The 224630-nt window shown below is 66.7% G+C and carries 225 protein-coding genes, 1 tRNA gene and 1 other RNA gene (1 of these 227 only partly in view); 120 read left to right on the top strand and 107 right to left on the bottom strand.

All coding sequences use genetic code 11. The features are described from left to right. The first annotated feature begins 67 nt into the window (after nt 1-67). Nucleotides 68-835 carry an SDR family oxidoreductase gene (locus AC07NY_RS05790; RefSeq protein WP_494582433.1) on the top strand — a complete coding sequence of 256 codons (768 nt, stop codon included), beginning with the start codon at nt 68-70 and terminating at the stop codon, nt 833-835. Between the two features lie 152 nt (nt 836-987). Here AC07NY_RS05790 and glmM read toward each other — a convergent pair whose 3' ends face one another. The 4 genes from glmM to ybgF form a co-directional block, all read right to left on the bottom strand. Next, nucleotides 988-2331 carry a phosphoglucosamine mutase gene (gene glmM, locus AC07NY_RS05785; protein WP_494582432.1) on the bottom strand — a complete coding sequence of 448 codons (1344 nt, stop codon included), beginning with the start codon at nt 2329-2331 and terminating at the stop codon, nt 988-990. Between the two features lie 163 nt (nt 2332-2494). Beyond that, the gene (gene ftsH / locus AC07NY_RS05780; protein ID WP_492284987.1) at nt 2495-4426 is read right to left on the bottom strand and encodes an ATP-dependent zinc metalloprotease FtsH; all 1932 of its coding nucleotides are present in this window, start codon (nt 4424-4426) and stop codon (nt 2495-2497) included. A 110-nt stretch (nt 4427-4536) separates the two neighbouring features. Next, nucleotides 4537-5592: a tRNA lysidine(34) synthetase TilS gene (tilS, locus tag AC07NY_RS05775; protein WP_494582430.1), complete on the bottom strand. Its 1056-nt coding sequence runs from the start codon at nt 5590-5592 to the stop codon at nt 4537-4539. Beyond that, nucleotides 5589-6533 carry a tol-pal system protein YbgF gene (gene ybgF / locus AC07NY_RS05770; RefSeq protein ID WP_494582428.1) on the bottom strand — a complete coding sequence of 315 codons (945 nt, stop codon included), beginning with the start codon at nt 6531-6533 and terminating at the stop codon, nt 5589-5591. Before ybgF ends, tilS begins: the two co-directional genes overlap by 4 nt. A 173-nt stretch (nt 6534-6706) precedes the next feature. On the opposite strand from ybgF, the gene ssrS reads away from it, so the two are divergent. The 4 genes from ssrS (at nt 6707) to AC07NY_RS05750 (ending at nt 9185) form a co-directional block, all read left to right on the top strand. Next, a non-coding RNA gene (ssrS, locus tag AC07NY_RS05765) (6S RNA) lies at nt 6707-6863 on the top strand. Between the two features lie 6 nt (nt 6864-6869). Next, nucleotides 6870-7457 carry a 5-formyltetrahydrofolate cyclo-ligase gene (locus tag AC07NY_RS05760; protein WP_494582427.1) on the top strand — a complete coding sequence of 196 codons (588 nt, stop codon included), beginning with the start codon at nt 6870-6872 and terminating at the stop codon, nt 7455-7457. Nucleotides 7458-7512: 55 nt separating this feature from the next. Next, entirely contained in the window at nt 7513-8337 is an 825-nt protein-coding gene (locus AC07NY_RS05755; RefSeq protein WP_494582426.1) for a TIGR00282 family metallophosphoesterase, read from the top strand. A 101-nt stretch (nt 8338-8438) separates the two neighbouring features. Then, complete coding sequence (locus tag AC07NY_RS05750; RefSeq protein ID WP_494582424.1) at nt 8439-9185, top strand: YebC/PmpR family DNA-binding transcriptional regulator; 747 nt, start codon at nt 8439-8441, stop codon at nt 9183-9185. 102 nt (nt 9186-9287) lie between these two features. Here the strand turns inward: AC07NY_RS05750 and AC07NY_RS05745 are convergent, their stop codons facing one another. Further along, nucleotides 9288-10067, bottom strand: coding sequence for a TSUP family transporter (locus AC07NY_RS05745; RefSeq protein WP_494582423.1), 780 nt, complete (start codon nt 10065-10067; stop codon nt 9288-9290). 163 nt (nt 10068-10230) lie between these two features. Between AC07NY_RS05745 and ruvC the strand changes: the two genes are divergently transcribed. The 5 genes from ruvC to AC07NY_RS05720 all read left to right on the top strand — a co-directional run bounded on the left by ruvC (nt 10231) and on the right by AC07NY_RS05720 (nt 13535). Then, complete coding sequence (gene ruvC, locus AC07NY_RS05740) at nt 10231-10746, top strand: crossover junction endodeoxyribonuclease RuvC (protein ID WP_494582422.1); 516 nt, start codon at nt 10231-10233, stop codon at nt 10744-10746. A gap of 25 nt (nt 10747-10771) precedes the next feature. Beyond that, entirely contained in the window at nt 10772-11389 is a 618-nt protein-coding gene (gene ruvA / locus AC07NY_RS05735) for a Holliday junction branch migration protein RuvA (RefSeq protein WP_091857051.1), read from the top strand. Next, nucleotides 11386-11877 (top strand): GNAT family N-acetyltransferase, encoded by a 492-nt coding sequence (locus AC07NY_RS05730; protein ID WP_494582419.1) that lies wholly within the window; start codon nt 11386-11388, stop codon nt 11875-11877. The genes ruvA and AC07NY_RS05730 overlap by 4 nt, the downstream gene beginning before the upstream one ends. Before the next feature lie 23 nt (nt 11878-11900). Continuing rightward, nucleotides 11901-12926: a Holliday junction branch migration DNA helicase RuvB gene (ruvB, locus tag AC07NY_RS05725; protein ID WP_492286076.1), complete on the top strand. Its 1026-nt coding sequence runs from the start codon at nt 11901-11903 to the stop codon at nt 12924-12926. 81 nt (nt 12927-13007) lie between these two features. Then, the gene (locus AC07NY_RS05720; RefSeq protein ID WP_494582417.1) at nt 13008-13535 is read left to right on the top strand and encodes a DUF3828 domain-containing protein; all 528 of its coding nucleotides are present in this window, start codon (nt 13008-13010) and stop codon (nt 13533-13535) included. A gap of 168 nt (nt 13536-13703) precedes the next feature. Here AC07NY_RS05720 and AC07NY_RS05715 read toward each other — a convergent pair whose 3' ends face one another. Next, a complete protein-coding gene (locus AC07NY_RS05715) occupies nt 13704-14216 on the bottom strand; it encodes a hypothetical protein (RefSeq protein ID WP_494582416.1) in 513 nt (170 codons plus the stop codon). Between the two features lie 127 nt (nt 14217-14343). Between AC07NY_RS05715 and ybgC the strand changes: the two genes are divergently transcribed. The 12 genes from ybgC to tolB all read left to right on the top strand — a co-directional run bounded on the left by ybgC (nt 14344) and on the right by tolB (nt 22309). Then, the gene (gene ybgC / locus AC07NY_RS05710; RefSeq protein ID WP_494582414.1) at nt 14344-14748 is read left to right on the top strand and encodes a tol-pal system-associated acyl-CoA thioesterase; all 405 of its coding nucleotides are present in this window, start codon (nt 14344-14346) and stop codon (nt 14746-14748) included. Between the two features lie 51 nt (nt 14749-14799). Further along, a complete protein-coding gene (locus tag AC07NY_RS05705) occupies nt 14800-15456 on the top strand; it encodes a TetR/AcrR family transcriptional regulator (RefSeq protein WP_492285000.1) in 657 nt (218 codons plus the stop codon). 93 nt (nt 15457-15549) lie between these two features. Continuing rightward, the gene (locus tag AC07NY_RS05700) at nt 15550-16008 is read left to right on the top strand and encodes a DUF2852 domain-containing protein (RefSeq protein ID WP_494582412.1); all 459 of its coding nucleotides are present in this window, start codon (nt 15550-15552) and stop codon (nt 16006-16008) included. A gap of 284 nt (nt 16009-16292) precedes the next feature. Continuing rightward, nucleotides 16293-16601 carry a hypothetical protein gene (locus AC07NY_RS05695; RefSeq protein ID WP_492285002.1) on the top strand — a complete coding sequence of 103 codons (309 nt, stop codon included), beginning with the start codon at nt 16293-16295 and terminating at the stop codon, nt 16599-16601. 76 nt (nt 16602-16677) lie between these two features. Next, nucleotides 16678-16938, top strand: coding sequence for a hypothetical protein (locus AC07NY_RS05690; RefSeq protein WP_492285003.1), 261 nt, complete (start codon nt 16678-16680; stop codon nt 16936-16938). A gap of 69 nt (nt 16939-17007) precedes the next feature. Beyond that, nucleotides 17008-17271, top strand: a complete 264-nt coding sequence (locus AC07NY_RS05685; RefSeq protein ID WP_494582409.1) for a hypothetical protein — start codon at nt 17008-17010, stop codon at nt 17269-17271. A gap of 85 nt (nt 17272-17356) precedes the next feature. After that, the gene (locus tag AC07NY_RS05680) at nt 17357-17641 is read left to right on the top strand and encodes a hypothetical protein (RefSeq protein ID WP_494582407.1); all 285 of its coding nucleotides are present in this window, start codon (nt 17357-17359) and stop codon (nt 17639-17641) included. Nucleotides 17642-17822: 181 nt separating this feature from the next. Next, entirely contained in the window at nt 17823-18215 is a 393-nt protein-coding gene (locus AC07NY_RS05675) for a VOC family protein (RefSeq protein WP_494582406.1), read from the top strand. Between the two features lie 336 nt (nt 18216-18551). Then, the gene (gene tolQ / locus AC07NY_RS05670; RefSeq protein WP_492285006.1) at nt 18552-19262 is read left to right on the top strand and encodes a protein TolQ; all 711 of its coding nucleotides are present in this window, start codon (nt 18552-18554) and stop codon (nt 19260-19262) included. 17 nt (nt 19263-19279) lie between these two features. Then, entirely contained in the window at nt 19280-19723 is a 444-nt protein-coding gene (tolR, locus tag AC07NY_RS05665; RefSeq protein ID WP_374678693.1) for a protein TolR, read from the top strand. Between the two features lie 34 nt (nt 19724-19757). Then, nucleotides 19758-20966, top strand: a complete 1209-nt coding sequence (gene tolA / locus AC07NY_RS05660; protein WP_494582405.1) for a cell envelope integrity protein TolA — start codon at nt 19758-19760, stop codon at nt 20964-20966. Nucleotides 20967-20971: 5 nt separating this feature from the next. Then, nucleotides 20972-22309, top strand: coding sequence for a Tol-Pal system beta propeller repeat protein TolB (gene tolB / locus AC07NY_RS05655; protein WP_494582403.1), 1338 nt, complete (start codon nt 20972-20974; stop codon nt 22307-22309). An 82-nt stretch (nt 22310-22391) separates the two neighbouring features. On the opposite strand, the gene AC07NY_RS05650 is transcribed toward tolB, so the two are convergent. The 4 genes from AC07NY_RS05650 to AC07NY_RS05635 all read right to left on the bottom strand — a co-directional run bounded on the left by AC07NY_RS05650 (nt 22392) and on the right by AC07NY_RS05635 (nt 24341). Continuing rightward, entirely contained in the window at nt 22392-23192 is an 801-nt protein-coding gene (locus tag AC07NY_RS05650) for an aldolase (RefSeq protein ID WP_494582401.1), read from the bottom strand. 143 nt (nt 23193-23335) lie between these two features. Continuing rightward, nucleotides 23336-23557, bottom strand: a complete 222-nt coding sequence (locus AC07NY_RS05645; protein ID WP_494582399.1) for a hypothetical protein — start codon at nt 23555-23557, stop codon at nt 23336-23338. 44 nt (nt 23558-23601) lie between these two features. Continuing rightward, nucleotides 23602-24021, bottom strand: coding sequence for an SRPBCC family protein (locus AC07NY_RS05640; RefSeq protein ID WP_494582397.1), 420 nt, complete (start codon nt 24019-24021; stop codon nt 23602-23604). Further along, nucleotides 24018-24341 carry an ArsR/SmtB family transcription factor gene (locus AC07NY_RS05635; RefSeq protein WP_492285012.1) on the bottom strand — a complete coding sequence of 108 codons (324 nt, stop codon included), beginning with the start codon at nt 24339-24341 and terminating at the stop codon, nt 24018-24020. Before AC07NY_RS05635 ends, AC07NY_RS05640 begins: the two co-directional genes overlap by 4 nt. A 352-nt stretch (nt 24342-24693) precedes the next feature. On the opposite strand from AC07NY_RS05635, the gene pal reads away from it, so the two are divergent. After that, nucleotides 24694-25209, top strand: coding sequence for a peptidoglycan-associated lipoprotein Pal (gene pal, locus AC07NY_RS05630; protein WP_257731164.1), 516 nt, complete (start codon nt 24694-24696; stop codon nt 25207-25209). A 176-nt stretch (nt 25210-25385) separates the two neighbouring features. Here the strand turns inward: pal and AC07NY_RS05625 are convergent, their stop codons facing one another. Continuing rightward, nucleotides 25386-25754, bottom strand: coding sequence for a cell division protein ZapA (locus AC07NY_RS05625; protein WP_047580412.1), 369 nt, complete (start codon nt 25752-25754; stop codon nt 25386-25388). An 18-nt stretch (nt 25755-25772) separates the two neighbouring features. Beyond that, nucleotides 25773-26084 carry a DUF4164 family protein gene (locus tag AC07NY_RS05620; protein WP_492285014.1) on the bottom strand — a complete coding sequence of 104 codons (312 nt, stop codon included), beginning with the start codon at nt 26082-26084 and terminating at the stop codon, nt 25773-25775. A gap of 346 nt (nt 26085-26430) precedes the next feature. Between AC07NY_RS05620 and tkt the strand changes: the two genes are divergently transcribed. From tkt to AC07NY_RS05575, 9 genes are all read left to right on the top strand, one after another. Further along, a complete protein-coding gene (tkt, locus tag AC07NY_RS05615; protein WP_494582394.1) occupies nt 26431-28428 on the top strand; it encodes a transketolase in 1998 nt (665 codons plus the stop codon). A gap of 126 nt (nt 28429-28554) precedes the next feature. Further along, nucleotides 28555-29565: a type I glyceraldehyde-3-phosphate dehydrogenase gene (gene gap, locus AC07NY_RS05610; protein ID WP_494582392.1), complete on the top strand. Its 1011-nt coding sequence runs from the start codon at nt 28555-28557 to the stop codon at nt 29563-29565. Between the two features lie 101 nt (nt 29566-29666). Continuing rightward, a complete protein-coding gene (locus tag AC07NY_RS05605; RefSeq protein WP_494582390.1) occupies nt 29667-30107 on the top strand; it encodes a hypothetical protein in 441 nt (146 codons plus the stop codon). Next, a complete protein-coding gene (locus AC07NY_RS05600) occupies nt 30104-30676 on the top strand; it encodes a putative glycolipid-binding domain-containing protein (protein WP_494582389.1) in 573 nt (190 codons plus the stop codon). Before AC07NY_RS05605 ends, AC07NY_RS05600 begins: the two co-directional genes overlap by 4 nt. 9 nt (nt 30677-30685) lie before the next feature. After that, a complete protein-coding gene (locus tag AC07NY_RS05595; RefSeq protein ID WP_494582387.1) occupies nt 30686-31879 on the top strand; it encodes a phosphoglycerate kinase in 1194 nt (397 codons plus the stop codon). A 55-nt stretch (nt 31880-31934) separates the two neighbouring features. After that, entirely contained in the window at nt 31935-32192 is a 258-nt protein-coding gene (locus AC07NY_RS05590; RefSeq protein ID WP_293806078.1) for a hypothetical protein, read from the top strand. A gap of 91 nt (nt 32193-32283) precedes the next feature. Beyond that, entirely contained in the window at nt 32284-33366 is a 1083-nt protein-coding gene (fba, locus tag AC07NY_RS05585; protein WP_494582385.1) for a class II fructose-bisphosphate aldolase, read from the top strand. Nucleotides 33367-33567: 201 nt separating this feature from the next. After that, on the top strand, nt 33568-34158 hold the full coding sequence (locus tag AC07NY_RS05580; RefSeq protein WP_494583695.1) for a TetR/AcrR family transcriptional regulator: 591 nt from the start codon (nt 33568-33570) through the stop codon (nt 34156-34158). A gap of 23 nt (nt 34159-34181) precedes the next feature. Further along, nucleotides 34182-34469: a YciI family protein gene (locus AC07NY_RS05575; RefSeq protein WP_494582383.1), complete on the top strand. Its 288-nt coding sequence runs from the start codon at nt 34182-34184 to the stop codon at nt 34467-34469. A 27-nt stretch (nt 34470-34496) separates the two neighbouring features. On the opposite strand, the gene AC07NY_RS05570 is transcribed toward AC07NY_RS05575, so the two are convergent. After that, a complete protein-coding gene (locus AC07NY_RS05570) occupies nt 34497-36497 on the bottom strand; it encodes a PhoX family protein (RefSeq protein ID WP_494582382.1) in 2001 nt (666 codons plus the stop codon). 207 nt (nt 36498-36704) lie between these two features. Between AC07NY_RS05570 and AC07NY_RS05565 the strand changes: the two genes are divergently transcribed. From AC07NY_RS05565 to AC07NY_RS05540, 6 genes are all read left to right on the top strand, one after another. Beyond that, nucleotides 36705-37859 carry a benzoate/H(+) symporter BenE family transporter gene (locus AC07NY_RS05565; protein WP_494582380.1) on the top strand — a complete coding sequence of 385 codons (1155 nt, stop codon included), beginning with the start codon at nt 36705-36707 and terminating at the stop codon, nt 37857-37859. Further along, entirely contained in the window at nt 37856-38509 is a 654-nt protein-coding gene (locus tag AC07NY_RS05560) for a thiamine phosphate synthase (RefSeq protein WP_494582378.1), read from the top strand. Before AC07NY_RS05565 ends, AC07NY_RS05560 begins: the two co-directional genes overlap by 4 nt. Next, nucleotides 38506-39423: a tetratricopeptide repeat protein gene (locus tag AC07NY_RS05555; protein ID WP_494582376.1), complete on the top strand. Its 918-nt coding sequence runs from the start codon at nt 38506-38508 to the stop codon at nt 39421-39423. The genes AC07NY_RS05560 and AC07NY_RS05555 overlap by 4 nt, the downstream gene beginning before the upstream one ends. Before the next feature lie 93 nt (nt 39424-39516). Then, nucleotides 39517-40308: an inositol monophosphatase family protein gene (locus tag AC07NY_RS05550; RefSeq protein WP_494582374.1), complete on the top strand. Its 792-nt coding sequence runs from the start codon at nt 39517-39519 to the stop codon at nt 40306-40308. Between the two features lie 99 nt (nt 40309-40407). After that, nucleotides 40408-41418 (top strand): flagellar motor protein MotA, encoded by a 1011-nt coding sequence (locus tag AC07NY_RS05545; RefSeq protein ID WP_492285025.1) that lies wholly within the window; start codon nt 40408-40410, stop codon nt 41416-41418. A 29-nt stretch (nt 41419-41447) separates the two neighbouring features. Continuing rightward, the gene (locus AC07NY_RS05540; RefSeq protein WP_494582372.1) at nt 41448-42467 is read left to right on the top strand and encodes a peptidoglycan -binding protein; all 1020 of its coding nucleotides are present in this window, start codon (nt 41448-41450) and stop codon (nt 42465-42467) included. Nucleotides 42468-42719: 252 nt separating this feature from the next. Here the strand turns inward: AC07NY_RS05540 and AC07NY_RS05535 are convergent, their stop codons facing one another. Next, nucleotides 42720-44498, bottom strand: a complete 1779-nt coding sequence (locus AC07NY_RS05535; RefSeq protein WP_494582370.1) for an ABC transporter transmembrane domain-containing protein — start codon at nt 44496-44498, stop codon at nt 42720-42722. Between the two features lie 267 nt (nt 44499-44765). Between AC07NY_RS05535 and rpmE the strand changes: the two genes are divergently transcribed. Next, nucleotides 44766-45002, top strand: a complete 237-nt coding sequence (gene rpmE / locus AC07NY_RS05530) for a 50S ribosomal protein L31 (RefSeq protein ID WP_199091846.1) — start codon at nt 44766-44768, stop codon at nt 45000-45002. A gap of 121 nt (nt 45003-45123) precedes the next feature. Here rpmE and rcdA read toward each other — a convergent pair whose 3' ends face one another. Further along, nucleotides 45124-45654: a protease adaptor protein RcdA gene (rcdA, locus tag AC07NY_RS05525; protein ID WP_494582368.1), complete on the bottom strand. Its 531-nt coding sequence runs from the start codon at nt 45652-45654 to the stop codon at nt 45124-45126. A 359-nt stretch (nt 45655-46013) separates the two neighbouring features. After that, the gene (locus AC07NY_RS05520) at nt 46014-46214 is read right to left on the bottom strand and encodes a DUF1192 domain-containing protein (protein ID WP_494582366.1); all 201 of its coding nucleotides are present in this window, start codon (nt 46212-46214) and stop codon (nt 46014-46016) included. Nucleotides 46215-46304: 90 nt separating this feature from the next. Between AC07NY_RS05520 and AC07NY_RS05515 the strand changes: the two genes are divergently transcribed. Next, entirely contained in the window at nt 46305-47303 is a 999-nt protein-coding gene (locus AC07NY_RS05515; RefSeq protein WP_494582364.1) for an NAD(P)H-quinone oxidoreductase, read from the top strand. A 191-nt stretch (nt 47304-47494) separates the two neighbouring features. Beyond that, nucleotides 47495-48226, top strand: a complete 732-nt coding sequence (locus AC07NY_RS05510; protein ID WP_492285032.1) for a DUF1013 domain-containing protein — start codon at nt 47495-47497, stop codon at nt 48224-48226. Between the two features lie 122 nt (nt 48227-48348). Here AC07NY_RS05510 and AC07NY_RS05505 read toward each other — a convergent pair whose 3' ends face one another. Beyond that, nucleotides 48349-50283, bottom strand: a complete 1935-nt coding sequence (locus AC07NY_RS05505; RefSeq protein ID WP_494582363.1) for a propionyl-CoA synthetase — start codon at nt 50281-50283, stop codon at nt 48349-48351. 173 nt (nt 50284-50456) lie between these two features. Here AC07NY_RS05505 and AC07NY_RS05500 point away from each other — a divergent pair, with 173 nt between their 5' ends. After that, complete coding sequence (locus tag AC07NY_RS05500) at nt 50457-51221, top strand: sulfite exporter TauE/SafE family protein (RefSeq protein WP_494582361.1); 765 nt, start codon at nt 50457-50459, stop codon at nt 51219-51221. 169 nt (nt 51222-51390) lie between these two features. Then, complete coding sequence (locus AC07NY_RS05495) at nt 51391-53019, top strand: acyl-CoA synthetase (protein ID WP_494582359.1); 1629 nt, start codon at nt 51391-51393, stop codon at nt 53017-53019. A 127-nt stretch (nt 53020-53146) separates the two neighbouring features. Here AC07NY_RS05495 and AC07NY_RS05490 read toward each other — a convergent pair whose 3' ends face one another. The 3 genes from AC07NY_RS05490 to AC07NY_RS05480 all read right to left on the bottom strand — a co-directional run bounded on the left by AC07NY_RS05490 (nt 53147) and on the right by AC07NY_RS05480 (nt 54317). After that, nucleotides 53147-53653 carry a YidB family protein gene (locus tag AC07NY_RS05490; protein ID WP_494582358.1) on the bottom strand — a complete coding sequence of 169 codons (507 nt, stop codon included), beginning with the start codon at nt 53651-53653 and terminating at the stop codon, nt 53147-53149. A gap of 34 nt (nt 53654-53687) precedes the next feature. After that, on the bottom strand, nt 53688-53948 hold the full coding sequence (locus AC07NY_RS05485; RefSeq protein WP_257731138.1) for a GlsB/YeaQ/YmgE family stress response membrane protein: 261 nt from the start codon (nt 53946-53948) through the stop codon (nt 53688-53690). Nucleotides 53949-54128: 180 nt separating this feature from the next. After that, on the bottom strand, nt 54129-54317 hold the full coding sequence (locus AC07NY_RS05480) for a YdcH family protein (protein ID WP_199091974.1): 189 nt from the start codon (nt 54315-54317) through the stop codon (nt 54129-54131). A 228-nt stretch (nt 54318-54545) separates the two neighbouring features. Between AC07NY_RS05480 and AC07NY_RS05475 the strand changes: the two genes are divergently transcribed. The 5 genes from AC07NY_RS05475 (at nt 54546) to AC07NY_RS05455 (ending at nt 57969) form a co-directional block, all read left to right on the top strand. Then, entirely contained in the window at nt 54546-54764 is a 219-nt protein-coding gene (locus tag AC07NY_RS05475; protein WP_492285037.1) for a YdcH family protein, read from the top strand. A gap of 100 nt (nt 54765-54864) precedes the next feature. Further along, nucleotides 54865-55365, top strand: a complete 501-nt coding sequence (gene purE, locus AC07NY_RS05470; protein ID WP_494582355.1) for a 5-(carboxyamino)imidazole ribonucleotide mutase — start codon at nt 54865-54867, stop codon at nt 55363-55365. Next, complete coding sequence (locus AC07NY_RS05465; protein ID WP_494582353.1) at nt 55362-56468, top strand: 5-(carboxyamino)imidazole ribonucleotide synthase; 1107 nt, start codon at nt 55362-55364, stop codon at nt 56466-56468. The genes purE and AC07NY_RS05465 overlap by 4 nt, the downstream gene beginning before the upstream one ends. Nucleotides 56469-56638: 170 nt before the next feature. After that, nucleotides 56639-56872: a 30S ribosomal protein S21 gene (gene rpsU / locus AC07NY_RS05460; RefSeq protein WP_076438761.1), complete on the top strand. Its 234-nt coding sequence runs from the start codon at nt 56639-56641 to the stop codon at nt 56870-56872. A 239-nt stretch (nt 56873-57111) separates the two neighbouring features. Then, nucleotides 57112-57969 carry a tetratricopeptide repeat protein gene (locus AC07NY_RS05455; RefSeq protein WP_492285039.1) on the top strand — a complete coding sequence of 286 codons (858 nt, stop codon included), beginning with the start codon at nt 57112-57114 and terminating at the stop codon, nt 57967-57969. Between the two features lie 17 nt (nt 57970-57986). Here AC07NY_RS05455 and AC07NY_RS05450 read toward each other — a convergent pair whose 3' ends face one another. From AC07NY_RS05450 to AC07NY_RS05430, 5 genes are all read right to left on the bottom strand, one after another. Further along, on the bottom strand, nt 57987-58859 hold the full coding sequence (locus AC07NY_RS05450; RefSeq protein WP_494582350.1) for an alpha/beta hydrolase: 873 nt from the start codon (nt 58857-58859) through the stop codon (nt 57987-57989). A gap of 82 nt (nt 58860-58941) precedes the next feature. Further along, nucleotides 58942-60348, bottom strand: coding sequence for an NAD(P)(+) transhydrogenase (Re/Si-specific) subunit beta (locus AC07NY_RS05445; protein ID WP_257731133.1), 1407 nt, complete (start codon nt 60346-60348; stop codon nt 58942-58944). A gap of 5 nt (nt 60349-60353) precedes the next feature. Then, on the bottom strand, nt 60354-60788 hold the full coding sequence (locus AC07NY_RS05440) for an NAD(P) transhydrogenase subunit alpha part 2 (protein WP_494582348.1): 435 nt from the start codon (nt 60786-60788) through the stop codon (nt 60354-60356). Nucleotides 60789-60806: 18 nt separating this feature from the next. Further along, complete coding sequence (locus AC07NY_RS05435) at nt 60807-61946, bottom strand: Re/Si-specific NAD(P)(+) transhydrogenase subunit alpha (protein ID WP_494582346.1); 1140 nt, start codon at nt 61944-61946, stop codon at nt 60807-60809. Between the two features lie 37 nt (nt 61947-61983). Continuing rightward, entirely contained in the window at nt 61984-62268 is a 285-nt protein-coding gene (locus AC07NY_RS05430; protein ID WP_494582344.1) for an aa3-type cytochrome c oxidase subunit IV, read from the bottom strand. A 269-nt stretch (nt 62269-62537) separates the two neighbouring features. Here AC07NY_RS05430 and AC07NY_RS05425 point away from each other — a divergent pair, with 269 nt between their 5' ends. Beyond that, nucleotides 62538-62762 (top strand): hypothetical protein, encoded by a 225-nt coding sequence (locus AC07NY_RS05425; protein ID WP_494582343.1) that lies wholly within the window; start codon nt 62538-62540, stop codon nt 62760-62762. An 11-nt stretch (nt 62763-62773) separates the two neighbouring features. Here the strand turns inward: AC07NY_RS05425 and AC07NY_RS05420 are convergent, their stop codons facing one another. The 5 genes from AC07NY_RS05420 to AC07NY_RS05400 all read right to left on the bottom strand — a co-directional run bounded on the left by AC07NY_RS05420 (nt 62774) and on the right by AC07NY_RS05400 (nt 67137). Then, the gene (locus AC07NY_RS05420) at nt 62774-64135 is read right to left on the bottom strand and encodes an ABC1 kinase family protein (protein ID WP_494582341.1); all 1362 of its coding nucleotides are present in this window, start codon (nt 64133-64135) and stop codon (nt 62774-62776) included. Between the two features lie 230 nt (nt 64136-64365). After that, nucleotides 64366-65595, bottom strand: coding sequence for a peptidase T (gene pepT, locus AC07NY_RS05415; protein ID WP_494582340.1), 1230 nt, complete (start codon nt 65593-65595; stop codon nt 64366-64368). Beyond that, entirely contained in the window at nt 65592-66488 is an 897-nt protein-coding gene (locus AC07NY_RS05410) for a beta-keto acid cleavage family enzyme (RefSeq protein WP_494582339.1), read from the bottom strand. Before AC07NY_RS05410 ends, pepT begins: the two co-directional genes overlap by 4 nt. Then, the gene (locus AC07NY_RS05405) at nt 66485-66880 is read right to left on the bottom strand and encodes a type II toxin-antitoxin system death-on-curing family toxin (protein ID WP_492285047.1); all 396 of its coding nucleotides are present in this window, start codon (nt 66878-66880) and stop codon (nt 66485-66487) included. Before AC07NY_RS05405 ends, AC07NY_RS05410 begins: the two co-directional genes overlap by 4 nt. After that, nucleotides 66877-67137, bottom strand: coding sequence for an AbrB/MazE/SpoVT family DNA-binding domain-containing protein (locus AC07NY_RS05400; RefSeq protein WP_492285048.1), 261 nt, complete (start codon nt 67135-67137; stop codon nt 66877-66879). Before AC07NY_RS05400 ends, AC07NY_RS05405 begins: the two co-directional genes overlap by 4 nt. A gap of 172 nt (nt 67138-67309) precedes the next feature. On the opposite strand from AC07NY_RS05400, the gene AC07NY_RS05395 reads away from it, so the two are divergent. After that, nucleotides 67310-68935 (top strand): acyl-CoA synthetase, encoded by a 1626-nt coding sequence (locus tag AC07NY_RS05395; RefSeq protein ID WP_494582338.1) that lies wholly within the window; start codon nt 67310-67312, stop codon nt 68933-68935. 12 nt (nt 68936-68947) lie between these two features. Here the strand turns inward: AC07NY_RS05395 and AC07NY_RS05390 are convergent, their stop codons facing one another. From AC07NY_RS05390 to AC07NY_RS05380, 3 genes are read right to left on the bottom strand one after another with little or no spacing between them, the layout of a single operon-like run. After that, complete coding sequence (locus AC07NY_RS05390) at nt 68948-69799, bottom strand: PCC domain-containing protein (protein ID WP_494582337.1); 852 nt, start codon at nt 69797-69799, stop codon at nt 68948-68950. Then, on the bottom strand, nt 69796-71430 hold the full coding sequence (locus tag AC07NY_RS05385; protein WP_494582335.1) for an acyl-CoA synthetase: 1635 nt from the start codon (nt 71428-71430) through the stop codon (nt 69796-69798). The genes AC07NY_RS05390 and AC07NY_RS05385 overlap by 4 nt, the downstream gene beginning before the upstream one ends. Then, complete coding sequence (locus AC07NY_RS05380) at nt 71427-72314, bottom strand: IclR family transcriptional regulator (RefSeq protein ID WP_494582333.1); 888 nt, start codon at nt 72312-72314, stop codon at nt 71427-71429. Before AC07NY_RS05380 ends, AC07NY_RS05385 begins: the two co-directional genes overlap by 4 nt. A 233-nt stretch (nt 72315-72547) precedes the next feature. On the opposite strand from AC07NY_RS05380, the gene AC07NY_RS05375 reads away from it, so the two are divergent. From AC07NY_RS05375 to iolB, 8 genes are all read left to right on the top strand, one after another. Beyond that, on the top strand, nt 72548-74416 hold the full coding sequence (locus tag AC07NY_RS05375) for a TRAP transporter large permease (RefSeq protein WP_494582332.1): 1869 nt from the start codon (nt 72548-72550) through the stop codon (nt 74414-74416). Nucleotides 74417-74459: 43 nt separating this feature from the next. Next, nucleotides 74460-75479 (top strand): TRAP transporter substrate-binding protein, encoded by a 1020-nt coding sequence (locus tag AC07NY_RS05370; protein ID WP_494582330.1) that lies wholly within the window; start codon nt 74460-74462, stop codon nt 75477-75479. A 114-nt stretch (nt 75480-75593) separates the two neighbouring features. Next, entirely contained in the window at nt 75594-76397 is an 804-nt protein-coding gene (locus AC07NY_RS05365; RefSeq protein WP_494582328.1) for an SDR family NAD(P)-dependent oxidoreductase, read from the top strand. A gap of 96 nt (nt 76398-76493) precedes the next feature. Next, on the top strand, nt 76494-77363 hold the full coding sequence (locus AC07NY_RS05360) for a MurR/RpiR family transcriptional regulator (RefSeq protein WP_494582326.1): 870 nt from the start codon (nt 76494-76496) through the stop codon (nt 77361-77363). Between the two features lie 107 nt (nt 77364-77470). Next, nucleotides 77471-79405 carry a bifunctional 5-dehydro-2-deoxygluconokinase/5-dehydro-2-deoxyphosphogluconate aldolase gene (locus tag AC07NY_RS05355; RefSeq protein WP_494582324.1) on the top strand — a complete coding sequence of 645 codons (1935 nt, stop codon included), beginning with the start codon at nt 77471-77473 and terminating at the stop codon, nt 79403-79405. Between the two features lie 72 nt (nt 79406-79477). Beyond that, nucleotides 79478-81328 carry a 3D-(3,5/4)-trihydroxycyclohexane-1,2-dione acylhydrolase (decyclizing) gene (gene iolD / locus AC07NY_RS05350; protein ID WP_494583693.1) on the top strand — a complete coding sequence of 617 codons (1851 nt, stop codon included), beginning with the start codon at nt 79478-79480 and terminating at the stop codon, nt 81326-81328. A gap of 32 nt (nt 81329-81360) precedes the next feature. Continuing rightward, nucleotides 81361-82245, top strand: coding sequence for a myo-inosose-2 dehydratase (gene iolE / locus AC07NY_RS05345; protein ID WP_494582323.1), 885 nt, complete (start codon nt 81361-81363; stop codon nt 82243-82245). A 108-nt stretch (nt 82246-82353) separates the two neighbouring features. Next, nucleotides 82354-83151: a 5-deoxy-glucuronate isomerase gene (gene iolB / locus AC07NY_RS05340; RefSeq protein WP_494582321.1), complete on the top strand. Its 798-nt coding sequence runs from the start codon at nt 82354-82356 to the stop codon at nt 83149-83151. A 33-nt stretch (nt 83152-83184) separates the two neighbouring features. Here the strand turns inward: iolB and AC07NY_RS05335 are convergent, their stop codons facing one another. Beyond that, nucleotides 83185-83493 carry a hypothetical protein gene (locus AC07NY_RS05335; protein WP_492285060.1) on the bottom strand — a complete coding sequence of 103 codons (309 nt, stop codon included), beginning with the start codon at nt 83491-83493 and terminating at the stop codon, nt 83185-83187. 254 nt (nt 83494-83747) lie between these two features. Here AC07NY_RS05335 and AC07NY_RS05330 point away from each other — a divergent pair, with 254 nt between their 5' ends. Continuing rightward, nucleotides 83748-84047 carry a hypothetical protein gene (locus AC07NY_RS05330; RefSeq protein WP_494582319.1) on the top strand — a complete coding sequence of 100 codons (300 nt, stop codon included), beginning with the start codon at nt 83748-83750 and terminating at the stop codon, nt 84045-84047. A gap of 116 nt (nt 84048-84163) precedes the next feature. Here the strand turns inward: AC07NY_RS05330 and AC07NY_RS05325 are convergent, their stop codons facing one another. Together AC07NY_RS05325 and AC07NY_RS05320 are read right to left on the bottom strand one after the other, a co-directional pair. Then, on the bottom strand, nt 84164-84829 hold the full coding sequence (locus tag AC07NY_RS05325) for a hypothetical protein (RefSeq protein WP_494582318.1): 666 nt from the start codon (nt 84827-84829) through the stop codon (nt 84164-84166). A 117-nt stretch (nt 84830-84946) separates the two neighbouring features. Continuing rightward, nucleotides 84947-85318 (bottom strand): hypothetical protein, encoded by a 372-nt coding sequence (locus tag AC07NY_RS05320; protein WP_492285062.1) that lies wholly within the window; start codon nt 85316-85318, stop codon nt 84947-84949. A gap of 33 nt (nt 85319-85351) precedes the next feature. Between AC07NY_RS05320 and AC07NY_RS05315 the strand changes: the two genes are divergently transcribed. After that, the gene (locus AC07NY_RS05315) at nt 85352-85672 is read left to right on the top strand and encodes a polyhydroxyalkanoic acid system family protein (protein WP_494582316.1); all 321 of its coding nucleotides are present in this window, start codon (nt 85352-85354) and stop codon (nt 85670-85672) included. Nucleotides 85673-85824: 152 nt separating this feature from the next. Beyond that, nucleotides 85825-87693 carry a YbaL family putative K(+) efflux transporter gene (gene ybaL, locus AC07NY_RS05310; protein WP_494582314.1) on the top strand — a complete coding sequence of 623 codons (1869 nt, stop codon included), beginning with the start codon at nt 85825-85827 and terminating at the stop codon, nt 87691-87693. Between the two features lie 57 nt (nt 87694-87750). Here ybaL and AC07NY_RS05305 read toward each other — a convergent pair whose 3' ends face one another. From AC07NY_RS05305 to AC07NY_RS05295, 3 genes are all read right to left on the bottom strand, one after another. Beyond that, nucleotides 87751-88167, bottom strand: a complete 417-nt coding sequence (locus AC07NY_RS05305; RefSeq protein WP_047578809.1) for a DUF3830 family protein — start codon at nt 88165-88167, stop codon at nt 87751-87753. A 283-nt stretch (nt 88168-88450) separates the two neighbouring features. Then, nucleotides 88451-89524, bottom strand: a complete 1074-nt coding sequence (locus AC07NY_RS05300) for a patatin-like phospholipase family protein (RefSeq protein WP_492285066.1) — start codon at nt 89522-89524, stop codon at nt 88451-88453. Beyond that, entirely contained in the window at nt 89521-90306 is a 786-nt protein-coding gene (locus tag AC07NY_RS05295; RefSeq protein WP_494582312.1) for a 3-hydroxybutyrate dehydrogenase, read from the bottom strand. The genes AC07NY_RS05300 and AC07NY_RS05295 overlap by 4 nt, the downstream gene beginning before the upstream one ends. A gap of 112 nt (nt 90307-90418) precedes the next feature. On the opposite strand from AC07NY_RS05295, the gene AC07NY_RS05290 reads away from it, so the two are divergent. The 3 genes from AC07NY_RS05290 to AC07NY_RS05280 all read left to right on the top strand — a co-directional run bounded on the left by AC07NY_RS05290 (nt 90419) and on the right by AC07NY_RS05280 (nt 94291). Continuing rightward, the gene (locus AC07NY_RS05290; RefSeq protein WP_257731105.1) at nt 90419-90961 is read left to right on the top strand and encodes a Fur family transcriptional regulator; all 543 of its coding nucleotides are present in this window, start codon (nt 90419-90421) and stop codon (nt 90959-90961) included. Between the two features lie 12 nt (nt 90962-90973). Continuing rightward, nucleotides 90974-92248 carry a flavodoxin-dependent (E)-4-hydroxy-3-methylbut-2-enyl-diphosphate synthase gene (ispG, locus tag AC07NY_RS05285; protein ID WP_494582310.1) on the top strand — a complete coding sequence of 425 codons (1275 nt, stop codon included), beginning with the start codon at nt 90974-90976 and terminating at the stop codon, nt 92246-92248. A 78-nt stretch (nt 92249-92326) separates the two neighbouring features. After that, nucleotides 92327-94291, top strand: a complete 1965-nt coding sequence (locus AC07NY_RS05280) for a potassium transporter Kup (protein WP_494582308.1) — start codon at nt 92327-92329, stop codon at nt 94289-94291. A gap of 210 nt (nt 94292-94501) precedes the next feature. Here AC07NY_RS05280 and AC07NY_RS05275 read toward each other — a convergent pair whose 3' ends face one another. The 5 genes from AC07NY_RS05275 to AC07NY_RS05255 form a co-directional block, all read right to left on the bottom strand. Next, nucleotides 94502-95380, bottom strand: coding sequence for a DMT family transporter (locus AC07NY_RS05275; protein ID WP_494582306.1), 879 nt, complete (start codon nt 95378-95380; stop codon nt 94502-94504). Nucleotides 95381-95519: 139 nt separating this feature from the next. Then, nucleotides 95520-96002 carry a MarR family winged helix-turn-helix transcriptional regulator gene (locus tag AC07NY_RS05270; protein WP_291654774.1) on the bottom strand — a complete coding sequence of 161 codons (483 nt, stop codon included), beginning with the start codon at nt 96000-96002 and terminating at the stop codon, nt 95520-95522. 104 nt (nt 96003-96106) lie between these two features. After that, nucleotides 96107-96688: an NAD(P)H-dependent oxidoreductase gene (locus AC07NY_RS05265; RefSeq protein ID WP_494582304.1), complete on the bottom strand. Its 582-nt coding sequence runs from the start codon at nt 96686-96688 to the stop codon at nt 96107-96109. 170 nt (nt 96689-96858) lie between these two features. After that, on the bottom strand, nt 96859-98283 hold the full coding sequence (locus AC07NY_RS05260; protein ID WP_494582302.1) for an FAD-binding oxidoreductase: 1425 nt from the start codon (nt 98281-98283) through the stop codon (nt 96859-96861). Continuing rightward, nucleotides 98280-99605, bottom strand: coding sequence for a cytosine deaminase (locus AC07NY_RS05255; RefSeq protein WP_494582301.1), 1326 nt, complete (start codon nt 99603-99605; stop codon nt 98280-98282). The genes AC07NY_RS05260 and AC07NY_RS05255 overlap by 4 nt, the downstream gene beginning before the upstream one ends. A gap of 189 nt (nt 99606-99794) precedes the next feature. Here AC07NY_RS05255 and folD point away from each other — a divergent pair, with 189 nt between their 5' ends. Further along, nucleotides 99795-100655, top strand: a complete 861-nt coding sequence (gene folD / locus AC07NY_RS05250; protein WP_494582299.1) for a bifunctional methylenetetrahydrofolate dehydrogenase/methenyltetrahydrofolate cyclohydrolase FolD — start codon at nt 99795-99797, stop codon at nt 100653-100655. A 138-nt stretch (nt 100656-100793) separates the two neighbouring features. Here the strand turns inward: folD and lpdA are convergent, their stop codons facing one another. The 15 genes from lpdA to argH (AC07NY_RS05175) all read right to left on the bottom strand — a co-directional run bounded on the left by lpdA (nt 100794) and on the right by argH (AC07NY_RS05175) (nt 117664). Further along, nucleotides 100794-102197: a dihydrolipoyl dehydrogenase gene (gene lpdA, locus AC07NY_RS05245; protein WP_494582297.1), complete on the bottom strand. Its 1404-nt coding sequence runs from the start codon at nt 102195-102197 to the stop codon at nt 100794-100796. A gap of 37 nt (nt 102198-102234) precedes the next feature. Next, complete coding sequence (locus AC07NY_RS05240; RefSeq protein ID WP_494582295.1) at nt 102235-102978, bottom strand: SDR family oxidoreductase; 744 nt, start codon at nt 102976-102978, stop codon at nt 102235-102237. A 115-nt stretch (nt 102979-103093) separates the two neighbouring features. Further along, a complete protein-coding gene (locus AC07NY_RS05235; RefSeq protein WP_494582293.1) occupies nt 103094-103477 on the bottom strand; it encodes a hypothetical protein in 384 nt (127 codons plus the stop codon). A 10-nt stretch (nt 103478-103487) separates the two neighbouring features. Then, nucleotides 103488-104714: a 2-oxoglutarate dehydrogenase complex dihydrolipoyllysine-residue succinyltransferase gene (gene odhB / locus AC07NY_RS05230; RefSeq protein ID WP_494582292.1), complete on the bottom strand. Its 1227-nt coding sequence runs from the start codon at nt 104712-104714 to the stop codon at nt 103488-103490. A gap of 106 nt (nt 104715-104820) precedes the next feature. Further along, nucleotides 104821-107778, bottom strand: coding sequence for a 2-oxoglutarate dehydrogenase E1 component (locus tag AC07NY_RS05225; protein WP_494582290.1), 2958 nt, complete (start codon nt 107776-107778; stop codon nt 104821-104823). Between the two features lie 181 nt (nt 107779-107959). Continuing rightward, nucleotides 107960-108844 (bottom strand): succinate--CoA ligase subunit alpha, encoded by an 885-nt coding sequence (gene sucD, locus AC07NY_RS05220; RefSeq protein ID WP_494582288.1) that lies wholly within the window; start codon nt 108842-108844, stop codon nt 107960-107962. A 24-nt stretch (nt 108845-108868) separates the two neighbouring features. Continuing rightward, nucleotides 108869-109159, bottom strand: coding sequence for a hypothetical protein (locus tag AC07NY_RS05215; protein WP_494582287.1), 291 nt, complete (start codon nt 109157-109159; stop codon nt 108869-108871). 5 nt (nt 109160-109164) lie between these two features. Beyond that, nucleotides 109165-110361, bottom strand: coding sequence for an ADP-forming succinate--CoA ligase subunit beta (gene sucC, locus AC07NY_RS05210; protein WP_494582286.1), 1197 nt, complete (start codon nt 110359-110361; stop codon nt 109165-109167). Between the two features lie 78 nt (nt 110362-110439). Beyond that, complete coding sequence (mdh, locus tag AC07NY_RS05205; protein ID WP_492285083.1) at nt 110440-111402, bottom strand: malate dehydrogenase; 963 nt, start codon at nt 111400-111402, stop codon at nt 110440-110442. Between the two features lie 311 nt (nt 111403-111713). Beyond that, entirely contained in the window at nt 111714-112313 is a 600-nt protein-coding gene (locus tag AC07NY_RS05200; protein ID WP_061969969.1) for a TetR/AcrR family transcriptional regulator, read from the bottom strand. A 2-nt stretch (nt 112314-112315) separates the two neighbouring features. Beyond that, complete coding sequence (zapE, locus tag AC07NY_RS05195) at nt 112316-113494, bottom strand: cell division protein ZapE (protein ID WP_494582283.1); 1179 nt, start codon at nt 113492-113494, stop codon at nt 112316-112318. A gap of 206 nt (nt 113495-113700) precedes the next feature. After that, a complete protein-coding gene (locus tag AC07NY_RS05190; RefSeq protein WP_492285085.1) occupies nt 113701-114531 on the bottom strand; it encodes an ABC transporter substrate-binding protein in 831 nt (276 codons plus the stop codon). A gap of 36 nt (nt 114532-114567) precedes the next feature. Beyond that, nucleotides 114568-115362, bottom strand: a complete 795-nt coding sequence (locus tag AC07NY_RS05185; RefSeq protein ID WP_494582281.1) for an amino acid ABC transporter ATP-binding protein — start codon at nt 115360-115362, stop codon at nt 114568-114570. Next, a complete protein-coding gene (locus tag AC07NY_RS05180; RefSeq protein ID WP_492285087.1) occupies nt 115359-116252 on the bottom strand; it encodes an amino acid ABC transporter permease in 894 nt (297 codons plus the stop codon). Before AC07NY_RS05180 ends, AC07NY_RS05185 begins: the two co-directional genes overlap by 4 nt. Then, nucleotides 116249-117664 (bottom strand): argininosuccinate lyase, encoded by a 1416-nt coding sequence (gene argH, locus AC07NY_RS05175; RefSeq protein ID WP_494582279.1) that lies wholly within the window; start codon nt 117662-117664, stop codon nt 116249-116251. The genes AC07NY_RS05180 and argH (AC07NY_RS05175) overlap by 4 nt, the downstream gene beginning before the upstream one ends. 94 nt (nt 117665-117758) lie before the next feature. Here argH (AC07NY_RS05175) and AC07NY_RS05170 point away from each other — a divergent pair, with 94 nt between their 5' ends. Together AC07NY_RS05170 and AC07NY_RS05165 are read left to right on the top strand one after the other, a co-directional pair. Continuing rightward, the gene (locus tag AC07NY_RS05170) at nt 117759-118685 is read left to right on the top strand and encodes a LysR family transcriptional regulator (protein ID WP_494582277.1); all 927 of its coding nucleotides are present in this window, start codon (nt 117759-117761) and stop codon (nt 118683-118685) included. 54 nt (nt 118686-118739) lie between these two features. Further along, nucleotides 118740-119126 (top strand): SpoIIAA family protein, encoded by a 387-nt coding sequence (locus tag AC07NY_RS05165; RefSeq protein WP_494582275.1) that lies wholly within the window; start codon nt 118740-118742, stop codon nt 119124-119126. A gap of 3 nt (nt 119127-119129) precedes the next feature. Here AC07NY_RS05165 and phoB read toward each other — a convergent pair whose 3' ends face one another. The 7 genes from phoB to AC07NY_RS05130 all read right to left on the bottom strand — a co-directional run bounded on the left by phoB (nt 119130) and on the right by AC07NY_RS05130 (nt 125664). Next, complete coding sequence (gene phoB / locus AC07NY_RS05160; protein WP_047576054.1) at nt 119130-119837, bottom strand: phosphate regulon transcriptional regulator PhoB; 708 nt, start codon at nt 119835-119837, stop codon at nt 119130-119132. A gap of 13 nt (nt 119838-119850) precedes the next feature. Continuing rightward, nucleotides 119851-120570 carry a phosphate signaling complex protein PhoU gene (gene phoU / locus AC07NY_RS05155; RefSeq protein WP_492285091.1) on the bottom strand — a complete coding sequence of 240 codons (720 nt, stop codon included), beginning with the start codon at nt 120568-120570 and terminating at the stop codon, nt 119851-119853. A 23-nt stretch (nt 120571-120593) separates the two neighbouring features. Continuing rightward, complete coding sequence (gene pstB, locus AC07NY_RS05150; RefSeq protein ID WP_199091950.1) at nt 120594-121394, bottom strand: phosphate ABC transporter ATP-binding protein PstB; 801 nt, start codon at nt 121392-121394, stop codon at nt 120594-120596. Nucleotides 121395-121439: 45 nt separating this feature from the next. Continuing rightward, a complete protein-coding gene (gene pstA, locus AC07NY_RS05145) occupies nt 121440-122324 on the bottom strand; it encodes a phosphate ABC transporter permease PstA (protein WP_494582273.1) in 885 nt (294 codons plus the stop codon). An 11-nt stretch (nt 122325-122335) separates the two neighbouring features. Beyond that, nucleotides 122336-123310: a phosphate ABC transporter permease subunit PstC gene (pstC, locus tag AC07NY_RS05140; RefSeq protein WP_492285094.1), complete on the bottom strand. Its 975-nt coding sequence runs from the start codon at nt 123308-123310 to the stop codon at nt 122336-122338. Nucleotides 123311-123466: 156 nt separating this feature from the next. Then, nucleotides 123467-124492: a phosphate ABC transporter substrate-binding protein PstS gene (gene pstS / locus AC07NY_RS05135; RefSeq protein WP_494582271.1), complete on the bottom strand. Its 1026-nt coding sequence runs from the start codon at nt 124490-124492 to the stop codon at nt 123467-123469. Between the two features lie 113 nt (nt 124493-124605). Further along, entirely contained in the window at nt 124606-125664 is a 1059-nt protein-coding gene (locus tag AC07NY_RS05130) for an ATP-binding protein (protein WP_492285096.1), read from the bottom strand. Nucleotides 125665-125830: 166 nt separating this feature from the next. On the opposite strand from AC07NY_RS05130, the gene ppk2 reads away from it, so the two are divergent. Next, nucleotides 125831-126739, top strand: a complete 909-nt coding sequence (gene ppk2, locus AC07NY_RS05125) for a polyphosphate kinase 2 (protein WP_494583691.1) — start codon at nt 125831-125833, stop codon at nt 126737-126739. A 42-nt stretch (nt 126740-126781) separates the two neighbouring features. Here the strand turns inward: ppk2 and AC07NY_RS05120 are convergent, their stop codons facing one another. The 8 genes from AC07NY_RS05120 to AC07NY_RS05085 form a co-directional block, all read right to left on the bottom strand. After that, nucleotides 126782-128068 (bottom strand): TRAP transporter large permease, encoded by a 1287-nt coding sequence (locus tag AC07NY_RS05120; RefSeq protein ID WP_492285097.1) that lies wholly within the window; start codon nt 128066-128068, stop codon nt 126782-126784. Next, nucleotides 128065-128562, bottom strand: a complete 498-nt coding sequence (locus tag AC07NY_RS05115) for a TRAP transporter small permease (protein ID WP_492285098.1) — start codon at nt 128560-128562, stop codon at nt 128065-128067. Before AC07NY_RS05115 ends, AC07NY_RS05120 begins: the two co-directional genes overlap by 4 nt. Nucleotides 128563-128667: 105 nt before the next feature. Next, on the bottom strand, nt 128668-129660 hold the full coding sequence (locus tag AC07NY_RS05110) for a sialic acid TRAP transporter substrate-binding protein SiaP (protein ID WP_494582268.1): 993 nt from the start codon (nt 129658-129660) through the stop codon (nt 128668-128670). Between the two features lie 78 nt (nt 129661-129738). After that, entirely contained in the window at nt 129739-130416 is a 678-nt protein-coding gene (locus AC07NY_RS05105; RefSeq protein ID WP_494582266.1) for a GntR family transcriptional regulator, read from the bottom strand. 22 nt (nt 130417-130438) lie between these two features. Continuing rightward, complete coding sequence (locus tag AC07NY_RS05100; protein ID WP_494582264.1) at nt 130439-131335, bottom strand: dihydrodipicolinate synthase family protein; 897 nt, start codon at nt 131333-131335, stop codon at nt 130439-130441. An 82-nt stretch (nt 131336-131417) separates the two neighbouring features. Beyond that, nucleotides 131418-132236 carry a carbohydrate ABC transporter permease gene (locus AC07NY_RS05095; RefSeq protein WP_492285102.1) on the bottom strand — a complete coding sequence of 273 codons (819 nt, stop codon included), beginning with the start codon at nt 132234-132236 and terminating at the stop codon, nt 131418-131420. Beyond that, entirely contained in the window at nt 132236-133165 is a 930-nt protein-coding gene (locus AC07NY_RS05090; RefSeq protein WP_494582262.1) for a carbohydrate ABC transporter permease, read from the bottom strand. The genes AC07NY_RS05095 and AC07NY_RS05090 overlap by 1 nt, the downstream gene beginning before the upstream one ends. Nucleotides 133166-133391: 226 nt before the next feature. Further along, the gene (locus tag AC07NY_RS05085; protein WP_494582261.1) at nt 133392-134729 is read right to left on the bottom strand and encodes an ABC transporter substrate-binding protein; all 1338 of its coding nucleotides are present in this window, start codon (nt 134727-134729) and stop codon (nt 133392-133394) included. A 202-nt stretch (nt 134730-134931) separates the two neighbouring features. Here AC07NY_RS05085 and AC07NY_RS05080 point away from each other — a divergent pair, with 202 nt between their 5' ends. Together AC07NY_RS05080 and AC07NY_RS05075 are read left to right on the top strand one after the other, a co-directional pair. Then, nucleotides 134932-135792, top strand: a complete 861-nt coding sequence (locus AC07NY_RS05080) for an amidohydrolase family protein (RefSeq protein ID WP_494582259.1) — start codon at nt 134932-134934, stop codon at nt 135790-135792. Then, the gene (locus AC07NY_RS05075; RefSeq protein ID WP_494582257.1) at nt 135786-136241 is read left to right on the top strand and encodes an RbsD/FucU family protein; all 456 of its coding nucleotides are present in this window, start codon (nt 135786-135788) and stop codon (nt 136239-136241) included. Before AC07NY_RS05080 ends, AC07NY_RS05075 begins: the two co-directional genes overlap by 7 nt. A gap of 1 nt (nt 136242) precedes the next feature. Here AC07NY_RS05075 and AC07NY_RS05070 read toward each other — a convergent pair whose 3' ends face one another. Further along, nucleotides 136243-136503: a hypothetical protein gene (locus AC07NY_RS05070; RefSeq protein WP_494582256.1), complete on the bottom strand. Its 261-nt coding sequence runs from the start codon at nt 136501-136503 to the stop codon at nt 136243-136245. A 191-nt stretch (nt 136504-136694) separates the two neighbouring features. Here AC07NY_RS05070 and AC07NY_RS05065 point away from each other — a divergent pair, with 191 nt between their 5' ends. Then, nucleotides 136695-136919: a hypothetical protein gene (locus tag AC07NY_RS05065; protein ID WP_494582255.1), complete on the top strand. Its 225-nt coding sequence runs from the start codon at nt 136695-136697 to the stop codon at nt 136917-136919. 728 nt (nt 136920-137647) lie between these two features. Here AC07NY_RS05065 and AC07NY_RS05060 read toward each other — a convergent pair. Then, on the bottom strand, nt 137648-137833 hold the full coding sequence (locus AC07NY_RS05060) for a hypothetical protein (protein WP_494582254.1): 186 nt from the start codon (nt 137831-137833) through the stop codon (nt 137648-137650). 56 nt (nt 137834-137889) lie between these two features. On the opposite strand from AC07NY_RS05060, the gene AC07NY_RS05055 reads away from it, so the two are divergent. The 6 genes from AC07NY_RS05055 (at nt 137890) to AC07NY_RS05030 (ending at nt 144474) form a co-directional block, all read left to right on the top strand. After that, nucleotides 137890-139407 carry an anti-phage dCTP deaminase gene (locus tag AC07NY_RS05055; RefSeq protein ID WP_494582252.1) on the top strand — a complete coding sequence of 506 codons (1518 nt, stop codon included), beginning with the start codon at nt 137890-137892 and terminating at the stop codon, nt 139405-139407. 108 nt (nt 139408-139515) lie between these two features. Then, nucleotides 139516-140694, top strand: a complete 1179-nt coding sequence (locus AC07NY_RS05050; protein WP_494582250.1) for a phosphoserine transaminase — start codon at nt 139516-139518, stop codon at nt 140692-140694. A 219-nt stretch (nt 140695-140913) separates the two neighbouring features. After that, entirely contained in the window at nt 140914-142503 is a 1590-nt protein-coding gene (gene serA, locus AC07NY_RS05045; protein WP_494582249.1) for a phosphoglycerate dehydrogenase, read from the top strand. A gap of 2 nt (nt 142504-142505) precedes the next feature. Next, on the top strand, nt 142506-142760 hold the full coding sequence (locus tag AC07NY_RS05040; RefSeq protein ID WP_492285112.1) for a DUF1902 domain-containing protein: 255 nt from the start codon (nt 142506-142508) through the stop codon (nt 142758-142760). Between the two features lie 63 nt (nt 142761-142823). Then, nucleotides 142824-143825, top strand: coding sequence for a class A beta-lactamase (bla, locus tag AC07NY_RS05035; protein ID WP_494582248.1), 1002 nt, complete (start codon nt 142824-142826; stop codon nt 143823-143825). A 124-nt stretch (nt 143826-143949) separates the two neighbouring features. Further along, nucleotides 143950-144474: a PAS domain-containing protein gene (locus AC07NY_RS05030; protein ID WP_494582246.1), complete on the top strand. Its 525-nt coding sequence runs from the start codon at nt 143950-143952 to the stop codon at nt 144472-144474. On the opposite strand, the gene AC07NY_RS05025 is transcribed toward AC07NY_RS05030, so the two are convergent. Further along, complete coding sequence (locus tag AC07NY_RS05025) at nt 144475-145413, bottom strand: DMT family transporter (RefSeq protein ID WP_494582245.1); 939 nt, start codon at nt 145411-145413, stop codon at nt 144475-144477. 83 nt (nt 145414-145496) lie between these two features. On the opposite strand from AC07NY_RS05025, the gene AC07NY_RS05020 reads away from it, so the two are divergent. The 4 genes from AC07NY_RS05020 (at nt 145497) to AC07NY_RS05005 (ending at nt 149552) form a co-directional block, all read left to right on the top strand. Beyond that, nucleotides 145497-146378, top strand: coding sequence for a type 1 glutamine amidotransferase (locus AC07NY_RS05020; RefSeq protein WP_494582244.1), 882 nt, complete (start codon nt 145497-145499; stop codon nt 146376-146378). Nucleotides 146379-146510: 132 nt separating this feature from the next. Continuing rightward, complete coding sequence (locus AC07NY_RS05015; protein WP_494582243.1) at nt 146511-146828, top strand: DMT family transporter; 318 nt, start codon at nt 146511-146513, stop codon at nt 146826-146828. 144 nt (nt 146829-146972) lie between these two features. Next, entirely contained in the window at nt 146973-147719 is a 747-nt protein-coding gene (locus AC07NY_RS05010) for a F0F1 ATP synthase subunit A (RefSeq protein ID WP_494582241.1), read from the top strand. Nucleotides 147720-147863: 144 nt separating this feature from the next. Next, the gene (locus AC07NY_RS05005) at nt 147864-149552 is read left to right on the top strand and encodes a mucoidy inhibitor MuiA family protein (RefSeq protein WP_494582239.1); all 1689 of its coding nucleotides are present in this window, start codon (nt 147864-147866) and stop codon (nt 149550-149552) included. 111 nt (nt 149553-149663) lie between these two features. Here the strand turns inward: AC07NY_RS05005 and AC07NY_RS05000 are convergent, their stop codons facing one another. After that, on the bottom strand, nt 149664-150248 hold the full coding sequence (locus AC07NY_RS05000) for a tyrosine phosphatase family protein (RefSeq protein ID WP_494582237.1): 585 nt from the start codon (nt 150246-150248) through the stop codon (nt 149664-149666). Between the two features lie 123 nt (nt 150249-150371). Continuing rightward, nucleotides 150372-151568, bottom strand: a complete 1197-nt coding sequence (locus AC07NY_RS04995) for a M20 aminoacylase family protein (RefSeq protein ID WP_492285121.1) — start codon at nt 151566-151568, stop codon at nt 150372-150374. Nucleotides 151569-151873: 305 nt separating this feature from the next. Between AC07NY_RS04995 and AC07NY_RS04990 the strand changes: the two genes are divergently transcribed. Then, on the top strand, nt 151874-153166 hold the full coding sequence (locus AC07NY_RS04990) for an adenylosuccinate synthase (protein ID WP_494582236.1): 1293 nt from the start codon (nt 151874-151876) through the stop codon (nt 153164-153166). A gap of 31 nt (nt 153167-153197) precedes the next feature. Beyond that, on the top strand, nt 153198-154439 hold the full coding sequence (locus tag AC07NY_RS04985) for a histidine kinase (RefSeq protein ID WP_494582234.1): 1242 nt from the start codon (nt 153198-153200) through the stop codon (nt 154437-154439). Between the two features lie 117 nt (nt 154440-154556). Here the strand turns inward: AC07NY_RS04985 and AC07NY_RS04980 are convergent, their stop codons facing one another. Further along, nucleotides 154557-155504 carry a polyprenyl synthetase family protein gene (locus AC07NY_RS04980; RefSeq protein WP_494582232.1) on the bottom strand — a complete coding sequence of 316 codons (948 nt, stop codon included), beginning with the start codon at nt 155502-155504 and terminating at the stop codon, nt 154557-154559. Between the two features lie 129 nt (nt 155505-155633). Here AC07NY_RS04980 and mtgA point away from each other — a divergent pair, with 129 nt between their 5' ends. Next, a complete protein-coding gene (mtgA, locus tag AC07NY_RS04975; RefSeq protein WP_494583689.1) occupies nt 155634-156299 on the top strand; it encodes a monofunctional biosynthetic peptidoglycan transglycosylase in 666 nt (221 codons plus the stop codon). Between the two features lie 169 nt (nt 156300-156468). Then, nucleotides 156469-156654, top strand: coding sequence for a 50S ribosomal protein L32 (rpmF, locus tag AC07NY_RS04970; RefSeq protein WP_047582212.1), 186 nt, complete (start codon nt 156469-156471; stop codon nt 156652-156654). A 72-nt stretch (nt 156655-156726) separates the two neighbouring features. On the opposite strand, the gene AC07NY_RS04965 is transcribed toward rpmF, so the two are convergent. Further along, nucleotides 156727-156939 carry a hypothetical protein gene (locus AC07NY_RS04965; protein WP_494582230.1) on the bottom strand — a complete coding sequence of 71 codons (213 nt, stop codon included), beginning with the start codon at nt 156937-156939 and terminating at the stop codon, nt 156727-156729. A 172-nt stretch (nt 156940-157111) separates the two neighbouring features. Between AC07NY_RS04965 and AC07NY_RS04960 the strand changes: the two genes are divergently transcribed. The 3 genes from AC07NY_RS04960 to AC07NY_RS04950 all read left to right on the top strand — a co-directional run bounded on the left by AC07NY_RS04960 (nt 157112) and on the right by AC07NY_RS04950 (nt 160574). Next, nucleotides 157112-158806, top strand: coding sequence for an EAL domain-containing protein (locus AC07NY_RS04960; protein WP_494582229.1), 1695 nt, complete (start codon nt 157112-157114; stop codon nt 158804-158806). A gap of 152 nt (nt 158807-158958) precedes the next feature. After that, nucleotides 158959-159384 (top strand): hypothetical protein, encoded by a 426-nt coding sequence (locus AC07NY_RS04955; protein ID WP_494582228.1) that lies wholly within the window; start codon nt 158959-158961, stop codon nt 159382-159384. Further along, nucleotides 159381-160574 (top strand): HlyD family secretion protein, encoded by a 1194-nt coding sequence (locus tag AC07NY_RS04950; protein WP_494582227.1) that lies wholly within the window; start codon nt 159381-159383, stop codon nt 160572-160574. The genes AC07NY_RS04955 and AC07NY_RS04950 overlap by 4 nt, the downstream gene beginning before the upstream one ends. 165 nt (nt 160575-160739) lie before the next feature. On the opposite strand, the gene phaR is transcribed toward AC07NY_RS04950, so the two are convergent. Further along, on the bottom strand, nt 160740-161342 hold the full coding sequence (gene phaR, locus AC07NY_RS04945; RefSeq protein WP_257731039.1) for a polyhydroxyalkanoate synthesis repressor PhaR: 603 nt from the start codon (nt 161340-161342) through the stop codon (nt 160740-160742). A 307-nt stretch (nt 161343-161649) separates the two neighbouring features. Between phaR and AC07NY_RS04940 the strand changes: the two genes are divergently transcribed. The 3 genes from AC07NY_RS04940 to phbB all read left to right on the top strand — a co-directional run bounded on the left by AC07NY_RS04940 (nt 161650) and on the right by phbB (nt 163929). Then, nucleotides 161650-162828: an acetyl-CoA C-acetyltransferase gene (locus tag AC07NY_RS04940; protein ID WP_492285129.1), complete on the top strand. Its 1179-nt coding sequence runs from the start codon at nt 161650-161652 to the stop codon at nt 162826-162828. Nucleotides 162829-162844: 16 nt separating this feature from the next. Further along, a complete protein-coding gene (locus AC07NY_RS04935; protein WP_494582225.1) occupies nt 162845-163060 on the top strand; it encodes a DUF1737 domain-containing protein in 216 nt (71 codons plus the stop codon). A 143-nt stretch (nt 163061-163203) separates the two neighbouring features. Then, the gene (gene phbB, locus AC07NY_RS04930; protein WP_492285130.1) at nt 163204-163929 is read left to right on the top strand and encodes an acetoacetyl-CoA reductase; all 726 of its coding nucleotides are present in this window, start codon (nt 163204-163206) and stop codon (nt 163927-163929) included. 70 nt (nt 163930-163999) lie between these two features. Here phbB and AC07NY_RS04925 read toward each other — a convergent pair whose 3' ends face one another. Next, entirely contained in the window at nt 164000-165238 is a 1239-nt protein-coding gene (locus AC07NY_RS04925) for an MFS transporter (RefSeq protein ID WP_494582223.1), read from the bottom strand. 234 nt (nt 165239-165472) lie between these two features. Beyond that, nucleotides 165473-166675 carry an MFS transporter gene (locus AC07NY_RS04920; RefSeq protein WP_494582221.1) on the bottom strand — a complete coding sequence of 401 codons (1203 nt, stop codon included), beginning with the start codon at nt 166673-166675 and terminating at the stop codon, nt 165473-165475. A 169-nt stretch (nt 166676-166844) separates the two neighbouring features. Between AC07NY_RS04920 and yddG the strand changes: the two genes are divergently transcribed. Beyond that, on the top strand, nt 166845-167702 hold the full coding sequence (gene yddG / locus AC07NY_RS04915) for an aromatic amino acid exporter YddG (RefSeq protein WP_494582219.1): 858 nt from the start codon (nt 166845-166847) through the stop codon (nt 167700-167702). 104 nt (nt 167703-167806) lie between these two features. Here the strand turns inward: yddG and AC07NY_RS04910 are convergent, their stop codons facing one another. The 4 genes from AC07NY_RS04910 to argH (AC07NY_RS04895) form a co-directional block, all read right to left on the bottom strand. After that, complete coding sequence (locus AC07NY_RS04910) at nt 167807-170554, bottom strand: TIGR02302 family protein (protein WP_494582217.1); 2748 nt, start codon at nt 170552-170554, stop codon at nt 167807-167809. A 224-nt stretch (nt 170555-170778) separates the two neighbouring features. Further along, nucleotides 170779-172068: a diaminopimelate decarboxylase gene (lysA, locus tag AC07NY_RS04905; RefSeq protein ID WP_494582215.1), complete on the bottom strand. Its 1290-nt coding sequence runs from the start codon at nt 172066-172068 to the stop codon at nt 170779-170781. Between the two features lie 102 nt (nt 172069-172170). Next, nucleotides 172171-172434 carry an LPS translocon maturation chaperone LptM gene (lptM, locus tag AC07NY_RS04900; RefSeq protein ID WP_492285136.1) on the bottom strand — a complete coding sequence of 88 codons (264 nt, stop codon included), beginning with the start codon at nt 172432-172434 and terminating at the stop codon, nt 172171-172173. 152 nt (nt 172435-172586) lie between these two features. Beyond that, entirely contained in the window at nt 172587-173969 is a 1383-nt protein-coding gene (gene argH, locus AC07NY_RS04895) for an argininosuccinate lyase (protein ID WP_494582214.1), read from the bottom strand. Between the two features lie 30 nt (nt 173970-173999). On the opposite strand from argH (AC07NY_RS04895), the gene tlpA reads away from it, so the two are divergent. The 5 genes from tlpA (at nt 174000) to AC07NY_RS04870 (ending at nt 178522) form a co-directional block, all read left to right on the top strand. Then, nucleotides 174000-174626, top strand: coding sequence for a thiol:disulfide interchange protein TlpA (gene tlpA, locus AC07NY_RS04890; RefSeq protein WP_494582213.1), 627 nt, complete (start codon nt 174000-174002; stop codon nt 174624-174626). A 75-nt stretch (nt 174627-174701) separates the two neighbouring features. Further along, nucleotides 174702-175676 carry a hypothetical protein gene (locus tag AC07NY_RS04885; protein WP_494582212.1) on the top strand — a complete coding sequence of 325 codons (975 nt, stop codon included), beginning with the start codon at nt 174702-174704 and terminating at the stop codon, nt 175674-175676. A 66-nt stretch (nt 175677-175742) separates the two neighbouring features. Beyond that, nucleotides 175743-177473 carry a carbamoyltransferase family protein gene (locus tag AC07NY_RS04880; RefSeq protein ID WP_494582210.1) on the top strand — a complete coding sequence of 577 codons (1731 nt, stop codon included), beginning with the start codon at nt 175743-175745 and terminating at the stop codon, nt 177471-177473. Between the two features lie 106 nt (nt 177474-177579). Continuing rightward, nucleotides 177580-177828, top strand: coding sequence for a DUF1272 domain-containing protein (locus tag AC07NY_RS04875; RefSeq protein ID WP_494582209.1), 249 nt, complete (start codon nt 177580-177582; stop codon nt 177826-177828). A 52-nt stretch (nt 177829-177880) separates the two neighbouring features. Next, nucleotides 177881-178522: a glutathione S-transferase family protein gene (locus tag AC07NY_RS04870; protein ID WP_494582207.1), complete on the top strand. Its 642-nt coding sequence runs from the start codon at nt 177881-177883 to the stop codon at nt 178520-178522. A 75-nt stretch (nt 178523-178597) separates the two neighbouring features. Here AC07NY_RS04870 and grxD read toward each other — a convergent pair whose 3' ends face one another. The 6 genes from grxD to AC07NY_RS04840 form a co-directional block, all read right to left on the bottom strand. Further along, on the bottom strand, nt 178598-178933 hold the full coding sequence (gene grxD, locus AC07NY_RS04865; protein ID WP_113585809.1) for a Grx4 family monothiol glutaredoxin: 336 nt from the start codon (nt 178931-178933) through the stop codon (nt 178598-178600). Between the two features lie 47 nt (nt 178934-178980). Then, nucleotides 178981-179217: a BolA family protein gene (locus AC07NY_RS04860; RefSeq protein WP_061970071.1), complete on the bottom strand. Its 237-nt coding sequence runs from the start codon at nt 179215-179217 to the stop codon at nt 178981-178983. Between the two features lie 12 nt (nt 179218-179229). Continuing rightward, nucleotides 179230-181440 (bottom strand): phosphoribosylformylglycinamidine synthase subunit PurL, encoded by a 2211-nt coding sequence (gene purL, locus AC07NY_RS04855; RefSeq protein WP_494582205.1) that lies wholly within the window; start codon nt 181438-181440, stop codon nt 179230-179232. 94 nt (nt 181441-181534) lie between these two features. Beyond that, nucleotides 181535-181972 carry an acyl-CoA thioesterase gene (locus AC07NY_RS04850; RefSeq protein ID WP_494582203.1) on the bottom strand — a complete coding sequence of 146 codons (438 nt, stop codon included), beginning with the start codon at nt 181970-181972 and terminating at the stop codon, nt 181535-181537. Further along, nucleotides 181969-182856 (bottom strand): methyltransferase domain-containing protein, encoded by an 888-nt coding sequence (locus AC07NY_RS04845; RefSeq protein ID WP_494582201.1) that lies wholly within the window; start codon nt 182854-182856, stop codon nt 181969-181971. The genes AC07NY_RS04850 and AC07NY_RS04845 overlap by 4 nt, the downstream gene beginning before the upstream one ends. 170 nt (nt 182857-183026) lie before the next feature. Next, nucleotides 183027-183905, bottom strand: a complete 879-nt coding sequence (locus tag AC07NY_RS04840; RefSeq protein ID WP_494582199.1) for a UTP--glucose-1-phosphate uridylyltransferase — start codon at nt 183903-183905, stop codon at nt 183027-183029. Nucleotides 183906-184073: 168 nt separating this feature from the next. Between AC07NY_RS04840 and galE the strand changes: the two genes are divergently transcribed. Next, a complete protein-coding gene (galE, locus tag AC07NY_RS04835; RefSeq protein ID WP_492285144.1) occupies nt 184074-185066 on the top strand; it encodes a UDP-glucose 4-epimerase GalE in 993 nt (330 codons plus the stop codon). A 15-nt stretch (nt 185067-185081) separates the two neighbouring features. Here the strand turns inward: galE and rnk are convergent, their stop codons facing one another. Next, nucleotides 185082-185492 (bottom strand): nucleoside diphosphate kinase regulator, encoded by a 411-nt coding sequence (gene rnk, locus AC07NY_RS04830; protein WP_494582197.1) that lies wholly within the window; start codon nt 185490-185492, stop codon nt 185082-185084. A gap of 380 nt (nt 185493-185872) precedes the next feature. Between rnk and AC07NY_RS04825 the strand changes: the two genes are divergently transcribed. Continuing rightward, complete coding sequence (locus tag AC07NY_RS04825) at nt 185873-187108, top strand: lytic murein transglycosylase (RefSeq protein WP_494582196.1); 1236 nt, start codon at nt 185873-185875, stop codon at nt 187106-187108. 55 nt (nt 187109-187163) lie between these two features. Then, nucleotides 187164-188366 carry an SGNH/GDSL hydrolase family protein gene (locus tag AC07NY_RS04820; RefSeq protein ID WP_494582194.1) on the top strand — a complete coding sequence of 401 codons (1203 nt, stop codon included), beginning with the start codon at nt 187164-187166 and terminating at the stop codon, nt 188364-188366. Here AC07NY_RS04820 and AC07NY_RS04815 read toward each other — a convergent pair whose 3' ends face one another. From AC07NY_RS04815 to gltB, 4 genes are all read right to left on the bottom strand, one after another. Next, a complete protein-coding gene (locus AC07NY_RS04815) occupies nt 188367-189881 on the bottom strand; it encodes an ABC-F family ATP-binding cassette domain-containing protein (RefSeq protein ID WP_494582192.1) in 1515 nt (504 codons plus the stop codon). A 255-nt stretch (nt 189882-190136) separates the two neighbouring features. Then, nucleotides 190137-191159, bottom strand: a complete 1023-nt coding sequence (locus AC07NY_RS04810) for a helix-turn-helix domain-containing protein (RefSeq protein ID WP_494582191.1) — start codon at nt 191157-191159, stop codon at nt 190137-190139. Between the two features lie 145 nt (nt 191160-191304). Further along, the gene (locus AC07NY_RS04805) at nt 191305-192729 is read right to left on the bottom strand and encodes a glutamate synthase subunit beta (protein ID WP_494582189.1); all 1425 of its coding nucleotides are present in this window, start codon (nt 192727-192729) and stop codon (nt 191305-191307) included. Between the two features lie 99 nt (nt 192730-192828). After that, nucleotides 192829-197517 carry a glutamate synthase large subunit gene (gene gltB, locus AC07NY_RS04800; RefSeq protein WP_494582187.1) on the bottom strand — a complete coding sequence of 1563 codons (4689 nt, stop codon included), beginning with the start codon at nt 197515-197517 and terminating at the stop codon, nt 192829-192831. A gap of 616 nt (nt 197518-198133) precedes the next feature. Between gltB and AC07NY_RS04795 the strand changes: the two genes are divergently transcribed. Together AC07NY_RS04795 and AC07NY_RS04790 are read left to right on the top strand one after the other, a co-directional pair. Then, on the top strand, nt 198134-199189 hold the full coding sequence (locus tag AC07NY_RS04795; protein ID WP_494582186.1) for a threonine aldolase family protein: 1056 nt from the start codon (nt 198134-198136) through the stop codon (nt 199187-199189). A gap of 93 nt (nt 199190-199282) precedes the next feature. Next, nucleotides 199283-200242, top strand: coding sequence for a hypothetical protein (locus tag AC07NY_RS04790; RefSeq protein WP_494582184.1), 960 nt, complete (start codon nt 199283-199285; stop codon nt 200240-200242). A gap of 63 nt (nt 200243-200305) precedes the next feature. Here the strand turns inward: AC07NY_RS04790 and AC07NY_RS04785 are convergent, their stop codons facing one another. Then, a complete protein-coding gene (locus AC07NY_RS04785; protein ID WP_494582183.1) occupies nt 200306-200776 on the bottom strand; it encodes an Hsp20 family protein in 471 nt (156 codons plus the stop codon). 264 nt (nt 200777-201040) lie between these two features. Here AC07NY_RS04785 and AC07NY_RS04780 point away from each other — a divergent pair, with 264 nt between their 5' ends. Further along, complete coding sequence (locus tag AC07NY_RS04780) at nt 201041-202096, top strand: alpha/beta fold hydrolase (RefSeq protein WP_494582182.1); 1056 nt, start codon at nt 201041-201043, stop codon at nt 202094-202096. Here the strand turns inward: AC07NY_RS04780 and hisN are convergent. Beyond that, complete coding sequence (hisN, locus tag AC07NY_RS04775; protein ID WP_492285156.1) at nt 202001-202783, bottom strand: histidinol-phosphatase; 783 nt, start codon at nt 202781-202783, stop codon at nt 202001-202003. The two genes, AC07NY_RS04780 and hisN, sit on opposite strands and share 96 nt — an antisense overlap. Before the next feature lie 309 nt (nt 202784-203092). Beyond that, the gene (locus AC07NY_RS04770; RefSeq protein ID WP_492285157.1) at nt 203093-204013 is read right to left on the bottom strand and encodes an N-formylglutamate amidohydrolase; all 921 of its coding nucleotides are present in this window, start codon (nt 204011-204013) and stop codon (nt 203093-203095) included. A gap of 222 nt (nt 204014-204235) precedes the next feature. Here AC07NY_RS04770 and cpdR point away from each other — a divergent pair, with 222 nt between their 5' ends. Beyond that, nucleotides 204236-204595, top strand: coding sequence for a cell cycle two-component system response regulator CpdR (cpdR, locus tag AC07NY_RS04765; protein ID WP_038363805.1), 360 nt, complete (start codon nt 204236-204238; stop codon nt 204593-204595). Between the two features lie 168 nt (nt 204596-204763). Then, a tRNA-Val gene (locus tag AC07NY_RS04760) sits at nt 204764-204838 on the top strand. A gap of 67 nt (nt 204839-204905) precedes the next feature. Here the strand turns inward: AC07NY_RS04760 and AC07NY_RS04755 are convergent. Further along, nucleotides 204906-205814: a LysR family transcriptional regulator gene (locus AC07NY_RS04755; protein ID WP_494582179.1), complete on the bottom strand. Its 909-nt coding sequence runs from the start codon at nt 205812-205814 to the stop codon at nt 204906-204908. A gap of 219 nt (nt 205815-206033) precedes the next feature. Between AC07NY_RS04755 and AC07NY_RS04750 the strand changes: the two genes are divergently transcribed. The 13 genes from AC07NY_RS04750 to AC07NY_RS04690 all read left to right on the top strand — a co-directional run bounded on the left by AC07NY_RS04750 (nt 206034) and on the right by AC07NY_RS04690 (nt 220956). Beyond that, the gene (locus AC07NY_RS04750) at nt 206034-207008 is read left to right on the top strand and encodes a dihydrodipicolinate synthase family protein (RefSeq protein ID WP_494582178.1); all 975 of its coding nucleotides are present in this window, start codon (nt 206034-206036) and stop codon (nt 207006-207008) included. A 93-nt stretch (nt 207009-207101) separates the two neighbouring features. Beyond that, nucleotides 207102-207653, top strand: coding sequence for a 3-hydroxyanthranilate 3,4-dioxygenase (locus AC07NY_RS04745; RefSeq protein WP_492285171.1), 552 nt, complete (start codon nt 207102-207104; stop codon nt 207651-207653). Nucleotides 207654-207835: 182 nt separating this feature from the next. After that, the gene (locus tag AC07NY_RS04740) at nt 207836-209002 is read left to right on the top strand and encodes an ABC transporter substrate-binding protein (RefSeq protein WP_494583687.1); all 1167 of its coding nucleotides are present in this window, start codon (nt 207836-207838) and stop codon (nt 209000-209002) included. Between the two features lie 215 nt (nt 209003-209217). Continuing rightward, complete coding sequence (locus AC07NY_RS04735; protein WP_494582176.1) at nt 209218-210132, top strand: branched-chain amino acid ABC transporter permease; 915 nt, start codon at nt 209218-209220, stop codon at nt 210130-210132. After that, nucleotides 210125-211147, top strand: coding sequence for a branched-chain amino acid ABC transporter permease (locus tag AC07NY_RS04730; protein ID WP_494582174.1), 1023 nt, complete (start codon nt 210125-210127; stop codon nt 211145-211147). Before AC07NY_RS04735 ends, AC07NY_RS04730 begins: the two co-directional genes overlap by 8 nt. Next, nucleotides 211144-211896, top strand: a complete 753-nt coding sequence (locus AC07NY_RS04725) for an ABC transporter ATP-binding protein (protein WP_494582172.1) — start codon at nt 211144-211146, stop codon at nt 211894-211896. The genes AC07NY_RS04730 and AC07NY_RS04725 overlap by 4 nt, the downstream gene beginning before the upstream one ends. Further along, nucleotides 211896-212597, top strand: a complete 702-nt coding sequence (locus AC07NY_RS04720) for an ABC transporter ATP-binding protein (RefSeq protein WP_492285175.1) — start codon at nt 211896-211898, stop codon at nt 212595-212597. Before AC07NY_RS04725 ends, AC07NY_RS04720 begins: the two co-directional genes overlap by 1 nt. After that, a complete protein-coding gene (locus tag AC07NY_RS04715) occupies nt 212584-213711 on the top strand; it encodes an alpha/beta hydrolase (protein WP_494582171.1) in 1128 nt (375 codons plus the stop codon). Before AC07NY_RS04720 ends, AC07NY_RS04715 begins: the two co-directional genes overlap by 14 nt. Next, on the top strand, nt 213708-214526 hold the full coding sequence (locus AC07NY_RS04710) for an aspartate dehydrogenase (RefSeq protein ID WP_494582169.1): 819 nt from the start codon (nt 213708-213710) through the stop codon (nt 214524-214526). The genes AC07NY_RS04715 and AC07NY_RS04710 overlap by 4 nt, the downstream gene beginning before the upstream one ends. A 260-nt stretch (nt 214527-214786) precedes the next feature. Then, complete coding sequence (locus AC07NY_RS04705; protein WP_494582167.1) at nt 214787-216220, top strand: NAD-dependent succinate-semialdehyde dehydrogenase; 1434 nt, start codon at nt 214787-214789, stop codon at nt 216218-216220. Between the two features lie 122 nt (nt 216221-216342). Beyond that, complete coding sequence (locus AC07NY_RS04700) at nt 216343-217791, top strand: efflux transporter outer membrane subunit (protein ID WP_494582165.1); 1449 nt, start codon at nt 216343-216345, stop codon at nt 217789-217791. After that, a complete protein-coding gene (locus AC07NY_RS04695; protein WP_494582163.1) occupies nt 217788-218993 on the top strand; it encodes an efflux RND transporter periplasmic adaptor subunit in 1206 nt (401 codons plus the stop codon). The genes AC07NY_RS04700 and AC07NY_RS04695 overlap by 4 nt, the downstream gene beginning before the upstream one ends. Nucleotides 218994-219003: 10 nt before the next feature. Continuing rightward, nucleotides 219004-220956, top strand: a complete 1953-nt coding sequence (locus AC07NY_RS04690) for a MacB family efflux pump subunit (protein ID WP_494582161.1) — start codon at nt 219004-219006, stop codon at nt 220954-220956. On the opposite strand, the gene AC07NY_RS04685 is transcribed toward AC07NY_RS04690, so the two are convergent. Further along, nucleotides 220953-221855, bottom strand: a complete 903-nt coding sequence (locus AC07NY_RS04685; RefSeq protein ID WP_494582159.1) for a LysR family transcriptional regulator — start codon at nt 221853-221855, stop codon at nt 220953-220955. The genes AC07NY_RS04690 and AC07NY_RS04685 overlap by 4 nt on opposite strands. A gap of 91 nt (nt 221856-221946) precedes the next feature. Here AC07NY_RS04685 and AC07NY_RS04680 point away from each other — a divergent pair, with 91 nt between their 5' ends. Continuing rightward, complete coding sequence (locus AC07NY_RS04680) at nt 221947-222963, top strand: bile acid:sodium symporter family protein (RefSeq protein ID WP_494582157.1); 1017 nt, start codon at nt 221947-221949, stop codon at nt 222961-222963. Nucleotides 222964-223109: 146 nt separating this feature from the next. Further along, entirely contained in the window at nt 223110-223322 is a 213-nt protein-coding gene (locus AC07NY_RS04675) for a DUF2934 domain-containing protein (RefSeq protein ID WP_494582155.1), read from the top strand. Between the two features lie 27 nt (nt 223323-223349). Here AC07NY_RS04675 and AC07NY_RS04670 read toward each other — a convergent pair whose 3' ends face one another. The 3 genes in view from AC07NY_RS04670 to AC07NY_RS04660 are tightly spaced (at most 48 nt apart) and all read right to left on the bottom strand, a layout consistent with a single transcriptional unit that may run on beyond the window. Continuing rightward, nucleotides 223350-223631, bottom strand: a complete 282-nt coding sequence (locus AC07NY_RS04670; RefSeq protein ID WP_492285185.1) for a hypothetical protein — start codon at nt 223629-223631, stop codon at nt 223350-223352. Nucleotides 223632-223679: 48 nt separating this feature from the next. Beyond that, nucleotides 223680-224147: a YHS domain-containing (seleno)protein gene (locus AC07NY_RS04665; RefSeq protein ID WP_494582153.1), complete on the bottom strand. Its 468-nt coding sequence runs from the start codon at nt 224145-224147 to the stop codon at nt 223680-223682. Nucleotides 224148-224159: 12 nt separating this feature from the next. After that, on the bottom strand, nt 224160-224630 hold the 3' portion of the coding sequence (locus tag AC07NY_RS04660) for a hypothetical protein (RefSeq protein ID WP_494582151.1). It continues 15 nt past the right edge of the window; 471 of the gene's 486 nt are visible here — the last part of the coding sequence; the start codon falls outside the window, past its right edge — the gene reads right to left on this strand; its stop codon occupies nt 224160-224162.

Here is a 224630-nt window from a genome sequence, read left to right as displayed (position 1 = left end):
CTTACCCAAAGCAGCGCCCCCGGCGCAAACCGAAATCGCCGGATCCGGCATTTTGCGAGGATAAGCCATGTCGCTGTCGCTGTTCAGTCTCGCCGGCAAGATCGCGCTCGTCACCGGCTCGGGCCAGGGCATTGGCCTCGCGCTCGCCGAAGGGCTCTCGGATGCCGGCGCCCATGTCGTGCTGAACGGCCGCGACCGGGCAAAGCTGGAGCGGGCGCAGCAGGCCCTCACGGCCGCCGGCCGCAAGGCTTCCATCGCTCCCTTCGACGTCACCGACCACGCAGCGGTCGAGGCCGGCGTCGCCATGATCGAGGCCGAGATCGGCCCGATCGACATCCTGATCAACAATGCCGGCATGCAGAAGCGCGCGCCGATCACCGAATTCCCGGTCGAGGGCTGGCACGAGGTGATCAACACCAACCTGCATTCGGTGTTCTACGTCACCCAGGCCGTGGCCAAGCGCATGGTGCCGCGCAAGCGCGGCAAGATCATCAGCATCGGCTCGGTGATGAGCGAGCTCGGTCGCGCCACCATCATCCCCTACACGGCGTCCAAGGGCGCGGTGAAGATGATGACGCGGGGCCTCGCCGCGGAGCTTGGCAAGCACAATATCCAGGCCAATGCCATCGGCCCCGGCTATTTCGCCACCGAGATCAATGCCGCGCTGATCGCGGATGAGGCCTTCTCGAACTGGGTCTGCACTCGCACGCCGGCCGGGCGCTGGGGCGAGACGAAAGAGCTGGCCGGCGCCGCGATCTTCCTGTCCTCGGCAGCGAGCGATTACGTCAACGGCCACCTGCTGATGGTCGATGGCGGCCTGACCTCGGTGGTGTGAATCCGTTCGGCCCCAATTGTCATCCCGGGCGCAGCGAAGCGAAGATCCGGGATCCATTCCGGAACGGTTCAGGCATGGATCCCGGATCGGCGCGGCTTCGCCGCTTGTCCGGGATGACCCGCGTGTACGCTAGACCAGCAGGCCGTGCCTGATCAGGCCGCGGCCTTCGTTACCGCCTCGACGACATCGTCGACCGCGCGCTCGACCAGGTCGCGGTCGTCGCCCTCGGCCATGACGCGGATCACCGGCTCGGTGCCGGAGGGGCGGATCACCAGGCGGCCGCTCTCGCCGAGAAGCTGCCTGGCGGCCTCGATCGCGCTCACGACCGGCTTCTCCTCCAGCGGGCGTCCCTTCTTGTAGCGGACGTTCTTGAGAATCTGCGGCAGCGGCTCGAAGCAGTGGCAGACCTCGGAGACCGGCTTGTCCATCCGCTTGACCACGGCGAGCAATTGCAGCGCCGCGACAAGCCCGTCGCCGGTCGTGCCGAAATCCGAGAGGATGATATGGCCGGATTGCTCGCCGCCCAGATTGAAGCCGTGGTTGCGCATGTGCTCCAGCACATAGCGGTCTCCGACAGCCGTGCGCGCCAGCGTGAGGCCGAGGCCCGCGAGATAACGCTCCAGGCCGAGATTGGACATGATCGTCGCGACGATGCCCGGCGCCGAGAGCCGGCCATCCTCCAGCCAAGAGCGCGCGATCACCGCCATCAGCTGGTCGCCGTCGACGACCTGGCCCTGCTCGTCGACCACCAGCACGCGATCGGCGTCGCCATCGAGCGCGATGCCGACATCGGCGCGCAATTCCCGGACCTTCGCCACCAGCGTCGCCGGATGGGTCGAGCCGACATCGCGGTTGATGTTGAAGCCGTCGGGCTCGTCGCCGATGACGATGACCTCGGCGCCAAGCTCCCAGAGCGCCTGCGGCGCGACCTTGTAGCCGGCACCGTTGGCGCAATCCAGCACGATGCGCAGGCCTTCGAGGCTCATGTTGCGCGGCATGGTGCGCTTGGCGAACTCGACATAGCGCGCATCGGCGCTGTCGATTCGCTTGGCCCGGCCGAGCTTGGGCGACCCCGACAGGCGGGAGGTCAGGTCGCCGTCGATCAGCCCCTCGATCTCGCGCTCGACCTCGTCGTTGAGCTTGTAGCCGTCGGGGCCGAACAGCTTGATGCCGTTATCCTCGTAGGCGTTGTGCGAGGCGGAGATCATCACGCCGAGATCGGCGCGCATCGAACGCGTCAGCATCGCGACCGCCGGGGTCGGCATCGGGCCGAGCAGCATCACGTCCATGCCGACCGAGGTGAAGCCCGCGACCATCGCGTATTCGATCATGTAGCCGGAGAGGCGGGTATCCTTGCCGATCACCACCCGGTGGCGATGCTCGCCGCGGCGGAAGGCGATACCCGTGGCCTGGCCGACCTTCAGGGCGAGGTCCGGCGTGATGACGCCGTTCGCTCGCCCGCGAATGCCGTCCGTTCCAAAATATTTGCGCGTCATCGTGATTCGGTTCCCAGCGGCGGCTCGCGCCCGGTTTTGGCCGTTCTATAGCCAAAAAACCTTTCCGCCTCGTCACAAATTGTGACGGAGCGTGACATCGCATTCGAGCGAACGAAAAAGGGCGGCCTCACGGCCGCCCTTTCGCATTCCATCTCGGCCAACCTCAACCCTGCGGCTGCGGCTGCGGCTCCAGGCCGGCATCCGGCTCGCCGCGCTTGCGGCCCTTGCCGGCGCTCGGCACGGCCGAGCCGCGGGGCGCATGCGGCGTATCGTCGGCATCGCGCACCGGGCGCTTGCCGGCGATCAGGTCGCGGATTTCCTCACCCGTCAGCGTCTCGAACTCGAGCAGCGCCTCGGCCACCGCGACGAACTCGTCATGGTGATCGGTGAGGATCTTCTTGGCGTCGGCATAGCCCTCGTCGACGAGGCGCTTCACCTCGGCATCGATCTTCTGCGCGGTCGACTCGGAGAGCGACTGGCTGCGGCCCATCGACATGCCCAGGAAGACCTCTTCCTGGTTGTCGCCATAGGCGACCATGCCGAGCTCGTCCGAATAGCCCATCTGCGTGACCATGGCCTTGGCCATCTTGGTCGCCTGCTGGATGTCGCCGGTCGCGCCCGAGGTGACGTTCTCGCGGCCGAAGGTGATCTCCTCCGCGACGCGCCCGCCCATGGCGACCGCGAGCTGCGAGGTGAACTCCTTGAACTTCATCGAGTAGCGGTCGCCCTCCGGCAGGAACTTGACCATGCCGAGCGCACGGCCGCGCGGGATGATCGTCGCCTTGTGCACGGGGATGCCGGCCGGGACATAGAGGCCGACGATGGCGTGACCGGCCTCGTGATAGGCGGTCAGCTTCTTCTCCTCCTCCGACATGGCCATGGACTTGCGCTCGGCGCCCATCATGACCTTGTCCTTGGCGTCCTCGAACTCGCCATGGGTGACCATGCGCTTGCCGCGGCGGGCTGCCAGCAGCGCCGCCTCGTTGACGAGGTTCATCAGGTCCGCGCCCGAGAAACCGGGCGTGCCGCGGGCGAGGATCTTGAGATCGACATCCGGCGCCATCGGCACCTTGCGGACATGGACGCGCAGGATCTTCTCGCGGCCGGCGACGTCCGGGTTCGGGACGACGATCTGGCGGTCGAAGCGGCCCGGACGCAGCAGCGCGGGATCGAGAACGTCGGGACGGTTGGTCGCGGCGATGATGATGACGCCCTCGTTCGGCTCGAAGCCGTCCATCTCCACGAGGAGCTGGTTCAGCGTCTGCTCGCGCTCGTCATTGCCGCCGCCGAGGCCGGCGCCGCGATGGCGGCCGACCGCGTCGATCTCGTCGATGAAGATGATGCAGGGCGCGTTCTTCTTGGCCTGTTCGAACATGTCGCGGACGCGGCTGGCGCCGACGCCGACGAACATCTCGACGAAGTCAGAGCCCGAGATCGTGAAGAACGGCACATTGGCCTCGCCTGCGACGGCGCGCGCGGTGAGCGTCTTACCGGTACCGGGAGGGCCGACGAGCAGGACGCCGCGCGGAATGCGCCCGCCCAGCCGCTGGAACTTCTGCGGGTCGCGCAGGAACTCGACGATCTCCTGCAGGTCCTCCTTGGCCTCGTCGATGCCCGCGACATCCTCGAAGGTGACGCGGCCATGCGCTTCGGTCAGGAGCTTGGCCTTGGACTTGCCGAAGCCCATCGCCCGGCCGGCGCCATTCTGCATCTGGCGGGACATGAAGATCCACAGGCCGATGAAGATGACGAAGGGCAGCGAGTTGACCAGCAGCGCCATGAACCAGGGCGTGCCTTCCGACGGAGCCTTGGCCGAGACCTGCACGCCCTTCTGGGCCATGGTCTTCAGCAGGTTCGGATCGCCATAGGGCGCATAGGTCACGAAGCTGCGACCATCCGAGAAGGAGCCGGAAATCTCCTGGCCGGCGACGACGACGTTCGAAACGCGTCCGGCCTCGGCCTCGTTGATCAGCTGGCTATAGGGGATTTCATTGGTGCTGGCACGCTGGCTCGGGCTCTGGAACAGAGTGACCAGCGCCAAGACCAGCAGGAAGATCACCACCCAGAGGGCGAAATTGCGAAAATTCGGATTCATTCCCAGTCCGATCGGGCCTCCCGGATCGCCGGATGAGGCCTAGAGTTTCCCGATGATCAATTTAGGTGTCGCATACGTCCTTGCCAAGGGAAAGCAATGGCGTGGCGGCACTATGACGCCGAAGGGTGAACACCGCGTCTGCGAGGGGGCTCGATTTGCAGCGCCAGGACTCTGTCGCGGCCGAGCGAGAGAATGCAGCCCGACAAGGTCCGCCGCAAGGTCGAACCGGCGCGGGCCGCCTCCACCAAAGCTGCCCCACAGGCCTCCAGCCGCTCCAGCCGGCCGTAGCCTTCACTTCCCGGCCTGACCGCATCGAGCGCCAGCCCAAGAACCCGCAGGACGATCTCTTCCGGCTCCGTGACGAGTGCGGAGAAACGCAGGCGCAGACCACCTTCGGTCGCTCCAGCCGGCAACATCACCTCCGCCAGCACCCTGCTGGCACGATGCGCGGCGGCCTCGTCCAGTCGCGCCATTCTCTCCGCCAGCCGCCCCAGCCGCTCTGCCGTCAGCCCCTGCTCCGCCAGTACCGGCATCACCTCCCGCCAGCGCACCCGCTCGAACCGCTGGTCGCGATTGCTGGGGTCGCGGACGAAAGACAACCCGCGTGCTTCTGCCGTCGCGACGAGGCGCGCCTTGGGGATACCGAGCAAGGGCCTTGCCAACGGAACCCCATCGACCTCGCTACGCCCGCGCATCCCGACGAGCCCGGAAGGGCCGGAGCCATGGGAGAGCCGCATCAGCATCGTCTCGGCCTGATCGTCGAGCGTATGGGCCGTAACCAGCGTCGCGCCGTCGAGTCGCCTCGCCTCGTTCGCCAGAAGGGCATAGCGGGCCCGGCGCGCTTCAGCCTGTACGCCGCTCGCCGGTTTTCTGCCTTCCCAGCGCAGGGTCGCATGGCCAACGCCGAGCTTGGCGCAGAGGCCCGCGACAGCGGCAGCCTCCTCGGCGGATTCCGGGCGCAACCCGTGATCGACCGTCGCAGCATGGAGAGCCGGGCGACCGGGCAGCTGAGCCCAAGCGGCCAGAAGCGCCAGAAGCGCCACCGAATCCGGCCCGCCGGATACGGCGACAAGCAGTGCTGCCTCATCCGACAGCCCTTTAAAAGCAGCGCCGGCCTCGACGAGCGAGACCGGCGCGATGTTGTCTGCGATCGGGGCCGCGCTCAAGCGCAGCCGGAGCGGCGGCGTTCGCGAACGATACCCTGGCGCACCGTGTTGGAGGCGCTGGGATAGTCGACGCCGACCTTGGCATAGGTGGCGCAGGCCTGTTCCTTGGCGCCGAGCCCATTCAGGGACATGCCGAGCTTGAGCAGGCTGTCCGGCGCCTTGGCCGCCTTCGGCGATTCCCGCGAGATCTTCAGGAACTGCTCGGCCGCCTCGCGATAGCGCTGGCGCTGGAGATAGCTCTCGCCGAGCCAATAGGTCGCATCGACCGCCTGCCGGTCGCGCGGATAGCTCTGCAGGAACTGGCGGAAACCCATCTCGGCCTGCTCGTATTCCTTGCGCTGGAGCGAGGCGAAGGCGAGGTCATAGGCATCCTTGGCGCTTTGCGGGCCGCTCGCGGCGGCGACGCTCGCGCCGCGCGGTCTGTCCTGCGGCAACCCGCCCTGCGGCACCGGCCGCCCGACACCTTGCAGGTCCAGCGGCTGGCCCGTGGCCGGGCCGCCGGCATAATCATCCTCGATGATGCCGGCGATCGCGCCGCCGCCGCCGAGCTGCTGGGGCGCCCCGGCGGCACCCTGCTGCATCGTCGGATCAAAGGCGTCGCCGCGGCGTTGGCGCTGCGGCGCTCCGCCGGCAGGCGGCGCGCCCGCCGGGCCGGGAGCCGCCGTGCTCGGACGCCCGCCACCGCCCTTCTCGTTCAGGCGGAAATCGACGTCTTCCTGGAACTTGCGGAGCTGCTCGGAGAGCCGCCGATTCTCGAACTGGAGCTGCTCGATCTGGCCGGACATCTGGCGCAGCTGGTTTTCCAGCCGCGTCGTGCGGACCAGCAGATCGGCCGCGTCCTGCGCCGTGGCCGGCACAACGCCGCCGGCCAACGCAGCGGAGAGCGCCAAAGCGGCCAGTCCCGGACGGGAGAGATGGCGGGCTAGGAGAGAACGAAGCATCGTTGAGACCGGTTTCCGTACATGTCGCGCGCGTCTCTATACCATCAGCTCACCACGGCCAAAATATGAACATTTTCATGGCGGGCCTGATCAGAGGCGCGCCATGTGCAAACCTAGGGCAAACGCATAAAGAACCACTGGCGCTTTGCCGGCGACGACCCTACATTGGCGGAGCGGGGCTGCCTGGTGCGTGCGAGACAGCATTCCCCGGGCCCATACGACTCCCTAGGGAGCTGTCCCTGACCGGGTCCCTGGATCCGGACACACGGCGCCCACCTACTTCTGTAGGTGTCCCGGGATTCAAAACTCCACGGCCGAGGTGGCTCCGCAACCTTCATGACGATGACGTCCGACACGCACGCTCCGCCCTCCCCGCGCAAAGCGGCCCTCCGCGCGGAAGCGCTGGCCCGCCGCGACGGGCTCGATCTCGACAATCGGCTGGAATGGGATGCGGAGATCGCCGCCCACGCCCTTGCCCTCCCAGTCTGGAAGGGCAGCACCGGGCCCGTCTCGGCCTATTGGCCGATGCGCTCGGAGGCCGATCCCCGCCCGATCCTCGAAACCCTGCATGAGCGCGGCCTGCCGCTCTGCCTGCCGGCTATCGTCGACAAGCGCATGATCTTCCGGCGCTGGGCGCCCTATGAACCGATCGTGCCCGGCGGCTTCGGCACGCTCGTTCCCGCGCCCGACCAGGCGGAGCTGAACCCCACGATCCTGCTCGTGCCGCTCGCCGCCTTCGACCGGCGCGGCTACCGCATCGGCTACGGCAAAGGCTATTACGACCGCGCCCTCTCCGAACTTGGCCCGACCGTCAGCATCGGCATCGGCTACGCCGCGCAGGAGATCGACGCGGTGCCGGAAGAGCCGCATGACCGGCGCCTCGACTGGATCGTGACCGAGCGCGAAGCCCTTCGTTGCGGTTGATTCCCGCGCGCCTTCGCGCGAGGGAGAAAGCCTTCGCGGTTTTCGAGTCTGTTTCATGCGCCTTCTCTTCCTCGGTGACATCGTCGGCCGCCCCGGCCGGATTGCGGTTCAGGAGCGTTTGCCCGCCCTGCGCGAGGCCTGGAAGCTCGACTGCGTCATCATCAACGGCGAGAACTCGGCCGGTGGCTTCGGCATCACCGAAGCGATCTGCGACGAGATCCTCGCCGCTGGCGCCGATGTCGTGACGCTCGGCAACCATTCCTGGGACCAGCGCGAGGCCCTCGTCTTCATTAACAGGCAGGATCGCTTGATCCGCCCGGCCAATTATCCGCCGGGAACGCCCGGCCGCGGCGCGACCGTGATCGAGGCCCGCAACGGCGCCCGCGTCCTCGTCGTCAACGTCATGGGCCGGCTGTTCATGGACGCGCTCGACGATCCCTTCGCCGCAGTCGAGCGCGAACTCTCCGCCTGCCCCCTCGGCGAAGTGGCGGACGCCGTCATCGTCGACGTCCATGCCGAGGCGACCAGCGAGAAGCAGGCCATGGGCTATTTCCTCGACGGCCGCGCCAGCCTCGTCGTCGGCACACATACCCATGCACCGACCTCCGACACCCGCATCCTGCCCGGCGGCACCGCCTACCAGTCCGATGCCGGCATGTGCGGCGACTATGATTCCGTGCTCGGCATGCAGAAGGACGAGCCGGTCCGCCGCTTCCTGCAGAAGGTGCCGGGCGCCCGCCTCGAGCCGGCGACCGGCGAAGGCACGCTCTCCGGCGTCGCGGTCGATATCGACGATGCGACCGGCCTGGCCAAAGCGGTCTGGGCCGTGCGCGTCGGCCCACATCTCAGCCAGGCCGTGCCGGAAGCCTGGATTTCCTGACGCTTTACGGCCCGCGCAGCGCTTGCGCGCGGGCGGAGCCGGCGCCTATAAGGCCGGCTTCCAGCGCTTTCCGCCGCAACCCTCGAAGGTAACGAGCTCCCATGGCCGGCCATTCACAGTTCAAGAACATCATGCACCGCAAGGGCAAGCAGGATGCCGTGCGCTCCAAGCTGTTCTCGAAACTGGCCCGCGAAATCACCGTCGCCGCCAAGATGGGCATGCCCGACATCAACATGAACCCGCGCCTGCGCATGGCGGTACTCGCCGCGCGCGCCGAGAACATGCCGAAGGACAACATCCAGCGCGCCATCAACAAGGCGGCCGGCGGCGAAGGCGACAACTATGATGAGGTCCGCTACGAGGGCTACGGCCCGGGCGGCGCCGCCGTCATCGTCGAGGCGCTGACCGACAACCGCAACCGCACCGCCTCCGCCGTGCGCTCCTACTTCACCAAGTCGGGCGGCGCGCTGGGCGAAAGCAACTCCGTTTCCTTCATGTTCAACCGCGTCGGCGAGATCAGCTATCCGCCGGAGGCCGGCGACGCCGACAAGCTGATGGAAGCCGCGATCGAAGCCGGCGCCGACGACGTGATCTCGGACGAGAACGGCCACACCATCCTCTGCGCCTTCGACGCGCTGAACGAGGTCTCCAAGGCGCTCGAAGCTTCGCTGGGTGCTCCCGCCTCGGCCAAACCCGTCTGGCGCCCGACGACTTCCGCTCCGCTCGACGAGGACAAGGCGGCCTCGATGATGAAATTGATGGAAGCGCTCGACAACGACGACGACGTCCAGAACGTCTTCGCCAATTTCGAGATCGCCGACGACATCATGGCCAAGCTCAGCGCCTGAGCCGAAGCCAGCACCTTCCGCATCATGGCCGGGCCCGTCTCGGCCATTTGCGTTTTTGCGGCCTCGATATGGCGTCGAGAACGCGGATGCCCGCGACGTCTCCTACCGCCCGATCACGACATCCCAGAGCGGCAGGCTGATCAGCGCGCTGAGAAAAATCACCAGATAGGCCCCGCGCCGGAAAGTCTCCTCCGAGGCCAGCCGGAAGCCATGCGTTCCGGCCCAGAGCCCGATGCCGTAGACGGCGAAGAGCGGCACCGCCATCAGCAAGGCGCCGCCGGTCAGAATTCCCTTCCACCACAAGACCGTGCCGCTGATCAGCGTCGAAACGCCGAAAAAGGCCTGCAGGTTGGCCCGCGTTTTGTGCCGGTCGTTGCGCTGCGCGCCGAGCCAGAACACCGCGAGCGGCATGCCGCCGATCGAGGCCATGCCGTTGAACAGACCGGACAGCGCCCCGACCCCGAGCGAAAGCGGAATCGTCGGCCGCCCGTGATAGCGCCAGCCCGACGCCATCAGCGCGACCGCGATCAGCACGAGCAAGGCCAGCACCCAACGCATCGTCTCGCGGTCGAGCCAGATCAGCAGCCAGATGCCGGCCGGCAGCGCCAGCGTCGCGGTCAGCAGCAGCGGCAGGATCTCGCGCCATTCCGCCTGCCGGGCGCTGCGCGCCGCGATCGGCAGCGCATAAGGCAGGTCGATGAACCAGATCAGGCCGAGCGCCGCTACCGGCCCCAACACGACCGAGGCCAGCGGCATGAACACCATGGCGAAACCGAAGCCGGTGAAGCCGCGCACGAGCCCGCCGAGCAGCGTCGCGGCCAGCAGGACGGCGATGCCGGAGGCCGAGACGCCGGGCATGAAGGAAGACAGGATCGAGGACATGGAGCCGGCTGGAGAAGAAAGATGCGGCGAACCATGCCCGCAGGCCGGCAGCAAGAACAACTTTCCTTTTTGATGTCATCGATCAGGGGAATTCATCCCGCCCCGTCCCGTCGCCCGTCTCGGCGCGGGACAAATCCGAAACATCCGCTAGGTTGAGCCCGTCATGGCACCTCCGATTCGCATCCTCGGCATCGATCCCGGCCTCCGGAAAACCGGCTGGGGCATCGTGATCTCGGAAGGCAGCAAGCTCTCCTTCGTCGCCTGCGGCTGCATCGAGAGCGACGGCACCCTGTCGCTCGGCCAGCGCCTGCGGCAATTGCACGAAGGCCTGAACAAGGTCCTCGCCGCGCATCGCCCGCACGAGGCCGCCGTCGAGGAGACCTTCATCAACCGCGACCCGCAATCGGCGCTGAAGCTCGGCCAGGCCCGCGGCATCGCGCTGGTCGTACCGGCGCTCGCCGGGCTCGATGTCGCGGAATATGCCGCCAACCTCGTCAAGAAGACCGTGGTCGGCGTCGGCCATGCCGACAAGAAGCAGGTCCAGGCGATGATCCGCGTGCTCCTGCCCAAGGCCGAGACCTCCTCGGCCGATGCCGCGGACGCACTTGCCGTCGCGATCTGCCATGCCCAGCATCGCGGCATGAAGGCGCTGGTCGCGCAGATGCGAGCGGCGGGTTGAACGAGACGGCCGGGGGAACGAGACGATGATCGGCAAGCTCAAGGGCCTGATCGATTCCTATGGCGAGGACCACGTCATCATCGACGTGCAGGGGGTCGGCTATGTCGTGCAGTGCTCGGCGCGCACGCTCCAGCGCCTGCCCCAGCCGGGCGAGGCGGCCGCGCTCTCGATCGAGACCCATGTCCGCGAGGATGCGATCCGCCTCTACGGCTTCATGTCTGACAATGAGCGCGACTGGTTCCGCCTGATGCAGGTCGTGCAGGGCGTCGGCGCCAAGGTCGCGCTTGCGATCCTCTCGACGCTCGATCCGGGCGGGCTCGCCACCGCTATCGCCACCAACGACAAGGCCGCGATCGCCCGCGCGCCCGGCGTCGGCCCCAAGCTGGCACAGCGCCTCTGCGCCGAGCTCAAGGACAAGGCCCCGGCCTTCGGCCATATCGATCCGGGCGTCGCCCAGCTCGCCGGCGCGCTCGAAGACCGCAAGCTGCCTCAACCGATCGCAGACGCCGTGTCGGCGCTCGCCAATCTCGGCTATCCTCAGGCGCAGGCGGTGGCAGCGGTTGCGGCTGCGGCCAAGGCCGCCGGCGATGGGGCCGGCACGGCCCAGCTCATCAAGCTGGGCCTGAAGGAACTGGCGAAGTGAGCGAAGCGCCCGACGAGCTTCAACTGCGCGTCGTCACCGACAAGACCGAGCTGTGCCGCATCATGCTGGCGAGCTGGGGCTCGCACAGCATGATGATCGACCTGCACGTCTACGATGTCGCCGAGATCGACGCGCTCGGCCTGTTCGACGGCTCGGGCAAGACGGCGGCACTGGCAAGCTGGACCGTGCGGGGCGACAGCGCCTATCTCTGCGCGCTCCATTCGCTGAAACCCGGCGAAGGCGTTGCGATCCAGATGCTCGACGCCGTGATCTTCGCCGCGCGCAAGGCCGGCGCGAAAAGGCTCAAGGCCATGCTGACCAATGACAACATGCCCGGCATGACCTTCTACCAGCGCCGCGGCTTTCGCCTCTCGGGGCTTTATATCGAGGCGATCGACCACTACCGCTCGGTCGTGCCTGATATCATCAAGACGGGGTACAAGGACATTCCGATCCACGACGCCATCGAGCTGGAGATCGCGCTGTGAGCGAACCCAAACGCTCCGGCCTGATGACGGCCGAACGCCGCGATGACGACAGCGAAACCTCGCTGCGTCCTCTGTCTCTGTCCGATTTCACCGGCCAGGCGGCGGCGCGCGCCAATCTCCAGGTCTTCATCAACGCCGCCAAGAGCCGTGGCGACGCGCTCGACCATGTCCTCTTCGTCGGCCCACCCGGTCTCGGCAAGACCACGCTGGCGCAGATCGTTTCGCGCGAGCTCGGCGTCAATTTCCGCTCGACCTCGGGCCCGGTCATCGCCAAGGCCGGCGACCTGGCCGCCCAGCTCACCAATCTCGAAGAGCGCGACGTGCTCTTCATCGACGAGATCCACCGCCTCAACCCAGCGGTCGAGGAAATCCTCTATCCGGCGATGGAGGATTATCAGCTCGACCTGATCATCGGCGAAGGCCCCGCCGCCCGCTCGGTCAAGATCGACCTGCCCAAATTCACGCTCGTCGGCGCCACCACCCGCGCCGGCCTTTTGACCACGCCGCTGCGTGACCGCTTCGGCATCCCGATCCGGCTGCAGTTCTACACGGTCGAGGAATTGCAGGGCATCGTCGCGCGCGGCGCCCGTGTGCTCGGCGTGCCGATGTCCGACGACGGCGCCAACGAGATCGCCAAGCGCTCCCGCGGCACGCCCCGCATCGCCGGGCGCCTGCTCCGGCGCGTGCGCGACTTCGCCATCGTCGACGGCGACCCGATCGTCACCCGCAAGGTCGCCGACAAGGCGCTCTCCCTGCTCGATGTCGACGCCATCGGCCTCGACCAGATGGACCGGCGCTATCTCACTACCGTCGCGATCAATTTCGGCGGCGGCCCGGTCGGGATCGAGACCATCGCCGCCTCGCTCTCCGAGCCGCGCGACGCGATCGAGGAGATCATCGAGCCCTTCCTGCTCCAGCAGGGCTTCATCCAGCGCACCCCGCGCGGGCGCCTGCTGACGCCCCATGCCTTCCGCCATCTCGGCATGCCCGAGCCCTCGCGCGAGACGGCGCAGTTCGGGCTGTTCGGCAGCGATGAGGACGGCGAATAAGGCGGCGCATCGTCCGGCATATGCAGGATGCGCGACCGCCCGCCGCGCTTCACCGATCAGGTATCGCCTCGGAGGTCGCCCATGTCAGCCACCCATCTCGTCGCGCCGACCGCAACCGTCTTCGGATTGCTGGCGGCCGGCCTTGCCCTCGCCGATGACGGCGTACCTTCGGGCCCGGTGAAGGAGGCCTATGCGATCACGGTCAAGACGCTCGCCGGGCGCGGTGCGCCGCCCTGGCGCCCGCCGCATCGCGACAAGCTGATGACGAAGGACTTCGCCGCCCTCTTCGCCCGCGACGACCTCTTTCAGGACGAGGCCGGCGAAATGGGCCATATCGGTGCCGACCCCTTCATCAACGGTCAGGACGGCGAGGTGAAGAAGCTGAGCCTGGACACGATCCCCGTCGCGGCCGGCAAGGCGACGGTGCTCGCGAATTTCCGCAGCTTCGGCAAGCCGGTCGTCGTCGAGTTCAGGATGCTCCGCGAAAATGGCGGCTGGCGCATCGACGACATCGTCAACAGCTTCGAAGGCAAGGCCTATTCGGTCCGCGAACAGTTCTCGCAGCCCTATGATTGCGGCTCCTTCATGGGCAAGCCCTGCAAACGCTGAACGCCTGTAGGGGAAAGCCTGCCGATTTTCTGGAGACCCACGCCGTCATCCCGGACAAGCCGCGTTAGCGGCGCCGCTCCGGGATCCATCGTAGAGCTCCGCGACCCTTCGATGGATCCCGGGGCAGGCCCGGGATGACGCCGTGGTTCCGAGATCACTCGGCAGCGTCTACGACTGCCGCGCGATCTTCGAGCGCATCATCGCCGGCCGCGCGCCGGCATCGTTCAGCGCACCTGATTTCACCGCCTTCGGATTCTCGACCGGCCGCATGCCCTTGCCGGCCGTGCGGCTGGCAGGCCTCTCGGCCGCGAGCTGGCGCTGTTTGAGGGCGAGCGCCTTCCGCGCGAGGCTGCGCTGGCTCGGCAACTTGGCCTTCTCCTCGCGACGCGTGCGCTCGGCGCCGACGCGCTTCAGCGCCGCCGTCAGCGCATCGGCCTTCGCCTTCGTGCCGGTATTGTCGGTCGCGGCCCTGGCACCCTTCGGCTCGGCCTTGCCGCGCATCTCGCGCTTCTGGCGGCGAGCGCCGTCGCGGGCCTTGTCGCGGCGCTCACGCAACTTGGCGGAGAGGTCGCGCAGCTCATCGTCCGGAAGAGCCCCGATCGCGCTGCGATGGGTCCGGGCGACGAGATCGGCCTCGGCCTTGTCGAGCAGCCTCGCGGTCGCCTTGCTGGATTGCGCCATGACGGATCCTCCCTTGCTGTGATCACGCAACGGGCAACGCCTCTTCGGCAAAGCAGTTCCAGCCTTTCCGAAGCCATACCTCCTGGTCTATGGCAGCTTCAGCCGTTCGAAACCGCTCCGGAGTACCATGAGCAGGGTCCATCGCATCGAGGTTCGCGTCTATTACGAGGACACCGACTTTTCCGGCGTCGTCTACCACGCCTCCTATCTGCGTTTCATGGAGCGCGGCCGCACGGAACTGATCCGCGCGCTCGGCGTCGAACAGCGCGAACTCTTCGACGGCGAGACGGCGCTCGGCTTCGCCGTGCGCAAGATGACCATCGACTTCCTGCGACCGGCCGTGATGGATGACTTGCTGACCGTCGAGACCCGCTCGGTCGAGGCGCGGGGCGCCACCATGGACCTCGAACAGCGCGTGCTACGCGGTGAGGAGGTGCTGATCACCGCCGCGGTCAAGGTCGCCTGCGTCGGCGGCGGACGTGCCCGCCGCATCCCCGACGGCTTGCGCAAGCGCCTGATGCTCGACGACTGAGAACCTCCGCGACAGTCGACGCAGCCCCACCCGCATGTTAGCGCTCCTTACATGAGCTGGAAGCGCGACCGCCCCGAGACACCCCGCGGCTATCACCATGGCAACCTCAAGGAGGAGCTGGTGAAGGCCGCCCTCGGGCTGATCGGCGAGAAGGGTCCCAACGGTTTCACCTTCGCCGAGGCCGCGCGCATGGCAGGCGTCAGCCCGGCCGCGCCCTATCGCCATTTCCGCGACCGCGACGAACTCCTGGCCGATGTCGCGGCCCGTGGCTTCCAGGCTTTCGAGGCGGCTTTGTCGCACGCCTGGGACCAGGGCCGGCCCGATCCCGAGACCGCCTTCCACCGGCTGGGGCGCGCCTATCTCGCCTTCGCCCATGACGAGCCCGCCTATTACTCGGCGATGTTCGAGGCCGGCGTGCCGCTCGACGCCAGTCAGGAACTGCGCGCCGCCGCCGACCGCGCCTTCGCCGGCTTGCGCCAGGCCTCCGAAGCGCTGATCGCGCAATTGCCGCAGGGCAAGCGGCCCCCGGCCCTGATGATGGCCCTGCATGTCTGGGCGATGTCGCATGGCGTCGCCGCCCTGTTCGGCCGCGCCGATGGCGGGCGCCGCCCCCTGCCGATGTCGGCCGCGGAGCTGCTGGAGGCCGGCATGCTGATCTACCTCCAGGGCCTGGGCATCGGCCGCAACGGCCCCTCCACGTCCGGCTGATTCTTTTTGCCGAGCCCACTTCTTGACAAGCGGCAGGGTCAGGCGCATCTATGTAAATGTGATTTACATTCACGCTGGTTCAGTGAGGGAGCAATGCCGATCGTCGAGAAGCTGGACGAATATGGAAAGGGTGCCTGGATCGCCTTCGCGGTTCTCGGCTTCATCCTGTTCTGGCCGTTGGGTCTGGCGACCCTGGCCTTTCTTTTCTGGAGTGGACGCATGGGTTGTGGATATGCCGGGGACCGGTACGAACACCGGATGAGCCGCCTGCAGGGCAAGATGGACCGCCTGCGCGAGCGCATGGCCGGCCGCGAAGGCGGCTTCGGCAGCGGCTTCGGCGGCTGGGGCCGCGGCGGCCCCTCCAGCGGCAACCGCGCCTTCGACGAGTACCGCGCGGAGACGCTGCGTCGCCTCGAGGACGAGCAGCGCGAATTCCACGACTTCCTGGGCCGCCTGCGCATGGCCCGCGACAAGGCCGAATTCGATCAGTTCATGACCGAGCGCCGCAACAACCCGCCGGCCAACACCCCGGCCCAGCCCGACGCGGCCTGAGAACGGCCCTGCCCATCATCGGGACATCATCCAGCCCGCCTCGATCCTTCGAGGCGGGCTTTTCTTTCGGGATCACTGGGACCAAGTGCTCTCGCTTCGAAGGTCAGCCATGGATCGGGAGCGAACGCTGACCGGCATTATGCCACCTTGGAGCGTACCGCCTCCAATAATCACAATTACTTCTTGCTATTCGTGCAATTGAAGCGCCTTGTATGAGCAGTGCTGCCTTTGCGCACCGCCCTCCCGCCCGAGCATTTCGGCCGGCAATCATAATCGAGAGAATTATGCAACCCGGCCACGGCAGGTTGATCCTGCGCGACGGTACGGATCTTCTTGTCGGTTATTGCCTTTTGCGTTCCCACGCAGCTAGCGGCTGCCGCGGCATTCTTATTGGCAACATCCGGTCAATCGATCAGAGCACTTTCCTCAAGCCCATTAAAATCGCCTTGGGCGAGGGCAATGCGTTCGTTGCGCATGTCGTCAGCCACTCCGAGCGTCATATCCGGTTTGCAACGGACCTCGGCCAACTCATCTCTCGAGCCAAGGGGCGCTTTGGCCGCCGTTCAGGCCGGCCGCTCGCGGTCAAGTCTTAAGGCTAGGCTCACAGCAGCCTCAGGCGTAAACCCTGCTGGGCGGAGCCGTGGGCGCCTCCAGCCGGAGAAACTCACCATGCTCAACGGAATTGGTTCAGTCACCTTGCGAAGCGGTCGGACGCTGCCTGTCACGTACCAGTTTGGCTCTCATCAGGAGCATCATTGGGTCGGGTATCTGATTGTCGAAACGGAGCACACCGATCCCAGCGAGTTTTCCTACAAGGTCCTCCTTCATTGCGAGGGCGGCACAGCAGTGGAACTCGCAGTAACCAACTGGACTGACCGGTACATGACGGTGGTCGGGCGCCCGTTGCCGCAGCTGGACAGGGTGGCTTGAAAGCGTCCTGTGCCCAAGCGAGCCCTTGCTGCACTCGCCTTCACAAGGGGAGCGCAGCTGTGAATTCAGATGGACGATAACGGAACGAAGCGGTCTCCGCTTTGCAGGAGTTTCTACCAGGCCGGCGTCACGGTGCAGGTGGAGATTTATCAGCTGGCCTGGTCTGACGGATGGACGCTCGAGCTTGTCCACACCGACGGCGGCTGGACCATCTGGCTATCTGAATTTGCGACGGACGAAGCGGCAATGGCCGAGTTCACCGCTCAAATCGCGAAGACTGGCTTACCAAGCCTGGTAGCAGGAACGCAGCTCCACTTTCCGACGATCCATTGACGGGTCGAGTTCCCCGCCTCGGCCTTTCCAAAGGACGTTCAGCTCGCTCTCGGCTCCAGGGGGCTTTCAAATTGAGGAGCGAGACATGTCGCATCTTTTCAAGGTCGGAGACCGAGTCAGCCTAGCATTTGGCTTTCATGACCAGAATGCCACCGGCACCTACGCTGTCACCCGACTTCTGCCGACGCGCATGAATGGCGAGCCCCAGTATCGCGTGAAGGGTAGCGACGATCGCGAACGCGTCATTGGCGAAGGACAGGTCGCCGTGCCAGGGAAAACCAGTTCATTTGGGCGGCGAAACAACGGCCATAATCCAATCACCGGTGCCTTGAACGATATCGCGAGCAAAATGCGAAACATCACTGACTGACACATTGGGTTTCCTGGCGGCTGAGAAAAGCTGCCGGGCTCCGAACACCGCCATCTTGCCCCGTCAGGCCCATTCGGTGAGGTTTTTTCGTTCTGAACAACGTCAGCTAAGGGGCGTCAGCAGACATCGCGCGTCCGCCGATCTACGATGCTGCCCCCAACAGCACGACGAAACCGCCCCCATGAGCCTGCGCGACACCCGCAATCTCGACTACACCGTCATACTCTGCGATCGCATGGCTGAGACGCGCTCCTTCTATCGCGATGTGATGCGCTTCCCCATCGAGACCGACCGCGAGACCTGGGTCGATTTCCGCGTCGGCTCGAGCCTGGTCGCCCTGCGCCCGCGCGGGGTCTGGCCGGTCTGCGACGATGGGCCGATCCCGCCCGCATCGGCGCCGGTCCAGCTCGCCTTCCGCGTGCCGCTCGCCGCGTTCGAGCGCTGCCATGAGGAGCTGATCGCTGCCGGCGTGCCGATCCTGCGGCCGCCGACCGACATTCCCGCCTGGCGACACCGCACCCTGTTCTTCCGCGATCCCGAAGCGACGATCATCGAGATCTACGCGGAATACTGACCACCTGCCGAAGCGGCGCCTCCCGCCTGGATCCGCTCGTGAAAGACGCCCGCGGCTTTTTCCGCCGTCGCGTCCGCGCCGCATCTCCGGCGTATACCCCACATTAACCTTGCCGGATGCTTAACTCGGTCTGGAGCATGCGTTCCGTGGGAAACCCCGTTTCGGCCCATCTTTCGCCGGATTCACGCGCGATTGGAGGGATACGGCATTTCCCCGGATCGCGGATCGGGCGGCGGCGTGGGTCTCCCGCGACGCAAGCGGCGGGGTTTGGGCCGGGGCTGGAGCCTTGAAGCCTTCAGCATCGGCCGTACCGCCTGGGTTGAGAAGGATGACAGGATGAACCCCGCCGACGTCGCGCAGGCCGCGCCGCAGATCGACATGTCGTTCTGGACGCTGTTCTGGCACGCACACATCGTCGTCAAGCTGGTCATGATCGGCCTGCTCGGCGCTTCGGTCTGGTGCTGGTCGATCATCGTCGACAAGACCCTGCTCTATCGGCGCACGCGCAAGGACATGGACGCCTTCGAGGAGGTGTTCTGGTCCGGCCGCTCGCTCGAGGAGCTTTATCGCGACCTCGCCAGCAAGCCGGTCAACGACATGGCCGCAGTCTTCGTCGCGGCGATGCGCGAGTGGAAGCGCTCCTTCGAGAATGGTGGGCGCTCGGTCGCCAGCCTCCCCCAGCGCATCGACAAGGTGCTCGACGTCACCATCCAGCGTGAGACGGAACGGCTGGAATCGGGGCTGCTCGTGCTCTCGACCATCGCCTCGGCCGCGCCCTTCATCGGCCTGTTCGGCACCGTCTGGGGCATCATGACCTCGTTCACCGCGATCGCGGTCTCCAAGAATTCCTCGCTCGCGGTCGTCGCGCCCGGCATCGCCGAAGCGCTCTTCGCCACCGCGATCGGCCTTTTCGCCGCCATCCCCGCGCTGATGGCCTACAACAAGCTCCAGGCCGAGGTCTCCAAGGCCCAGGGTCGTCTCGAAGCCTTCGCCGACGAGTTCTCCGCGATCCTGTCGCGGCAGATCGACGAGCGCATGGCAGCGTGAGGACCTGACCGATGGGTATGTCAGCCGCTTCAGGCGCAAAGGGCGGTTCCGGCCGCCGGGGCCGGCGCGGACGCCGCCATGGCGCCATCGCCGAGATCAACATGACGCCGTTCATCGACGTCATGCTTGTGTTGCTCATCATCTTCATGGTCGCCGCGCCGCTGATCGCGACCGGCGTGCCGCTCGACCTGCCGCAGACCGGCGCCAAGCCGATCAATGTCGACCAGAAGCCTCTGACCATCGCCATCGACAGCAAGGGCCAGATCTTCCTTCAGGACGAGCCGACGCTCGAGCCCGACCTCGTCGCCAAGCTCCAGGGCCTGGCCAAGCAGGGCTTCGACGAGCGCGTCTATGTTCGCGGCGACAAGCAGGTCGATTACGGCCGTGTCGCCTCGGTGATGTCGACCATCACTGCCGCCGGCTTCAAGCGGGTCGCGCTCGTCACCGAGCCGAGCCGCTGAGAGCTGAGAGTTAGAGAGTAAGGACGTTAAGGGCGTGAAGCTTTCGACCTCCGAACCTGGCATGCTGGTGTCGGCGCTCGGCCACGCGACGTTCCTCGTCGCGGGGCTGCTGGCGTTCTCGTCGCCTGCGCCGCTGCCGGATAATGAGGAGGCGATCGCCGTCGAGGTGATCGACCCCAGCGCGCTGAACCAGGTGACGCGCGGCGAGCGCAGCGCCGAGAAGGTCCAGGCCCAGCCGACCCCGCGCGCCGAGCGCCAGTCCGAAACCGTCGAGCGCAAGGAAGCAGGCGAGGCCAAGGCCGACACGCCGGCCCCGCCCTCGCGCCCGCCCGAATTGAAGACCGCCGAGAACAACGCGGTCGCGCCCCCGCCCCCGGCCCGCCCTGTCGAGCAGCCGAAACCCGAGGCCAAGCCGCCCGAGCCCGCCAAGCAGCCACCGCAGAAGAGCGAGGCCGCCGCGGCGCGCGAGGCCGAGCAGAAGCGCGAGGAACTGGCCAAGCTCGCCGAGGAGGCCGAGCTCGCCTCCAAGGCGAAGAAGGCCGAGGAGGAGGCGAAGGCCGCCGCCAGGGCCAAGGCGGAAGCCGATGCCCAGGCCGCCAAGCGCGCCGCCGATGCGAAGGCCAAGGCCGAGGCTGTCGCCAAGGCCGAAGCCGAGAAGGCCGCGAAGGAAAAGGCGGAGGCTGCCGCCAAGGCGAAGGCCGAAGCCGAGCAGAAGGCGAAGATCGCGGCCGAAGCGAAGGCCAAGCAGGAAGCCGAGGCCAAGGCGAAGAAGGAGGCGGAGATCGCCAAGAACTTCAACGCCAGCGATATCGCCAAGCTGCTTCAGTCGAAGGAGAAGGCGCAGTCCTCCGGCTCCTCCGCGCCGCAGGTCAACCGCACGGCCTCGCTCGGCACCGAGCGCGGGTCGTCGCAGAAGCTCAGCCCCTCGCTCCGGGCCCAGCTCATCGGCATCATCCAGGACCAGCTCCTGAAGTGCTGGAACGTGCCGATCGCGCTCGCCAACGCCCATGGCAGCGGCAATGTCGTGCCGTCCGTGCGGATGAAGCTGAACACCGACGGCTCGCTCATCGGCCAGCCCGGCGTGATCAACTCGTCCGCGGATCCGCTCTTCCGGGTCGCCGCCGATTCGGCGCTGACCGCCACCCGCCGCTGCGCGCCGTTGCGCATCCCGGCTCAGTTCGCCTCCTATTACGACGACTGGCGCGATGTCGTCGTCAATTTCGACGCCAGGGACGTCATGTGACCCCGATGATCGACCGTACCCCCCTCCCCTTCCTCGCGGCTGCGCCGACGCGCCGCCGCCTCCTCGCCACCGCCGGCGCGGCACTGCTCGTGCCCGCCGCGGCCAAGGCAGAGCTCGTCATCGACCTGCGCGGCGGCGCCTTCCAGCCGATGCCGATCGCCATCGCCGATTTCGGCGGCGAGGGCGGCGTGCTCGTCTCCGGCGTCATCACCAACAACCTGAAGCGCTGCGGCTATTTCACGCCCGTCGACAAGGGCCGCTTCCCGGAAGCGAACCCGCCCTTCGACGCCGCGCCGCGCTTCGACGCCTGGAAGGCGGCGGGCGTGCAGGCCCTCGTCACCGGCCGCGTCGCGCGCGATGCCGGCCGCATCCGCGCCGAGTTCCGGCTCTGGGACGTCGCGACCGGCACCCAGACCGACGGCCAGCAATATTTCACCGACCCGAGCAATGCCCGCCGCGTCGGCCACATCATCTCGGACGCGATCTTCTCGAAGGTCACCGGCCTAGGCGGCTTCTTCGACACCCGCGTCGTCTTCGTCGACGAATCCGGCCCGAAGGAGACGCGCCGCAAGCGCCTCGCCATCATGGACCAGGACGGCGCCAATGTGCGCTACCTGACCAATGGCGACACCTCGGTGGTGACGCCGCGCTACTCGCCGGTCTCGCAGGACGTCACCTTCATGACCCAGCGCCTGGGCGAGCAGCCGCGCGTGCAGGTCCTGAACATCGAGACCGGCCAGCGCCAGGTCGTCGGCAACTTCCCTGACATGAGCTCGAGCCCGCGCTTCGCGCCCAACGGCCAGCGCGTCGTGCTCTCGCTGCAGCAGGGCGGCAACGCCAATCTCTACGCCATCGATATCGGCTCGCGCTCGACCACGCGCCTGACCTCGACGGCGGCGATCGACACCTCGCCTTCCTATGCGCCGGACGGCTCGCGTATCGTCTTCGAGAGCGATCGCGGCGGCCAGCAGCAGCTTTATGTGATGCCTGCCGGCGGCGGCGAGGGCCAGCGCATCTCCTTCGGCCAGGGCCGCTATTCGCAGCCCTCGTGGTCGCCGCGCGGCGACCTCATCGCCTTCACCCGTCAGGGCGGCGGCGGCTTCGCTATCGGCGTGATGCGGCCGGACGGCTCGGGCGAGCGCATCCTGACCGAGGGCTTCCATAACGAAGCCCCGAACTGGGCGCCGAACGGCCAGTACCTGATGTTCTTCCGCGATCCCGGCGGCCAGTCCGGCGGCAAGCTCTATATGGTCGACATCACCGGCCGCGTCGAAGTGCCCGTGCCGACCCCGGCCTTCGCATCCGACCCGACCTGGTCGCCCCTGCTCAGCGGCCAGCGCTGAGACGCAAGGCGCTCGTCAGTCACATTCTCTTCGAAGCCGCCCGACAATTCCGGGCGGCTTTTTCTTTGGCGATCCTGCCGGCTCAGTCGCGATAGACCGGCTCCTCGGTGTCGAGCTGCCGGCGGATCGAGGCGAGATGCAGGCGCGCCGATTCCGGATCGCCCTCACGCATCTGACGATAGGCCGCTTCCGCGATTTCGGGCTTCACCGGCTTGACCTGCCGACCCGTCGAGAGCGCCAGCGTCTGCACCTCGCAGGCCCGCTCCAGATAGTAGAGATCATCCCAGGCCTCGGCGATGTTCGGCCCGAGCACCATGACGCCGTGATGCTTCATGAAGACGATATCGGCATCGCCGACCGCAGCCGCGATGCGGTCGCCCTCGCGCTCATCCAGTGCCAGCCCGTTATAGTCGCGGTCGACCACGGTGCGGCCGTAGAACTTCAGCGCCGTCTGGCCGGCGAAGATCAGCGGATCGCCCTCGGTCATAGAGAGCGCCGTCGCATAGGGCATATGCGTATGGAACGCGACCTTGGCACGCGGGATGTTCTTGTGGATGCGGGCATGGATGTAGAAAGCCGTCGCCTCCGGCTGCCCCTCGCCTGAAACGACATTGCCGTGGAAGTCGCAGATCAGGAGCTTCGAGGCCGTCAGCTCCCGGAAGGCCCAGCCATAGGGATTGACGATGAAGAGGTCGTCATGGCCCGGCACCAGCGCCGAGAAATGATTGCAGATGCCCTCCTCGAAGCCATAGCGCGCCGCCATCCGGAAAGTCGCGGCGAGGTCCCGGCGCGCTTCCCAGACGATATCGGAATCGAGATCGGGCTGGTTCGGACCACGCAGGGGCGTCACGCTCGCGGCGCCGGACTTGAGGGAATGGGCCATCGCGATCTCCGGTCGGAACAGGAAGGCGGACCGAGGCAGTCATCGGGCCGTGTGCACCACGATAGACCGGGGAACGCGAAAGATGCGCTGCAATTGCGCGCCGCGTTTGCGCGATTTTTTCGCGCTCGGCCGAAGAGTTGGGCTTACCCCTCGACCTTGCGGGTGCCGCGCCCTCTGCCGGTATAGGGCAGGATGAACAGGTAGAGCCCGCTGAACAGCAGCAGGAAAAGCGGCAGCAAGGGCGAATAGACGATCCAGGCCGGCGGCTCGCCGCGCGCCATCGCGATGAAATTCGCGAGAACGGTGGCCGTGAAGATCATCGACAGCCAGCGATGGCCCTGCCGTATTGCGATATTCCAGGTCAAGAAGACCTCCTTTTTGTGGGAGAGGAGAGGAAGGCGGCGCTGCCCTAGTCGGCGCGTGCCGTGACCTCTTCGAGCTTGGCGAAGAACTGCTGCCAGCCTGCCTTGGCGCCGCCGAAGGCCTGCTTCTGCTCCGGCCGGAACCCGACCTGCTCCATGCGCAGATGCGTGCCCCGGGGCGACGGCGTCAGCGTGAAGGTCACCACGCTCTTGAGGGCAAAGGCCGGGTCGTCATGCGCGAAGTCCCAGCTATAGGACAGCGAACGATTGGGCTCGACGGTCAGCACCTCGCAATCCAGCACACCGCCCCAGTCGCCGCGCAGGTTGAAGCGGTGGCCGACGCTCGGCACGAAATCGTTCTTCATCAGCCATTCCGCGATCAGATGCGGCTGCGTCAGCGCCCGCCAGAGCTTTTCCGGTGGATGGGGCATCTCGCGCTCGACGATGACGGAGCGGGTTTCGGTCATTGGTCCATCCTCTTGAGCAGGTCTTCGAGATCGTCGAACCGGCTTTCCCAGTATCCGGCCATGCGGTTCGTCCAGTCGGCCAGAGGCGCGAGCGCCGCGAGCTGCGCGCTGTAATGCGTCTGGCGGCCCTGATGCCGGTCCCGCACCAGCCCGGCCTGTTTCAGGACGGCCAGATGCTTCGAGACCGCCGGCTGCGACACGCCGGCCTGCGCCGTCAGCGCCACGACCGTCTGCTCGCCCTGACTGCACAGGCGTTCGAAAATTCCGCGCCGGGTCGGATCGGCCAGGGTCTTGAAGAGCAGGTCATGTGTGTCGGGCATCGAAAAACCATAACCAAGTGGCTATGAATTATTCCATAACCATCCAGCTATGAATTCGTCAACCCGAAAACCGCGGCTCCTTTTGGCCTTAGGCGCAGGCACCCCGCTCGAAGCGGGACGAGACGACAGCCGCGACGCATTTCCGCCCGAAGCGCAGGCTATCCCTGTGTTCGCGACGCAACAGCCAGTGCCGCAAACATCTTTCGCCATAATTGGTTAACCATAAGCCGCAATGCCGCCACTTCGCCCTGATTTGGCAAGGTCTCGTTTAGGTTGACACTTCATTGATGAGGCATCGCGAAGCCTTCCCCGAAGTGCCCCGCCACATCATTCGATTGCCCGGAGTCCAGCCATGTTGACCACTTTTGTTTCCGGCGGCCGTGCCGTCCGTTTCGCCGCCGCCATCGCCGCCACGCTCGCGCTCGGCGCCTGCGCCAAGGACCAGAACGCCGACGGCTCGGGCTTCGGTGCCGGCGGCGCCGCGACCCCGGGCAGCGCGCAGGACTTCGTCGTCAATGTCGGCGACCGCGTCTTCTTCGAGACCGACTCGACCGACCTGACCTCGACCGCGACCGCCACCCTCGACAAGCAGGCCGGCTGGCTGCAGCGCTACCCGCGCTACAGCTTCACCGTCGAAGGCCATGCCGACGAGCGCGGCACCCGCGAGTACAACTATTCGCTCGGCGCCCGCCGCGCCCAGACCGTTCGTGACTACCTCGCCTCGCGCGGCATCCAGGCCAACCGCATGCGCACCATATCCTACGGCAAGGAGCGCCCGGTCGCGGTCTGCAACGACATCTCCTGCTGGTCGCAGAACCGCCGCTCGGTCACGGTGCTGGACGGCGCCGGTGGCGCCCCCGGCGTCTGATCCGCGCATCACGACAAAAGAAAGGCCCCGGATGGAAGCATCCGGGGCCTTTTTCATTTTTCCGAAGCCGTCATTCTCGGGCGAAGCGAAGCGGAGACCCGAGAATCTCCGGCAGGATGAGGCGCCTTTTCTTCACGAGATGCTCGGGTCAAGCCCGAGCATGACGCTCGTCTCTATCACCCCACCGCGGTCGGGATCAGGCTCCGCGCCACGCCCTCGATGCGCTCGGCCGCAGCGACCAGCGCTTCCGCCGCCCGGTCTTCGACCTCGCTGAGGCGCTCGTCGGCAGCGCCGGCATTGCCCTGCGTCGCCGCGAGATCGGCTTCCAGCTTGGCCAGTCGCTGCTTCAGTTCATGGACCTCGTCGGCCACCATCAGCGCCGCCATGACATGCAGCCGCATGTCGCCGATCTCGCCGAAGGCCTGCCGCATCTCGCCGATCTTCTCGTCATAGAACCGGGCGAGCCCTTCGAGATGGGCCTCCTCGCCCTCCCCGCAGGCCATGCGGTAGGCCTTCCCGGAAATCATGACGTTGACTTGCGGCATTCGGTCTCCAGTTCCGCTTTAGCTTTGAGTGGCCTCGGGCTCCGGCGGCTGCTGCGCCTCGACCCGCGCGATCACCGCGCCGACGACGTTCATCGCCCGCTCCAGCCGCTGGTCGACATCGGCCGCGGCCGTCTCGACCTGCCCGAGGCGCGACATCGCGCCGTCGAGCTCGGCCGCCAGCCGCGCCCGGTCGTCCTGCATCAGGGCGAGTTCGGTTTCGAGATTGCCACGTCCACGCTCAGCCTCGACCCGCCGCCGCGCCGCCGCCTCCAGCTGCCCGAGCGCCGTATCGAGACGGGCCAAGGCATTGTCCAGCATCAGGCTCGCCACCGTCGCTCTCCTTTCAGATCGAAGCCGGCTCACACGATTCGTGCCACAATTTACAGCAAAGCGCCGGAAAACAGGAATCGATCTCACAGCTTGTAAACACGTCCTCGCAACGGCTTGCCCGAAGCAGCTGAGGCGCCGCCTGCGGAAAACCGACCAAAAGCGTTGCCTGCGACCCCGAAAGCAGGTTTTGGCGAATTGACTCGCAGGGAGGGCCGGGCCTAATCCACCCCGTCCTTTCCAAGCCTGCCGCAAGCGGCGGCAAGACTGCCTTCCCCCCTCGCCGGCCCGCTGTCGCGCAGGCCGGCCCGGTCCTCCCGCCCGCCCGACGGAGCCCTGTGAGATCATCATGACCACCATCGATCGCGCCCAGCACGACAAGCTCGCCAATGCCATCCGCGGCCTGGCGATGGATGGCGTCGAGAAGGCCAAGTCCGGCCATCCCGGCCTGCCGATGGGCGCCGCCGACATCGCTGCCGTGCTGTTCACCCGTGTGATGAAGTATGACGCCGCCGACCCGCGCTGGCCGGACCGCGACCGCTTCGTGCTCTCCGCCGGCCACGGCTCGATGCTGCTCTACGCCCTGCTCTATCTCACCGGCGCGCCCGGCATGCAGCTCGACGACCTCAAGGCCTTCCGCCAGCTCGAGTCGAAGACTCCCGGCCACCCCGAGAACTTCATGACCTCGGGCGTTGAGACCACCACCGGCCCGCTCGGCCAGGGGCTGGCCACCGCCGTCGGCATGGCGATGGCCGAGCGCATGCTCGCCGCCGAGTTCGGCAAGAAGGTCGTCGACCACCACACCTATGTGCTGGCATCCGACGGCGACCTGATGGAGGGCATCAGCCAGGAGGCGATCGCGCTTGCCGGCCACCAGAAGCTCAACAAGCTGATCGTGCTCTGGGACGATAACGGCATCTCGATCGACGGCCCGCTCTCGATCACCGACAATGTCGACCAGGTCGCGCGCTTCAAGGCCTGCGGCTGGCGCTCCGAGCGCGTCGACGGCCATGATCCCGAGGCGATCGAGGCCGCGATCAACCGCGCCCGGAAGTCGAACAAGCCGACCATGATCGCCTGCAAGACCGTGATCGGCTTCGGCGCGCCGAAGAAGGCCGGCACCTCCAAGGCGCATGGCGAGCCGCTCGGCGCCGAGGAGCTCGCCGCCGCCAAGCAGAAGCTCGGCATCACCGGCGGCGCCTTCGAGGTCGCGGCCGATGTGCTCAAGGCGTGGCGCGGCTTCGGTGCGGCCGGCGCCGCCGCCCACAAGGATTGGAGCGAGCGCTTCGCCACCCTCTCCGAGCGCAAGCGCGGCGAGTTCGACCGCCGCTTGGCCCTTGCCGTCCCGGCCAAGCTCGACAAGGCGATCCTCGCCCATAAGAAGGCGCTGATCGCCGCGCCGCAGGCTGTCGCCACCCGCAAGGCCTCGGAGCTGGCTCTCGAAGCCATCACCCCGATCATGCCCGAGCTGGTGATGGGCTCGGCCGACCTTACCCCGTCGAACAACACCCGCACCAAGGCTGCCGAGGACTTCACCCCGAAGACCCCGAAGGGCCGCTATGTCCGCTACGGCATCCGCGAGCACGGCATGGCTGCCGCGATGAACGGCATCACGCTGCATGGCGGCTTCCGCACCGGCGGCGGCACCTTCCTGGTCTTCGCCGACTATGCCCGCCCCTCAATGCGCTTGGCCGCGCTGATGAGCCTGCCGGTCGTCTATGTCATGACCCATGACTCGATCGGCCTCGGCGAGGACGGCCCGACCCATCAGCCGGTCGAGCAGGTCGCAAGCTTGCGCGCCATGCCGAACATGCGCGTCTTCCGCCCGGCCGACACGATCGAGACCGCCGAGGCCTGGCAGGCCGCGCTGGAGCGCACCGACGGCCCGACGGTCCTCGCGCTCTCGCGCCAGAACCTGCCGCAGCTGCGCACCGACGCCACCGCCAAGAACCGCTCGGCCACCGGCGCCTACGAACTGCTGGCGGCCGAGGGCGGCAAGGCCCAGGTCTCGCTCTTCGCCTCGGGCTCCGAGGTCGAGCTCGCCGTCGCCGCGCGCAAGCTCTTGGCCGAGAAGGGCGTCCGCGCCCGCGTCGTCTCGGTGCCCTCGCTCGAGCTTTTCCTTGAGCAGGACGAGGCCACTCAGGCCTCGGTCATTGGTTCGGCTCCGGTCAAGATCGCCGTCGAGGCCGGCGTGCGCTTCGGCTGGGATGCCGTCATCGGCCATGACGGAACCTTCATCGGCATGAACTCCTTCGGGGCCAGCGGCCCCTACAAGGAGGTCTACAAGCATTTCGGCATCACGGCGGAGGCGATCGCCGACGCCGCGATGAAGAAGCACAACGCCTGACGGCCTATTTGCCGCAGGCAGGGCTGATTTTCCCGAAAGACATCTTGCGTTCGGCCATTCTTTGGCCGAATTGCCCGCGTGGATAGCGACGGCTTACGCCGGACGCTCGGCGAAGGAGAGGAAGACATGACGGTCAAGGTGGCGATCAACGGCTTCGGCCGCATCGGGCGCAACGTTCTGCGCGCGATCATCGAGTCGAAGCGCAAGGACATCGAGGTCGTGGCGATCAACGATCTCGGCCCGGTCGAGACCAACGCCCATCTCTTCCGCTTCGACTCCGTCCATGGCCGCTTCCCCGGCACCGTGACCGTCTCCGGCGACACGATTGATGTCGGCCGCGGCCCGATCAAGGTCACCGCGATCCGCGATCCCAAGGACCTGCCGCACAAGGCGCTCGGCGTCGACATCGCCTTCGAGTGCACCGGCATCTTCACCACCCGTGACAAGGCCGCCGCCCATCTCGCGGCCGGCGCCAAGCGCGTGCTGGTCTCGGCCCCCTGCGACGGCGCCGACCTCACCGTCGTCTTCGGCGTCAACCATCACGAACTGACCAAGGACCACGTCGTCGTCTCGAACGCCTCCTGCACCACGAACTGCCTCGCGCCGGTCGTGCGCGTGCTGCATGACAGCGTGGGCATCGACAAGGGCTTCATGACCACGATCCATGCCTATACCGGCGACCAGCCGACGCTGGATACGATGCACAAGGATCTCTATCGCGGCCGCGCCGCCGCGCTCTCGATGATCCCGACCTCGACCGGCGCCGCCAAGGCGATCGGCCTCGTGATCCCGGACCTGAAGGGCCGTCTCGACGGCACCTCGATCCGCGTTCCCACCCCGAACGTCTCGGTCGTCGACTTCAAGTTCATCGCCAAGCGCAAGACCACGGTCGAGAAGGTCAATGAGGCCATCATCAAGGCGTCGAAGCGCGGCCCGCTCAAGGGCATCCTCGCCGTCACCGACCAGCCGAACGTCTCGATCGACTTCAACCACGATCCGGCGTCCTCGACCTTCGCCCTCGACCAGACCAAGGTCATGGACGACAAGTTCGTGCGCGTCCTGTCCTGGTACGACAACGAATGGGGCTTCTCGAACCGCATGAGCGACACCGCCGTCGCCATGGGTGCCCTGCTCTGATCCATCACGTTTGTGCCCTTCTCTGAGGGCATGATCCATGAATGCGAGGCCGCGCTGCCAAGGTGCGGCCTCGCCCAATACGTCCCAGCTACGGAGCGCCTATGGCCAAGATCGAGCCGACCGTCGTGACCCCGGCGAACACCGAGCAGCCCGTTTCCTCCGGCCCAACGCTCGTGGCGACGACGCCCGCTTCCGAGAGCGCAGTGCCCGTCACCGAGCCGCGCAAGCTCGACCAACTCTCCCGCATCGAGGAGAAGGCGGCGCGCATCGAGGAGAAGTTCGCCCGCTACGAGGCCGTGCTGACCCGTGCGGAAGCCTCGCTGGAGCGTAGCGCCCACAAGGTCGACGCCGCCGCCGGCACCATGGATTTCGCTGCGATCCGCGGCGAGATCACTGCCCTGCGCAACCGCATCGACGCGACGCCGCGCGCCGGCACGCTGTTCATGACGGCGATCATCACGGCAGTGCTGACCGTGATCCTCACCATCCTCGTGCTGAAATTCGGCGTGCCCGGCCTGTTCGGAGGCCTGCTCGCCCGATGAGCTTTCGGGACGTCGCACTCTTGGCCGTGCCGCGCAGCCTGCGCTGGCGACCGGTCGAGGGCGTCGGACTGGAGCATCTCACCCTCGCCACCACGCAAACCGGCATTCGTGCCGAAGCCGTGGTCATCGGCGAGCGCGGCGAACCGCCCTATGGCGTCTCCTATCGCATCGACTGCACGGCCGATTTCGCGGTGACCAGCTTCGCCATCGCGACGACCGATGGCCGCCGCCTCGCGATGGAGCGTCGCGCCGGCCGCTGGCATGACGCCGCCGGCACGCGGCTTCCCGCCTTCGACGACTGCATCGACATCGACCTGCAGGGCTCGCCCTTCACCAACACCCTGCCGATCCGGCGGGAGCGCTGGGAGATCGGCCAGAGCCGCAGCTTCGCGATGCTCTACATCCCCTTCGACGATTTCGTGCCGACCATCGACCGGCAGACCTATACCTGCCTCGCTCCGCGCCTGTTCCGCTACCAGGCGGCCGATGGCAGCTTCGAGGCCGAATTGCCTGTCGACGAGGACGGCCTCGTCGTCGATTATCCCAGCCTGTTCGAACGCATCCGATAAGAGAGCCCGATGACTGCCTTCCGCACCCTCGATGACGCCGATCTCTCGGCTAAGCGCGTGCTTGTCCGCGTCGATCTCAACGTTCCCATGGAGGATGGCAAGGTCAGCGACACCACCCGCATCGACCGCATCCTGCCGACGATTCGCGAGATGGCCGACAAGGGCGGCAAGGTCGTGCTGCTCGCGCATTTCGGCCGCCCCAAGGGCCGCGACGACAAGAACAGCCTGCGTCAGGTCGTGCCGGCTCTGACAGAGGCGCTCGGCCGCCCCGTCACCTTCGTGGACGACTGCATCGGCGATGACGTCGCCAAGGCGCTGACCGCTGCGAAGAACGGCGATGTCCTGCTGCTGGAGAACACCCGCTTCCACGCCGGCGACGAGAAGAACGATCCGGAGTTCGTCAAGGCGCTCGCCGCCAATGGCGATCTCTATGTCAACGACGCCTTCTCGGCCGCGCACCGCGCGCACGCCTCGACCGAGGGCCTCGCCCATGTCCTGCCGGCCTATGCCGGGCGCACCATGCAGGCGGAGCTCGAAGCCCTTTCCGCCGGTCTCGACAACCCCGCCCGCCCGGTCATGGCGATCGTCGGCGGCGCCAAGGTCTCGACCAAGCTCGAATTGCTCGGCAATCTCGTCAGGAAGGTCGACGTGCTCGTCATCGGTGGCGGCATGGCCAATACCTTCCTCGCCGCGCGCGGCGTCGATGTCGGCAAGTCACTCTGCGAGCATGACCTCGTCGGCACCGCCCGCGAGATCGAGGAGAAGGCCAAGGCCGCCGGCTGCGAGATCGTCCTGCCGGTCGATGCGCTGGTCGCCCGCGAGTTCAAGGCCCATCCCGGCCATCGCGTCGTAACGGTCGGCGAGGTCGCAGCCGACGAGATGATCCTCGATGCCGGCCCGCTCAGCGCCGCCGATGTCGTGCTGCGCCTGGACAAGATCAAGACGCTGGTCTGGAACGGCCCCTTCGGCGCCTTCGAACTGCCGCCCTTCGACACCGCGACGGTCGCCGTCGCGAAGGCCGCGGCCAAGCGCGTCAAGGCTGGTGGGCTCGTCGCCGTCGCCGGCGGCGGCGACACCGTCGCGGCCATGAACCATGCCGGCGTCGCCGACGACCTCTCCTATGTCTCGACCGCGGGCGGCGCCTTCCTCGAATGGATGGAAGGCAAGGCCCTGCCGGGCGTCGAGGCGCTCAGGAAGCGCTGATCCAGCCGACATGGGCTGCCCTTGCGGCAGTTCATGTTTATGCTATGTTCTCTTCATGAGCGAGAATGTGCAGAGCGCGATGTTCGAGATCCTGAAGAAGATTCAGGCGGACCTGTCTTCGTTCAGGGCCGAGGTGAATACGCGCTTCGAGCATCTGGAGCAGCGCTTCGACACCATGGGTGACCTCGTCCGCAAGCAGCGCCGTGACACCGCCGGCCTGCTCGTCATGGCGAAATCGGTCACCGGCAATTTCGCCGAGGAACTCGCCGCGATCGAGGAGCGCGTCGCCGCTCTCGAGGCCCGCGGGCGCTGATCTTAAGCGCGAATTCCGCTTTCGCTTTACCTTCGTCGCTTTTCGCCGCTAAACCCGGCTTCTGTCTGTTTGTCCAAAGGGGAGTGCCATCGTGGCCCGTATCACGCTTCGCCAGTTGCTCGATCATGCCGCCGAGAACGACTACGGCGTGCCCGCCTTCAACATCAACAACATGGAGCAGGCGCTGGCGATCATGGCGGCGGCCGATGCGACCGACGCGCCCGTCATCATCCAGGCCTCGCGCGGCGCCCGGTCCTACGCCAACGACATCATGCTGAAGCACATGATGGACGCCGTTACCGAGATCTACCCGCATATCCCGGTCTGCGTGCATCTCGACCATGGCAATGAGCCAGCGACCTGCATGACCGCGATCCAGGCCGGCTTCACCTCGGTGATGATGGACGGCTCGCTCAAGGCCGACGGCAAGACCCCCGGCGACTGGGACTACAATGTCGGCGTGACCAAGACCGTCACCGACATGGCCCATCTCGGCGGCATCTCGGTCGAGGGCGAACTCGGCGTGCTCGGTTCGCTCGAATCCGGCGAGGGCGAGAAGGAGGACGGGCACGGCTTCGAGGGCAAGCTCAGCCATGACCAGCTCCTGACCAACCCGGACGAGGCGGTGAAGTTCGTCGCCGAGACCAAGGTCGACGCGCTCGCCATCGCCATGGGCACCTCGCACGGCGCCTACAAGTTCACCCGCAAGCCGGACGGCGCGATCCTCGCGATGCACGTCATCGAGGCGATCCACAAGCTGCTGCCGAACACGCATCTCGTCATGCACGGCTCGTCCAGCGTTCCGCAGGACCTTCAGGACGTCATCAACCAGTATGGCGGCAAGATGCCCCAGACCTGGGGCGTGCCGGTCGAGGAAATCCAGCGCGGCATCAAGCACGGCGTGCGCAAGATCAACATCGACACCGACAACCGCATGGCGATGACCGGCCAGATCCGCAAGATCCTGTCGGACAACCCCGGCGAGTTCGATCCGCGCAAGTACCTGAAGCCCGCCATGGAAGCGATGACCAAGCTCTGCAAGCAGCGCCTTGAGGAGTTCAACACCGCCGGCCAGGCCTCGAAGATCAAGCGCGTCATCACACTGGCCGACATGGCCAAGCGCTACGCCAAGGGCGAGCTCGACCCGACCTTCGGCGCCAAGAAGGCGGCCTGAGCTAACTCGACTGGCCGCCACGACAGCCGCTCTGCAGCCAGCATTTTGTCGGATCGTCCACAACGCCGCCGGGCAACCCGGCGGCGTTTTTATTGTCCGCAAAGGGATTGATAATTTAGGTCAATTGCCCTAATTCAGGTTTAGGACATTCGACCTACAACGTACGAAATGACGCAGCCGGAGAGAGCGACGGGGGAGCGCATGGGAGCAGCGGCAACGAAGCAGCATATCGTCGAGGCAGCCGACAACCTGTTCTACGAGCACGGCTTCGAAGCGACTGCCTTTGCCGATATCGCCGCTGCAATCGGCATCTCGCGTGGCAATTTCTACTACCACTTCAGGACTAAGGACGAGATTCTCGACGCCGTCATCACGCAGCGGCTGGAACGAACCCGCCAGCTTCTCGATGGCTGGGAACGTGACGCGATCTCCCCGCGCAATCGCATCCTGAGCTTTGCCGGAATACTGATCGCCAACCGCACGAAGATCATGCTCTACGGCTGCCCCGTCGGCTCCTTGTGCCTGGAACTCGCGAAGCTGGACCACTTCGCGCTCGGCCGCGCGACCGAGCTGTTCACGCTATTCAAGGGGTGGCTTTCCACTCAGTTCAGCATGCTCGGCCGTGGCCCCGATGCAGACGCTCTCGCGATGCATCTACTGATGCGCAGCCAGGGCGTCGCAACGCTCGCCGCAGCCTTGCGGGATGGCAGCTTCATCGAGAGGGAGGTCGAAGCGATGAAGGTCTGGCTCGATGCGCAGTGTCCCACCGCTCCGATTGCTCCTGCCTGCTGATCCATCGATACAGGGAGACCGCCATGTTCGTCGTCACGCTTCGCTTTTCCGCCAACAAGGCTCAGGCATCGAGCCTGATGCAGGCGCATAATGACTGGATTCGCGGCGGTTTCGATGACGGCGTTTTTCTGATGACCGGCAGCCTGAAGCCAGGCCTGGGCGGTGTGGTCATCGCCCATCAAACCACGCGCGCCGAACTGGAAGCGCGCGTGGAGAGGGACCCTTTCGTTGCCGAGGATGTCGTCAGCGCCGATATCCTCGAAATCGCGCCAGGGCGCGCTGACGACCGGCTGGCCTTCCTGCTGGCCTAAGCCCGCTGCCTTTGACGGCAGGCCGCCTCAAACGCCGATCTTGCCGCCACCCTTCTTGGTGATCGCCACCACGGAGGGCCGCACCGGCATGTCCGGCTTGAAGTCCGGCCAGCGGGTCGAGAGATCCTCATAGTAGGACCGGCGGCCGAATTCGGGCCAGTCCGGACCGTCATCGCCGGGATGCTGCACGGCGACGAAGGCGGTGGTGTCGTCCGGCGTGAAGCAGGGCCCGCACAGCTCCGCGCCATGCGGCACGCGGTAGAACAGCTTCGAGGTCCGGCGCGCGCCGCCCTCGGTATCCACCGCCCAGAGCCCGTCGGTGCGCCCGGTCACGTCGATGCCGTTGCCGTCGGTCGAGACCCAGAGCCGCCCGGCGGAATCGACCACGGCATTGTCGGGCATGCCGAACCAGCCGTTCTTCGTCGTCTCGGTCGAGAAGCTGGCGCCGACCGCCGCGACCGACGGGTCACCGCATTTCAGCAGGATTTCCCAGCGCCCCTTCGTCGCCGTGTGGTCGCCATCGGCCTCGGCGATCTCGATGATATGGCCGAAGGCGTTCTTGGCGCGCGGATTGGCGGCGTCGACCTCGCCATCCTTGCGGCTCGTATTGTTGGTCAGCATCACATAGACGCGCCCCGTCACGGGGTTGGGCGTGATGTCCTCCGGCCGGTCCATCTTGGTCGCGCCGAGCAGGTCACCGGCGCGGCGCGCCTCGATCAGCACGTCGGCCTGATTCTGGAAGCCGTTGGCGGCCGTCAATGGTCCCTGCCCGAAGACCAGTGGCAGCCATTCATGCGTGCCGTCCGCCGCGAACTTGGCGACATAGAGCGTGCCGGCATCGAGCAAGTCGAGATTGCTGGCGCGGTTGTTCGGGTCGAAGCGGCCGGCCGTGACGAATTTGTAGACATAGTCGAAGCGCTCGTCGTCGCCGAGATAGGCGACCACGCGCCCGTCTTTGGCGACGATCATGTCGGCGCCCTCATGCTTGAAGCGGCCGAGCGCGGTGCGCTTCTTCGGCACCGAATTCGGATCGAACGGGTCGACCTCGATCACCCAACCGAAGCGGTTGGCCTCGTTCGGCTCCTTGGCAAGGTCGAAGCGCTCCTCGAAACGGCCCCAGGCGTAAGGCGAGGACGGCACGGCGAGGCGCTTGTAGTTCGCCTCCTCGCGATGGCCCTCCGGCAGCTTGCCGGAGAAATAGCCGTGGAAATTCTCCTCGCCCGAGACGAAGGTCCCCCAGGGCGTCAGCGCGCCCGAGCAGTTGTTGAGCGTGCCCAGCACCTTGCGGCCGCTGGCATCGGCCCTGGTCTGGACGCGCTCGGTGCCGGCGACCGGCCCCGAGAGCTGCATCTCGGTCGCCGCGGTGATGCGGCGGTTGTACTTGGAATCCTTGACCAGCGCCCACTCGCTGCCGGTCTTGCGGATTTCCGCGACCGTCGCGCCATGCGCCATCGCCTCGATCGCAAAGCGCTCCGGCGTCGCGTTCTTCATGACGGGCTTGCCGTCCTTCATCTCGACCACGCCCGGGAACATCAGGTGCGGATTGGTGTATTCGTGATTGACGAAGAGCAGCCCATGCGCGGACGGGTCGGCCGCGCCGGTCATCGGCACATAGCCGACGAAGTCGTTGTTGTAGCCGAACTGCTTGCTCTGGGCCTCGGCGCTCTGCTTCGCCGGATCGAAGGCCGGCGCATCGGCCGTCAGCGGGTCGCCCCAGCGCAATAGCACCTGCGCCTCGTAGCCATCAGCGACATGGTGATCGGCATCGACGCCGACCTCGACCTCCTTGAAGGCGAAGGCGGATTTCGCGCCTTGCGCCTGCGCTTCCGCGGCGCTCTCCAGCGCCAGCGTGCCGACCGTCGCCGAGATCGCCGAAACCGCCAGCGCGCCCTTCAGCAACCCACGTCTGGAGAAGCGCTGCGAGATCAGCTCGCCCATGGTCGGGTTCTGGGTCGGGTTCCGCGGCTCGGCGTCCTCATGCTCCAGCATGCTGGCGCCGAAGGTGGATTCGTGATCGTCGTCGCGCATGATCGGCCTCGGTCGCTTCGGATTGGAATAATGCGCAGCTAGACCCGGCCATTGACAGCCGCATGACATCACCGTCCACCGGCGGGCCATTTTCGTGCAAGCTCCGCGCCCCAGGCTGCCCCCGGCCCCGCGCCTGCCGCCCTTTCCGTGTCCCACGTTTTCTGGTTCAACGCTGGCTTGCTTCCGTTCCAGCCGGCTTCCCGCACCATGTCGATCGTCTTCTCTGCCCTGGTCGCGGTCTTCGTCGGCTTCGCCGCCTCCGTCGCCGTCATCCTGCAGGCCGCGCAGGCGCTGGGCGCCACGCATGGCCAGACCATCTCCTGGATCGCCGCGCTCTGCCTCGCCACCGGCGCTTCCAGCCTCTTCCTGTCCTGGCGCTATCGCATGCCGATGATCTGCGCCTGGTCGACGCCGGGCGCCGCCCTGATCGCGGCCGTGACCGGCTTCGACATGGCCTCTGCCGTCGGCGCCTTCCTGGTCGCCGCGGTGCTGATGATGCTGACGGCCGCCTTCCGCCCGCTCGGCAAGCTGATCGAGCGCATCCCGATGCCGGTCGCAGCCGCCATGCTCGCCGGCGTCATCTTCCGCTTCGTCGTCGCGGTCTTCGACGAGATGCGGCTCTCGCCCGGCCTCGTGCTGCCGTTGCTCGCCGTCTTCCTCGTGGCGCGGTTGCTCAACCCCTTCCTCGGCGTCATCGCCGCGCTCGTCGCCGGCATCGCGATCAGCTTTGCCGGAGGGTTGGCGCATTGGCCTGCCGGAGCAATGACGCTGAGCGGCCTCGAATTCGTCACGCCACGCTTCGATATTGCCGCCATGCTCGGCATCGGCGTCCCGCTCTATCTCGTCACCATGGCCGCCCAGAACCTGCCGGGCTTCGCCGTGCTGCGCGCGGCCGGCTATAATCCGCCGACCGCGCCTTCCCTGTTCGTGACGGGCCTGACCTCGCTCCTGACCGCCCCTTTCGGCGCGCATATGACCAACATGGCCGCGATATCGGCCTCAATCTGCACCGGCGGCGATACCCATCCCGACCCGGCCCAGCGCTGGAAGGCGGGCGTGCTCTATGGCCTCGCCTATTTCGTCGTCGCCGCCTGTACGGGCCTGCTGATCGCCCTGCTGCTGGCCTTGCCCAAGGCGCTGATCGTCGCCGTGGCGGGCCTGGGGCTCGTCGGCTCGCTGACAGGCGCGCTTGGGCAGGCCATGGCCTCCGACAAGGAGCGCTTCGCCGCCGTCGTCACCTTCGCCGTCGCCGCCTCCAGTCTTTCGCTTTTCGGCATCGGCTCGGCCTTCTGGAGCCTCGTTGCCGGTCTTGCGGTCTTGACATTGGACTTCGCTGCGGGCCGTTTGCGCAGCCGATCATGACCACACAATCATTCTCCACTCGCCTGATGCTCGTCACTCCTCCCGTCGCGGACGCGGAGGCCATGGCCTTTCGCCTGATGCAGGCTATGGCCGGCGGCGATATCGCCGCCGTGCTGTTGCGCCTCACCCCCGGCGATGACCGCAGCCGGATCGAGCGCGTCAAGCGCCTCGCCGGCCCGGTCCAGGCCAATAGTGTTGCGCTCGTCGTCGAGGACAATGCGCTCGTCGCCGCGCGCGGCGGCGCCGACGGCGTCCATCTCACCGGCGGCCCGGCCGCGGTTGCCGAGGCCCGCTCCAGCCTGAAGAGCGAGCGCATCATCGGCATCGGCGGCTTGCGTGCCCGCCATGACGCCATGGATGCAGGCGAGGCCGGCGTCGACTACGTGATGTTCGGCGAGCCCCGCCCGGATGGATCGCTGCCGCCGCTGGCAGCCGTGGTCGAACGCGCCGGCTGGTGGGCCGAGATCTTCGAGACACCCTGCGTCGCCTATGCGCCCGATGCCGAATCCATCCCCGCACTGGTCGAGACCGGCGCGGAATTCGTTGCGCTCGGCACCTGGGCCTTCGACGAAGGGCAGGATATCCGTGCCCTGGTCGAGCAGGCCAACCAGGCGATCGCCGCCTGTGCGGCTCGGAAGGCGGCGCGATGAAACGGCTGGCCGGGCTCGTCCTGCTCGCCGGCGCCCTGCTCGCGGCTCCGGTTGAGGCGGCGCCTGTGCCGGACATGGCCTATGGCGCCTATCAGACCGGCCATTACCGCCGCGCCCTGTCCGAGGCGCTGAAGCGCATCGAGGCCGACAACAACGATGCCGCGGCGATGACGCTTCTCGGCGAGCTCTATCGCCAGGGCCTCGGCGTCCCGCCCGACCAGAAGGTCGCGACGGAATGGTATGAGCGGGCCGAGGCGCGCGGCGACATCAACGCCGCCTTCGCACTCGCGACCCAGCTTCTCGACGAGAAGAGCGGCAAGCGCGATACGGCACGCGCCGGGGCCTTGCTGGAGAAGGCCGCCGCCGCTGGCCACCCCGCCGCCAACTACAATCTCTCCCTCGCCCTGCTCGCGGCCAACAAGGAGGCCGAGGACAAGCGCGCCGTCGCCAGCCTCGAGATCGCGGCGAAGGCACAGGTCGGTGATGCCATGTATGCGCTCGGCGTCCTCGCCAAGCAGGGGCGCGGCATGCCGGCCAGCGAAGAGGCCGCAGCCCGCTGGATGAAGCAGGCAGCCGCTGCGGGCAATGTCCCCGGCGAGGTCGAATACGCCATCATGCTGTTCAACGGCACCGGCGTGGAGAAGAACGAGGCCGCCGCGGCCAGCCTGTTCCGGCGCGCCGCCTGGCAGGGCAACCCGATCGCCCAGAACCGCCTCGCCAAGCTCTACCAGTTCGGGCTCGGCATCGCCCCGGACACGATCGAGGCCGCCGCCTGGCATCTCGCCGCCCGCTCGCAGGGCCTCAAGGACGCCGCGCTCGACGACCTGTTCGAGCGCCTGAAGCCCGAGCAACAGGCCCGCGCCGCCCGCATGGCCGCCAGCCGGATCAGCAGCGCCGTCTTGACGGCGCCCTAAGACCCGCGCAAGTGACGGCTCGCTAAATTTTTGCCGGGCGCGAGGCTTGCGCCGCTGGCTCATCGCGTCGCGTCGGCGCGCAAGAGGTTTCCGATGATCCGTTCCCCCCTGATGACCGTTATGACCGACGCCGTGATGAAGGCGTCCCGCTCGCTGAAGCGCGACTTCGGCGAGGTCGAGAACCTGCAGGTGCTCGCCAAGGGCCCCGGCGACTTCGTCTCCAAGGCCGATCACAAGGCCGAGGAAATCCTGCGCGAGTCACTGGAGAAGGCACGTCCCGGCTACGGCTTCGTCCTGGAGGAGAGCGGCGTCGTCCACGGCACCGACGAGAGCAACCGCTGGCATATCGACCCGCTCGACGGCACCCACAACTTCCTGCGCGGCATTCCGCACTGGAACATCTCGGTCGCGCTGGAGCGCGACAACCAGTTCATCGCCGGCGTGATCTACGACGCTGCCAAGGACGAGATGTTCATGGCCGAGAAGGGCAAGGGCGCCTTCGTCAACAACCGCCGCCTGCGCGTCTCCGGCCGCAACGAGCCGGCCGACATGCTGATCGGCACCGGCATCCCGCATATCGGCAAGGGCGGCCACGGCCAGTTCCTGCGCGAGCTCGCGGCCGTGATGCCGCGCTTCGCCAATGTCCGCCGCATGGGCTCGGCCGCGCTCGACATCGCCTATGTCGCCGCCGGCCGCATGGACGCCTATTGGGAGCGCGGCCTCAACACCTGGGATTTCGCGGCCGGCGCCGTGCTGATCCGTGAGGCGGGCGGCACCTTCGGCACGCTCGACGGCAAGCCGATAACGAGCGCCAAGGACATCATCTGCGGCAACGAGGCCGGCGAGCGCGCGCTGAGCGCCGCGCTGAAAACCGCAGCAGCCTGAAACCTAAGCGCCACGAAACTGTTGCTCTTTCGTGCTTGATCCCGGCGGCGTGGGAGGCGACAGTCCTTCCCGCACTCCGAGGCGAACGGAAGACGACGCATGGCGACTGAGGATTTTGCGGCCGAGCCGGCAACGGCCGCACCGACGCGGGCGCAGGTCCGCTTCTCCAGACCGCTTCGCTACGTCGTCCGCGCGGTCCTCTTCCTCGCCCTGATCGGCTTCCTCGGCTACATCCTGCAGCGCGGGCTGGTCGACGCCTTCATGACCAACCCGGGGCTGAACGGCCTCATCCTGGGCGCCCTGCTCGTCGGCTGCCTGATCGCGCTGCGCGAACTCTGGCGCCTCCATAGCGAGGCGCGCGCCGCGACCAATCTCGCCGCCTCTCCTGCATCGGCCGAAGTCCGCCGCGGCCAGGTCATCGCTCCGCTGGGCACCGTGCTGCCGGCGCTGGAACGCGGCACGCTCGCCCCGGCTCAGGCGGCATCGACGCTCGAATCGATCGCGGTCAGGCTCGACGACGGCCGCGAAGTCCTGCGCTATCTCGGCGGCCTGCTCGTCTTCCTCGGCCTGCTCGGTACGTTCTGGGGCCTGCTCGACACGGTCGGCTCGGTCGGCGGCGTCATCAAGTCGCTGCGCACCGGCGCCGAAGCCGGCGTGCTCTTCGACGAATTGAAGGCCGGCCTCTCCGCCCCGCTCGCCGGCATGGGCCTGTCCTTCTCGTCCTCGCTCTTCGGCATCGCCGGCTCGCTGATTCTGGGCTTCCTCGACTTGCAGGTCGGGCAGGCGCAGCGCCGCTTCCGCAACGAGGTCGAGAGCTGGTTGGGCAGCCGCACCGGCACACCCGAGGCGCCGGCTGCTCTGCTGGGTGCCGGCAACCCGCTGGCCGACCGCTTCGAGCAGCTCAGCGCCGCCATGGCCGACGGCGCCTCCAACAACCGCGCCGCGACCCAGGCCCTCTCCAATCTCGCCGAGGGCATCCAGGGCCTTGTCCAGCACATGCGCTCCGAGCAGCAGATGATCCGCGACTGGGTCGAGGCGCAGGCCGCGCGCGAGAAGGACCTGAAGCGCCTGATCGACCGCCTCACTGCCGACCAGGTCACCGAGCCATGATGGCGCCGGACAGAGCAGGAACCTGATCGATGGCCCTCTCCCGCGCCCATCGCCGCGAGGAAACGAATTTCTGGCCCGGCTTCGTCGATGCGCTCTCGACGATGCTGATCGGCATCGTCTTCCTGCTCACCGTCTTCGTGCTCGGCCAGTTCTTCCTGTCGCAGGAGCTGACCGGCAAGGACACGGCACTGGAGCGGCTCAACAAGCAGATCTCTGAACTGACCGACCTGCTCGCCCTGGAGCGTTCCTCGAATCGGCAGGCGCAGGAAAGCCTCCAGCTCATGCAGTCGACGCTCGCGCAGACGCAGGGCGACCGCACCCGTCTGCAGGGCCTGATCGACACGCAAGCCGGCAGCAATGCCGGCGCCCAGCTCGCCGAATCACAGAAGGCGCTCGACGCCGAGAAGCAGCTTTCCGCCCGCGCCCAGGCCAGCGTCGATCTGGTCAACCAGCAGATCCAGGCCATGCGCCGCCAGCTCGCCGCGCTGGAAGAGGCGCTCGCGGCCTCCGAGGCCAAGGACAAGGATTCGCAGGCCCGCATTTCCGAGCTCGGCTCGCGCCTCAACGTCGCGCTGGCCCAGCGCGTGCAGGAACTCGCGCGTTATCGCTCGGACTTCTTCGGCCGCTTGCGGCAGGTGCTAGGCACGCGGCCCGACATCCGCGTCGTCGGCGACCGCTTCGTCTTCCAGTCCGAGGTCTTCTTCGATGCCGGCCAGGCCGTGCTGAAGCCCGAGGGCAAGGGCGAGCTCGACAAGCTCGCGACCATCCTGCTCGATCTCGGCAACGAGATGCCGCCCGACCTGCCCTGGATCCTGCGCGTCGACGGCCATACCGACAACCGCCCGATCAAGTCGGCCCAGTTTCCCTCGAACTGGTATCTCTCCTCGGCCCGCGCCATCGCCGTCGTCGAGTACCTGATCTCGCGCGGCCTGCCGACGGACCGCGTCGCCGCGACCGGCTTCGGCGAGTATCAGCCGCTCGACGTCGCCAACACGGACGAGGCGCACCGGCGCAACCGCCGCATCGAGTTCAAGATCACCGAGCGGTGAATCGCCGGTATCCGACCGTCATTCCGGGGCAAGCGCGCAGCGCTTGAGCCCGGAACCCATGACCACGACGCGGCTTCAATTCGTCATGCTCGCCCTTGTGGCGAGCGTCCACGTCTTGAACACAGCGCTGCATCGATGAAGACGTGGATGGTCGGGACAAGCCCGACCATGACGGCAAACCGCGTGTTCATGGATTCCGGGCTCGCTCCTGCAGAGCGCCCCGGAATGACGGAGAGGTTCCCGAGCAACCGCTTACGCCGTCTCCAGCCCGAACTGCAGCGCCGCCAGCCGCGCATAGAGCCCGCCGCGCGCCTTGAGTTCGGCATGGCTGCCCTCCTCGACGATGCGCCCGTCCTCCATGACGAGGATGCGGTCGGCCGAGAGGATGGTCGCCAGCCGATGCGCCACCACCAGCGTGGTCCGGCCTTGCATCAGCCGGTCGAGCGCATCCTGCACCGCCCGCTCGCTTTCGGAATCGAGCGCCGAGGTCGCTTCGTCGAGCAGCAGGATCGGCGCATCCTTGAGGATCGCCCGCGCGATGGCGAGGCGCTGGCGCTGGCCGCCCGACAGCGTCACGCCGCGCTCCCCGACCACCGTCTCGTAGCCATCAGGCAGGGCGCGGATGAACTCGTCCGCCGCCGCAAGCTTCGCCGCGGCCTCGACCTCCTCCTGCGAGGCGTCGGGGCGGCCATAGGCAATGTTGTCGCGCACCGAGACGCCGAACACCGTCGGCTCCTGCGGCACCAGCGCGAAACGCTCGCGCCAGGCCTCCGGATCGGCCTCCGGCCCCGCAACGCCATCGACGACGACGCGCCCGTCCTGCGGGTCGTAGAAGCGCAGCGCCAGTTGCAGCACCGTGCTCTTGCCGGCGCCTGAAGGCCCGACCAGCGCGATCCGCTCGCCCGGCCGGACCGAGAAATTCAGGTTCGACAATGCAGGCCCCACGCGGCCGGGATAACTGAAGGAGACGTTCTCGAAGGCAAGCTCGCCGAGCGAGGGAGCCGGCATCGGCTTGGGATGCGGCGGCGCGGCGATGGCAGGCTTCAGCGCCAGAATCTCGCCAAGCCGGCTGGAGGCGCCGGCGGCCGCGCTGATATCGCCATAGACCTCGGAGAGCTGGCCAAGCGAGCTGGCCGCCAGCACGGCATAGAGGATGAACTGCGACAGCCGCCCGCCACTCATGCGCCCGTCGAAGACTTCGGTCGCTCCGGTCCAGAGCACGCAGACGACGCTGGCGCTGACCAGGAAGATCGCGACGCCCGAGAGCAGTGCGCGCGAGGCCGTCGCCTCCCGCGAGGCCGCATAGGCATCGTCGGAGGCCGCCTCGAACCGCGCGGAGCTCTGGCGCGCCGCGCCGAAGGACTGCATCGTGCGGATCGCGCCGACCGCCTCGGCCGCGAAGGCAGAGGCATCGGCGAGCCGGTCCTGCGCCGCCCGCGAGCGCCGCCTGACCGAGCGGCCGGACAGGACCAGCGGAATGACGATCAGCGGGATGACGCCGATGACGATCGCGGAGAGCCGCGGGCTCGTCGCCACCATCATCGCGAGAGCCCCCAGCGCCATGATGGCGTTGCGCAGCGCGATCGAGGCGGTCGAGGCGAAGGTCGACTTGATCTGCGTGGTGTCGGCGGTGAGCCGCGAGACGAGGTCGCCCGCCCGGCTCGAATCGAAGAAGGCCGGCTCCAGCCGGGTGAGATGGCGGAAGACGTCGGCGCGCAACGACGCGACGATGCGCTCGCCCACCGTCATCACCAGATAGAAGCGTGCCGAGCTCGCCAGCGCCAGCACGCCGACGACGCCGATCAGCAGGATGAAATAGCTGTTGGCGAGCTGCTGTTCGCCCCCGGTGAAACCGACATCGATGACGCGGCGCACCGCCAGCGGCAGCGCCAGCGTCGCCAGCGAGGCGATGACCAGGGCGACGAGCGCCAGCGCGATCCGGCGCTTCTGCGCCCGCGCATAGGGCCAGAAGGTCGCGAGCGAGCGGAAATCGGGCTTGGCCTTCTTGTCGTTCTTGTCAGCTTCGGCCACGCACTGGGACTCCTGCTTCGCGCGCACGCGTCGCGCACGCTCTTTCAACCAATCTCAATCTTGCCTCCGTGAAGCCGATCATGGCCGGATTGGCAAACGACGCAACGCCGCAGGGGAGCCCCCGGGGACGTGTTGTGCTTGCGCTGAGGCGCTGGCTGCGATATGTGCACGCGACTTCACGACAGGCTCATCCGAATTCTTTCGACGGGCCGGGCAGGCTCGCCTGCTTGTCGATGCGCCCGTTTTTGTAGCTCCGAGGATTTCGTCATGGCCAAGGCCGGCATCCACCCCGATTATCACACCATCAAGGTCGTCATGACCGATGGCACCGAATATGCCACCCGCTCGACCTACGGCAAGGAAGGCGACACGCTGAACCTTGACATCGACCCCAAGACCCACCCGGCCTGGACCGGCGGCACCCAGCACATGCTGGATCGCGGCGGTCGCGTCTCGCGCTTCAACTCGCGCTTCAGCGGCATCGGCGCCATCGGCAAGAAGTGATGCTGCGGCGCTCCGGCGCCGCCGTCATTGATCTCGAACAAAAAACCCGGCCTCGCGGCCGGGTTTTTTGTTTTGACATGGTCGTGTCGGGGCACCCGGAGGCGCCGCACACCTGAGAGGCTCAGCGCCCGAAGCCGAGCCGGGCCTCGAGGCTGGCAAGCTGGTTCAGCACGGGGTTCACGCTGGCGCGGACCGGCGCCGTGCCAGACATCTGGCCTTCGAGATGGCGGATGCGCTCCTGCAGGCGGAAGGAATGCGCCATCAGGTCGCGCAGCCGCTCCGGCAGCTGTGCAACGACATGCTCGGCCGGCGGCGCCATCGGGTCGCCGATCTTGACCTTGTTATGCTCGGTGCGGGCCTGCTCGGCGGTGAGTTCGCCTTCAGCCACAGCCCGCTGCACCAGAAGCCAGGAGGCGATCTGCATCAGGCGCGTCGTCAGGCGCATGCTTTCGGTGGCATAGGTCAGCGAGGTCTCGCGCGGCAGCGCGGCGGCGTCCTTGCGCCCGTCCCCATCGAGATAGCTCGCCGTCTGCTCGACCAGCCCCATCCCCTCCCGAAACAGCAGCATGAAGGCATCGGAGCGCACGAAGCCCCGTGCGAAGGAAATCGCGCCCTCTTCCGTCTGCGGATCGAGCAACTGGGCGTCGTTCATTGGTGTCTCCCATCGGCACAAACCCGTGCGCCTCTGGAACGCGTCACGGATATGGTCGCCGATGTCGCAAGGATAGCGCCGATCGGGGTTTCCGGCGTCGGTAAGGTGCCGTTAACCTTAACGAGGCTAAACCGCTGTGGCGACAACAAGGCAGGCGGCTCCACAAGATCGAGCCGACCGGCCGACGCAAGGGAACGCGCAAGACAAAAAAAGAGCCGCCAAAGGCGGCTCGAAGGTCAACAGGGAGGCGTCAAACAGAGTGGGCAGGAGCCACTCGACATCCAGACAAACTGGATGATGCGATTCATACTTTGGAATCATTAACGCCCGGTAAACGGGCGTTTCTTTTTGACGCTTTTTCAGGCGGGCTTGCGGAAGAACGCGTCCGCCGCGGAGCGCGAGGCGTCCTTGCGCGATCGCGTCTCGATGAGCCGCTCGATCTCGGCCTTGAGCGCCGCGATGCGCTCGTCGATCTCGGCCAGCGACAGCATCGACAGGTCCTGCCCGATCTCATGCACGCTCTTCGGCTTGGGACGGTCGTCCTCCGGGAATATCGACATGGCGGCCTCGCATCTGCTCAAACTGCGCGCGGCACGCTAGCTAAGTTTCGACCGCAGTCACGCTGCGACGCACCAATCGAGGACGAAACCATGACGACCATTCCCGAGACGATGACGGCGATCGGCATGGCGGCACCCGGCGGCCCCGAGGTCCTGCGGCCGGAAACGCGCCCGGTGCCGAAGCCGGGGCCCGGCCAGATACTCGTCGCCATCGCCGCGGCCGGCGTCAACCGCCCCGACGTCCTGCAACGCCAGGGCGGCTACAACCCGCCGCCCGGGGCCTCCGACATCCCTGGCCTCGAATTTGCCGGCACGGTAGTTGCGCAGGGCGAAGGTGCCAGCCGCTTTCCAGTAGGATCAACCGTCTGCGCCCTCGTCGCCGGCGGCGGCTATGCCGAATATGCGGTGGTCGACGAGAGCAACGCCCTGCCCGCCCCCAAGGGACTGACGCTGACCGAAGTCGGCGCGATCCCCGAGACCTTCTTCACCGTCTGGACCAATGTCTTCCAGCGCGGCCGGCTGCAGGCCGGCGAAAGCTTCCTCGTCCATGGCGGCTCGTCCGGCATCGGCACCACCGCGATCCAGCTTGCCAAGGCTTTTGGCGCAACCGTCATCGCGACGGCCGGCTCCGACGACAAATGCGCCGCCTGCCTTGAACTCGGCGCCGACCATGCCATCAACTACCGCACAGAGGATTTCGTCGCGGCGGGCAAGGCCATGACCGGCGGTCGCGGCACCGACCTGATCCTCGACATGGTCGGCGGCGACTATATCGACCGCAATTACGAGCTGGCCGCCGATCAGGGCCGCATCGTCCAGATCGCCTTCCTCAACGGCCCAAAGGCCACGGTGAATTTCAGCCGCCTGATGCTGAAGCGTTTGACCCATACCGGTTCGACGCTCCGCCCGCGCACGGTAGCCGAGAAAGCCGCCATCGCCGCCGAATTGCACGCCAAGGTCTGGCCGCTGCTGGAGGCCCGGCGCTGCAAGCCGCTGATCCACGCGACCTTCCCGCTGGCGCAGGCGGCCGAGGCCCATCGCCTGATGGAGTCGAGCACCCATATCGGCAAGATCGTTCTGACGGTGTGACCGTCTGCAATCACACGCTTTTCATGGACACCTGCCCCGCCCTCGCCTATAAGGCGCGCCATCCTGCTCATCGTCGATGATTTGGATGGCCGGCCGGGGAGGCCGGTCGGCGCATGAGAGCTATTGTCCGCGACCCTGCCTTTATGAGCCCCTGCGAGCGGCGGCGCGAAGGCGAAGAGGAGACCGTCCCCGTGTCACAAACCCCGCTGATGCCCAAGGCCACCGCGGTCTGGCTGGTCGAGAACACCTCGCTGACCTTCGAGCAGATCGCCGAGTTCTGCAAGCTGCACCCGCTCGAGGTGCGCGGCATCGCGGACGGCGAAGTCGCCGCCGGCATCAAGGGTCTCGACCCCATCACCTCCGGCCAGCTCACCCGCGAGGAGCTGGAACGCGCCGCCAAGAACCCGAACCATCACCTCAAGCTCGCCGAGCGCAAGGTGAAGGTGCCGGAGATCAAGCGCACCAAGGGCCCGCGCTACACCCCGGTCTCGAAGCGCCAGGATCGTCCGAACGCCATCCTCTGGCTGCTGCGCAACCATCCCGAGCTCAAGGATGCGCAGGTCATCCGCCTGATCGGCACGACCAAGTCGACCATCGCGCAGATCCGCGACCGCACCCACTGGAACGCCCAGCAGCTCACCCCGATCGACCCGGTCAGCCTCGGCCTGTGCTCGCAGATCGATCTCGATTTCGAAGTCGGCCGTGCCTCCAAGGACCGCCCGGCCGCGCTGGCCGAGGCCGGCTCGACCCTGCTCACGGTGGAAGAAGCGATCGCTCCGGAGCCCGTGCGCAACGAGAGCCAGCCCTTCGCCGACATGAGCCGGCCGAAGCGCGAGGAAGAAGCGGCGATCGACGTCGATTCCGTCTTCGCCAAGCTGAAGCAGCTCAAGCGCCCGGCCGAGGACGAGGACGACGAGGGCTGAGGCTCTCCATAGCCGTCATGCTCGGGCTTGACCCGAGCATCTCGGAAACCAGCGCTCTCCTGTCCTGAGATTCTCGGGTCGAAGCTTCGCTTCGCCCGAGAATGATGGCCTGATCGGGGGCCCTACCCGATCCCCCTGCCCTTCAGCGCCGTGCCGATCTCGCCGAGCACCGCGATATCCTCGATCGTCGCCGGCACCGCGTAGTCCTCGCCATCGGCGATCTTCTTCATCGTCGCCCTGAGTATCTTGCCGGAGCGCGTCTTCGGCAATCGCGCGACCGTCAGCGCCAGCTTGAAGGCAGCGACCGGCCCGATGCGTTCGCGCACCAGCGCGACCAGCTCCTTCTCGACCTGCTCGGGCGTCACCGTCGCGCCGGCCTTCAGCACCACGAAGCCGCAGGGTTGCTCGCCCTTCAGCGCGTCGCGGATGCCGACCACCGCGCATTCCGCCACGGCCGGATGCGCCGCCAGCACCTCCTCCATGCCGCCGGTCGAGAGCCGGTGACCGGCGACATTGATGATGTCGTCGGTGCGGCCCATGATGAAGACATAGCCGTCCGCGTCGATGAAGCCGGCATCCGAGGTGTTGTAATAGCCCGGATAGGTCGCGAGATACGCCTCCCTGAAGCGCGCATCGTCGTTCCACAGCGTCGGCAGCGCGCCCGGCGGCAAGGGCAGCTTCAGCACGATCGCGCCCATCTTGCCCGCCTCGACCGGCCGCCCGCCCTCATCGAGGCACTGCACGTCCCAACCCGGCAGCGGCACCGTCGGCGAGCCATGCTTCACCGGCAGCAGCCCGAGCCCCAGCGGATCGCCGACGATCGGCGAGCCGCTCTCGGTCTGCCACCAATGGTCGATCACCGGCACCTTGAGCATGGCCTCGGCCCATTTCAGCGTCTCGGGATCGGCCCGCTCGCCGGCGAGGAACAGCGCCCTGAAGCGCGAGAGGTCGTGCCCGGCGAGATGCTTGCCCTCGGGATCCTCCTTGCGGATCGCGCGGAAGGCGGTCGGCGCCGTGAACAGCACCTTGACCCCATGCTCGGCGATCACCCGCCAGAAGGCGCCGGGATCGGGCGTGCCGACCGGCTTGCCCTCGTAGAGCACGCTGGTCGCGCCCTGGATCAATGGCGCGTAGACGATATAGCCGTGGCCGACGACCCAGCCGACATCGGAGGCGCAGAACATCACCTCGCCCGGCCCGACATCGAAGAGCTGGTCCATCGTCGCCTTGAGCACGACCATGTGCCCGCCATTGTCGCGCACCACGCCCTTGGGCCGCCCCGTCGTGCCGGAGGTGTAGAGGATATAGAGCGGATCGGTCGCCGCGACCTCGACGCAATCCGCCTTGCGCCCCGCGGCCTTCGCAGCAGCCACCAGCGTGCGCCAGTTCCTGTCGCGGGTGACATGCATCGAGGCGTCGGCCTGGGGCCGCTGCAGCACGACGCAAGTCTGCGGCTTGTGCCTGGCCATCTCGATCGCACCGTCGAGCAGCGGCTTGTACTCGACCACGCGCGTCGGCTCGATGCCGCAGGTCGCGGTCAGGATGACCTTGGGCTCGGCATCGTCGATGCGCGTCGCCAGCTCCTTGGCCGCGAAGCCGCCGAACACCACCGAGTGCACGGCGCCGATCCGGGCGCAGGCGAGCATGGCAAAGGCCGCTTCCGGCACCATCGGCATATAGATCAGGACGCGGTCGCCCTTGCCGACGCCGAGCTCCTGCAGGACGGCGCCGAGCGTCGCCACCTCTTCCAGCATCTGCGCATAGGTGTAGCTCGTCTTGGTCCCGGTGACCGGGCTGTCATGGATCAGCGCGACCTGCTCGCCGCGGCCATCGCGCACATGTCGGTCGAGCGCGTTGAAGCAGGTGTTGCAGGTCGCATCCGGGAACCAGCGCCCATAGATGCCGGCCGCCGGATCGAAGGCCTTCTCGGGCGGCTTGATCCAGTCGATGCCCTTGGCCATGTCGAGCCAATAGGCATCGGGATCGGCCTGCCAGCGGGCATAGGTTTCGGCATAGCCTTGCGCGGGGCGGGCGGGCGCCGCATGGGAGCCATTCATCGGAAGCGTTCCTCTGCGCCGGGTTTCAGCCTAAAGCCCCGTGAGCGAGCCGGCGATGGCGGGGCTGATTTTGCGCGAACCCTGCGCTCTTCCCCGCGCCCAGCGCAAGCGCGCCGCCTTAAGACTTTCGCCGATCCCGACCTGCCTCTCCCAGCCCTGCGGCGCAGTATCACATGCCCTTCGACCTGCTCTTCTTCGCTGCCATGGTCCCGGCCGTCGTCCTGACCGGACTGGCCAAGGGCGGCTTTTCCGGGATCGGCCTGCTCTCCCTGCCCTTGATGGCGCTGGTCGTCTCGCCAGTGACGGCGGCCGCGATCATGCTGCCGCTCCTGATCGCGCAGGATGTCGTCTCGGTCTGGTCCTACCGGCGCGATTTCGACCGCCGCAATCTCGCGACGCTGGCGCCCGGCGCCCTGCTCGGCATTCTCGTCGGCTATCTGTTGGCGGCGAAGGTTTCGGATGCCGCCGTCGTGCTCGCCGTCGGGCTGATCTCGGTCGGCTTCGCTTTGCGCCGCATGCTCAGCGACGGCAAGAAGCCGACTGTCGCCACACAGGCGAACTGGAGCGCCGGCAGCCTCTGGGGCTTCTTCTGCGGCTTCACCAGCATGGTCGCCCATGCCGGCGGCCCGCCCTTCCAGATTTATGTCATGCCGCAGAAGCTGAAGCCCGCCGTCTTCGTCGGCACCGGCGCGATCTTCTTCGCCGCGATGAATCTGGTCAAGCTCGTGCCCTATCTCGCGCTCGGCCAGCTCAACGGCCAGAACCTCCTGGCCTCGGCCGCACTGCTGCCCTTCGCGGTCGCCGCGACCTTCGCCGGCGTGTGGCTGGTCCGGCGCGTGCCGCCCGAGCGTTTCTACGGCATCATCTACTGGCTCCTGCTGCTGGTCGGCGCCAAGCTCGTCTATGACGGTCTGCGCGGCCTGCATCTTCTCGGCTGAAGAATCACACCGTCATTCCGGGGCGTCGCGCAGCGATGAGCCCGGAATGACGAGGCGGTTTCGGGGAAACCCGGTGGCTCGCGCGATTGCGCCGTATCGGAAAAAGGGATGGATTACCTGGGAGCGCGCCAGCCGCTAAGGCTTGCGGCGCTTGCGAGGAAGGCTCCCGATGACCCGTTCGGCCTATGACACCGATCTCGACCGCAATCCGGCGAACTACCAGCCGCTGACGCCGCTCGCCTTCCTGGAGCGCGCGGCCTCGGTCTTCCCCGAGCGCACCGCGATCATTCACGGCTCGCTGCGTCGCTCCTATGCCGAGTTCTATGCCCGCTCGCGCCGCCTCGCCTCGGCGCTCGCGAAGCACGGCGTCAGTAAGAACGACACAGTCGCGGCGATGCTACCGAACACGCCGGCCATGCTCGAATGCCATTACGGGGTGCCGATGGCCGGCGCCGTCCTCAACACGCTGAACACAAGGCTCGACGCCGCGATCATCGCCTTCTCGCTCGACCATGGCGGCGCCAAGGTGCTGATCATCGACCGGGAATTCTCGAAGACGATCAGGGAGGCGCTGGCGCTCTGCAAGGTGAAGCCGATCGTCATCGACTATGACGATCCCGTCTATGACGGCCCGGGCGAACGACTGGGCCAGATCGAGTACGAGGAACTCGTCGCCTCCGGCGATCCGGATTTCGACTGGCTGATGCCGGGAGACGAATGGGACGCCATCGCGCTGAACTACACCTCCGGCACCACCGGCGATCCCAAGGGCGTTGTCTACCATCATCGCGGCGCCAACCTGCTCGCGACCTCGAACGTCATCACCGGCAATATGGGCCGGCACCCCGTCTATCTCTGGACGCTGCCGATGTTCCACTGCAACGGCTGGTGCTTCCCCTGGACGATCTCGATCGTCGCCGGCACCCATGTCTGCCTGCGGCAGGTCCGCGCCAAGGCGATGTACGATGCGCTGGCAGACCATGGCGTGACCCATCTCTGCGGCGCGCCGATCGTGATGTCGACGCTGCTCAACGCCACGCCCGAGGAGCGCCGCGACTTCCCGCAGACGGTCTCCTTCTTCACCGCGGCCGCCCCGCCGCCCGAAGCCGTGCTCGCTGGCATGAAGCAGGCCGGTTTCGAGGTCACCCATCTCTACGGGCTGACCGAGTGCTACGGCCCCTCCGTCGTCAACGACTGGAATGACGACTGGAACGCGCTCTCAGCGGCCGAGCAGGCCGCCAAGAAAGCCCGCCAGGGCGTGCGCTATCCGGCACTCGAAGGGCTCGACGTGCTCGACCCCGAGACGATGCAGCCCGTCCCGCGCGACGGCCAGACGCTCGGCGAGGTGATGATGCGCGGCAATGTCGTGATGAAGGGCTATCTCGGCAACCGGAAATCGACCGAGGCCGCCTTCGCCGGGGGCTGGTTCCATACCGGCGATCTCGGCGTGCGCTATCCGGACGGCTACATCCAGCTCAAGGACCGCTCGAAGGACATCATCATCTCCGGAGGCGAGAACATCTCCTCGATCGAGGTCGAGGATGCGCTCTACAAGCACCCGGCCGTGCAGGCTGCCGCCGTGGTCGCCCGCCCCGACGAGAAATGGGGCGAGACGCCCTGCGCCTTTATCGAATTGAAGCCGGGCAAGACCGCGACGGAGGCGGAGATCATCGCCTGGTGCCGCGAGCATCTCGCATCGTTCAAATGCCCGCGCACGATCGTCTTCGCCGAGGTCCCGAAGACTTCGACCGGCAAGATCCAGAAGTTCAGGCTGCGCGAGATGGCGCGGGCGCTCTGAACCCGCACGTCACGCTCGGGTTTGCCCCGAGCATCTCGGAAACCGGTGCTTTCTCGTCCTCAGATTCTCGGGTCGAAGCGACGCTTCGCCCGAGAATGACGGAGACACCCAGCCGAAGACCGGATCCTCACGCCCCGGCGCGATCGAGCCGCCCATTCGGCGTGACGCGATCAACGGTTTCCGGCAGGACCTGAGACAACCGATCCAGCAACTCGTCACGCGACAGGCCCGTCCGCTGCGCGATCGCGTCGATCACCTGCGGGCCGAGCGCCTGTTCGAGATCGTTGGGTGCGACCTCCTGGTTGGGGCCGTTCTGCACCCAGGAATCGACCTTCTCGCCCTGCCCGGCCTGCCTGAACCGGTCGGCAAGCTCGCCGAGCCCGCCATTCAGCACGCTGCCGATGCCGCCGGCACCCAGCAATCCGCCAAGGCCACCGAGAAGTCCGCCGCCATCGCCCTGCGGCGCTGCCCCGGCCTGGCCGGGTTGCGGGGCCGGAACCTGCCCCGGCTCCGGCTGGCCGCGGCCGCCCAGCCACTCCGCGATCTTGTCGCGATTCTGATAACCGGCGACCGCGACGAGCCCGAGAAGGGCGGTCAGGGACGGGAAACCGCTGCTGCTGTTGTCGTCACTCACGGCGCTCACTCCGTTTGGGAAAGGAAGGTCGAACTTAGACCGCGCGGTTGCGGCCGCTGATCGCACCCCAGACGACCAGCACGATGATGGCCCCGACGACCGCGCCGATCAGCCCGGCGCCCTGCCCTGGCGCGTACCAGCCGAGGGATTGGCCGAGATAGGTTGCGACGAAGGCGCCGATGATGCCGAGGATCGTCGTCAGCACGAAGCCCGCGGGCTCGTTCGAGCCGGGCATGATGAACTTGGCGATAACCCCGGCGACGAAACCGATGATGATGGTCCAGACTATGCCCATGGCAGCCTCCCCTCGCGATGCGCGCCCGGCTTCAACGGGTCATCGCAACAGAAGTTCCCGCCGATTTGTGTCATTCCGTTGACGGCGCCCGCCCCGGCCTTCCGCCAACGAAAAACCGGCCCTTTCGGGCCGGTTCATCCGCATCTTCATCGCATTCAACGGGCCACTCGGCCCGCCGGCTCAATGCAAGGTTCGCTCCGGAATGGTCATCCGTACGCGTTCGATCTCATCCTTCAGTTGCAACTTCTTCCGCTTCAGCTCTGCGAGGCTGAGGTCACTGGAAGACGGGCTCGCCACAGCCTGGGCGATAGCGTCCTCGAGTTGACGGTGCTTGCGCTCGAGTTCCGCAAGACGGGTCTGCAACGACATCTGGATCCTCCTGATGAGCAGTTGACGTACCAATCTGGCATAGAGCCGGCTTCACGTCTTCCCCATGCCGTCACACGGCATTCATGAGATTCTGTGATCGTGACCGGTCCGTTTCCGGAAAGCCGTGAATAGATGACTTCCCTATGCTTGCGCCGCCTCGCCCGCACTTGCGGGACGCCGGGCGACACGCGCATAGTCGCCCCCGATCAAGGCGATGATGAGATGCCCATGGGATTCGAGCTCAGCCCGGAAGAGGTCGAGACCTTCACCTCCGAACTCGCGCGGCTGCGCGAGGAGCATCGCGATCTCGACAGCGCCATCGACGCGCTGGAGCGCGTGGGCTCGATCAATCAGGTCCAGGTCCAGCGCCTGAAGAAGCGCAAGCTCTACCTGAAGGACCGCATCACGCAGATCGAGGACGCGCTCACACCCGACATCATCGCCTGACGCCAGCGTTTTCCGGCGCCCTGGCGCCGATTCGCCCTTGCTTACCCGGCGTCTACCGGTCTAGATCGCGCGCTTCCGGAGCCGAGCCCGAGCGCATTCCATGGAAGCCAGCAGCCCCCCCGTCGCCATCATCATGGGCAGCCAGTCCGACTGGGCGACGATGCGTCATGCGGCCGAGGCGCTCGAAGCGCTCGCCATCCCCTATGATGCCCGCATCGTCTCCGCCCACCGCACGCCGGACCGGCTCTTCGACTTCGCCAAGGGCGCCAAGGCCGAGGGCTTCAAGGTCGTCATCGCGGGGGCCGGCGGCGCGGCGCATCTGCCGGGCATGACGGCCTCGCTAACGCCGCTGCCGGTCTTCGGCGTCCCCGTCGAATCCAAGGCCCTGTCGGGGCAGGACAGCCTGCTCTCGATCGTGCAGATGCCGGCCGGCATCCCCGTCGGCACGCTGGCCATCGGTCGCGCCGGCGCCGTCAACGCAGCGCTCCTCGCCGCCGCAGTGCTCGCTCTCTCAGACAGCGCCCTCGCCGAGCGGCTCGACGCCTATCGCGCCCGCCAGAGCGCCGGCACCGCCGAGCGCCCCAACCGGGACGAGGCATGAGCGCGCCCGTTCCCACCGGCCTTGCGCCCGGCGCCATGCTCGGCATCCTCGGTGGCGGCCAGCTTGCCCGGATGATGGCGCTTGCCGCCGCCGATCTCGGCATCCGCTGCCATGTCTTCGCGCCCGAGACCGACAGCCCTGCCTTCGACGTTTCTGCCCGCCACACCGTCGCGGAATACGAGGATGAGGAGGCGCTCGCCCGCTTCGCAGACGCCGTCGATGTCGTGACCTACGAATTCGAGAACGTCCCGGCCGCGACCGCTGCCTTCCTCGCCGCGCGCGTGCCGCTCCATCCCGGTGCCCGCGCCCTGGCGGTGACGCAGGACCGGCTCAGCGAGAAGCGCTTCGTCTCCGGGCTCGGCCTCGCCGTCGCGCCGTTCCGCGCCGTCGACACGCTCGCCGATCTCGAAGCCGCCGCCGCCGAACTCGGCCGCCCTTCCGTGCTGAAGACCCGCCGCTTCGGCTATGACGGCAAGGGGCAGGTCAAGATCGCGCCGGGCAGCGATCTCGCCGAGGCGCATGAGGCGATCGGACGTTTCCCCGCGATCCTCGAAGGCTTCGTCTCCTTCGTGCGCGAGGTCTCGGTCGTCGCCGCGCGCGGGCTCGACGGCTCCTTCGCCGCCTTCGACGTCTGCGAGAACGAGCACCGCGACCATATCCTCGCCTATACCCGCATCCCCGCGAATCTCTCGGAAGGCGCGTCGCTGCAGGCGATCGATGCCGCCCGCCGCATCGGCGAGGCTCTCGGCTATGTCGGTGTCTTCACGGTGGAGCTGTTCGTGCTGGAGGCCGAGGGCGACCTCGCCGAGCGTGTCATCGTCAACGAGATCGCCCCGCGCGTCCATAACTCCGGGCACTGGACCAGCGAAGGCGCCGAGACCTCGCAGTTCCACCAGCATGTCCGCGCCGTCTGCGGCTTCCCGCTCGGCTCGACCGCCCGGCGCGGCCGCGTCGAGATGGAGAACCTGATCGGCGCGAGCGCGCTGCGCTGGCGCGAGCTTCTGGCGGAGCCCGGCGCGCATCTGCATCTCTACGGCAAGCGCGATGCCCGCCCGGGCCGCAAGATGGGCCATGTCACCCGTGTCACGGCCGAGCACGCTTGAACGATCGGATGGCGCCTATTCCTGAACTGCATGCGGCCCCGCATTTTCAAGGGTTCGCGGCGTGGACAGGCGAAATGAATTCTGCTATCGGCACCCATCTTCGCGCGGTGGGCTCTGCCTTACCGCCGGCCCCAATTTCTGGATCAACCCGCTAAGGACGGACGTTTCACGTGCAGGTTCTCGTTCGCGACAACAATGTCGATCAGGCGCTCCGCGCCCTCAAGAAGAAGATGCAGCGTGAGGGCATCTTCCGTGAGATGAAGCTTCGTGGCCATTACGAGAAGCCTTCCGAGAAGAAGGCGCGTGAGTCGGCCGAGGCCGTGCGCCGCGCCCGCAAGCTCCAGCGCAAGAAGCTCCAGCGCGAAGGCCTCCTGCCCGCGCCGGTGAAGCCCAAGCGCCCCTGAAACCCTTCGGGCGGCCCCAACGGGCCGCCAGGATAGGGCCGATAGCGTTTCGCGCCTGGAGCCCGCTCCGGGCGCGTTGTCTTTTCTACGGCGTTAACCAAGTTTTGGCGGGTTTCGGGCGTTTTCTCCGGCAAGGCGCTGTCGGTTGGGAGCGCGATCACGCCGCGACGGCCGCAAGGCCGGCATCCCCTAATTCGGGGCCTCGCGGCAGGCGAAGCACGAAACCGATGAGGCAGAGCATGATCCGAGGCAGTAACTGGTTGGCCGCAGCCGGCATGGCGCTGGCGCTCGCGGGGTGCGACACGGTCTCCAACCTCGGCTCACAGCCCGCCGTCGCCGAGCTCGACACGCGCGACAGCGCCGATGCCAGCGTCAATATCGGCTCGCTCAGCGAGGTCATCTCGCGCAATCCGAATGATCCCAACGCCTATAACACGCGTGGCGCGGCCTATGCCCGCGTCGGCCGCTTCTCGGATGCGATCTCGGATTTCACCAAGGCGATCCAGATCGACCCGAACCTCGCCTCCGCCTACACGAATCGCGGCCTGGCACTGCGCCAGAGTGGCAGGGCCGATTCGGCGCTCGCCGATTTCAACCGTGCCACCACCGCCAACCCGAACTATGCGCCGGCCTATATCGCGCGCGCCAACCTGCTGCGCCAGCAGGGCAACAGCCAGCAGGCGCTGGGCGATCTCAACACCGCGATCCGGCTCAACCCCGAATCGGCGGAAGCCTTCCATGCCCGCGGCCTCGTCTATCAGAAGGAAGGCCAGCACCAGCACGCCGTCACCGATTTCGACTCGGTGATCGACCGCAATCCCTACACCGCCCCGCCCTATATCGCGCGCGGCCAGAGCCTGAACGTCCTCGGCAAATACGATGCCGCGCAGGAAGACTTCACCGCCGCGCTCAACGTCGATAACCGCAATGCCGATGCCTGGGCCGGCCGCGGCTTTGCCTTCGAGAAGCTCGGCAAGAAGGCGGAAGCCTCGGAAGCCTATCAACGCGCGCTGGCGATCGACGGCAACAATGCCCAGGCCCGCGCCGGCTCCTCGCGCCTCGGCGGCGGTGGCGTCGGCGGCTTCTTCCGCAGCTGACGGGATCGGGCGCGGCGTCAGGGACGAGCGCCCGCTCCCTCCCCGATCGCACGGCTCTCCGCTCCCGCGATGCTCCCCGACGCGACCTCGGCCAGGAAACGCCGGATCTCCCCGATCGAGCCGTATCGCGGCAGGTCGGAATGCCGTCCGGCCGGAAAGCGCAGGAAGCGCTTGGGCGCGTTCGCGAGCTCATAGAGCTGCTGCCCCTGGGCGAAGGGAATGACCTGGTCGCGCTCGCCATGCAGCACCAGCAGCGGCGCCTTGACCCGGCCGATGACCGCATCCGAGCGGAACTGGTCCTTCATCAGCAGGCTGAGCGGCAGGTACGGATAGGTCCCTTGCGCCACCGACAGCGTCGAGCGGTAAGGCGCCTCCAGCACCACCGCCTGCAACGGCACTTCGGCGGCGAGCTTCAGGACGACGCCGGTGCCCAGCGACTCGCCGTAGCCGATCAGGTTGCCGGCCCCGAAGCGCGCGGCCGCAACCCCATAGGCCGCCCGCGCATCCTGCAGCAGCCCCTCCTCGCTCGGCATACCCGAGGAGCCGCCATAGCCGCGATAGCTGACGGCGAAGAGCCCCGCGCCGTCCTCGGTGAGCCCGCGGAAGCGCTCGATCCGCCCTGGCCGCCCGAGATTGCCGGAATTGCCGTGGAAATAGAGCACGACCGGCTTGCCCGCGCGCGGCGGCACCACCCAGGCGACGAGCCGCTCGCCATCGGCCGTGGCGACGCTGACCTCCTCGGCGGCGGCCAATCCGGCCGAGGCGATGTCGGCTTTCGCCGGATCGCGCGGAAACACGAGCTCGCGCTGGCGCATGTAGAGCGTGCCGAGCACCGCCAGATAGGCCGCAAGGCCCAGCAGCAGCACCGGTTTCAGCAGACGCAGGATCATCGCGCGGCACATGTTCCGAAAACGAAAGGGCCGGCGATCAAGCCGGCCCTTTACAGCAATCCGATGGCGGGGCGGTGCCCGCTCAGTGAGCCATCGCCTTGACGATCTCGTCGGTGACCTTCTTGGCGTCGCCGAAGAGCATCATGGTGTTGGGGCGGAAGAACAGCTCGTTCTCGACGCCGGCATAGCCAGCCGCCATGCCGCGCTTGATGAAGAGCACGGTCTTGGCCTTCTCGACGTCGAGGATCGGCATGCCGTAGATCGGCGAGGACTTGTCGGTCTTGGCGGCCGGGTTGGTGACGTCGTTGGCGCCGATGACGAAGGCGACGTCGGCCTGGCCGAATTCCGAGTTGATGTCCTCGAGCTCGAAGACCTCGTCATAGGGCACGTTCGCCTCGGCCAGCAGCACGTTCATGTGGCCAGGCATGCGGCCCGCGACCGGATGGATGGCGTATTTGACCTCGACGCCTTCCTTCTTGAGCAGGTCGGCCATCTCGCGCAGCGTGTGCTGCGCCTGCGCCACCGCCATGCCGTAGCCCGGCACAATGATGACCTTGCCGGCGTTCTTCATGATGTAGGCTGCGTCGTCCGACGAGCCCTGCTTGACCGGACGGGCCTCGACCGCGCCGCCCGCGCCGGCCGCGGCATCGTCGCCGCCGAAGCCGCCGAGGATGACGGAGATGAAGCTCCGGTTCATCGCCTTGCACATGATGTAGGACAGGATCGCGCCCGACGAGCCGACCAGCGCGCCGGTGATGATCAGCGCCATGTTGCCGAGCGTGAAGCCGATGCCGGCGGCAGCCCAACCGGAATAGGAGTTCAGCATCGAGACGACGACCGGCATGTCGGCGCCGCCGATCGGGATGATCAGCAGCACGCCGAGCACCAGCGAGACCGCGACGATCAGCCAGAAGACGGTGTGGCTCTCGCTCTTGATGAAGATCGCGAGCAGCACCACGAGCGCGATGCCGAGGCCGATATTGATGCCGTGGCGCTGCGGCAGCATGATCGGCTTGCCGCTCATCCGCCCGTCGAGCTTGAGGAAGGCGATGATCGAGCCGGTGAAGGTGATCGCGCCGATCGCGACGCCGAGCGCCATCTCGAACAGGCTGGCGCCCTTGATCGAGCCGACACGGCCGATGTTGAAAGCCTCGGGCGCATAGAGCGCGGCAGCCGCCACCAGCACGGCGGCGAGGCCGACCAGCGAGTGGAAGAAGGCGACGAGCTGCGGCATCTGCGTCATCTGCACGCGCTTGGCCATCACGGCGCCGATGCCGCCGCCGATCGCGATGCCGAGAAGCACGAGCAGCCAGCCGGAGAAGCCGGACGGCGGGAAGAACACCACGGTCGTGACGATGGCGATCGCCATGCCGATCATGCCGTAGCGGTTGCCCTGTCGCGAGGTCGTCGGGTGCGACAGGCCGCGCAGGGCCATGATGAAGAGGACGCCGGAGACGACGTAGAGCAGGGCTGAGAGGTTCGCGGCCATGGCGATCAGCCCTTCTTCTTGTACATCGCGAGCATGCGCTCGGTGACGAGGAAGCCGCCGAAGATATTCACCGAGGCGAGTATCAGCGCGAGGAAGCCGAAGACCTTGGCCCAGATCGGCCCGTCACCGAGCGCGGGCAGGGCTTCGACGCCGACGGCCAGCAAGGCGCCGACGACGATGACCGAGGAGATCGCGTTGGTGACCGACATCAGCGGCGTGTGCAGGGCCGGCGTCACCGACCAGACGACGTAGTAGCCGACGAAGACGGCGAGCACGAAGATCGCGAGGCGGTAGACCGTCGGGTCGACGCCGCCGGTCGCGATGCTGGCCGCGGCCGCGGCCTGGTCGGCATAGCGCTCGGCGAGCTCGGCTGCCTGTTTGGCGAGGGCCGCCGCGTTGCGCGCCTGTTCGAGAGCCTGTTCGGTGGAGGGAGTTGCCATGGTCGGAATTCCTTACGCTCAGGCCTTCGGCGCGAAATTCGGATGGATGACGGCGCCGTCCTTCGTCAGGGCGGTCGCCTTGACCAGCTCGTCGTCCCAGTTCACCGCGAGCTTCTTCTCGGCCTTGTCGATCAGCGTCTCGACGAAGGCGAAGAGGTTCTTGGCGTAGAGCGCCGACGAGGTCGCAGGCAGGCGGCCCGGCACGTTGAGATGGCCGACGATCTTGACGCCGTTATCCGTCGTCACGACCTCGCCCGCCTTGGCCAGTTCGCAGTTGCCGCCGCGCTCGACCGCGAGGTCGACGATCACGGAGCCGGGCTTCATGCTCTCGACCATCGCCGCCGTGATCAGCTTCGGCGCCGGACGGCCCGGGATCAGCGCGGTGGTGATGACGATGTCCTGCTTGGCGATGTGGCTGGCGGTGAGTTCCGCCTGCTTCGCCTGGTATTCCTTGGACATCTCCTTGGCGTAGCCGCCGGCGGTCTGCGCCTGCTTGAACTCCTCGTCCTCGACGGCGAGGAATTTTGCGCCGAGCGATTCGACCTGTTCCTTGGTGGCGGGACGCACGTCGGTCGCGGTCACGATGGCGCCCATGCGGCGCGCGGTGGCGATCGCCTGCAGGCCGGCGACGCCGACGCCCATGATGAATATCTTCGCGGCCGGCACCGTGCCCGCCGCCGTCATCATCATCGGCAGCGCCCGGCCGTACTCGGCGGCGCCGTCGATCACGGCGCGGTAGCCGGCGAGATTGGCCTGCGAGGACAGAACGTCCATCACCTGCGCACGGGTGATGCGCGGCATGAACTCCATCGCGAAGGCGGCGACATTGGCCTTGGCCAGGGCCTGGACCTGCGCCTCGTTGCCGTAAGGGTCCATCGTCGCGATGACGAGCGCACCGGCCGGCAGGCCAGCGATCTCACCCTCGGACGGACGGCGCACCTTCAGCACGATCGCCGCGCCGGCGAGCGCTTCCGCCGCCGTTTTGGCGAGCGTTGCCCCTGCCGCCTCATACTCCGCATCGAGGATGCCGGAGGCTTTGCCTGCCCCGGCCTCGACCACGACCTCGGCACCGAGGCCCTTGAACTTGCGGACGGTCTCCGGCGTCGCTGCGACGCGGGTTTCCGCCCCTTGCGTTTCGGCTGGGACAGCAATGCGCATGGCGGGGGCAGGCCTTTCCGGCGTTATGGGGAGACGGTCAGAGCAGGAGCAGCGCGAGCAGCATCAGGACGAGCGCGACGAGCGGCGCACGCCAACCGATCGACGGGGCGGCGATACCAACACCGGTCCCGAGGACGGCAAGCAGCGTACCGATCAGCGCCGTGCCCCAGGCATGCTTCGTGCCACCGACGGCGAGCGCCGCGACGATGGCAAGGCAGGCGACCGTTCCGACCTCGGCGAAATGAATGAACCCGGTATAGGTCCGCTCGTGCTCGGGATAGTCCATCGCGGGAGCGTCGGCGTGATGGGCGTGGTCGGCCATGGTCTCGATCCTGAAAAAGACACAGTCTCTCTAAGCCTGTAGCGCACCCGCGACGCACGGGCAACGCGGCAGCGTGCTGCAACCGTGGAGCGTGGCGCGACCACACCGCACTTATCCTCTTTAGCGGCGATATCGAGGCGATTCAATCGATTTAGATAGAAGGATATTCTTTCGTTGCCGCTGTTTTTGAAGCGATTAACGCCAGTCCGCATCGACGGCAGCGTCATCTCGCAAATCCGCCTATGCTGGATCGTCGAACGGAGACACCGGTGGGCGATCCGACCAAGCAAGCTGCGAAAGATCACCTGACGGACCTCGGCCCTGCCCTGCGCGAGAAGGCGAAGCGCTGGTTCGCCGAGGCGCATGAGCAGACGAAGCGCGATGACGAGGATATCGCGCGATGGCGCCACACCTCCGGTGGCGGTGACGGCGGAAGCGCGGGCTTCTGCGACGACTGCGGCGGAGGCGGTGACGGCGGGAGTGGGGGCGACTGAGCGACGCGAGGCTAGGACTTCAAGCCCGCCGCGACCAAAGCCGCGCCCTGTCGCTCGGCAACGCGCTCAACCGAAAACCCCTCGATTTCCGCCTCGAACAACCGGTGGAAGTTCAATTCGGCGTCGAGATGCAGGAAGACGCCGCCGAGCCCGATCGCGGCGCGGTCCATGAACACGAATTCGCGCGGCACCGTCACCGGCCCGCGCGCCTTCAGGGCCTGATGCACCTGGAAGGCCTGCTTGCGGCCATACTCGGCCGGGCTGACATCCTCGGCGATGCGCCTGACCCGATCCTCCAGCAGCGGCCCGTAGATGAAGCGCGCCCAGATGTTCAGGGTATCGACGAGGTCCTTGGTCAGGCCCTTGAAGCCCCAGGTCTCGTAGGCATGGACGACGCGGGCCTCCTCGCCGTCGCGCAGGCCCTTGTAGAGATCGACCACGCCGCCGACGAAGCTCTCCGGGAAGATGCGGATGCAGCCATAGTCGAGCAGGTTGATTCCCTGCGGCTCGCCGTCCTCCGAGAACACCGTGTAGTTCCCGAGATGCGGGTCGCCATGGATGACGCCGTGATGGCTGAACGGGCGCCACCACGCCTTGAACATCGCGGTCGAGATCCTGTCGCGCACCGCCTGCCCGTCCTGCTTGTGTGAGAGGATCGGGCTGCCTTCCAACCAGTGCATGGTCAGAAGCCGCCGGGTCGACAAATCCGGCTCCAGCGCCGGCACGCGCACCTCCGGCGTATCCGACAGGATCGCCTGATAGAGCGCGACATGCTTGGCCTCGCGCTTATAGTCGAGCTCCTCGCGGACGCGGGCACCGATCTCCTTGGCGATCTCGGTCGTATCGATCACCGCGCCCATGCGCCGGTGCAGCGAGAACAGCACCTCGAGCTGGGCGATATCGGCTTCGACAGCCGATTCCATGTCGGGATATTGCAGCTTGCAGGCGAGCGCCGCGCCATCCAGCGTCGTCGCGCGATGCACTTGCCCCAGCGAGGCCGCCGCCGCCGGCTTCAAATCGAACTCGCCGAAGCGCTCGCGCCAGCTGGCGCCGAGCTCGGCCATCATCCGGCGCTTGACGAAGGCCGCGCCCATCGGCGGCGCCTGCGATTGCAGCTTCTGCAACTCGGCGGCGTATTCCGGCGGCACGACATCGGGGATGGTGGCGACGAGCTGCGCCACCTTCATGATCGGACCCTTCAGCCCGCCCAGCGCCTTGGCCAGTGCCTCGGCATTGGTGGCATCGCGCCCCTCGACGCCGAACAGCCGGGCGCCTGCGATCCGGGCCGCCACCCCGCCGACATTGGCGCCGACGCGGGCATAGCGCGCCGCACGGGCAGAGAATCGGTTGGCTTCGGCGTCGCGTTCGGACATGCGGATAGTGCTTTCGCTGTTCCTGCCCACCTCATGTAGGCGCCGGCAGGCCGTGCGCCAATGCGACAAGCCGCGCGCAGTGCCTCCTTGTCATTCCGGAGCTTCGCGCAGCGAAGAACCCGGAAACCACGACTGGGTGAAACAGTCGATGCCTCGTTGCAAGCCGCTCACCCAGTCGTGGGTTCCAGATTCGTGCCTGCGGCACGCCCCGGAATGACAACCGTGTGGCGCTAGACTTCTTGCCCCGCCAGCAGGCAGATGCGCCGCGCCACCTCGTAGGAGGTCTCGAAAGCCGGCAGCGGCAGGAACTCGAAGCGCGAGTGGAAATTATGCGCGCCGGTGAAGAAATTCGGCGTCGGCAGGCCGCGCGCCGAGAGCGCCGCCCCGTCCGTGCCGCCGCGCATCGGGATCAGCTTCGGCGCGATCTGCAATTCGGCCAGCGCCGCCATCAGCAAGTCGAGCGAGCGCCGGTCCTCGCCCAGGCTGTCGGCGATGTTGCCATAGACGTCACTGACCTCCGAGGTGACGCGCCCGGTCGGATAGCGCCGGGCGATCTCCGCCGCGACCTCACCGATCCGGCGCTTGCGTGCCGCGAAGGACGTCTTGTCGAAATCCCGGATATTGGCCCTGAGCACCGCCTCGGCCGGCGTGGCCACGAGTTCGAGAAACCAGGTGTAGCCCTCGCGCCCCTCGGTATGCTCCGGCGTCTGCGCCCGGTCGAAGGACGCCATAAAGTCCTGCGCCATCATCAGCGGGTTCACCAGCACGCCCTTGGCCGACATCGGATGGGCGGTGACGCCGGTGAAGACGATCTCGGCCATGGCGGCGTTGAAATTCTCCCAGACGACCTCGCCGACTTCGCAGCTATCGATCGTATAGGCGAAATCGCAGTCGAACCGGGCGAGATCAAGCGCCTTGGCGCCGCGCAGGCCGATCTCCTCATCCGGCACGAAGGCGACGAGGATGTCGCCATGCTCGTCCTCGGGACGCAGCTCCGCCAGCAGCGTCATCACGATCGCGACTGCTGCCTTATTGTCGGCGCCGAGCACGCTGGTGCCGTCGCTGAAGACGATCTCGCTGCCCTTGTAGGGAGCGATCTCGGGATGCTCGGCGACGCGCAGCCAGATGTCCTTCTCCGCATTGAGGCAAAGATCCTCGCCCTCAAATCGCAGCACCTGCGCCTTGACCACCGGCGACAGTCCGACATCGACCGTATCGACATGGGCGATGAAGCCGATGCGCGGCGCGCCCGGCCTCGTGCCGCGCTTGAGCGCCGTCACCGTGGCGTGGTCGTCGATGACAACATTCTCCAGCCCGAGCGCGCGCAATTCCTCCGCGAGCAGCTCCGCCAGAACCTGCTGGCCCGGCGTGCTCGGCAGGCTCGTCGCCTTCATGTCGCTCTGGCTCTCGATCGCGACATAGCGCAGGAACCGTTCGAGCAGTTTGTCGCGCAGGCTCATAGCGCCTCTCCCTTCGCTTGTCGCGAAAGCCAGCCCCGCACCTCGGCCGCACTGGCAGGCTTCCCGCCGGCGGCCTCGACCAAGCGGACCGTATCCGCGATCAATTCACGATTCGTCTTGTCGCAGCCGAAAGGCGCATCCTCCAGCCCGCCGCGGACATGGACGCCCCGCGCCACGGCCGGGCCGATAAGATCGCGGAGCTCGACGCCGAGCCCGGCGATCATCACTGGCGCCTCTGGCGCATCCTCGGCCAGCAGCCTGAGATGGGCTTCGAGCGCCCATTCGCGCGGCGGAAAGCCCCAGGCGAAGGCATCCGAGAACATCAACCGGTAGATCGGCATCGGCATGCCCGGATAGGCCTTGGCCAAAGCCGCGCCGAGGCGCGTGAAGCCGGGCTCGTAGATCGCGTAGCTCGGGTGGACCTTGTGGCGCTCGGCCACCTCCATCCCCTCGCGGATATGCTCGCCGGGGTTCTGGTAGATGAAGCCTGCCTCGCCTTGCGGGATGCCGGCGAAGGTCGTCCAGTTGCAGGAGCCGGGATCGAGCACGCCCCATTCGGCCAAGCCACGCTTCGCCAGCTCTTCGAGATGGGTGTAGCGGCCGGAGCCGATCATGTCGCCGGCATAGCCTGAGCCCAGGATCGGTATCGTCGGATAGACGATGGCATCGACCTTCGCCCGGATACCCTCGATCGCCTGCGCATAGAGTTCCCAGTCGTCGCGCTGGCGCCCGGTCGCCATATCGTAGACATGCAGATGCACGATCGCCGCACCCGCCTCCACGGCCGCGATGCCATCCGCAACGATATCGGGAATGCTGATGGGAATGCCGGGCTGGCGCTCCTGGCCCCAGGGACCGTTGATCGCGGCCTCGACCCAGATCGGCTTGGTCATGCCGGCATGTCCTTCGGCCAGTTGTCGCGGATCCAGCGCGTCAGCCCGTCCTCGTCGACCTCGCCTGCCGCAAGTGCGAGGATCGCGGCGGCAGCATCCGCCTGCGACGGCGCGAAGGCGACGCCATTGAGGCGCAGAAACGTCATCATCGCGAGGAAGGCGACGCGCTTGTTGCCGTCGATGAAAGGATGATTGCGCGCGATCGCGAAGGCATAGGAGGCCGCTAGCGCTGCAAGATCGGTCTCGCCATAGGCGAAGCGATTGATCGGGCGCGCGAGCGCCGATTCGAGCAGGCCCGCGTCACGAATGCCGTCAGGCCCGCCGAACAGGACGAGCTGCTCGGAATGGATGTCGCAGACCGACTCGAACGGAAGCCAGAGCGGCTCCGTCACTTGGCAAGCTCTCGCAACGTCCCGGCATAGTCCTTCATGGCCTTCCGTGCGATCGCCATCGCACGCGCATGAATATTGTCATGCCGCTGCAACTTGAGAGCTCCTTCAGGCTGCCGGACTAACTCGAGCTTGTCGCCCTCGCTGAACCCGAGTTGCGCCAGCAACTCCTTCGGCAGAATCAGTCCCAGAGAATTGCCGATCTTGCGAATCTGCAGGACAGTCGCCTCGGTCTCCTCGACCTTCTTCAGCTCGCTCATCGCCTCAACCCTCCATGTTCTACAAAATGTATAACATGGGACGGGCACCGCGGCGACTCCTCCCCTTCCGCCAGGATGCCCTTCTTCCCACACCGGATGCGTCTGCCCGCCGCTTGCCAGTTCCGGTCATCGCACGCCTAATCGGGCCTCTGCGAACAGGCCGAGGCCAGACATGCTCGAACGCGGCACCACCTATGACGACACGCTGCGCCGCTTCGCCTGGCGCATTCCCGAGCGCTTCAACATCGGCACCGCTTGCTCGGACGCGCATGCGGATGGCTCAGGCAAGCCGGCGCTGATCTTCGAAGAGGACGGGGGCAAGGTCGCTACGCTCTCTTTCAACGAACTGTCCCGCGCCTCGAACCGCTTCGCCAATCTGCTCGGCGCTCACGGCATCGGGCCGGGCGAGCGCGTCGGCATCCTCCTGCCGCAATCGCCGCAGACCGCGATCGCTCATCTCGGTGCCTATAAGCTGGGCGCGATCGCCCTGCCGCTCTTTATCCTGTTCGGTCCCGAGGCGCTGGAGCATCGCCTCGGCCATAGCGGCGCCAGCGTGCTCGTCACCGACGCGGAGAATATCGGCAAGGTCGAGGCAATCCGCGATGCCTTGCCGAACCTGCGCAAAATCTTCGTCGTCGGCGCCTCCGGCCATCTCGATTTCGAGACGGAGATGGCGAAGGCCTCCGACCGCTTCACCGCCGCCGATACGCGCGCCGACGATCCGGCCGTAATCATCTACACCTCCGGCACGACGGGGAAGCCGAAAGGCGCACTGCATGCCCATCGCGTCCTGCTCGGCCATCTGCCGGGCGTGCAATTGCCGCAGGAATTCTTCCCGCAGCCCGGCGACCTGTTCTGGACGCCGGCCGACTGGGCCTGGATCGGCGGCCTGCTCGATGTGCTGCTGCCCAGCCTGTATTGCGGCGTGCCGGTTCTCGCCTCCCGCGCCCGCAAGTTCGATCCCGAAGCCGCCTTCGCCCTGATGAACAGGCACAAGGTGCGCAACGCCTTCCTGCCGCCGACCGCGCTCAAGCTGATGCGGCAGGTCGTCAATCCCAAGCGCTTCGGTTACGAGATGCGCTCGATCGGCACCGGCGGCGAGACGCTCGGCGCCGACATGCTCGACTGGAGCCGCGAGACCTTCGGCTTCCCGGTCAACGAGTTCTACGGCCAGACCGAGGCGAACCTGCTCGTTTCCAATTGCGCCAGCCTCTATCCGGTGAAGCCCGGCTCGATGGGCCGCGCCGTGCCCGGCCACCGCGTCACGGTGATCTCGCCCGAAGGCCGCGAACTGCCTGATGGCGAGCAGGGGTTGATCGCCGTCGCGAGACCCGATCCCGTGATGATGCTGGAATACTGGAACCAGCCGGAAGCTACGGCGGCGAAGTTCATCGGCGACTGGCTCGTCACCGGCGATAGCGGCGCCCGCGACGAGGAGGGTTATTTCTGGTTCCAGGGCCGCGACGACGACATCATCTCCTCGGGCTCCTACCGCATCGGGCCGGGCGATATCGAGGACTGCATCATCCGCCACCCGGCCGTGCTGATGGTCGCGGTGGTCGGCGTGCCCGATCCCGTCCGCACCGAGATCGTCAAGGCTTTCGTCCTGCCGAAGCCGGATGTGACGCCGACGGCGGAGCTCGCGACTGAAATCCAGGCCTTCGTACGCGACCGGCTGGCGGCCTACCAGTATCCGCGCGAGGTCGAATTTGTGACGGCGCTACCGCTGACCGCGACAGGCAAGATCATGCGCAAGGATTTGCGCAACCGGGAGATCGCGAAGCAGCAGGGCGGCTGACGCTTCGCGGCGTCAGCGCGCCTGCAACACCAGCTCGAAGGTCATCAGCACTGGGTTGTCGCCGCGCTTCAACCGCCCGCTCGCCAGCGCGCCGCTATAGTCGACCAGCGCGACATCGATTGCCGCCTCGAATCCGCCCGCACCACGCACGACCCGCCCATCGGTGATCGCAACCTCCGTCGCGAAATTCTCGACCACGCCGCCAGCGACGAAGCGCGCCCCGATGGTCGAGCCGACGCCGCCATGGATCACCGCCTCGCGGATGCCGCACTCAGCGCAGAAAGCTTCCAGCGCTCCGCAGAAATCGACATTCGGCTTCACGCGCAGCGCGAAGAACCGCCCTGCCCCGGCACCACCTGATCCGGCGGACACCGGCCCGAACAGCTTGAAATGCGTCTCGCTATCCGGCTCGGCTGTGAACACCGCGCCGTCGAGCCCGACGACCTGCAACGTGATCGTCTCCGCGACGGTCGTCTCGTCCGGGAGGATATGCCCGCCACTGCGCTTGCCGTCGCCCTCAACCCACAGCGCATGAGCATGGAAGAAAGGCGCGCCGTCGCGCTGGCCGAAGGTCATCGCGCCGACCTCGATCCGCGCGCCGCCTTCCGGCCGGAAGGTCTCGCTGTAGAAGGCAGCATGCTCCGGTGTCTTCGACAGCGCGGGCATGACATAGGCGAAGGGCGCGAGCTTCAACCGGTCGAGCTTCACCACGCCCGAAACGAAACCTTCGGCCGCAAACCCGCTCCTCACCGCCTCCAGCAATGGCACGCCAGCCGGCAGTGTCAGCGAGAAGGCGCGCCCGCCGCATTCCACCCACTGGATACGCTCGGGCGTGCCGGTGCCGGGCTGCTGGATGCGTCTCACGACGTCTTCCCCTTCAGGAAATCGAGCTCGCCGCGCTTTTCCAGCTCGTCCTTGACGAGGCGCTTCGGCACCTTGCCATAGCCCGATTTCGGCAGGGCCTCCCAGAACAGGAAGCGCTTCGGCATCTTGTAGCGGGCGATCTTGGGACCGAGGAAATCCGCGATCTCGGCTTCGGTCGCGTTCTGGCCCGGCCGATTGACGCAGACGGCGATGCCGATCTCGCCCCAGACCGGATCGGGCACGCCGAGCACGGCGACCTCGGCGATCGCGGGATGGGTCAGGATCTTCTCCTCGATCTCGCGCGGGTAGATGTTCGAGCCGCCGGAGATATACATGTCCGAGGCGCGGCCGGTGATGTAGACGAAGCCCTGTTCGTCCATATGGCCGAGATCGCCGGTGCGGAACCAGCCATTGCGGAAGGATTTCGCATTGGCTTCCGGGTTGTCGTAATAGCCGGCGAAGACGGCAGGCCCGATCACGCAGATCTCGCCCTGAACGCCAGGCTCGACCTCTTTCCCCTCATCGTCCTGGATCTGCACCTGCATGCCCGTGCGCTCGAATCCGCAGGTTCCGATGCGGGCATTCGGCCCGTCCTCGGCCTCATGCAGGGCGGGCGGCAGCACGGTGATGTTGCCGGTGACCTCGCCCAATCCGAAATACTGGACGATCACCTTGCCGAGCTTTTTCAGCGCCGCCTTCTGGTCCTCGCGATACATCGGCGCGCCCGCATAGATGATGTAGCGCAGGCTGGAATGATCGTGCTGGTCGGCGGCGGGGTGCTCGACCAGCATCTTCAGGATCGTCGGCACGGTGAAGATGTTGCTGACCCGGTGCCTGGCGATCAGCCGGTAGGCCTCGTCGATGTCGAAGCGCTCGGTCGGCAGCAGGATCGAGGTCGCCCCGCGCGCCGAGATCATCAATTGATGCACGCCCGCACCATGCGAGAGCGGCGCCACGACCAGCGAAGCGTCCTTTTCGGTCGAGCCCGGCACGAGGTCGCAGAGATGGTTGGTGATGACGAAGCCCATCTGGCCATGGGTCAGCACCGCGGCCTTGGAGCGCCCGGTCGTGCCGGAGGTGAAGAAGAACCAGCAGGGATCGTCATGCTCCACCGCGGCGTTCTCGACGCGCTCGCCGCGATGGCGCGCGATCACCGCGCCGACCTCGTCCTCGCCGAAAGCGGCATCCCCGATCCGCCAGATGAACTCAGGCGCCGGGCTCGCGGCAGCAACCACCGCCGCATGCTCCGGGAAATCGCCATGGCAGAGGAAGCCCTTCGCGCCGGAAGCCGTGGCGAGATAGGCGACCTCGTCGGGCAGCAGGCGGAAATTCGTCGGCACCCAGACGGCGCCAAGCCGGAAGGTCGCGAACATCGAGACGAACATCGCGTCGCAATTCTTGGAATGGACCAGCAGGCGGTCGCCCTTGCCGATGCCGCGCGCCTTCAAACCCGCGGCCAGCGCCGAGGCCTGCGCATCGATCTCCGCCCAGTCGAGGATTTTCTCGCCCCAGATGAAGGCGGGATGCGCGGGCAGGCGCCGCGCATTCTGCGTCGCGATATGGGCGAGGTTCATCACGCGCCGCGTCATCGGCACGACGCCCCCGGTCGGGGTTGTGGTTGCAGAGCTCATTTTGCGGCTCTCCCTGTCTCGATGGATCGCGGGGCGGCAGGCGCGGTCGGCCGCGCAGCCCCTTTGGATACGAACATCTGCTTGAGCAGCGCTTCCAGCCGCTCGGCCTCGCGGGCCAACGGCACAGCAACCTCCGCTTGCCGGCCAGGCGTCATCCGGCTGTCGATTGCGGCGATCGAAAGAGCGCCCGCGACACGCCCGTCCGGATAGCGGAAAGCCCGGCCGATGCCCCATGAACTGGCGACGAGCCGGCCAGGATTGAGCGAGAAGCCACGCTCGCGCGTCGCCGCGATATCGACCCGCAAGGCCTCCGGCGCGAAGCCTGGATAGCGCGCCAGCAGCGCCGCTTCATTGGCCGCAATGACCCGGTCCACATCATCGTCGGGCAGCGCCGCCAGCAGCGCGAGCGAGCCCGCGCCGACGCCGAGCGGATGCTGGTCACCGGCCTGCAAGGCATGGGTGCGCACCGGATAGGTCCCCTCCTCCCGGTGCAGGCAAATCGCGTAATTCTCGCGCCGAACCGTGAGGAAGCTCGTATCCTGCGTCTCGGCCGAAAGCCGCCTCAGGCCGTCCATCGCGATCTCAAGCAGGCCGTGGCGACGCGCCGCCAGCACGCCGAGCACGAACGCCTCTTCTCCCAGGCAATAGCGCCGCGTCAGCGGCTCCTGCTCGACGAGCCCCGCCCGCATCAAGGCCATGAGCAGGCGCCGCGTCGTCGGCTTGTTGAGGCCGCTGCCGGAGACGATCTCGCCAAGCGGCAAGCCTTCGGCCGGCTCCCGCCCGATCAGCGAGAGCAGCCCCAGAGCGCGGTCGACGCTCTGCGAGCCGGATAACCCGACTTCCGGCACGGAATTCTGCGGCAAGCGCTCCTCCAGATGGTCCATGATATGGACCTTATTCTTATCTCGCAACCGTAGATGGGCGCTTTGCGGATTGCAATGCCGCCCCCCTCGTGTAATCTGCGGCCCGTCCCGCTGCCCGGCTATTCACAGTGTGGACCGCAATCGACGCCGACGACACACAAGATCGGCGCGAAGGGAGGAACGGAACGATGGCCCTGAGGGCTCCACACAGCACGGGTGCAGTGCGCCTGACGACCGGCATCTGAGGCCATCGCATGGTCGATGTCGTCGATACGCTGCATATCCCAGAGAACCTGAGCGAGAACGAGGGCGCGCGCCCCGGCTCCGCCATCATGCGCCCGGTCGAGATCGTCGCAGCCGCCCTCGTCGCCTTCATCATCGGCGTGCTGCTGCTCGGCGTGATCTCGCGCTACGTCTTCTCGCTGCCCTTCGTCTGGGTCGACGAGGTCGCCTCGATTTGCTTCATCTGGCTCGCCATGCTCGGCGCCGCCATCGCCGTCGATCGCAACGAGCATCTGCGCCTGACGCTCTTCGTCGGCATGATGCCGCCGCGCCTGCGCGAATTCGTCGAGACGCTGGCACTCATCGCCGTTGCCGCCTTCCTGGCGGCGATGGTCTACCCGGCCATCGATTACGCGGTGGAAGAGAGCTACGTCACCTCGGCCGCGCTCAACATTCCCGTCAGCTGGCGGGTCTCGGCCATCGCCGTCGGCATCGCGCTGATGCTGCTCCTGACGATCCGCTATGCCTTCAAGACCGGGCGTCTGGCGGATATCGCGGCATCGGTGCTGATCATCGGCGGGTTCGGCCTCGCCTTCTGGCTGCTGGGGCCGACGCTGAAGACCCTCGGCTACTACAATATCCTGATCTTCCTGGTCTGCGTCGTCGCCGCCTGCCTCGTCGCGGGCGTTCCGATCGCCTTCTGCTTCGGGCTGGGTACGCTCGCCTTCCTCGCCTTCTCGACCAATGTCCCGATGATCGTGATGATCGGGCGCATGGACGAGGGCATGTCGAGCCTCATCCTGCTCTCGGTGCCGATCTTCGTTCTGCTCGGCTGTATCCTCGACGCCACCGGCATGGGCAAGGCGATTGTCGACTTCCTGGCCTCCCTGCTCGGCCATGTCCGCGCCGGCATGTCCTATGTCCTGCTCGGCTCGCTCTATCTCGTCTCGGGCATCTCGGGCTCCAAGGTCTCGGATATGGCGACGGTCGCGCCCGCGCTCTTCCCGGAGATGAAGCGGCGCGGCTACAAGCCCAAGGACCTGATCGCGCTGCTCTCGACCGGCGCCGCGATGGCCGACACCGTGCCGCCCTCGATCGTGCTGATCGTGCTCGGCTCCGTCGCCGGCGTCTCGATCGCCGGCCTGTTCAATGCCGGCTTCGTCATCGCCGGCGTGCTGCTCGTCGCGCTCGCCGGCCTCGCTCGCTGGAAGGCGGCGGCGGAGGACATGAAGGGCGTGCGCCGCGCGCCACTCGCGGTGATCGGCAAGGTCGCGCTCGTCGCGGCCCCGGCGCTGGTCCTGCCCTTCATCATCCGTGCCGCGGTCGGCGGCGGCGTCGCGACCGCGACCGAGGTCTCGACCATCGCGGTGCTCTATGCGCTGGTCATCGGCATCGTGCTCTATGGCGGCATCAGCCCGCGCAAGTTCTACCAGATGCTGGTCGAGACCGCGGCGCTTTCCGGGGCGATCCTGGTCATTCTCGGCACGGCGCTCGCCATGGCCTGGGCGCTGACCCAGACCGGCTTCGCCCGCGACCTCGCCGTCTTCATGGCGAACCTGCCCGGCGGCTGGCTCTCCTTCATGGCGGTGACCATCGTCGTCTTCATGATCCTCGGCTGCGTGCTGGAAGGCCTGCCGGCGATCGTGCTGATGGCGCCATTGATGTTCCCGATCGCCAAGAATCTCGGCATCAACGACGTGCACTATTCGATGGTCGTGGTCACCGCGATGAATATCGGCCTGATGGCGCCGCCGATCGGCATCGGCTTCTACATCGCCTGCAAGATCGGCAACGTCTCGCCCGACGAGGCGATGGGCGCGATCTGGCCCTATCTCATCGCCCTGATCGTCGGCCTCATCGTCATCGCCCTCGTGCCCGGCCTCTCGACCTGGGTGCTGTGAAGCTCACAACAAGAAACCAGACAATCCCCGAGGAGAAACGCTCATGACCATTTCGCGCCGTACACTGCTCCAGGCCTCGGCCGCCGCCTCCGCGCTCAGTACCTTCCATATCGGCCGCGCCAATGCCCAGGCCGCCGAATTCACCTACAAATACGCCAACAACCTGCCCGTCGCGCACCCGCTGAACGCCCGCGCCAACGAGGCGGTGGCGAAGATCAAGCAGGAGACCAACGGCCGGGTCGACATCCAGATCTTCCCAAACAACCAGCTCGGCTCCGACACCGACATGCTGAGCCAGGTCCGCTCGGGCGGCGTCGAGTTCTTCACGCTCTCGCCGCTGATCCTCTCGACGCTCGTCGCCAACGCCTCGCTCTCCGGCATCGGCTTCGCGTTCCCGAACTACGACGCGGTCTGGAAGGCGATGGACGGCGAGCTCGGGACTTACGTCCGCGGCCAGATCGGCAAGGCCAATCTCGTCGTCATGGACAAGATCTGGGACAACGGCTTCCGCCAGATCACCTCGTCCAAGGGCCCGATCAACACGCCCGAGGACCTCAAGGGTTTCAAGATCCGCGTGCCGGTCTCGCCGCTCTGGACCTCGATGTTCACCGCCTTCCAGTCGGCCCCGGCCTCGATCAACTTCGCCGAGGTCTACACCGCGCTGCAGACCAAGGTCGTCGACGGCCAGGAGAACCCGCTGGCGATCATCGCGACGGCCAAGCTCTTCGAGGTGCAGAAGTACCTCTCGCTGACCAACCACATGTGGGACGGCTTCTGGTTCCTGGCCAACCGCCGCGCCTGGGAGCGCCTGCCGGAAGACCTGCGCGCCATCGTCGCCAAGAACATCAATGCCGCCGCGCTCCTGGAGCGCGAGGACGTCGCCAAGCTCAATGCCGGCCTGCAGGGCGAGCTCGCCTCGAAGGGCATGACCATCAACGAGACCAAGGCCGACGCCTTCCGCGACGCCCTGCGCAAGGCCGGCTTCTACGCCGAGTGGAAGAAGAAGTACGGCGACGAGGCCTGGGCGATCCTGGAGAAGGCCGTCGGCAGCTCGCTGAGCTGATCGACAGCCACCCTCATCATCGGGCGCCGGACACGACCATGAGGCGCGGGGAACCCTCTCCTGTAAGGAGAGGGAATCCCGCGCCCTTCTCGTCCCTCATCGAAAGAACACCACATGGCCGACCGGCTGAAGGGCAAGATCGCCATCGTCTTCGGCGCCGGCTCCTCCGGCCCCGGCTGGGGCAACGGCAAGGCCGCGGCCGTCGCTTATGCCCGCGAGGGCGCCGGCGTCGCCTGCATCGACCTCAACCGCGATGCCGCCGAGGAGACCGCCGCGATCATCGCCGGCGAGGGCGGCAAGGCCTTGGCCCTCGCCGCCAATGTCACCGACCTCGCCTCGGTCGAGGCCTGCGTCGCCGAAACCGTGGGGCATTTCGGGCGCATCGACATCCTCCACAACAATGTCGGCGTCACCCACATGGGCGGCCCGGTCGAACTGTCGGAGGAGCAGTTCAACGCCTCGCTCCAGCTCAATCTCGGCTCTGTCTATCGCTGCGCCAAGGCCGTCATTCCGGAGATGCTGAAGGCCGGCGGCGGCGCGATCGTCAACATCTCATCGCTCGCCGCCATCCGCTGGACCGGCTACCCGTACTTCGCCTATTACGCGACGAAGGCGGCTGTGAACCAGGCGACGGTCGCGCTCGCGATGCAATACGCAAGGCAGGGCATCCGCGCGAACTGCATCATGCCCGGCCTGATCGACACGCCGCTGATCTACAAGCAGATCTCCTCGCAATACGGCTCCGTCGAGGAGATGGTCGCCGCCCGCGACGCGCAGGTGCCGATGGGCAAGATGGGCACCGCCTGGGACATCGCCAACGCCGCGATCTTCCTCGCCTCCGACGAGGCGAAGTTCATCACCGGCGTCTGCCTGCCGGTCGATGGCGGCCAGAGCTGCACTGCCGGCCTGCCAGGCTGACGCGGCATCGAGCGTTCATTCCTCCTTTGGAACGCTTGCTCCATTTCCGCTTCGCTGCCAGAACTGTCGCAACAGGGACGGCAACGGGAACCCAGGATGAGCGAAACCGCCGTTGCGGAGCTGCCGCGCGACTTCGACGAATTGCGCGCATCGATTCTCGCCCAGCGCGAGAGCCTGCCCAAGCGCATCGCCCAGATCGCGGCCTATGCCCTCGATAATCCCGACGAGATCGCCTTCGGCACCGCTGCCAGCATCGCGATCTCGGCCGGCGTCCAGCCCTCCACCCTGATCCGCTTCGCCCAGCATCTCGGCTTCGACGGCTTCACCAGCCTGCAAAGCGTCTTTCGCGAACGACTGCGCGAGCGCAATTCGAGCTATGAGGAACGCCTCAACACGCTGCGGGTCGGCGACGGCACGGCGGCCGGCAACCATCGCATTCTCGACGGCTTCCTCACCGCCTCGCGCAAATCGCTCGACGTGATGAGCCGCACCCTCGACGAAGCGACGCTCGACCGCGCGATCGATGTGCTCGCCCGGGCCGAGACGATCTATATCCTCGCCCGGCGCCGCTCCTATCCGGTGGCGAGCTATCTGGCCTATGCGCTCGGCAAGCTCGAAGTCCGCAACCAGCTCGTCGAGTCGGCCGCCGGCCTCGATCCGGAGATCATCGCCTTCGCCACGCCGAAGGATGCTGTCCTCGTCATCAGCTTCTCGCCCTATGCGCCTGCGACGATCGAGGACGCGCGCGGCCTCGCCGAGCGCGGCGTGCCGCTCGTCGCCATCACCGACAGCGCCTTCTCCCCGCTCGCCAGCATCGCCAAGCTCTGGTTCGAAGTCGCCGAGGCGGATTTCGGCGGATTCCGCACCCTGGCCTCGACCATGGCGCTCTCGATGGCGCTGGCGGTCGGCGTCGGCGAGGCGCGCCGGGCCGGGCGCGGCAAGGGTCGGCGCGGCGGAGCCTCCTAAAGCTTTAGGGAATGTACATTCCGCATTGACGAGAAGCTGGAATTATTATTTCATTCCGGCAACAGGGGCCGCTCGGCTCCAATGACCAGCGCAGCCGGGAGAGAGACATGACGGGACCGCTCGGCGGATCGACGCAGGCGCTCGACGTCATCACCATCGGCCGCGCCTCGGTCGATCTCTACGGCCAGCAGATCGGTTCGCGGCTGGAGGATGTCACCTCCTTCGCCAAATCGGTCGGCGGCTGCCCCGCCAATATCGCCATCGGCACAGCCCGGCTCGGCTTGCGCTCGGCCCTGCTCACCCGCGTCGGCAATGAGCAGTTCGGCCGCTTTCTGCGCGAGCAGCTTGCGCGCGAGGGCGTCAATCTCGACGGCCTCAAGACCGACCCGGAACGCCTGACCGCGCTCGCTATCCTCTCGGTCGAGAGCGACAAATCCTTCCCCCTGCTGTTCTACCGCGAGAACTGCGCCGACATGGCGCTGGAGGAAGGCGATATCGACCCCGCCTTCATCGCGAAGGCCCGCGCCGTCGTCGTCACCGGCACGCATTTCGCCCGCCCCGGCCCGGAGGCTGCCCAGCGCAAGGCAATGAAGCTGATGCACGGCAACGGCGGCAAGGTCGTGCTGGACATCGACTATCGCCCCAATCTCTGGGGCCTTGCCGGCCATGATGCCGGCGACAATCGCTACATCGCCTCGCAGGCCGTCTCCGAGCGGATGAAGACGGTCCTGCCCGGCTGCGACCTGATCATCGGCACCGAGGAAGAGGTTCTGATCGCCTCGGGCGAGAGCGAACTCCTGCCCGCACTGAAGACGATCCGTTCGCTGACGCCGGCCACCATCGTGCTCAAGCGCGGCCCGATGGGCTGCATCGTCTATGAAGGCGCGATCCCCGACGACCTCGAAGAGGGCATCATCGGCAAGGGCTTCCCGATCGAGGTCTACAACGTGCTTGGCGCCGGCGACGCCTTCATGTCCGGCTTCCTGCGCGGCTGGCTCGGCGGCGAAAGCCTCGCCACGGCCGCGACCTGGGCTAATGCCTGCGGCGCATTCGCCGTCTCGCGCCTGCTCTGCTCGCCGGAAAGCCCGACCTTCGAGGAGCTGCAATATTTCCTGAAAGAGGGCAGCCCGCACCGGGCGCTCCGCAAGGACGCCGATATCAACCACATTCACTGGGCGACGACGCGCCGCCGGGATGTGCCTTCACTGATGGCGCTGGCCTGCGATCATCGCTCGCAACTCGAAGAACTCGCAGCGAAGCTCGGTGCCGAACCCGCCCGCATCCGCGACTTCAAAGTTCTGGCGGTCAAGGCCGCCGCCCGCGTCGCCGATGGCCGCCCCGGCTACGGCATGTTGCTCGACGAGAAGCATGGCCGCGAGGCGATGTTCGAATTCGCCCGCCATCCCTTCGCCTGGCTCGGCCGCCCTGTGGAACTCCCCGGCTCGCGCCCGCTGCGCTTCGAGACGAGTCAGGATATCGGCTCGTTGCTGCCGGAATGGCCGGTCGATCACTGCATCAAGGCGCTCTGCTTCTATCACCCGGACGATTCCGAAGAGCTGAAGCGCGAGCAGCAGGAAAAGCTGCGCGGCCTGTTCGAAGCGGCGCGCAAGGTCGGCCGCGAACTGCTGATCGAGATCATCGCCAGCAAAAACGGCCCGCTCGGCGCTGACACGATCTCCCGCGCGCTGGAGGAAATCTACGCGCTCGGCATCAAGCCCGACTGGTGGAAGCTGGAGCCGCAATCCTCCCCCGCCGCCTGGGCCGCGATCGAGAAGTCCATCGCGAAGCATGATCCCTGGTGCCGCGGCGTCCTGCTGCTCGGGCTCGATGCGCCCGCCGAGGAGCTGGAGGCCGGCTTCGCCGCCACGGCTTCCGCCCCGATCGTCAAGGGTTTCGCCGTCGGCCGCACCATCTTCATGAACGCGGCCGAGGGTTGGCTCTCGGGCAAGCTCGACGACGAGGCGGCGATCGCCGACATGGCCAAGCGCTTTGAGGCGCTGACCGGCCTCTGGCTTGCCACACGCGGCCGGAAAGCGGCCTAGCGCATCGGCCCGAAAAGTGGGAACCGGTTTTCGGACCAAGCCGATGCTAAGAAGACTCCCGACCGGAGACAGATCATGAGCACCGTCCGCCTCACCATGGCGCAGGCGCTGACGCGCTTCCTCGCCGCGCAGATGACCGAGATCGACGGGCAGCGCCTGCCGATCTTCGGCGGCGTCTGGGCGATCTTCGGCCATGGCAATGTCGCAGGCCTTGGCGAGGCGCTCTGGCACGAGCGCGAGCGCCTGCCGACCTTCCGCGCCCATAACGAGCAGGCCATGGCCCATGCGGCGATCGCCTATGCCAAGGCCAATATGCGCCGCCGCTTCATGGCCGCGACGACCTCGATCGGCCCCGGCGCAACCAACCTCGTCACGGCTGCGGCGCTCGCCCATGTCAACCGCCTGCCGGTGCTGCTGCTGCCGGGCGATGTCTTCGCCAACCGCATCCCCGATCCGGTGCTCCAGCAGGTCGAGGATTTCGGCGACGGCACCGTCTCGGCCAATGACTGCTTCCGGCCGGTCTCGCGCTATTTCGACCGCATCACCCGGCCAGAACAGATCATCCCGGCGCTGACCCGCGCCATGCAGGTGCTGACCGATCCGGCCGAATGCGGCCCGGTCACGCTCGCGCTCTGCCAGGACGTCCAGGCCGAAGCCTATGACTACCCCGAGAGCTTCTTCACGGAGCGTCTCTGGACGCCGCGCCGTCCCCGCTCCGACCGCGACGAACTCAAGGCTGCTGCCGAGGCGCTGAAGGCGGCGAAGAAGCCGCTCATCGTTGCCGGTGGCGGCGTGCTCTATTCCGGTGCCAGCGACGAGCTCGCCCGCTTCTCGGCCGCGACCGGCATTCCCGTCTGCGAGACGCAAGGCGGCAAATCCGCCCTGCCGGACGACAACGCGCTCAATATGGCCGCTGTCGGCGTCACCGGCACGGAGGCCGCCAACCGGCTCGCCGCCGAGGCCGACCTCGTTCTGGCCGTCGGCACCCGCCTGCAGGATTTCACCACCGGCTCCTGGGCGCTGTTCGGCACGGCCCAGAAGACGATCATCGGCCTCAACATCCAGTCATTCGACGCCGGCAAGCATCGCGCTTTGCCGGTTGTCGCCGATGCCCGCGAGGGCCTCGCCGAACTGGCGCAGGCCATCGGCAGCTGGAAGGCCCCCGAGAGCTGGACGGCCAAGGCCAAAGCCGGCAAGGCCGACTGGCTGAAGGAAGCCGGCAAGGCGACCGCCGCCAGCAATGCCGCCCTGCCCTCGGACGCGCAGGTCATCGGCGCGGTCCAGCGCACACTGGGCTCCGACGTCATCCTGCTCCATGCGGCGGGCGGCCTGCCCGGCGAATTGCACAAGCTCTGGCAGGCCGGCGCGCCCGGCTCCTACCATGCCGAATACGGCTTCTCCTGCATGGGCTACGAGATCGCCGGCGGGCTCGGCGCCAAGATGGCCCGGCCCGGCAAGGAGGTCGTCGTCATGGTCGGCGACGGCTCCTATCTGATGCTCAATTCCGAGATCGCGACCTCGGTGATGCTGGGGCTCAAGCTCACCATCGTCCTGCTCGACAATCGCGGCTATGGCTGCATCAACCGCCTGCAGATGGCCACCGGCAGCCAGAGCTTCAACAACCTGCTCAAGGACACCCGGCACGAGACCCTGCCGGAGATCGACTTCGTCCAGCACGCCGCCAGCATGGGCGCAATCGCCGTAAAGGCAGCCTCGATTGCGGAACTGGAGACAGCGCTGGCGCAGGCCAAGGCCAACACCCGCACGACCGTCGTCGTCATCGACACCGACCCGCTGATCTCGACGGGAGCCGGCGGCGCCTGGTGGGATGTCGCGGTGCCCGAGGTGAGCCAGCGTGAGCAGGTTCGCACGGCGCGGGCGAATTACGACGAACGACGCAAGCGTCAGACCATCGGCAACTGAAGCCGTTCTCATAGGCAAGAAAGACCCGACACATGATCCGCATCGGCGCGAACCCCATCGGCTGGTCGAATGACGACATGCTGGAAATCGGCGGCGACATCCCGCTCGAAACCTGCCTGAACGAGGCCCGCGAGGCCGGCTTCACCGGTATGGAGCTCGGCAACAAGTTCCCGCGCGAGGCCGGCAAGCTGAAGCCGATCCTCGACGCCCATGGCCACGCGCTGGTCTCCGGCTGGTACTCAACCGAACTGCTCGTCCGCGACGTCGCCGCCGAGATGGTGGCCGTGAAGGCCCATGCGACGCTGCTGCGCGACATGGGCTGCTCGGTGCTGATCGCCGCCGAGACCTCGAACGCGATCCACTCCGACATCGCCAAGCCGCTTTCGGCCCGGCCCGTGCTGCCGAAGAACCGCTGGGACGATTTCGGCACGCGCTACTCTAATTTCGCCGAGGCGGTGAAGGCCGAATACGGCCTCCAGCTCGTCTATCACCATCACATGGGCACGGTCGTGCAGACCGAAGCCGAGATCGACCGGTTCATGGGCGTCACCAGCCTGGCCGTCGGCCTGCTGCTCGATACCGGCCACGCCACCTGGGGCGGCGGCGATCCGGCCCGCATCATCAGACACTGGAAGGCCCGCATCCACCATGTCCACTGCAAGGACATCCGCGAGGCCGTGATGTGGCGCTCGAACCGCGAGGACTGGTCCTTCCTCGAATCGGTGCTCGCCGGCGTCTACACCGTGCCGGGCGACGGCCTGATCGACTATGTCCGCGTGCTCAGGGAACTGCAGGGCTATTCCGGCTGGATCGTCGTCGAGGCCGAGCAGGATCCGAAGAAGGCGGAGCCCGCGACCTATGCCAAGCTCGGCCACGCCAATCTCAGCCGCTTCATCAAGGAAGCCGGGCTGGCCTGACAACAACCGTCATTCTCGGGCGCAGCGCAGCGTAGACCCGAGAATCTCCCGACAGAGATGCTCGGGTCGAGCCCGAGCATGACGAGCCCATCAGATAGGAAGCAGCCGATGTCCCATCTCAAGGTCAAGCCGCAGGGCACGAGCGGCCGCGTCACCCATGTCACGCCGGAAAGCGCCGGCTGGACCTATGTCGGCTTCGACCTGCACCGCCTGAAGCCGGGCGAGACCGTCTCGGCCAAGACCGGCACCCGCGAGACCTGCCTCGTCTTCGTCACCGGCAAGGGGAACGCGGCAGCTGACGGCAAGCCCCTGGGCGAGCTCGGCCAGCGGATGAGCCCCTTCGAGGGCAAGCCCTGGTCGGTCTACCTTCCCGAAGGTTCCGACTGGTCCGTCACCGCCACCTCCGATCTGGAGCTCGCGGTCTGCACGGCGCCCGGCCTCAAGGGCGGCCTGCCCGTCCGCGTCATCAGCCCGGACGATCTCGGCCAGGAGATTCGCGGCAAGGGCTCCAACACCCGCCACGTCACCAACATCCTGCCGGAGAACGAACCGGCGGATTCGCTGCTGGTGGTCGAGGTCATCACGCCGGCCGGCAATACCTCGAGCTATCCGCCGCACAAGCACGACCAGGACGACCTGCCGCGCGAATCCCATCTGGAAGAGACCTACTATCACCGCCTCAACCCGCCGCAGGGCTTCGGCTTCCAGCGCGTCTATACCGACGACCGCAGCCTGGACGAGGCCATGGCGATCGAGGACGGCGACGTCGTGCTGGTGCCCAAGGGCTATCATCCCTGCGCCACCTGCCACGGCTACGATCTCTATTATCTCAACGTCATGGCCGGCCCGAAGCGGACCTGGAAATTCCACAACGCCGCCGAGCATGAGTGGCTGCTGAAGGGCTGAGCCCCCGCTGTCGAGGCGCGGTTCGGCCGCGCCTCAGGGCTTGCACTTGTAGACGGTGCCGTTCGTCTCCGGCCCCTTCCACTTGATGTCGGCGACCTTGGTCACGACATGGGTCCCGCCCTGCTCCGCCGCGGCGATCTTCAGGCGCGTGATCACCGAATCGCGCGTCTTGTCGAGCGGCATGATCGACTGGGAGCTGTCCTGTCCGTCGATCTCGCCGAGCTTCGTGCAATTCTCCACAACGCTTTGCGCATCGGTGACGACGACGATGCTGCTGCGCGAAGTATGATAGGCGCAGGCGCCAAGCAGCAGGGCCGGCAAGAGCATGAAAAGGCGGGGCATCGTCAGGTCCGGACTGTGCTGATCGGGTCTGCACCCATGTTCAGCCGCTTCGATTCAAAAGCAAGCCCAGCCATCGAGAAACCGTTCCGAAGCCACGGCCGCCTCCGCAAGCTTCACCGGATTGTCGCGATTGCAGCGGAATTGTCGCGATTTGACGCTGCGAACTTTAACGCAAAGACCGCGTCATTCTTGACCTGCCGTCGCAGCTGCTCTTAAGTCGGATCAGGCCAATGGGAGGCTGAAAAGGATAAAATATGCGTAGCATTCTGATTGTTGGCGCGATGGCCGCGCTCCTCGCCGGTTGCCAGACCGCGCAGGAGTCGATGGCCGACGCCGAAGTGACCTGTGAGTCCCAGGGCTTCCGCCCCGGCAGCCGCGCCTATCAGCAGTGCCGTTCGGCGAACTATGTCGAGAACCGTCGCGCCTCGAACGAGGCCGGTTCGGCCGTCGCGGCCGGCGTGGCCGCTGGCGTCATCGGCGGCGCCCTGATCGCTGCCGACAACCGCTCCTACTACCGTGGCGGCTACTACGGCCGTCGTGGCTACTGGTGGTGAGATAACGGGGCGCCTTCCTGAGGAAGATGCCCTTGGAATAGAGAAGCCCTCCGGCGCTTGGCGCCGGAGGGCTTTTTCATGGAATGGGCGGCCCGGTGCCGGAGCCGTGAACCTCGTCAGCGTCGGGCAGCGCGCTTGCGGGCCGGCGCAGCGGGGCGCTCGCTGGCCGAAGCCGAGGTCAGCAGCGAGCCGATGACATAGGCCGCGAGCCCCAGCCCGACCACGACCGCCATCGGTTCGCGCTCCGCCCGCTTCGCCAGCATGCGCCCGCCCCGATCGGCATAGGCGCGCGCCACCGCCGCATAATCGCCGGCACGGTCGGTATAGTCATCCGCGACGTCACGCTGCGAGCGCAGCCAGCTTCCGCCGGATTTCAGGGCGCGGTTACCGGCATCGGCCGCCTCGGAGCCGTAATCCTGGAGCCAGCCGCGCCAGCGCCCGTAATCCGGCTGATAGCGCTCCCAGCCTGATGAAGGCTGGCTGCGCAGCGCCGCCCAGGCCACGAGTCCGATACCAGCGAGTCCAAGCCCGAGCGCGGCGAGTGGATGCCGCTCGACGCCCCGCACCACCGCCTGCCCGCTATCGCGGACGGCCTCGAGCGGCTCGGCCTCGTCCCAGGCTTCCTTGGCGCGCTCATAGCCGTCCTTGACCGTTTCGCTGGCCTTGTCGGCGAATTCCGCCGCCTTGCCGCGCAGGCTGCTGACGCTGGCGCCCACGGCCGCGCGCGCCTCGTCATCGGCCTTCGGAACGTCGGGCGGGAAGCTGTTGCTGCTGATCGCCATGGCGGTCTCTCCGTTTCTGAAAGGGGTCATGGCAGAGAACGAAGCGGAGGCGGCCGGGTTCCAGCCCGCGGCAAAACAACTGGGTCACGATTCTTCACCTGTTCGGCCATGACCGCGTCATGATTGGATGCGATTGACCGCGGAACAGGGGCATTCAACGAGAAGGAGAAGCGCATGCATGTTCAGCACCTCCAGATCGCTCACCCGTTCGTTCTCTCCGATCCTGAATGGATCGCGCTTGAGAGCATCGAGGAGGAAACCCGCCACTTCATCTTCGACGAGACGATGCTGCATTCCCTGCAGGATCGCGGCCTCGTCGAGTCGGACGGGACCATCTGGCGGGTCACCCAATGTGGCCAGAAGCGCCTGAGCAACCGCGACTGAGACAGATGAAAGCCCGGTGTGCCGGCAAAAGCGATCGACAATCAGGCCCGCCCTTTCGGCGGGCTTTTTCGTGCGGCGCTGGCAAAGCGCCCGCCACAGGGCCATATACCGGCTTCCTTCCCTTTCCGATGAGCTGACATGGGCAAGCCAGTTTCCATCACCATCTCACATGATCTCGGCCGGGACGCGGCGCTCGCACGCCTGCGCGGCGGCGTCGAGAAGATCCGTGACCGGCTTGGCATGGTCCGGATGCAGCTTGTCGAGGAACGTTGGGAGGGTGACGCCCTGCATTTCGGCGTCGGTGCGCTCGGCCATACCGTCCATGGCCGCGTCGAGGTCGAGGATCAGTTGATCCGCGTCGAGGTGAGCCTGCCCTGGATGCTCGCGGTCTTCGCCGAGAAGCTCAAGATCGGCGTCGAGAAGCAGGGCCAGATCCTGCTGGAGAAGCCGAAGGCCTGAATCGCATCGCCTGCCACTCCCGGCGGGCGGAATTTTCGGCAGCGAAAGCCTGAAAAGTCGTACGCCCTTCGGTTGAAATCGCAGCCTCGAAACCCCATGCTCGGATAGTTCAAACAATCTTGATTTCTTGACCTTTCGGATCTGGGAGACCCATGCATCACGGCCCGCTGATCGCCATCATCGTCGCGGGCCTCGGCCTTGCCTTCGTCTTCGGGGCGCTTGCCCAAAAGCTGCGGATTTCTCCCCTCGTCGGCTACCTGATAGCCGGTGTCGCCGTCGGCCCGTTCACGCCGGGTTTCGTCGCCGACCAGAACCTCGCCAATGAATTGGCCGAGATCGGCGTCATCCTGCTGATGTTCGGCGTCGGCCTGCATTTCTCCCTGAAGGACCTGCTCTCGGTGAAGGCCATTGCCGTGCCGGGCGCCGTCGTCCAGATCGGCATCGCAACGCTGCTCGGCCTCGGGCTCGGCACCCTGCTCGGCTGGAATTGGTTCTCGGGCGCCGTCTTCGGTCTCGCCCTCTCGACCGCCTCGACCGTCGTCCTGCTGCGCTCCCTGCAGGAGCGCCGCCTCGTCCAGACCGAGCGTGGGCGCATCGCGGTCGGCTGGCTCATCATCGAGGATATCGCGATGGTGCTGGCACTGGTGCTGCTGCCGGTGCTGGCCGAGATCATCAACGGCACGTCCTCCGGCGGCAGCGCCCCGCTGGCGACCCGCTTCGATCTCGGCGTCTGGGGCGTGCTCGGCCTGACCTTCGCCAAGCTGATCGGCTTCCTCGCCTTCATGCTGCTGATCGGTCGGCGCGTCATTCCCTGGGTGCTGCACTGGGTCGCCCATACCGGCTCGCGCGAGCTGTTCCGGCTGGCGGTGCTCGCGGTCGCGCTCGGCGTCGCCTATTCGGCCGCGACGCTGTTCGGTGTCTCCTTCGCGCTCGGCGCCTTCTTCGCCGGCATGATCCTCTCGGAATCGCCACTCTCGCAGCGTGCCGCCGAGGAAACCCTGCCGCTGCGCGACGCCTTCGCGGTGCTGTTCTTCGTCTCGGTCGGCATGCTCTTCGACCCCGGCATCATCCTGCGCGCGCCCGGCCCCCTGCTCGCGACGCTCGCGATCATCCTGATCGGAAAGTCCGTCGCGGCCTGGATGATCGTGCGCGCCTTCGGCCGCTCGCAGTCGGTCGCGCTGACCATCTCGGCGTCGCTCGCGCAGATCGGCGAGTTCTCCTTCATCCTTGCCGGGCTCGGCACAGCGCTCGGCATCCTGCCGGCGCAGGGCCGCGACCTGATCCTTGCCGGCGCGATCCTGTCGATCCTGCTCAACCCGGTCGTCTTCGCCCTCGCCGAGCGCCTGGCACCGGAAGCCCCGGCCGCGAAGCCGAAGCCGGCCGCGACTCCGGAAGCCAACAAGCCCGAGGCCAAGACCCCGGAGCCTGAGGCCGAAGCTCCGCCGGAACGCGACATCACCGCGACCAGCCTCGCCGACCATATCGTCATCGTCGGCTATGGTCGCGTCGGCAGCCTGCTCGGCGCCGGCCTGCTCTCGCAGGGCGCCAAGCTCCTCGTCATCGAAGACAATCCCGACGCGGTCGAAACGGCCAAGCGCGACGGCGCCGAACTTCTCGTCGGCAATGCCGCCGACCCCGAAGTCCTCTCCGCCGCCGGTGTCGGCCGGGCCGTGCGCCTCTTCGTCGCCATCCCCGGCAGTTTCGAGGCCGGACAGGTCTGCGAGCAGGCCCGCGCCGAGAACCCGGCCCTGCCGATCGTCGCGCGCGCCCATTCCGATGCCGAGGTCGCGCATCTCACCAAATGCGGGGCGACGCTGACGATCATGGGCGAGGCCGAGATCGCCCGCGCCATGCTCTCGCTCTGCCAGAACCTCAAGGATACCGCCAAACCAGTGCCGGCCGAGCCGGAGGCGGCGCCTGACGCGGCGAAGCCCGAAACGGTAGCCGAATTGCCGGCTCCCAAGCCGCCTACGGCCAAGCCGGCGGAAGACCCGCCGGCCGATCCCCCGGCTGCGGCATAAGAAAAGGGCGGGGCACCAGGCGCCCCGCCCTTCCTCATATTCAGTCGCTGATCGCGCTCAGTCGACGAGGTCGAAGCGCACGTCCTGCACGCCTTCGTAGAGCGTCTTGCGGCCGAGCGTGTAGAGGTTCTCCAGCCCCGAGGTCAGGGTGATGAAGTGGTTGCCGGAGAGCACGCCGGCCTTGCTGGCGAACTGCACGCCGCCATAGGCGAGCAGGATCTCGGTCTCGCTGACGCCGCCCGGATACAGGATGATGTGGCCGGGAGCCGGATAGGCCGTGTTGTTCTCGTAGCCGACGCCGAAATCGAGATCGCCGAGCGGCATCCAGACGCCCTCGCCGCTCCAGCGCACATGCACCATCTTGCTGATGAACGGCATCTGCTTCTTGAAGGCGGCGCAGGTCTTCGGCGCGGCTTCCAGCTCGAACTTGGCGTCGAACTTGAACGGCCCGGCGGTGACGATCAGCTTGCTCATGAAATCCCCGTCTTCTTGGAAGCGTTTCGAGCCTGCTGAATGACATCACGCCCGAGGCCCGCGCAAGAGCGCTCCCGGAACAAGTGAGACGCCGGAACGTGAAGGATGCGAGCGCGGCGCTGTCAGCTCGCACCTCACTTTCCTGAAGAGCATGCCGTCATCCCGGACGCAGCGAAGCGGAGATCCGGGATCCATCGTAGAACGCGGCGCCCTTCGATGGATCCCGGGGCAAGCCCGGGACGACGGAGAGGTTCGGTGCAAGACTAGCGGGCCGGGCAGCCGCTCAGCCGATCGCTTCCCGCAAGTCGAGCGTGCCGGTCTTGCCGATCGCCTCGTAATTGCGCTTGAGCCAGCGCCTGCCGGCCGTGCGGCCCATGTCGCGCAGCTTGAGCAGGAAGGACCATTCCGCGTTCATGCGCGAGGATGAGGTCAGCTCCGCCAGCGGCGGCCCGCCGTCGATCCGGTGCATCAGCACGCGCTTGTACTCCTCGCGCGGCAGCTTGCCGTCGTCGATCAGCCGGTTGACGAAATCGATCGCGCGGAGCTCGCGCAGCATCGAGGCGTTGAAGGTGATCTCGTTCAATCGGTCCTGGATCTCGCGCGCCTTGGTCGGCAGTTCCCGCCGCTGGATCGGATTGATCTGGACGAGCAGGATGTCGTCGCAATGCGCCTGATAGAACAGCGGGAACAGGGCGGGATTGCCCATGTAGCCGCCGTCCCAATAAGCCTCGCCGTCGATCTCCACCGCCTGGAACACCATCGGCAGGCAGGCCGAGGCCATCACATGGTCCGGCGTCAGGTCCTTGCCGTCGAACACCGCGATCTTGCCGGTGCGGACATTGGTCGCGGCGATGAACAGCTTCACCGCGTCGCAGGCCCTGACCTTCGCGAAATCGATGAGATCGGCGACCACGCCGCGCAACGGGTTGATGTTGAGCGGATTGACGTCATAGGGGCTCGCCACTTTCGCGAACATCTCGAAGAACAGCATGCCCGGCGGCGTGCCGTTATTGTTGCCCCAGGCGCCGAGCATGGTGTCGAGCAGCGAGCGCTCCGAGCCGCCATATTTGCCGTCGACGCTGATCGCCCGCCAGAACGCCTCGAGCTTGGCGCGCGCGCCATCGATGCCGCCGTCGATCCAGCCCTCGGCCAGCACGACGGCGTTCATCGCACCCGCGCTGGTGCCGGTCAGCGCCTCGATGCCGAGGCGCCCGTCTTCCAGGATGGCATCGAGCACGCCCCAGGTGAAGGCGCCATGCGCGCCTCCGCCCTGCAGCGCGAGCGAAACCGTCTTCTCCGCCTTCGGTCCGACCAGTCCCTTGACCGGTTCGGCCTTGCGGGAAGGGCGCCCGCTCACGCCGCGGTCCAGCCGCCATCCATCGGCAGCGTCGTTCCGGTGATCGACTTGGCACCGTCCGTGCACAGGAAGACGGCGAGCGCCGCGACCTGCTCGACGGTGACGAATTCCTTGGTCGGCTGCGCCGCGAGCAGCACGTCGTTCATGACCTGCTCCTTGGTCATGTTGCGCGCCTTCATCGTGTCCGGGATCTGCTTTTCGACCAGCGGCGTCCAGACATAGCCCGGCGCGATGGCGTTGACGGTGATGCCCTGGGTGGCGACCTCAAGCGCCACTGTCTTGGTCAGGCCGGCGATGCCGTGCTTGGCCGCGACATAGGCCGACTTGAAGGGCGAGGCGACGAAGGCATGCGCCGAGGCCGTGTTGATGATGCGGCCCCAGCCCTTCTCCTTCATTTTCGGCAGCGCGGCGCGGATCGTATGGAAGGCCGAGGACAGGTTGATCGCGATGATCTGGTCCCATTTCTCGATCGGGAACTCCTCGATCGGCGAGACGAACTGGATGCCGGCATTGTTGATCAGGATATCGATCGCGCCGAAGACCTTCTCGCCCTCGGCGATGAAGCCGGCGATCTCGGCCGGCTTGGTCATGTCCGCGCCCGAGAACACCACCTTGATGCCGAATTCCTTTTGCAGATCGGCGCGCAGCTTTTCGGCATCGGCCGGCGGCATGATGCCGTTGATGACGAGGTTGGCCCCCTCGGCAGCGAGCGCGCGGGCATAGGCGAGGCCGATGCCGGAAGTCGAGCCAGTGATCGCGGCGGTACGGTCTTTGAGGAACATGAGCGTCAAGGCTCCTGACAATCGGGGAGAAAATGCTTAGGTTCGGGCCGGACAGGGCAATGGAACGGCAGGATATCGCCGCACGTTGCCTGATGACCCTTCGCAACGCAACATGACGAAAATGCAGTCAGACGCGCATATGCATGACGACCATGTGCACCACACACATGACGGGCACGATTGCCGCCACGCCGAGGATCACCGCCGCCATGCGGCGGAGGCTCTCGCCCGGGCCGAACGGATCTGCCGCGAGCGGGGCCTGCGCCTGACGCCGATCCGGCGGCAGGCGCTGGAGGCGCTCCATGCCGACCATCGCCCCGTGGGTGCCTACGACCTGGCGGACCGGATCTCACCGGCCGGCGGGCGCCGGCTTGCGCCGATCTCGATCTATCGCGCGCTCGATTTCCTGGTCGAGCAGGGCTTCGTCCACCGGCTCTCCTCGAAGAACGCCTATATCGCCTGCCTGCACGGTCATGGCGCGAACGAGGTCGTCGCCTTCCTGATCTGCGAATCCTGCGGCGGCGTCGACGAGGATTCCTCGCCCGCGATGAAGAAAGCGGTGGCGGCGATCGCGGAAAACCGGCAATTCTCTCCGTCGCACCAGATGGTCGAGATCGTCGGGCGCTGCGAGCATTGCCGCAATGCCGGATCGTGATAGAGCAGCCGCATGAATGAGCGCGCCTTTTCCTATCTGACGCCGGAACGTGCGGGCCCGCTGGGCCGTCAGCTCACCGTCCCCGTCAAGGTCGGCCATGTCACCGTCGGCGGCGGCGCGCCCATCGTCGTGCAGTCGATGACCAATACCGACACCGCCGATATCGCGGCAACCGTCGCGCAGGTCGCCGCGCTCGCCCGCCAGGGCTCGGAGCTCGTCCGCATCACCGTCGATCGCGACGAGGCGGCGGCGGCAGTCCCGAAGATCCGCGAGCGGCTCGACCGTATCGGCGTCGACGTCCCGCTGGTCGGCGATTTCCACTATATCGGGCACAAGCTGCTGACCGACCATCCGGCCTGTGCCGAAGCGCTGGCGAAGTACCGGATCAACCCCGGCAATGTCGGCTTCAAGGACAAGAAGGACAAGCAGTTCAGCCAGATCATCGAGCTCGCGATCAAGCACAGCAAGCCGGTGCGCATCGGCGCCAACTGGGGCTCGCTCGATCAGGAGCTGCTGACGGCGCTGATGGACGAGAATGCGCGCGCCGTGCGCCCGCTCGATGCCCGCGCCATCATGCGCGAGGCGATGGTCCAGTCGGCCCTGCTCTCGGCCGAGCGCGCCGAGGAGCTCGGCCTCGCCCGCGAATTCATCATCCTCTCCGCCAAGGTCTCCGGCGTGCAGGACCTGATCACGGTCTACCGCATGCTGGCGAGCCGGGCGAACTACGCCATCCATCTCGGCCTGACCGAGGCCGGCATGGGCTCGAAGGGCATCGTCGCCTCCTCGGCGGCGCTCGGCATCCTCCTGCAGGAAGGCATCGGCGACACCATCCGCTATTCGCTGACGCCCGAGCCCGGCGGCGATCGCACGCTCGAGGTCAGGACGGCGCAGGAGCTGCTCCAGACCATGGGCTTCCGCGCCTTCGTGCCGCTGGTGGCGGCCTGCCCCGGCTGTGGCCGCACCACCTCGACCGTGTTCCAGGAACTCGCCCAGGATATCCAGAGCTGGATTTCCACCTCCATGCCCGAATGGAAGACCCAGTATCCTGGCGTCGAGAACCTCAACGTCGCGGTGATGGGCTGCATCGTCAACGGCCCCGGCGAGTCCAAGCATGCCGATATCGGCATCTCGCTGCCCGGCACCGGCGAGGCGCCGACCGCGCCTGTCTTCGTCGACGGCAAGAAGGTCGCGACGCTCCGCGGCGCCGGTATCGCCGCCGAATTCAAGGCCATGGTCGCGACCTATGTCGAGCGGCGCTACGGCGTCGGTCTCGGCGCGACCGGCTGACCCCGCCTTTGCGCGCCGCCCGCAACGTGCTAGAGGCCCCGGCCTTTCGCTGCACCGCAGCATGCGCGGAGATCCCTGATGGGGCATGAGAACCCGAATCCTGCGACCGTTCGGCCGGAGGATTCACGCTTCGGCCTCGACGCCGGGCACGGCCAGAACGGTGGCCACGGGCACGGCAAGATGGGCTACGGGGCGCTGGCGCTCGGTGCGCTCGGCGTCGTGTATGGCGACATCGGCACCAGCCCGCTCTACGCGCTGCGCGAGACGCTGCTGGCCGCGACCGGCGGCGAGCAGGGCGCGGTCATTCCCGCCAGCGTCGTCATCGGCGTGCTTTCGCTGATCCTCTGGTCGCTCGTCATCGTCGTCACGCTGAAATATGTCGTGCTGCTGATGCGCGCCGACAATAATGGCGAAGGCGGCATCCTCACCCTCGTCGCGCTGGCCCAGCGCAGCCTCGGCCGCGCCCGCAGCCATGTCGCCCTGCTGCTCGGCATGATCGGCGCCGGCCTGTTCTACGGCGACACCGTCATCACCCCGGCGATCTCCGTGCTCTCGGCGATCGAGGGCATCAAGCTCGTCACTCCGGTGCTGAACGACTACATCCTCTGGATCGCCTCGGTGATCCTGATCGGCCTGTTCGTGATGCAGAGCCACGGCACGCATCGCGTCGCGACCTTCTTCGGCCCGATCATGCTGGTCTGGTTCCTGACACTGGCCGGGCTCGGCATCTACCATATCGCCGACGATCTCAGCGTCTTCCGCTCGATCAACCCGTATTACGCCCTGCTGTTCTTCCGCGACCATGCCGGCGTGGCGCTGGCCGTTCTCGGCTCCGTCTGTCTCGCCGTCACCGGCGCCGAGGCGCTCTATGCCGATATGGGCCATTTCGGCCGTGGCCCGATCCGCGGCGCCTGGCTCTACATCGTCTTCCCGGCCCTCTGGCTCAACTATCTCGGCCAGGGCGCGCTGATCCTCGCCGACCCCAGCGCCATCGACAACCCGTTCTACCGGCTGGCACCGGAAGGGCTGCTCCTGCCCTTCGTGGTCATGGCGACGGTGGCGACCATCATCGCCAGCCAGTCCGTGATCACCGGCGCCTTCTCGCTGACCCGGCAGGCGATCCAGCTCGGCCTGCTGCCGCGCATGGAAATCCGCCACACCTCCGAGCAGACCTCCGGCCAGATCTACGTGCCGCGCGTCAACCTGCTGCTGCTCGTCGTCGTGCTGATCCTGGTCTGGTCGTTCCGGACCTCGTCGAGCCTGTCGCATGCCTATGGCATCTCGGTCTTCGGCACTATGGTGGTCTCGTCGATGCTGGCCGCCATCGTCATCCGCCGCCACTGGGGCTGGAGCCCGCTGGCGACCGGCGCGCTGATCCTGCCCTTCTTCCTGGTCGACCTGTCGTTCTTCTCGGCGAACATGCTGAAGCTGTTCCACGGCGGCTATGTGCCGGTGCTGCTTGCCATGGGCCTGACCCTGGTGATGTGGACCTGGATGCGCGGCACCAAGATTCTGTTCGACAAGACCCGCAAGACCGACGTGCCGCTGCTCGAGCTCGTCACCATGCTCTCGAAGAGCCCGCCCGCCCGCGTGAAGGGCATGGCCGTCTTCCTGACCAGCGACCCGGAGACCGCGCCGGCCTCGCTGCTGCACAACCTCAAGCACAACAAGGTGCTGCACGAGCGCAACGTCGTCCTGACCGTGCGCTCGGCCGATACGCCGCGCGTCGTCGAGGAGGAGCGCGTGCGCCTTGCCCGCATCACCGACGATTTCTGGCGGGTCGACATGGTCTACGGCTACATGGAGAGCCCGAACGTGCCGAAGGGCCTGGCCATGCTGCGCAAGCAGGGCTTCAAGTTCGACATCATGTCGACCTCGTTCTTCCTGTCGCGCCGCTCGATCAAGGCCTCGCCGCAATCGGGCATGCCGATGTGGCAGGACAATCTCTTCATCGGCCTGACCAAGAGCGCCACAGACGCGACGGACTTCTTCCAGATCCCGACCGGCCGCGTCGTCGAGGTCGGCACGCAGGTCACGGTCTGACGCGGATCGTGTCGTCATTCTGAGGCGATGCCAAGCAATCACCTCGGAGGAAACGAATAGCGCGCCGCAGAGACTGCTTGGCAAGTCGCTGCGGAGAGTCGAATGGCGGTGCTTTCGAGAACCGGAGCGGAGCGTACTACGGTACGTGAGCACCGGAAGCGCAGAAAGCGCCGTCAGTCGACCGCCGCAGTAGAATTGCCGAGTAGTCTCTCAATCGAGCCGTGCCGAAGCCGCTTCCTTCGGCACATGCTGCACCCGCTCGCGATAGAGCAGGTAGAGCCCGGACGAGATCACGATGCCGGCGCCGACGAAGGTCCAGCGGTCCGGCAGCTGGTCGAAGACGAGCCAGCCGAGCAGCAGCATCCAGATGATCTGCGAATAGATGAAGGGCGCCAGCACCGTCGCCGGCGCCAGCCGATGCGCCAGGATCAGCAGCCAGTGGCCGAAGCCGCCAAGCGCGCCGACCGCGATCATCAGGAGCCAGGGCAGCAGCGTCTGCGGCGTCTCCCAGATCCAGGGCAAGAGCGGGATCGTCGCCAGCGTCCCGGCAGCGCCGGAATAGATCATCGTCGTTTCCGATGAATCATGGCCGGAGAGCATCCGGGTCGAGAGCGAGTAGAAGGCATAGCACAGGCAGCCGAGCACGATCAGCAGCGCCGCCGGATGCATGCCGCCGATCCCCGGCCGCGTCACCACCAGCACGCCGATGAAGCCGACACCGATCGCCGCGAGCCGGCGCGGCCCCGGCCATTCGCCGAGCAGCGGCCCCGAGGCCAGCGCCACCAGCAGCGGCGTCGCGAACATGATCGAGATCGTCTCGGCGAGCTGGAGATAGCGCAGCGCCACGAAGTTGAGCGCGGTCGAGCCGAGCAGCAGCAGCGAACGGCTCCATTGCAGCCACGGGCGCTTGGTCCGCAGCACGCCGGGCCGCGTCCACGGATTGATGACGGCCAGCACCAGGATCATGCTGCCGGCATAGCGCGCGAACACCACCTGCAGCGGGTTCATCGACTGGCCGAGCCATTTCGCGCTGGTATCGAGCAGCGAGAACAACAGGACGGCCGCGCACATCAGGCCGATCGCGGCCATGCGCGCGCGGCCCGTCTCGGAAGGCGCCACTAAAGGGGAGGACACAGAGTCTCGCCATGCTCTGGAGGAATGACGAGAGCAGATTGAACCGATTTAGGCAGCGTGGCCACTACGCTGGAGCATGCACTCCATGCAGAAATCAGGCGTCGCTATCGGCCTCATCGAGATCGGTATCGGGGTCGTCATGCTCGGCACCGGCCTTGGAAAGGCCCTTGGCCGCCTTGCGCAGGAGCTTGCGCAACTGCTTGCGCTCCTTGCCGTCGAGCTTGTCGAGAAGCTCTTCCTCGACCTCGTTCCAGACCGCATCGAGCTCGGCCGCGGTGCTCTGGCCCGCTTCGGTCAGCGCGACCTGCACGAGGCGCCCGTCGCGATTGCCGCCCTCACGGGTCACGAGGCCTTGCAGCGAGAGCCGCCCGATCGTCTTCGACACGGTCGGCGGCTTGACGCGCAGCAGCGCGGCGAGCTCGCCCATCGTCATCGGGGCCGGCTGCAGCGCCTTCAGCGCCTGCTCCTGCCCCGGAAACAAACCCAGCCCGTTCAGCCTCTCGCCCATCCGCGAGCGATGCAGCCGCGCGGTGACGAGCAGGGCACGGCCGACACTCTTCTCGATTGCCTTGGTCATGGGGTCGATCCTTCGGGCCGATCCTTGGACGGATAAGCAAGACGCTTCGCCGGCTGCGTATTCGCGCGCGAACATGACAGACGGATGACATTGATATGTCAGAGCTACGAGAGCGTGAGTTTCGCCGCGACTTTTTTCAGGAAAGCGGCCCGGCTGGTCGGAGTCGAGAGATTCATCTCGTGATGGGCGAGATAGGTCGTGCGCGTCAACGGATGGCAGACCGCCCGCAACGCCCGGCAGACCGCCTTGCGCGGCGGGTCGCCCATCAGGAAGGCGCGCCAGCGCGAACCGCCATAGCTGGTCACCGCGACCAGCCGGCGAATATTGTGCAGAGCCGGCTGCGCCTTGCCATCGACCATCTTGAACGAGACGCCGGGCAGGAAGACGCGATCGAGGAAACCCTTGAGGATCGCGGGATAGCCGAAATTCCAGACCGGGAAGCACAGCACCAGCGCCTCGGCCCGTTTCACCCGCTCGACATAAGCGGCAACCGGCAATGTGTTGCTGTCGGTGTCGTGATAGCCGCGCCGCTCCTCCCGGCTCAGCACCGGGTCGAAGCCCTCGGCATAGAGATCGCAATCATCGACCTCGTGCCCCGCCGCCTTCAGGCTGGCGACGACCGTCTCATGGATGGCGGCGCCGAAGCTTTCCGGCACCGGATGGGCATAGAGGACGAGAACGCGCATGGCGGGTGTTTCCGAGAGCGGATTGCTTTCCGAAGGAACCACGACGTCATCCCGGACAAGCCGCAAAGCGGCGCCGATCCGGGATCCATCGTAGAGCTCCGGCGGCCTTCGATGGATCCCGGGTCAAGCCCGGGATGACGGAGAGGTTCCCTGCAAACTCGACACGATCCTTAGCCGACCCCGGCCTCGCTGAGGCTGCGGAACAGGAAGGTCTTGCCCGAGCGGTAGTCGTAGCTCGGGTCTTCCCAGGCGATCATCTTGCCGGGATTGAGCAGGCCCTGCGGATCGGCCTCGCGCTTGAAGGCGAGCTGCGTCTCGTCGGTCTGCTTCATGCCGCCCTCCTCCAGCGTATAGCGATGCGGGTTGAAGATCGGCGCGCCCATCTCCTCGTGGATCGCCATGATCTCCTCCAGTCGCTCCTCCGTGGTGAAACGCACCAGCGGCAGGCCGAAGCAGGTGATCTTGCCGTCGAAACGCACGAATTCGAGATGGCAGGTCACCTCGTCGCCGAAGCGGGCATGGATCTTGTCCACCAGATCGACCTGGTTGGGATAGGGATAGAGAACCTGCAGATAGGTGATCGCCGGATCGACGCGCAGGGCCCTGAGCGTCGTGTGGTTCCAGCCGAGTTCGTAAGCAGGCGGCAGGCCCTTGGCATCCTCGGGCGCGAGCTTGTCGGTGCGCAGCAAGAGCTCGGCGCCCTTGAAGCGCCGGGCATAGGCGCAAAGCGCGTCGACCGCGAAATCGGCCGCCATGACGATGACGAGATGACTGTCGCGCGGCAGGAATTTGCGGTGGCGCAGGAAATAGTCATGCGGGGCCGGAGCAGCGACGACGCAGAGGTTCTTCAGCGCGAGCCCGTCCTGCTCGCCGACCGCATTGGCGAATTCGGTCGCAGCCCGCAGGTCCTCGAAGCCGACGATGACATCGACCCAATTGTAGGCCGGGCCGAGCGGCATCTCGACCTCGGTGATGATGCCGTTGGTGCCATAGGCATGGGCGACCTTGTGCAGGTCCTCGCCGGAGAATTCGAGGATGCGCGGGCTTGCCTCCATCGTCGCGACCTTGAGCCGGATGATGTTGCCCCAGTCGCGCAAGCCGCCCCATTTGATCGAGCCGACGCCGCCCGAACCGCCAGCGATGAAGCCGCCGATCGAGGCCGTCTGGTAGGTCGAGGGATGCAGGCGCAGTTCCTGCCGCGAATGCGCCCGCGTCTCGTCGTCGATCCGGGCCATGATCGCGCCGGGCTCGGCGACATAGCGGCCGGCGGCGATCTCCTTGACCTTGTTGAAGCCGGAGAGATCGAGCAGCACGCCGCCGGAGAGCGGCATCGCCTGCCCGTAATTGCCGGTGCCGGTGCCGCGCGGCGTCACGGGGATGCCGAGTTCATGGCAGACGGCGAGCACCTGCACGACCTCCGCCTCGCTCGTCGGCGAGACCACGATATCGGCCACGACATGGTCGAGCTGGCGCTTCAGGATCGGCGAATACCAGAAGAAATCGCGGCTCTTCTGCTTCACCAGCGCCGCGTTCTCCTCGGTGCGGATGCCACTGATGCGGCTTTTCAGCGTGGCGATGTCGTAGCGTGCGGTCATGATGCTCTGCCCATCAGATGGTCGAGTTCGCGGTAGTCCGGCAAGGTCCGGTCGATCGCTTGGCCGGAAACCAGCACGGTGCGGTCGGCCTGCGGCCGGGAGAAGAGTTCGGTCCAGTCGCGCGCCCGCGTCAGGATGAGATCGGCCGGTGCGCCGACCGCGATGACGCCGGCTTCGATGCCCATCGTCTCGGCCGGCGTACGTGCCACCGCATTGGCCCAGTCCAGCCCGGAATGATCGAGCTGGAGGATGCGCGTGCCCTCGCGTAGCACCTCGACGAGATCGAGATCGCCATAGGCGTAGAACGGGTCGCGCGTGTTGTCGGAGGCGATCATCACCGGCACGCCGGCCGCCTTCAATTCATGCAGCGCCGTGACCCCGCGCCAACGCGGCGTGCGGCCGGGCTGGCGATCCTGCAGGTACATGTTGCACAGCGGCAGCGAGACCACGGCGATGCCGGCCTCGCGGACCTTGGCAATGATGCGCGCCTCGTCCTCCGGCGTCTGCAGCGCCAGGGAACAGCAATGCCCGCACAGGATGCGGCCGGTGAAGCGATGACGCAGGGCCGCGTCCGCGATGTGCTCCAGCGAGCGCGCCGCCGGGTCGTTGGTCTCGTCGACATGGAAATCGAGATCGAAGCCGTTCTCGATCGCCGCCCGGAACAGGATGTCGAGCGCCCGGTCGAGCTCCGGGATCATGTAGGTCACGCAGCCGAGCAGCCTGTCGCCATGCGCCTTCACGGCGCTGACAATCGCCGCCATATGCGCCGGTTCGAGCGCGGCATCGGCGCCGAAGAGCGGCGAGGCCTGAAGAGCGATGCGCCCGGCCCATTCCGCCCGCAGTTCCGCATAGACCGGCCAGGAGATGCCGATCTGCTTGCCCAGCGAATCGAGATGCGTCCGCATCGCCGCCGTGCCATGCGCGAAGGCGCCGCGCAGCGAGAAATCCATGCGTGCCCGCACATCCTGAGCCGACCAGTTCGCCTCGCGATCGGCGCCGACGGTATTCAATGCTCCCGGAAAGGTGCCGTCCGGATTGGGACTGCGCGGCCAGATATGGCCCTTGTCGAGATGTACATGGCAATCGACGAGCCGCGGCAGCACGATGCCACCATCGAGGCTCAAAACAGCTCCGGCCCCAGCGACTGACGTTACGGCAGGCTCGATCGCGGCCACGCGGCCATCGGCGATCGCAAGATCGACACGCGCCAGCCCATTGCGGTCAGCCGGGATATCGATGCCCTCGATCAGGCATAAGGGCACGCGCAGGTCTGTCAGGCGAAAGGCAGGCGCATCGGGCAGGCGGGCGAAACCGGTCGTCACGTTGTTTCGCCTCTGCTGCCTCTCAAGCTCCGGTTCGGAGATACCGGGCCGATGGAACAGCCGCAAGCCGCGCTGGCCCATCCTCCCCTGCTGATGGCGTCGCAGCCGGGAAAGCCGTGCATTCGGACTTGTTCAGGCGGGCGGGATCGCGCATGAGGGCGGCGTCATCAGCCAACATGAGGTCGGACCATGACCGGCGACGCCCGCATCATCGACGGCAAGGCCACCGCCGCCGCGCTCAGGGCCGAGATCGGCCGCGAAGTCGCGGCGATCAAGGCGGCGCGGGGCATCGTGCCCGGCCTCCATGTCGTCCTCGTCGGCGAGGATCCAGCCAGCAAGGTCTACGTCGCCTCGAAGGAGAAGCTCGCGGTCGAGATCGGCATGAACTCGGTCGCCCACCGGCTGCCGGCCGATACGACCGAGGCCGAGCTCCTCGCCAAGCTCGCCGAGCTCAACGCCGATGACAGCGTCGACGGCATCCTCGTGCAGCTTCCGCTGCCGAAACATATCGATACCGGCCGCATCATCGACGCCATCGACCCCGCCAAGGATGTCGACGGCCTGCACCCGATCAATGCCGGCCTGCTCGCCGGCGGCAAGAACGGGCTCGTGCCCTGCACGCCGCTTGGCTGCATGCTCTTGCTGAAGCAGGCCCTGCCCTCGCTGTCCGGCCTCGACGCCGTGGTGATCGGCCGCTCCGAGCTGGTCGGCCGTCCGGTCGCGCAGCTCCTGCTCCAGGCCGATTGCACCGTCACCATCGCCCATTCGCGCACGCGCGACCTGCCGGCGGTGGTGAAGCGTGCCGATATCGTCATTGCTGCGGTGGGCCGCCCGCGCATGGTCAAGGGCGACTGGATCAAGCCCGGCGCGACCGTGATCGATGTCGGCATCAACCGCCTGCCCGACGGCAAGCTGACCGGCGACGTCGATTTCGCGGAGGCCGTGAAGGTCGCGGGCGCGATCACCCCGGTCCCCGGCGGCGTCGGCCCAATGACCATCGCCTGCCTGCTCAAGAACACGCTGACGGCGTTCCACGCCCGGCGCGGCTGAACCTAGTAGCCAGCGAGGCCGCTACAAGCGGTCCGATTTTTCCCTCAGTTGGTCCTCGAACGAAAAAAGGAGCTGCAATCCTGCAGCTCCTTTTTTCTTGTAGCCGGGCCGCGCCAGAGGCACGGCCCGCCAGCCCGATCACATATGGATCTGGCGCTTCTCTACGGCCATCGCGGCTTCCTTCACGGCCTCGGCCAGCGTCGGATGCGCGTGGCAGGTGCGGGCGAGGTCTTCAGACGAACCGCCGAACTCCATCAGCACGGTCACTTCGGCGATCAGGTCGCCGGCATGCGGGCCGATGATGTGGCAACCGAGCACGCGGTCGGTCGCGGCATCGGCCAGCACCTTCACGAAGCCGTCGGTATGGCGCATGGCGCGGGCGCGGCCATTCGCCGTGAACGGGAACTTGCCGACCTTGTAGGCGACACCGGCAGCCTTGAGCTCTTCCTCGGTCTTGCCGATCGCGGCGACTTCCGGCGCCGTATAGACGATGCCGGGAATCGCGTCGTAGTTCACATGGCCGTGCTTGCCGGCGATGATCTCGGCGACCGCGACGCCCTCATCCTCGGCCTTGTGCGCCAGCATCGGCCCGCGCACGACGTCGCCGATAGCGTAGATGCCGGCGACATTGGTCTTGAAATGGTCGTCGATGACGACGCGCCCGCGCTCGGTCGCAACGCCCGCCTTGTCGAGGCCGAGGCCATCGGTGTTCGGACGACGGCCGATGGCGACCAGCACGATATCGGCATTGAGCGTCTTGGCCTCGCCGCCGGCCGCCGGCTCGACGGTGACGGTCGCGCCCTTCTTGCCGGTCTCGACCTTGGTAACCTTGGAGCCGAGCTGGAAGGTGAAGCCTTGCTTCTCCAGGATGCGCTGGAACTGCTTGGCGACCTCGCCATCCATGCCGGGCAGGATGCGGTCGAGGAACTCGACGACGGTGACCTTGGCGCCGAGGCGGCTCCAGACCGAGCCGATCTCGAGGCCGATCACGCCGGCGCCGACCACGACCAGTTCCTTCGGCACGGCGCCGATCTCAAGCGCGCCGGTCGAGGTCACCACAGTCTTCTCGTCGATGGTGACGCCCGGCAGCGGCGCCGATTCCGAGCCCGTCGCGATGACGATGTTCTTAGTCTCGATCTCCTGCGTCTTGCCGTCATCAGCCGTGACGACGACCTTGCCGGCGGCGGGGATCGAGGCGGTGCCGTGGAAGGCATCGATCTTGTTCTTCTTCAGCAGGAAGCCGACGCCGGTGACGTTCGCGTCGATCGTCTCCTGCTTATGGGCCATCATCGCCTTGAGATCGAGCTTCGGCTTGCCGACGACGATGCCGAGCTTCTCGAAGGTGTGGCCGGCTTCCTCGAACATCTCGGAAGCGTGCAGCAGCGCCTTGGACGGGATGCAGCCGACATTGAGGCAGGTGCCGCCATGAGTCTTGCGCTTCTCGACCACCGCGACCTTGAGGCCGAGCTGGGCGGCGCGGATGGCGCAAACATAGCCGCCGGGGCCGGTTCCGATGACGACGAGATCGTAGGCCGCAGCCATGGTGATTTCCTTTCCTGTGTTCGAATGCGGCGGCGCTTCAGCGCCCGCCGGTCACGTTCAAGACGGTTCCGTTGGTGTAGGAGGCCTCATCCGAGAGCAGCCAGGCGATCGCCTGCGCCACCTCGCGCGCGGTGCCCTCGCGCTTCATCGGAAGCTGGTCGCGCAAGGCAGCGACGCGATCGGGCATGCCGCCGCTAGCATGGATCTCCGTATCGATGATGCCGGGCCGGACGGCATTGACCCGAATGCCCTCGGCGGCAACCTCGCGGGCCAAGCCAAGGGTGAAGATGTCGATGCCGGCTTTTGCTGCGGCGTAGTCGAGATATTGCCCGGCGCCGGCCAGCACCGCCGCGGCGGAGGACAGGTTGACGATGCCGCCGCCCTGCCCGCCATGGCGGGTCGACATGCGCTTCACCGCCTCGCGGGCGCAGAGGAAGCTGCCGGTCAGGTTGATCCGGAACATCCGGTCCAGCCGGGCGAGTTCCATCTCGTCGAGGCGCTGCGGGGCATCGATGACGCCGGCATTATTGACCAGTGCCGTCAGCTGCCCGAACTTGTCCGCTGCCGCGAAGATCGCGGCGACATCGGCCTCATTGCCGACATCGCCCTTGACCGCCACGGCCTGCCTGCCCTGCCGGAGCACGGCCGCGACCGTCTCAGCCGCAGCTTCGGCATTCGCCTGATAGTTGACGACGAGATCGTAGCCGCGCTCCGCGAGCAGGATCGCGGTCGCCCGTCCTATCCCGCGGCTTCCACCCGTGACGATCGCAACGCCCGACACGTGCCCTCCCGCGCAGTCAGAAATCGATCACGGCGGCACGGATGGCGCCGGCATAGACGCCGAGACCGGTTCCGATGTTGCCGAGATCGTGGGACATGGTTTGACTATCCCGGTTTCAGGCGCAGCGGCGCAAACGCGCCAGTGCCGTGGGCACGAGGGCCAGAAGCCCGATGATGTCGGCGATCATGATCTTGCTGATCGCCGGGCCGTAATTGCCGACGATAAGCGCGACAATGATGAAGCTGGCCATGCTTGCGGCTGCGACGAGCGCAGCCACATCGCGCAACTCCGAGAGGAGCGCGGCCGCAAGCAACAGCACACCGACGATGCCGAACAGGACCGCGCGATGCCGCAGCAGGATTTCGAGATCGGGATTGGCGATCTCGAAACCATAGAGCGCTTGCAACCGGCCGACCCCGGCGACACCGATAGTCGGCAACAGGTTTATGATGCCGGCGACGACAAGACCGATGACGACGAGTTTTGCCGGAACCGCCATTGCGGCATTCTCAGAGATCGAGGACGAGGCGCGCCGGGTCCTCCAGGCCTTCCTTGATGCGAACGAGGAAGGTCACGGCTTCCTTGCCGTCGATGATGCGGTGGTCGTAGCTGACCGCGAGATACATCATCGGGCGGATCTCGATCTTGCCGTTCACGACGACCGGACGCTCCTGGATCTTGTGCATGCCCAGGATCGCGGACTGCGGCGCGTTCAGGATCGGGGTCGACATCAGCGAGCCATAGACGCCGCCATTCGAGATGGTGAAGGTGCCGCCCTGCATCTCCTCGATCGAGAGCTTGCCGTCGCGAGCCTTCTTGCCGAACTCGCCGATCTTCTTCTCGACGCCGGCGATGGAGAGCTCATCGGCATCGCGCACGACCGGAACCACCAGGCCCTTCTCGGTGCCGACGGCGACGCCGATATGGTAGTAGTTCTTGTAGATGATGTCGGTGCCGTCGATCTCGGCATTGACCGCCGGGATCTCCTTCAGCGCCTGCACGCAGGCCTTCACGAAGAAGCCCATGAAGCCAAGCTTCACGCCGTGCTTCTTCTCGAACACGTCCTTGTACTGGTTGCGCAGCGCCATCACGCCGGACATGTCGACCTCGTTGAAGGTCGTCAGCATCGCGGCGTTGGACTGGGCTTCCTTCAGGCGGCGCGCGATGGTCTGGCGCAGCTTGGTCATCTTGACGCGCTCTTCGCGGGCGCCGTCATCCGGCGCCGACGGGGCGCGGATGGCGACCGGCGCAGGCGCGGCGGCCGGGGCGGCAGCGCCGCCGGTCGCGATCGCGGCGAGCATGTCGCCCTTGGTCACGCGGCCATCCTTGCCCGAGGCAGCGACCTTGGACGGGTCGACGCCGCTCTCGGCGGCGAGACGCGAGACGGCCGGGCCGGAATCGGCGGCCTTGGTCGCGGCAGCCTTCGGGGCTTCGGCAGCAGGAGCCGGAGCAGCGGCGGGCTTGGCCTCGGCCTTCGGAGCAGGCGCAGCAGCAGCGCCGCCTTCGGCGATCATGCCGAGCAGAGCGCTGACGCCGACCGTGTCGCCTTCCTTGGCGACGATCTCGCCGAGCACGCCGGCGGCCGGCGCGTTCACTTCCAGCGTCACCTTGTCGGTCTCGAGCTCGACCAGGGGCTCGTCGGCCTTCACCGCATCGCCCGGCTTCTTGAACCACTTGCCGATGGTGGCCTCGGAAACGGATTCGCCGAGGGTGGGTACGCGGATTTCGGTCGCCATGTCAGGCCTCTGTTGTCTCGTTCTCTGGCGGCAGGTTCGGCACCGGCTAGGGCGCCGATGCGGCAATGAAATCCGGCAGCGCGTGGAGGCGCCGCCGGGAAGGATGTCAGGCCGCGAGGGCCTCGTCGAGGAAGGCGTTGAGCTGGGCGAGATGCTTGGACATCAGGCCGGTCGCGGTCGCGGCCGAGGCCGGGCGGCCGACATAGCGCGGACGCTTCGACTTCGAGCCGGCATGGCCGAGCACCCATTCCAGATAGGGCTCGACGAAGGTCCAGGAGCCCATGTTCTTCGGCTCCTCCTGGCACCACACCACGTCGGCGCCCTTGAAGCGCGCCAGCTCCTGCGCCAGCGTCTTCAGCGGGAACGGATAGAGCTGCTCGACGCGCATCAGGTAGACATCGTCGACGCCGCGCTTCTCGCGCTCCTCCAGCAGGTCGAAATAGACCTTGCCCGAGCAGAGCACGACGCGGCGGATCTTCGAGTCCTTGACCAGCTTGGTGGTCGACTTAGCCCGCTCGGCATCGTCGGCCAGCACGCGGTGGAAAGTCGAGCCCTCGGCGAGGTCGGCGAGGTCGGAGATGCAGCGCTTGTGGCGCAGCAACGACTTCGGCGTCATCAGGATCAGCGGCTTGCGGAAGTCGCGCTTCAGCTGGCGGCGCAGGATGTGGAAATAGCTCGCAGGCGTCGAGCAGTTCGCCACCTGCATGTTGTCCTCGGCGCACATCTGCAGGAAGCGCTCCAGGCGGGCGGAGGAGTGCTCCGGCCCCTGCCCCTCATAGCCATGCGGCAGCAGGCAGACGAGGCCGGACATGCGCAGCCACTTGCGCTCGCCCGACGAGATGAACTGGTCGAACACGACTTGCGCACCGTTGGCGAAGTCGCCGAACTGCGCCTCCCACATCGTCAGCGCATTCGGCTCCGACAGGGTGTAGCCGTATTCGAAGCCGAGCACGGCCTCCTCCGAGAGCATCGAGTTGATGACCTCGTAGCGCGACTGGTCCTCGCGGATATGGTTCAGCGAGGTGTGGCGGGCTTCCGTCTCCTGGTCGATCAGCACCGAATGGCGCTGCGAGAAGGTGCCGCGCTCGCAATCCTGGCCGGAGAGACGGACCGGATTGCCGTCGAGCAGGAGCGAGCCGAAGGCCAGCGATTCAGCCGTCGCCCAGTCGATGCCCTCGCCGGCCTCGACCGCCTTCTTGCGATTGTCGAGGAAGCGCTGGATCGTCTTGTGGACGTTGAAGCCGGCCGGAACGGCGGTGATCTTCTCGGTGATCTCCTTCAGCGTCTCCGCCGGCACGCCGGTGGCGCCGCGGCGCGGATCGTCCTCGTCGGCGCGGATCGCCTTCATGCCGGCCCAGCGACCGTCGAGCCAGTCCGCCTTGTTCGGCTTGAAGGCCTGGCCCGCGTCGAACTCGACCTCGAGCCTGGCCTTCCAGGCGGCGCGCATCTCGTCGAGCTCGCCGGCGGCGATGACGCCCTCGGCCTCCAGCTTCGCGCCATAGAGTTCCAGCGTCGACTTGTGGCCGCGGATCTTGCGGTACATCAGCGGCTGGGTGAAGCCCGGCTCGTCGCCTTCGTTATGGCCGAAGCGGCGATAGCAGAACATGTCGATCACGACCGGCTTGTGGAACTTCTGCCGAAACTCGATCGCGACCTTGGCGGCGAAGACCACCGCCTCCGGATCGTCGCCGTTCACATGGAACACCGGCGCCTCGACCATCTTCGCCACGTCGGACGGATAGGGCGAGGAGCGCGAATAGCGCGGATAGGTGGTGAAGCCGATCTGGTTGTTGATGATGAAATGCAGCGAGCCGCCGGTGCGGTGGCCCTTCAGCCCGGAGAGACCCAGGCATTCCGCCACGACGCCCTGGCCGGCGAAAGCCGCGTCGCCATGGATCAGCAGCGGCAGCACCTTCGAGCGCTCGACGATATCGCCGAACTGGTCCTGCTTGGCGCGCACCTTGCCGAGCACGACGGGATCGACGATCTCCAGATGCGACGGGTTGGCGGTCAGCGAGACGTGGACATTGTTGCCGTCGAACTCGCGATCCGCCGAAGCACCGAGATGGTACTTCACGTCGCCTGAGCCCTCGACATCGTCAGGCGCGAAGGAGCCGCCCTTGAACTCGTGGAAGAGCGCGCGATGCGGCTTGCCCAGCACCTGGGTCAGCACGTTGAGGCGGCCGCGATGGGCCATGCCGAAGACGATGTCGCGCACGCCGAGCGCGCCGCCACGCTTGATGATCTGCTCCAGCGCCGGAACCAGCGCCTCGCCACCGTCCAGGCCGAAACGCTTGGTGCCGGTGAACTTGAGGTCGAGGAACTTCTCGAAGCCTTCGGCCTCGACGAGCTTGTTCACGATCGCGCGCTTGCCCTCGCGGGTGAAGGCGATTTCCTTGTCCGGCCCCTCGATGCGCTCCTGCAGCCAGGCCTTCTGCTCGGCGTCGGAGATGTGCATGAATTCGATGCCGACCGTGCCGCAATAGGTCCGCTGCAGCACCGCGACCATCTCGCGGATGGTGGCGAACTCCATGCCGAGCACGTTGTCGATGAAGATCTTGCGGTCGAGATCGGCGTCGGTGAAGCCGAAGGCGCCCGGCGACAGTTCCTCATGGTCGGTGCGGCTCTCGATGCCGAGCGGGTCGAGCTTGGCATGGAGATGGCCGCGCATCCGGTAGGCGCGGATCAGCATGATCGCGCGCACGGAATCGCGGGTCGCCTGCTGCACGTCGGCGGCGGAGAGCGCCGTGCCGGCGGCCTTGGCCTTGGCGCCGAGCTTGTCGGAGATCACCTTCTCGACGACGGCCCAGTTGCCGTCCAGCGCCGAGACCAGCTCGCCATTGGCGACGACCGGCCAGTTCGGCTTCTTCCAGGACGCGCCCTTGGCGTTCTGCAGGACGGCTTCCTTGTCGTCCTTCAGCGCGCCGAAGAAGCTCTGCCACTGCTCGTCGACCGACTTGGGATCGGCCTCGTAGCGGGCATAGAGATCCTCGATATAGGCGGCGTTGCCGCCATAGAGGAAGCCGGTCTGCGCGAGAGCCTCGTTGATGTCCTGGCGAGCCATGATGCTCCTGCCTTCCTTCGCCGCTTAAGCCATGTCCGAACCCTTGCCCGGACATCCTTTTAACTTGCCGTCATGCCCGGGCTTTACCCGGGCATCTCTTGCCGTTTTGCCGTAGCCTCCTCCGGGGCGAGATGGCCGGGTCAAGCCCGACCATGACGCGCCCTGAAGAGGCGTCTGGGCCTCAGCCCTTCAACACTTCGACCAAGGTCTTTCCAAGGCGCGCCGGCGAGGGCGAGACCCGGATTCCGGCCGCTTCCATCGCAGCGATCTTGTCCTCGGCGCCGCCCTTGCCGCCCGAGATGATCGCGCCGGCATGGCCCATGCGGCGGCCGGGAGGAGCCGTGCGGCCGGCGATGAAGCCGACCATCGGCTTCTTGCGGCCGCGCTTCGCCTCGTCCTTGATGAACTGCGCCGCGTCCTCTTCGGCCGAGCCGCCGATCTCGCCGATCATGACGATCGACTCGGTCTTGTCGTCGGCCAGGAACATCTCGAGCATGTCGATGAACTCGGTGCCCTTGACCGGGTCGCCGCCGATGCCGACGGCCGTGGTCTGGCCGAGGCCCTCGTTCGTGGTCTGGAACACCGCCTCATAGGTCAGCGTGCCCGAGCGCGAGACGATGCCGACATTGCCCGGCTTGAAGATGTTCGCCGGCATGATGCCGATCTTCGACTGGCCGGCGGTGACGACGCCGGGGCAGTTCGGCCCGATCAGGCGGGTCTTGGAGCCGACCAGCGAACGCTTGACGCGAACCATGTCGAGCACCGGGATGCCCTCGGTGATGCAGATGACGAGCGCAATCTCCGCGTCGATCGCCTCGCAGATGGCATCGGCCGCGCCCGGAGGCGGCACGTAGACGACGGACGCCGTGGCGCCGGTCTTGGCCTTGGCCTCATGCACGCTGTCGAAGACGGGCAGGCCGAGATGGAGCGAGCCGCCCTTGCCCGGCGAGGTGCCGCCGACCATCTGCGTGCCATAGGCGATCGCCTGCTCGGAATGGAAGGTCCCGTTCTTGCCGGTGAAGCCCTGGCAGATGACCTTGGTGTTCTTGTCGATCAGGATGGACATGAATGATCCTAACTAATTGAAGTCTCAAGAGACCTGCGGCGGCCGTTCAACAAATGAGGCGCAGACAATCCCCAACGTCCACGGAAACATCAAAGCCAGAATGGACCCGCCCACGAAGAAGAATGCCAGACCGGCTCCTTGCGGCTCGGCAAGCCCCGAAAGCCAAACAAGGAAGCCCACTGCAATCGCAACGGCCAGGAAAACACCCAGGAACCAGAACGCCAGAAGGCTATGCCCTCTCAACCTCAATCGCCGAGCGATCAAGTATGAGATCAGCCCCAGCGCAACGCCGCCTGCGGTGAGTTCCGGCGACATGCTCCTCAGGCCTTCTTGATCGCGGCGACGATCTTCTGCGCGGCGTCGTCGAGGTCGTCGGCGGGAATGACGTTGAGGCCGGACTCGCGGATGATCTGCTTGCCTTCCTCGACATTCGTGCCTTCGAGGCGCACCACCAGCGGAACCTGAAGGCCGACCGCCTTCACCGCGGCGATGACGCCACGCGCGATGACGTCGCACTTCATGATGCCGCCGAAGATGTTGACGAGGATGCCCTTCACCTTCGGGTCGGCGGTGATGATCTTGAACGCCGCCGTCACCTTCTCTTCGCTGGCGCCGCCGCCGACGTCGAGGAAGTTCGCCGGGCTTTCACCGTAGAGCTGGATGATGTCGAGCGTCGCCATCGCGAGGCCGGCACCGTTGACCATGCAGCCGATCGTGCCGTCGAGCGCGATATAGGCGAGGTCGTACTTGGAGGCCTCGATCTCCTTCTCGTCCTCTTCCGTGGTGTCGCGCAGCGCAACGACCTCGGGGTGACGGTAGAGCGAGTTCGAGTCGAACGAGACCTTGGCATCCAGGCACTTGAGCTGGCCCTGGGTGGTCACGATCAGCGGGTTGATCTCCAGCATGTCCATGTCCTTGGCCACGAACGCGCTGTAGATCTGGCCGAGCACGGTGCCGGCCTGCTTGGCGAGGTCGCCCTGCAAGCCGAGGATGCGCGCCATGGCGCGGCCGTGATGCGGCATGATGCCGGTCGCCGGGTCGACCGAGAAGGTCTCGATCTTCTCGGGCGTGTCATGGGCGACGGCCTCGATGTCCATGCCGCCTTCGGTCGAGATGACGAAGGCGATGCGCGAGGTCTCGCGGTCGACCAGCGCCGAGAGGTAGAACTCCTTCTCGATGTCCGAGCCGTCCTCGATATAGAGGCGGTTGACCTGCTTGCCGGTCTCGCCGGTCTGGATCGTGACCAGCGTGTTGCCGAGCATCTCCTTGGCGTGGGCCTCGACCTCGGCCACCGACTTGGCGAGGCGAACGCCGCCCTTGGCGTCGGCCGGCAGTTCCTTGAACTTGCCCTTGCCGCGCCCGCCAGCGTGGATCTGCGACTTCACGACGTAAAGCGGCCCCGGCAGCTTCTTGGCGGCCTCGACCGCCTCCGCCACCGTCAGTGCCGGGAAACCGGCCGAAACGGGCGCGCCGAATTCCTTGAGGATGGCTTTGCCCTGGTATTCGTGGATGTTCATGTGCTCGGTTTCCCTGACAGCGACAACAATTGACGAAAGGGCGGCCGCGCGTCTCCGCGCCGCCGCCCTCGCTCTAGATCACGCGAGTGACGAGTCGATGTTCTTGCAGGCGTCGATCAGGCCCTGCACCGAAGCCACCGACTTCGCCAGCATCTCCTTCTCGGCGCCGTTGAGGCGGATCTTGACGACGCGCTCGACGCCCTTGGCGCCGATCACGACCGGCACGCCGACGAACATGTCCTTGACGCCGTACTGGCCCTTGAGCGCCGCAGCGGCCGGCAGCACGCGCTTCTGGTCCTTGAGATAGCTCTCGGCCATCGCGATCGCGGAAGCCGCCGGGGCATAGAAGGCCGAGCCGGTCTTGAGCAGGTTGACGATCTCGCCGCCGCCCTTGCGGGTGCGCTCGACGATGGCGTCCAGCTTCTCCTGCGTGGTCCACTTCATCTTGACGAGGTCCGGCAGCGGGATGCCGGCGACGCCCGAATAGCGGACCAGCGGCACCATGTCGTCGCCATGGCCGCCGAGCACGAAGGCCGAGACGTCCTTGACCGAGACCTGGAACTCCTCGGCGAGGAAGTGGCGGAAGCGGGCGCTATCGAGCACGCCGGCCATGCCGCAGATCATGTTCGGCTTCAGGCCCGAGAACTTCTGGAGCGCCCAGACCATCGCGTCGAGCGGGTTGGTGATGCAGATCACGAAGGCCTTCGGGGCATACTGCTTGATGCCCTCGCCGACCGACTTCATCACCTTGAGGTTGATGCCGATCAGGTCGTCGCGGCTCATGCCGGGCTTACGCGGCACGCCGGCGGTGACGATGATCACGTCGGCGCCCTTGATGTCCTCGTAGGAGTTCGTGCCCTTGTAGCCGGCGTCGAAGCCGTCCACCGGAGCGGACTCGGCGATGTCCAGGCCCTTGCCCTGCGGAATGCCCTCGGCGATGTCGAACAGGACGATATCGCCCAGTTCCTTGAGGCCGGCGAGGTGAGCGAGCGTGCCGCCGATCTGGCCGGAGCCGATGAGGGCGATCTTCTTACGGGCCATTGCCTAGTCCTTTGTTTCTGGCGCTACCATCGATCCGGCCACTGCCGGCTTCGACATTCAAAATGCCTTGGCGCTGCGACAGGCCGGGGACCCGGCCAAACCGTGCGTTCCTTTGGCCCAAACCGGCCTTTTGCCGCAACCCTCGCCGCAAAAGCGGCTTTTCTCGGGCATCGGGCGCCTCGCGCGACACCGCGCGAGAGCGGCTTATATTTTTCAATAGCTTAGAAGGGAGCCACAACCGCACTCGGTTCCAAGAGGAACGAAATCAGGCAATTACAATTTACAGAAATTGTAATTGGTCACCAGATTATTCACACGATCCCGCTGCCGAGCACCCGCAGGATCACCCGGATCAGGGTCGAGAGCCGCGTATCGACCGAAGCCTGCGGCACATCCGCCTCCAGCGCCAGCGAGGCCGGATGGATGAAGCGGTTGGTGGCATCGATCACGAAGGCGATCGCCCGGTCGCGGTCGCGTGGCTCGAACACGCCGGTCGCCATGCCCTCGTCGACCACGCGCTCGAACAGGGCACGCACGCGGGTCCGGTTGCGCCGGCTGATCGCGTGCCGCTTGGCCACCGCCAGCGACAAGGCCGCGAAGAGATGCGGCTCCTCGGTCAAGAGGTCGCGATTGGCCTTGGCCAGCGCCAGGATCAGGCGCTCCAGCTTGTCGTCCGCAGGATCGGGCCCGTCCGCGACATCGGCGAGCCGGCGCTCCGTCGCCTTCAGCCAGACATCGACGACGGCGTCGATCAGCGCGCCCTTGGAGGGGAAGTAGCGATAGACGTTGGCATGGGTCATGCCCGCCTCTTCCGCCACGGCGACGACGGTGAAGCGCTTCAGCCCGAACTTGCGCAGATGCTCGCCGGCGACCGTGAGGATGCGGGTCTCGCTCGGCTCGCGCTGCGGCATCGTCAGGTCTCGACCAGGCCAGTGGTGTCGCCGCTCGCCGCGGAATCCGGCCGACCATGCGGCATCGCGAGATACTCCTCGGAGCGCATCTCGATCAGGCGCGAGACGGTGCGGTCGAACTCGAAGGCCTCGCGCTCCTTGCTCGCGCGATAGAGCTCATGCGGCTCGGCCGCCGCCGAGGCGACGAGCTTCACATGATGCTCATAGAGCGTATCGATCAGGATGATGAAGCGCTTGGCCTCGTTGCGCCGGTCGAAATCGAGGATCGGGATGTCGTCGAGCACCAGCGTGTGGAAGCGCTGCGCCAGCGCGATGTAGTCGGAGGCGCCATAGGCCTGCGCGCAGAGATCGGCGAAGCCTGCCCGCGCGACGCTGCCGGCCGCCTCCGGCAGGACGAGGTCATGCCCCTGCACGGTGAGCACCATGCGCTGCCCCTGCGCCTTGCCCGACAGGGCTTTGAAGGCTGTATCGAGCGCGGCCCTCGCCTTCTCGTCGGCCGGGACATGATAGACCGGCGCGCCGCCGAGCTTCTCCAGCCGGAAATCGGTGCGCGCATCGAGCTTGAGGACCTCGACCTTGGTCTGCAGCAACTCGATGAAGGGCAGGAACAAAGCCCGGTTGAGCCCGCCCTCATAGAGCCGCGACGGCTCGACATTCGAGGTCGCGACCACGACGACGCCGGCCGCGAACAGCGCCGTGAACAGCCGGCCCAGGATCATCGCATCGGCGATATCGGTGACGGTGAATTCGTCGAAGCAGAGCAGATAGGCCTCGTCCGCGAGGTCCGCCGCGACCGGCGCGATCGGGTCGGAATCCTTGACCTCGCCGCTTTTGATCTTCTGGCGATAGGCGTTGATGCGGCCATGGACGTCGGCCAGGAACTCGTGGAAATGCACGCGGCGCTTGCGCTTCACCGGCGCCGCCTCGAAGAACATGTCCATCAGCATGGTCTTGCCGCGGCCGACCGAGCCCCAGACATAAAGACCCTTCGGCGCCGCCGCCGTGTCGGGCTTGCGGCCGAAGAGCCAGCCGAGCGCGCTGCCCTTGCGGGCGAGCCGGCGGGCGGCGAGCGTCTCGGTCAGGGCCTGGAGCTTCCTGACCACCGCGACCTGCGCGGGATCGCGCTCGATGGCGCCCGCCTCGACCAGGGCGGCGTAACGGTCGGTGATCGAGGCTGACATGACGGCGGGCGCTGGCGATCCGGATGAGACCTGACCGGGTTACGGCAGCGCAGCCGCCCCGGCAAGCCCGCCGGGATGTTTCCGGGGAGGAACGTCATTCTCGGGCGACGCATCGCGTCGACCCGAGAATCTCATGACCAAAGAGCGCTGGTTTCCGAGATGCTCGGGTCGAGCCCGAGCATGACGTGCAGATGCTCAGGCCGGGCTCACTTGCCCTGGTTGATGGTGACCGGCTTCACCGCGTTGTTGGCGAGGCCGTACTTCTCGATCAGCTTGTCATAGGTGCCGTTGGCCTGGAGCCGGTCGAGCGCGCCCTTGACCGCGTCGCGCAGCTGCGTGCCTTCCGCCGTCTTGGCGAAGGGGATGCCGGCCAGCGAATGGGTGAAGGGCTTGCCGAGCGGGATATAGGTGTTCGGCTCCAGCTTCTGGAAATGGCTCATCGTCTCGCTACCCTGGACGCCGCCCTGCAGGCGCTGCGTCTTAAGCTGCGTGCGGGCGTCGACCGAACCCTCGGTGCCGACCACGTTGATCGCCGGCTTGCCCTTGGCGACGCAGTTCGCCTCGCTCCACTCGCCGATCTGACGCGGCCAGTTGGTCGAGCGGCTGGCGCCGACGCTCTTGCCGCAGAGGTCCTCGGGGGTCTTGATCGTGTCCTTGAAGGCGGTGACCGTGTAGAACTGCGCGCCGGAATCCATGTAGTCGATGAAATCGGCGGTCTCGCGCCGGGCCGGCAGGTCGCTCATGCCCGCCATGACGGCATCGACGCGGCCGGTCTGCAGCGAGGGCAGCATCTGGGCGAAGGCGGTCTCCTGCCACTCGACCTTGACGCCGAGCTCCTTGGCGATGGCCTCGCCCAGCTCGATGTCGAAGCCGGCGAGCTGGTTGGTGGCGACATCCTTGAAGGCGATCGGCGGATAGTTCGGCTGGGTCGCGATCACGATCTTGCCGGCGGTCTTGACGCGCTCAGGCAGGGCCTGGGCCTGCGCGGCGAGCGCGGTGCCGGCGAGCAGCGCGGCGGCGATGGTCAAACGAAGCATGTGGTCTCTCCCTCTCTTGAATGAATGCAGTTGCCGTCACTTCAGGACGGCTGCGATGAAGTCGCGCGTGCGCGCCTGGCTGGGCGAGACGAGCACGGTCTGCGGCGGGCCCTGCTCGACGATCTCGCCCTTGTCCATGAAGACGACATCGCCCGCGACCTCACGCGCGAAACCGAGCTCGTGAGTAACCACGATCATCGTCATCCCGGACGCCGCGAGATCGCGCATCACGTTGAGCACCTCGCCGACGAGCTCCGGATCGAGTGCCGAGGTCGGCTCGTCGAACAGCATCAGCTTCGGCTTCATCGCCAGCGCCCGGGCGATGGCGACACGCTGCTGCTGCCCGCCCGACAATTCGCTCGGATAGGAATCGCGCTTCTCGGCGAGGCCGACGCGCTCCAGCAGCGCCATCGCCTCGGCGATGATCTGCTTGCGCGGCTGCTTCAGCACGGTCAGCGGCCCCTCGATGATGTTCTGCAGCGCCGTCATGTGGTTGAACAGGTTGAAGCGCTGGAACACCATGCCGGTGGCGAGGCGCTGGCGTGCGATCTCGACATCGGTCAATTCGTGCAATTCGTCGCCGACGCGGCGATAGCCAATCAGCTCGCCATCGACGCGGATCGCGCCCTGGTCGATCTTCTCGAGCTGGTTGATGCAGCGCAGCAGCGTCGACTTGCCCGAGCCCGACGGCCCGATGATACATTGCACCGTGCCGGGCTCGATCGAGAGCGAGACGTTGTTCAGCGCCTTCAGGTCGCCGAAGAGCTTGCTGACATTGGCGATCGTGACGATCGCGCTGTCGGCCTTGGCCTGGGTCTCGACCGCGCTCATGCCGCGTCCTCCTGCACCGCCGCGCGTTTGACGCGCCGCCCTCCCCGCCCCTTCGAGAAATGGCGTTCGAGGAAATACTGTCCGACCTGCAAGATCGTGACCACGAGCAGGTACCAGCCGGCCGCGACGATCAGCAACTCGATGACGCGCGCATTGGCGTAGTAGATGGTCTGCGCGTTGCGCAGGATCTCGGCATACTGGATCACGCTGGCGACCGAGGTCAGCTTGACCATGCTGATCACCTCGTTGCCGACCGGCGGGATGATGACGCGCATCGCCTGCGGCAGCACGATTCGGCGCAGCGTCGTCAGCCGCGTCATGCCGATCGACTTGGCGGCCTCGGTCTGCCCGGTATCGACGGAGAGGATGCCGCCGCGCACCACCTCGGCGGTATAGGCGCCCTGGTTCATGCCGAGCCCGAGCAGCGTCGCCATGAACGGCCCGATGATGTCGATCGTGCGCCAGGAGAACAGGCCGGGAATGCCGATGGTCGGAAAGACCAGCGCCAGGTTGAACCAGATCAGGAGCTGGAGCAGCAGCGGCGTGCCGCGGAAGAACCAGATGTAGAACAGCGCGACGCTGCGCAGCACCGGGTTGGGCGACATGTACATGATCGCGAAGACGACCCCGAGCACGATGCCGAGTGTCATCGCGCAAGCCGTCATGATCAGCGTGTTGCCGAGGCCCGCAATGATCGCCGGCGCCGTGAAGAACTGCCGCACCACCGGCCAGGCGATGTCGCCCTCGACGAAGGCCATCACGATCCAGGCGAGGATCGCGAGGATGACGGCGGAAGCGAACCAGCGCCCGTAGAAGCGCCGCGGCACGATCCTGAGCTGCGAGACCGCCGCGAGATCGCGGCTGCTGATCGAAGATGTCGCGTCGCTCATCGCCCGCCCTCCCGGCTCCAGGTTTCGAGATCGGCGAGCTTGCCGCGGAAGCGCGCGATCTGCTCGCGCACCCGCTCCGGCGCCGTGCCGCCACGGCCGCTGCGCGCGGCGACCGCGGCATCGAGCGTCAATTGGTCGAGCACGCCGGCGTCGAGCCGGGGATCGACGGCGCGCAGATCGACGGCATCGAGCGATTCAAGCTCGCGGCCCATCTCCTCGCAATAGCGCACCAGCGCACCGGTGATCTCATGCGCCTCGGCGAAGGGCACGCCCTGGCGCGCCAGATGATCCGCCACCTCGGTCGCCAGCGCGAAGCCGGAGCCGGCCTGCGCCCGCATGATCGCGGGGTCGGCGCTCATGCTGGCGATCAGGCCGGCGAAGGCGGGCAGCACCTCCTCCAGCACGTCGACGGCGTCGAAACCCGTGCGCTTGTCCTCGGCGAGGTCGCGATTATAGGACAGCGGCAGCCCCTTCAGCGCACCAAGCATGGTCACGAGGTCACCGGCCAGCCGCGCCGCCCGGCCGCGCGAGATTTCGGCGATATCCGGGTTCTTCTTCTGCGGCATGATCGAGGAGCCCGTCGCGAAGGCGTCGTCCAGCGTCACCCAGGCGAATTGCCGGGAGGTCCACAGCGTCACCTCCTCGGCGAGCCGCGACAGGTTCGTCGCCAGCATCGCCGCGACGAACAGGAATTCCGCGACATGGTCGCGCGCGCCGACCGCATCGACCGAATTCTCGAACGGCCCGTCATAGCCGAGCGCCTGGGCGCTGAGTTCCGGGTTCAACGTGATCGCCGAGCCTGCGAGCGCCGCCGCCCCCAGCGGGGACTGGCCCGAGCGCTTTTCCCAATCGGTCAGGCGCGAGGCGTCGCGCATCAGCACCTGGCCATGCGCCATCAGCCAATGGCCGAAGGTGACGGGCTGGGCGCTCTGGAGATGGGTGAAGCCGGGGCAGACCGAGGCCGCATGCTCTTCGGCCTGGTCGGCGATCGCGGTGAGCAGCTCCGCCAGCATCCCGGCGAGCGTGCGCGACTTCCCCCGCAGGTAGAGCTTGAGATTGTTCGCGGCCTGGTCGTTGCGGGAGCGCCCGGCGCGGAGCTTCGCCCCGGTCGGGCCGATGCGCTCGGTCAGGATGCGCTCGATGAAGGTATGAACGTCCTCGTCGTCCGGCCCCGGCGCGATCCGCCCCTCGACCGTGTCGCGGGCGATCCCGTCGAGCGCAGCCAGGATGGTCTCGAATTCCTGGGCCGTCAGCAGGCCGGCGCGCCCGAGCTCGGCCGCATGGGCCTTGCCGCCCGCAACATCCTGCGGCACCAGCCGGGCATGCTCGCCGGCCGCACTCGACAGCTTCATCAGGCGCGGGTCCGGCTGCTTGCGGAAGCGGCCGCCCCAGAGACGGGTCGTCTGGTTCATGATGTCGTTCTCCCCTGCGGGAAGAATGGCCTCTTGACCGAGACACCGGCAAACGAAACGATCTCCGCCACGATAGTCCAAAAAGGAATACCCCATGGCGGCCGGCCGGCCCCCTCCGTCATCGACCGCGCTCAGGGCCTTCGCCACCGTCGCGAGGCTGGGCTCGACCGCGCGTGCCGCCCAGTCGGTCAACCTGACCCAGAGCGCGGTCTCCAAGCAGATCCTTTCGCTGGAGCACCATCTCGGCGCCGTGCTGTTCGACCGCAGCCCGCTCGGACTCAAGCTCACCGAGGCCGGCGCGATCTACCTGCCCTATGCCGAGGCTGCGCTGGAGCAGATGGAGCGCGGCGCGCGGCGTCTGGTGGAGCGCAACGCCATCGCCCGGCCGATCCGCCTGCATATGGTCGCGATCGCCGGTGAGCGCTGGCTGATGGCGCGCTTCCCTGCGTTTGCCGAGGCCCATCCCGGCGTCGACGTGCAGTTCACCAACTATGTCAGCGAGAGCGAGACCGAGGAGCCGGATATCGAGATCGCCCATGGGGTCGAGCCCTGGCCCGGCAAGGAGGCGCATTATCTCTTCGGCCGCGATGTCGCGCTGGTCGCCGCGCCCAGCCTGATCGAGCGCATGGGCGGCTTCCGCCGCGCCGCCGACATCCAGAAGGCGACCCTGCTCCAGCATTACCAGATGCCGACCTTCTGGGCCGAGTTCACCGAGGCGCATGACCTGCGCGGCGCGGTGCCCGAGCACACCGTGCGCTACGGCTATTATTCGGTGATCACCAGCGCCGCCGTCGCCGGCTTGGGCTTCGCGCTGGCGCCACGCTGCTATGTCGCCGACGAGCTGGCTTCGGGTGCGCTGGTCAATCCGCTGGGCCTCGGCTTCACCAGCGCGATCGGCTGCTGGCTGACGCGCCCGCTCGACCAGCCGCCGCGCCCCGGGCTCGACGCCTTCATCGCCTGGCTGAAATCAGAAGCCGCCCAGTTCGACGCCGCCACGCGAGCACCTGTCCAACCCGCCTGACCGGCTGGCGAAACCTCCTCTTCCTCCGTGCGTTGTCGTTGGCAAGGAGGAGCCATGCTGACCATTCTGCCCGCGCCGGATCATGTCGCAGCCTATCGTCTGATGCAGACGCTGACCGGGGAGGATGTCGACGCGATCATGGCCGATATCGACACGAAGCTCGCTCGCCACGAGAAGATCGGCGTGCTTGTCGATCTCTCCGACTTTACCGACCTGACGCTCACCGCCGCCTGGAAGGACGCGCGCTACAGCATCGGCAAGCTCTGGGAACTCAGGCGCTTTCCGAAAGAGGCGGTGATCACGAACAAGGGCTGGCTCGCCGGCTTCATCGATCTGCTCGATCCGGCGATCCCCTTCGTCAAGGTCCGCGCCTTCAAGCCCGAGGACTATGACAAGGCGCTGGCATGGGCCGGCGATATCGAGGGCGGCCCCGACGCCTGAGGCTTACGCGGCACCGCCGCGCGCGAAGGTCTCGTCGAAGGCATAGCCGGCACCGCGCACCGTGCGCAGCGGATCCTTCGCATCGCCCGGCGTGATCGCCTTGCGCAGCCGCCCGACATGAACATCGACCGTGCGCTCGTCGATATAGACGTCGCGGCCCCAGACGGCATCGAGCAGCTGGGCACGGGAATAGACCCGGCCCGGCGCCTGCATCAGGAATTCCAGCAGGCGGAACTCGGTCGGGCCGAGATGGAGTTCGCTGCCCGCGCGGCGGACGCGCCGCGTCGTGCGGTCGAGTTCGAGATCGCCGGCCGCCAGCAGCCCCGCGACATGGCCGGGCTTCGCCCTGCGCAACAGCGCCTGGATGCGCGCGATCAGCTCCGGCAGCGAGAACGGCTTCACGACGTAATCGTCGGCGCCGGTCGCAAGGCCACGCACGCGCTCGGTCTCCTCGCCGCGCGCCGTCAGCATGATGATCGGCACGCGCTCGGTGTCGCGGCGCGAGCGCAGGCGCCGGCAAAGCTCGATGCCGGACAGGCCCGGCAGCATCCAGTCGAGCAGGACGAGATCGGGCGTGTGATCGCGAAGATGCAATTCCGCATCGTCCCCGCGCGCGACGCTATCGACCTCGAAGCCCTCGGCTTCGAGGTTGTAGCGCAGCAGCAGGGTGAGCGGCTCCTCGTCCTCGACGATCAGGATGCGTGCGGCCATGTCGGCTTTGACCTCAGTTTCCCGTCACCGCTTCGACCTCGATATTGGTCGTGTCGAGCTTGGGGCGGTTCGCATCGAGGGAATCGCCGGTGACGAGGTAATGGATGGTCTCGGCGATATTGGTGGTGTGGTCGCCGATGCGCTCGATGTTCTTGGCGCAGAACAGGAGATGCGTGCAGAAGGTGATGTTGCGCGGATCCTCCATCATATAGGTCAGGAGTTCGCGGAACAGCGAGGTGTAGAGCGCGTCGATCTCGTCATCGCGCTTCCAGACCTCGAGCGCCTTCTGCTCGTTGGTCGCGGCATAGGCGTCGAGCACGTCCTTGAGCTGGGCCTGCACGAGGCGGCTGATATGCTCGAGGCCGACCACCGCGCGATGCGGCGGCTGGAACTGCCCGGCGATCGCGACGGCGCGCTTGGCGATGTTCTTGGCGAGATCGCCGACCCGCTCGATGTCGGAGGCGAGGCGGATCGCCGAGATCAGCTCGCGCAGGTCCTGCGCCAGCGGCTGGCGCCGGGCGATGGTGAGCACGGCCTTCTCCTCGACCTCGCGCTGGAGATTGTCGAGGCGCTGGTCGGCCGAGATGATCTTCTGGGCGAGCGCGGTATCGCGGCGAACGAGCGCCACCGTGGAATCGCCCAGCATGCGCTCGGCCATGCCGCCCATTTCGGCGAGGCTGCGGCGGATGCCTTCAAGGTCGGTGTCGTAGGAGCGGACGATGTGGTCGGTCATAGGGGTGTCCTCCTCGTCGCCGCTTAGCCGAAACGGCCGGTGACGTAGTCCTGGGTCTGCTTCTTGGCGGGATTCATGAAGATCGTGTTGGTCGGCGCGAACTCGATGACCTCGCCTAGATACATGAAGGCCGTGTACTGCGAGATGCGCGCCGCCTGCTGCATGTTGTGCGTGACGATGGCGATGGTGAAATCGCTCTTCAGCTGCTCCAGCAGGTCCTCGATCTTGCCGGTCGAGATCGGGTCGAGCGCCGAGGTCGGCTCGTCGAACAGGATCACTTCCGGCTTCTGCGCGATGGTGCGCGCGATGCACAGGCGCTGCTGCTGGCCGCCGGAGAGGCCCATGCCGGAGCTCTTCAGCTTGTCCTTGACCTCGTCCCAAAGCGCGGCGCGGCGCAGGGCGCCCTCGACGCGGTCGTCGAGCTCCGACTTCGGCGGCTTCTCGTAGAGGCGGATGCCGAAGGCGACGTTGTCGTAGATCGACATCGGGAACGGCGTCGGCTTCTGGAACACCATGCCGACGCGCGAGCGCAACTCGTTCACGTCGACGTCGTTCGAGATGATGTTGCGGCCGTCGAGCATGATCTGCCCTTCCGCGCGCTGCTCCGGATAGAGCGAGTAGATTCGGTTGAAGATCCGCAGCAGGGTCGACTTGCCGCAGCCCGACGGGCCGATCAGCGCCGTGACGTGGCGATCGCGGAAGTCGAGATTGATGTTCTTCAGCGCCTTGTGCTCGCCGTAGTAGAAATCGAGGTTCTTCACCGCGATCCGGACGGGCGCCTCGGCATCGAGCGACTGGGGGGAGAGTTCAAGGGTCGAAAGCATCGACTTAGGTCCTCAAGGTCGGTCGCGACCGGGTTGGTTTCAGGCTCACTTGCTGCCGGCGACGATACGCCGGGCAACGATCGAGAGCACGAGGATCGAGACGGTAATGATGAGCGAACCGGCCCAGGCGAGCTGCTGCCAGTTCTCGTAAGGGGCGGAGGCGAACTGGTAGATCGTCACCGGCAGGTTGGAGACGCCGCCGACCAGCGTCGGCGAGAACCAGAAATTGTTGTTGAGCGCGGTGAAGAGCAGCGGCGCGGTCTCGCCGGCGATGCGGGCGAGCGCCAGCAGGATACCGGTGACCATGCCGGCCTTGGCCGCGCGCCAGGTCACCGAGGTGATGACGACGGAAGGCGGCGCGCCGAGCGCCGCACCCGCCTCACGCAGCGGGCCGGGAACGAGGTTCAGCATGTCCTCGGTGGTGCGCACGATCACCGGGATCGCGATAATGCCGAGCGCGACGCCGCCGGCCCAGCCGGAATAGCCGCGGAACGGCTCGACCAGGATGACGTAGACGAACAGGCCGATCAGGATCGACGGCGCCGAGAGCAGGATGTCGTTGATGAAGCGGATGAGGTTGGCGAGCTTCGAGCTGCGACCGTATTCGGCGAGCCAGGTCCCGGCGAGCACGCCGATCGGCGTGGCGATGGCGATGCCGAGGAAGGTCAGCACGAAGGAGCCGACGATGGCGTTGGCGATGCCGCCGCCTTCCGTGCCGGGGCCGGGCGTGACCGCCGTGAAGGTCGCGACCGAGAGGCCGCCGATGCCCTTCACCACGAGCATGCCGAGGATCCAGAACAGAACGAAGATGGCGGTGAAGGTGAAGCCGGTGGCGATCACCTTCATCAACCGGTCGGCGGTACGGCGCGACTGACGCACGCGCCCCCAGGGCTGGTGAGGCAGTTCGCGAGGTGTGGTCGTCATGGTCATGGGGTTGAGCCTCAGTAGCGCTTGACGCGGGCGACCAGCAGCCGCGCGATGACGAGGACGACGAAGGTGACGAAGAACAGGATGCAGCCGAGCGCGATCAGCGCGTTGAGCTGCAGGCCCATCGCCTCGTTGAACTCGTTGGCGATGCGCGAGGCGATGGTCGAGCCGGGATCGAGGATCGAGGCCGAGAGCCGGTTGGCGTTGCCGACGACGAAGGTAACGGCCATGGTCTCGCCGAGCGCGCGGCCGAGCCCCAGCATGATCGCGCCGATGATCGAGACGCCAGCCTGCGGCACCAGCACATGGCGCACGACCTCCCAGGTCGTCGCGCCGATGCCATAGGCGCTCTCGCGCAGCACCGAGGGGATCTGCTCCAGCATGTCGCGGGTGATCGAGGCGATGAACGGCACGATCATGAAGGCGAGGATGATGCCGGCGGTGAAGATGCCGAGGCCCGAGGGCGAGCGCGAGTAAAGCACCGTGCCGACGATCGGCATGCCCTCGACGATATTCGAGAGCGGGATCTGCACATAGGCCGCGAAGAGCGGCACGAAGACGAACAGGCCCCACATGCCGTAGATGATCGAGGGCACGGCGGCGAGCAGCTCGATCGCGGTCGAGACAGGCCTTTTGAACCAGGCCGGCGCGAGCTGCGTCAGGTAGACCGCGATGCCAAGCGAGAGCGGCACCCCGATCACCAGCGCGATCAGCGCCGTCGAGAGCGTGCCCACGATCGCCGGCCAGGCGCCGTACTGCTCGTTCTGCGTGTCCCAGACGCTGGAGGTGAGGAAGCCGAGGCCGAATTCGCGGAAGGCCGGCCAGCCGCCGATGATCATCGAGATCATGATGCCGGCGAGCAGCACCAGCACCAGCAGGGCCGCGCCGAAGCTGGCATTGCGGAAGAACAGGTCGAACCCGGCCTTCGGCGTTTTCCGCACGATCGGCGTCGCGCCGGGAATGCTCGTCATGTCGGTTGCTGCGGTCATCCGCGGAGGCTCCGGTGGCGTTGCCGGGATCGTCGGAAGACCCGCCCGATCCCAGCCCTCATCCTGAAGAGCATCCCGAGGGGGCTCCTCAGGATGAGGGCTTGAAGAGTGCGGCGAGGCGGGTCGAAACCCGCCTCGCCTGTTCGATCGCAGCGATCAGAAGATCGGCTTGCCGGCCGGATCGGTCACGCCCTTCCAGGCATTGCGGACCTGATCCTTCACATTCGCCGGCAGGGCGACGTAGTCGAGCTCGCTGGCGAGCTTGTCGCCGGACTTGTAGGCCCAGTCGAAGAACTTCAGCGCGGCCTGCGTCTCTTCCGGCTTCTCCGGCTTGGCATAGACCAGGATGAAGGTCGCCGAGGTGATCGGCCAGGCATCCGCGCCCTTCTGGTTGTTCAGCGAGATGCCGAAGCCCGGCTGCTCGTTCCAGTTGGCGTTGGCGGCCGCGGCCTGGAAGGCCTTCTCTTCCGGCGCCGGGAAGTTGCCGTCGGCATTCTTCACCAGGGCGTGGGAGAGCTTGTTCTGCTTGGCATAGGCATACTCGACATAGCCGATCGAGTTGGCGACCTGCTTGACCGAGGCCGAAACGCCCTCGTTGCCCTTGCCGCCGATGCCGACCGGCCACTGGACCGACTGGTTGGCGCCGATCTTCGACTTCCAGTCAGCCGAGACCTTGGCGAGATAGTCGGTGAACACGAAGGTCGTGCCCGAGCCGTCCGAACGGTAGACCGGGTTGATGTTCGCGTCCGGCAGGGTGACGCCCGGGTTCAGCGCAACGATCTTGGCATCGTTCCACTTCTTGATGTCGCCCAGATAGATCTGGGCGATGAGTTCGCCCGAGAGCTTGAGCTTGCCCGGCTCGACGCCGGCGATGTTCACGGCCGGCACGACGCCGCCCATCACGGTCGGGAACTGGATCAGGCCATCCTTGGTCAGGTCCTCGCCCTTGAGCGGGGCGTCGGTGGCGCCGAAGGCGACGGTCTTGGCCTTGATCTGGCGGATGCCGCCACCCGAGCCGATCGACTGGTAGTTCAGGCCGGTGCCGGTCTCCTTCTTGTAGGCCTCGGCCCACTTCGAATAGATCGGGAAGGGGAAGGTCGCGCCGGCGCCGGTGATGTCGGCAGCCTGGGCGGAACCGGCGATCCCGGCGGCAACGGCCGCGAGAACGAGAATCTTGCGCATGTGAGATGTCCTCATCTGGTCGCTATATGCAGCGGCCCTGTCAGAACACCCTCTGTATGACAGCCAAATGACAATCCGTCATGAAAGCTGTCATAGATGCCCGCATGCACCGTCTAGCCGTGGGCTCGCCCGGCCTCGAAGCGTGGCAGGATCGCCTTGAAGGTCGCGCCCTCGCCCGGCTTGCTCTCGATCGTCAGGCGCCCGCGATGGCGCAGCACGATATGCTTCACGATGGCGAGACCCAGGCCCGTGCCGCCGGCTTCGCGGCTCGCGGCGGTGTCGACCCGGTAGAAACGCTCCGTCAGGCGCGGCAGATGCTCCGGCGCGATGCCCGGCCCGTCGTCGCGCACGCTGAAGCTGGCCTCGCCCTCGCCGGTCTCGACGGTGATCGCGACCTCGCCGCCGGGCTTGCCGTATTTGATCGCGTTCTCGACGAGGTTCTCCATCAGGCGCAGCAATTCGTCGCGGTCGCCCGGCACCTGCAAGGCCTCGCGCGGCGTCTTCAGCGCCAATGTGACATCGCGCTCCCTGGCCATCAGCGTCAGCGAGTCCACGATCTCGCGGGCGATGCCGGCAAGGTCGACCGGAGTATCCGGCGCGACATGGGCGCGTTGCTCGATCCGCGACAGCGAGAGCAGGTCGTCGACGAGCCGCGCCATGCGCAGGCCCTGCTCGCGCATGATGCCGAGGAAGCGCTCGCGCGCCCGCTCGTCGTTGCGCGCCGGCCCTTGCAGGGTTTCGACGAAGCCGAGCAGCGAGGCCAGTGGCGTGCGCAGTTCATGGCTGGCATTGGCGACGAAATCGACGCGCATGCGCTCGATCACGCGCTGCTCGCTCAGGTCCTGGAAGGTCAGCAGCGTCGCATGGCGCAGGCCGCTGTCTTTCAGCGCGGCGATATGGATGCGGAAGGTGCGCTCGACCGGCACACGCTCGACGAGCTCGACGGTCTTGCGCCCGCCTTCGACCGCGACCTGCTCGATCGCATCGTTGAGATCGGGGTCGCGCAGCACCAGCGCGAGAAGCTTCCCGACGGCAACGCCCGGGATCAGCGCCTGCATGGCCGGGCTCAGCGCCTGCGCCACGCCCTGGCCGTCGAGCAGAACGGCCGGCGCGCCGGACGCCTCGATCACGTCCCGCACCAGCGCGGCATTGGAAGCGGATAGGTCGACCATGGAAAGCCCGGAGACAGACGGCGGATGCCGACGGGGCCTCTTCCTGAGCGGAAGCGCGGCGGGCGTCAATTCCCTTCCGCGGCCTAGCCGGCTAGGCTGCTGCCGAAGCGGAGATATCATGATGGCCAAGAAGTTCTCAGGCTCGGACGTCAAGGAACCCATCGTCGTGCCGTCGGATGATCACGCCCGGCCGGCCAAGGCCCGCACCAAATCCCGCAAGGTGAAAGGCTTCGACATCGAGGCCGACAGCCTGCCGGAAGCCATCGTCGACGCCGCCTACCACAGTGGTAACTACCCCTACGGCAAGCGGATGAAGCGCAAGCGCTACGACCGCGAGATGGAGCCGCTGCAGATCGAACTGCAGAAGCTGATGCGCTGGGCCGCCAAGCATGGCGAGCGCATCGTCATCGTCTTCGAGGGGCGCGATGGCGCCGGCAAGGGCGGCACCATTGCCCGCTTCACCCAGCATCTCAATCCGCGCCAGGCCCGCATCGTCGCCCTGTCGAAACCCTCCGATACCGAGAGGGGTCAATGGTATTTCCAGCGCTATGCCGCGCAGATGCCGACAGCCGGCGAAATCGTGTTCTTCGACCGCTCCTGGTACAATCGTGCCGGCGTCGAGCGCGTCATGGGCTTCTGCAAGCCGGAGGAAACCGAGCATTTCCTTGACGAGGCGCCCGCCTTCGAGGGCATGCTCGCCCGCGACGGCGTCCGCCTGATCAAGCTCTTCCTGACGATCGGGCGCGAGATGCAGATGACGCGCCTGCACGCCCGCTGGTACGACCCGCTCAAGCGCTGGAAGCTCTCGCCGATCGATTTCGAGTCGATCCCGCGCTTCGACGACTATTCCCGCGCCTTCGACGAGATGCTCTCGCGCACCTCGACCGAAGCCGCGCCCTGGTATGTCGTGCGCAGCAACGACAAGCTTCGCGCCCGGCTGAACGCCATCCGCCACGTCCTGCGACTGGTACCCTACAAGGACAAGGACGAGGCGGCGATCGGCACGCTGGACGAGGAGATCGTCATTCCCGTGAGCCGCTACCTCGACAATGGCGGCGAGCCGGAGGGGCGGTAAACGAGGAACGCCCCCGCGCCAACAGTACCCGAGCGAACACTCTCAGCGCCCCATGATCAATTGCGGCAGCCAGGTCGTCAGCGGCGGCCAGAGCGTGATCGCGATCAGCACGGCGACAAGCGGCGCAAGCCAGGGCAGAATCGCTCGCGACATCGCCTCGAAGGAGATGTTCGCGACCTTCGACGTCACGAACAGCACCACCCCAACCGGCGGTGTGATCGTGCCGATCATCAGGTTGAGCACGAAGATCAGCCCGAACTGGATCGGATCGATGCCGAACTGCGCCGCCGCCGGCGTCAGGATCGGGATCAGGATCAGCATCGCCGCCAGCGCCTCCATGAAGCAGCCGACAAAGAGCAGCAGGAGGTTGACGATGAGCAGGTAGACGATCGGGCTGCCGGCGAATTCGACGAGAGCCGGCCCGACCACTTGCGGAATGCGCGAGATCGACAGGCACCAGCCGAGCGCCGCCGCCGCCATCACCAGCGCCAGCACGACGCCGGTGGTCTCGACCGTCTGGACCACGAGCTCCGGCAGGCTCTTCAGCGTGAAGCTGCGATAGACGAAGAGGCCTAGCACCAGCGCATAGGCGGTCGCGACCGCCGCCGCCTCGGTCGGCGTGAAGATGCCGCCCATCATGCCGCCGAACAGGATGACCGGCGTCATCAGCGCCCAATGTGCCTCCTTGTAGGCGACCCAGAGCTGGCGCGCGCCCGGAAACGGATGGCGCGGCAGGTCGCGCTTCCGGGCAATGTAGACGACCATCGCCATCAGCGCGCCGGCCATCAGGAGGCCCGGAATGATGCCGGCGATGAACAGCCCGCCGATCGAGACGTCGGCGGTGACGCCATAGATCACCATCGGCAGCGAAGGCGGGATGATCGGCCCGATCGTCGCGGAGGCAGCCGTGATCGCGGCGGCCGTCTCGGCATCGTAGCCCTCGTCCTGCATCGCCTTGATCTCGAGCGTGCCGACGCCGCCGGCATCGGCGACAGCCGAGCCTGACATGCCCGCGAAGATCACGCTGGCGAGGATATTGGCGTGGCAGAGCCCGCCGCGCATGAAGCCGACGCAGGCCGTGGCGAAACCGAAGATTCGGTCGGTGATCCCCGCCGAGTTCATGATGTTGCCCATCAGGATGAACAGCGGTGCCGCCAGCAGCGGGAAGGAATTGGCGGATTGCGCGATCTTCTGCGGCACGATGCCGAGCGGGAAGCCACCGAGGAAGGCGAAGGCGATGGCCGCCAGCCCCATCGAGACGAAGAGCGGCACGCCGATCATCAGCGCCAGGAACCAGACCGGCAGGATCTGCAGCATCAGCGTGGTCATAGCGCCTGCGCTCCCGGCTCCGCGACCGCGACCTTGCGCCCGGCGAGCACGTCGCCGACCTCCGCCAGCGCCTGCAGGATCAGCGCCAGCGCCGCGAAGGGCATGACGATGTAGAGCGCGGCGGATGAGATCGGCAGCGCGATCGATTCCACGTCCCAGGTCCGCTCGATCAGCGCCCAGGAATAGCGCAGCAGGACCCCGGCGAAGATGATCACCGCAACTTGCGTCGCGATCTCCAAGGCCGCTTGCGCCGGACGGGGCAGCTTCTCGGCGAAGACCATGATGCGGATATGCGAACGCCGCCGCCCCGCGATGATCCAGCCGACGAAGCCGGTCCAGACCAGCAGGTACTGCGCCAGTTCGTCCGACCAGGCGAGCGGCTGGTTGATCTGGCGGAAGAATACGCCAAGCACCACCACAGTAAGCAGCGAGAGCAGCAGCACGACAGCGGCCCAGTACACCAGCCGGTCCGCCAATGCGGCGAGGGATTTCACGGAGACCATCGGCTTCCTTGATTCACATGGCCAGGCCGCCGTCATTCCGGCCGCGGCGAAGCTGAGAGCCGGAATGACGCGTTGAGAGCCTAAGCGAGCAACGCCCTAAAGCGCGGCGAGCGCATCCCAGGTGCCCTTGCCCCATTTGCTCTCGAACTGCTTCGGCAGGCTCGCCAGCACGGGCTTGGAGAAGCTCTCCAGATCAGGCTCGGTCACGGTCATGCCGGCCGCCTTCAGCGTCGCGACGAGGCTGCCCTCCTGGCTCGCCAGCTCCGCATCCTGCCATGCGACGCCATCCGCGATCGCGGCTTCCACCACGCTGCGGTCGGCGTCTTTCAGCCCCTTCCAGAAATCGCTGTTCACGATGACGAGCCGCGGCGTGATGATGTGTCCGGTCAGGATCAGGTGCTTCTGCACCTCCTGCAGCTTGGCGCTGTGGATCGTTGGTAGCGGGTTCTCCTGCCCATCGACCGCCCCCTGGCTCAGCGCGAGGTAGAGTTCGTTGAAATTGACCGGCGTCGCCTTGGCGCCCCAGGCCTCGACCATGGCGCGGAAGGTATCGACCGGCGGCACGCGCAGCTTGAGCCCCGCGACATCCGCCGCGCTCTTCACCGCCTTGGAGCCGGTCGTGAGATGGCGCTTGCCGTAATAAGTCACGGCGGCCATGCGCATGCCGCGCTTCTTCTCGAGCTCGGCATTCATCTGCGTGAAGACCGGCGCCTTGGCGACCTTCGCCATATGGGCAGCGTCGCGCCAGAGATAGGGCGCTTCCACCACCGAAAGCTGCGGCAGGAAGGAGCCGAGCGCCGCGGCGCCGTCCGTCGTCATGGTCAGCGCGCCGGAAGCGACCGATTCCATCATGTCCTTGCCGGAGCCGAGCTGGCCGGCGGGGAAGGACTGGATGTCGACGCGGCCGGAGGTCTTCTCCTTCACCTGCTTGGCGATGCGCTCGACCATCTGCACCTGCGGATGCGTCGCCGGCAGCATCTCGCCCCAGCGCAGCACGATCGCCTGCGCCCTTGCGATCGTCGGCATGAACACGGCCGCACCGGCCGCGGTGGAACCTTGGAGAAAGCTGCGTTTCGTCAGTTTCGTCATCGTCGTTTCCCTCCCGTGCGGCCGGTTTTCCGGCTCGTCGTCATGATGCGTTGCGTCTTGCGTCGTCGTCCTCGGTCGTCAGTACTGCATCGCCCGCGCGCGGGCGTTGCCGATATGGATGCTCATTTCGTCCGCGGCGCGTTCCGGGTCGCGGCTCTCGATCGCGGCGATGATCTTGAGATGGTCCTGCATCACCGGCACCAGGATGTGGTTCTGGATGCGCGTCTCGTATTGGCGGATCAGCCGGATCTTCAGCCAGGTCACACGGAAGGCCTGGCTGACGATATCGTTGTCGAGATGGTCGATGATCGCCTCGTGCATCAGCCGGTCGACATCCTCGGCGTCCTCGATCAGGCGCTCATCGCCGCCCGCCTCGGCCCGCGTGATGATTGCCTCGTGACGGGCGCGCTGCTCGGCAATCTCATCATCCGTCGCGTTCTGCGTGTAGAGCGCCGTCGCCTCCTTCTCGAGGAAGAGCCGGAACTGGAAGGCATTGCGGATCAGGTTGAGGTCGACATGGGCGACCTGCATGCCGCGCTGCGGCACCGTCTTGATCAGCCCCTCCGCCTCCAGTCGCGGCACCAGCTCGCGGATGGCGCCAAGCGGAAACCCGGTCATCGCGACGAGCTCGCGCTGGGTCACGAACTGGCCGGGCTTGATCTCGCGCGCCAGCAATCGCTCGGTGAAGGAGGCATAGGCGCGCTCCCTCAGCTTCAGCGGTTCGCCCTCGCGCGGTTCCTGCTCCGACTCGTTCACGATCCCTCCTTTAGGCTCCTTCTCAGGCGGCCTTGGCCTGCCTGATCGAATCGAAGGCGGCGAAGAGCCGCTTGCGCGCGCCTTCGTCCAGCGCCTCCAGCGGCGGGCGCATCGCGCCATAGCCGTCATCGCCATGGATATGGCCGACCAGCGCCTTCACCGCCGCCAGCACCGGATGCGAGCAGATCTCATCGACCAGCGCGCTCACCACTGGGCTGTCCTTGCCCTCGTAGACCATCGGGCGCAGCAGCCCCGGCACCAGATTGGCGAGGCCGCAGATCGTGCCCTCGGCACCGTTGCGCACCGCCTTGGCAAGCTGGCGCTCGTCGCCGACGAGGATGGCCAGCTCGCCATGCGCCTTCAGCAGCGCCTCGGTATTGGCGTAGCTGCCCGAGGAATCCTTCACGCCGATGACGAGGCCCGGGAACGCGGTCTTGAGCCGCTGCACGAGGCCGACGCTGATATCGACCGCCGTCACCGACGGGATGTGATAGAGCACGACATTGCGGGCGGAGGCGCCGAGTTTCTCGAAGAACTGCGAGAACCAGACATAGAGCCCCTCGTCGCTGACGCCCTTGAAGTAGAAGGGCGGCGCGACCAGCAATCCCTTCGCCCCGGCATCGAGCGCGAGCTGTGCCTGCTCCACCGATTCATGCATCGAGGCCGCGGCGATGCCGGCATAGATCTGCCTGGCCGGGTCGATCCCCGCTCCGATCAGTGCCCCCATCATCGCGGTCCTCGCCGGGAGACCCAGCGCCGCGCCCTCGCCCGTCGTGCCGAACAGCGTGACGGAATCGCAGCCCTCGGCCAGCACATGGCGCGCGTGATGGACGAGGCGCGGCAGGTCGATGCTCCCGCCATCCCGCATCGGGGTGGTGATCGCGCAGGAGAGGCCGAAGCGGGTCTTGTCGGAGGCCATGGGGTGAGCTTTCAGGGCTGAACGTTGACTGACATGTTAGTATGAAGGCAGAGCCGTCCGCAAGCGGTTCCGGAAGCATGTGCTAGCCGTCCTTGAGGCCTCCCGCGGAGAGGCCGGCGACGATCTGGCGCTGGGCGATGACGGTGACGAGGAGCACGGGCAGCGTCACCAGCAGCGCCGCGGCAGCGAGCGGCCCCCAGGAGATCTGCTCGAAGGTCAGCGAGTTGTAGACGGCCGAGGGCAGCGTCCGGCTCGCCTTGCCGCCAAGCACCACCGAGAAGATGAAGTTGTTCCAGGAGAAGATGAAGGCGAGGATGCCGCCGACGACGATGCCGGGCTTGGCCAGCGGCAGCGCGACATGGCGGAACGCCTGCCAGGTCGTGGCGCCGTCGATGCGCGAGGCATCCTCCAGCTCCATCGGCACGTTCTCGAAATACCCGATCATGATCCAGACGATGATCGGGATGGTGATGACGAGATGGGTGATGACCAGCGCCGTAATGGAACCCACCAATCCTGTGATTTGAAACAACAGGAAGAGCGGGATCAGGTAGGAGAGCGCCGGCGTCATCCGCGCCACCAGGATCAGCACCGCGAATTTATGCGCCTTGCCGCGCGCGATGCCGTAGCCGGCGGGCACGCCGACCAGCAGGCCGAGCAGCACCGCCCCGCCCGTGACCAGGATCGAGTTCCAGAGATAGAGCCCGAAATTGTTCTGCGCGAAGACATCGACATAGTTCTTCAGCGTCGGCGGGTTCGGGATGAAAACCGGCGGGAAAGCGGTGTTGTCGAGTTCGTTCTTGAGCGACAGCGAGATCATCCAGAGGAAGACCAGCACGGCCGGCGAGACCAGCACGAAAACCGAAGCCCAGAAGCCGAACTTTTTGAGCGTGCGGTTCATCACGCGTTCCACTTCGACTTCTGCCGGGCATAGAGCAGCAGCAGCGAGAGCATGATGATGATGACGAAGAAAATCACCACGACGGCCGAGGCATAGCCGATCTTGTAGAACTGGAAGGCCTGCAGATAGAGGAAGATGTTCAGCGTCTCGGACGCCGTGCCCGGCCCGCCCTGCGTGATCACGAAGATCGTGTCGAAGGCCTTCAGCGCATCGATGGTGCGGATCACGATCGCGACCATGATGAACGGCCAGACCAGCGGCAGCGTGATGTGCCGGAACATGTGCCAGTCATTGGCGCCGTCGATCAGCGCGGACTCGTAAGGTTCTCGCGGCAGCCCGGCCAATCCGCCGAGCACGATCAGCATGACCAGCGGCGTCCAGTGCCAGACCTCGACCAGAACCAGCGTCGGGATCACCGTCGAGGGCTCGTAGACCCAGCCGGACGGCCCGATGCCAACGAGCGAGAGCAGATAGTTCAGCACGCCGAGCTGCGGGTGGAACATCATCGTCCAGACCAGCGCGACCGCGACCGGCGTCGCCATCATCGGCATGACGAAGATCGTGCGCAGCAGGCCTCGGAACGGGAACTCGCGATGGAAGACCAGCGCCGCCGCCGTGCCGAACACGATCGGCAGCACCACCGCCAGCACCGTGAAATAGGCCGTATGCCCCATCGATTCGATGAAGCGCTGATCCTTCATCAGCTCGGCGAAATTGCCGAGGCCGACGAATTCCACCCCGCCGCCGATCTTCCAGTCCTGCCCGGACATGTAGAGCGTGAACAGCCAGGGGAAGACGATCACCGCCCCGATGACCAGCACCGCCGGCAGCGAGAACAGCCAGTAGCGCGGCGTGAAATCCGCCGAAGCAGCCGCCGCGTTCGCTTGTGTCGTACTCGGCATGCTGGCTGGCAGGGACGTGCTGGTCATGCGTTCTGCTTCACTGGAAATCACTCGTCATGCCGTGTCTCGCAAGCACGACGTCTCATCATTGAACGATGCGACACCACCGCTCCCTTCTCCCCTTGCGGGAGAAGGTGCCGGCAGGCGGATGAGGGTCGCGCAGGTCCTGAAAGTCCGGTGCTCAGCTCACGATCCGCGTCGAGAGACCCCTCACCCTAGCCCTCTCCCGCAAGGGGAGAGGGGATCGCGCCGCTCAGCCCTGCTCGCTCTTGGCGAGCACCGGCGCGAAGGTCTCCGTCGCCTTCTTCAGCTCGGCCGCGACATCCGCCCCGCCGATCGCATTGGTCAGCGCCACCCCGAATACGTCGCGGAACTCGGTCACCGGCACGATCTGCGGCAGGCCGGCCCGCGCGACCTTGGCCGAGGCCAGCAGGCAGTCGAAATACTGCTTGCCGAACTTCGACTGCGCGATCGTCTCGGTGTCGAGATAGGCCGAGGACCGGCCCGGCGCGCCCGCGCCAGCCTTGAGCATGGCGATCTGGTTCTTCTTGTTGGTCATGAACTGCAGGTAGAGCCAGGCCGCCTCCTTCTTGGAGGAGCCGCGCGAGATGCCCATGCCGTCGGCGAACATGCCGGCATGGTGCGCCTTCGGCCCCGGCGGCGTCACGCCATAGCCGACCTTGCCGACGATGCGCGACTTGGTCGGGTCCTCCAGCGGCGTGGCGAAGCCGATGCCGTCGAGCCACATCGCGGCGCGCCCCTGCATGAAGGTGGTCTGGCACTCGTTCCAGTTGAAGCCGACCTGACCGACCGGCCCGGTCTCCTTGTTGAGCTTGCGGTAGAGATCCGCCGCCCAGATCGCCTCCGGCGTATCGGTCTGCAGCTTGCCATCCGTGGAGGTCGTCTCCATGCCCTGCCCGAGCATCAGCGAGGTCCAGACCGGAACGTTCGCGTTCTTCAGGCCGCGCGAGACGAAGCCGGCGACGCCCTTCGCCGGGTCATGCAGCTTCTGCGCGACGGTGAACATCTCGTCCATCGTCTTGGGATAGGCCACACCCTTCGCGTCGAAGATCTCCTTGTTGTAGTAGACCATCCAGTAATCGACGAAGAACGGGATCGTATCGAGCGACCCATCGGCCTGCCGCGCATAGGCCACCGGGCCGGCGCCGAAATCGGCGAAATCGAAATCAGGCGCGGTCAGCGACGGGTTCTTGATGAAGGGCTCGAGATTCTCGAACCACTTGCCCTTGGCCGCCATGCGCTTCTGCACATGCAGCGAGATACCGCTGACGTCGAAGCTCGGCTTGCCCGAGGCGAACTCGATCACCGCCTTCTGGCGCTGCTGCTGCTCCGGCACCTGCTCGGCCGAGACCTTGATGCCGGTGAGTTCGGTGAACTCCTTCTCCGCCGCCTGCATCAGGTCGGAGCGCGGGTTCTTCACCAGCAGCACGTCGATCGACTGGCCGGAGAATTTCTTCCAGTCGAACGCCCCTTGCGCCTGCGCCTTGCGCAGCACGAAGGGCGAGGCGATCGCGGCGGCGCCACCGGCCAGCAGGACACGGCGGGTCGGCTTGAGAATGCTATCGGTCATCGGCGTCCTCCCCAGGACTTGAACACGGCCCGTTTCGGGCCTTTGATGGCGCGCGGAACATAAGGCGACGACCGCCTCCCGCATCCGTGATCGGGCTGGACGCTAATCTCCTTTCGGGCCGGTTGCAAGCTAACATGTTGGCGTGCACATAGTATCGCCACATCCTTCCTCCCCGCCGCCGAATCCCCTGCGAGAGCCGCCCGTGACGAGCCCGCCCCGCATCGATTCCCACCAGCATTTCTGGCGGCTCGCCCGTGGCGACTATGGCTGGCTGACGCCGGCACTGAAGCCGATCCACCGCGATTTCGAGCCCGCCGATCTCGCCCCGCATCTGGCGCAGCACGACATCGCCTCGACCATCCTCGTCCAGGCCGCCGCGACCGAGGCCGAGACGCATCATCTCCTCGCGCTCGCCGCCGCCACCCCCTTCATCGCGGGCGTCGTCGGCTGGACCGATTTCGAAGCGCCCGACGCCCCCGCCCGCATCGCCGCGCTCGCCGCCGATCCGCTGCTCGTCGGCTTGCGTCCGATGGTGCAGGACATCCCCGATCCCGACTGGCTCGCGAAACCCGCCCTCGCCCCCGCCTTCGCGGCACTCAAGCAACACGGCCTCGTCTTCGACGCGCTGGTGAAGCCGCCGCAGATCCCCTCTCTCCTCAAGCTGCTGGAGCGCGAGACGGAACTGCCCGTCGTCATCGACCACGGCGCCAAGCCCGACCTGACCGGCGCCGACCTCTCCGCCTGGCGCGGTGGCATCGCGGCACTGGCCGCGCGGCCGAACACGACCTGCAAGCTCTCCGGCCTCGTCACCGAAGCCGGCCCCGGCTGGCGCGAGGCGACGCTGGCGCCGGCCGTCGCCCAGCTCGTCGCCTGTTTCGGGCCGGAGCGCCTGCTCTGGGGCAGCGACTGGCCGGTCGCGACGCTCGCCGCTGCTTACGACCAGTGGATCGTCGCCGCCGAGCGCCTCACCGCGACGCTGACACCGGCCGAGCGCGCCGCGATCTTCGGCGGCAACGCCGCCCGCATCTATCTGACGAAGAGGGGCCGCCGCCCGTCATGCTGAAAAATCTCGACCCCGTCCTCTCCGCCGACCTGCTCTGGGTGCTCGCCGCGATGGGCCATGGCGACGACCTCGCGCTGGTCGATGCCAACCACCCGGCTGAGACCATCGCCAGCTCGACCACCAGCAGTCGCCTGATCCGCCTGCCCGGCCTGACGATGCAGCGCGCCGCCCGCGCCATCCTCTCGGTGCTGCCGATCGACGATTTCGAGCCTGAGCCGCTCAGGCGCATGGAAGTGGTCGGCGATGCCGCCGCGATCCCCGACGTGCAACGCGCGGTGCAGTCCGAGATCGACAAGGCGCTGGGCCGCGCCGCACCGCTCGCCGGCATCGAGCGCTTCGCCTTCTACGATCAGGCGCGACGGGCTTTCGCGGTCGTTCAGGTCGGCGATCCCCGTCCCTATGGCTGCTTCCTGCTGCGCAAGGGCGTCATCGCCGGCGAGCCGGGCTAGTTCACGACCCCTTGGCGATGGCCTGCTTCAGGCGCGCGACGGCCTCCGTCGCGCCGGACCTGACTTTGACCTCCAGCGTCGGCGCCTCGCGCTCGATCATCTCGATCAGCGCCTCCGGCGTGATCTCGGCCCGCTGCTGGGTCAGCTTCAGCACGGCGTTGGCGATGATGTTCGGCCAGAACGCCGCCCCACCCTTGGCCAGCCCCTTGGCCTTGCGGCCCTCGAATTCCTGGGCGAGCTGTTCGGGGGTCTTGCGGGCCATGGTCTCATCACCTGTTTCGGATCGAGCCGCTGCCTATCACGAAATCCCGCGCCTGCCTGCCCTCTTCGGTCGCACTGCCCTGCCCGCACATCGGGTCCCCGACAATCGCATTTGCATCCCGCCACGACGCAAGGCAGGAGCGGCGCCCGAGGGCCAAGACTGTGATGCGGCCGCCCGTTCAGGACCAGACCATGCCCCGCCTCGCCTTGCTCGCCGCGCTTGCCGGCCTCGTCCTCGCCGCACCGGCCGCCGCCCGGATCACCGACCGGGAGCTGAGCTGCGCCGACTGGCTGAAATCCGGCGGCCACCGCAAGAGCGAATACTCGGCCGCCGTCACGGCAAAGATCAGGGCCTTCTGCGCCAACAATCCGAAGATGAAGGCGATCGACGCCGAAATGACGATGACGGGGGATTGAGGACGCTTCCCCGCATTGCCGCGCATGCCGAAGCCCCGCTCGCGCGGATCGCGCGGCGGGTTCGAAATGAGGGGCAGCGGAGCGCCGCGAGGCGCGGGGTATTTTGCCGCTTCCATTGAGCCAGGATGCGGCGCGGATGGATTAAGCCACCATCCGCACGCCCCGTGGCGCTCCGCTTGCCGGCGTTCTTCAGTCTCCGGGCCGCGCTTATACGGCAGGGCGTTTCGCTGACCTGCGGACCCGGGCGCCAGTTCGGCAGAGACGCTTGCGCGATCTCCTTTGTCTCGTGCAGCGGATGATCCCGAAAAGGGCTAAGCCGCTTTTCGGTCCGATGCCGGCCTTGTCGCGTCCTGGCCCCGCAGATGCGGTGCCGCCATGCCTTCCAGCGAGCTCCTCGCACAGGGGCCGTAGTACCCCCAGGGCGGTGCCCCGAAGCCTCCCGGGAGTGAGTCGTAACCCCACCCGCAGGCGCCGCCCCCGCCCCGCCAACGGCATACCTCCGGATGGCTGCCCCTCGGGGACGAGGTGGAGTGAGGATAAGCTCGGGGTGTGAAGGCGGGGATAAATTTTGGTCAGAAACGGAAAAACTTCTCCGCCCCGTGCTACAGCACGGAACTGGCGGGCGCTTTAGCCGAGACACCGCCCCCGCTGGCTTTTCCACCTTCGGATTCACGAACGAAGCTGCTCACCACTTTTTATATTATCGATTAGATAACCGATATGTAGTGTTATTGAGCCTTTTTTCCAGTTTGCTTCAGAACTTCTTCGCGCCACTTGGACGAGAGTTTCACAACCTCATCTTCAGCGCTCGAATTCAGCCATGCAGAATAATAGCTTCCGCTGCGTTCAATTAACGCGGAAACTCGCTTAGAGGCTTGATTAGCCTCTGATACAATTGCACGTTTCTGTTGCATGAGCGGTTCCCCTCGCGCTACGAATCATCCTACCAGACGATTAAGGGCTCGTTAACGTGCAAAACGCACTTCAAAGACTTGAGTTCCCAGAAATCTTTTTAGGCTTGGTATCTCCAGTAGGAGCCGAATTAAAATCAACAATCGACGCGACTGAGCGCTTTTTCCGACAGAATGGCTATGATGTATTCAAAATTAAGGTGACTGACTATTTTCAGAGATTAAAAAAAGATCTCAACATTGAGCTCAAGCTTGATGAGTCCTCTTTCGATAAGAGGATCGACTCATTTATTGAGTTTGGAAATTATGTTAGAGAAATATTCAACGATAATTCTATATTGGCATCATACTCGATATATCGGATAATGAAGGCTAGAGAGCGCGACTTTCTGAAGCATAAGGAGATTTCATATCAGAAAAGAGTTTATATAATTCATCAATTCAAAACAAAAGAAGAGATTGATTTGCTGAGATTGGTTTATGGTCGCTTGTTTTTTCAGGTATCAGTCTACTCTAATAAAGATTCCAGAGTTAATTACCTTGCTCACAAGATCGCCCACGATAAAAATACAGCAGACCAATCGGATGCGCGCCCGATAGCCCACAAATTGATTGCTCGAGATGAAAACGAAAAGACGAATAAATTTGGTCAAAAACTCACAAAAATATTCCATGATGCCGATGTAATTATAAATTGCGACATTCCGTCTCGAAATGCGGTCGAAGAACAGGTATCTCGGTTTTTCGAATTAGTTTTTTCCTCCAATGAGATTTCCCCAACAAAAAAAGAATACGGGATGTTTGCGGCAAAGGCGGCCGCACTTCGTACCCTTGACCTATCGCGGCAGGTAGGCGCAGCGATATTTCGGGACACTGGTGAAATAATAACAATGGGGTCAAATGAGGTACCGAAGGCGAAGGGCGGAACGTATTGGTGCGACGAGTTACCGCATGACGCACGAGAATACACTAAAAATGAAGACTCAAACGACTCAAGAAAGATAGAAATCTTAAACGAAATATTTCAAGAAGCCGAATCGAAAATATCGTTCGGAGAATTTCTTAATAAGAAATCCGTAAAAGATTCACAATTCATGGACGCTCTCGAATACGGGCGAATTGTTCACGCTGAAATGTCAGCTTTGAGCGACGCCGCTCGCTTGGGGCAATCGGTAAAGGACGCAGTCCTATACTGCACAACATTCCCTTGCCATATGTGTGCGAAGCACATCGTTGCTAGCGGCATCAAGGAAGTTATTTTTCTAGAACCCTACCCAAAGAGCCTAGCATCGGACCTTCACTCTGACGCCATCCAAATCGAAGGAGCGTCACGCGGCCGATATGAGAGCTATAACTCCGTACAATTCGAGCATTTCTATGGAGTAACACCTCGCCGATATAGAGAACTTTTCGAAAGAAATTCCCGAAAGGAAGATGGCATATATCAACGCTACATAAAAGGCAGAAAAAGGCCGAACATAGATTTGATTGCCCCAACCTATATTCAATTTGAAGAGACAATAGTGACCGCTGGACTTAGGGCATACGAAAGATTGCGCGAGCTGCGAAGTAGCTGACATTCAGATATGCCTCGCGCTTGACTCCCCCCGCCCTCCCATCCTACCCCCATCGACGGGACACGCCCCCCCAACGGGGCGCGCCCATCTGTAAGGATGGAGACATCGATGGCGAATACCGTTCCGACCACGCGTCCGCGCGTGCCTAATTTCTCGTCCGGCCCCTGCGCCAAGCGCCCCGGCTGGGCCCTCAAGAACCTCTCAGACGCCCCGCTCGGCCGCTCGCACCGCGCCAAGATCGGCAAGGACAAGCTGAAAGCTGCGATCGACCTGACGCGCGAGGTGCTGCAGGTCCCCGCCGATTACCGCATCGGCATCGTGCCGGCCTCCGATACCGGCGCCGTCGAGATGGCGCTCTGGTCCCTGCTCGGCGCCCGCGGCGTCGACATGGTCAGCTGGGAAAGCTTTGGCGCCGGCTGGGTCACCGACGTCGTCAAGCAGCTCAAGCTTGCGGATGTCCGCACCTTCGACGCGCCCTATGGCGAATTGCCGAACCTCAAGAAGGTCGACACCAAGAACCGCGACGTCGTCTTCACCTGGAACGGCACCACGTCCGGCGTGCGCGTCGTCGACGCGAGCTGGATCGCTGACGATCGCGAGGGGCTGACCATCTGCGACGCCACCTCCGCCGCCTTCGCCCAGCGCCTCGACTGGCCGAAGCTCGATGTCGTCACCTTCTCCTGGCAGAAGGTGCTCGGCGGCGAGGCCGCGCATGGCATGATCGTGCTCTCGCCCCGCGCCGTCGCCCGACTCGAAAGCTACAAGCCGGCCTGGCCGCTGCCGAAGATCTTCCGCATGACCTCGGGCGGCAAGCTGATCGAGGGCATCTTCACCGGCGAGACCATCAATACCCCCTCCATGCTCGCGGTCGAGGACTATATCGACGCGCTGGAATGGGCCCGGAAGGTCGGCGGGCTCGACGGCCTGGTGAAGCGCGCCGACGGCAATGCCCGCGTCATCGCCAAGTTCGTGCGCGAGAACGACTGGATCGACTTCCTGGCCGTGAAGCCGAAGACGCGCTCCAACACGAGCGTGTGCCTGAAGTTCACCGACCCGGCCGTGACGGCGCTGCCGGCGGACGCGCAGGCGGCCTTCGCCAAGCAGGTCGTCTCGATCATCGAGAAGGCCGGCGCCGGCTACGATCTCGGCCATTACCGCGACGCCCCTCCCGGCCTGCGCATCTGGTGCGGCGCGACCGTCCAGTCGCGCGACGTCAAGGCGCTCATGCCCTGGATCGCCTATGCCTTCGCCGAGACCAAGGCCGGGCTCGGCAAGAAGGCGGCCTGAGGCGCTAAGCCCTGTCATTCCGGGGCGCGGGCCTTGCCCGCGAACCCGGAACCCACGACCGGGCGAGCCCTTTCCACCGCCTCTTCCAGAACCATAGCGTTGCACCCCGTCATGGGTTCCGGGTTCGGCTTCGCCGCCCCGGAATGACAGGCGGGGCGCCATCCCCCTTCTCAGCGTCAGACCGCTCCTTGTGCAGCGCGGCGCCAGCCGGAGCCTTCCATGTCCGCCCCAAAGGTCCTGATTTCCGACGCCCTCTCCCCCGCCGCCGTCCAGATCTTCAAGGATCGCGGCATCGACGTGACCTTCGATCCGAACCTCGGCAAGGACAAGGACAAGCTGGCCGCGATCATCGGCGAGTATGACGGCCTCGCCATCCGCTCGGCCACCAAGGCAACCGCCAAGCTGCTGGAGCAGGCGACGAACCTGAAGGTCATCGGCCGCGCCGGCATCGGCGTCGACAATGTCGAGATCCCCGCCGCGACCGCGCGCGGCGTGATCGTGATGAACACGCCTTTCGGCAACTCGATCACCACCGCCGAGCACGCCATCGCCATGATGTTCGCGCTCGCCCGCCAGATCCCCTCGGCCGATACGTCCACGCAAGCCGGCAAGTGGGAGAAGAACCGCTTCATGGGCGTCGAGATCACGGCCAAGACGCTCGGCCTGATCGGCGCCGGCAATATCGGCTCGATCGTCGCCGAACGCGCCATCGGCCTGAAGATGCGCGTCATCGCCTATGACCCCTATCTCTCGGCCGAGCGCGCCGTCGCGCTGGGCGTCGAGAAGGTCGAGCTGGACGACCTGCTGAAGCGCGCCGACTTCATCACGCTCCACGTCCCGATGACCGAGAAGACGAAGAACATCCTCTCGGCCGAGAATCTGGCGAAGACGAAGAAGGGCGTGCGCATCATCAACTGCGCCCGCGGCGGCCTCGTCGACGAGCAGGCGCTGGCCGATCTCATCAAATCCGGCCATGTCGCGGGCGCGGCCTTCGACGTGTTCTCGGTCGAGCCGGCCGAGACGAACCCGCTCTTCGGACTCGATAACGTCGTCTGCACGCCGCATCTCGGCGCCTCCACCAACGAGGCGCAGGAGAATGTCGCCCTACAGGTCGCCGAGCAGATGAGCGACTACCTGCTCAAGGGCGCGATCACCAACGCGGTCAACTTCCCCTCGATCACGGCGGAAGAAGCCCCGCGCGTAAAGCCCTTCGTCGATCTCGCCGAGAAGCTCGGCTCCTTCCTCGGCCAGCTCACCGAAGCGCCGGTCAAGGGCATCCGCATCGAGTACGAAGGTGCGGTCGCGAGCCTCAACCTCAAGGCGATCTCGGCTGCCGCGATCACCGGCGTGCTGCGCCCCTTCCTGCCCGAGATCAACATGGTCAACTCGGCCATGGTGGCGAAGGAGAAGGGCATCGTCGTCGAGGAACTGACCCGCGAGGTCGCCGGCAATCTCGAAAGCGTCATCCGCATCGTCGTCGAGGCCGAGGACATGCCGCGCCACGCCTCCGGCACGGTGTTCCAGGATGGCAAGCCGCGCATCGTCGAGATCCGCGACATCGCTGTCGATGCCGAGTTCGCGCCGCATATGCTCTACGTGCGCAATGCCGACAAGCCGGGCTTCATCGGCCAGTTCGGCTCGCTCCTGGGCCAAGCCGGCGTCAATGTCGCGACCTTCGCGCTCGGCCGCGACAAGCCCGGCGGCGACGCGATCTGCTATGTCTCGGTCGACGAGCCGATCTCGGACGAATTGCTGGCCAAGATCCACGAGATCCCGATGGTCAAGCGCGCCCGGCGCCTGAAGTTCTGATCGTGCTCAACCCGCTGAAGGCTCTCGTCGCCGCCCCTGCCGCGGCGGCGGAGCCTATCCATTTCGAGGTCCGCCGCGACGAGGCGGCGGGCCTCTGGTACGCGATCGATACCGGCGAGCTCGGCATCGTCACCGAGGCCGAGACGCTGGACGGCCTCCGCGAGCGGCTGACGCAGCTCCTGCCGGAATGCTTCGGCATCGAGAATTGCCCGGTCGAACTGTCGCTCTGCGATGCGGAGAATGGCGAGCCGGCCTGAGTGCCGCCGCAACCTTGCCGCAATATCACGGCCCTGTGATCGCTCCATCGCAGAGGATCGCCCATGCCTGCCCTTGCCCGCCTCGCCGCCGTTGCCCTTGCTTGCCTGACGGCCGCCCCGGCCCTCGCCGACTGGGACCGCGACAAGCTCGACAAGGCGATCGAGGGCATCGAGCAGGCCTCGAAGGGCCGCCTCGGCGTCGCTCTGATGGACCTGCGCGACCGCAAGCTCTGGTCGCATCGCGGATCCGAGACCTTCCCGATGCAGAGCGTCTTCAAGCTGCCATTGGCAGTCGCGGTGCTGCAGCAGGTCGAGGCCGGCAAGTTCAAGCTCGACCAGCCGATCACGGTGACCCGCAAGGATTTCTCGCTGTTCCACAGCCCGCTGGTGAAAAGCTTCAAGGGCGAGCGCAACGACTATCCTCTGCGCGAACTGATCCGGCTCGCGGCGGGTGAGAGCGACAACACTGCCGCTGACCTGCTGATGCGCGAGATCGGCGGCCCGCAGGTCGTGACGAAGATGCTGCGCGATGGCGGCGTCCAGGGCATGTCGATCGACCGCTACGAGCGCCTGTTCCAGCCGGAGATCTACGGGCTCAAGGGCTTCAGCTGGGATGACACGGTGGACGAGAAGGCCTTCCGCGCCGAGCTCAAGGCGATGCGGCCGCGCCTGCGCATCGCCGCCCTGTCGAACGCGCTCAAGGACAAGCGCGACGCCTCGACCCCGGAGGCGAGCGCGCAATTCCTCGAGGCTTTCGCCAAGGGCAACTGGCTGCGCGATCCCGCCCACACCGCCTTCATCGAGAAGATCGTGGCGGAATCGAAGGTCGGCACCGACCGGCTCAAGGCCGGCCTGCCGGCGGGCACGCGCTTCGCCCATCGCACCGGGCTCGGCCTCACCACGGACGGCATCAATCACGCCACCAACGATATCGGCGTCGCGACGCTGCCGGATGGTCGCCGCTTCGTCATCGTGACCTATCTCGCCGGCTCCCGCGCCGATGCCGACGAGCGCTCGGCGGCTTTGGCGGATGTGGCCCGGCTCGCGGTCTCGGCGCTGCGCTGAAAAGCGTTGCTGGCTTATACTTTATCTCGTCTTGCGCCTCAGGTTGCCCTCTTCCAGTCTGACGTTTGGGGGACAGCACATGGGCAGCTCGGTTTTCAGGGTGGGAGCCTCACAGCCGCCCCCCTTGTTCACGGACGATGGCCTCAACGACAATGCCATCGTCGGCATGTGGTATTGGGACGTGCTTAACGACCGCCTCTACGCCGACGCGCGCATGGCCGCGCTTTTCAACGTCGATCCGCTGGAGGCGATGCGCGGCACGCGATGTGATGCCTATCTCGACGGCATCCACCCGGACGACCGCGATGGCGTAGCGCAGGAGATCGAGCGCTGCGTCAGGGCGGCGATCGATTTCCACTACGAGTATCGGATTGTACCCGCCGCAGGCGAGCGACTGATCTCAGCCTTCGCCCGATGTCATCGGACAGAGGAAGGCTGCACCGGCCATTATGTCGGGATGGCCTTCGACGTCACGCAGCAGCGCAGTGCCGAATCCACCACGGCGACCTCCCGCGTCGCCGGTCACGTCCTGCAGGCCTATAGCATCGCCAAGCAGATCACCGACGAGGAACTCAAGCGGAAACTCAAGGATGTGCTGATGCGGCTCGGCATGAATCTCGCGGCCGAGGTCAAAGACCGGCCGGTCTGATTACCGCCCCAGCCGCTCGGCGATGAAAATGCCGCCGAGCACGAGGGCCAGCGCCAGCGCGTGATAGAGCCCGAAGGGTTCGCCGATGATCAGCACGGCGAGGATCGGCGCGAAGACCGGCACGAGATTGACGAAGACGCCGGCCCGGCCGGGCCCGATCAATTCGATCGCCCTCATGAAGGAGAGCTGCGAGACGATCGACGGGAAGATCACCGTGAAGGCGAGGATCAGCCAGCCCTGCGGCGTCGGCATGTAAGAGCGCCCGAGCGCGATCTCGGTCGCCAGCAGCGGCAGCGAGGCGAGGCAGGCGAAGCAGGCCATCGCCGTGAAGAAGACGAGGCCCGGCACGGCCGGCCGCTTGCGCACGCCGACGGTGAAGCCGGCATAGAGCACGCAGGCGATGATCATCAGCACATCGCCCGGCACGAAGCGGAAGGCCATGAGGATATGGATGTCGCCCCGGCTCGCCGTGACGGCGACGCCAAGCAACGTCACCGCGACGCCGATCGCCTGCATCGGGGTGATCCTGGTGCGGAACACCAGGAAGGCGCCCATCAGCACGAAGACCGGGATCGCCCCCTGCAAGATGCCGATATTGATCGCGCTGGTCGAATAGGCCGCGAGATACATCAGCGTGTTGAAGGTGGTGAAGCCGAGCGTGCCGAGCACGGCGATCAGCCGCCAATGCGCCCGCAGCACAGGCCAATGCTCGCGCAGCTGGTCGCGCAGCAACAGGGGCATGATCGCGCAGACCGCCACCCAGCGCAGCGAGGTCAGCATCATCGGCGAGATATTGCCGACGGCGAGCCGGCTCGCCACGGCGTTGCAGCCCCACATCAAGGTGGTCAACACCATCAGCAGGTAGGCATTGCCCCAGGCGCGTTGCAGCCAGGTCTGGGTAGGGTGCACGTTTCCGCCCTGTTGCGAGAAAGGGCTCATGCAATACCCTTGCGTGTACCCGGCTCATATGAGATCGGGCGCACACCTGCCCGTCGCCCTGCGCATCCCTGCGGAACGTCCCGATGATCGAAACCAGCGCCCGCCCGCTCCGCCTGCTCTTTGTCGACGGCAATATGCGCGACACCCGCGAAGGGCTGCGCCAGTCCTATGGCATGGCTTATGGCGAGGCCTATGCCGCCGAGATCGCTGCGATCGAGCCGGGCATCGTCTCCGATATCTGCCTGCCGGCCGACGAGGGCGCGAACCTCCCCGACGGCGAAGGGCTTGAATCCTATGACGGCATCTTCCTGACCGGCTCGGCCCTGCACATCTACGATACCGCCCCGCCGGTGACGCGCCAGATCGACCTGATGCGCGCGATCTATGCCAGCGGCACGCCCTGCTTCGGCTCCTGCTGGGGCATCCAGGTCGGTTCGGTCGCGGCCGGCGGCACCGTCACCGCCAATCCGAAGGGCCGCGAGACCGGTTTCGCCCGTCGGATCACGCCGACCGAGGCCGGCCGCAACCACGCATTGCTCGCCAGCCGCCCGGCCGCCTTCGATGCGCCCGCGATCCATCTCGACACCATCGCGCTGCCGGCGCACGGCACGACGATCCTCGCCTCCAACGCCTACAGCCAGGTCCAGGCCGCCGAGATCAAGCATAATGGCGGCACCTTCTGGGGTGTGCAGTACCATCCCGAATTCTCGCTGAAGCAGATCGTCGCGATCCTCGATCGCCGGGTGCCGCTGATGATCAAGGAGGGCTTCCGCAAGGACGAGGCTTCCGCGAAAGCCTGGCTCGACGACATGCTGACGCTCGATGCCGAGCCCGACCGGCAGGACCTCGCCTGGGCGCATGGCCTCGACCGCGAGGTGCTCGACACCGAGCGCCGCGTCACCGAGTTGCGCAACTTCATGGAGCATCGCGTCAAGCCGCATGCCAGCACGCGCGGCCGCGCCTGATCCCCGCACAAGTTTCGCCTGCAAACCTTGCCATGACGCCGGGCGATCGCTAGATCAGCGGCCGCGAGGCCACGACCTCCCCCAACCTGGGACATGTGCCGGGACGACCCGGCAAACCATGGGGGACCCGCTATGGCGTGGCTCTATCTGTTTTCCGCTGGCCTTCTCGAGATCGTCTGGGCTTTCACCATGAAGCAGTCGGACGGCTTCACACGTCCGATGCCCACCGCGATCACCATCGTCACGATGATCGGCAGCTTCGCCCTGCTCTCTCTGGCGATGCGCTCGCTGCCGCTCGGCACGGCCTATACGATCTGGACCGGCATCGGCGCGGTCGGCGCCTTCCTCGTCGGCGTCACCGTGCTCGGCGAAGCGCTGACGCCGATGCGCATCGCCGCCGCGACACTGATCGTCTCCGGCCTCGTCATGATGAAGCTCTCGGCGAGCTGATAGCCGCTCTTGCCAAAGCGGCCGGCGCCTTCTAGGCAGGCCGAGCCTCGGGACGACCCGCGGCCTTCGCACCTCACAGGGGACGGCCCCACGACGCGGAATGCTCCGCGCCGTCGCGCAACCCCGTGAGCGGAGGCCTTCGTCTTGGCCAATCCCAGCGACCAGTTCATCGTCAAGACTCTCATTCCGTTCGGTGTCGGCGGGGTCGATCTCGGCTTCACCAACGCGGCCCTGATGATGGTACTCGCCACCGCCGCGATCGCCGGCGGGCTCGCTCTCGCGACGCGCTCGCGCGCCATCGTCCCCGGCCGCACGCAGGCGCTCGCCGAGATGCTCTACGAGTTCGTGGCGAAGACATTGACCGACGCGACCGGGCGCGAGGGCTTGCGTTTCCTGCCGCTGATCTTCTCGCTCTTCATGTTTGTCCTGGTGCTCAACCTGTTCGGCATGATCCCCGGCGCCTTCACGGTCACGAGCCATATCGTCGTGACCTTCGCGCTCGCCATGCTGGTGATGGCGACGGTCATCGGCTACGGCGTGCTGCGCCATGGCTTCGGCTTCCTGCGGCTTTTCGTGCCCTCGGATGTGCCGAAATGGCTCCTGCCGTTCATCACGCTGATCGAGATCGTCTCCTTCCTGTCGCGGCCGATCTCGCTGAGCCTGCGCCTCTTCGCCAACCTGCTCGGCGGCCATATCGCGCTCAAGGTATTCGGCAGCTTCGTCGCGGCGCTGCTCGCGGCAGGTATGAGCTATTCCCTGCTCGCACCGCTACCGCTGCTGATGACGGTCGCGCTCACCGCCTTCGAGTTCATGGTCGCGGTGTTGCAGGCCTATGTCTTCACCGTGCTCGCCTGCATCTACCTGAACGACGCACTGCATCCCGGCCATTGATCAGCCGGGCCGCTCCTGCAAACGCAGGACGCATCGGGTGCCCGTCGCGCCTATCCGCATTCCGGCCCAATTCCGCCTTGGACGCGCCGAATTCGGCAGCGTCTATCACGGCGACGTGATTGCGATCTGGAGGGGATGATTTCGATGCGAAGCCATATTGCCGCCGCCCTGATTCTCGCGCCCGGCCTCGCCGCTGCGGCAGAGACCGAACTGTCGAGCCGGATCGACCGCGTCACGGTCTTTCCGGACGGAGCGGTGGTGACGCGGCTCGGCAAGGCCGACCTGATGCAGGGCGTCTCGCAGATCGTGCTGCGCGGCCTGCCGGCGACGATCGATCCCGCCTCGATCCGCGTCGAGGGCAAGGGCGACGGTTCATTCTCGGTCGGCGCGGTCGATGTCCGCGTCACGCCGGGCGATGCCAGGCCCGTGCTCGACACGGTGCTTGAAGAGAAGCTCAAGACGCTGCGCGACGAGAAGGAAAAGCTTTCCGGCCAGATCGGCGCGATCGAAGCGAAGCGCGCCACGATCGAGCGCTTCGCGCAGGTCGGCCCCGACAAGCTCGGCCCCGACGGGAAGGCCCTGCCCGTCGCTGACTGGCCGGCCGTGTTCGAGGCGATCGGCACCGCGCTGGTCAAGGTTCAGGACGAGTTGCGCGGCACCCGCAACCGCCTCTCCGATGTCGAGGCCGAGATCGCAGCGCTGGAGCGCGCCCGCCCGCAGGCCGGCCGCCCCGGTGCGCCGAAGCGTGACGTCGCCATCTCCGTCGAGGCGCTGCAGCCGGTCGCGGCGGAGTTCACCGTGACCTATCGCGTCACCGGCGCGAACTGGACGCCGACCTACGAGGCGCGCCTGACCACGACCGGCGAGAAGCCGGAGATCGCCCTGACGCGCCGCGCCGAGATCCGCCAGCGCACAGGCGAGGCCTGGGACGATGTCGCGCTCGCGCTCTCGACCACGCGCTCAGCCGGGGGCACCCGCGCGCCCGATCTCACCCCGATGCAGGTCGCCTTCTTCGAGCCGCCGGTGGTCTATGAGAGCCGCCCGCGCCTCGGTGCCGCGCCCGCTCCCATGGCGGCCCGCGCCAAAGCCGAAGCCGAAGTGGCGGCGGACACGTTGGCCAAGCAGTCGCAGCGCTCCGCCGCGCCGAAGCCCGCCGAAGTTCAGGTCGCGACGATTGAGGCCGGCGCCTATCAGGCGAATTTCCAGGTGCCCGGCCGCGCCACGATCCCGCAGGACGGCAGCTCCAAGACGGTGACGCTGACCCAGCGCAAGGCGGAAGCGACGCTCGCTGCCCGCACCGTGCCGGAGCTGGAACAGAAGGCCTATCTGGAGGCCGGCTTCGTCCATGAGGAGGAGGCGCCACTGCTGGCCGGGCGCGTCGCGCTGCATCGCGACGGCACCTATGTCGGCATGGGCCAGTTCAACCTCGTCGCACCGGGTGACAAGGTCGAGCTCGGCTTCGGCGCCGACGACCGCATCAAGGTCTCGTTCGCGCCGGTGAAGCGCCGCGAGAACGAGCCGGGCTGGCTCGGCCAGACCCGCACCGATCTGCGCGAGTTCCGCACGGTGGTGAAGAGCCTGCACGCCAAGCCGGTCAGGATCACCGTGCTGGAACGCATCCCCTTCTCGGAGAGCAGCGCGATCACGGTCGAGACCATCGCCGCCCAGACCACGCCACCGACCGAGAAGCAGGTCGGTGACCGCCGCGGTGTCGCCTCCTGGACCTTCGATCTGGCACCCGGTGCCGAGAAGGAGATCAAGCTCGCCTACCGCATCAAATGGCCGGGCGACCGCGAGCTCTCCTACGAGGAACAGCCGCTGCCGGGGCGATAGGCCACCTTTCCGTCATTCTCGGGCGAAGCAAAGCACAGACCCGAGAATCTCTTTCAGGATAGGTCGCCTTCTTCGGCATGAGATGCTCGGGTCAAGCCCGAGCATGACGACTCAGAACCCCAAACCCATCTCGATCTCGCGCTTGCGCCCGAGATCGTTCATCCAGGTCCGGAATTGGGGCTGCGCCTCGATCTGATGGGCATAGTGCCGCCGCAGCGCCTGCGTGAGCCTGCCGCCGCGGCCGAGCTGCTCGTCGGCGAAGCCGATCATCACCGAATTCGGCCAGGCTTGTGGCCTGATCTCGCGCAGACGGGCGAACAGCGCATCCTCGTCCTCGGCCGCATCAGCCTGTGCCATCAGCGTCATCATCGCCGCCGTCGAGCGCGAGATACCCATGTGGCAATGCACGAGGAGGTGGCCCTTGACGCGGCCCGTCGCGGTCTCGCGCAAGCCCTCGCCGAAGTTGATGATCTCGCCGACATGCTCCGGCGTCGGCATGGTCTGGCCGGGCTTCGGATCGATGATGTCATGGAAGCGCAGCGTGACGCGGTGGTGCTCGCCATAGGTCCCGAAAGCGTCGATCTCGGCCCGGTCGGGATCGATCACCGAGAGCACATGCGTCACCTCGCGGGCGCTGTTGCCGGGCAATTCCTCGATGCCGCAGATCGTCAGGGTCGAGATGGACAGGGTCTTCATGGCGCGCCTCCGCTACGGAGCCCGCCGCCTAGCGCTCTTGCGCCGGCTATACAACCACCGGAAATGACGGGCTGCCCTGCATGATTGCGGCCGGCCCCGAAGGGCCGGCCGCGATATTCCTGATCAGGCGGCCTTGGCCTGCCCGAGTTCCTGATCGACGACGCCGACCCAGTAGCGCACGCCGTCCGGGATGATCTCGTCGTTGAAGTCGTAGAGCGGCGTATGCAGGCCGACGAAGGAGCCGTCCGGGTTGACGCCGTTGCCGATGCGCATGAAGGCGCCCGGACGCACCAGCATCATCTCGGCGAAATCCTCGCCGCCCGTGCCGGGCCGGAGCTGGCCGTTGACCTTCTCGGCGCCCACCGCCGCCGTGGCTGCAGCAACGCCGACCCGCACCTGCTCGGCCTCGTTCACCAGCGGGCTGGTGCCGCGATGGTAATAGGCCTCCGCCTTGCAGCCCCAGGCCTGCGCGGTGGCTGCCGCAAGTTCGGCGATGCGCCGCTCGACGATGTCGCGCACTTCCATGGAGTAGGTCCGCGCCGTGCCGCCGATGACGAGTTCGGAGGGGATCACGTTCGAAGCGTTGACGTCGCCGCCATGGATGAAGCCGACACTGATCACCGCCGTGTCGAGCGGGGCGACGTTGCGGCCGATGATGCCCTGCAGGCCGAGCACGAAATGCGCCTGCGCGTAGGTGATGTCGGTCGAGCGATGCGGCTGCGAGCCGCCATGGCCGCCGACGCCGTGGAAGGTGACCTTCCAGAAATCCGCCGCCGCCAGGAACGGGCCGACCGTGGTGCCGAAGGTGCCGGGCGCCATGCCGGGCGTGTTGTGCAGGCCGTAGATCGCGTCGCAGGGGAAGCGCTCGAACAGCTTGTCGGCGAGCATCGCGTTGGCGCCGCCGCGGCCTTCCTCGGCCGGCTGGAAGATCAGGTTGACGGTGCCCTCGAAATCCCGGTTCTCGGCAAGGTAGCGCCCGGCCGCGAGCAGCATCGTGGTGTGCCCGTCATGGCCGCAGGCATGCATCCGGCCCGGATTCTTCGAGGAATAGGGCAGGTTCGTCGTCTCATCGAGCGCGAGGCAGTCCATGTCGGCACGCAGGCCCACGGCACGGCCGGGCTTGTTGCCGCGGATCACGCCGACGACGCCGGTCTTGCCGACATTCTCGGTGACCTCGACACCCCACTCACGAAGCTTGTCGGCGACGAGCTTGGCCGTACGGACTTCTTCGAGGCCGAGTTCGGGATGCTCATGGATGTCGCGGCGGATCGCGGTGAAGGCGGCGTGATGCTGGTCGAGCCAGGCGTCGAGCTTCGTCATGGTCGGTGAAATCCCCTCTCCTGTGGGCGGCACGCGGCATGGCCCCTCCAGTGCCGCCTGCTGACCCATAGCCCTTACGCCCGATTGTGGCAGCATCACTGCGCAGATGCTGCAGGGCGGCCATGCTCCGGCAGTTTATCCAGCCAAATCGAGGCCCTGGCTGCCGAAAAACTTGACCTGCGGGCCGTGTTGGCTCATGAGGGCTTGCAAGGACCTGCCCCGAAACCCCGGCCTTGCGCCGGGGTTTTGCATTTGCGCGGGCCGCTTGCACAAGGCAACGCGGTAACAGCAGGGACACCTCGCTCATGGCGAATGTTGTGGTGGTCGGCGCCCAGTGGGGCGACGAGGGCAAGGGCAAGATCGTCGACTGGCTCTCCAGCCAGGCCGATGTGGTCGTCAGGTTCCAGGGCGGCCATAACGCCGGCCATACGCTGGTCATCGACGGCGTCGTCTACAAGCTCTCGCTGCTGCCCTCTGGCATCGTCCGCCCCGGCAAGCTTTCGGTCATCGGCAACGGCGTCGTCGTCGATCCCTGGCACCTCGTCGAGGAGATCGGCAAGCTGCGCGCGCAAGGGGTGGCGATCACCCCGGACAACCTGCGCATCGCCGACAACGCGACGCTGATCCTGCCGCTGCACCGCGAGCTCGACCATTTCCGCGAGACCTCGAATGCCGGCATGAAGATCGGCACGACCAAGCGCGGCATCGGCCCGGCCTATGAGGACAAGGTCGGCCGCCGCGCCATCCGCGTCATCGACCTCAAGGACGAGGCGCTGCTCGAAGCCAAGATCGAGCGCCTGCTCGCCCATCACAATGCGCTGCGCCGCGGCCTCGGCATCGGCGAGGTCGATGCCGGCGAGCTGCTCGGCCAGCTCAAGGCGATCGCGGGCGAGGTGCTGCCTTATGCCACATCGGTCTGGGCGCTGCTCGATGCCGAGCGCCGCGCCGGCAAGCGCATCCTGTTCGAGGGCGCTCAAGGAGCGCTGCTCGATGTCGATCACGGCACCTATCCCTTCGTCACCTCCTCCAACATCGTCGCCGGCCAGGCCGCGACCGGCTCGGGCATGGGCCCCTCCTCGGTCGGCTATGTGCTGGGCATCGCCAAGGCCTACACCACCCGCGTCGGCGAAGGCCCCTTCCCGACCGAGCTCTTCGACGAGATCGGCGAATTGATCGGCACCAAGGGCAAGGAATTCGGCGTCGTCACCGGGCGCAAGCGCCGCTGCGGCTGGTTCGATGCCTGCCTCGTGCGCCAGACGGTCAAGACCTCCGGCATCGACGGCATCGCGCTGACCAAGCTCGACATCCTCGACGGCTTCAAGGAGATCAAGGTCTGCGTCGGCTACAAGCTCGACGGCCAGATCCTTGAGCATCTGCCGGCCGGCCAGAACGACCAGGCCCGCGTCGAGCCGATCTACGAGACCATCGAAGGCTGGGAAGGCTCCACCGCCAATGCCCGCTCCTGGGCGGACCTCCCGGCGCAGGCGATCAAGTATGTCCGCCGCATCGAGGAGCTGATCGGCGCCACCGTCGCCGTGCTCTCGACCAGCCCGGAGCGCGACGATACGATCCTCGTCCACAACCCTTTCGAGGGTTGACGGCGGGCTTCATCAGCGACAAGTGAGGCCAATGGCCGACTTCTATCCGATCCTGGCGCGTGCGGTCGCCGGGCTGCCCGAAACCTCCCCGGAGGCCCGGCGCGCCATCTACGACCGGGCGCGGGCTGCGCTCGTCGCGCAGTTGCGCGGGCTCGACCCGCCGCTGAGCGAGGCCGAGATCATGCGCGAGCGCCTGGCGCTCGACGAGGCGGTCGCCCGGATCGAGGCGGATTACGACGAGGCTCCTGCGCCGCCGCCGGCATCGGACGGCCCGGTGATCCGCACCATCGAGAACCCGACGCTGCCGATCCGCCCGCCGACGCCGAAGAAGGCGCCGGAATTCGCGCCGCTCCCCGCCCCAGCAGGACAGGATGACGGCGAGCCCTTGCCCGAGCCGGCCGAGCCGCAAGTGGCGCGCCCCCGGGTGCAGCCGCCGCGCGAGCGGCGCGTGAAGCCCGGCCATATCCGCTCCGCGGTCGTCGGCGGTGTCGTTGCGGTCGCGGTCGCGGCCATCGCCGCCACCGCCATCTATGTCCACAAGCTGCGGCCCCAGGATACTCCGCGCCCGAACAGCGAGACCGCGCAGCGAACGCAACCGGCCCAGCCCGACAATGCCGGCAAGATCGCCGAGCGCGCCGGTGAGCCCGGCACGCCGCAGCAGAACCGGCCCACCGGCAACCAGCCGAACAACGCGCCCGGCACGCCCGTGCCGCAGCCCGGCGGCGAGATCGCGGTCGCCCAGCGCGCCGTCCTCTTCATCGAGGTGCCCGAGACTCCGCAGCAGCCGCAGACCTCGACCGGCCGCGTGTTCTGGCGCCTCGACAGCGAGAGCGCCGGCCAGGGCCGTCCGATCGAGACCATCGTGCGCGCGACCGTCGAGATTCCCGACGTCGGCCTGAGCCTCGACTTCACCATCCGCCGCAACACCGATTCGGCGTTCCCGGCCTCGCATATCATCGGGCTGCGCTTCACCAGCACCGGCGACCCGGCCTCCCAGACCGTCAAGGAAGTCGGCGTTCCCCAGTTCAAGAGCGTGGAAGGCGAGCGTGGCGCGCCGCTTTCGGCGATCAACTCGGCACTGGGCGACAATCTGTTCGTGGCCGCGCTCTCGAATGTCCCGGTCGAGGTCGAGCGCAATATCGACCTCATCCTCAGCCGCAGCTGGATCGATGTGCCCGTGCGCTTCGCCTCCGGCCGGCGCGGCATCATCACCTTCGAGAAGGGCGTCTCCGGCAGCCAGACGCTGGCCGACGCCTTCGGCCGCTGGCGGTAAGGGCACCTAGCCGTCATTCTCGGGCGAAGCGAAGCGTAGACCCGAGAATCTCGTGACGAGAAGGCACTGGTTTGCGAGATGCTCGGGTCAAGCCCGAGCATGACGGTGCTTGATCTTCTAGCTCTTCCGCTCCGCCGCGAAGCGCGCCGCAGCCCGCAGCACATCCGCTTCGGCCCCGAAGCCTGACAACGCCGCCACCGCCTCGGCGCTCAGCCGGTCGCGCTCGCGCTTGGCGCCGTCCAGCCCAAGCGCGCCGACCAGCGTTCCCTTGCCCTTGTCGGCATCCTTGGCCGTGGCCTTGCCCATCTGCTCGGCATCCGATTCTACGTCGAGGATGTCGTCGGCGACCTGGAAGGTCGCGCCCAGGGCCCGGCCATAGCGGCCGAGCGCCGCCAACGCCGCCGCATCGGCACCGCCGAGCCTTGCACCGATCTCGACGCTCGCCGCCAGCAACGCCCCGGTCTTCATCGCCTGGAGCCGGCGGATCTCGGCTTCCGGAAGCGCGCCACGCACCGCCTCGAAGCGCCCTTCGGCGGCAAGGTCGAACATCTGGCCGCCGACCATGCCCCCACATCCGGAGGCTCGCGCGAGGCAGCTCACCAGGGCCGCGCGCACCGCACCGTCGGAATGCGTCGCCTCGTCGGCCAGCACCTCGAAGGCGAGCGTCAGCAGGGCATCGCCCGCCAGGATCGCCGTCGCCTCGTCGAAGGCCTTGTGCACCGTCGGCCGGCCGCGCCGCAGGTCGTCATCGTCCATTGCCGGCAGGTCGTCATGCACCAGCGAATAGCAGTGCAGCAGCTCGACCGCGGCGCCGGCGCGCTGTGCCTGCTCGGCGGGAACCCCGAGGAACCGCGCCGTCTCGACCGTCAGGAAAGGCCGCAGCCGCTTGCCGCCTGCCAGCGCACCATGCCGCATCGCGGCGACGAGGCGGGGCGGACGCGCGATCTCGCCGGGAGCCGGGGCATCGGACAGCAGCGCCTCCAGCAGCGTCTCGATGGCGGCTGCATTCTGCGCCAGCCGCGCGTCGAGATCGCCAGGGCTTGCCGGAGGGGGGACGGAACTCATGCGCAGGTCTCGCGTTCGCTGCCGGAAGGGGGGCCTTGCCGGACGTTTGCCACACCGTCAAGCTGCGCCGCCTTGGGCTCGGGCCGCCATGGCCGGGCCGTCGAACGGTAGCGGGGGTGAAGCAAGGTGCTGGGTAGGGTTCTCGGCCTGTGCTTCCGGATCGCCCTCTGGCTGCTCCTCGCCCTCGCGGCGGCGATCCTGCTCTACCGATTCGTGCCCGTACCCTCGATGCTGATGCTCGGCCGCTGGCTGGTGCTCAAGCCCGTCGAGCGCGACTGGGTGCCGCTCGACCAGATTTCCCCACATCTCATCAGGGCCGTCATCGCCTCGGAGGACCAGCGCTTCTGCAGCCATCGCGGCGTCGACTGGGTCGAGCTGAACAAGGTGCTGGAGAACGAGGACGGGCCGAGCCGCGGCGCCTCGACGCTGACCATGCAGACCGCCAAGAACGTCTTCCTCTGGCCGGGCCGCTCCTACATCCGCAAGGGGCTGGAGATTCCGCTCGCCATGGCGATCGACCTCGCCTGGGGCAAGCCGCGCGTGATGGAGGTCTATCTCAATGTCGCCGAATGGGGCGAGGGCCTGTTCGGGGCGGAGGCCGCAGCGCAGCGCTATTTCAGCAAGCCGGCAGCCCGATTGACGCCGGCTGAAGCCACGCGCCTTGCCGGCGCCCTGCCCAATCCGCTGCTGCGCAATCCGGCCAAGCCGAATCGCGCCCTGCAATCCGCCGCCGGCCGCAGCCTGCGCCAGCTCGGCCAGCTCGGATCGCTCGGGGATTGCGCCCTGCCCGGCTGATCGACAGGATATCAGCTGCCTGAGCCATGCCGGCGAAGAAATCCGGATTCGGCACTAGCAATCCTCGCCCTGACCGTGTAAGGCCAACGCCTCACGAGATTGATCCGTCGCCGTGGCGGATGCGTGGCCTTGGGCCAGCGTCCGGGCGGTGGCATGATGGAGAAGTACAATGGCCGTTCCGAAGAGAAAGACGTCGCCGTCGAAGCGTGGCATGCGCCGCTCGGCCGACGCCCTGAAGCAGCCCACCTATATCGAGGACAAGAACTCGGGTGAGCTGCGCCGTCCGCACCATGTCGATCTGAAGAGCGGCATGTATCGCGGCCGTCAGGTCTTGAAGGTCAAGACCGACGCCTGAGGCATTCCGCCTTCGGCGCAGGCCTGCCTGCGAAAGTTTGAAACCGGCCGCGAGGCCGGTTTTTCTTTGCCTTCAGCCTTGCGCGAACTGCGGGCGGGTCTTGCCGGCGAGGATGACGAGCCGCGCCGTCGCCCGATAGCAGCCGGCAGCCGCTTGCGGGCTCGCTCGCCCACGCCGGGCGAACGGCCCGATCTCGGCCCGGGCCGCAGCCGCCTGCAGGAGCACCAGCGCGGATGCGTTGGCATCGGCGGCGTTCCGTTCGCTCCAGCTTGCGGCCTCGGCCATGTCTCACTCCGGCACAGGTCAATCGCGACGAAGGTCTTGTTGCAAGGCGGCGGCCAGCCTTAACGCCGCGTTAATCTGAAATACCGCATCGTTTCGAAGCACTTCCCATCTCATGGACAGGGCGACGAAGCACCAGAACGGGGCTCCGCGGCCGTCCTCTAGAGGCCGACCGATGCCCTCCCCGTCGATCTTCAGCTTCCAGAACGGCAGCCCGGTTGATCCCCGCAGCATCCTCTCCTCGATCGGCGAAGTGGTTTATGGCTGGGATATCCAGAGCGACACGCTGAGCTGGGGCCCGAATGCGGCCGAAGTGCTCGGCGCGATTCCCGAGCAGGCCATGCAGCGCGGCCTCGCCTTCGCCGGCCTGGTCGAGCCCGGCAGCGGCCCGAGCCGCTACGACGCGATCTTCTGCTCCAGCGAGCATGACCGGGGCGAAGGCGTCATCTACCGCACCCGCTACGCCATCGATCTCGCCGGCCGCAAGATGTGGGCCGAGGATACTGGCCGCTGGTTCGCCGGCAGCGACGGCTATCCCGCGAGCGCGCGCGGCGTGCTCAGGCTCGAACGCGCCGCCCGGCCCGACGAGCTCGAGCAGTTCGGCAACGAGCTCTGCGACCGCCCGGCGCTGGTCGAGCGAATCGGCCTGGCCCTGCAGGAACACCTCCCGGCGGAACGGCCGGTCGTCGTCCTCGTCGCCGCCATCGACGAACTTGCGCGCCTCAACGACGATTTCGGCCATGAGGCCACCGACGAGATCATCAGCACCGTCCATGAGCGCCTGCGCTCGGTGACGCGCCGGCGCGACCATCTCGTCCGCTATGCCGGCAACAGCTTCGCCATCCTCCTCGTCGGCTGCCCGCCGGAGCAGGTCGAGCAGGCGGCCCGCCGCTTCATCAAGGTGGTCGCGCAATCCGCGATCGAGACCAGCCACGGCATCGCACTGGTGCGGCTGCGCGTCGGCGCGGCGAGCGCCCCCGAACTCGGCAGCCATGGCGGCACGCTGCTGGCCGCCGCCGAAGGTGCGCTGGCGAGCGCCCGCGCCGGGTCGATCGATACCGCCGTCACCGCCAAGCCCCAGCCGCGCCGCAGCCCCGGCACCGAGCAGGCCGGCTTCGACGTGCAGGCCATTGCGGCGCTGAACGACCGCCGCGTGCGGCTGGCCTTGCAGCCGATCGTCCGCACGGGCTCGCGCGAGGTCGCTTTCCACGAGGCGCTGCTGCGCGTCGGCCAGGGCGATACCGGGCTCTATTTCGCCTCGGCCGAGCTGATCCCAATGCTGGAGCGGCGCGGCCTCGTCCGGCTGTTCGACCAGCGCGTACTCGAACTCGCCATCGAGATGCTCGGCGCCGATCCCACGCTCAACCTGTCGGTCAATGTCTCGCCGCGCTCGCTGAACGACCCCGAATGGTTCGACGCCTTCATCGCCTGCACGTCTGCCGCGCGCGGCAAGGCCTCGCGCCTCATCGTCGAGATCACGGAAACCGCGACGATCGAAAGCCCCGCCCGCATCGCCAAATTGCTCGGGCGCATCAAGGACCAGGGTGCGCGCGTCGCGATCGACGATTTCGGCGCCGGCCACACCTCGCTCCGGCACCTGCGCGCCTTCCCGATCGACATCCTCAAGATCGACGGCGCCTTCACCCAGAACCTGCGCCGCTCGACCGACGACCGCTTCTATGTCCGCACGCTGGTCGAGCTCGCCGGCCATCTCGGCGTCGAGACGGTGGCCGAATGGGTCGATGACGAGATGCAGGCGAGCATGCTGCGCGACTGGGGCGTCACCTATCTGCAGGGCCATCTCGTGGGGCGGGCCGAGCTGCATGCTCCGGTGCAGCAGGCGAGCTACCGGAAGCTCGCGGCCGGCTGAAGAGGACGTTGTTTCGGGCGCGCGTTTGACGCCGAGCCTAGAAGCGCTCCCGACCCATGGCGGACTTTCCCCTCCATAGGCGCTTACCATTTGGGGTTTATATACGAACCGATTTGTAGGGTGCCGCGCATTGCTTATGAAGGAATTGCGCGGTGGCTACAGAAGCTGGTTTGGGGCACGCAAGCCCATCATGGTTCACCTCTCCCGGTGAAACAGACACATTAGCTTGGGTAGCGTTGGCGCTTATCTGCCTCGCGCTCTACGGCATCGTAACGCTGTATGCGGCTTTTGACCGTTGGGCCGAACACCGATCGCATGGCACACCACTCGCCAAAACGATCCCGACATTGCTGGCGATCGCGCTGCTCTACGAAATCTTTCCCCTCGAGCATTTCCACTTCCTGCTTCCGCTGAGCGCAGTCCTTCTCGCCCTGATGGCAGACTGGTCACGCTTCCATGTCGCGCGATTTGGCGAGGTTGAACCGCACACCGTTTCGCCAGAGGCGGCGGTTAGCACGGGATCGCCCGACGTTGCAGTCGCTGCCCATCCTGCTCAGACAGAAGGGGCCGCCAAGTGATCGAGATCCTCCTAACGTCCTTTCCGGCTGTATTCCGCTACTACCAGCTGAAGCGTCGTGGCGAAGCCATGACGGTCTGGAACATGCGCACGGCGGTGTTCCTGTGGGCCTTGCTCGCCTTCTTCCTGTTCGTCGCGATTTTCTACTTCCATCCGAAATCCTATTCCGGGCTCCTGCCTTACCGCACGGTGTCGGTCGTGGCGCAGACGAGCGGCCCTGTCACCGAGGTCGCCGTAAAGAACATGCAGAAGGTCGCCGTCGGCGATCTGCTGTTCAGAATCGAGAATACCGCCCAGAAGGCCGCGTTGAAGCAGGCCGAGGCCGAGTTCGACAAGATCAAGGCCGCAGAGGGCAAGGCGTCTGACGCCTTGAAGGTCGCTCAGGCGGCCGTAATCGTATCGACTGCATCGCTTGATAAGCTGCGGGGCGACCTCGAAAACGCGCAAGCCCTGGTCGCCAAGAACTCTGGAACCAGAGAAGCCGTGCGGTTGGCTGAATCGTCCGTCGCTATCGGCGAGGCAAACCTGGCTTCGGCGCAGGCTCAACAGAGCTTGGCGCAGGTAGAGATTTCGCAAACCCTCCCCGCGCAGCACAAGGCCGCCGAGGCAGCTCTGGAAAGCGCCAAGGCTGCGTTGGCAATGACCGAGGTGCGCTCCTTCACCGACGGTGTTGTAACTCAGCTGGCCATGAGCGCGGGCAGCCCGGCGTCCACGTTGATCTTGAGCCCCGCCATGGTGATCATCCCTGACCGCCCGGATGATCTTCCGCTTAGGATCACGGCCGGTTTCTCTCAGGTCACGCGCACGACCATCTACGAAGGCATGCCTGCGGAGATTTCCTGCGACTCCAATATCGGGCTGAGCTTCAGCAATACGGTGCTGCCGGCGCGGGTCCGTCACGTCCAGCCGGCGATATCGTCGGGCCAGATCGTGCCGGGTGGACGGCTGATCAATTTGAGCGAGCGGACGCCGCGCGGCTCGCTGCTGGTCTACTTGGAGCTGGAGCACAAGGAGCAGGAGAAGATCATGCTCGATGGCACCGGCTGCATTGTTCAGACCTATACAACCAACCTACCTGGGTTCGCGGGACACCTGATCGCCGCGACGGGTGTGGTCAAGGCCGTTGGCTTGCGCCTGAAGGTGTGGGGCTCGCTGATCGCCGGGATCGGTCTTGCCGGAGGTGGTCATTAGTCAACTGGCTTCTCGCTTGGAAGCGATTGCTCGTTGAGGGCGACAGCATGCGGACCACAGAGTCCGCTTGCGGCCCAGTTAAGACATTCACGACATCGGCCATCCGCCCAACAAAAAGCCGCGCCCCGTTTCCCGATGGCGCGGCTCAAAATCGTCAGGCTAGCCTCAGCGCGAGCGCGACAGCTTGTCCAGCCGCTCGCGCATCTCGTTGAGCTCGCGCTTGAGATCGCCGATGTCGCCGCTGGCGGCTTCCGCCGCGGGCTTCGCACCGGCCGCCGCTTCCTGCTTGGCCTGCGCCGCCGCGGTGAACGGGTTGAACAGCCGGAACGCGTCCTGGAAGATCTGCATGTTCGCCCGCGTCTGCGCCTGGATGGCGTCGAGCGCGTTGCCGCCGAAGGCCGAGCCCCCGAAGGCCTTGGTCATCTGCTCGCGGAACTTGCTCTGCTCCTGCGTGAGGTTCTCCATCGAGAACTCCAGGTAGCGCGGCACCAGTGCCTGCATGCTGTCGCCGTAGAAGCGGATGAGCTGGCGCAGGAACGCGATCGGCAGCAGGTTCTGCCCGTCCTTGGCCTCCTCGTCGAAGATGATCTGCGCCAGCACCGAGCGGGTGATGTCTTCCCCCGATTTCGCGTCATAGACGACGAAATCCTCGCCCGAGCGCACGAGCCCGGCAAGATCCTCCAGGGTGACATAGGAGCTGGTGCCCGTATGATAGAGACGCCGGTTGGCGTATTTCTTGATGACGGTCGGTTCTTTATCGCTGGCCATCGGTCCTGCTTGACGTTGATCCGCGGCCGCCGGTGGTTCCGGCGTGCTCTGCGAAACGGTCTCCCATGGTCAGACGATAGCCTGTCGGTGCTGCACCGCAAGCTCTTTGAGCGGGCGCTGCAAAAATCCGCCGAAGCCCCTGCAACCGCAGGGATACGCCCTCCCTTACGTCACCCGATTGACGACGCCCCGGTCGATTTCGCGTCTCGCCCGTCTTGACGGCGCCGCAGCAGGCTTCGAAGGTGGCGGGGAACGGTTGAGCCGGCGGGAGCGGCGCAACCGCAACAACAAAGCGAGGAACCCTCTCATGGCAGATTCGGATATCGTGATCGTCGGTGCGGCCCGCACGGCGGTCGGCGCCTTCAGCGGCGCTTTTGCCAATACTCCCGCCCATGATCTCGGCGCCGTCGCGATCAAGGAAGCGCTGAAGCGGGCCAAGGTCGAGGCGGCCGAGGTCGACGAGGTCGTGCTGGGCCAGGTGCTCGCCGCCGGCCAGGGCCAGAACCCGGCCCGTCAGGCGGCCATGGCCGCCGGCATCCCGCAGGAGAAGACCGCCTGGGGCCTCAACCAGCTCTGCGGCTCGGGCCTGCGCACCGTCGCCATCGGCCTGCAGCAGATCGCCAATGGCGATGCCAGCATCATCGTCGCCGGCGGCATGGAATCGATGTCGCTCGCCCCGCACGCCTCCTACATGCGTGCTGGCACCAAGATGGGCGACGTCAAGTTCGTCGACACCATGATCAAGGACGGCCTCTGGGACGCCTTCCACGGCTACCACATGGGCACGACCGCCGAGAACGTCGCGACCAAGTACCAGATCAGCCGCGAGGAGCAGGACCGCTTCGCCGTCGCCTCGCAGAACAAGGCCGAGGCTGCGCAGAAGGCCGGCCGGTTCAAGGACGAGATCGCGCCGGTGACCATCTCGACCCGCAAGGGCGACATCGTCGTCGACAGCGACGAGTATCCGCGCCATGGCGCCACGATCGAGGCCATGGCCAAGCTGCGCCCCGCCTTCTCGAAGGACGGCACGGTGACCGCCGGCAACGCGTCCGGCCTCAATGACGGCGCCGCCGCGCTCGTCATCATGACCGCCAAGGAAGCGGCCCGCCGCGGCCTGACCCCGCTCGCCCGCATCGCCTCCTGGGCGACGGCCGGCGTCGATCCGCAGATCATGGGCACCGGCCCGATCCCCTCGACCCGCAAGGCGCTCGAGAAGGCCGGCTGGAAGGTCGGCGATCTCGATCTCGTCGAGGCGAACGAGGCCTTCGCGGCGCAGGCTCTGGCGGTCAACAAGGACCTCGGCTGGAACCCCGACATCGTCAACGTCAATGGCGGCGCGATCGCGATCGGCCATCCGATCGGTGCGTCGGGCGCCCGCGTGCTGGTGACGCTGTTGCACGAGATGGCCAAGCGCGACGCCAAGAAGGGCCTCGCCACGCTCTGCATCGGCGGCGGCATGGGCGTCGCCATGGCCGTGGAGCGCTGAGACAAGCGCCCCGCCCATGGCGAAGCGCACGACGCTCTACCGCTATCTCACCGGCCCCGATGACGCCTCCTTCTGTCATCGGGTTTCGGAAGCGCTGAGCCTCGGCTGGTCGCTCTACGGCCAGCCCACCCTGACCTTCGACACGGTCCAGGGCCGTGTCATCTGTGGCCAGGCCATCATCAAGGATGTGGACGCGGATTACGCGCCCACCCTGCAACTGTCTGAACAATAACGGCGGCAAGCCGAAGCACCGGACCGGAAAGTGGAGTGCGCTTTTCGGGTCAATCCGATGCTGAAACAAAGAACTGGATCGCCAATTCGCGTCTGTAAGAACGCACAACGATCTGGACCGATCACGAAAAGGGAGACTGGCCTATGGCGAAGGTGGCATTGGTTACGGGGGGCTCGCGCGGTATCGGCGAGGCGATCTCGAAGGGTCTGAAGGCGGCCGGCTACAGCGTCGCCGCGAGCTATGCCGGCAATGACGAGGCGGCGGCCAGGTTCACGGCCGAGACCGGCATCAAGACCTATAAATGGGACGTCTCGGATTATGATTCCTGCGTCGCCGGCATCGCCAAGGTCGAGGCCGATCTCGGCCCGGTCGACATCCTGGTCAACAATGCCGGCATCACCCGCGACGGCATGTTCCACAAGATGACCAAGGAGCAGTGGGACGCGGTGATCAACACCAACCTCAACTCCCTGTTCAACATGACCCGCCCGGTCTGGGAGGGCATGCGCGCCCGCAAGTTCGGCCGCGTCATCTGCATCTCCTCGATCAACGGCCAGAAGGGCCAGATGGGCCAGGTGAACTACTCCGCCGCCAAGGCCGGCGATATCGGCTTCGTCAAGGCGCTGGCCCAGGAAGGCGCGCGCGCCGGCATCACGGTCAACGCGATCTGCCCCGGCTATATCGCGACCGAAATGGTCAAGGCGATCGACCCGGCCGTGATCGAGAAGTCGATCCTGCCGCATATCCCGGTCGGCCGCCTCGGCGAGCCCGAGGAGATCGCGCGCGCCGTGGTGTTCCTGGCCAGCGACGATGCCGGCTTCATCACCGGCTCGACCCTCTCCGCCAATGGCGGTCAGAACATGGCCTGATCGGGTCAGCCATACCCCATCGAGCATTTGGAACCGCCGTCCGGCAACGGGCGGCGGTTCTGCTTTCCGGTCAGGCCATGGCGGGGCGCGGCGTGCCGTCGGTCTCCGTCGCCTCGGGCGTCTGCGTGATCCCCGGATTGAGCGGGTCGATCACCTCGAAGGGCCGCTCGACCTTGTCCGGCGCCTCGCGCATCCGCATGCGCAGGCCGGCGAAGGCTGCGAGCGCCAACGCGATCGCCGCCATGAAATAGAGCAGCCCGTCGATGTCGAAGCGCGCCATGATGCCGGCTCCGACCAGAGGCCCGAGCGCCGAGCCGAAGCCGCTGACCAGGATCAAGCGCCCGCTGACCGCAACCACGCGGTCGGCCGGCATCCGGTCGAGCGCATGGGCGACGCAAACCGGATAGAGCGTCGACATGAAGCCACCGAGCAGCGCCGCCACCGGCAACACCGCGAGGAGCGAGCGCGGCATCGCCACCAGCAGGATCACCGCCGCCGCATAGCCGACCCCCAGCCCCGCCAGCACGAGGCGGCGGTCGTTGCGATCAGACAGGCGCCCGACCGGCACCTGGAAGGCGAGCCCGCCAAGCACCGCGACCAGCATGAACAGAGCGATCGTCTGCTGCGGCGCGCCGTTGCTGAGCATCCAGGCCGGCACCAGCGCGTAAAAGGCGCTGGTCACGATGCCGCTGACCACGCAGCCGACGACCGAGATCGGCGCCTGCCGGGAGAGCTCGCCGTAGCGCAACCCCGCCTCGGGCTTGAGGCCGGGCGCTTCCGCCCGCGTCGTGCTGACCATGACCAGCGCCAGCGCGAAGAGCGCGATGACGACCTGGAACGCCCCGGCCGCCTGGATCGTGAGCCCGGCGACGGCAAGCTGGCCGATCGCCAGCGCCAGGAAGGTCCCGACCATGTAGGTCGAGAAGATGCGGCCGCGCTGGTCCGGCATCGCCTTGGCATTGAGCCAGCTCTCCGTCGTCACGAAGAGCCCGACGCAGCCGATGCCGATCACCACCCGGCAGGCCGCCCAGACCAGCGCCGAGGTCCAGAGCGGCATCAGCGCGGTCGCGACCACGACCAGCCCGGCGAAGGCCGTATAGGCGCGGATATGGCCGACACGCTGGATCACGCCGCCGCTCGACACGGCGCCGATGGTGAAGCCAACGAAATAGGCGCTGAGCACGATGCCGGTCGCAGCCGGGCCGAAATCCTCGAGCGTCAGCCGCAAGGACAGGAAGGTATTGAAGAAGCCGTTCGCGAGCTGCACCAGGCTCGTCGCGGCGATCAGCGTTCCGATCTGAAGCAGCATCGGCCAATCCCTGTAGCGTCGGACCGAAAAGTGGATTCCACTTCTCGAATAAATCCGATGCAATACCAACGAGATAGACCATCGTTACCGCGTCCGGTCGGACGCGCGATGATCCAGGCGGCGGCCGACCGTGGTCGACCCGATCGGCACAGGGCTAGCCGGCGAATGTGGGCTCAATGCGTCGAGCCTTGTCCGGAGCAGCGGCCCGCAGGCCGCCGCCGGAAGGCGTCCGGCTCAGCTCTGCTGCCCGCTCTTCGGCAGCAGGAAGGTCAAGAGGCCGAAGGCCGGCAGCCAGGCGCAGATCTTGAACACCTCGATGATGCCGATCTTGTCGGCGAGCAGGCCGATGCCGGCCGCCGCGACGCCGCCGAGCCCGAAGGACAGCCCATAGAACAGACCGCCGACGAGGCCGACCCGGTGCGGCACGAGATCGATCGCGTAGATCAGGATCGCCGAGAAGGCGCTCGACATGATGAAGGAGACGACGATGCTGAGCACGCCGGTCCAGAACAGGTCGGCATGGGGCAGCATCAGCGCGAAGGGCAGCGAGCCCAGGATCGACAGCCAGATCACCCGGTCGCGGCCGATCCGGTCGCCGATCATGCCGCCGACGATCACGCCGATGGCGCCGACGACGAGATAGAGGAACAGCATGATCTGCGAGAGCTGGATCTCGATGCCGAAACGCTCGATCAGGTAGAAGGTATAATAGGAGGTGAAGGCGGCCGTGTAGCCGTTCTTCGAGATCAGCAGCATCACCAGCACGGCCATCGCCAGCAGCACGCGGCCGCGCGGCAGGCCATGGCTCGCCGTCTCGTCCACATGCGTCGATGAGGATTTCTGCTCGCGCCGCATCGCCGAATAGCGCGCGCCGAGCCAGCCCATCACCAGCATCGCGACCAGCACGACGCCGGAGAACCAGGACAGGCTCTCCTGCCCGCGCGGCATCACCACCAGCGCCGCCAGCAGCGGGCCGACGGAATAACCGATATGGCCGCCGACCTGGAACACGCCCTGCGCCAAGCCCTGACGGCCGGCGGCGGCATGGCGTGCCATCCGCGTCGCCTCCGGATGGAACACCGCCGAGCCCAGCCCGATCAGCCCCGCCCCGAACAGGACCATGGGGTAGCTATGGGCGAAGGAGAGCATCAACAGGCCCGCCAGCGTCGCGCACATGCCGGCGACCATCGCATAGGGCCAGGGCTTGCGATCGGTGACGAAGCCGAGCAGCGGCTGCAGCAGCGAGGAGGTTACCTGGAAGGCGAGCGTGATCAGGCCGATCTGCACGAAGTCGAGCTTGTAGTTCTCCTTGAACAGCGGATAGAGCGCCGGGATCATCGACTGGACGAGATCGTTCAGCAGATGCGCGACGCTGAGCGCTGCCAGAACCGGCATCAACGGGCGGCGAGCGGCGGATTGCAGCGGGATCGTGGTCATAATGCAGGCAATGAGCCGCCTTTTGCGTGCGGTCAACGGGGCCGGGAGCATGACGCCCATGGCTGCAAGGCTGAGTTGCGGTGCAGCATCACGCTCATCCGCGCCGGCACCCATCGGCAAGCCCCGCGAAACCTGCTATCGCCGCGCGGACTTCATCCCCGGCATCCTCATGACCGCCCGCACCGCGACCCTCATCGGCTTCTGCGCCATCCTGCTCTGGTCGACGCTCGCGCTGTTCACGGCGATGTCGGGCCGCGTCCCGCCCTTCCAACTCGTCGCCATGACCTTCGTCATCGGCGGCCTGCTGATCCTCGCGATCACGGCTTTGCGCGGGCAGCTCTCCCGCATCCGTCCGACACCGGCCTCCTTCGCTCTCGGGCTCTACGGCCCGTTCGGCGACACCGCGCTCTATTACGCCGCCGTGAAGACCGCGCCGGCTGCCGAGGCGAACCTGATCCATTATCTCTGGCCGCTGCTGATCGTGCTCTTCGCCGCGCTGCTACCGGGTGGCGGCCTCAAGCCCCGCCATCTTGTTGGCGCGCTGATCGGGCTGGTGGCCACAGGCCTTCTCGTCTCGGGAGGCCTTGGAAGCGGCAGCGGGCTTGCGCTCGGCCATGTGCTGGCGGCGCTCGGCGCCTTCGTCTGGGCGAGCTATTCGGTGGCCTCGCGCCGCTTCGCCAATGTGCCCTCGGAAAGCCTCTGCGTGACCATGCTGGGCTGCGCCATCCCCGCGCTCGCCTGCCATTTCGCCTTCGAGACCACGCTCTGGTCGCTGACACCCGTGGAATGGGGCGGCGTGCTTGGCCTCGGCCTCGGCTCGATTGGGCTCGCCTTCGTCGTCTGGGATATCGGCATGAAGCAGGGCGACGTCGCCCTGCTCGGCGTCGCTTCCTATGCCGCACCGGTGCTCTCGACGCTGATCCTCGTGCTGTTTGGCTATGCTCCGGCCAGCTGGCTGCTGGCGGCGTCCTGCGCGCTGATCGTGGTCGGGGCGCTGGTGGCGAGCGGCGGCGGGCGCAAAGCCTAGAGACGGAGCGTCATTCTCGGGCTTGACCCGAGAATCTCATGACGAGAGGGCTTTCGTTTCCGAGATGCTCGGGTCAGGCCCGAGCGTGACGGCCTCGATCCCACTCAATTCCGCCTGAGCAGCCGTTCCAGATAATCCAGCTCTTCCGCCGGCCTCAAGGGATCGCCAAGCCGCTTGCGCAGCTCCTCCAGGATGCGCCGTGCCCGCTGGGTCGCGCTCTCGTCGGCGCCCGGCACCTTGACCCGGCCATCGGCCCAATCGCGCTGGCGCTGCGGCCGGCCGAGCGGGTCCTCGCTGCCGCGCTGCTGCGCCGAGGGACGGCCCGCAGGACGGCCATCCGGCTCGCCATAAGCCTGCCCCTCGCCTTCGCCCTCGCCGGGCTGGCCCTGCATCTGCTGGGCGAGGTTCTGGCCGCCCTTGCGCAGGGCTTCCAGCGCACGGCCCTGCGCATCGAGCGCGCCTTCGCCCTGGCCCTGGCCGAGCTGGCCTTCCGCCTCGCGCATCGCGTCCTCGGCCTCGTCGAGTTCGCCGTTCTGCGGCGCACCCATGCCGCGCATCCGGCGCTGCAGATCCTGCAACCGCTCGCGCAAAGCCTGCTGGCGCTGCGATAGGCCCTGCCCCTGGCCCTGACCGTTCTGGCCCTGCATGCCCTCGCCGCCTTCGCCGTCCTCGCCCTGCTCGCCGGGCTGCTGCCCCGGCTGCTGGCCGCGCTGGCCCTGTTGACCGCGTTGCCCCTGCTGGCCTTGCTGACCCTGCTGGCGCTGACCCGGCCGTGCCTGCTGCTGGCCGGGGCGCTGGCCGCGCTGGGTCTGGCCCTGCCCTTGCTGGCGGCGCTGCTCGTTCTGATAGGTCTCGTCGCGCAGGTTCTGCTGGTCCCGCGTCATCCGGTCGAGATCGCCGAGCGCCTGGTTCATCTCGCGCTGGCGCGGATCCTGCTGGCCCGGACGCGCCATCTGGAGATTGTTGAGCATCCGGTTGAGCTCTTCCATCAGGCGCTGCGCCTCGGCCATGTCGCCGCGCTTCGACAGCTCCTCGATGCGGTCGAGCATGTTCTGCAGGTCGCGCGGCGTCACCGTGCGGAAATTCTCGGGCAAGCGGGCCTGGTCGCGATCGCCGTTCTGCTGTTGCTGGCGCATCATCTGCTCGGCGAGCTGGCGCATGAAATTGTCCATGGCCCGGCGCATCTCGTCGGTGAGCTTCTTGATTTCCTCCTCGGAAGCGCCGCGCTCCAAGGCCTGCTGCAGGTTTTCCTGCGCCTGCCGGAGCGCGCGCTCGGCATCGGACATGTCGCCGTCCTCGAGCTGGAGCGCCATCGCCCACATCAGCTCGGAGACCTCGCGCAGGGCATCGTCGCCGGCGGCCCGGCGCAGGCGCTCGCTCAGCATGCGCATGCCCAGATAAACGCCCGGCTCCTTCATGAAGAGCGACGGCTCGATCATCAGCGCATCCATGGCGAGCTGCACCTTGGAGCGGTCCTCGACATCCATGACGAGCTTGCGGCGCTGCTCGACCAAGGCCTTCGCCAGAGGCTTGGTGAAGGTGCGCTGCGGCAGCACGACTTCGAGCGGTTCGCTGCGGCCCTCCTGACCGGCCTCGTCCTTGGCGATCAGCACCATCCTGACCTTGGCGCCGGCCCAGGGATGCGCGGAGAAATCGACCGTGCTCTTGTTCTCATCCTCGCCCGAAGCGGAAGACGGCACGGCGAGATTCTGCTTCGGCGGCTCGACCAGCGAGCGCCCGCCCTTGGCCACGTCGGGACGTGAGACATTCACCTCGATCGAGGCGATGCCGTAATCGTCCTTGGCCTTATAGGTGATGCCGAGGCCACCGGACTGCGCCCCGGTGACCGGCTTCGGCGGATCGGTGAAGGCGATGGTCGGCGGCTGGTCGGCGACGGAGGTGATGGTGAGCGTGGTGCCGGGCGCGCCGCTGCCGGTGAGCTTCAGCGTGCCGTTGCCGGCGAGCGTAAAGCGCTTCTCCAGCACGGCCTGCTGCGGGCCGGACGGCTGGGCCGGCTTCGCGGGCGCAGCCTTGGCCTGGGCATCCTTGCCTTCGCCCTCCTTGTCGTCGGGCTTGATCAGGTCGAGCCGCCCGGTCGTGGCGACGTCCATATTCGTCTTGCCGGCGATGCGCACGACGATGACGGATTTCTCGGGTGCGCTCAGATTCGGGCTCGCCAGCTTGGCGAAATCGATCAGGATCGGCGGCAGGCGCGTATAGGCCGGCGGGTCGATCCAGGCATCGATCCGGGTCGAGGCTGCGATGGCGGACGGCCCCTTCCAGTCGAAGGCGGCGGAGAGCCGCTGCGTGACCTCGGGACCGGCAACGAAGAAGCCGGTAATGGCGGCGAGCAGCGGCACGGCGCGCAACGCCCGCCTGTCGTGGCCGGCCATGCGCGGCTGCGGCGGCTGAACCCGCAGGGAGGCGACCTGCCGGCTCTGACGCTCGACATGCAGCTTCCACAAGGCCTGCGAGACCGGATCGGCCGAGCCGATCGCGAGGCTGTCCTCCAGCGACGAGGCCGGGCGATGGCCCTCAGTGAAGGAGCGGTCGAGCCGCGTCAGCGCATCGCGATGCGTCGGCAGGACGAGGCGGGCGACATGCCAGAGGCTGGCGGCGAAAGCTCCCGCGAAGGCGAGCACGCCGACGATCCGCCCGTACCAGGGCAGATGCGTCCACAATCCGAACCAGGACACGGCGAGGAAGGCGAGGACGACCGCGAGCGGCAGCCAGAGCCGCGGCCACAGCCGCTCCCAGCCGAGCGACATGCGCGAGGCCAGCGCGAGACGGCCGAGCCGCTGGCGGATGCCGTCGATCGTGTCGGGCGCCTTGCGGCGCTCTGCCTCGCTCATGCCATCGCTCCGGGCAGCCCCCATTTCCGTCTGAACTTGCCTGACTCAAGCAGGCTAGCACGGGAATGTGGCATTGCCAGCGCGAAGAGGCGCCAACGCACAGCGCTCCGCCTTTCGTGAACGGACGCACAGGCCGTCATGCTCGGGCTTGACCCGAGCATCTCGGAAACCAGTCCCCGCTGGTCATGAGATTCTCGGGTCAAGCCCGAGAATGACGCGCGAATTTACGCGAACCAGCCGGGCAGCTTGTCCGTGCCGATGAGCTCCTCATAGCTCTGGCGCGGCCGCGTCACGGCGTACTGGTCGCCCTTGACCATGACCTCGGCGACCAGCAGGCGCTGGTTATAGGTCGAGGACATCGAGGCGCCGTAGGCGCCGGCCGTCATGAAGGCGATGAGGTCGTTCTGGCGCAATTGCGGCAGCTTGCGCCCGGTGGTGAAGGTGTCACCCGATTCGCAGATCGGCCCGACCACGTCATAGGCCAGCTCCGGCCCGCCGATCACGGGCTCCGTCACCGGCCAGATCTCGTGATAGGCCTCGTACATCGCCGGGCGGACGAGGTCGTTCATCGCCGCGTCGACCACGAGGAACTGCTTGGTCGGACGCGGATTGAGATGCAGCACCCGTGTCAGCAGGATGCCGGCATTGCCGACGATCAGGCGGCCGGGCTCGAAGCCGAGTTCGACATCGAGCCCCTTGGTCACCTTGGCGACCATCTCGGCATAGGCCTCGATCAGCCCCGGCCCGTAATCGAAGGTCCGGGGGATGTCGTAGGGGATGCCGAGCCCGCCGCCGAGATCGAGCCGGTCGACGCGGTGCCCCTCGCCCTTCAGGTCCCCGACCAGCGCGACCATCTTGGTGTAGGCTGCCTCGAAGGCATCGATCTCGCCGATCTGGCTGCCGATATGGACGGCAAGGCCCATAATCCGCACGCCCGGCATGTTGGCCGCACGCGAGTAGAGCCGGCCGACCTCCTCGAAGGAGACGCCGAACTTGTTCTCGGACGACCCGGTCGTGATCTTGGCATGGCCACCGGCGCCGATGTCCGGATTGACCCGGAAGACCGCTTCCTGCCGCTTGCCGAGCTGGCTTGCGACCTTCGAGAGCAGGTCGAGCTCGCTCTCGCTCTCGATATTGACCTGGTAGATGCCGGCCTCGACCGCGAAGCGCAATTCCTGCTCGCTCTTGCCGACGCCGGAGAACACGATCTTCTCAGGGGGAATGCCGGCGGCCAGCGCCTTGCGCACCTCGCCTTCGGAGACCGTGTCGATGCCGGCGCCGAGCGCGCCCAGCGTCTTGAGCACGCCGAGATTGCCGTTCGCCTTCATGGCGTAGAAGACATGGGTCTTACCGGCCGGCGCGGTCGTCTTCATCGCCGCCTCGAACAGCTTGTAGTGCCGCTCGATCGTCGCGCTCGAATAGACATAGACCGGCGTGCCAATCTCGGCCGCGATCCGCTGGAGATCGACGCCCTCGGCATGAAGCGAGCCGTCGCGATAGGCGAAATGATGCATGGGATAAGCTCGCAGTCAGGCTAGGCAGGCGTCATCCTCGGGCGGAGCGAAGCAGCGACCCGAGCCTGACGCGGAATAGGGACGTAGCGACGGCGCAGGCCGTCACATCAGCGGGTCAAGGACGAAGGACCGGTTCGGCACGGTGATCGCCCGGTTGGCCTTGGCCGGCTTGGCCAGCACGGAGGCCGAGCCCAGGGAGGCCGGATCGTTCTCCTTGGCGCCGATCTGGTCGTCCGGCAGGTCGATGGCGCCCGTCGCATTGGGCGGCGCCTCCAGCGGCCCCTTGCGCCCGCAGGCGCCGAGCGCAACGGCCAGCAGACCGACGACCAGCAAGGTGCGGCCAAGTTTCAGGCGGGAATCAAGCACGAAAACGAACCCTCGGGGCGAAACGTGGCGGGACCTTAGCGGAGGATGCGGCGGAGCGCGAGAGTCTCCGCATGCGTCATTCTCGGGCAAGCGCAGCGCCGACCCGAGAATCCCTTGCAGGAGATGCTCGGGTCAAGCCCGAGCATGACGCCCTATTTGGAGAGCTGCTTCAGCCAGCGCCTGGCCTGCTTGCGGACATTGGCCGGAGCCGTGCCGCCATAGCTGACGCGGCTCTTCACCGACTGGTCGACGCCGAGCACGGCGAAGACGGCTTCCGTGATCTTTGGCTCCACGCCTTGCATCTCGGCAAGCGAGAGCTTCTCCAGCCCGACCTTCTTCTCCGAGGCGATGCCGACGAGGCGGCCGGTGACGTGATGTGCATCGCGGAACGGCATCTTCAGCACCCGCACCAGCCAGTCGGCGAGATCGGTCGCCGTGGCATAGCCGAGGCCGGCGGCCTTCTTCATCACCTTGAGATCGGGCTGCATGTCGCGGACCATGCCGGCAGTCGCGGCAAGGCACAGCGACAGCGTCTGGAGCGCGTCGAACGTGCCTTCCTTGTCTTCCTGCATGTCCTTCGAATAGGTCAGCGGCAGGCCCTTCATCATGGTCAGCAGGCCCTGCAGCGCACCGAAGACGCGCCCCGCCTTGCCGCGCACCAGCTCGGCCGCATCGGGATTGCGCTTCTGCGGCATGATCGAGGAGCCGGTCGAGAACGCGTCGGATAGCCGCACGAAGCCGAATTGCGGCGTCGACCACAGCACGATCTCCTCGGCGAAGCGCGAGAGATGCATCGCGCAGATCGAGGCCGCCGAGAGCGTCTCCAGCACGAAATCGCGGTCCGAGACCGAATCGAGCGAGTTCGCCGTCGGCCGGTCGAAGCCGAGCGCCTTCGCCGTCATGTGCCGGTCGATCGGGAAAGAGGTACCGGCGAGCGCGGCCGCACCGAGCGGACACTCGTTGAGGCGGGCGCGGGCATCGCGGATGCGGCTGCGGTCTCGGCCGAGCATCTCGACATAGGCGAGCAGGTGATGGCCGAAGGTGACCGGCTGCGCCGATTGCAGATGGGTGAAGCCCGGCATCACCGCGCCGGCGTAAGCTTCGGCCTTTTCGGCCATGGCGAGCTGGAGATCGGCCATCTGGCCGTCGATCTCGTCGAGCGTGTCGCGCACCCACAGCCGCATGTCGGTCGCGACCTGGTCGTTGCGCGAGCGGGCGGTGTGCAGGCGGCCGGCGGCGAGGCCGATCTTGTCCTTGAGGTTAGACTCGACGTTCATGTGGACGTCTTCGAGCGCCCGCGAGAACGTGAAGGCGCCGCTCTCGATCTCGCCCTCGACCTTTTTCAGGCCGGCGATGATCGTCGCGACATCTTCTTTCGTCAGGATGCCGGTCTCGGCCAGCATGGCCGCATGCGCCAGCGAGCCGCGGATATCCTGGCGCCAGAGCTTCTGGTCGAAATCGATGGAGGCGTTGATCTCCTCCATGATGGCGTCGGGACCTGTGGCGAAACGCCCACCCCACATGCGATTGCTCACGACGGTCTTTCCTGCTTTTGAGGACGCATAATGACGTCTGGAAAAAAGATCGGACTGGCCCTCGGGGTCGTGGCGGCGCTCGGCCTCGCTGGCATAGCTGCCTTCTACTCCGTCACGGGCGATGCCGGCAACGGATCATGCAGCGCGGCGCGCACGGCGGTCGCGCGCATGAAGCCGCTGGTCAAGGGCGAGGTCGCGGCGGTCGAACTGCGCGCCAATCCGCAGCCGGCGCCTGCGCTCGCCTTCACCGGGCCGGACGGCCAGCCGACGACGCTGGCCGCGCTGAAGGGCAAGACACTGCTGGTCAATCTCTGGGCGACCTGGTGCGCGCCCTGCCTGAAGGAAATGCCCTCGCTCGACGCGCTCCATAAGGAGATGGGCGGGCCGGATTTCGCGGTCGTCGCGATCAATATCGACACGCGCAACCTCGACAAGCCGAAGGCCTGGCTCGCCGATAACCGGATCACGGCCCTGCCCTTCTACGGCGATCCGCAGGCCGCGACCTTCCGGGTCCTGCGCGCCGCCCACAAGGTCGAGGGCATGCCGGTCAGCCTGATCGTCGACAAGGCCGGCTGCGAGCTCGGCATCATCCAGGGACCCGCCGACTGGGCGAGCGCCGATTCGAAGGCGCTGATGAAGGCCGCCATCGGCCGCTGATTGACGGCTTTGAACCTCGCGGGCTTATTGCGCGACGGTGGGAGGTAGCATCCGTCTTAAGCGAGGTCTTCAATCGTGAACATATCCACCTTCCGCGCGGCGCTTCTGCGCTGCCTCCTCGCCGTGTCTCTGCTGGGCGCCGGCCTCGGGCTTGCCCAGGCCCAGGACCGCAAGGCCATCACCGGCACCACCGTTTCGCTTGTCCCGCTCGCTGGCTTCACCCTCTCGACGACCTTCGCTGGGCTCGAAAGCGTGAGCACCAAGGCCTCGCTCCTCGTCGTCGAACTGCCGCCGCAGGCGCATGACCAGCTCGCCCCGCTCTTCAAGGACGTCGACAAGGCCAAGGCGAATTTCGCCCGCCAGAACATCACCGTCGACGACATCGAATCGATCGAGACCGGCGCCGGCCCCGCCCCGCTGATCACCGGCAGCCAGGAGGCGAACGGCACGAGCTACGACAAGTGGATCGTGCTGCTGAAGGGCGAGAAGACGGTGATGATCACCGTCCAGTCGCCGGATGGCGCCGATCTCGACCCCGACGACATCGTCGCGATGCTGAAGACGGTCTCGCTCGGCGCCCCGCCCAGCATCGCCGACAAGCTCAAGGCCCCGCCCTTCACGGTCGCAGCCGCCGAGCCGTTCCGGATCCTCGATACGCTCGGCGGCTCCGGCGTATTGATGACAGCCGGCCCGCTCGATACCGACCCCTCCGGCACGCAGCCGATCATCGTCGTCGCCTACCAGCTCTCCGCGCCGATCCCGGCCGACAAGCTGGAAGCGAGCGCCGAAGCCCTGCTCAAGCAGACCAAGAATCTCGAAGCTGCCACGATCGCGAAGCGCGAGCGCGTCACCTTCGCCGGATCGCCCGGCGTGCTGCTGACCGGCACGGCCACGGATCGCGGCACCGAGAAGCGCTTCGCGCAGTACATGGCGGTCGGAGCAGACGGACGCTTCGTCCGCCTCATCGCGATCGCCCCGGCCAGCGCCTATGACGCCGTGAAGGCGGGCATCGAGAAGGTCGCGGCCAGCATCGCCTTCGCCGCGAAGTAAGCGCGCCTGTCACGCGCCCAGCCCAATTGGATTGGCTGATGGCGCCGACAAGGGTAAGGCAGGCGCATGACCTATACGATCGGCCTTGCCACCACCTTCCACGACCCCGCCATCGCGATCATCGGTCCCGATGGCGAGGTTCTCTTCGCGGAAGCGACCGAGCGCTATCTGCAATACAAGCGCGCGCCGAACTGCGAGCCGGATTCGGCGCCGCGCATGGAAGGGCTGCTGAAGCGCTACATCCCGGAGGGCGCCGAAGTCCGCATCGCCACCAGCTGGGGCGAGGATTTCACCGGCTTCCTCGACCAGATGGCCCGCGCCGGCTCCTTCACGCTGGACGCGCTGCTCAAGCTCTCGCCCGAGCTCAACCGCTCGCTGGTGCCGGAACGGACCGAGCGGGCCTTGATCGCCTCGCTCCATCTTAGCCAGCAGCGCGCCGGCATGGGCGTTCTGCTCGGGCTCGACCGCGCCTATGGCAAGGCCAATGTCACCGGCCTGAAGCGCTATGGCCACCATCTCAGCCACGCCGCCTATGCCTGCTGGTCCTCGCCCTTCGACAACGCCGCCTGCCTCGTCGTCGACGGCATGGGCGAGACCGGCGCCTCCGCGATCTTCGCGCTGGAGAACGGCAAGCTGCGCGAAGTGAAGCGCCATCGTGGCCGGGAATCGATCGGCTTCTATTTCGGGCTCGTCACCGACCTTGCCGGCTTCGACCAGGCCAAGGGCGAGGAATGGAAGATCATGGGGCTCGCGCCCTACGGCAAGACCGACCCCGAACTGATGGCGCTGCTGCGCAAGCTCTATCAGATAGAGGGCCACAAGCTCTCCTTCGCCAAGGCCGATGTGGTGCAGGGCGTCGCCGCTGAGATTCTGGCCAAGCGCCCGGCGGATGCTCTCGACCAGGGCTGGGCCGATCTCGCCCGCTGCGGGCAGGACGTCTTCGCCGAGATGATGGAAGCGCTGCTGGCTGAGGCAGCTGCGCTCGTGCCAGCTGAAAACCTCGTCATGGCCGGCGGCTGCGCGCTGAACTCCTCCTTCAACGGCAGGATCGCCGGCCGCCACGGCTTCAAGACGGTCTTCGTGCCCTCCGCGCCGGCCGATGACGGCAACGCGATCGGCGCGGCCTGGCTCGCCCACGCGGAAGCCAATCCGGACTGGCGTGCGCCGAAGGGACCGCTGACACCCTATCTCGGCTCGACCGTCTCGACCGAGCCCTTCGAACGCATGCAGCTCTGGGAAAAGCGCCTGCGCAAGCTCGCTCCCGACGAGATCGCGCCGGTCACCGCCAAGCTTCTCACCGAAGGCAAGCTGATCGGCTGGGTGCAGGGCCGCGCCGAGTTCGGGCCGCGCGCGCTTGGCAACCGCTCGATCATCGCCGACCCGCGCCCGGCCGATGCCAAGGACATCCTCAACGCCAAGGTGAAGTACCGCGAGGCCTTCCGGCCCTTCGCGCCCTCGATCCTGGCCGAGCATGCCGCCGACTGGTTCGAGAACTACCAGGACGCGCCCTATATGGAGCGCACGCTGGTCTGGAAGGAAGCGGTCCGCCACCGTGTCCCGGCCGTCGTCCATGAGGACGCGACCGGCCGCATTCAGAGCGTCACGGCGGAACGCAACCCGCGCTATCACGCGCTGATCTCGGCCTTCCATGACCTGACAGGCGTGCCGGTGATCCTGAACACCTCCTTCAACATCATGGGCAAGCCGATCCTGCACACGGCCGAAGACGCGATCCTGATGTTCTATACGAGCGGGCTCGACGCGCTGGTGATCGACGACTGGCTGCTGGTGAAGTAACCGACAGCCGACCGATCCGCCCCGTTGATCGGTCGGATCACGCGAAATCGCTGGTTTCAGTCCAGTTTGCGGTCATTCTTCCGGCCCATCGGAAGGAGACGACGCCATGCTGCAATTGCGCCCGAACTGCGAATGCTGCGACCGCGACCTGCCGCCGCAATCGCGCGACGCCCTGATCTGCACCTTCGAGTGCACGTTTTGCGTGGGCTGCGCCGAGACGCGCTTCGCCGGCACCTGCCCGAATTGCGGCGGTGACCTCGTGCGCCGGCCGATCAGGCCGGAGCGGATGCTGGAGAAATATCCGGCCTCGACCGAACGCGTCCGCAAGCCGCACCCGCAATGCGCGGCGGCTTGAATCTGTTACGGATGTATCCGAAGAGGCTGATCAAGCAACCAGTGAGCATGCTATGACGCTCATGCCTGTCGTCTATGGCGCGCCCTACAGCGTCTATGTCCGCGCAGTCAGGCTGGCGCTTGAAGAAAAGGGCGTGGCCTACCGGCTGGACCCGGTTGACGTCTTCGCCAAAGACGGGCCGCCTGCTTCCCTGCTGGAGCGACAGCCGTTCGGCCGCATCCCCGCCTTCGAGCATGATGGCTTCCGGCTTTACGAAGCCGGGGCCATCGAACGCTATGTCGATGAGGCATTCCCCGGGCCTGCCCTGCAGCCTTCTGCGCCGGGCGAGCGTGCCCGCGTCAATCAGCTGACGAGCATCCTCGACTCCTACGCCTATCGCACGCTGGTCTGGGACATCTACGTGGAGCGGATTTCTGCTCCCAAGCAGGGGCGTGCCCCAAACGAGGAGAGAATCCAAACCGCCCTGCCCAAGGCGCGGCTATGCCTGCGCGCGATCAATGACCTGATGGATGGCGAGCCTTATCTCGCCGGCGCCGCGCTGACGCTGGCCGATCTTCATGCCGCGCCCATGTTCGCCTATTTCACGCTGGCACCGGAGGCCGAGGCACTGCTCGCCGAGCAGCCCGCCATCAAGGCCTGGTGGGCGGCCATGGTCCAGCGACCTGCAGTGCAGGCCACCGTCTTTCCGGCCTAGACAGCTTTGCTGCGGAGATCAGCGAAAACCGCCCGCGGCCCTTAGGTGCGAGCGGGTTCGCGGCGTTAGCGAGCCTCAGCTCGCCTGCTTCACCGCGATGCCCTTCTCTTCGAAGAGTTGCTGCAACTCGCCGGCCTGGAACATCTCGCGGGTGATGTCGCAGCCGCCGACGAACTCGCCCTTGACGTAGAGCTGCGGGATCGTCGGCCAGTTCGAATAGGCCTTGATGCCCTCGCGGATTTCCTGGTCCTCGAGCACGTTCACGCCCTTATAGGGCACGCCGATATAGCCAAGGATCTGCGCGACCTGGCCGGAGAAGCCGCACATCGGGAATTGCGGCGTGCCCTTCATGAAGAGCACCACGTCGTTGTTCTTCACTTCCGCTTCGATGCGGGCATTGACGTCGGACATCGTCTCGTCTCCTGAAGCGGGTTCAAGGCCCGCCGGATGGTCTCGTTCTAATCTTGGGGAACGCTGGTCGTCAGCGCAAGGGCGTGCAGCACGCCGCCCATATTCCCCTGGAGCGCGGCATAGACCATCTGGTGCTGCTGCACCCGGGTCTTGCCCTTGAAGGCGGCCGAGACGACGGTCGCGGCATAGTGGTCGCCGTCGCCGGCCAGATCCTTGATCTCGATCGCCGCATCCGGCAGCGCCGCCTTGATCATGCGCTCGATCTCGTGGGCATCCATCGCCATGGGTCGAACTCCTCAGGCCGCCTTGCCGGCCATATAGGACGGCAGCCAGTCTTCGTGGATCTTGCGGAGATCGGCGATCGCCAGAGCCGGCTCGCCGGGCAGGGCAAGAGCCGCGCCGCCCGTCTTGCCAATGGCGAGCGCCGGCACGCCGGCAGCCTTAGCAGCCGCGATCACGGCATCGGCCTCGGCAGCCGGAACCGTCAGGACATAGCGCGCCTGATCCTCGCCGAAGAGCGCGGCATGGGCGGGGCCAGCCGGCAGCGTCTCGATGGTGGCGCCAATGCCCTTGGCCATCGCCATCTCGGCGAGCGCGACCGCAAGGCCGCCATCCGACAGGTCATGGCAGGTCGAGACCTTGCCCGACGCGATCAGCCCGCGGACGAAATCGCCGTTGCGGCGCTCGATCGCGAGATCGACCGGCGGCGGGGCGCCCTCTTCACGGCCGCAGATTGTCGCGAGATAGGCGCTCTGGCCGAGCCACCCGGCGGTCTCGCCGATCAGGATGATCGCCTCGCCCTCGGCCTTGAAGGCGACGGTCGCATGTTTCGTCACATCGGCCATGACGCCGACGCCGCCGATGGTCGGGGTCGGCAGGATCGAGATGCCGTTGGTCTCGTTGTAGAGCGAGACGTTGCCGGAGACGACCGGGAAGTCGAGCCCCTTGCAGGCCTCACCGATGCCACGGATGCAGCCGACGAGCTGGCCCATGACCTCGGGCTTCTCGGGGTTGCCGAAATTCAGGTTGTCGGTGATGGCGAGCGGCGTCGCACCCGTCGCGGTCAGGTTGCGCCAGGCTTCGGCCACCGCCTGCTTGCCGCCCTCGAACGGATCGGCCTCGCAATAGCGCGGCGTCACGTCGGCGGTCATGGCGAGGCCCCGCGGCCCGTCCTCGATGCGGATCACGCCGGCATCGCCGCCCGGCGTCACCGCGGAATTGCCGAGGATCAGCGTGTCGTACTGCTCCCAGATCCAGCGCTTGGAGGAGAGGTCCGGCGAGCCGATCAGCTTCTTCAAGGCTTCCGCGTTGCCGCAAGGCGCGGCGACGCTCGCGGCCGCGATGCGCTGCTGCGGCGCGGTCTCGATCCAGGGCCGGTCGTATTCCGGAGCCTCGTCGCCGAGCTCCTTGATCGGCAGGTCGGCCATGACCTCGCCCTGGTGCTTGATGACGAAGCGCAGCGTGTCGGTGGTGTGGCCGATGACGGCGAAGTCCAGGCCCCACTTCTTGAAGATCGCCTCGGCGGCGTCCTCATGGCCGGGCTTGATCACCATGAGCATGCGCTCCTGGCTCTCCGAGAGCATCATCTCATAGGCGCTCATGCCCTCCTCGCGGCAGGGCACCTTGTCGAGGTCGAGCTCGACGCCGAGATCGCCCTTGGCGCCCATCTCGACGGCCGAGCAGGTCAGGCCGGCAGCGCCCATGTCCTGGATCGCGTCGACATGGCCGGCGGCCATGATCTCCAGGCAGGCTTCGAGCAGCAGCTTCTCGGCGAAGGGGTCGCCGACCTGCACGGTCGGGCGCTTCTCCTCCGACTTGTCGTCGAATTCGGCCGAGGCCATGGTCGCGCCGTGGATGCCGTCGCGGCCGGTCTTCGATCCCAGATAGACGATCGCCTTACCGACGCCCGAAGCCTTGGCGTAGAAGATCTCGTCGGCCTTGGCGATGCCGACCGCCATGGCGTTGACGAGGATGTTGCCGTCATAGCGCGTATGGAAACCGGTGGCGCCGCCGACATTCGGCACGCCGAAGGAATTGCCGTAGCCGCCGATGCCGGCGACGACGCCCGAGACGAGATGGCGGGTCTTCGGATGATCAGGCGAGCCGAAGCGCAGCGCGTCGAGCACCGCGATCGGACGGGCGCCCATGGTGAAGACGTCGCGCAGGATGCCGCCGACGCCCGTCGTCGCGCCCTGATAGGGCTCGATGAAGGACGGATGGTTATGGCTCTCCATCTTGAAGACGATGGCCGTGCCCTCGCCGATATCGATGACGCCGGCATTCTCGCCCGGCCCCTGGATCACCCAGGGCGCCTTGGTCGGCAGCGTCTTCAGATGGATCTTGGACGACTTGTAGGAGCAGTGCTCGTTCCACATCGCCGAGACGATGCCGAGCTCGGTGATCGTCGGCTCGCGGCCGATCAGATGCAGGAAGCGCTGGTACTCGTCCGGCTTCAGGCCGTGCTCGGCGACGAGCTGCGGGGTGATCTTGATGTCGTTCGGAATCACGGGCTCAGGGTTCCTGACGGTCCGGCGATAGGGGTTGGCAGGGGCATAGCCTGCCTTAACGTGCGAGACAACATTCCCGGTGCGAACGGCGCTTTCAGCTCTGGATGGCGGCGAGTGCCGCCCTGAGCGGCGCCGGTATCGGCACGGGCTTCTGGCTCGCGCGCTCGACATAGACATGGGTGAATCGCCCTTGCGCCGCAGCTTGGTCGCCACCTTGCCGGAAGATGCCGATGCGATAGGTCACCGAGCTGTTGCCGAGCCGCTCGACCGCGATCCCGGCCTCCACCGTCTCGGGAAAGGCGACGCTCTCGAAATAGGTGCAGCCGGTCTCGACCACGAGTCCGACGATCTCGCTGCCGGAAAGGTCGAGGAAGCCGCCCTCGATCAGCCAGGCATTCACCGCCGTGTCGAACCAGCCATAATAGACGACATTGTTGACATGGCCGTAGGCGTCATTGTCGTGCCAGCGCGTCGGGATGGCACGGAAGACACGGAAATCAGTGCGTGTCAGGCGCGGCTGGCGTTCGCTCACCCCTCGCCTCCCGGCTTCTCGCCCGCCTTGATCTCCGGCACGCCGAGCGCATCGGCCAATCGCGCCTTGGCCGAGCCCGGCTTCAACGGCTTCTGCTGGCTCTCATGCGGCGCCCAGCCGGAGACCCAGACGAATTCGAAGGTCGCCGGCAAACGACCGTCCGGGTCGGCGAAGCGTTCGGCATAGAGCGCAGCCGCGCGCAGCAAGGTTTCGCGCCGCGATGGTGTCTTGCGCCGGGCGACCAGCGCATTGGCCCAGGCCATGGCGCGCAGGTCGCGGAACAGCCCGAAGGCGTCGCGGTAGCGCACCGTGACGATCTCGCTGTCGATGACGGGCAAGGCGAAGCCGGCCCGCTGCAGGAGCCCTCCGAGATCGCGGAGGTCGGCGAAGGGCGCGACGCGCGGGCTGACCCCGCCCGTCGTCTCGCTCTCGGCTTCGAGCAACGCCTGCCGGAGTTCCTGCAAGCTCCGCCCGCCAAGCAGGCAGCCCATGAACAGACCGTCGGGCTTCAGCGCCCGCTTGATCTGGATGAGCGCGCCGGGCAGGTCGTTGACCCCGTGCAGCGCGAGCAGCGAGACGGCGAGATCGAGCGAGCCGGCGGCGAAGGGCAGGCTTTCGAGATCGCCGACGAGATCGGCTTGGGTGCCTTCAGCCTCCACCATGCGCAGCAATCGCCCGGCCCGGCCGGCAAGGACAGGAGCGACCACGGGCAGCGCCGTGCCGAGATCGGCCGCGACAGCGAACTCACGCAGCACCGCGCCAAGCCGATCCTCCAGATCATCCGCCGCGCGCTGCAGCAGGAAATCCGGATAATCGCCGGCAAGCGCGCGCCTCAGCCGCGAACGGCCGAGCCCCCGATCGAAGACGAGACTCTGGTCACTCAACGTTGCACCGTCATAAGGGACATGAGCCCTCATCCTGAGGAGCAGCCGCGAGGCTGCGTCTCGAAGGATGCTCCAGCTTGCTCCTGAGCCTTCTGGACCGTCCTTCGAGACGCCATTCCTAACCGGAATGGCTCCTCAGGACGAGGGCTGGAGACTGGAGAACCGCCGCCTCAGCGCTCCAGCAGCTTCTCGATTTCCGCGCGCAGTTGCGGGCCGAGATCGCTGCGGTCGAGCGCATAGGCGACGTTCGCCGCGAGGAAGCCGATCTTCGAGCCGGCATCGTAGATCTCGCCATCGAAGCGCACCGCGAAGAACGGCTCCAGATGCGACAGCGCGATCATCGAATCGGTCAGCTGGATCTCTCCGCCCGCGCCCTTTTCCTGGTTGGCGAGCAGGTTGAAGATCGTCGGCTGCAGAATGTAGCGGCCGGAAATATGCAGGTTGGACGGGGCCGTGCCCTTCGGCGGCTTCTCGACCATGCCGGTGATCTTCGAGACCTTGGCCTTGGCGTCCTGGACGCCGACGATGCCGTATTGATGGGTCTGGTCATCAGGCACGGGCGCGACGGCGATGTGGTTGCCGCCATGCTGGTCATAAGCCGCGATCATCTCGGCGAGGCAGCCCTTGCCATGGCTGTAATGCAGCATGTCCGGCAGCAGCAGCGCGAAGGGCTCGTCGCCGACGAGTTCGCGCGCGCACCAGACGGCATGGCCGAGGCCGAGCGGCGCCTGCTGGCGGGTGAAGCTGGTCGCGCCGGCGGCCGGCAGGTCGTGCTTCAGCGCCTCCAGCTCTTTCGTCTTGTTGCGCTTGGCCAGCGTGTCGTCGAGCTCGTAGGCCATGTCGAAATGGTCCTCGATCACCGCCTTGTTGCGGCCGGTGACGAAGATGAAATGCTCGATGCCGGCGGCGCGCGCCTCGTCCACGACATGCTGCACGACCGGACGGTCGACGATGGTGAGCATCTCCTTCGGGATCGCCTTGGTGGCGGGCAGGAAGCGGGTGCCGAGACCAGCGACGGGGAGAACGGCCTTGCGGATGCGTTTCGTCATGCAAAATCCATTGGGCGCGATAGCCTGCCGAAGCCAGGCGATGATCGGAACGGCCGTACAACTGTCATGGTTGCCGGCCATCAGGCGGTATTAGCTGACAGGCCTTGAGAAGCCGTCAACGGTTTTTCGATAGGTCCGGTTCCTGACGAAGATGAGGCGAGAGAGACGATGGCGGTATTGGTTTCCGGCGGCGCCGGCTACATCGGCAGCCACATGGTGCTGGAATTGCTGGATCGCGGCGAGAAGGTCGTGGTGCTCGACAACCTCTCGACCGGCTTCTGGTGGGCGGTGCCGCCCGAGGCGATCTTCGTCCAGGGCGATATCGGCAACCAGGAACTGGTCGAGGGCCTGATCGGCGAATATGACATCACTGAGATCGCGCATTTCGCCGCCAGGATCGTGGTTCCGGAATCGGTCACCGACCCTCTGGGCTATTATTTCAACAATACCGTGAAGACCCGCGCGCTGATCGAGAGCGCCGCGCGCAAGGGCGTGAAGCACGTCATCTTCTCCTCCACCGCCGCCGTCTATGGCGAGCCGCCAGTCTCGCCGGTGCCGGAAGAGATCGCGCTCAACCCGATCAACCCCTATGGCCGCTCCAAGCTGATGAGCGAGTGGATGCTGCAGGACGCGGCGAAGGCGCATGGCTTCTCTTACGTCGCGCTGCGCTATTTCAACGTCGCGGGCGCCGATCCGAAGGGCCGTTCCGGCCAGTCCTCGCCGAACGCCACCCATCTGATCAAGGTGGCGAGCCAGGCGGCACTCGGCCAGCGTGACGGCCTGACCGTGTTCGGTACCGATTACGCGACGCCGGACGGCACCTGCGTGCGCGACTATATCCACGTCACCGATCTCGCCCGCGCCCATCTCGCCGCGCTCGACCATCTGCGCGGCGGCGGCGAGAGCCTGACGCTGAACTGCGGCTATGGCCGCGGCTATTCGGTGAAGGAGGTCGTCGAGGTCGTGAAGAAGGTCTCTGGGATCGATTTCCCGGTGGCGCTGGCGGAGCGCCGGGCCGGTGACCCTGCCTCGCTGATCGCGCGTGCCGACCGCATCCGCGCCGAGCTCGGCTGGCAGCCGGAGCATGACGATCTCGAGGAGATCGTCGGCCAGGCGCTCGCCTGGGAAGAGAAGCTCAGGACGAAGAACGCCTCGGCCTGAGCTTTCGGACAGATATCAGGGTGCAGCCGGCTCCTCGGCCGGCTCGCGCACTTCGAGCACCGTCAGGCGCTTCACGTCGCCGGAGCGCGTCGTCCAGTCGATCGAGCGCTCGGCGGCCATGCCGATCAGCGCGACGCCGATCGGCGTCATCACCGAGATCCGGTTCCTTTCGATATCGGCATGTTCAGGCCAGACCAGCGTGATGGTGCTCTCACGCTTGGTGGTTTCGTCGCGATAGACGATCTGGCTGCCGATGCGGGCGTGATCGGCCGAGACCCGGCTTCCCGGCAGGATGCGGGCGCGGTCGAGCTCATGGGTCAGCTCGGCGGCGAGATCGGGCATGGTGTTGGCCGCGCCGGCCGCGATGCGGCTCAGCATGGCATGGTCCGCGGCCGTGACGGTGATGGCGGGACGCTTGGCAGTCATGGGAACAGTCTTTCATGGAAAAGGCGAGCGCCCGCCGGCGGATGGAAACCGCGCGGCACGAAAGGTCGAACTCGCAGGGAAATTGAGGAGATGAAGCGCCCCCGAACCGGCGGCGCGACGCGCGACAGGCCCGGGGCTAGAAGCCCGCGATGAGGTTGCCCGAGCGGTGCAGACCGCGGCGGAAAGGGGACGCGCTATTCATCGGCCGAGAATCTGACAATCGCCGGAGCTTGTCAAATCACGAACACGTCTCATTGCCTGCCGCGCCATAGCGTCGCTGATAGGCCCGAACGCCGCCCCGCTGGCGCTCCCTTAACCCTTGATTAATCTTGTTCGGGCGCTGTGAAGATGTTTCCATCCAGCATTCGCCGGGAGTGTCCATGCGCCTGTCCGTCATCGCAGCTTCGGCCCTGATCAGCCTGGCACCGGCGCTGGCCCAGACCACCGGCTCGATCAACGCATCCGGCGCCCATGCCCGCAGCAATGCGCAGGCGACCCCGGCCAGCGCCTCCTTCGACGTCTTCGTGCAGCGGCTCTGGCCGCAGGCACAGGCGCGCGGCATCTCGCGCACGACCTTCGACCTCGCCTTCCGCGGCGTGACGCCAGATTCGTCCATCGTTGCGCTCACCAAGAAGCAATCCGAATTCAGCGCTCCGATCTGGAATTACCTGGAGAACGCCGTCGGCGGCTCCCGCATCCAGCGCGGACGCGAGGCCGCGGCCGAGAACGCCTCCGTCCTCGCCCAGGTCGAGGCGCGCTATGGCGTGCCCAAGGAGGTCGTCCTCGGCGTCTGGGGCATGGAAACCAATTACGGCTCATTCAAGGGCAGCAAGGACGTCATCCGCTCGCTGGCGACGCTGGCCTCGATCCGCTACCGCGGCGACTTCTTCCGGGATGAATTGCTGACCGCGCTCGAACTGATCGAGAAGGGCCATGTCGAGCGCAGCGAACTGAAGGGCTCCTGGGCCGGCGCCATGGGCCATACCCAGTTCATGCCGTCGAGCTACATGAAATACGCGGTCGACTGGACCGGCGACGGCCATGCCGACATCTGGACCTCGTCGAGCGATGCCATCGCCTCCACCGCCAATTATCTCAAGGGCTATGGTTGGGTGCCGGGCCTGCCCTGGGGCATGGAAGTGACGCTGCCTGATGGCTTCGACCACCGCCTCGACAAGGCGAGCTTCTCCAGCTTCGCCTCCGCCGGCATCCGCCGTGCCGATGGCGGCCGCCTGCCCTCCTCCGGCGAAGGCCGGCTGTTCTACCCGGCCGGCCATACCGGCCCGGTAATGCTGCTCACCGCCAATTTCGACGTCATCAAGAAGTACAACTCGTCCGACGCCTATGCGATGGCCGTCGGCCATCTCGGCGATCGGATCGCCGGGCGCGCCGCCATCCAGGGCAACTGGCCGACCAAGGCGCCGCGCCTCGACATGGCCGCGACCCGCGACCTCCAGAACCGCCTGAAGGCGCTCGGCCTCTACAACCACGACGCCGATGGCCGCATCGGCACCGGCACGCGCGAGGCCGTCCGCCGCTACCAGATCAGCGCGGGCGAGATCGCCGACGGCTACCCGACCCCGGCCCTTTTGACCAAGCTGCGCGGCAAGCGCTGACTCGTGGCCGCTCCCGGCCTATAATGCCGGGCGAAGGGGACCACTGGATCGGTCGATGCGCCTGCGTTCGCTTGCCATGGTTCTGGGTGCCACCTGCCTGCTCCTCCTGACGGGCGGGCCGGTCTCCCTCGCCCAGCAGCAGCCGCAACAGCAGCGCAGCCTGTTCCAGATGTTCTGGCAAATACCGGCTCAGCCACGGACCGCGCCGCAGCCGCGCCAGCGCGTCGCGCCCGTTGCCCGCCGCCGCGATGCGCCCGTCGTCGTCCGCGACGATCCGGTCATTCCCAAGGTCGATGTCGCCCATCATGTCCTCGTCATGGGCGACTCGCTCGCGAACTTGCTCGCGAACGGCCTGGACGATGCCCTCAACAGCCGCCCCGATGTCGAGGTGATCCACCGGGCCAAGCCCGATTCCGGGCTGGTCCGCAGCGATTTCTACGACTGGCCAAAAACCGCTTCCGAGTTTCTCGCCAGCGACCAGAAGATCAGCATCGGCGTCATCCTGCTCGGCCTCAACGACCGACAGCCGCTGCGCGAGGGCGACACCGTCCATGAGCCCCTGAGCCCGCGCTGGCTCGAACTCTACCGCGACCGGATCGACGCCATCGCCAATGCCTTCGCCGGCAAGCGCGTGCCCTTGATCTGGGTCGGCGCGCCGCCGATGCAGAACGGGCGCCTCTCGGCCGACATGATCACCTTCAACGACCTCTATCGCCAGCGCGTCGAGAAGGCGGGCGGGCAATATGTCGATCTCTGGGGCGGTTTCGTCGACGCCGAGAACCGCTATGCCGCGACCGGCCCGGACGTCTCCGGCCAGCCGGTGCGCCTGCGCCTCGGCGACGGCATCCATTTCACCGCGGCCGGCGCCCGCAAGGCCGCCCACTTCGTCGACCTCGTCATCCGCCGCATGATCGAGGCCGCTCCGCAGAACAGCGTCATCGCCCTGCCCGTCTCGCCCGAGACCGGCGCCCCCAGCGCCCTCGAACTTCAGCCCGGCGGCGTCGAGCGCTTGATCGACCAGATGGTCGCGGGCGTGCCGACAATCGGCCTGCCCGCCGCCTTGCAGGCCCGCCCGCTCGCCGGGCCGATCCAGCCCCTCACCGGGCAGGCGGCGACCACCGAGCAGCCACTGCTCGCCTCGATCACCGAGGCGCGCGGGCGCGGCGACGCCGCGCTCCAGCTCGAACGCGTCTTCGGCCAGGGCATCGCGCCGGACCCGGTCTCGGGCCGGCTCGACGATTACCGCTGGCCGCGCTGATCAGCCCGCCATCAGCCGGTCGAAGACCGGATCGGGATCGTCGACCTCGACCAGTTTCTTAGCCGTGATCACCCAGATCCGCGTCGCCACCGCCCGCACGAAGGCGCGGTCATGGCTGACCAGCAGGCAGGCCGTTTCCTGCTTGATCAGCTCGCCCTCCAGCATGTCCTGCCCCTCGATATCGAGATGGTTGGTCGGCTCGTCCAGCAGGTAGAAATTCGGCTCGGCCAGACGCAGCAGCAGCATCGCGAGCCGCGCCCGCTGCCCGCCAGAGAGCCGCGCCGTCGGCGCGGTCTGCGCCTCACTCGCGATCCCGGCACCGGCCAGCACGGTTCGCGCGGTCTGGTCGCCGAGATCGCTGGAACGCTTCACCGCGTCCCAGGGCGTGCGCCAGGCGTCGAGCTGCGACAGGCCCTGATCGGAATAGCCGGCCTTCAGGGTCGCCGCGCCACGGATCTCCGGGTCGGATCCGTCGAGCGCCGCCCGCAATCGCGTGACGAAGCGCGTCTTGCCGCTGCCATTGGCCCCGAGCAGCGCGATCCGGTCGCCCTTCTCGATCCAGAGCGGGCCAGTCCGGAACAGCTGCCGCCCATCCGGCGTAGCGACCGCGGTTTCCTTGATCGAGACCAGCGCCTTGGCATGGGTGCCACTGCTGGCGAGCCGGATCGCGCCGGCCGAGCGCTCCTTGTGCCCGGGCTTGGCCCGCTCCTCCAGCTTGTCAGCCCGTTCGGAGAGTTGCTTGGTCTTGACCACCAGCAGGTCCGAGCCGGAATTGATGCCGATATTCTTCAGCTTGGCCGCCTGCTGGCGAAGCGCCCGAACCTTGCGCATCTCGTTCTCGAACTGCCGGTCCCGCGCCGCGTCGCGCTCCTCAAGCGCCTGCAGCGCCCGCGAATAGGGCAAGGCGAAATCGGCGCTCTCCGCCGGGCGCAGGAACAGGGTGCGCGTGCTGACATCGTCGAGGAAGGCGCGGTCATGGCTCGCCGCTACCACGGCGCAGTCGCGCGGCAGGTTGGCAAGGAAACGCTCCAGCAGGCCGATCCGTTCGAGGTCGAGATGGTTGGTCGGCTCGTCCAGCAACAGCAGATCGGGTTCGATGACCGCAGCCCGCGCCAGCAGCATCGTGCGCTGCCAGCCACCGGAGAGCGTGCCCACAGCACGGCTGCGCAGGCTCTCCTCGACCATGAGATCGTCGAGCAGCACGTCGACGCGCCAGCTCTCGGTCTCCGCCGCCTCGGGATCGAGCGCATCGCGCACGGCATCGTAGAGGCTCATCGTTAGGAGGCGCTCGGGCGGGTCCTGCGGCGCGAAGGCGGTAACGAGACCGCGCGACCGGGTCAGCGTTCCGCCGCTCGCCTCCTCCGTGCCGGCCAGGATGCGCAGGAGCGAGGATTTGCCGCGCCCATTGACGGCGACGAGGCCGAGGCGGTCGCCCTTGGCGATGGCAAGGTCGAGACCGACGAAAAGCGGCGCGCTGCGCGCGAGCGTGAGGTCTTTCAGGGTGATCAGGGACATCGGAATCTCATAAAGTCAGGCATGCGCGCATGAGCGCGCCAACAAAGGCTGACGATGAGACGGCGATGCGCTCCCGGTCAGCCCCGCGAGGTGAAGCGCGGGGCGCAGACAGGTCCGCGGGTGCGGCAATGGAAGCGGCGGCGCGGCGCCTGCTTCCCCTTCTGGTTCGATGTCATGGCGGCAATCATAGCCGAGTCGGCGCGGTTGAACAGGGCGCTTGCCGTGGTCGTCCGCGGTTATGCGCCGTGAACGGTTCTAATCCCGCGCGATCTGACGGAGGAGGTCATGCAGATTGGGCGCCTCGGAAGCCCGCGCCTTCGCGAGCGCAGCCTCGACGGGCGCGGCGGACAGCCGGCTATACATCACATCGCGGGGAGCGAGCCCGAACTCCCTCCGGAAGGACCGGCTGAAGCTGGATGGCTCGGAAAAACCGAGTTCCTCAGCGATCGTCGCCACGGAGCGCCCTCCCGCATTCCGTGACAATTCGTTGAAACACCGCCTCAGGCGCCGCCGCTGGATGTAATGCGCCACGCCTCCTTCGCTCTCGAACAGGCGATAAAGCTGCGAGCGCGACATGCCGGCCTCCCGGCACAGGAAATCCGGCCCCAGGACGGGGTTGTTCAGGTGGAGGTCGATGAGCCGCCGGACGACCTCCTTGCGCGTCGCGGCCAGCGGCGCCTCGGCCATGACGCTGTGATCGGCCGATGGCGCGACGCAGGCGAGCAGCATCCCGCGAACCGCGGTCTGCAGCTCCTCCGGATCCGTGTTCGACAGGGCCGAGGCGGTGCGCGCCATCAGGGCAATGAACTCGCTCAGGAGCTGGCCCATCTGGCCGCCGAGAGGGCGCCCCTCTGCCGCTTCGAAAACAGCCGACAATTCGGGAAAGCCGTCGCGTGGCAGATAGAGCTGCAAACGCTCGTCCGCATCGCGTTGGCTGACGAGCGGACGCCCGAAGGACGCGACGTAGGGGGTGTTGGCCGGCACGTCGAGCGCGCCCTGCCTGCCGGATTCGCCCAGAGTCCGCTGGTAACCGAAGGCGACACCCCAATGATCGATGGGGTTGCGCCGGACGAGGCTCGCGGTGCGCATCGCCCGCAGCTTCGGAGCACGCAGGCGGGTCAGGCCGAAACCGCCGAGATCCCAGGTTTCACTCGTCGCGGAGAAGCCTTGCCGGGGGTCATCGACCTCGATCTCGAAGACCGTGTCGAACCAGCTGCGCCAGGCGTCGAGCTGTTGCGCTTTCGGTAGGCCCTCGGTGGTGAAGATAACCGGTGTCATGGAACCGAGCCGGACCAGGGAGTGCAATCTGTCTTGCACTCCCATTCCACATGACGGTCAAGTTAATTATTCGCACCTGCGAAGAATGCCGAACATTCAGGCAGATCCTGTCGCATGCCGAGCATGTCCCTCGATGCGAAGGCGCTCAGACCGGCAGGATCGTCGCGCCCATCAATTCCTTGTCGATGGCATGGGCCGCCTGGCGGCCCTCGCGGATCGCCCAGACCACCAGCGACTGGCCTCGGCGCATGTCGCCGGCGACGAAGACCTTGCCGACATTGGTCTTGTAGTCGCGGTCATTGGCAACGACGTTGGCGCGCTTGTCGGTCGCAGCGCCCGACTGCGCGATCATGCCTTCGATCACCGAGCCGGCGAAGCCGATGGCGAGGAAACAGAGATCGGCCTGGAGCACGAATTCACTGCCGGGGATGGGCTTCCGCTTCTCGTCGACGCGGGCGCATTTCACGCCGGTGAGCCGGCCGTTGCGGCCCTCAAGCCCGAGCGTCGCCGCCTGGAACTCGCGCTCAGCGCCCTCGGCTTGCGAGGACGAGGTGCGGAACTTCGTCGGCCAGTACGGCCAGACCGTGAGCTTGTCCTCCAGCTCCGGCGCCATCGGCCGGATGTCGAGCTGCGTCACCGAGAGCGCACCCTGCCGGAAGGCGGTGCCGACACAGTCCGAGGCCGTATCACCGCCGCCGACCACGACGACATGCTTGCCGGCCGCGCTGATCGGCGCCTCGCTCGAGACATCCTCGCCGCCGACGCGCTTGTTCTGCTGGGTGAGGTACGGCATCGCGTAATGCACGCCGGCGAGATTGGTGTCGGGCAGGCCGGGATCGCGCGGCGCTTCCGCCCCGCCGGTCATCAGCACCGCGTCATGCTCGGCCATCAGCGTGGCGAAGGGCAGGTTCACGCCGATATTGGCGTTGTAGTGGAAGGTCACGCCTTCCGCCTCCATCTGCTTCACCCGGCGGTCGATATGCTTCTTCTCCATCTTGAAGTCGGGGATGCCGTAGCGCAGCAGACCGCCGGCCTTGGCCTCGCGCTCATAGAGATGGACATCGTGCCCGACGCGGGCGAGCTGTTGCGCCGCCGCCATGCCGGCCGGGCCCGAGCCGACGATGGCGATGCGCTTGCCGGTGCGCTTGGCCGGGATTTCCGGTGCGATCCAGCCTTCTTCCCAGCCCTTGTCGGCAATCGCCTGCTCGATCGTCTTGATCGTCACCGGCATATTTTCGAGGTTCAGCGTGCAGGCTTCCTCGCAAGGCGCCGGGCAGATGCGGCCGGTGAATTCCGGGAAGTTGTTGGTGGAGTGGAGGTTGCGCAAGGCATCCTCCCAGCCGCCGGAATAGACCAGCTCGTTCCAGTCCGGGATCTGGTTATGGACCGGGCAACCCGTCGGCCCGTGGCAGAACGGAATGCCGCAATCCATGCAGCGCGCCGCCTGCTTCTTGATATCGCGCTCCTCCAAGGGGAGCGTGAACTCGCGGAAGTGGCGAATGCGATCGCCGGCGAGCTGATACTTCTGCTCCTGCCGGTCGAATTCGAGAAAGCCCGTGACCTTGCCCATGCCGTTTCTCTCGCCGTGTGCGCGGGGCGTCCCCGTGCGCGTGCCTTAACCTGATCGAGATGCCGGGGCGCAAGCTGGCCCCGGCGGGGTGGCGTTCGCTTATTCCGCAGCCTGCAAGGTGCGGGCCTGTTCCATCTCGCGCAGCGCGCGGCGGTACTCGACCGGCATCACTTTGACGAATTTGGTGCGGTAATCCGCCCAGTTGTCGAGGATGGTGCGGGCGCGCTCCGAGCCGGTGTAGTCGACATGGTTCGTGAGCATCTGCATCAGGCGCTCTTCATCGTGGCCCGACATGTTGGTCATGTCGATCCGGCCCTTGTGCTCGAGATCGCCGCCGTGATGGTGCAGGCGCTCCATCAGGTCCTCTTCCTCCTCGACCGGTTCGAGATCGACCATCGAGAGGTTGCAGCGCGACTTGAAGGTGCCGTCCTCGTCCAGCACATAGGCGATGCCGCCCGACATGCCGGCCGCGAAATTGCGCCCGGTCTGACCGATCACCGCGACGACGCCGCCGGTCATGTACTCGCAGCCATGGTCGCCCGTGCCTTCCACCACCGCGATGGCGCCGGAATTGCGCACCGCGAAGCGTTCGCCCGCGACGCCCCTGAAATAGGCCTCGCCCGCGATCGCGCCGTAGAGCACGGTGTTGCCGACGATGATCGAGCGCTCGGCCACCGCCTTGGTCGCCGGATCGGGCTTCACGATCACCTTGCCGCCGGAGAGGCCCTTGGCGACGTAGTCATTGGCCTGCCCGGTGAGCTCAACCGTGACGCCGGCAGCGAGGAAGGCCGCGAAGCTCTGGCCGGAGGTGCCCTTGAGCTTCACCGTGATCGTGTCTTCCGGCAGGCCGGCATGGCCGTATTTCTTGGCGACGGCGCCAGACAGCATCGCGCCCGTGCTGCGGTCGACATTGCCGACCGGCTTCTCGATCACGACCGGCGTGCCGGTCTCGATCGCATCCGCCGCCTCGGCCAGGAGCTGGCGGTCGAGCACGGTGTCGATCGGGTGCTTCTGCAACTCGACATGGCGGATCGCCACGCCCGGCAGGTCGACCTTGTGGAAGAGCTTGGTGAAGTCGAGCCCGTTCGCCTTCCAGTGTTCGATCGCGTCGCGCTTGTCGAGCAGGTCCGAGCGGCCGACGATCTCCTCGATCTTCGTGAAACCCATCTCCGCCATGATCCGGCGGACATCCTCGGCCACGAAGAAGAAGTAGTTCACGACATGCTCGGGCAGGCCCTTAAAGCGCTTGCGCAGCACCGGATCCTGCGTCGCGACGCCGACCGGGCAGGTGTTGAGATGGCACTTGCGCATCATGATGCAGCCGGCCGCGATCAGCGGCGCGGTCGAGAAGCCGAACTCGTCGGCCCCGAGCAGCGCGCCGATGATGACGTCGCGACCCGTGCGCAGGCCACCGTCGACCTGCAAGGCCACGCGGCCGCGCAGATGGTTCAGCACCAGCGTCTGCTGCGTCTCGGCAAGGCCGATCTCCCAGGGCGAACCGGCATGCTTCAGCGAGGTCAGGGGGCTTGCGCCCGTGCCGCCCTCAAAGCCGGAGATGGTGATGTGGTCGGCGCGCGACTTGGCGACGCCGGCCGCAACCGTGCCGACACCGATCTCGGAAACGAGCTTCACCGAGACATCGGCCGACGGATTGACGTTCTTCAGGTCGAAGATCAGCTGCGCCAGGTCCTCGATCGAGTAGATGTCATGGTGCGGCGGCGGCGAGATCAGGCCGACGCCCGGTGTGGAATGCCGGGTCCGGGCGATCTTGGCGTCGACCTTGTGGCCGGGCAGCTGGCCGCCCTCGCCGGGCTTGGCGCCCTGCGCCACCTTGATCTGCATCACGTCCGAGTTGACGAGATACTCGGTCGTCACACCGAAGCGGCCGGATGCGATCTGCTTGATCGCCGAGCGCTTGGAGCGGCCATCCGGCATCGGCTTGAAGCGGATCGATTCCTCGCCGCCCTCGCCGGTGTTCGACTTGCCGCCGATCTGGTTCATCGCGATGGCGAGCGTCTCATGCGCCTCGCGCGAGATCGAGCCGAAGGACATCGCCCCGGTGGCGAAGCGCTTCACGATATCGGCGGCGGATTCGACGCTCTCCAGCGGCACGGGCGCGCGGCCGTTGTCGGTGGCCATCTTGACCTTGAACAGGCCGCGGATCGTGCTGAGACGCTCGGCGTCGTCGTTCACCTGGGCGGCGAACTCCTCGTAGCGATCCTGCGCGTTGAGGCGCACCGCATGCTGCAGTGAGGCGACCACGTCAGGCTTCCAGACATGGTCCTCGCCGCGGACGCGGTACATGTACTCGCCACCGATATCGAGGCTGTCGCGGTAGAGCGGCGAGTCGCCGAAGGCGTCGCGGTGACGGCGCAGGCTCTCCTCGGCGATCTCGTCGAGGCCGACGCCCTCGATCGCCGTACCGGTGCCGAAGAAGAACTTGTCGACGAAGGCGCTCTTCAGGCCGACGGCGTCGAAGATCTGCGCGCCGCAATAGGACTGGTAGGTCGAGATGCCCATCTTGGACATCACCTTGAGCACGCCCTTGCCGACCGACTTGATGTAGCGCTTGACCACCTCGTCGGCATCGACCTCCTCGGGGAAGGCGCCCTGTGCGTGCTGGTCGAGCAGAGTGTCGAAGGCGAGATAGGGGTTGATCGCCTCGGCGCCATAGCCGGCAAGGCAGCAGAAATGATGGATCTCGCGCGGCTCGCCGGATTCGACGACGAGGCCGACCGAAGTGCGCAGGCCCTTGCGGATCAGGTGATGATGCACCGCCGCCGTCGCGAGCAATGCCGGGATCGGGATGCGGTCCGGCCCGACCTGCCTGTCGGACAGGATGATGATGTTGTAGCCGCCATGGACCGCGGCTTCGGCGCGCTCGCAGAGCCGCGCCACCGCGCCGTCCATGCCGGCCGCGCCCTCGCGCGCCGGATAGGTGAAGTCGATCGTCTTGGTGTCGAAGCGATCCTCGTAATGGCCGATGCAGCGGATCTTCTCGAGATCGTCATTGGTCAGGATCGGGGTGCGGACCTCCAGACGCTTGCGCCGCGAGGTGCCCTCCAGATCGAGGATGTTCGGACGCGGCCCGATGAAGGAGAGCAGGCTCATCACCAGCTCCTCGCGGATCGGGTCGATCGGCGGGTTCGTGACCTGCGCGAAGTTCTGCTTGAAATAGGTGTAGAGCAGCTTCGACTTGAGCGAGAGCGCCGAGATCGGCGTGTCCGTGCCCATCGAGCCGACCGCTTCCTGCCCGGTCACCGCCATCGGCGCCATCAGCAGGCGGACGTCTTCCGTGGTGTAGCCGAAGGATTGCTGGCGATCGAGCAGCGGCACGTCGGTACGCGAGGCCCGCGCCTCGACCGGCGGCAGATCCTCCAGCACGATCTGGGTGCGCTTCAGCCAATCCTTGTAGGGATTGGCGAGGCAGAGCGAGGTCTTGATCTCGTCATCGCCGATGATGCGGCCCTGCTCGAGATCGATCAGCAGCATCTTGCCGGGCTGGAGACGCCACTTCTCGACGATCTCCTCCTCCGGGATCGGCAGCACGCCGAATTCCGAGGCGAGCACGACGAGGCCGTCGTCCGTGACCAGATAGCGCGCGGGGCGCAGGCCGTTGCGGTCGAGCGTCGCACCGATCTGGCGGCCGTCGGTGAAGGCGATTGCGGCCGGCCCGTCCCAGGGCTCCATCAGCGCGGCATGGTACTCGTAGAAGGCACGCCGCGTGTCATCCATCAGCGGGTTGCCCGCCCAGGCCTCGGGCACCAGCATCATCATGGCATGGGCCAGCGAATAGCCGCCCTGCACCAGGAATTCGAGCGCGTTGTCGAAGCAGGCGGTGTCCGACTGGCCCTCATAGGAGATCGGCCAGAGCTTCGAGATGTCGGAGCCGAACAGGTCGGAATCGACGCTCGCCTGCCGCGCCGCCATCCAGTTGACGTTGCCGCGCAGCGTGTTGATCTCGCCGTTATGGGCGACCATCCGGTAGGGATGGGCGAGGCGCCAGGACGGGAAGGTGTTGGTCGCGAAACGCTGGTGGACCAGCGCCAGCGCGCTGATGAAGCGGTCGTCCTGCAGGTCCTTGAAGTAGGAACCGAGCTGGTTCACCAGCACCATGCCCTTGTAGACGATGGTGCGGCAGGACATCGAGACGGGGTAATACTCCGCCGTCTTGCGCTCCTGATGCTTGTAGACCTTGTTCGAGACCGACTTGCGGAGGACATAGACCTGCCGCTCGAACTCGTCCTCATCGGTGATGTCGTCGGGGCGGCCGACGAAGAGCTGGCGATGCACCGGCTCGGTCGCCAGCACGGCCTGGCCGAGATCACTGTTGTCGACCGGCACGTCGCGCCAGCCGAGGAAGACGAGCCCCTCCTCCGCCACGGTCTGCGAGATGATCTCCTCGCACATCGCCCGGGCAGCCGGATCGCGCGGCATGAAGAACTGGCCGATGGCGTAATAGCCCAGCGCCGGCAGGGTAATGCCGAGCCGCGCGGTTTCCTCGCGGAAGAACTGGTCGGGGATCTGGACGAGGATGCCGCAGCCGTCGCCGAGCTTCGGATCGGCGCCGACCGCACCGCGATGATCGATATTGTGCAGGATCTGCAGGCCCTGCTGGACGATCGCATGGCTCTTGCGGTTCTTCATGTCGGCGATGAAGCCGACGCCGCAGGAGTCTTTCTCGTTATTGGGATCGTACAGGCCCTGATGCATCGGCATCGCCGGATCGCGCACGGCCGGAAAACGCTCGAAGCCCACTGCGCCGCTCGACTTGCTGGTCACGCTCATCGTCAAACCCCGCTTCCCAGAACCCCGCGAGCTTGCGCCGGCAGGGAGACCCGTCAGTCCTTGATCCCGACCGCAGCGCCCCTCGGAGCCGACTCGATGTCGGCAGCAAGGATGGGGCCAAGGCGGTCCGGCCGTCGTCTTCTTGGAGGCTTTGCTTGCGCTTTGTTTCCACCGCGCCCGCGTCCTCCGCAGGCGCCTCGGGCGTGCCTCGCCCGTTCGCGCCTGTCTTCAGGCCGTCGTTTTACGGACGGCGCGCGTACGATTGGCTTTGGCGTTGGTAGCCCGGCCCTTCGTCATGCTCCGCTCCATTGCGACGGCGCGACCTTGAGCTAGAGCAGCTTTTGGTCGGCGCGGTGAAAAATGGGACAGCAACACTGTCCTATTGCGATGAACTTGCCAGAATTCCAATCTAGGCACAAGCGCCGATTTCGCGCTGCAGCGAAATTTTATTGCAAAATCGAATCCTGACCAGACATTTCCGGAACGAAAGCCTGACTCAGGCAGTCCGGTTCTTGTTTTTGGGCATGACCCAAGGTCTTGCCCCGGCGCAGCGCGCAAGCCCCCTCTCCACCGACGCCGCTTGGCAGGAAAGCGCCCTCCGCATAACCCTCAAGCCATGGATTTCTTCAGCGACAACACCGCCGCCGCCAGCCCCCGCGTCATGGCCGCGCTCGCCGCCGCCAATGCCGGCGCCGCCTCCCCCTATGGCAAGGACGACTGGACCCGGCGCGTCGAGGAGCGCTTCGCCGCGATCTTCGAGCGCGAGGTCGCGGTCTTCCTCGTGCTCACCGGCACGGCGGCGAACGCGCTGGCGCTCGCCAGCATCGTCAAGCCCTGGGGCGCGATCCTCACCCACGAGGAGGCGCATGTCGTCGAGGACGAATGCGGCGCGCCCGAATTCTTCACCAACGGCGCCAAGCTGGTCGACCTGCCCGGCACCGGCGCCAAGCTGAAGCCGGAGACGGTGACGAAGGCGCTCTCGCATCTGCGCGCCGGCGATTTCCATCAGGTCCAGGCGCAGGCGCTGACGATCACGCAGGCGACCGAATGCGGCACGATCTACACCCCTGCCGAGGTACGCGCCCTGAAGGAGGCCGTCACGCCGCGCGGCCTGAAGCTCCATATGGACGGCGCCCGTTTCGCCAATGCGCTGGTCACGCTCGGCTGCACGCCGGCCGAGATCACCTGGAAGGCCGGTGTCGACGTGCTCTCCTTCGGCGGCACCAAGAACGGCGCGCTCGCGGCGGAAGCCGTGATCTTCTTCGACCCGGCCGAGGCCGAGGAGATGAAATGGCGGCGCAAGCGCGCCGGCCAGACGCTCTCCAAGGGCCGCGTTCTCGGCGCCCAGTTCGAAGGCCTCCTCGCCGACGACCATTGGCTCGACCTCGCCCGCCACGCCAATGCGCGCGCCAAGCGCCTGGCGGATTCGGTCGCGCAGGGCAGCCAGGCCCGCCTCGCCTGGCCGTGTCAGGCGAACGAGGTCTTCCTCGTCCTGCCGCCGGCCGTGCAGGAGCGCCTGAAGGCCGCCGGCATCGGCTATTACGACTGGTCGGCGCGGTCGCTCCCGCCGGAAGCGCCGCTCAAGGATGGTGAAATCGTCGGCCGCTTCGTCATGTCCTTCGCGACGGCGCCCGAAGACGTCGAGCGCCTGGTGGCCGCGATCGCCGGTTGAGCGGGCGCATTTGCGCCCCGTTTCCAGCCGCATACCTGCCGCAATCCCTAACAAGACTAAGTGCTGAACAGTCAGTCGTTAAGGGAATTTGGCATGGCAGATCGTTCGACCGCACCGGGGCGCATCGCGCTGATGGGCCTGGTCGTGGCCGGCGCAATGGCCGGCATGGCGGGCGCGGCCAGCGCCCAGTACTATTATTATGACGGGTACGACCCCTACCCCGCCTATGGCTACGGCTATGGCTATCGTTACGACTATGGCTATGCCCCGCGCCCGCCGGCCGTCGTGCCGCGCGCGCCAGCTGCCGTCTCGCCCTATTCGGTCAACGGCATCGCCGCGCGCCGCTACGGGCTTGCCCGAATCGAGCGTTCGATCCGGCGCGAGGACACCTATATCGTCGACGGCGTCACCGCGGGTGGCCAGCGCCAGCGCCTGGTCCTCGACGCCTATGCCGGTGAATTGATCCGCCGCATTCCCTTGCGTGGACAGGCCGCTCCCAGCGTCGCCCGCGCCGACCCGCGCGAGGAGCACGCCCCGCCGCGCCAGCGCCTCGTGCCCCAGCCGCCTGAGCGCCCGGCCGAGTTCAAGGGCCCGGCCGAGGCCAGCGCCCCGGCGACGACCGTGCCGCCATCCCCGGCCGCACCGCCTGCGCCGGAACCTGCCGCACCGGTCGAGAAACCGCCGGCCGAGGCGAGCGCCCCCGCGACGACCGCGCCGCCCTCCCCCGCCGCACCGCCTGCGCCTGAACCGGTGAAGCCCACGGAAACGGCACCGGCTCAGGCCAGCGCTCCGGCGACCGCGGCCCCACCGCAGCCCGCCAAGCCGGCCGAGCCCTCGCCCGGCGCGACCAATCCGGAGACCGGCGCCGACAAGCCGAAGCTCGTCAATCCAAGCGACGTCAGGAATACCGAGGGCACCGAGCGCAAGCCGCCGCTGTCGACCGCCGCGCCTGCACCCGAGGCATCGTCGATCCCGCCGGTGCAGAACATCGACCCGACCCCGTCGACGCCGAAGCCGGAGACGCCGATCGCCCCGGTCGCCCCGATGAACTGACGGCCAACAAAAAAGGCTCCCGTTTCCGGGAGCCTTTCGCTTTCATCGAAAGCTTTGCCTGGGTTACGCGGCCTTGGCGACCTTGGCCTCGAGAACCTTGGCCGAACCGCCGTTGCCGATCGGAATCTGGCGCGGCTTCTTGGCCTCGGGGATCTCGCGCACGAGATCGATATGGAGCAGGCCGTTCTCAAGGCTGGCGCCGGTCACCTGCACATAGTCGGCAAGCTGGAAGCGACGCTCGAAGGCGCGCGCAGCAATGCCCTGATGCAGGACCTCGCGCTTCTCGGCACCCTCGACGAGCTGCTTCTCGCCCTTGACGGTCAGCGCGTTTTCCTTGGATTCGATCGAGAGGTCACCCTCGCCGAAACCCGCGACCGCGATAGTGATGCGGTAGGCGTTCTCGGCGGTCCGCTCGATATTGTAGGGCGGATAGCTCGGGGCGGTTTCGTTGCTCGTCGCCTGGTCGAGGAGATTGAACAGACGGTCGAAACCGACGGTCGAGCGATAGAGCGGGGAAAGATCGAAATGACGCATGATATGTCCTCCGAAGAAGCGACAATGATATCGGCCCGCCTCGCCTGAGCGCGGACCTTGGTTGCTTTCGCGCAGCCGGTTCTGGCCTGCGCAAACCTGATCTGGGGAGGCGTTTGGGCTTTTCAAGAGCCGTTCTCGCGAGCCCGAAATCAGCGCTCACGTTTCTTTTTCGACGCACCGACATGTTTTCGCAGGATATCCTGTGCAGGATATCGGGCATGCGGCGGCCGCGACCTCTGATGCAGCCGCGATGCGGAGCACTTGATGGCCGAGGCCGCCTTTTTCGCCGATCCGGATTATCCCGTCCCGGGGCACGGCAAGACCTGGCTCGCCACGACGCGGGACGGCGCCGCCCTGCGCTTCGCCAGCTGGCGCCCGACGGTGAAGCCGGTGCGCGGCACCATCGTCCTCGTGCAGGGCCGGGCGGAATTCATCGAGCGCTATAGCGAAACCGTCGCGGATCTGCGCCGCCGCGGTTTCCATGTGCTCGCCTTCGACTGGCGTGGCCAAGGCGGCTCGCAGCGCTTCGTCAGGCGCATCCGCAAGGGCCATGTCGGGCGGCTCAGGCATTACGAGGCCGATCTCGCTCTCGCCATGGCCGAGATGCAGGCGAAATTCCCAGCCCCCTATTTCGTCCTCGCCCATTCGATGGGTGCCGCGCTTTGCCTCGACGCCGCCCGCTCGAACGCCCTGCCAGTCGCGCGCATGGTCGCGCTCGCGCCGATGCTCGGCATCGCGATGATCGCGCATCCCGGCCGGGCGAAAATCCTGGCGAGCCTGCTCTATTGGCTCGGCCTCGGCCGCGCCTTCGTTCCGGGCGGCGGCGATACCGCGATCGCGACGAAACCCTTCGAGGGCAACCGGCTGACCAGCGACCCCGCCCGCTATGCCCGCAACAGCGCGCTCTCGGCCGCGGCGCGCGAACTCAGCATCGGCGATCCCACCATCGCCTGGATCAGGACAGCCTTCCGCCTGATGGCGCGCCTCGGCACGCCCTCGGCCGCGCTGGAGGTGAAGGTCCCGACGCTGATCATCGCGGCGGGCCGCGACCCTGTCGTCTCAACGCCCGCGATCGAGCGCTTCGCGGCGCGGCTCAAGACCGGCTCGGCGCTGGTCCTGCCGACGGCGCGCCACGAAATTCTGATGGAGAACGACGCGATCCGCGCCCAGTTCTGGGCCGCCTTCGACGCCTTCATCCCCGGCGAGGATCAGGCCCTGGCCGTCTCAGCCGGCGAGCAAGGCCATGGCGGCCTCATGCAGCGCCTTGTTGCCGGCCGCGAGGATGCGCCCGCCCCCGGCAGCGCTGCCACCGTCCCATGAGGTGACGATGCCGCCGGCGCCCTCGATGATCGGGATGAGCGCCACGATGTCGTAGGGCTTCAGCCCGCTCTCGATGACAAGATCAACATGGCCGGCGGCGAGCATGCAATAGGCGTAGCAGTCGCAGCCATAGCGCGAGAGCCGGACCTCCTTCTCGACGCGGGCGAAGGCCTTCGCTTCCGCGCCCTTGAACAGGGCCGGCGTGGTCGTCATCAGCGTCGCGGTAGCGAGATCGGTGGTCGGGCGCGTCCGCAGCTTCTTCGGCCCGCCCGGTCCCTCATAGCGCGCCTCGCGCCCGTCGCCGGAATAACGCTCGCCAGAGAAAGGCTGGTGCATCATGCCGTAGACCGGCACGCCGTTGCGCGTCAGCCCGATCAGCGTGCCCCAGACCGGGATGCCGGAGATGAAGGCGCGCGTGCCGTCGATCGGATCGAGCACCCAGACATATTCCGCATCGGTGTTCTCGCTGCCGAATTCCTCGCCGAGCACCCCGTGGACCGGGAACTGCCGCTTGATCATGTGGCGCATCACCGATTCGCCGGCGCGGTCGCCCTCGGTCACGGGATCGAACACCCCGCCCCTCGACTTGTCCTCCGTCGCATGCAGCGCGCGGAAAAAGGGCAGGATCGCCCGGCCCGACTGCGTCGCCAGATCCGCGACGAAGGCGCCGAAATCGACTGCGCTCATGAATAGGCACTCCAGTTTGCTGCTTCGCAGCATCGACTCCGCGGATGGGCCATTGAAGCCGAAGCTCGGGCGCGGAAATACCCGAAAAACCCCGGCTTTTCGTTACGGCATCATGCGCCTATCGCATAACGCCATTGATTTCGCTGATTTTAGTTGCGTTTTGCAGCGCACTCTCATATTGTGCGCTGCGAAGGGGAGATCACCTCAAACCTTCATTGCCCTCCTTGGGCGTTTCCTCCCTAGACTTGGGCCGCCACGCGAGTGTGCGGCCCTTTTTTCTTGGAAATGCCCCCGCATCGCCAGCAATCGCTATTCGGCTGCCTCGCGCCATTCGTCGAGCCAGCCGCTCCAGCGCGCGAAGCAATCCGCCATCACCGCCGCCATCGCCTGCTCGACTTCACCGAAGCCGGCATGCGGCTCCAGCGTCGCCTCGTTCATGTAGAGCGCGCGGTTCACCTCGATCTGCAGCGCATGCACGCCGGCCGCCGGCGCGCCGTAATGCTCGGTGATGAAACCGCCGGCATAGGGCCGGTTGCGGGTGACGCTGAAGCCCAGCCGCGTGAAGGCCTGCTCGGCGATGTCGATGATGTAGCCGGAAGCGCTGGTGCCGAAGCGGTCGCCCAGGATGATGTCGGATTTCGCCAGCCCATCGCGGTCGAGCCCAGCCGAGGGCATCGAATGCGCGTCGACGAGGATGCAGGTGCCGAACACGCCTTGCGTACGCTGGACGAGGCTGCGCAGGCCGGCATGGTAGGGCCGGTAGAGCCCGTCGATGCGGGCGAGCCCTTCCTGAACTGGAATCCGCCCGAAATAGATCTCCTGCCCGTCGCCGACGATCCGGGGGATGGTGCCGAGCCCGCCGGCCACACGCATCGAGCGGGTATTGGCGAAGGGTGGCACGCGGCCCTCGAACATGCGCGGATCGAGTTCGTAGGGCTCGCGGTTGACGTCGAGATAGGCGCGCGGAAACTCGGCAACCAGCAGCGGCGCGCCGAGCGCGACGCTCTGCGCGAAGAGCCGGTCGACATAGGCGTCCTCCGAGCGCCTGAGGCTGCGCAAGGGCAGGCGCGCCGCCTCGACGAAGCCGCGCGGATAGCAGCGCCCGGCATGCGGCACGTCGACCACCACCGGCACGACCTGGAGCGCCGGCTGGTACAGGCTGAACGGCCGCTCGATCTCGGCGACGACGTCGTCCGGCGCGGGCGGAAATGGGGTTGAGGACAGGCTCATCTCGCGATGACTGAAGCACACAAACCGGGGCGGTTGAAGCGATGTCGCAAACCTGAGGAAATTCGGCGTCGGATTCACGCCTTGTTTACCATGATGTTGCCTTATGGAGAGACATGGTTCCAACTGTGCGGCCGGGTGAGTACCCAACCGTTCCAGACCCGGCCTCGAGTCGGGGCGCCAGACGTTTAGAAACACAGGCCTCAGGGACGACAGATCAGGCCCATGACGAAGATACTGCTCGCTGAAGACGACAACGATATGCGTCGCTTCCTGGTCAAGGCCCTGCAGAATGCGGGCTACGACGTCGCCTCCTTCGATAACGGCCTGTCGGCCTATAATCGCCTGCGCGAGGAGCCTTTCGAGCTCCTGCTGACGGATATCGTCATGCCTGAGATGGACGGCATCGAGCTGGCGCGCCGCGCCACCGAGCTCGACCCCGACATCAAGGTGATGTTCATCACCGGCTTCGCCGCCGTGGCGCTGAACCCCGATTCGCAGACGCCGAAGGATGCGAAGGTGCTCTCCAAGCCCTTCCACCTGCGCGAGCTGGTCAACGAGGTCGAGAAGCTGCTGGCGGCCTGAGAGGCCTTTCGGCATCGCGCGAATGCGGATGCCAACAGCCTCGTGAGAATTTATGCGGCAAACGCCTTGCCACCCGCAAAGCGAGCCGCTATAGCCCCCTCACCTCGCAGCGTGATCGCGGCCCACACGGCCCGGACACGCTTCCGGAAGCCACCTCACGGCGGCGACGGGCGCGTAGCTCAGCGGGAGAGCACTACGTTGACATCGTAGGGGTCACAGGTTCGATCCCTGTCGCGCCCACCATTTGATGCCCTTGCAATACAGGGTCGAAAGGCCGCCTCACCGGGCGGCCTTTTTGCGTCCGGGCCCCTCAATCCGCTTCGCTCGGCGCGAGCTGGCGCACGAAGCGGCGCAGCAACCCCTCGAAGGCCGAGAGCGCCGGCGAGGCCGAGCGGCCGCCGGGGCGAATCATCACGATGTCCCGCGCGATCGACGGCTCGGTCAGCGGCCGCACCAGCACCGATTCCGGCGCCACCGCCCGCGCATAGGTCGGCAGCACGGCAATGCCGAGCCCGGCTTCGACCAGCGCCAGCGCGGTCGTGATCTGCGTCACCTCATAGGCCGGCTTCAGCGTGATCTCAGCGGTCTCGTAGCCGACCTCGGCCAACAGCCGGATGCCGCTGTCGCGGGTCAGCGTCACCAGCGGCTCATCGGCGAGTTCGCGCCAGCCCACCGCATCCTGCGCGGCGAAACGGCTGCCGCGCCCGCAGAACAGCATCAGGCTGTCGCGGGCGAGTGTCGTGCGCTCGATCGTGTCGTCGAGCGCCGGGAAGGTGCCGACGCCGCAATCGGCCTTGCCGAAGCGCACCGCCTCGACGACGAGGTCGTTGCGCGCATCGATGATCGCGACCTGCAGGCCGGGGTATTTCTGCTGCAGCGCCACGATCGTCGGCGGCATGATCACGGCCGCGAGCAGCGGCGGCACGGCAACCACGATCCGCCCGCGCCGGCGCTCTGCCAGGCCGTTGGCATTTAGCACGGCCGTGTCGAGGTCCTGCACGATCTTCAGCGCAGCCCCATGGAACTCGCGTCCGCCCTCGGTCAGCTCGACCCGGCGCGTCGTGCGGTCGAGCACGCGGATACCGAGTTCCCGCTCCAGGTCGCGCACCAGCTGGGACAGGGCCGGCTGCGCCATGTTCAGGCGCTCGGCCGCCTTGGTGAAGGTGCCCTGCTCGGTCACGGCCAGGAAGGCCTGGATCTGGCGCAGCGTGATCGCCATCGATGCCTCGATTTATAAGGATAGCTTCCAAATTCATACGAATGTTACGAGTTGCCGTATACCCCGGCTCTCATGCCATCATCCCTCATCGCCCGACGTATAGGTCGGGCTGCCTGGGAGAGGTTGTCGGGCAAGGGCATTTCGGATGAGAGCGCGGACCTGCCGCGCTTCACGATGCCCGCTTTGTCCGTACCGCTCCGGAATGCGGGAGCCGGCCTGATGAAATACGCCAAGAAGGACGCCAAGGCCTATGCCCGCGCCCATATGAAGGGCATCTGGGCCGCCGCGCTCACGCCCTTCACCGATACCCTCGCGATCGACGAGGATGGTTTCAGGCAGAACATCCGCCACTGGCTTGGCGATCTCGGGATCGACGGCCTGTTCATTGCCGGCAAGCAGGGCGAGTTCTTCTCGATGTCGATCGAGGAGCGCAAGCGCAATTTCGAACTGGCCGTCGAGGCTTCGGCCGGCCGCGGCCAGACCATCATGTCCTGCTCCGACCAGAACATGGACGTCGTCATCGATCTGGCGAAGCACGCCCAGAAGGTCGGCGCCGACTACATCGTCGTGCACGCGCCGATCCTGCATTTCTTCAAGGCGCAGGACGAGACGCTCTACGAGTATTACCGCACCATCGCCGACAAGGTCGATATCGGCATCGCGCTCTGGAGCCACCCGGATTCCGGCTACCTGATGAGCCCGCAGCTCTGCAACCGGCTCGCCGATATCGAGAACGTCGTCGCCATCAAATACAGCGTGCCGCGCCCGATGTATGCCGAACTCACGCGGCTGGCCTCCGACCGCATCCTGGTCAGCACGGCGTCCGAGGAGGAATGGCTCGACAACATCCTCGAGCTCGGCTGGCAGCTCTATCTCTGCTCCTCGCCGCCCTACCTGATCCAGACGGCGAACGACCGGCGCATGCGCGAATACACCGACCTCGCCTTCCGCGGCGAGGCCGAGAGGGCCCGCGCCCTGCGCGACAGCCTGAACCCGGTGCGCGAGGCCTTGCGCGGCACGCGGCCGGCCGAGAAGCCGCATGCGCACCAGAAATACTGGCAGGAACTGCTCGGCCAGGTCGGCGGGCGCGTTCGCCCGCCCATGCTGGAGCTGACCGAGGCCGAGAAGGCCGCGACGCGCGCCGCCTTCGAAGCCTGCGGCCTGGGTAAGGCGCCGCTCGCCAAGGCCGGCTGATCGAATTCGAGAGCATTTTCGAGCGAAGTGGGCACCGGTTCGCGTGAAGAAAATGCGGCAACAAGCAGCGTGACGAGGACGGGAGTGGGAACCATGGCGACCGAAGGACGGCTCAAGGCCTTCAACTTCAAGAAATGGATCGCGGAGCACGAGCACCTGCTCAAGCCGCCAGTCGGCAACAAGAAGGTGTTCGACGACGGCCAGATGACCGTGATGGTCGTCGGCGGTCCGAACCAGCGCGCCGACTATCATGACGACCCGGTGGAGGAGTTCTTCTACCAGCTCAAGGGCGACATGATGCTGAAGCTGGTCGACAACGGGAAGCATTACGACGTCACGATCCGCGAGGGCGACGTCTTCCTGCTGCCGCCGCATGTGCGCCATTCCCCGCAGCGCCCGCAGGAAGGCTCGATCGGGCTCGTCGTCGAGCCGGCGCGCCATGCCGGCCAGGTCGACGGCTTCGAATGGTACTGCTTCGAATGCCAGGGCCTCGTGCACCGCATCGAGGTCACGGTCGGGGACCTCGTGAAGGACCTGCCGCCGCTCTATGAGGCCTTTTTCTCCGACGAGAAAGCCCGCACCTGCAAGCATTGCGGCGCGCTCCATCCCGGCCGCAAGCCGCCGGCCGGCTGGGTCGCACTCTGACGCTGCCGCACCGAAAGGCGGGCTCCCCGTTCAGGGCGAGTCCGTGCTTGGATAACGGGCAGCGGCGCCTTGCGTCCCGGCCGGGGCGCGGTGATGTTGCACGGGAACAGGCCTAAGCGCGGCGGCGCAGAAACGCCGCGTCGAACCATCTCAGAGGCAAAACGGAACGACTGGAGTCCATGATGAAACTGCGCGGATTGCTCTTCGGCATCGCGACCACGCTGGCGGCCTCCACGGCGCTGGCCCAGCAGCCGGTCAAGATCGGCATGATCACCACGCTCTCGGGCCCTGGCGGCTATCTCGGCCAGGACATCCGCGACGCGTTCAAGCTCGCCATCGACCTGGAAGGCGGCAAGCTCGGCGGCGTGCCGGTCGAGCTCGTCGTCGAGGACGATGCGCTGAAGCCCGGCCAGGGCAAGCAGATCGCCGAGAAGATGCTGAAGACCGACGGCATCAAGATCCTGACCGGCATCGTCTTCTCGAACGTCGCCGGCGCGACCGTGCCGGATATCGTCGATTCCGGCGCGCTCTATGTCAGCCCCAACGCCGCGCCCTCGAACTTCGCCGGCAAGGAGTGCAACGCGAACTATTTCGTCGTCTCCTGGCAGAACGACAGCCTGCACGAGAGCGCCGGCCAATACGCCACCAATCTCGGCTACAAGAAGGCCTTCATCCTCGCCCCGAACTACCAGGCCGGCAAGGACGCGCTGACCGGCTTCAAGCGCATGTTCAAGGGCGAGATCGCCGGCGAGGTCTATACCCGCCTCGACCAGACCGACTTCGCCCCCGAGATGGCGCAGATCCGCGCCGCCAATCCCGACGTCGTCTTCCAGTTCCACCCCGGCGGCCTCGGCATCGCCTTCCTGCGCCAGTACCAGCAGGCTGGCCTGCTCGGTAAGACGCCGATGGTGCTGGCCGAGCCCTCGCTCGACGCCACCACGCTGAAGGCGGTCGGCGAATCCGCGCTCGGCCTCAGCGTCACCGCGCACTGGAACTCGGATTTCGACAACGCCTCCAACAAGAAATTCATGGAGGCCTGGACCAAGGCCTATAACCGCGCCCCGACCTACTATGCCAGCCAGGGCTACGACGCCGCGCTCGCCATCGCCTCTGCCCTGAAGGCGACCGGCGGCAAGACCGACGTGCCCGCGCTGCGCACGGCGCTGGCCAAGGCCGACTTCCAGTCGGTCCGCGGCGCCTTCAAGTTCGGCCCGAACCAGCACCCGGTGCAGGATTGGTACGCGCTCAAGGTCGAGAAGGGCGCCGACGGCACGCCGATACTCAAGACCACCGGCACCAAGGTGCTGAGCAACCATGGCGACGTCTACGCCAAGGACTGCAAGCTTTGAACCGGCAACCCCGGATCACACTGGAAACACACCGTCATTCCGGACAAGCCGCGAAGCGGCGCTGATCCGGAATCCATCACAAGGCTCAGCGCCCGACGATGGATCCCGGGTCAAGCCCGGGATGACGGTGCGGTTCCGTCGCAACGCAAACGCCGGACTTATGAAATCATGGCGTGCCGCTCCGTAGGAGCGCGCACGGCCCGAATGTGACAGCGATGACGCTCGTTCTCGAACAATTGCTCAACGGCCTGCAGTTCGGCGTGATGCTGTTCCTGCTCGCGGCCGGGCTGACGCTGATCTTCGGCATCATGGGCGTGATCAACCTCGCCCATGGCTCGCTCTACATGGTCGGCGCCTATGCCGCCGCCTTCGCCGCGGCGCAGACCGGCTCCTTCCTCCTCGCCGTGCTTGCCGGCCTCGCTGCCGCCGCCTTCATCGGCATGGTGATGGAGCTCGTCGTATTGCGAAGGCTCTATGCACGAGACCATCTCGACCAGGTGCTGGCAACCTTCGCGCTGATCCTGATCTTCAACCAGAGCGTGACGCTGCTCTTCGGCCGCCAGCCGCTCTTCGTCTCGGTGCCCCCGGCGCTGAACGGCTCGGTGCAGCTCCTGCCCGGCCTGACCTATCCGGTCTATCGCCTCGCGATCATCGCCGTCGGCCTTCTCGTCGCGCTCGGGCTCTACCTGCTGATCAACCGCACCCGCGTCGGCATGCTGGTCCGCGCCGGCGCCACCCATCGCGAGATGGTGCGTGCGCTCGGCGTCGATATCCGTCTGCTCTACACTGCGGTCTTCGCGCTCGGCGCGCTGCTCGCCGGCCTTGCCGGGTTGATGGCCGGGCCGATCCTCGCCGTGCAGGTCGGCATGGGCGAGCAGATCCTGATCATGACCTTCGTCGTGGTGGTGATCGGCGGCGTCGGCTCGATCCGCGGCGCCTTCTTCGGCGCGCTGCTCGTCGGCCTCGTCGATACCTCGCTGCGCGCCTTCATGCCCGGCCTGCTGCGGCAGGTCATGACCGGTTCGGAGGCCGATGCGCTCGGCGCCGGCCTCGCCTCGATGGGGATCTATCTGCTGATGGCGATCGTGCTGCTGGTGCGGCCCAAGGGACTGTTCCCCGCCCATGTCTGAGAACGCCATTACCCGCACGGATACTGCCGCGCCGGCGCTGGGCCGCATCCTCGCGCTGCTGGCCCTCGCCGTCGCGCTGATCGCCCTGCCCTTCATCGTCAAGGCGGTCGGCCAGCCGGCGCTGGTGCCCTTGGCGACGCGCGTCCTGATCTACGCCATCGCCGCCGCCAGCCTGAACCTCGCGCTCGGCTTCGGCGGGATGGTCTCGTTCGGCCACGCCGCCTTCTTCGGCATTGGCGGCTATGCGGTCGGCATCCTCTACCGGACCTTCGCCGACGACGCGCTCTTCCTCGGCTTCATCCCCGGCACGGACCAGCTTTTGATCACGCTGCCGGCCGCGATCCTCGTCGCCGGCCTCTTCGCCTGCATCATCGGCGCGCTCAGCTTACGCACCAGCGGCGTGCAGTTCATCATGATCACGCTCGCCTTCGCGCAGATGCTGTTCTTCCTCTTCGTCTCGCTCAAGGCCTATGGCGGCGATGACGGCATGACGATCCGCCGCCGTAATGCGCTGTTCGACCTCAACACCCGCGACGACGTGACCTTCTATTTCATCTGCCTCGCGATCGCGGCGCTGGTCTTCCTGGCGCTCTGGCGCATCGTCGGCTCGCGCTTCGGGATGGTGCTCGCCGGCATCCGCCAGAACGAGCGGCGCATGGCGGCGATCGGCATCGCGCCCTATCGCTACAAGCTCGCCGCCTTCGTCATCTCCGGCATGGGCGCCGGCCTCGCCGGCGCGCTGATGGCGAACTACCTGCGCTTCGTCAGCCCGGACATGTTGCACTGGACCAAGTCCGGCGAGCTCATGATCATGGTCATCCTCGGCGGCGTCGGCACCTTGCTCGGCCCGCTGCTCGGCGCCGCCGCCCTCGTCATCCTCGAGACCGTGCTGACGAGCTGGACCGAGCACTGGCAGCTCGTGCTCGGTCCGATCCTGCTCCTCGTCGTGCTCTTCACCCAAGGAGGGCTCAACGGCCTGCTCGCTCGCCTCGGCCTCGGCAGGAGCGCGCCATGACCGCGACGCTCCTCTCGGTGCGCGGCCTGCGCAAGCGCTTCGGCGGCCTCGTTGCCACCGACGGCGTCGATCTCGACGTGCGTGACGGCGAGATCCATGCGCTGATCGGCCCCAACGGCGCCGGCAAGACCACGCTGCTGACCCAGCTCTTCGGCGAGCTCTCGCATGATGAAGGCGCGATCACGCTGTCCGGCGAGGATATCGGCGCCCTGCCGACCGCCCAGCGCGTCCGGCGTGGCCTCGCCCGCACTTTCCAGATCACCCAGCTCCTGCCGGACTTCACGATGCTCGACAATGTCGCGCTCGCCGTGCAGGCCCATGAGGGTCACAGCTTCCGCTTCCTCGGCAATGCGCGCCGCGACGAGAGCCTGCGCAGCCGCGCCCGCCAGCATCTTGCGACGGCGGGTCTGAGCCACCGCGCCGACATCAAGGTCGCCGATCTCTCCCATGGCGAGCAGAAGCAGCTCGAATTCGCGATCGCGCTCGCCTGCGAGCCGCGCCTCCTGCTACTCGACGAGCCGATGGCGGGGCTCGGCCATGCCGAGAGCGAGCAGATGGTCGCGATGCTCTCGGCGCTCAAGGGCCGCGTCACCATGCTGCTGGTCGAGCACGACATGGAGGCCGTCTTCGCATTGGCCGACCGCATCTCCGTGCTGGTCTATGGCCGCGTCATCGCCACCGGCACGGCCGAGGAGATCCGCGACAACCCGGAGGTCCGCACCGCCTATCTCGGCGAGGGAGACGCCTGATGCTGAGCGTGCGCAACCTGCAATCCGCCTATGGCCGAAGCCAGGTCCTGTTCGACGTGGCGCTCGACATCGCCGAGGGCGAGGTCGTGACCCTGCTCGGCCGCAACGGCATGGGCAAGACCACGACCGTGCGCTCGATCATGGGCCTGCTCGCGCCGAAGGGCGGCGACATCCGCTTCGAGAGCCAGGACGTCCGCGGCATCGCGCCCGAGAAGATCGCCCGCTGCGGCATCGGCCTCGTGCCGGAGGGCCGGCAGGTCTTCCCGACGCTCTCCGTGCGCGAAAACCTCGTCGCCACCGCCTCGAACCGGCTGAAGCGCTCCTCGCCCTGGACGCTAAGTCAAGTCTACGCCCTGTTTCCGCGCCTTCAGGAACGCGCCGGCCAGTCCGCCCGCACGCTCTCGGGCGGCGAACAGCAGATGCTCGCGGTCGGCCGCGCCCTGATGACCAATCCCAAGCTCCTCATCCTCGACGAAGCAACGGAGGGGCTGGCGCCGGTGATCCGCGCGGAGATCTGGAGCTGCATCGAGGCGCTGAAGGCGCAGGGCCAGTCGATCCTGCTGATCGACAAGAACATCAATGTGCTCAAGCGCATCGCCGACCGGCACTACATCATCGAGAAGGGCCGCACGGTCTGGTCGGGCTCCAGCACTGACCTCGCGGCCAATGCGGAACTGGTGCATCGCTATGTCGGCGTCTGAGACGGACCTCTACGAGATCGTCGCGCAGAGCGCCGAGAACGATCCGGTCGAGGCCCTGCGCGATGCACTGGGTGACATCCTCGCCGGTCTCATCGCCGCCGGCTGCGGCCCGCATCACCTGCGCGAGATGGTTTGGGAAACCGATCGACCCGAGGCCTTCCACCTCTCCCGCCATACGGTCGAGCTTGCCTATCGCGAGACCTTCGCCGGCTTCCGCCCGCCGATCCGCCTTCAGCCCCGTTCCGAACCCGGCCTGACGATCCGCGCCCGCCATGCCGCGGCGCAGCCGCTGCCCGAGACGCTGGTCGATGGCTACACGCTGCGCGAGCTCGGCCGGCAATACAGCCCGCGCCTCCAGGCCGACATGAAGGCGCTGTTCCGGCAATGGAGCCGCGACGGCGAGGCCTTCCGCGCCCGCCACGGCGCCGCCGATCTCGCCTATAGCCCTGGCCGCTTCGAGACGCTCGATCTCTACCGCCCGGCCGGCGCGACGCGCGCGCCGATCTTCGTCTTCATTCATGGCGGCTACTGGCAGGCCTCGGACAAGGTCCAGCATGCCCAGTTCGCGCAAGGCCTGCTCGATTCAGGCTTCGCCGTGGCCATGCCGAATTACGGGCTGGCGCCGGATACGCCGCTGGAAGCGAGCCTCGCCCAGAGCGTCGCCGCCCTGAACTTCCTCGCCCGCGAAGCCGATGCGCTCGGCCTCGACGCCGACAGCCTGCATGTCTCCGGCCATTCGGCAGGCGGGCACCTCGCCGCCATGGCGCTCTGCGCGCCGGATGCGCCGCCGATCGCCTCGGCCCTGCTGCTTTCCGGCCTCTATCACCTCAACTCGCTCGGCCATCTGCCGCTCGGCCGCCTGCTCGGGCTCGACGATGCAGCGCGGTCCACAAGGCTGAGCCCCATCGCCCAGCCGCGCCCGCAATCCACGCGGATCGCCTTCGCGGTCGGCGAGGGCGAGAGTGACGCCTTCAAGGCGCAATCGGCCGCGCTGGCCGCGACATGGCAGGCGCCGGCGCCCCTGATCTGCCCCGGCCATCATTTCAGCATGCTGGAAGGCCTGAACGGCGGCGCCCTGCTCGACCTCGCCCTGCGAACGGCGGAAGGCCCATGACCAAGCCATCGCACAAGCCGCTGCGTCTCGCCCTGATCGGCTGGGGCGCCATCAACCGTCGCGTCGCGGAGCTGCTGGTGGAGAGGAGCAAAGGCGACATAGCAATCGCCGCTGTCGCCGTCCGCAACGCCGCCGCAGCCATCGATATCCCGAGTGGCGCGAAGCTGATCACCGCACCGGGCAAACTCGCCGGTCTCGACCTCGATCTCATCGTCGAGGCCGCCGGGCGCGAAGCGGTCGGCATCTGGGGCGAGGCGGCGCTTGGAGCGGCGCCAGCCTTCGCCGTCGCCTCGACCAGCGCCTTCTGCGATGACGCCCTGCTCGCTCGCTTGATCGCCGCCGCCGAAAGCAGCGGCAGCCAGCTCCTGATCCCGCCCGGCGCGCTCGCCGGCATCGACGGCATTGCCGCCGCTTCCCTGCTGCCGCTCGACGAGGTCGTCCACCGCATCGTCAAGCCGCCGGCCGCCTGGCGCGGAACCTCGGCCGAAACCCTGATCGCGCTCGACGGGCTCACCGCAGCGACGGCCTTCTTCTCGGGCACTGCCCGCGAAGCCGCATCGCGCTTTCCCCAGAATGCCAATGTCGCTGTCATCACGGCGCTCGCCGGCATCGGTCTCGACCGCACCCGCGTCGAGCTCGTCGCCGATCCAGCTGCGGGCGGCAATGGCCACCAGCTCAGTGCGCGCGGCGCCTTCGGCAAGCTCGAGATCGCCATCGAGAACCGGCCGCTCGCCACGAACCCGAAATCCTCGGAAATGACGGCGCTGGCGCTGGTCCGGCTGATCGAGAACCGCGTGCGCACGCTGGTGCGCTAGGCCGCGCCTCCCGTCATGCCCCGGGCCTGACCCGGGCATCTCGGAAACCAGCGCCATCTGGTCATGAGATTCTCGGGTCTGCGCTTCGCTGCGCCCGAGAATGACGCACGCGGCGAGTTCGCATCATTCATAACCATAACAATCTGAATTTATCTGATTTAGCCGACTGGATCACAGAATGACCCGCCACCTATGGTCCTTCTGAGGACGGCAGACACGCCGCGCAAAGACTGCTGAACGCATCGCCAGCCGAGGCTTCCATGACGACCTATCCCGATCTCAAGCTCTATATCGGCGGCGCCTGGCGGAAGACGGCGGAGGAGCAGCCGGTCATCAATCCGGCCGACGAGAGCGTCATCGGCGCGGTGCCGCTCGCGTCTCAATCCGATCTCGACGACGCGCTGACGGCCGCCGCCGAGGGTTTCAAGGTCTGGAGCCGCATGGCCCCGCGCATCCGCGGCGAGATCATGCTAAAGGCCGCCGCGCTGATGCGCGAGCGCGTCGAGGAGATCGCTCACTCCATCACCCTGGAGCACGGCAAGCCGCTGGCGCAGGCCCGGCTCGAAGTGGTCCGGGGCTGCGAGTTCTTCGAATGGGATGCGGCCGAAGGCCAGCGCGCCTATGGCCGCGTGATCCCGAGCGAGCCCGGCATCCGCTATGTCGTGATGCACCAGCCGGTCGGCACGGTCGCGGCCTTCTCGCCCTGGAATTTCCCGATGAGCCAGCCCTGCCGCAAGATCGCGGGCGCGCTCGCGGCGGGCTGCTCGATCATCATCAAGGCGGCGGAGGAGACCCCGGCGGGCGCCCTCCATATCGCGCGCGCGTTGCATGATGCCGGCGTGCCGCCCGGCGTGTTCAACCTCGTCTTCGGCGTGCCCGCCAAGATCTCGGGCTATCTCATCCCGCAGGCGCAGACCCGTCTCGTCGCCTTCACCGGCTCGACCTCGGTCGGCAAGCATCTCTCGGAGCTGGCGGCGCGCCATATGACGCCGGTGCTGATGGAGCTCGGCGGCCATGCCCCGGTGATCGTCTGCGACGATGTCGACCCCATCGCGGCGGCCCATCTCTCGGCCACCCGCAAGGTCCGCAATGCCGGCCAAGTCTGCACCTCGCCGACCCGCTTCTTCGTGCAGCAGGACATCTACGAGCGCTTCACCAAGGCCTTCGTCGAGAAGGCGCAGGCTACGACCGTCGGCAACGGCCTCGATGCCCGGACCGAGATGGGACCCGTCGCCAACCATCGCCGGATCGAGGCGCTGGAAGCGCTTACCGCCGATGCGCGGGCCCGCGGAGGGCGCGTGCTGACCGGCGGCGAGCGTCTGGGCAATCGCGGGTATTTCTTCCCGCCCACCGTCCTCACCGAATTGCCCGACGATGCCCGCGCGCTGCGCGAGGAGCCCTTCGGACCGATGGCGATCATCAACCCCGTCCGCTCGATCGAGGAAGCGATCGAGAAGGCCAATTCCCTGCCCTTCGGCCTCGCGGCCTATGGCTTCACCCATTCGGCCGCCCGTGCCGACCAGCTCGCGGATGGCATCGAGGCCGGCAATGTCTCGATCAACACGCTGGAGGCCTCCGTCGCCGAGGTGCCCTTCGGCGGCGTCAAGGACAGCGGCTATGGGCGCGAGGGTGGCGCCGAGGGTCTGGCGCACTATATGACCGTGAAGACGCTATCTCACAGGATGGTCATCTAGCCGCAATGCGCCAGATAGGCTGACCGGTTATCCTGCTGGCAGGAATGCCATAGGGACGAAATATTGCGCATGGACGGGGTGGAAAGCTGGCGGCTCCGGGTTTTCCCGGCATTCTGGCCGCGATGATTCGCATCCCCCTCCTGTCCCTGCTGGTGCTGGGTCTCGGCGCCTGTGCCGTGGGGCCGGACTATGCGCCGCCCGCGCTCGACCTGCCGCAGCGCTGGAGCGCGGCCGCCGGCGGCAAGACATCGCCCAAGCCAAGCGAATGGTGGCGCGGCTTCCGCGACCCCACCCTGAACGCGCTGATCGATCAGGCCATCGCCGGCAATCTCGATGTCGCGCAGGCCAAGGCCCGCATCCGCGAGGCGCGTGCCGCCCGCGAGCAGGCGGTCGGTGCCCTCTTCCCGCAGGTCGATGGCGGCGCCTCCGCCACGCGCTCGCGCTCGTCGACGGTCACCCGTAACAGCTTCCGCGCCGGCTTCGACGCCTCCTGGGAGATCGACCTGTTCGGCGCGCGCGACCGCGCCGTCGAGGCCGCGACCTATGGCACCGATGCCGCCTTCGACGATCTCGACACGGTCATGCTGACGCTGATCGGCGATGTCGCCTCGACCTATGTCGAGGCGCGCGGCCTGCAGGCGCGGATCGTGCTCGCCCGCAGCACCGCGAAGACCCAGCGCGAGACCGAGGCGCTGACCCGCACCCGCTTCCAGGCCGGCGACATCTCCGCCATCGACACGGCCCGCGCCGCCGCCCAGGCCGCCAGCACCGAAGCGCAGATCCCTTCGCTGGAAGCCTCGCTTGCCCAGAGTCAGCACCGGCTCGCCGTGCTGACCGGCCGCCCGCCGGCCGCGATGGCCGGCTATTTCAATCGCGCGGCGGCCGTCCCCGGCACGCCAGCCCCGCCGCGCGCCGGCATCCCGGCCGACGTGCTGCGCCGCCGCCCGGATGTCCGCTCGGCCGAGCGCCAGCTCGCCCAGGCGACCGCCCGGATCGGCCAGGCCGAGGCCAATCGCTATCCGTCGGTCTCGCTCACCGGCAATATCTCGACCTCGGCGCTCAAGCTCGGCGACCTCGCCAAGAACAGCGCCATCGGCTGGTCGATCGGGCCGAGCCTCAGCGTGCCCATCTTCAATGGCGGCGAGCTGGCTGCGGCCGTCGACGCGGCCCGCGCCCGGCGCGACCAGCAGGATGCGGCGCTGAAGCTCGCAGTGCTCACCGCCTTGCAGGATGTCGAGGACAATCTCGTCGGCTTGCGGCAGCAGCGACTGAGGCTCGGCAGCCTCACCGAAGCGGCCCGTGCGTCCGGCGAAGCGGCACGGCTCTCCCGCGCGCTTTACACGGCGGGCACGGCGAGCTTCCTCGATGTGCTCGAAGCCCAGCGCACGCTCTACGCATCGGAGGAATCGCTGATCCAGAGCCGGGTCGCGCTCGCGACGAGCTTCATCGCACTCAACAAGGCGCTGGGCGGCGGCTGGCTCAGGCCGGTCGAGGTCTCGGCCCCGGCCGTCGTCGATGCCGAGACCGGTCCGCGCCTGCGCATTTTCCCCATCGAGGAGCCGCAACCATGAGGCTGCGCCGCCTCCTTTTCCCCGCCCTGATCCTCGCGGCCGCCGGCGGCTACTATGTCTGGCAGGCCCGCCAGCCCTCGCCGGCCGAGACCGTCAGCCTGCCCAGCGCCGAGGCGGTGATGGGCAATGTCGAGGAAGCCGTGCTCGCCTCCGGCGCGCTGGAGCCGGTCCGGCAGGTCAGCGTCGGCGCGCAGGCGACCGGCCGCATCGTCTCGCTCAAGGTCAGGCTCGGCGACAATGTCGCGACCGGCGACCTGATCGCCGAGATCGACGGCATCACCCAGCAGAACGCGCTCCGTTCGGCCGAGGCCGATCTTGCCGCCCTCAAGGCCCAGCGCGCCGAGCGCAGCGCCAGCCTCGCCTATGCCCAGGCCGTGCTTGCCCGCCAGAAGCAGATGGTCGGCCAGAACGCCGTCTCGCGCGATGCCTTCGAGAATGCCGAGATGACGGTGAGCGTGACCCGCGCCCAGATCGAGTCGCTCGATGCGCAGATCCAGTCGAGCCAGGTCAAGGTCGAGGATGCCCGCGCCAAGCTCGGCTATACCCGCATCACCGCGCCGAGCCCCGGCACGGTGCTCGCCATCGTCGCGCAGGAAGGCCAGACGGTGAATGCGGTCCAGTCGGCGCCGACGGTCGTCGTGCTCGGCGACGTCTCGACCATGACCGTCAAGGCCAAGATCTCGGAAGCCGACGTGCTCCGCGTGAAAGCCGGCCAGGAGGTCTATTTCAGCGTGCTCGGCGCGCCGGAGCGGCGCTTCCCCGGCAAGATTTCCTATGTCGAGCCGGCACCCGACACATTGAAGACGCAGAACACGACGTCCTCGTCGAGCGCGAGCAGCTCGTCATCCGCCTCCAGCACCAGCGCCGTCTACTACAACGCCCTGTTCGAAGTGCCGAACCCGGAAGGGCGGCTTTTGACCTCGATGACGGCGCAGGTCACCGTCATTGTCGGGCGGGCGCAGAATGTCCTCACCGTGCCCTCGACCGCCGTCCGCCGCCGCGGTCCCAACGCCTTCGTCGATGTCATCGGCGCGGACGGCAAGCCGGAGCAACGCAAAGTCACGACCGGGCTCGACAACAAGATCGTCGTCGAGATCACCTCCGGCCTGAAGGCGGGCGAGCGCGTCGTCACCACCCGCAGCAGCGGCGGCCCGGATGCGACGCGCCCGACGCGCGCCCGGCGCTCGCCCTTTGGCTTCTGAGGCGCCCGCGATGGGCAAGCCGCTCATCCGCCTCGCCGGCGTCCGGCGCGATTTCGGCGAGGGCGAGGCCGCCGTCGCGGCGCTCGACGGTGCCGATCTCGTGATCGAGGCCGGCGAGATGGTCGCGATCGTCGGCCAGTCGGGCTCGGGAAAATCGACGCTGATGAACATCATCGGCTGTCTCGACCGCCCGACCGGCGGCAGCTACGAGATCGACGGCCGGCCGACCCGCGACCTCGACCCGGACGAGTTGGCGCGGCTCCGGCGCGAATATTTCGGCTTCGTCTTCCAGCGCTATCACCTGCTCTCGGAACTGACGGCACTCGCCAATGTCGAGGTGCCCGCGATCTATGCCGGCGTGCCGCCCGGCCCGCGCCAAAGCCGCGCCGCCATGCTGCTGGAACGGCTTGGGCTGGCCTCGCGCGCGACGCATCGCCCCTCGGAACTGTCAGGCGGCCAGCAGCAGCGCGTCTCGGTGGCGCGCGCGCTGATGAACGGCGCCCGCGTCCTCCTCGCCGACGAGCCGACCGGCGCGCTCGACCGCAAGAGCGGCGAGGAGATGCTGGCGCTGATCGAGGAACTCAATCGCGAAGGCCACACGGTCATCCTCGTCACCCATGACATGAATGTCGCGGCGCGTGCTCATCGCATCATCGAACTCAGCGACGGCCGGATCATCGACGACCGCCGGACCGCCCCGCGTTCGGAAGCCGTGCCGCCGCCCTCCCCCGTGCCGGCCCCGGCCGGGCTGCTGCGCGCCGGCTTCGGTCGACTCAAGGAAGCCTTCGGCATGGCGGTGCGCGCCATGGCCGCCCATAAGCTGCGCACGACCTTGACCATGCTCGGCATCGTCATCGGCATCGCCGCCGTGGTCAGCGTCGTCGCGCTCGGCGAAGGCGCCAAGCAGAACGTGCTCCAGAACATCTCCGGCCTCGGCACCAACACGCTGGAGATCTTCCCCGGCGCCGGCTTCGGCGACACGCGCTCCGGCCGGGTCAAGACATTGACCGTGCCCGACGCGCAGGTCCTGGCCGCCCAACCCTATGCCGCGAGCGTGACGCCGACGGTTTCGACCAGCGCGACGATCCGGCTCGGCAATGTCGAGGCGACGGCGCTCGTCAACGGCGTCAGCGAGCGCTATTTCGACGTGCGCGGCAGCGTGCTGACGCGCGGCTCCTTCTTCACCGCCGAGGATGTCCGCACGCTGGCACAGGACGTCGTCATCGACGAGAACACGCTCAGTGCGCTCTTCCCGAATGGCACGGCCGACCCGATCGGCACGGTCTTCCTGATCGGTTCGGTGCCCAGCCGCATCGTCGGCGTGATGCGCCAGCAGCAGGGCGGGTTCGGCGGCAGCCAGAACCCGCAGATCTTCATGCCCTATACCTCGGTGCAGGGCCGGTTCCTCGGCGATCTCTCGCTGCGCTCGATTACCTTGCGCGTCGACGACGACACGCCGATGGCGGCAGCGCAGGAGGCGGTGACGGAGCTATTGACCCACCGCCATCGCGCCAAGGACTTCTTCATCTTCAACCAGGACGAGATCCGCAACACCATCACCGCCACCACACAGACGCTGACGCTGATGATCTCCTCGATCGCCGTCATCTCGCTGCTGGTCGGTGGCATCGGCGTGATGAACATCATGCTGGTTTCGGTGATCGAGCGCACCGGCGAAATCGGCCTGCGCATGGCGGTCGGCGCACGCCGCAGCGATATCATGCAGCAATTCCTGATCGAGGCCTCGCTGGTCTGTTTCATCGGCGGCGCGCTGGGCATCGGGCTGGCGCTCGCCATCGGCTATGGCTTCGAGGCGTCGGGCTCGCAGATGCGGTTCATCTATTCGGGCGAGGCCTTCGCCGTCGCCATCGCCTGCTCGACGCTGATCGGCCTGACCTTCGGCTTCCTGCCAGCGCGCAACGCCGCGAAACTCGACCCCGTCGCGGCGCTGGCGCGGGACTAGCCGCGCCCGCTGCGACGCGGTGTTTCCGGCATGAGGCGCCCGGCGCTCGAAAGAATGCTGTCGGCGAGCGCCCGCGCCGCCGCCTGATGCGACTGGCCGCCGATGACGACGAATTCGATCGTGCCCAGCGGCGGCAGCGCCTCGCGTGGCTCGACCTCGGCCAACCCCTGCGGGATCAGGCGGGCGGAATGCGCGGTGATGCCGAGCCCTGCTACCGTCGCGGCGCGCAGGCCCGCAAGGCTGCCGCTGGTGCAGGCGACGCGCCAGGCGCGGCCAGCCCGTTCCAAAGTCTCGATCGCATGGATCCGCGTGATGCTCGGCGGCGGATAGAGCACGAGCGGGACGATCCGTTGCTCTGCCAGCCTTGCGCCCGGCGTACCGGCCCAGACGAGGCGCTCCTGCCAGGCGACCTCGCCGCGCTCGTCGCCCTTGCGCCGCTTGGCGAAGATCAGATCGAGCTCGCCCGCGTCATATTGCTCGTAGAGCAGGCCGCTGAGCCCCACCGTCAGCTCCAGATCGACCGCATGATGCTGCATGGCGAAAGCGGCCAGGATTTCCGGCAGCGCCGTATAGGCGAAATCCTCGGAGACCCCGAGCCGCAGCCGCCCGCGCAGCGTCGAGCCGGCGAGATAGCGCTCGATCCGCTGGCCGGCTTCCAGCGCCTGTCGCGCGAAGGGCAAGATCGCGTCCGCATCCGGCGTCGGACGCACGCCATGGGTGTCGCGCTCCAGCAGGCGCCGGCCCAGTCGCTTCTCCAGGCGCGCGACATGCTGGCTGACCGAGGACTGGCGCAGGCCGAGCTGCCGCGCCGCCTCCGTGAAGCTCAGCGTCTCGCAGACCTTGAGGAAGCTCTGCAGCAGGACGGGATCAAGCGGCTTCGGATCGAAATCGAACATCATCACAACTCATGATAGCCGATATCTCAGCTAGCATGGATCACAATGAAGCGGAGGAAGATTACAACGCGGCATTCCAGCTGAAGGACAGCAGATGCTCCGCCGCACCCTCGCCCGCTTCGGCATCGACCCCTATCTGATCGCCCTGATGGCGACGGTCGCGGTCGCAGCCGTTTTCCCCGCCCATGGCAACGGCGCGGTGATCGCCAATGACGCCGTCTCGGTCGCGGTGGCCCTGCTGTTCTTCCTTTACGGCGCGCGGCTATCGCCGGCAGCGGTCTGGGAAGGCCTGCTGCACTGGCGCCTGCAATCGCTCGTCTTCGCCAGCACCTATGTGTTGTTTCCGCTGCTCGGCCTCGTGCTCACCCGCGTCTTCGCCGGTGTCCTGCCATCGGAACTGATCGCCGGCTTGATCTTCGTCTGCATCCTGCCCTCGACCGTGCAGTCCTCCATTGCCTTCACCTCGATCGCGCGCGGCAATGTCGCGTCAGCCCTGTGCAGCGCCTCGGTCTCCAACCTCTTCGGCATGGTGCTGACGCCGCTGCTGGTCGTGCTGCTGCTCGATTCCAAGGGCGGCGGTTTCAGCACGCGCGCCGTCGAAAGCATCGCCCTGCAATTGCTGATGCCCTTCGTGGCCGGGCAATTGCTGCGTCGCTGGATCGGGCCCTTCCTGCAACGCCACAAGGCGCCGATCTCGCTGGTCGATCGCGGCTCGATCCTGCTCGTCGTCTATGCCGCCTTCAGCGAGGGCATGGTCGCCGGCATCTGGTCGCAGGTCACGCTCGCCGATCTCGGCCTGATCATGGCGCTCGACGTCGTCCTGCTGGCCGCCGTGCTAGCGATCACGACCTTCCTCAGCCGGCGCCTAGGCTTTTCCAAGGAGGACGAGATCGCAATCGTCTTCTGCGGGTCGAAGAAGAGCATGGCGAGCGGGATCCCGATGGCGAACATCCTGTTCCCCGGCCAGGCGCTCGGCCTGATCGTGCTACCGCTGATGCTGTTCCATCAGGCGCAGCTCTTCGCCTGCGCCGTTCTCGCCCAGCGCTATGCGCGCCGCCCGGCAGAACTGGGTGCGGAAGCGCCCGGCTTACCAGCTTCGGCCAAGGCCTGAACGGCGCAGCACCTTCCTCGTGAACATCCATCTTTGACGGGAACAGCTCCGGCCTCTCCGAGGTTGTTGTCCTGCACGGCTCAGCCGTCACCCTCTCCGAAACCAGGATTCCCCGGCGCGCCGGGGAGCGATCATGGAGGCGAGACATGAAGCAGGACGACAAGACCCAGCACGAGATCCGGAAGATCGCCTATGATCTCTGGATCAAGGACGGGCAGCCCGAGGGCCGCGATCGCGAGCATTGGGAAGCTGCCAAGGAAATCTGGGCATTCCGCAGCCACAACCACGTGCTCGAGGAATCCGGCGATTCCGACGCCGGCACGGCGAAGAAATCCCGGTCGGCTTCGAAGGCGGCGTGACGCTAGGGTCGCGCCGCCCGAAAGCCGTCAGGGGCAGGCGTAGCCGTTCGCGATTGGCTGGCAGCGTGCGCCGGTGGGCAGCACCAGCGCGCCGCGCTCGCGCTTGACATAGTCGCCGTTCGGCAGCGTGAAGCCACCGGTATAGTCCGGCGAGACCCGCGTCCCGTCCGGCAGGACGAGCTGTGCGCCGTCGCGGACGATATGCTTGGCGGGCGCGGCCTCGGGCTGCGGAACAGGCCGGGGGCGGGATGAAACGCAGCCGGCGGCCAGAACGGCAACCAGGCTGGCGGCAATCGATATCCTGATCATGCCCTATCTTTGCCGCGCCTGACGGCAGGGTGCAACCCTGCCCGCGTCCTATCGGATATCCCTCTCGGTCAGTCGCGGCCAGTTGCCGTCCGCGCGGGCAATGTAAGTCTTCGTCCGGCCGAGCCAGGTCTTCCGCACGTCGAGATCGTAGTTGAGATAGAGCCTGCCATCGACGATCGACCAGGCTTCCGGCTCGATCTTCACGAGATAGCCGCGCGACGTGCCATAGGCGCAGAAGCCGCTATAGGCCGGCAGGTAGCGCTCCGGATCGGCCTCGAACAGTGCCTTGTGCGCGGCGCTGGCGAAGCGCCAGACGGCACCGCCATGCCGGACCGAGAATTCCGGTTTGCCGAGCCGCGGCCCGCCATCGCGGAAATAGGCGACGGGGTCGTAGCCGCGGATAGCCAGACCATCCGGCGAACCCAGAGTATTGACCGGGCGGGGCGTGTCAGCCCGGGCGTGGCCGGTGCCGGCCATCGCGATGGCCCAGCCGAGGAAAGCGCGTCTGTCGAGCATGACCAACCTCCCTCAGACCCGCCGCGCTTCCAGCACCTCGAAGACATAGGCTGCGAGGTAGCCGTAGATCGCGTGGCCGATGAGGCTCATGACGGAGAGGCGCGGCACGTCGTTCAGCAGGAACTGCTGCCCGGCCAGCGGCGCGAAGAAGGCGAGCGCGATGAAATAGGTGATCACGCCCCAGATCCAGCCATCGGCCGGCATGCCGAAGCTCTTCACCCAGCGCGTCAGGACCCAGTAGCCGAGCGGGTAGAACAGGAAGCCGGTGACGAAATGCAGCAGCTTGGCGGTCGGCGTCGAGATCATCAGGCCGAGCTGATGGAAGAAGAGCGATTTCACCAGCTCCGGCGGCTCCAGCGGATACTCGGCGAACCAGGCGGTCGGCACGGCCGAGAACAACTCCCAGAAGCCGAGCCCGGCAAAACCGCCGAGCGCGAGATTGACGACGGTGCGGGTAGAGGGCAGCGCGAAGCCGCCGGTCAT

It is taken from the genome of Allobosea sp. GW821-FHT09G06 (assembly GCF_059416005.1).
The sequence above is the reverse complement of the archived record's forward strand: the minus strand, read 5'-3'. Positions and strand labels throughout refer to the sequence as shown.

Coding starts and splice junctions, on each gene's coding strand:
- AC07NY_RS05790 (WP_494582433.1), top strand. CDS start 68: ATGTCGCTGTCGCTGTTCAGTCTCGCCGGCAAGATCGCGCTCGTCACC.
- glmM (WP_494582432.1), bottom strand. CDS start 2,331: ATGACGCGCAAATATTTTGGAACGGACGGCATTCGCGGGCGAGCGAAC.
- ftsH (WP_492284987.1), bottom strand. CDS start 4,426: ATGAATCCGAATTTTCGCAATTTCGCCCTCTGGGTGGTGATCTTCCTG.
- ybgF (WP_494582428.1), bottom strand. CDS start 6,533: ATGCTTCGTTCTCTCCTAGCCCGCCATCTCTCCCGTCCGGGACTGGCC.
- AC07NY_RS05760 (WP_494582427.1), top strand. CDS start 6,870: ATGACGATGACGTCCGACACGCACGCTCCGCCCTCCCCGCGCAAAGCG.
- AC07NY_RS05755 (WP_494582426.1), top strand. CDS start 7,513: ATGCGCCTTCTCTTCCTCGGTGACATCGTCGGCCGCCCCGGCCGGATT.
- AC07NY_RS05750 (WP_494582424.1), top strand. CDS start 8,439: ATGGCCGGCCATTCACAGTTCAAGAACATCATGCACCGCAAGGGCAAG.
- AC07NY_RS05745 (WP_494582423.1), bottom strand. CDS start 10,067: ATGTCCTCGATCCTGTCTTCCTTCATGCCCGGCGTCTCGGCCTCCGGC.
- ruvC (WP_494582422.1), top strand. CDS start 10,231: ATGGCACCTCCGATTCGCATCCTCGGCATCGATCCCGGCCTCCGGAAA.
- ruvA (WP_091857051.1), top strand. CDS start 10,772: ATGATCGGCAAGCTCAAGGGCCTGATCGATTCCTATGGCGAGGACCAC.
- ruvB (WP_492286076.1), top strand. CDS start 11,901: ATGACGGCCGAACGCCGCGATGACGACAGCGAAACCTCGCTGCGTCCT.
- AC07NY_RS05720 (WP_494582417.1), top strand. CDS start 13,008: ATGTCAGCCACCCATCTCGTCGCGCCGACCGCAACCGTCTTCGGATTG.
- AC07NY_RS05715 (WP_494582416.1), bottom strand. CDS start 14,216: ATGGCGCAATCCAGCAAGGCGACCGCGAGGCTGCTCGACAAGGCCGAG.
- ybgC (WP_494582414.1), top strand. CDS start 14,344: ATGAGCAGGGTCCATCGCATCGAGGTTCGCGTCTATTACGAGGACACC.
- AC07NY_RS05705 (WP_492285000.1), top strand. CDS start 14,800: ATGAGCTGGAAGCGCGACCGCCCCGAGACACCCCGCGGCTATCACCAT.
- AC07NY_RS05700 (WP_494582412.1), top strand. CDS start 15,550: ATGCCGATCGTCGAGAAGCTGGACGAATATGGAAAGGGTGCCTGGATC.
- AC07NY_RS05695 (WP_492285002.1), top strand. CDS start 16,293: ATGCAACCCGGCCACGGCAGGTTGATCCTGCGCGACGGTACGGATCTT.
- AC07NY_RS05690 (WP_492285003.1), top strand. CDS start 16,678: ATGCTCAACGGAATTGGTTCAGTCACCTTGCGAAGCGGTCGGACGCTG.
- AC07NY_RS05685 (WP_494582409.1), top strand. CDS start 17,008: ATGGACGATAACGGAACGAAGCGGTCTCCGCTTTGCAGGAGTTTCTAC.
- AC07NY_RS05680 (WP_494582407.1), top strand. CDS start 17,357: ATGTCGCATCTTTTCAAGGTCGGAGACCGAGTCAGCCTAGCATTTGGC.
- AC07NY_RS05675 (WP_494582406.1), top strand. CDS start 17,823: ATGAGCCTGCGCGACACCCGCAATCTCGACTACACCGTCATACTCTGC.
- tolQ (WP_492285006.1), top strand. CDS start 18,552: ATGAACCCCGCCGACGTCGCGCAGGCCGCGCCGCAGATCGACATGTCG.
- tolR (WP_374678693.1), top strand. CDS start 19,280: ATGTCAGCCGCTTCAGGCGCAAAGGGCGGTTCCGGCCGCCGGGGCCGG.
- tolB (WP_494582403.1), top strand. CDS start 20,972: ATGATCGACCGTACCCCCCTCCCCTTCCTCGCGGCTGCGCCGACGCGC.
- AC07NY_RS05650 (WP_494582401.1), bottom strand. CDS start 23,192: ATGGCCCATTCCCTCAAGTCCGGCGCCGCGAGCGTGACGCCCCTGCGT.
- AC07NY_RS05640 (WP_494582397.1), bottom strand. CDS start 24,021: ATGACCGAAACCCGCTCCGTCATCGTCGAGCGCGAGATGCCCCATCCA.
- AC07NY_RS05635 (WP_492285012.1), bottom strand. CDS start 24,341: ATGCCCGACACACATGACCTGCTCTTCAAGACCCTGGCCGATCCGACC.
- pal (WP_257731164.1), top strand. CDS start 24,694: ATGTTGACCACTTTTGTTTCCGGCGGCCGTGCCGTCCGTTTCGCCGCC.
- AC07NY_RS05625 (WP_047580412.1), bottom strand. CDS start 25,754: ATGCCGCAAGTCAACGTCATGATTTCCGGGAAGGCCTACCGCATGGCC.
- tkt (WP_494582394.1), top strand. CDS start 26,431: ATGACCACCATCGATCGCGCCCAGCACGACAAGCTCGCCAATGCCATC.
- gap (WP_494582392.1), top strand. CDS start 28,555: ATGACGGTCAAGGTGGCGATCAACGGCTTCGGCCGCATCGGGCGCAAC.
- AC07NY_RS05605 (WP_494582390.1), top strand. CDS start 29,667: ATGGCCAAGATCGAGCCGACCGTCGTGACCCCGGCGAACACCGAGCAG.
- AC07NY_RS05600 (WP_494582389.1), top strand. CDS start 30,104: ATGAGCTTTCGGGACGTCGCACTCTTGGCCGTGCCGCGCAGCCTGCGC.
- AC07NY_RS05595 (WP_494582387.1), top strand. CDS start 30,686: ATGACTGCCTTCCGCACCCTCGATGACGCCGATCTCTCGGCTAAGCGC.
- AC07NY_RS05590 (WP_293806078.1), top strand. CDS start 31,935: ATGAGCGAGAATGTGCAGAGCGCGATGTTCGAGATCCTGAAGAAGATT.
- AC07NY_RS05580 (WP_494583695.1), top strand. CDS start 33,568: ATGGGAGCAGCGGCAACGAAGCAGCATATCGTCGAGGCAGCCGACAAC.
- AC07NY_RS05575 (WP_494582383.1), top strand. CDS start 34,182: ATGTTCGTCGTCACGCTTCGCTTTTCCGCCAACAAGGCTCAGGCATCG.
- AC07NY_RS05570 (WP_494582382.1), bottom strand. CDS start 36,497: ATGCGCGACGACGATCACGAATCCACCTTCGGCGCCAGCATGCTGGAG.
- AC07NY_RS05565 (WP_494582380.1), top strand. CDS start 36,705: ATGTCGATCGTCTTCTCTGCCCTGGTCGCGGTCTTCGTCGGCTTCGCC.
- AC07NY_RS05560 (WP_494582378.1), top strand. CDS start 37,856: ATGACCACACAATCATTCTCCACTCGCCTGATGCTCGTCACTCCTCCC.
- AC07NY_RS05555 (WP_494582376.1), top strand. CDS start 38,506: ATGAAACGGCTGGCCGGGCTCGTCCTGCTCGCCGGCGCCCTGCTCGCG.
- AC07NY_RS05550 (WP_494582374.1), top strand. CDS start 39,517: ATGATCCGTTCCCCCCTGATGACCGTTATGACCGACGCCGTGATGAAG.
- AC07NY_RS05545 (WP_492285025.1), top strand. CDS start 40,408: ATGGCGACTGAGGATTTTGCGGCCGAGCCGGCAACGGCCGCACCGACG.
- AC07NY_RS05540 (WP_494582372.1), top strand. CDS start 41,448: ATGGCCCTCTCCCGCGCCCATCGCCGCGAGGAAACGAATTTCTGGCCC.
- rpmE (WP_199091846.1), top strand. CDS start 44,766: ATGGCCAAGGCCGGCATCCACCCCGATTATCACACCATCAAGGTCGTC.
- rcdA (WP_494582368.1), bottom strand. CDS start 45,654: ATGAACGACGCCCAGTTGCTCGATCCGCAGACGGAAGAGGGCGCGATT.
- AC07NY_RS05520 (WP_494582366.1), bottom strand. CDS start 46,214: ATGTCGATATTCCCGGAGGACGACCGTCCCAAGCCGAAGAGCGTGCAT.
- AC07NY_RS05515 (WP_494582364.1), top strand. CDS start 46,305: ATGACGACCATTCCCGAGACGATGACGGCGATCGGCATGGCGGCACCC.
- AC07NY_RS05505 (WP_494582363.1), bottom strand. CDS start 50,283: ATGAATGGCTCCCATGCGGCGCCCGCCCGCCCCGCGCAAGGCTATGCC.
- AC07NY_RS05500 (WP_494582361.1), top strand. CDS start 50,457: ATGCCCTTCGACCTGCTCTTCTTCGCTGCCATGGTCCCGGCCGTCGTC.
- AC07NY_RS05495 (WP_494582359.1), top strand. CDS start 51,391: ATGACCCGTTCGGCCTATGACACCGATCTCGACCGCAATCCGGCGAAC.
- AC07NY_RS05485 (WP_257731138.1), bottom strand. CDS start 53,948: ATGGGCATAGTCTGGACCATCATCATCGGTTTCGTCGCCGGGGTTATC.
- AC07NY_RS05480 (WP_199091974.1), bottom strand. CDS start 54,317: ATGTCGTTGCAGACCCGTCTTGCGGAACTCGAGCGCAAGCACCGTCAA.
- AC07NY_RS05475 (WP_492285037.1), top strand. CDS start 54,546: ATGGGATTCGAGCTCAGCCCGGAAGAGGTCGAGACCTTCACCTCCGAA.
- purE (WP_494582355.1), top strand. CDS start 54,865: ATGGAAGCCAGCAGCCCCCCCGTCGCCATCATCATGGGCAGCCAGTCC.
- AC07NY_RS05465 (WP_494582353.1), top strand. CDS start 55,362: ATGAGCGCGCCCGTTCCCACCGGCCTTGCGCCCGGCGCCATGCTCGGC.
- AC07NY_RS05455 (WP_492285039.1), top strand. CDS start 57,112: ATGATCCGAGGCAGTAACTGGTTGGCCGCAGCCGGCATGGCGCTGGCG.
- AC07NY_RS05450 (WP_494582350.1), bottom strand. CDS start 58,859: ATGATCCTGCGTCTGCTGAAACCGGTGCTGCTGCTGGGCCTTGCGGCC.
- AC07NY_RS05445 (WP_257731133.1), bottom strand. CDS start 60,348: ATGGCCGCGAACCTCTCAGCCCTGCTCTACGTCGTCTCCGGCGTCCTC.
- AC07NY_RS05440 (WP_494582348.1), bottom strand. CDS start 60,788: ATGGCAACTCCCTCCACCGAACAGGCTCTCGAACAGGCGCGCAACGCG.
- AC07NY_RS05435 (WP_494582346.1), bottom strand. CDS start 61,946: ATGCGCATTGCTGTCCCAGCCGAAACGCAAGGGGCGGAAACCCGCGTC.
- AC07NY_RS05430 (WP_494582344.1), bottom strand. CDS start 62,268: ATGGCCGACCACGCCCATCACGCCGACGCTCCCGCGATGGACTATCCC.
- AC07NY_RS05420 (WP_494582341.1), bottom strand. CDS start 64,135: ATGTCCGAACGCGACGCCGAAGCCAACCGATTCTCTGCCCGTGCGGCG.
- pepT (WP_494582340.1), bottom strand. CDS start 65,595: ATGAGCCTGCGCGACAAACTGCTCGAACGGTTCCTGCGCTATGTCGCG.
- AC07NY_RS05410 (WP_494582339.1), bottom strand. CDS start 66,488: ATGACCAAGCCGATCTGGGTCGAGGCCGCGATCAACGGTCCCTGGGGC.
- AC07NY_RS05400 (WP_492285048.1), bottom strand. CDS start 67,137: ATGAGCGAGCTGAAGAAGGTCGAGGAGACCGAGGCGACTGTCCTGCAG.
- AC07NY_RS05395 (WP_494582338.1), top strand. CDS start 67,310: ATGCTCGAACGCGGCACCACCTATGACGACACGCTGCGCCGCTTCGCC.
- AC07NY_RS05385 (WP_494582335.1), bottom strand. CDS start 71,430: ATGAGCTCTGCAACCACAACCCCGACCGGGGGCGTCGTGCCGATGACG.
- AC07NY_RS05380 (WP_494582333.1), bottom strand. CDS start 72,314: ATGGACCATCTGGAGGAGCGCTTGCCGCAGAATTCCGTGCCGGAAGTC.
- AC07NY_RS05375 (WP_494582332.1), top strand. CDS start 72,548: ATGGTCGATGTCGTCGATACGCTGCATATCCCAGAGAACCTGAGCGAG.
- AC07NY_RS05370 (WP_494582330.1), top strand. CDS start 74,460: ATGACCATTTCGCGCCGTACACTGCTCCAGGCCTCGGCCGCCGCCTCC.
- AC07NY_RS05365 (WP_494582328.1), top strand. CDS start 75,594: ATGGCCGACCGGCTGAAGGGCAAGATCGCCATCGTCTTCGGCGCCGGC.
- AC07NY_RS05360 (WP_494582326.1), top strand. CDS start 76,494: ATGAGCGAAACCGCCGTTGCGGAGCTGCCGCGCGACTTCGACGAATTG.
- AC07NY_RS05355 (WP_494582324.1), top strand. CDS start 77,471: ATGACGGGACCGCTCGGCGGATCGACGCAGGCGCTCGACGTCATCACC.
- iolE (WP_494582323.1), top strand. CDS start 81,361: ATGATCCGCATCGGCGCGAACCCCATCGGCTGGTCGAATGACGACATG.
- iolB (WP_494582321.1), top strand. CDS start 82,354: ATGTCCCATCTCAAGGTCAAGCCGCAGGGCACGAGCGGCCGCGTCACC.
- AC07NY_RS05335 (WP_492285060.1), bottom strand. CDS start 83,493: ATGCCCCGCCTTTTCATGCTCTTGCCGGCCCTGCTGCTTGGCGCCTGC.
- AC07NY_RS05330 (WP_494582319.1), top strand. CDS start 83,748: ATGCGTAGCATTCTGATTGTTGGCGCGATGGCCGCGCTCCTCGCCGGT.
- AC07NY_RS05325 (WP_494582318.1), bottom strand. CDS start 84,829: ATGGCGATCAGCAGCAACAGCTTCCCGCCCGACGTTCCGAAGGCCGAT.
- AC07NY_RS05320 (WP_492285062.1), bottom strand. CDS start 85,318: ATGGCCCTGTGGCGGGCGCTTTGCCAGCGCCGCACGAAAAAGCCCGCC.
- AC07NY_RS05315 (WP_494582316.1), top strand. CDS start 85,352: ATGGGCAAGCCAGTTTCCATCACCATCTCACATGATCTCGGCCGGGAC.
- ybaL (WP_494582314.1), top strand. CDS start 85,825: ATGCATCACGGCCCGCTGATCGCCATCATCGTCGCGGGCCTCGGCCTT.
- AC07NY_RS05305 (WP_047578809.1), bottom strand. CDS start 88,167: ATGAGCAAGCTGATCGTCACCGCCGGGCCGTTCAAGTTCGACGCCAAG.
- AC07NY_RS05295 (WP_494582312.1), bottom strand. CDS start 90,306: ATGTTCCTCAAAGACCGTACCGCCGCGATCACTGGCTCGACTTCCGGC.
- AC07NY_RS05290 (WP_257731105.1), top strand. CDS start 90,419: ATGACGAAAATGCAGTCAGACGCGCATATGCATGACGACCATGTGCAC.
- ispG (WP_494582310.1), top strand. CDS start 90,974: ATGAATGAGCGCGCCTTTTCCTATCTGACGCCGGAACGTGCGGGCCCG.
- AC07NY_RS05280 (WP_494582308.1), top strand. CDS start 92,327: ATGGGGCATGAGAACCCGAATCCTGCGACCGTTCGGCCGGAGGATTCA.
- AC07NY_RS05275 (WP_494582306.1), bottom strand. CDS start 95,380: ATGGCCGCGATCGGCCTGATGTGCGCGGCCGTCCTGTTGTTCTCGCTG.
- AC07NY_RS05270 (WP_291654774.1), bottom strand. CDS start 96,002: ATGACCAAGGCAATCGAGAAGAGTGTCGGCCGTGCCCTGCTCGTCACC.
- AC07NY_RS05265 (WP_494582304.1), bottom strand. CDS start 96,688: ATGCGCGTTCTCGTCCTCTATGCCCATCCGGTGCCGGAAAGCTTCGGC.
- AC07NY_RS05260 (WP_494582302.1), bottom strand. CDS start 98,283: ATGACCGCACGCTACGACATCGCCACGCTGAAAAGCCGCATCAGTGGC.
- folD (WP_494582299.1), top strand. CDS start 99,795: ATGACCGGCGACGCCCGCATCATCGACGGCAAGGCCACCGCCGCCGCG.
- lpdA (WP_494582297.1), bottom strand. CDS start 102,197: ATGGCTGCGGCCTACGATCTCGTCGTCATCGGAACCGGCCCCGGCGGC.
- AC07NY_RS05235 (WP_494582293.1), bottom strand. CDS start 103,477: ATGGCGGTTCCGGCAAAACTCGTCGTCATCGGTCTTGTCGTCGCCGGC.
- odhB (WP_494582292.1), bottom strand. CDS start 104,714: ATGGCGACCGAAATCCGCGTACCCACCCTCGGCGAATCCGTTTCCGAG.
- AC07NY_RS05225 (WP_494582290.1), bottom strand. CDS start 107,778: ATGGCTCGCCAGGACATCAACGAGGCTCTCGCGCAGACCGGCTTCCTC.
- sucD (WP_494582288.1), bottom strand. CDS start 108,844: ATGTCCATCCTGATCGACAAGAACACCAAGGTCATCTGCCAGGGCTTC.
- AC07NY_RS05215 (WP_494582287.1), bottom strand. CDS start 109,159: ATGTCGCCGGAACTCACCGCAGGCGGCGTTGCGCTGGGGCTGATCTCA.
- sucC (WP_494582286.1), bottom strand. CDS start 110,361: ATGAACATCCACGAATACCAGGGCAAAGCCATCCTCAAGGAATTCGGC.
- mdh (WP_492285083.1), bottom strand. CDS start 111,402: ATGGCCCGTAAGAAGATCGCCCTCATCGGCTCCGGCCAGATCGGCGGC.
- AC07NY_RS05200 (WP_061969969.1), bottom strand. CDS start 112,313: ATGCCGCAGCGCGAGCCGAGCGAGACCCGCATCCTCACGGTCGCCGGC.
- zapE (WP_494582283.1), bottom strand. CDS start 113,494: ATGTCAGCCTCGATCACCGACCGTTACGCCGCCCTGGTCGAGGCGGGC.
- AC07NY_RS05190 (WP_492285085.1), bottom strand. CDS start 114,531: ATGCTTCGTTTGACCATCGCCGCCGCGCTGCTCGCCGGCACCGCGCTC.
- AC07NY_RS05185 (WP_494582281.1), bottom strand. CDS start 115,362: ATGAGCGCGGTCGAGACCCAGGCCAAGGCCGACAGCGCGATCGTCACG.
- AC07NY_RS05180 (WP_492285087.1), bottom strand. CDS start 116,252: ATGAGCGACGCGACATCTTCGATCAGCAGCCGCGATCTCGCGGCGGTC.
- argH (WP_494582279.1), bottom strand. CDS start 117,664: ATGAACCAGACGACCCGTCTCTGGGGCGGCCGCTTCCGCAAGCAGCCG.
- AC07NY_RS05170 (WP_494582277.1), top strand. CDS start 117,759: ATGGCGGCCGGCCGGCCCCCTCCGTCATCGACCGCGCTCAGGGCCTTC.
- AC07NY_RS05165 (WP_494582275.1), top strand. CDS start 118,740: ATGCTGACCATTCTGCCCGCGCCGGATCATGTCGCAGCCTATCGTCTG.
- phoB (WP_047576054.1), bottom strand. CDS start 119,837: ATGGCCGCACGCATCCTGATCGTCGAGGACGAGGAGCCGCTCACCCTG.
- phoU (WP_492285091.1), bottom strand. CDS start 120,570: ATGACCGACCACATCGTCCGCTCCTACGACACCGACCTTGAAGGCATC.
- pstB (WP_199091950.1), bottom strand. CDS start 121,394: ATGCTTTCGACCCTTGAACTCTCCCCCCAGTCGCTCGATGCCGAGGCG.
- pstA (WP_494582273.1), bottom strand. CDS start 122,324: ATGACCATGACGACCACACCTCGCGAACTGCCTCACCAGCCCTGGGGG.
- pstC (WP_492285094.1), bottom strand. CDS start 123,310: ATGACCGCAGCAACCGACATGACGAGCATTCCCGGCGCGACGCCGATC.
- pstS (WP_494582271.1), bottom strand. CDS start 124,492: ATGCGCAAGATTCTCGTTCTCGCGGCCGTTGCCGCCGGGATCGCCGGT.
- AC07NY_RS05130 (WP_492285096.1), bottom strand. CDS start 125,664: ATGGTCGACCTATCCGCTTCCAATGCCGCGCTGGTGCGGGACGTGATC.
- AC07NY_RS05120 (WP_492285097.1), bottom strand. CDS start 128,068: ATGACCACGCTGATGCTGCAGATCCTGCCGGTCTGGTTCCTGGCGCTG.
- AC07NY_RS05110 (WP_494582268.1), bottom strand. CDS start 129,660: ATGACGAAACTGACGAAACGCAGCTTTCTCCAAGGTTCCACCGCGGCC.
- AC07NY_RS05100 (WP_494582264.1), bottom strand. CDS start 131,335: ATGGCCTCCGACAAGACCCGCTTCGGCCTCTCCTGCGCGATCACCACC.
- AC07NY_RS05095 (WP_492285102.1), bottom strand. CDS start 132,236: ATGAACCGCACGCTCAAAAAGTTCGGCTTCTGGGCTTCGGTTTTCGTG.
- AC07NY_RS05090 (WP_494582262.1), bottom strand. CDS start 133,165: ATGACCAGCACGTCCCTGCCAGCCAGCATGCCGAGTACGACACAAGCG.
- AC07NY_RS05085 (WP_494582261.1), bottom strand. CDS start 134,729: ATGACCGATAGCATTCTCAAGCCGACCCGCCGTGTCCTGCTGGCCGGT.
- AC07NY_RS05075 (WP_494582257.1), top strand. CDS start 135,786: ATGCTGAAAAATCTCGACCCCGTCCTCTCCGCCGACCTGCTCTGGGTG.
- AC07NY_RS05070 (WP_494582256.1), bottom strand. CDS start 136,503: ATGGCCCGCAAGACCCCCGAACAGCTCGCCCAGGAATTCGAGGGCCGC.
- AC07NY_RS05065 (WP_494582255.1), top strand. CDS start 136,695: ATGCCCCGCCTCGCCTTGCTCGCCGCGCTTGCCGGCCTCGTCCTCGCC.
- AC07NY_RS05060 (WP_494582254.1), bottom strand. CDS start 137,833: ATGCAACAGAAACGTGCAATTGTATCAGAGGCTAATCAAGCCTCTAAG.
- AC07NY_RS05050 (WP_494582250.1), top strand. CDS start 139,516: ATGGCGAATACCGTTCCGACCACGCGTCCGCGCGTGCCTAATTTCTCG.
- serA (WP_494582249.1), top strand. CDS start 140,914: ATGTCCGCCCCAAAGGTCCTGATTTCCGACGCCCTCTCCCCCGCCGCC.
- bla (WP_494582248.1), top strand. CDS start 142,824: ATGCCTGCCCTTGCCCGCCTCGCCGCCGTTGCCCTTGCTTGCCTGACG.
- AC07NY_RS05025 (WP_494582245.1), bottom strand. CDS start 145,413: ATGAGCCCTTTCTCGCAACAGGGCGGAAACGTGCACCCTACCCAGACC.
- AC07NY_RS05020 (WP_494582244.1), top strand. CDS start 145,497: ATGATCGAAACCAGCGCCCGCCCGCTCCGCCTGCTCTTTGTCGACGGC.
- AC07NY_RS05015 (WP_494582243.1), top strand. CDS start 146,511: ATGGCGTGGCTCTATCTGTTTTCCGCTGGCCTTCTCGAGATCGTCTGG.
- AC07NY_RS05005 (WP_494582239.1), top strand. CDS start 147,864: ATGCGAAGCCATATTGCCGCCGCCCTGATTCTCGCGCCCGGCCTCGCC.
- AC07NY_RS05000 (WP_494582237.1), bottom strand. CDS start 150,248: ATGAAGACCCTGTCCATCTCGACCCTGACGATCTGCGGCATCGAGGAA.
- AC07NY_RS04995 (WP_492285121.1), bottom strand. CDS start 151,568: ATGACGAAGCTCGACGCCTGGCTCGACCAGCATCACGCCGCCTTCACC.
- AC07NY_RS04990 (WP_494582236.1), top strand. CDS start 151,874: ATGGCGAATGTTGTGGTGGTCGGCGCCCAGTGGGGCGACGAGGGCAAG.
- AC07NY_RS04985 (WP_494582234.1), top strand. CDS start 153,198: ATGGCCGACTTCTATCCGATCCTGGCGCGTGCGGTCGCCGGGCTGCCC.
- AC07NY_RS04980 (WP_494582232.1), bottom strand. CDS start 155,504: ATGAGTTCCGTCCCCCCTCCGGCAAGCCCTGGCGATCTCGACGCGCGG.
- rpmF (WP_047582212.1), top strand. CDS start 156,469: ATGGCCGTTCCGAAGAGAAAGACGTCGCCGTCGAAGCGTGGCATGCGC.
- AC07NY_RS04965 (WP_494582230.1), bottom strand. CDS start 156,939: ATGGCCGAGGCCGCAAGCTGGAGCGAACGGAACGCCGCCGATGCCAAC.
- AC07NY_RS04960 (WP_494582229.1), top strand. CDS start 157,112: ATGCCCTCCCCGTCGATCTTCAGCTTCCAGAACGGCAGCCCGGTTGAT.
- phaR (WP_257731039.1), bottom strand. CDS start 161,342: ATGGCCAGCGATAAAGAACCGACCGTCATCAAGAAATACGCCAACCGG.
- AC07NY_RS04940 (WP_492285129.1), top strand. CDS start 161,650: ATGGCAGATTCGGATATCGTGATCGTCGGTGCGGCCCGCACGGCGGTC.
- AC07NY_RS04935 (WP_494582225.1), top strand. CDS start 162,845: ATGGCGAAGCGCACGACGCTCTACCGCTATCTCACCGGCCCCGATGAC.
- phbB (WP_492285130.1), top strand. CDS start 163,204: ATGGCGAAGGTGGCATTGGTTACGGGGGGCTCGCGCGGTATCGGCGAG.
- AC07NY_RS04925 (WP_494582223.1), bottom strand. CDS start 165,238: ATGCTGCTTCAGATCGGAACGCTGATCGCCGCGACGAGCCTGGTGCAG.
- AC07NY_RS04920 (WP_494582221.1), bottom strand. CDS start 166,675: ATGACCACGATCCCGCTGCAATCCGCCGCTCGCCGCCCGTTGATGCCG.
- yddG (WP_494582219.1), top strand. CDS start 166,845: ATGACCGCCCGCACCGCGACCCTCATCGGCTTCTGCGCCATCCTGCTC.
- AC07NY_RS04910 (WP_494582217.1), bottom strand. CDS start 170,554: ATGAGCGAGGCAGAGCGCCGCAAGGCGCCCGACACGATCGACGGCATC.
- lysA (WP_494582215.1), bottom strand. CDS start 172,068: ATGCATCATTTCGCCTATCGCGACGGCTCGCTTCATGCCGAGGGCGTC.
- tlpA (WP_494582213.1), top strand. CDS start 174,000: ATGACGTCTGGAAAAAAGATCGGACTGGCCCTCGGGGTCGTGGCGGCG.
- AC07NY_RS04880 (WP_494582210.1), top strand. CDS start 175,743: ATGACCTATACGATCGGCCTTGCCACCACCTTCCACGACCCCGCCATC.
- AC07NY_RS04875 (WP_494582209.1), top strand. CDS start 177,580: ATGCTGCAATTGCGCCCGAACTGCGAATGCTGCGACCGCGACCTGCCG.
- AC07NY_RS04870 (WP_494582207.1), top strand. CDS start 177,881: ATGACGCTCATGCCTGTCGTCTATGGCGCGCCCTACAGCGTCTATGTC.
- grxD (WP_113585809.1), bottom strand. CDS start 178,933: ATGTCCGACGTCAATGCCCGCATCGAAGCGGAAGTGAAGAACAACGAC.
- AC07NY_RS04860 (WP_061970071.1), bottom strand. CDS start 179,217: ATGGCGATGGATGCCCACGAGATCGAGCGCATGATCAAGGCGGCGCTG.
- AC07NY_RS04840 (WP_494582199.1), bottom strand. CDS start 183,905: ATGACGAAACGCATCCGCAAGGCCGTTCTCCCCGTCGCTGGTCTCGGC.
- galE (WP_492285144.1), top strand. CDS start 184,074: ATGGCGGTATTGGTTTCCGGCGGCGCCGGCTACATCGGCAGCCACATG.
- rnk (WP_494582197.1), bottom strand. CDS start 185,492: ATGACTGCCAAGCGTCCCGCCATCACCGTCACGGCCGCGGACCATGCC.
- AC07NY_RS04825 (WP_494582196.1), top strand. CDS start 185,873: ATGCGCCTGTCCGTCATCGCAGCTTCGGCCCTGATCAGCCTGGCACCG.
- AC07NY_RS04820 (WP_494582194.1), top strand. CDS start 187,164: ATGCGCCTGCGTTCGCTTGCCATGGTTCTGGGTGCCACCTGCCTGCTC.
- AC07NY_RS04815 (WP_494582192.1), bottom strand. CDS start 189,881: ATGTCCCTGATCACCCTGAAAGACCTCACGCTCGCGCGCAGCGCGCCG.
- AC07NY_RS04810 (WP_494582191.1), bottom strand. CDS start 191,159: ATGACACCGGTTATCTTCACCACCGAGGGCCTACCGAAAGCGCAACAG.
- AC07NY_RS04805 (WP_494582189.1), bottom strand. CDS start 192,729: ATGGGCAAGGTCACGGGCTTTCTCGAATTCGACCGGCAGGAGCAGAAG.
- gltB (WP_494582187.1), bottom strand. CDS start 197,517: ATGAGCGTGACCAGCAAGTCGAGCGGCGCAGTGGGCTTCGAGCGTTTT.
- AC07NY_RS04795 (WP_494582186.1), top strand. CDS start 198,134: ATGGATTTCTTCAGCGACAACACCGCCGCCGCCAGCCCCCGCGTCATG.
- AC07NY_RS04790 (WP_494582184.1), top strand. CDS start 199,283: ATGGCAGATCGTTCGACCGCACCGGGGCGCATCGCGCTGATGGGCCTG.
- AC07NY_RS04785 (WP_494582183.1), bottom strand. CDS start 200,776: ATGCGTCATTTCGATCTTTCCCCGCTCTATCGCTCGACCGTCGGTTTC.
- AC07NY_RS04780 (WP_494582182.1), top strand. CDS start 201,041: ATGGCCGAGGCCGCCTTTTTCGCCGATCCGGATTATCCCGTCCCGGGG.
- hisN (WP_492285156.1), bottom strand. CDS start 202,783: ATGAGCGCAGTCGATTTCGGCGCCTTCGTCGCGGATCTGGCGACGCAG.
- AC07NY_RS04770 (WP_492285157.1), bottom strand. CDS start 204,013: ATGAGCCTGTCCTCAACCCCATTTCCGCCCGCGCCGGACGACGTCGTC.
- cpdR (WP_038363805.1), top strand. CDS start 204,236: ATGACGAAGATACTGCTCGCTGAAGACGACAACGATATGCGTCGCTTC.
- AC07NY_RS04755 (WP_494582179.1), bottom strand. CDS start 205,814: ATGGCGATCACGCTGCGCCAGATCCAGGCCTTCCTGGCCGTGACCGAG.
- AC07NY_RS04750 (WP_494582178.1), top strand. CDS start 206,034: ATGAAATACGCCAAGAAGGACGCCAAGGCCTATGCCCGCGCCCATATG.
- AC07NY_RS04745 (WP_492285171.1), top strand. CDS start 207,102: ATGGCGACCGAAGGACGGCTCAAGGCCTTCAACTTCAAGAAATGGATC.
- AC07NY_RS04740 (WP_494583687.1), top strand. CDS start 207,836: ATGAAACTGCGCGGATTGCTCTTCGGCATCGCGACCACGCTGGCGGCC.
- AC07NY_RS04735 (WP_494582176.1), top strand. CDS start 209,218: ATGACGCTCGTTCTCGAACAATTGCTCAACGGCCTGCAGTTCGGCGTG.
- AC07NY_RS04730 (WP_494582174.1), top strand. CDS start 210,125: ATGTCTGAGAACGCCATTACCCGCACGGATACTGCCGCGCCGGCGCTG.
- AC07NY_RS04725 (WP_494582172.1), top strand. CDS start 211,144: ATGACCGCGACGCTCCTCTCGGTGCGCGGCCTGCGCAAGCGCTTCGGC.
- AC07NY_RS04720 (WP_492285175.1), top strand. CDS start 211,896: ATGCTGAGCGTGCGCAACCTGCAATCCGCCTATGGCCGAAGCCAGGTC.
- AC07NY_RS04715 (WP_494582171.1), top strand. CDS start 212,584: ATGTCGGCGTCTGAGACGGACCTCTACGAGATCGTCGCGCAGAGCGCC.
- AC07NY_RS04710 (WP_494582169.1), top strand. CDS start 213,708: ATGACCAAGCCATCGCACAAGCCGCTGCGTCTCGCCCTGATCGGCTGG.
- AC07NY_RS04705 (WP_494582167.1), top strand. CDS start 214,787: ATGACGACCTATCCCGATCTCAAGCTCTATATCGGCGGCGCCTGGCGG.
- AC07NY_RS04700 (WP_494582165.1), top strand. CDS start 216,343: ATGATTCGCATCCCCCTCCTGTCCCTGCTGGTGCTGGGTCTCGGCGCC.
- AC07NY_RS04695 (WP_494582163.1), top strand. CDS start 217,788: ATGAGGCTGCGCCGCCTCCTTTTCCCCGCCCTGATCCTCGCGGCCGCC.
- AC07NY_RS04690 (WP_494582161.1), top strand. CDS start 219,004: ATGGGCAAGCCGCTCATCCGCCTCGCCGGCGTCCGGCGCGATTTCGGC.
- AC07NY_RS04685 (WP_494582159.1), bottom strand. CDS start 221,855: ATGATGTTCGATTTCGATCCGAAGCCGCTTGATCCCGTCCTGCTGCAG.
- AC07NY_RS04680 (WP_494582157.1), top strand. CDS start 221,947: ATGCTCCGCCGCACCCTCGCCCGCTTCGGCATCGACCCCTATCTGATC.
- AC07NY_RS04675 (WP_494582155.1), top strand. CDS start 223,110: ATGAAGCAGGACGACAAGACCCAGCACGAGATCCGGAAGATCGCCTAT.
- AC07NY_RS04670 (WP_492285185.1), bottom strand. CDS start 223,631: ATGATCAGGATATCGATTGCCGCCAGCCTGGTTGCCGTTCTGGCCGCC.
- AC07NY_RS04665 (WP_494582153.1), bottom strand. CDS start 224,147: ATGCTCGACAGACGCGCTTTCCTCGGCTGGGCCATCGCGATGGCCGGC.